At 44.7% G+C, this 230,686-nt stretch carries 203 protein-coding genes, 1 other RNA gene and 13 pseudogenes (1 of these 217 only partly in view); 122 read left to right on the forward strand and 95 right to left on the reverse strand.

Features of this window, described 5'->3' with window-relative positions; translation table 11 throughout:
- From murD to leuO, 13 genes are all read right to left on the reverse strand, one after another.
- Positions 1-1,303, reverse strand: partial view of a UDP-N-acetylmuramoyl-L-alanine--D-glutamate ligase gene (gene murD / locus ACSJJG_RS03720; RefSeq protein ID WP_481090369.1) — the 5' portion only. 8 nt of this gene lie to the left of the window's left edge; the window shows 1,303 of its 1,311 coding nt (coding positions 1-1,303); the start codon lies at positions 1,301-1,303; the stop codon falls past the left edge of the window.
- Positions 1,304-1,305: 2 nt separating this feature from the next.
- Positions 1,306-2,388: a phospho-N-acetylmuramoyl-pentapeptide-transferase gene (gene mraY / locus ACSJJG_RS03725; RefSeq protein WP_481088530.1), complete on the reverse strand. Its 1,083-nt coding sequence runs from the start codon at positions 2,386-2,388 to the stop codon at positions 1,306-1,308.
- A complete protein-coding gene (murF, locus tag ACSJJG_RS03730; protein WP_481088531.1) occupies positions 2,382-3,764 on the reverse strand; it encodes a UDP-N-acetylmuramoyl-tripeptide--D-alanyl-D-alanine ligase in 1,383 nt (460 codons plus the stop codon). The genes mraY and murF overlap by 7 nt, the downstream gene beginning before the upstream one ends.
- The gene (murE, locus tag ACSJJG_RS03735; RefSeq protein ID WP_481088532.1) at positions 3,761-5,248 is read right to left on the reverse strand and encodes a UDP-N-acetylmuramoyl-L-alanyl-D-glutamate--2,6-diaminopimelate ligase; all 1,488 of its coding nucleotides are present in this window, start codon (positions 5,246-5,248) and stop codon (positions 3,761-3,763) included. The genes murF and murE overlap by 4 nt, the downstream gene beginning before the upstream one ends.
- Complete coding sequence (locus tag ACSJJG_RS03740) at positions 5,235-7,013, reverse strand: peptidoglycan glycosyltransferase FtsI (RefSeq protein WP_481088533.1); 1,779 nt, start codon at positions 7,011-7,013, stop codon at positions 5,235-5,237. The genes murE and ACSJJG_RS03740 overlap by 14 nt, the downstream gene beginning before the upstream one ends.
- A gap of 27 nt (positions 7,014-7,040) precedes the next feature.
- Positions 7,041-7,361, reverse strand: coding sequence for a cell division protein FtsL (gene ftsL, locus ACSJJG_RS03745; protein WP_481088534.1), 321 nt, complete (start codon positions 7,359-7,361; stop codon positions 7,041-7,043).
- Positions 7,358-8,302, reverse strand: coding sequence for a 16S rRNA (cytosine(1402)-N(4))-methyltransferase RsmH (gene rsmH / locus ACSJJG_RS03750; protein WP_481088535.1), 945 nt, complete (start codon positions 8,300-8,302; stop codon positions 7,358-7,360). The genes ftsL and rsmH overlap by 4 nt, the downstream gene beginning before the upstream one ends.
- Before the next feature lie 2 nt (positions 8,303-8,304).
- The gene (gene mraZ, locus ACSJJG_RS03755; protein WP_481088536.1) at positions 8,305-8,763 is read right to left on the reverse strand and encodes a division/cell wall cluster transcriptional repressor MraZ; all 459 of its coding nucleotides are present in this window, start codon (positions 8,761-8,763) and stop codon (positions 8,305-8,307) included.
- Between the two features lie 648 nt (positions 8,764-9,411).
- Positions 9,412-10,419 carry a catabolite repressor/activator gene (cra, locus tag ACSJJG_RS03760; protein ID WP_481088537.1) on the reverse strand — a complete coding sequence of 336 codons (1,008 nt, stop codon included), beginning with the start codon at positions 10,417-10,419 and terminating at the stop codon, positions 9,412-9,414.
- 88 nt (positions 10,420-10,507) lie between these two features.
- A complete protein-coding gene (ilvN, locus tag ACSJJG_RS03765) occupies positions 10,508-10,999 on the reverse strand; it encodes an acetolactate synthase small subunit (RefSeq protein ID WP_481088538.1) in 492 nt (163 codons plus the stop codon).
- A gap of 2 nt (positions 11,000-11,001) precedes the next feature.
- Positions 11,002-12,729 carry an acetolactate synthase 3 large subunit gene (gene ilvI / locus ACSJJG_RS03770; protein ID WP_481088539.1) on the reverse strand — a complete coding sequence of 576 codons (1,728 nt, stop codon included), beginning with the start codon at positions 12,727-12,729 and terminating at the stop codon, positions 11,002-11,004.
- Between the two features lie 198 nt (positions 12,730-12,927).
- The gene (locus ACSJJG_RS03775; RefSeq protein ID WP_481088540.1) at positions 12,928-14,730 is read right to left on the reverse strand and encodes an AMP-dependent synthetase/ligase; all 1,803 of its coding nucleotides are present in this window, start codon (positions 14,728-14,730) and stop codon (positions 12,928-12,930) included.
- Between the two features lie 206 nt (positions 14,731-14,936).
- Complete coding sequence (gene leuO, locus ACSJJG_RS03780) at positions 14,937-15,884, reverse strand: transcriptional regulator LeuO (RefSeq protein WP_481088541.1); 948 nt, start codon at positions 15,882-15,884, stop codon at positions 14,937-14,939.
- 813 nt (positions 15,885-16,697) lie between these two features.
- Here leuO and leuA point away from each other — a divergent pair.
- From leuA to mutH, 3 genes are all read left to right on the forward strand, one after another.
- The gene (gene leuA / locus ACSJJG_RS03785; protein ID WP_481088542.1) at positions 16,698-18,302 is read left to right on the forward strand and encodes a 2-isopropylmalate synthase; all 1,605 of its coding nucleotides are present in this window, start codon (positions 16,698-16,700) and stop codon (positions 18,300-18,302) included.
- 2 nt (positions 18,303-18,304) lie between these two features.
- Positions 18,305-19,444, forward strand: coding sequence for a 3-isopropylmalate dehydrogenase (gene leuB / locus ACSJJG_RS03790; RefSeq protein ID WP_481088543.1), 1,140 nt, complete (start codon positions 18,305-18,307; stop codon positions 19,442-19,444).
- 763 nt (positions 19,445-20,207) lie between these two features.
- Positions 20,208-20,888, forward strand: a complete 681-nt coding sequence (gene mutH, locus ACSJJG_RS03795) for a DNA mismatch repair endonuclease MutH (protein ID WP_481088544.1) — start codon at positions 20,208-20,210, stop codon at positions 20,886-20,888.
- 50 nt (positions 20,889-20,938) lie between these two features.
- On the opposite strand, the gene ACSJJG_RS03800 is transcribed toward mutH, so the two are convergent.
- Positions 20,939-22,117 (reverse strand): trans-sulfuration enzyme family protein, encoded by a 1,179-nt coding sequence (locus ACSJJG_RS03800; protein ID WP_481088545.1) that lies wholly within the window; start codon positions 22,115-22,117, stop codon positions 20,939-20,941.
- 20 nt (positions 22,118-22,137) lie between these two features.
- Positions 22,138-23,508 (reverse strand): pyridoxal-phosphate dependent enzyme, encoded by a 1,371-nt coding sequence (locus ACSJJG_RS03805; protein ID WP_481088546.1) that lies wholly within the window; start codon positions 23,506-23,508, stop codon positions 22,138-22,140.
- 286 nt (positions 23,509-23,794) lie between these two features.
- Between ACSJJG_RS03805 and ACSJJG_RS03810 the strand changes: the two genes are divergently transcribed.
- Together ACSJJG_RS03810 and ACSJJG_RS03815 are read left to right on the forward strand one after the other, a co-directional pair.
- Positions 23,795-24,667 carry a lipase family protein gene (locus tag ACSJJG_RS03810; protein WP_481088547.1) on the forward strand — a complete coding sequence of 291 codons (873 nt, stop codon included), beginning with the start codon at positions 23,795-23,797 and terminating at the stop codon, positions 24,665-24,667.
- A 35-nt stretch (positions 24,668-24,702) separates the two neighbouring features.
- Positions 24,703-25,173 carry a membrane-associated Zn-dependent protease 1 gene (locus ACSJJG_RS03815; RefSeq protein ID WP_481088548.1) on the forward strand — a complete coding sequence of 157 codons (471 nt, stop codon included), beginning with the start codon at positions 24,703-24,705 and terminating at the stop codon, positions 25,171-25,173.
- A gap of 4 nt (positions 25,174-25,177) precedes the next feature.
- Here ACSJJG_RS03815 and ACSJJG_RS03820 read toward each other — a convergent pair whose 3' ends face one another.
- The 3 genes and pseudogenes from ACSJJG_RS03820 to galE all read right to left on the reverse strand — a co-directional run bounded on the left by ACSJJG_RS03820 (position 25,178) and on the right by galE (position 27,124).
- On the reverse strand, positions 25,178-25,876 hold the full coding sequence (locus ACSJJG_RS03820; protein WP_481088549.1) for an O-methyltransferase: 699 nt from the start codon (positions 25,874-25,876) through the stop codon (positions 25,178-25,180).
- A gap of 45 nt (positions 25,877-25,921) precedes the next feature.
- A pseudogene (locus ACSJJG_RS03825) lies at positions 25,922-26,080 on the reverse strand (hypothetical protein); the annotation flags it as partial.
- A 24-nt stretch (positions 26,081-26,104) separates the two neighbouring features.
- Positions 26,105-27,124 (reverse strand): UDP-glucose 4-epimerase GalE, encoded by a 1,020-nt coding sequence (gene galE / locus ACSJJG_RS03830; protein ID WP_481088550.1) that lies wholly within the window; start codon positions 27,122-27,124, stop codon positions 26,105-26,107.
- Between the two features lie 158 nt (positions 27,125-27,282).
- On the opposite strand from galE, the gene ACSJJG_RS03835 reads away from it, so the two are divergent.
- The 3 genes from ACSJJG_RS03835 to ACSJJG_RS03845 all read left to right on the forward strand — a co-directional run bounded on the left by ACSJJG_RS03835 (position 27,283) and on the right by ACSJJG_RS03845 (position 28,957).
- Positions 27,283-28,026 (forward strand): 4'-phosphopantetheinyl transferase family protein, encoded by a 744-nt coding sequence (locus tag ACSJJG_RS03835; protein WP_481088551.1) that lies wholly within the window; start codon positions 27,283-27,285, stop codon positions 28,024-28,026.
- An 82-nt stretch (positions 28,027-28,108) separates the two neighbouring features.
- Entirely contained in the window at positions 28,109-28,480 is a 372-nt protein-coding gene (locus tag ACSJJG_RS03840) for a type II toxin-antitoxin system HigB family toxin (RefSeq protein WP_481088552.1), read from the forward strand.
- A gap of 3 nt (positions 28,481-28,483) precedes the next feature.
- Entirely contained in the window at positions 28,484-28,957 is a 474-nt protein-coding gene (locus ACSJJG_RS03845) for a helix-turn-helix domain-containing protein (protein ID WP_481088553.1), read from the forward strand.
- Positions 28,958-29,045: 88 nt separating this feature from the next.
- Here the strand turns inward: ACSJJG_RS03845 and speB are convergent, their stop codons facing one another.
- Positions 29,046-29,972 carry an agmatinase gene (speB, locus tag ACSJJG_RS03850; RefSeq protein ID WP_481088554.1) on the reverse strand — a complete coding sequence of 309 codons (927 nt, stop codon included), beginning with the start codon at positions 29,970-29,972 and terminating at the stop codon, positions 29,046-29,048.
- Between the two features lie 773 nt (positions 29,973-30,745).
- Complete coding sequence (speA, locus tag ACSJJG_RS03855) at positions 30,746-32,650, reverse strand: biosynthetic arginine decarboxylase (protein WP_481088555.1); 1,905 nt, start codon at positions 32,648-32,650, stop codon at positions 30,746-30,748.
- Positions 32,651-33,141: 491 nt separating this feature from the next.
- Here speA and metK point away from each other — a divergent pair, with 491 nt between their 5' ends.
- A complete protein-coding gene (gene metK / locus ACSJJG_RS03860; protein ID WP_481088556.1) occupies positions 33,142-34,296 on the forward strand; it encodes a methionine adenosyltransferase in 1,155 nt (384 codons plus the stop codon).
- Between the two features lie 260 nt (positions 34,297-34,556).
- On the opposite strand, the gene ACSJJG_RS03865 is transcribed toward metK, so the two are convergent.
- Entirely contained in the window at positions 34,557-34,904 is a 348-nt protein-coding gene (locus tag ACSJJG_RS03865; protein WP_481088557.1) for a DUF6694 family lipoprotein, read from the reverse strand.
- 2,746 nt (positions 34,905-37,650) lie between these two features.
- On the opposite strand from ACSJJG_RS03865, the pseudogene ACSJJG_RS03870 reads away from it, so the two are divergent.
- Positions 37,651-39,134 (forward strand): annotated as a pseudogene (locus ACSJJG_RS03870) (aldehyde dehydrogenase family protein).
- 51 nt (positions 39,135-39,185) lie between these two features.
- Here the strand turns inward: ACSJJG_RS03870 and ACSJJG_RS03875 are convergent.
- From ACSJJG_RS03875 to rlmD, 6 genes are all read right to left on the reverse strand, one after another.
- Positions 39,186-40,571: an SLC13 family permease gene (locus ACSJJG_RS03875; protein WP_481088558.1), complete on the reverse strand. Its 1,386-nt coding sequence runs from the start codon at positions 40,569-40,571 to the stop codon at positions 39,186-39,188.
- Positions 40,572-40,922: 351 nt separating this feature from the next.
- Entirely contained in the window at positions 40,923-42,224 is a 1,302-nt protein-coding gene (gene eno, locus ACSJJG_RS03880) for a phosphopyruvate hydratase (protein ID WP_481088559.1), read from the reverse strand.
- A gap of 117 nt (positions 42,225-42,341) precedes the next feature.
- Positions 42,342-43,979, reverse strand: a complete 1,638-nt coding sequence (gene pyrG, locus ACSJJG_RS03885; protein ID WP_481088560.1) for a glutamine hydrolyzing CTP synthase — start codon at positions 43,977-43,979, stop codon at positions 42,342-42,344.
- Between the two features lie 253 nt (positions 43,980-44,232).
- Complete coding sequence (mazG, locus tag ACSJJG_RS03890) at positions 44,233-45,024, reverse strand: nucleoside triphosphate pyrophosphohydrolase (RefSeq protein WP_481088561.1); 792 nt, start codon at positions 45,022-45,024, stop codon at positions 44,233-44,235.
- Between the two features lie 16 nt (positions 45,025-45,040).
- A complete protein-coding gene (gene relA / locus ACSJJG_RS03895; protein ID WP_481088562.1) occupies positions 45,041-47,275 on the reverse strand; it encodes a GTP diphosphokinase in 2,235 nt (744 codons plus the stop codon).
- A 9-nt stretch (positions 47,276-47,284) separates the two neighbouring features.
- Positions 47,285-48,622 carry a 23S rRNA (uracil(1939)-C(5))-methyltransferase RlmD gene (gene rlmD / locus ACSJJG_RS03900; protein WP_481088563.1) on the reverse strand — a complete coding sequence of 446 codons (1,338 nt, stop codon included), beginning with the start codon at positions 48,620-48,622 and terminating at the stop codon, positions 47,285-47,287.
- Positions 48,623-48,675: 53 nt separating this feature from the next.
- Here rlmD and ACSJJG_RS03905 point away from each other — a divergent pair, with 53 nt between their 5' ends.
- Positions 48,676-51,012, forward strand: a complete 2,337-nt coding sequence (locus tag ACSJJG_RS03905) for an ATP-binding protein (protein ID WP_481088564.1) — start codon at positions 48,676-48,678, stop codon at positions 51,010-51,012.
- Between the two features lie 4 nt (positions 51,013-51,016).
- Here the strand turns inward: ACSJJG_RS03905 and dgt are convergent.
- Positions 51,017-52,571: pseudogene (gene dgt / locus ACSJJG_RS03910) on the reverse strand (dGTPase).
- A 135-nt stretch (positions 52,572-52,706) separates the two neighbouring features.
- On the opposite strand from dgt, the gene mtnN reads away from it, so the two are divergent.
- On the forward strand, positions 52,707-53,405 hold the full coding sequence (mtnN, locus tag ACSJJG_RS03915; protein ID WP_481088565.1) for a 5'-methylthioadenosine/S-adenosylhomocysteine nucleosidase: 699 nt from the start codon (positions 52,707-52,709) through the stop codon (positions 53,403-53,405).
- 26 nt (positions 53,406-53,431) lie between these two features.
- Positions 53,432-54,277 (forward strand): vitamin B12 ABC transporter substrate-binding protein BtuF, encoded by an 846-nt coding sequence (btuF, locus tag ACSJJG_RS03920; protein WP_481088566.1) that lies wholly within the window; start codon positions 53,432-53,434, stop codon positions 54,275-54,277.
- Positions 54,278-54,282: 5 nt separating this feature from the next.
- Here btuF and ACSJJG_RS03925 read toward each other — a convergent pair whose 3' ends face one another.
- Positions 54,283-55,467, reverse strand: coding sequence for a benzoate/H(+) symporter BenE family transporter (locus ACSJJG_RS03925; RefSeq protein WP_481088567.1), 1,185 nt, complete (start codon positions 55,465-55,467; stop codon positions 54,283-54,285).
- A 96-nt stretch (positions 55,468-55,563) separates the two neighbouring features.
- Here ACSJJG_RS03925 and ACSJJG_RS03930 point away from each other — a divergent pair, with 96 nt between their 5' ends.
- Entirely contained in the window at positions 55,564-56,127 is a 564-nt protein-coding gene (locus ACSJJG_RS03930) for a helix-turn-helix domain-containing protein (RefSeq protein ID WP_481088568.1), read from the forward strand.
- Positions 56,128-56,291: 164 nt separating this feature from the next.
- On the opposite strand, the gene ACSJJG_RS03935 is transcribed toward ACSJJG_RS03930, so the two are convergent.
- The 3 genes from ACSJJG_RS03935 to erpA form a co-directional block, all read right to left on the reverse strand.
- Positions 56,292-57,497, reverse strand: a complete 1,206-nt coding sequence (locus ACSJJG_RS03935) for an MFS transporter (protein ID WP_481088569.1) — start codon at positions 57,495-57,497, stop codon at positions 56,292-56,294.
- A gap of 55 nt (positions 57,498-57,552) precedes the next feature.
- Positions 57,553-58,818, reverse strand: coding sequence for an IS4 family transposase (locus tag ACSJJG_RS03940; protein ID WP_282885521.1), 1,266 nt, complete (start codon positions 58,816-58,818; stop codon positions 57,553-57,555).
- 273 nt (positions 58,819-59,091) lie between these two features.
- The gene (gene erpA / locus ACSJJG_RS03945) at positions 59,092-59,436 is read right to left on the reverse strand and encodes an iron-sulfur cluster insertion protein ErpA (RefSeq protein WP_047771810.1); all 345 of its coding nucleotides are present in this window, start codon (positions 59,434-59,436) and stop codon (positions 59,092-59,094) included.
- A 222-nt stretch (positions 59,437-59,658) separates the two neighbouring features.
- Here erpA and hemL point away from each other — a divergent pair, with 222 nt between their 5' ends.
- On the forward strand, positions 59,659-60,942 hold the full coding sequence (hemL, locus tag ACSJJG_RS03950) for a glutamate-1-semialdehyde 2,1-aminomutase (RefSeq protein ID WP_481088570.1): 1,284 nt from the start codon (positions 59,659-59,661) through the stop codon (positions 60,940-60,942).
- Between the two features lie 56 nt (positions 60,943-60,998).
- Here the strand turns inward: hemL and ACSJJG_RS03955 are convergent, their stop codons facing one another.
- The 3 genes from ACSJJG_RS03955 to hrpB all read right to left on the reverse strand — a co-directional run bounded on the left by ACSJJG_RS03955 (position 60,999) and on the right by hrpB (position 66,392).
- Positions 60,999-61,274 carry a hypothetical protein gene (locus ACSJJG_RS03955; RefSeq protein WP_481088571.1) on the reverse strand — a complete coding sequence of 92 codons (276 nt, stop codon included), beginning with the start codon at positions 61,272-61,274 and terminating at the stop codon, positions 60,999-61,001.
- Between the two features lie 101 nt (positions 61,275-61,375).
- Positions 61,376-63,850, reverse strand: a complete 2,475-nt coding sequence (gene mrcB, locus ACSJJG_RS03960; protein ID WP_481088572.1) for a bifunctional glycosyl transferase/transpeptidase — start codon at positions 63,848-63,850, stop codon at positions 61,376-61,378.
- Positions 63,851-63,899: 49 nt separating this feature from the next.
- Positions 63,900-66,392, reverse strand: coding sequence for an ATP-dependent helicase HrpB (gene hrpB / locus ACSJJG_RS03965; RefSeq protein ID WP_481088573.1), 2,493 nt, complete (start codon positions 66,390-66,392; stop codon positions 63,900-63,902).
- Positions 66,393-66,483: 91 nt separating this feature from the next.
- Here hrpB and sfsA point away from each other — a divergent pair, with 91 nt between their 5' ends.
- From sfsA to ACSJJG_RS04015, 10 genes are all read left to right on the forward strand, one after another.
- Positions 66,484-67,194: a DNA/RNA nuclease SfsA gene (sfsA, locus tag ACSJJG_RS03970; protein WP_481088574.1), complete on the forward strand. Its 711-nt coding sequence runs from the start codon at positions 66,484-66,486 to the stop codon at positions 67,192-67,194.
- A gap of 195 nt (positions 67,195-67,389) precedes the next feature.
- Positions 67,390-67,845, forward strand: coding sequence for an RNA polymerase-binding protein DksA (gene dksA, locus ACSJJG_RS03975; protein WP_074019168.1), 456 nt, complete (start codon positions 67,390-67,392; stop codon positions 67,843-67,845).
- Positions 67,846-67,901: 56 nt separating this feature from the next.
- Entirely contained in the window at positions 67,902-68,783 is an 882-nt protein-coding gene (gene gluQRS, locus ACSJJG_RS03980) for a tRNA glutamyl-Q(34) synthetase GluQRS (protein ID WP_481088575.1), read from the forward strand.
- A 309-nt stretch (positions 68,784-69,092) separates the two neighbouring features.
- On the forward strand, positions 69,093-70,460 hold the full coding sequence (gene pcnB, locus ACSJJG_RS03985) for a polynucleotide adenylyltransferase PcnB (RefSeq protein WP_481088576.1): 1,368 nt from the start codon (positions 69,093-69,095) through the stop codon (positions 70,458-70,460).
- Position 70,461: 1 nt separating this feature from the next.
- The gene (gene folK, locus ACSJJG_RS03990) at positions 70,462-70,944 is read left to right on the forward strand and encodes a 2-amino-4-hydroxy-6-hydroxymethyldihydropteridine diphosphokinase (RefSeq protein WP_481088577.1); all 483 of its coding nucleotides are present in this window, start codon (positions 70,462-70,464) and stop codon (positions 70,942-70,944) included.
- Positions 70,945-70,976: 32 nt separating this feature from the next.
- Entirely contained in the window at positions 70,977-71,768 is a 792-nt protein-coding gene (panB, locus tag ACSJJG_RS03995; RefSeq protein ID WP_481090370.1) for a 3-methyl-2-oxobutanoate hydroxymethyltransferase, read from the forward strand.
- Positions 71,769-71,807: 39 nt separating this feature from the next.
- Positions 71,808-72,671: a pantoate--beta-alanine ligase gene (panC, locus tag ACSJJG_RS04000; RefSeq protein WP_481088578.1), complete on the forward strand. Its 864-nt coding sequence runs from the start codon at positions 71,808-71,810 to the stop codon at positions 72,669-72,671.
- 389 nt (positions 72,672-73,060) lie between these two features.
- The gene (gene tnpA, locus ACSJJG_RS04005) at positions 73,061-73,489 is read left to right on the forward strand and encodes an IS200/IS605 family transposase (RefSeq protein WP_189761456.1); all 429 of its coding nucleotides are present in this window, start codon (positions 73,061-73,063) and stop codon (positions 73,487-73,489) included.
- A 327-nt stretch (positions 73,490-73,816) separates the two neighbouring features.
- Complete coding sequence (locus ACSJJG_RS04010) at positions 73,817-74,545, forward strand: hypothetical protein (protein ID WP_481088579.1); 729 nt, start codon at positions 73,817-73,819, stop codon at positions 74,543-74,545.
- The gene (locus tag ACSJJG_RS04015; RefSeq protein ID WP_481088580.1) at positions 74,472-78,290 is read left to right on the forward strand and encodes an RHS repeat-associated core domain-containing protein; all 3,819 of its coding nucleotides are present in this window, start codon (positions 74,472-74,474) and stop codon (positions 78,288-78,290) included. The genes ACSJJG_RS04010 and ACSJJG_RS04015 overlap by 74 nt, the downstream gene beginning before the upstream one ends.
- 997 nt (positions 78,291-79,287) lie before the next feature.
- On the opposite strand, the gene ACSJJG_RS04020 is transcribed toward ACSJJG_RS04015, so the two are convergent.
- Both ACSJJG_RS04020 and ACSJJG_RS04025 read right to left on the reverse strand, forming a co-directional pair.
- On the reverse strand, positions 79,288-79,608 hold the full coding sequence (locus tag ACSJJG_RS04020; protein WP_481090371.1) for a SymE family type I addiction module toxin: 321 nt from the start codon (positions 79,606-79,608) through the stop codon (positions 79,288-79,290).
- 84 nt (positions 79,609-79,692) lie between these two features.
- The gene (locus tag ACSJJG_RS04025) at positions 79,693-80,103 is read right to left on the reverse strand and encodes a helix-turn-helix domain-containing protein (RefSeq protein WP_285810511.1); all 411 of its coding nucleotides are present in this window, start codon (positions 80,101-80,103) and stop codon (positions 79,693-79,695) included.
- A 122-nt stretch (positions 80,104-80,225) separates the two neighbouring features.
- Here ACSJJG_RS04025 and ACSJJG_RS04030 point away from each other — a divergent pair.
- Positions 80,226-82,968: pseudogene (locus ACSJJG_RS04030) on the forward strand (CHC2 zinc finger domain-containing protein).
- A 296-nt stretch (positions 82,969-83,264) separates the two neighbouring features.
- Here the strand turns inward: ACSJJG_RS04030 and ACSJJG_RS04035 are convergent.
- The gene (locus ACSJJG_RS04035) at positions 83,265-83,471 is read right to left on the reverse strand and encodes a hypothetical protein (RefSeq protein ID WP_481088581.1); all 207 of its coding nucleotides are present in this window, start codon (positions 83,469-83,471) and stop codon (positions 83,265-83,267) included.
- Between the two features lie 68 nt (positions 83,472-83,539).
- Here ACSJJG_RS04035 and ACSJJG_RS04040 point away from each other — a divergent pair, with 68 nt between their 5' ends.
- The 3 genes from ACSJJG_RS04040 to ACSJJG_RS04050 are packed head-to-tail and all read left to right on the forward strand — an operon-like array spanning position 83,540 to position 84,133.
- Entirely contained in the window at positions 83,540-83,731 is a 192-nt protein-coding gene (locus ACSJJG_RS04040) for a tyrosine-type recombinase/integrase (protein ID WP_481088582.1), read from the forward strand.
- Positions 83,643-83,912 (forward strand): tyrosine-type recombinase/integrase, encoded by a 270-nt coding sequence (locus tag ACSJJG_RS04045; RefSeq protein ID WP_481090372.1) that lies wholly within the window; start codon positions 83,643-83,645, stop codon positions 83,910-83,912. The genes ACSJJG_RS04040 and ACSJJG_RS04045 overlap by 89 nt, the downstream gene beginning before the upstream one ends.
- The gene (locus tag ACSJJG_RS04050; RefSeq protein ID WP_481088583.1) at positions 83,906-84,133 is read left to right on the forward strand and encodes a tyrosine-type recombinase/integrase; all 228 of its coding nucleotides are present in this window, start codon (positions 83,906-83,908) and stop codon (positions 84,131-84,133) included. Before ACSJJG_RS04045 ends, ACSJJG_RS04050 begins: the two co-directional genes overlap by 7 nt.
- 849 nt (positions 84,134-84,982) lie before the next feature.
- Here ACSJJG_RS04050 and ACSJJG_RS04055 read toward each other — a convergent pair.
- The 3 genes and pseudogenes from ACSJJG_RS04055 to ACSJJG_RS04065 all read right to left on the reverse strand — a co-directional run.
- Positions 84,983-85,105, reverse strand: a complete 123-nt coding sequence (locus ACSJJG_RS04055) for a hypothetical protein (RefSeq protein WP_481088584.1) — start codon at positions 85,103-85,105, stop codon at positions 84,983-84,985.
- A gap of 13 nt (positions 85,106-85,118) precedes the next feature.
- Positions 85,119-85,439 carry a SymE family type I addiction module toxin gene (locus ACSJJG_RS04060; RefSeq protein WP_481090371.1) on the reverse strand — a complete coding sequence of 107 codons (321 nt, stop codon included), beginning with the start codon at positions 85,437-85,439 and terminating at the stop codon, positions 85,119-85,121.
- A gap of 101 nt (positions 85,440-85,540) precedes the next feature.
- Positions 85,541-85,859: pseudogene (locus ACSJJG_RS04065) on the reverse strand (helix-turn-helix domain-containing protein); the annotation flags it as partial.
- Between the two features lie 192 nt (positions 85,860-86,051).
- On the opposite strand from ACSJJG_RS04065, the gene ACSJJG_RS04070 reads away from it, so the two are divergent.
- The 5 genes and pseudogenes from ACSJJG_RS04070 to ACSJJG_RS04090 form a co-directional block, all read left to right on the forward strand.
- A complete protein-coding gene (locus tag ACSJJG_RS04070) occupies positions 86,052-86,273 on the forward strand; it encodes a CHC2 zinc finger domain-containing protein (RefSeq protein ID WP_481088585.1) in 222 nt (73 codons plus the stop codon).
- On the forward strand, positions 86,273-86,752 hold the full coding sequence (locus tag ACSJJG_RS04075) for a hypothetical protein (protein WP_481088586.1): 480 nt from the start codon (positions 86,273-86,275) through the stop codon (positions 86,750-86,752). Before ACSJJG_RS04070 ends, ACSJJG_RS04075 begins: the two co-directional genes overlap by 1 nt.
- A 74-nt stretch (positions 86,753-86,826) precedes the next feature.
- Positions 86,827-87,066, forward strand: a complete 240-nt coding sequence (locus tag ACSJJG_RS04080; RefSeq protein WP_481090373.1) for a toprim domain-containing protein — start codon at positions 86,827-86,829, stop codon at positions 87,064-87,066.
- A 253-nt stretch (positions 87,067-87,319) separates the two neighbouring features.
- The gene (locus ACSJJG_RS04085; protein ID WP_481088587.1) at positions 87,320-87,568 is read left to right on the forward strand and encodes a hypothetical protein; all 249 of its coding nucleotides are present in this window, start codon (positions 87,320-87,322) and stop codon (positions 87,566-87,568) included.
- A 2-nt stretch (positions 87,569-87,570) separates the two neighbouring features.
- Positions 87,571-88,744 (forward strand): annotated as a pseudogene (locus ACSJJG_RS04090) (DNA primase); the annotation flags it as partial.
- 359 nt (positions 88,745-89,103) lie between these two features.
- Here ACSJJG_RS04090 and ACSJJG_RS04095 read toward each other — a convergent pair.
- Entirely contained in the window at positions 89,104-89,316 is a 213-nt protein-coding gene (locus tag ACSJJG_RS04095; RefSeq protein ID WP_481088588.1) for a hypothetical protein, read from the reverse strand.
- Positions 89,317-89,458: 142 nt separating this feature from the next.
- Here ACSJJG_RS04095 and ACSJJG_RS04100 point away from each other — a divergent pair, with 142 nt between their 5' ends.
- The 3 genes from ACSJJG_RS04100 (at position 89,459) to ACSJJG_RS04110 (ending at position 90,032) form a co-directional block, all read left to right on the forward strand.
- Complete coding sequence (locus tag ACSJJG_RS04100) at positions 89,459-89,662, forward strand: hypothetical protein (RefSeq protein WP_481088589.1); 204 nt, start codon at positions 89,459-89,461, stop codon at positions 89,660-89,662.
- 87 nt (positions 89,663-89,749) lie between these two features.
- Complete coding sequence (locus ACSJJG_RS04105) at positions 89,750-89,863, forward strand: hypothetical protein (RefSeq protein ID WP_481090374.1); 114 nt, start codon at positions 89,750-89,752, stop codon at positions 89,861-89,863.
- Positions 89,856-90,032 carry a hypothetical protein gene (locus ACSJJG_RS04110; RefSeq protein ID WP_481088590.1) on the forward strand — a complete coding sequence of 59 codons (177 nt, stop codon included), beginning with the start codon at positions 89,856-89,858 and terminating at the stop codon, positions 90,030-90,032. Before ACSJJG_RS04105 ends, ACSJJG_RS04110 begins: the two co-directional genes overlap by 8 nt.
- Before the next feature lie 34 nt (positions 90,033-90,066).
- On the opposite strand, the gene ACSJJG_RS04115 is transcribed toward ACSJJG_RS04110, so the two are convergent.
- Complete coding sequence (locus ACSJJG_RS04115) at positions 90,067-90,303, reverse strand: hypothetical protein (RefSeq protein WP_481088591.1); 237 nt, start codon at positions 90,301-90,303, stop codon at positions 90,067-90,069.
- A gap of 816 nt (positions 90,304-91,119) precedes the next feature.
- Here ACSJJG_RS04115 and tnpA (ACSJJG_RS04120) point away from each other — a divergent pair.
- Positions 91,120-91,548, forward strand: coding sequence for an IS200/IS605 family transposase (tnpA, locus tag ACSJJG_RS04120; RefSeq protein WP_189761458.1), 429 nt, complete (start codon positions 91,120-91,122; stop codon positions 91,546-91,548).
- A gap of 8 nt (positions 91,549-91,556) precedes the next feature.
- On the opposite strand, the gene ACSJJG_RS04125 is transcribed toward tnpA (ACSJJG_RS04120), so the two are convergent.
- Positions 91,557-91,685 (reverse strand): hypothetical protein, encoded by a 129-nt coding sequence (locus tag ACSJJG_RS04125; protein WP_282885513.1) that lies wholly within the window; start codon positions 91,683-91,685, stop codon positions 91,557-91,559.
- Between the two features lie 520 nt (positions 91,686-92,205).
- Between ACSJJG_RS04125 and ACSJJG_RS04130 the strand changes: the two genes are divergently transcribed.
- Positions 92,206-92,400, forward strand: a complete 195-nt coding sequence (locus ACSJJG_RS04130; RefSeq protein WP_282885512.1) for a hypothetical protein — start codon at positions 92,206-92,208, stop codon at positions 92,398-92,400.
- Positions 92,401-92,696: 296 nt separating this feature from the next.
- Here the strand turns inward: ACSJJG_RS04130 and ACSJJG_RS04135 are convergent.
- The 4 genes and pseudogenes from ACSJJG_RS04135 to ACSJJG_RS04150 all read right to left on the reverse strand — a co-directional run.
- A pseudogene (locus tag ACSJJG_RS04135) lies at positions 92,697-93,296 on the reverse strand (tyrosine-type recombinase/integrase); the annotation flags it as partial.
- Entirely contained in the window at positions 93,250-93,792 is a 543-nt protein-coding gene (locus tag ACSJJG_RS04140) for a hypothetical protein (RefSeq protein WP_193836351.1), read from the reverse strand. The pseudogene ACSJJG_RS04135 and the gene ACSJJG_RS04140, both read right to left, overlap by 47 nt.
- An 11-nt stretch (positions 93,793-93,803) precedes the next feature.
- The gene (locus ACSJJG_RS04145; RefSeq protein WP_481090375.1) at positions 93,804-94,178 is read right to left on the reverse strand and encodes a DUF4150 domain-containing protein; all 375 of its coding nucleotides are present in this window, start codon (positions 94,176-94,178) and stop codon (positions 93,804-93,806) included.
- Positions 94,179-94,963: 785 nt separating this feature from the next.
- Positions 94,964-96,547 (reverse strand): ATP-binding cassette domain-containing protein, encoded by a 1,584-nt coding sequence (locus tag ACSJJG_RS04150; RefSeq protein ID WP_481088592.1) that lies wholly within the window; start codon positions 96,545-96,547, stop codon positions 94,964-94,966.
- 231 nt (positions 96,548-96,778) lie between these two features.
- On the opposite strand from ACSJJG_RS04150, the gene mutT reads away from it, so the two are divergent.
- On the forward strand, positions 96,779-97,183 hold the full coding sequence (gene mutT / locus ACSJJG_RS04155) for an 8-oxo-dGTP diphosphatase MutT (RefSeq protein WP_481088593.1): 405 nt from the start codon (positions 96,779-96,781) through the stop codon (positions 97,181-97,183).
- An 89-nt stretch (positions 97,184-97,272) separates the two neighbouring features.
- Here mutT and yacG read toward each other — a convergent pair whose 3' ends face one another.
- The 6 genes from yacG to ppdD form a co-directional block, all read right to left on the reverse strand.
- Entirely contained in the window at positions 97,273-97,464 is a 192-nt protein-coding gene (gene yacG, locus ACSJJG_RS04160) for a DNA gyrase inhibitor YacG (RefSeq protein ID WP_481088594.1), read from the reverse strand.
- 75 nt (positions 97,465-97,539) lie between these two features.
- The gene (gene zapD, locus ACSJJG_RS04165) at positions 97,540-98,298 is read right to left on the reverse strand and encodes a cell division protein ZapD (protein WP_481088595.1); all 759 of its coding nucleotides are present in this window, start codon (positions 98,296-98,298) and stop codon (positions 97,540-97,542) included.
- Positions 98,291-98,914, reverse strand: coding sequence for a dephospho-CoA kinase (gene coaE / locus ACSJJG_RS04170; RefSeq protein WP_481088596.1), 624 nt, complete (start codon positions 98,912-98,914; stop codon positions 98,291-98,293). Before coaE ends, zapD begins: the two co-directional genes overlap by 8 nt.
- A gap of 132 nt (positions 98,915-99,046) precedes the next feature.
- Positions 99,047-100,246, reverse strand: a complete 1,200-nt coding sequence (gene hofC, locus ACSJJG_RS04175) for a protein transport protein HofC (protein ID WP_481088597.1) — start codon at positions 100,244-100,246, stop codon at positions 99,047-99,049.
- Positions 100,243-101,742 carry a type II secretion system protein GspE gene (gene gspE, locus ACSJJG_RS04180; RefSeq protein ID WP_481088598.1) on the reverse strand — a complete coding sequence of 500 codons (1,500 nt, stop codon included), beginning with the start codon at positions 101,740-101,742 and terminating at the stop codon, positions 100,243-100,245. The genes hofC and gspE overlap by 4 nt, the downstream gene beginning before the upstream one ends.
- 79 nt (positions 101,743-101,821) lie before the next feature.
- Complete coding sequence (gene ppdD, locus ACSJJG_RS04185) at positions 101,822-102,244, reverse strand: prepilin peptidase-dependent pilin (RefSeq protein WP_481088599.1); 423 nt, start codon at positions 102,242-102,244, stop codon at positions 101,822-101,824.
- A gap of 380 nt (positions 102,245-102,624) precedes the next feature.
- On the opposite strand from ppdD, the gene ampD reads away from it, so the two are divergent.
- The 9 genes and pseudogenes from ampD (at position 102,625) to mscS (ending at position 116,434) form a co-directional block, all read left to right on the forward strand.
- Positions 102,625-103,176, forward strand: a complete 552-nt coding sequence (gene ampD, locus ACSJJG_RS04190) for a 1,6-anhydro-N-acetylmuramyl-L-alanine amidase AmpD (protein WP_481088600.1) — start codon at positions 102,625-102,627, stop codon at positions 103,174-103,176.
- Positions 103,173-104,027 (forward strand): beta-lactamase regulator AmpE, encoded by an 855-nt coding sequence (gene ampE / locus ACSJJG_RS04195; RefSeq protein ID WP_481088601.1) that lies wholly within the window; start codon positions 103,173-103,175, stop codon positions 104,025-104,027. Before ampD ends, ampE begins: the two co-directional genes overlap by 4 nt.
- Positions 104,028-104,502: 475 nt before the next feature.
- On the forward strand, positions 104,503-105,267 hold the full coding sequence (pdhR, locus tag ACSJJG_RS04200) for a pyruvate dehydrogenase complex transcriptional repressor PdhR (protein ID WP_348986609.1): 765 nt from the start codon (positions 104,503-104,505) through the stop codon (positions 105,265-105,267).
- 238 nt (positions 105,268-105,505) lie between these two features.
- A complete protein-coding gene (aceE, locus tag ACSJJG_RS04205; RefSeq protein WP_481088602.1) occupies positions 105,506-108,169 on the forward strand; it encodes a pyruvate dehydrogenase (acetyl-transferring), homodimeric type in 2,664 nt (887 codons plus the stop codon).
- Between the two features lie 13 nt (positions 108,170-108,182).
- Positions 108,183-110,033: pseudogene (gene aceF, locus ACSJJG_RS04210) on the forward strand (pyruvate dehydrogenase complex dihydrolipoyllysine-residue acetyltransferase).
- A 203-nt stretch (positions 110,034-110,236) separates the two neighbouring features.
- Positions 110,237-111,664 carry a dihydrolipoyl dehydrogenase gene (gene lpdA, locus ACSJJG_RS04215; protein WP_338884741.1) on the forward strand — a complete coding sequence of 476 codons (1,428 nt, stop codon included), beginning with the start codon at positions 110,237-110,239 and terminating at the stop codon, positions 111,662-111,664.
- A 398-nt stretch (positions 111,665-112,062) separates the two neighbouring features.
- Positions 112,063-114,660, forward strand: coding sequence for a bifunctional aconitate hydratase 2/2-methylisocitrate dehydratase (acnB, locus tag ACSJJG_RS04220; RefSeq protein ID WP_481088603.1), 2,598 nt, complete (start codon positions 112,063-112,065; stop codon positions 114,658-114,660).
- Positions 114,661-114,859: 199 nt separating this feature from the next.
- A complete protein-coding gene (locus ACSJJG_RS04225; protein WP_481088604.1) occupies positions 114,860-115,231 on the forward strand; it encodes a YacL family protein in 372 nt (123 codons plus the stop codon).
- Positions 115,232-115,435: 204 nt separating this feature from the next.
- Positions 115,436-116,434, forward strand: a complete 999-nt coding sequence (gene mscS / locus ACSJJG_RS04230; RefSeq protein WP_481088605.1) for a small-conductance mechanosensitive channel MscS — start codon at positions 115,436-115,438, stop codon at positions 116,432-116,434.
- On the opposite strand, the gene tnpC is transcribed toward mscS, so the two are convergent.
- From tnpC to tnpA (ACSJJG_RS04245), 3 genes are all read right to left on the reverse strand, one after another.
- The gene (gene tnpC / locus ACSJJG_RS04235; protein ID WP_481088606.1) at positions 116,335-117,822 is read right to left on the reverse strand and encodes an IS66 family transposase; all 1,488 of its coding nucleotides are present in this window, start codon (positions 117,820-117,822) and stop codon (positions 116,335-116,337) included. The genes mscS and tnpC overlap by 100 nt on opposite strands.
- An 83-nt stretch (positions 117,823-117,905) precedes the next feature.
- A complete protein-coding gene (gene tnpB / locus ACSJJG_RS04240) occupies positions 117,906-118,247 on the reverse strand; it encodes an IS66 family insertion sequence element accessory protein TnpB (protein ID WP_481088607.1) in 342 nt (113 codons plus the stop codon).
- Complete coding sequence (tnpA, locus tag ACSJJG_RS04245) at positions 118,244-118,540, reverse strand: IS66 family insertion sequence element accessory protein TnpA (RefSeq protein ID WP_481088608.1); 297 nt, start codon at positions 118,538-118,540, stop codon at positions 118,244-118,246. The genes tnpB and tnpA (ACSJJG_RS04245) overlap by 4 nt, the downstream gene beginning before the upstream one ends.
- A 243-nt stretch (positions 118,541-118,783) precedes the next feature.
- Between tnpA (ACSJJG_RS04245) and ACSJJG_RS04250 the strand changes: the two genes are divergently transcribed.
- Positions 118,784-119,518, forward strand: a complete 735-nt coding sequence (locus tag ACSJJG_RS04250) for an oxidative stress defense protein (RefSeq protein ID WP_481088609.1) — start codon at positions 118,784-118,786, stop codon at positions 119,516-119,518.
- On the opposite strand, the gene ACSJJG_RS04255 is transcribed toward ACSJJG_RS04250, so the two are convergent.
- The gene (locus ACSJJG_RS04255) at positions 119,515-120,420 is read right to left on the reverse strand and encodes a LysR family transcriptional regulator ArgP (protein ID WP_481088610.1); all 906 of its coding nucleotides are present in this window, start codon (positions 120,418-120,420) and stop codon (positions 119,515-119,517) included. The two genes, ACSJJG_RS04250 and ACSJJG_RS04255, sit on opposite strands and share 4 nt — an antisense overlap.
- Positions 120,421-120,583: 163 nt before the next feature.
- Between ACSJJG_RS04255 and rpiA the strand changes: the two genes are divergently transcribed.
- Positions 120,584-121,243, forward strand: coding sequence for a ribose-5-phosphate isomerase RpiA (rpiA, locus tag ACSJJG_RS04260; RefSeq protein WP_481088611.1), 660 nt, complete (start codon positions 120,584-120,586; stop codon positions 121,241-121,243).
- 270 nt (positions 121,244-121,513) lie between these two features.
- The gene (serA, locus tag ACSJJG_RS04265; protein WP_481088612.1) at positions 121,514-122,755 is read left to right on the forward strand and encodes a phosphoglycerate dehydrogenase; all 1,242 of its coding nucleotides are present in this window, start codon (positions 121,514-121,516) and stop codon (positions 122,753-122,755) included.
- A 97-nt stretch (positions 122,756-122,852) separates the two neighbouring features.
- Here the strand turns inward: serA and ACSJJG_RS04270 are convergent.
- The 3 genes and pseudogenes from ACSJJG_RS04270 to zapA all read right to left on the reverse strand — a co-directional run bounded on the left by ACSJJG_RS04270 (position 122,853) and on the right by zapA (position 124,138).
- Positions 122,853-123,448: pseudogene (locus tag ACSJJG_RS04270) on the reverse strand (5-formyltetrahydrofolate cyclo-ligase).
- Between the two features lie 54 nt (positions 123,449-123,502).
- Positions 123,503-123,686: non-coding RNA, 6S RNA (gene ssrS, locus ACSJJG_RS04275), on the reverse strand.
- A 146-nt stretch (positions 123,687-123,832) separates the two neighbouring features.
- The gene (gene zapA, locus ACSJJG_RS04280; RefSeq protein WP_047767729.1) at positions 123,833-124,138 is read right to left on the reverse strand and encodes a cell division protein ZapA; all 306 of its coding nucleotides are present in this window, start codon (positions 124,136-124,138) and stop codon (positions 123,833-123,835) included.
- Positions 124,139-124,535: 397 nt separating this feature from the next.
- Between zapA and ACSJJG_RS04285 the strand changes: the two genes are divergently transcribed.
- The 7 genes from ACSJJG_RS04285 (at position 124,536) to gcvP (ending at position 133,890) form a co-directional block, all read left to right on the forward strand.
- Complete coding sequence (locus ACSJJG_RS04285; RefSeq protein ID WP_481088613.1) at positions 124,536-125,126, forward strand: YecA/YgfB family protein; 591 nt, start codon at positions 124,536-124,538, stop codon at positions 125,124-125,126.
- 82 nt (positions 125,127-125,208) lie between these two features.
- Positions 125,209-126,525, forward strand: coding sequence for a Xaa-Pro aminopeptidase (gene pepP, locus ACSJJG_RS04290; protein WP_481088614.1), 1,317 nt, complete (start codon positions 125,209-125,211; stop codon positions 126,523-126,525).
- A gap of 24 nt (positions 126,526-126,549) precedes the next feature.
- On the forward strand, positions 126,550-127,740 hold the full coding sequence (gene ubiH / locus ACSJJG_RS04295; RefSeq protein ID WP_481088615.1) for a 2-octaprenyl-6-methoxyphenyl hydroxylase: 1,191 nt from the start codon (positions 126,550-126,552) through the stop codon (positions 127,738-127,740).
- A 13-nt stretch (positions 127,741-127,753) separates the two neighbouring features.
- Positions 127,754-128,986, forward strand: a complete 1,233-nt coding sequence (ubiI, locus tag ACSJJG_RS04300; RefSeq protein ID WP_481088616.1) for an FAD-dependent 2-octaprenylphenol hydroxylase — start codon at positions 127,754-127,756, stop codon at positions 128,984-128,986.
- A 372-nt stretch (positions 128,987-129,358) separates the two neighbouring features.
- Positions 129,359-130,456 carry a glycine cleavage system aminomethyltransferase GcvT gene (gcvT, locus tag ACSJJG_RS04305; protein WP_481088617.1) on the forward strand — a complete coding sequence of 366 codons (1,098 nt, stop codon included), beginning with the start codon at positions 129,359-129,361 and terminating at the stop codon, positions 130,454-130,456.
- Between the two features lie 22 nt (positions 130,457-130,478).
- Complete coding sequence (gcvH, locus tag ACSJJG_RS04310; protein ID WP_481088618.1) at positions 130,479-130,871, forward strand: glycine cleavage system protein GcvH; 393 nt, start codon at positions 130,479-130,481, stop codon at positions 130,869-130,871.
- 142 nt (positions 130,872-131,013) lie between these two features.
- Positions 131,014-133,890: an aminomethyl-transferring glycine dehydrogenase gene (gene gcvP / locus ACSJJG_RS04315; protein WP_481088619.1), complete on the forward strand. Its 2,877-nt coding sequence runs from the start codon at positions 131,014-131,016 to the stop codon at positions 133,888-133,890.
- Between the two features lie 385 nt (positions 133,891-134,275).
- Here the strand turns inward: gcvP and ACSJJG_RS04320 are convergent, their stop codons facing one another.
- Together ACSJJG_RS04320 and ygfZ are read right to left on the reverse strand one after the other, a co-directional pair.
- Positions 134,276-134,881 carry an HD domain-containing protein gene (locus ACSJJG_RS04320; RefSeq protein ID WP_481088620.1) on the reverse strand — a complete coding sequence of 202 codons (606 nt, stop codon included), beginning with the start codon at positions 134,879-134,881 and terminating at the stop codon, positions 134,276-134,278.
- Positions 134,882-134,897: 16 nt separating this feature from the next.
- Positions 134,898-135,899: a tRNA-modifying protein YgfZ gene (gene ygfZ, locus ACSJJG_RS04325; RefSeq protein WP_481088621.1), complete on the reverse strand. Its 1,002-nt coding sequence runs from the start codon at positions 135,897-135,899 to the stop codon at positions 134,898-134,900.
- Between the two features lie 250 nt (positions 135,900-136,149).
- On the opposite strand from ygfZ, the gene sdhE reads away from it, so the two are divergent.
- The gene (gene sdhE / locus ACSJJG_RS04330; RefSeq protein WP_481088622.1) at positions 136,150-136,416 is read left to right on the forward strand and encodes an FAD assembly factor SdhE; all 267 of its coding nucleotides are present in this window, start codon (positions 136,150-136,152) and stop codon (positions 136,414-136,416) included.
- A gap of 1 nt (position 136,417) precedes the next feature.
- Positions 136,418-136,855 (forward strand): protein YgfX, encoded by a 438-nt coding sequence (locus ACSJJG_RS04335; RefSeq protein ID WP_481088623.1) that lies wholly within the window; start codon positions 136,418-136,420, stop codon positions 136,853-136,855.
- Here ACSJJG_RS04335 and fldB read toward each other — a convergent pair.
- Entirely contained in the window at positions 136,852-137,370 is a 519-nt protein-coding gene (gene fldB, locus ACSJJG_RS04340; RefSeq protein WP_481090376.1) for a flavodoxin FldB, read from the reverse strand. The two genes, ACSJJG_RS04335 and fldB, sit on opposite strands and share 4 nt — an antisense overlap.
- A gap of 201 nt (positions 137,371-137,571) precedes the next feature.
- Between fldB and xerD the strand changes: the two genes are divergently transcribed.
- The 5 genes from xerD (at position 137,572) to lysS (ending at position 143,754) form a co-directional block, all read left to right on the forward strand.
- Positions 137,572-138,450, forward strand: a complete 879-nt coding sequence (gene xerD, locus ACSJJG_RS04345) for a site-specific tyrosine recombinase XerD (protein ID WP_481090377.1) — start codon at positions 137,572-137,574, stop codon at positions 138,448-138,450.
- Positions 138,451-138,484: 34 nt separating this feature from the next.
- Positions 138,485-139,186 carry a bifunctional protein-disulfide isomerase/oxidoreductase DsbC gene (gene dsbC / locus ACSJJG_RS04350; RefSeq protein WP_481088624.1) on the forward strand — a complete coding sequence of 234 codons (702 nt, stop codon included), beginning with the start codon at positions 138,485-138,487 and terminating at the stop codon, positions 139,184-139,186.
- 70 nt (positions 139,187-139,256) lie between these two features.
- A complete protein-coding gene (gene recJ / locus ACSJJG_RS04355) occupies positions 139,257-140,990 on the forward strand; it encodes a single-stranded-DNA-specific exonuclease RecJ (protein WP_481088625.1) in 1,734 nt (577 codons plus the stop codon).
- A 135-nt stretch (positions 140,991-141,125) separates the two neighbouring features.
- A protein-coding gene (prfB, locus tag ACSJJG_RS04360) for a peptide chain release factor 2 (RefSeq protein WP_481088626.1) occupies positions 141,126-142,224 on the forward strand; the annotation gives its coding sequence in 2 pieces (ribosomal slippage) (positions 141,126-141,200 and positions 141,202-142,224; 1,098 coding nt in all).
- Between the two features lie 9 nt (positions 142,225-142,233).
- A complete protein-coding gene (gene lysS, locus ACSJJG_RS04365) occupies positions 142,234-143,754 on the forward strand; it encodes a lysine--tRNA ligase (protein ID WP_481088627.1) in 1,521 nt (506 codons plus the stop codon).
- 58 nt (positions 143,755-143,812) lie between these two features.
- Here lysS and ACSJJG_RS04370 read toward each other — a convergent pair whose 3' ends face one another.
- From ACSJJG_RS04370 to cobA, 7 genes are all read right to left on the reverse strand, one after another.
- Positions 143,813-144,679 (reverse strand): DUF817 domain-containing protein, encoded by an 867-nt coding sequence (locus ACSJJG_RS04370; protein WP_481088628.1) that lies wholly within the window; start codon positions 144,677-144,679, stop codon positions 143,813-143,815.
- 222 nt (positions 144,680-144,901) lie between these two features.
- Complete coding sequence (locus ACSJJG_RS04375; protein WP_481088629.1) at positions 144,902-145,969, reverse strand: PfkB family carbohydrate kinase; 1,068 nt, start codon at positions 145,967-145,969, stop codon at positions 144,902-144,904.
- A gap of 413 nt (positions 145,970-146,382) precedes the next feature.
- Complete coding sequence (locus tag ACSJJG_RS04380) at positions 146,383-147,660, reverse strand: insecticidal delta-endotoxin Cry8Ea1 family protein (RefSeq protein ID WP_481088630.1); 1,278 nt, start codon at positions 147,658-147,660, stop codon at positions 146,383-146,385.
- A gap of 91 nt (positions 147,661-147,751) precedes the next feature.
- A complete protein-coding gene (locus ACSJJG_RS04385; RefSeq protein WP_481088631.1) occupies positions 147,752-148,183 on the reverse strand; it encodes a JHE-like toxin PirA in 432 nt (143 codons plus the stop codon).
- 692 nt (positions 148,184-148,875) lie between these two features.
- Positions 148,876-149,736 carry a GHMP family kinase ATP-binding protein gene (locus tag ACSJJG_RS04390; RefSeq protein ID WP_481088632.1) on the reverse strand — a complete coding sequence of 287 codons (861 nt, stop codon included), beginning with the start codon at positions 149,734-149,736 and terminating at the stop codon, positions 148,876-148,878.
- Positions 149,729-150,802, reverse strand: coding sequence for a threonine-phosphate decarboxylase CobD (cobD, locus tag ACSJJG_RS04395; RefSeq protein WP_481088633.1), 1,074 nt, complete (start codon positions 150,800-150,802; stop codon positions 149,729-149,731). The genes ACSJJG_RS04390 and cobD overlap by 8 nt, the downstream gene beginning before the upstream one ends.
- A complete protein-coding gene (gene cobA / locus ACSJJG_RS04400) occupies positions 150,799-151,557 on the reverse strand; it encodes a uroporphyrinogen-III C-methyltransferase (RefSeq protein WP_481088634.1) in 759 nt (252 codons plus the stop codon). The genes cobD and cobA overlap by 4 nt, the downstream gene beginning before the upstream one ends.
- Before the next feature lie 727 nt (positions 151,558-152,284).
- Between cobA and ACSJJG_RS04405 the strand changes: the two genes are divergently transcribed.
- From ACSJJG_RS04405 to cobT, 16 genes and pseudogenes are all read left to right on the forward strand, one after another.
- Positions 152,285-153,679 carry a cobyrinic acid a,c-diamide synthase CobB gene (locus ACSJJG_RS04405; RefSeq protein ID WP_481088635.1) on the forward strand — a complete coding sequence of 465 codons (1,395 nt, stop codon included), beginning with the start codon at positions 152,285-152,287 and terminating at the stop codon, positions 153,677-153,679.
- The gene (gene cbiB / locus ACSJJG_RS04410) at positions 153,676-154,635 is read left to right on the forward strand and encodes an adenosylcobinamide-phosphate synthase CbiB (RefSeq protein ID WP_481088636.1); all 960 of its coding nucleotides are present in this window, start codon (positions 153,676-153,678) and stop codon (positions 154,633-154,635) included. Before ACSJJG_RS04405 ends, cbiB begins: the two co-directional genes overlap by 4 nt.
- Positions 154,636-154,647: 12 nt before the next feature.
- Positions 154,648-155,289 (forward strand): cobalt-precorrin-8 methylmutase, encoded by a 642-nt coding sequence (locus ACSJJG_RS04415; RefSeq protein WP_481088637.1) that lies wholly within the window; start codon positions 154,648-154,650, stop codon positions 155,287-155,289.
- Positions 155,282-156,445: a cobalt-precorrin-5B (C(1))-methyltransferase CbiD gene (gene cbiD / locus ACSJJG_RS04420; protein ID WP_481088638.1), complete on the forward strand. Its 1,164-nt coding sequence runs from the start codon at positions 155,282-155,284 to the stop codon at positions 156,443-156,445. Before ACSJJG_RS04415 ends, cbiD begins: the two co-directional genes overlap by 8 nt.
- Positions 156,442-157,062 (forward strand): cobalt-precorrin-7 (C(5))-methyltransferase, encoded by a 621-nt coding sequence (locus ACSJJG_RS04425; RefSeq protein WP_481088639.1) that lies wholly within the window; start codon positions 156,442-156,444, stop codon positions 157,060-157,062. The genes cbiD and ACSJJG_RS04425 overlap by 4 nt, the downstream gene beginning before the upstream one ends.
- Positions 157,059-157,643 carry a decarboxylating cobalt-precorrin-6B (C(15))-methyltransferase gene (locus ACSJJG_RS04430; RefSeq protein ID WP_481088640.1) on the forward strand — a complete coding sequence of 195 codons (585 nt, stop codon included), beginning with the start codon at positions 157,059-157,061 and terminating at the stop codon, positions 157,641-157,643. The genes ACSJJG_RS04425 and ACSJJG_RS04430 overlap by 4 nt, the downstream gene beginning before the upstream one ends.
- A complete protein-coding gene (locus ACSJJG_RS04435) occupies positions 157,633-158,439 on the forward strand; it encodes a cobalt-precorrin-4 methyltransferase (protein ID WP_481088641.1) in 807 nt (268 codons plus the stop codon). The genes ACSJJG_RS04430 and ACSJJG_RS04435 overlap by 11 nt, the downstream gene beginning before the upstream one ends.
- Before the next feature lie 64 nt (positions 158,440-158,503).
- Positions 158,504-159,580, forward strand: a complete 1,077-nt coding sequence (gene cbiG, locus ACSJJG_RS04440; protein ID WP_481090378.1) for a cobalt-precorrin 5A hydrolase — start codon at positions 158,504-158,506, stop codon at positions 159,578-159,580.
- Positions 159,574-160,299: a precorrin-3B C(17)-methyltransferase gene (locus tag ACSJJG_RS04445; RefSeq protein WP_481088642.1), complete on the forward strand. Its 726-nt coding sequence runs from the start codon at positions 159,574-159,576 to the stop codon at positions 160,297-160,299. Before cbiG ends, ACSJJG_RS04445 begins: the two co-directional genes overlap by 7 nt.
- Entirely contained in the window at positions 160,296-161,081 is a 786-nt protein-coding gene (locus ACSJJG_RS04450) for a cobalt-precorrin-6A reductase (RefSeq protein ID WP_481088643.1), read from the forward strand. Before ACSJJG_RS04445 ends, ACSJJG_RS04450 begins: the two co-directional genes overlap by 4 nt.
- Positions 161,082-161,104: 23 nt before the next feature.
- Positions 161,105-161,896, forward strand: a complete 792-nt coding sequence (cbiK, locus tag ACSJJG_RS04455) for a sirohydrochlorin cobaltochelatase (protein ID WP_481088644.1) — start codon at positions 161,105-161,107, stop codon at positions 161,894-161,896.
- An 11-nt stretch (positions 161,897-161,907) separates the two neighbouring features.
- Positions 161,908-162,651, forward strand: a complete 744-nt coding sequence (locus ACSJJG_RS04460) for a cobalt-factor II C(20)-methyltransferase (protein WP_481090379.1) — start codon at positions 161,908-161,910, stop codon at positions 162,649-162,651.
- An 81-nt stretch (positions 162,652-162,732) separates the two neighbouring features.
- Positions 162,733-164,293, forward strand: a pseudogene (locus ACSJJG_RS04465) (cobyric acid synthase).
- Positions 164,290-164,835, forward strand: a complete 546-nt coding sequence (cobU, locus tag ACSJJG_RS04470; RefSeq protein ID WP_481088645.1) for a bifunctional adenosylcobinamide kinase/adenosylcobinamide-phosphate guanylyltransferase — start codon at positions 164,290-164,292, stop codon at positions 164,833-164,835. Before ACSJJG_RS04465 ends, cobU begins: the two are co-directional and overlap by 4 nt.
- Positions 164,832-165,590: an adenosylcobinamide-GDP ribazoletransferase gene (gene cobS / locus ACSJJG_RS04475; protein WP_481088646.1), complete on the forward strand. Its 759-nt coding sequence runs from the start codon at positions 164,832-164,834 to the stop codon at positions 165,588-165,590. The genes cobU and cobS overlap by 4 nt, the downstream gene beginning before the upstream one ends.
- A gap of 80 nt (positions 165,591-165,670) precedes the next feature.
- Complete coding sequence (cobT, locus tag ACSJJG_RS04480; RefSeq protein ID WP_481088647.1) at positions 165,671-166,756, forward strand: nicotinate-nucleotide--dimethylbenzimidazole phosphoribosyltransferase; 1,086 nt, start codon at positions 165,671-165,673, stop codon at positions 166,754-166,756.
- Between the two features lie 64 nt (positions 166,757-166,820).
- On the opposite strand, the gene ACSJJG_RS04485 is transcribed toward cobT, so the two are convergent.
- Positions 166,821-167,153, reverse strand: a complete 333-nt coding sequence (locus ACSJJG_RS04485; protein WP_481090380.1) for an AMP-binding enzyme — start codon at positions 167,151-167,153, stop codon at positions 166,821-166,823.
- A gap of 15 nt (positions 167,154-167,168) precedes the next feature.
- Here ACSJJG_RS04485 and ACSJJG_RS04490 point away from each other — a divergent pair, with 15 nt between their 5' ends.
- The 4 genes from ACSJJG_RS04490 to ACSJJG_RS04505 all read left to right on the forward strand — a co-directional run bounded on the left by ACSJJG_RS04490 (position 167,169) and on the right by ACSJJG_RS04505 (position 172,576).
- Entirely contained in the window at positions 167,169-167,747 is a 579-nt protein-coding gene (locus ACSJJG_RS04490; protein ID WP_481088648.1) for a hypothetical protein, read from the forward strand.
- Positions 167,748-167,818: 71 nt separating this feature from the next.
- Positions 167,819-169,363, forward strand: coding sequence for an autotransporter-associated beta strand repeat-containing protein (locus ACSJJG_RS04495; protein WP_481088649.1), 1,545 nt, complete (start codon positions 167,819-167,821; stop codon positions 169,361-169,363).
- The gene (locus tag ACSJJG_RS04500) at positions 169,360-170,880 is read left to right on the forward strand and encodes an autotransporter-associated beta strand repeat-containing protein (RefSeq protein WP_481088650.1); all 1,521 of its coding nucleotides are present in this window, start codon (positions 169,360-169,362) and stop codon (positions 170,878-170,880) included. Before ACSJJG_RS04495 ends, ACSJJG_RS04500 begins: the two co-directional genes overlap by 4 nt.
- Positions 170,831-172,576 (forward strand): autotransporter family protein, encoded by a 1,746-nt coding sequence (locus ACSJJG_RS04505; protein ID WP_481090381.1) that lies wholly within the window; start codon positions 170,831-170,833, stop codon positions 172,574-172,576. Before ACSJJG_RS04500 ends, ACSJJG_RS04505 begins: the two co-directional genes overlap by 50 nt.
- A gap of 36 nt (positions 172,577-172,612) precedes the next feature.
- On the opposite strand, the gene ACSJJG_RS04510 is transcribed toward ACSJJG_RS04505, so the two are convergent.
- The 7 genes from ACSJJG_RS04510 to ACSJJG_RS04540 all read right to left on the reverse strand — a co-directional run bounded on the left by ACSJJG_RS04510 (position 172,613) and on the right by ACSJJG_RS04540 (position 177,680).
- Complete coding sequence (locus ACSJJG_RS04510) at positions 172,613-173,032, reverse strand: hypothetical protein (RefSeq protein ID WP_481088651.1); 420 nt, start codon at positions 173,030-173,032, stop codon at positions 172,613-172,615.
- A 2-nt stretch (positions 173,033-173,034) separates the two neighbouring features.
- Entirely contained in the window at positions 173,035-173,403 is a 369-nt protein-coding gene (locus ACSJJG_RS04515) for a hypothetical protein (protein ID WP_481088652.1), read from the reverse strand.
- A gap of 451 nt (positions 173,404-173,854) precedes the next feature.
- Positions 173,855-174,334: a hypothetical protein gene (locus tag ACSJJG_RS04520; RefSeq protein WP_481088653.1), complete on the reverse strand. Its 480-nt coding sequence runs from the start codon at positions 174,332-174,334 to the stop codon at positions 173,855-173,857.
- Positions 174,297-174,572, reverse strand: a complete 276-nt coding sequence (locus ACSJJG_RS04525) for a hypothetical protein (RefSeq protein ID WP_481088654.1) — start codon at positions 174,570-174,572, stop codon at positions 174,297-174,299. The genes ACSJJG_RS04520 and ACSJJG_RS04525 overlap by 38 nt, the downstream gene beginning before the upstream one ends.
- Before the next feature lie 138 nt (positions 174,573-174,710).
- Positions 174,711-175,364, reverse strand: a complete 654-nt coding sequence (locus ACSJJG_RS04530; RefSeq protein WP_481088655.1) for a hypothetical protein — start codon at positions 175,362-175,364, stop codon at positions 174,711-174,713.
- 508 nt (positions 175,365-175,872) lie between these two features.
- Entirely contained in the window at positions 175,873-176,241 is a 369-nt protein-coding gene (locus ACSJJG_RS04535) for a hypothetical protein (RefSeq protein WP_481088656.1), read from the reverse strand.
- Positions 176,242-176,978: 737 nt separating this feature from the next.
- Positions 176,979-177,680 carry an AMP-binding protein gene (locus ACSJJG_RS04540; protein ID WP_481088657.1) on the reverse strand — a complete coding sequence of 234 codons (702 nt, stop codon included), beginning with the start codon at positions 177,678-177,680 and terminating at the stop codon, positions 176,979-176,981.
- 263 nt (positions 177,681-177,943) lie between these two features.
- Between ACSJJG_RS04540 and ACSJJG_RS04545 the strand changes: the two genes are divergently transcribed.
- Both ACSJJG_RS04545 and ACSJJG_RS04550 read left to right on the forward strand, forming a co-directional pair.
- A complete protein-coding gene (locus ACSJJG_RS04545; RefSeq protein ID WP_481088658.1) occupies positions 177,944-178,693 on the forward strand; it encodes an SDR family oxidoreductase in 750 nt (249 codons plus the stop codon).
- A gap of 119 nt (positions 178,694-178,812) precedes the next feature.
- Positions 178,813-179,481: an epoxyqueuosine reductase QueH gene (locus tag ACSJJG_RS04550; protein WP_047767801.1), complete on the forward strand. Its 669-nt coding sequence runs from the start codon at positions 178,813-178,815 to the stop codon at positions 179,479-179,481.
- 316 nt (positions 179,482-179,797) lie between these two features.
- On the opposite strand, the gene ACSJJG_RS04555 is transcribed toward ACSJJG_RS04550, so the two are convergent.
- Positions 179,798-180,613, reverse strand: a complete 816-nt coding sequence (locus ACSJJG_RS04555) for a helix-turn-helix transcriptional regulator (RefSeq protein WP_481088659.1) — start codon at positions 180,611-180,613, stop codon at positions 179,798-179,800.
- 655 nt (positions 180,614-181,268) lie between these two features.
- On the opposite strand from ACSJJG_RS04555, the gene ACSJJG_RS04560 reads away from it, so the two are divergent.
- A complete protein-coding gene (locus ACSJJG_RS04560) occupies positions 181,269-181,763 on the forward strand; it encodes a bactofilin family protein (RefSeq protein ID WP_481088660.1) in 495 nt (164 codons plus the stop codon).
- A gap of 16 nt (positions 181,764-181,779) precedes the next feature.
- Positions 181,780-182,328, forward strand: coding sequence for a GNAT family N-acetyltransferase (locus ACSJJG_RS04565; RefSeq protein ID WP_481088661.1), 549 nt, complete (start codon positions 181,780-181,782; stop codon positions 182,326-182,328).
- A gap of 74 nt (positions 182,329-182,402) precedes the next feature.
- Here the strand turns inward: ACSJJG_RS04565 and ACSJJG_RS04570 are convergent, their stop codons facing one another.
- Positions 182,403-183,023 carry a phage repressor protein CI gene (locus ACSJJG_RS04570; RefSeq protein ID WP_481088662.1) on the reverse strand — a complete coding sequence of 207 codons (621 nt, stop codon included), beginning with the start codon at positions 183,021-183,023 and terminating at the stop codon, positions 182,403-182,405.
- A gap of 253 nt (positions 183,024-183,276) precedes the next feature.
- Here ACSJJG_RS04570 and ACSJJG_RS04575 point away from each other — a divergent pair, with 253 nt between their 5' ends.
- From ACSJJG_RS04575 to ACSJJG_RS04630, 12 genes and pseudogenes are all read left to right on the forward strand, one after another.
- Positions 183,277-183,615, forward strand: coding sequence for a DUF5347 family protein (locus ACSJJG_RS04575; protein WP_481088663.1), 339 nt, complete (start codon positions 183,277-183,279; stop codon positions 183,613-183,615).
- A gap of 91 nt (positions 183,616-183,706) precedes the next feature.
- Positions 183,707-185,647 carry a replication endonuclease gene (locus tag ACSJJG_RS04580; protein ID WP_481088664.1) on the forward strand — a complete coding sequence of 647 codons (1,941 nt, stop codon included), beginning with the start codon at positions 183,707-183,709 and terminating at the stop codon, positions 185,645-185,647.
- A gap of 103 nt (positions 185,648-185,750) precedes the next feature.
- On the forward strand, positions 185,751-185,993 hold the full coding sequence (locus ACSJJG_RS04585) for a hypothetical protein (protein ID WP_481088665.1): 243 nt from the start codon (positions 185,751-185,753) through the stop codon (positions 185,991-185,993).
- Between the two features lie 20 nt (positions 185,994-186,013).
- Positions 186,014-186,250, forward strand: coding sequence for a DinI-like family protein (locus ACSJJG_RS04590; RefSeq protein ID WP_481088666.1), 237 nt, complete (start codon positions 186,014-186,016; stop codon positions 186,248-186,250).
- Between the two features lie 200 nt (positions 186,251-186,450).
- Entirely contained in the window at positions 186,451-186,654 is a 204-nt protein-coding gene (locus ACSJJG_RS04595) for a tail protein X (protein WP_481088667.1), read from the forward strand.
- A gap of 56 nt (positions 186,655-186,710) precedes the next feature.
- Entirely contained in the window at positions 186,711-187,193 is a 483-nt protein-coding gene (locus ACSJJG_RS04600; RefSeq protein WP_481088668.1) for a lysis system i-spanin subunit Rz, read from the forward strand.
- Between the two features lie 156 nt (positions 187,194-187,349).
- Positions 187,350-187,985, forward strand: coding sequence for a phage baseplate assembly protein V (locus ACSJJG_RS04605; RefSeq protein ID WP_481088669.1), 636 nt, complete (start codon positions 187,350-187,352; stop codon positions 187,983-187,985).
- Positions 187,982-188,332: a GPW/gp25 family protein gene (locus tag ACSJJG_RS04610; RefSeq protein ID WP_481088670.1), complete on the forward strand. Its 351-nt coding sequence runs from the start codon at positions 187,982-187,984 to the stop codon at positions 188,330-188,332. The genes ACSJJG_RS04605 and ACSJJG_RS04610 overlap by 4 nt, the downstream gene beginning before the upstream one ends.
- A gap of 11 nt (positions 188,333-188,343) precedes the next feature.
- The gene (locus tag ACSJJG_RS04615; RefSeq protein WP_481088671.1) at positions 188,344-189,252 is read left to right on the forward strand and encodes a baseplate assembly protein; all 909 of its coding nucleotides are present in this window, start codon (positions 188,344-188,346) and stop codon (positions 189,250-189,252) included.
- Positions 189,245-189,853, forward strand: coding sequence for a phage tail protein I (locus tag ACSJJG_RS04620; RefSeq protein WP_481088672.1), 609 nt, complete (start codon positions 189,245-189,247; stop codon positions 189,851-189,853). Before ACSJJG_RS04615 ends, ACSJJG_RS04620 begins: the two co-directional genes overlap by 8 nt.
- Positions 189,850-190,458, forward strand: a pseudogene (locus tag ACSJJG_RS04625) (phage tail protein); the annotation flags it as partial. The gene ACSJJG_RS04620 and the pseudogene ACSJJG_RS04625, both read left to right, overlap by 4 nt.
- A 208-nt stretch (positions 190,459-190,666) precedes the next feature.
- Positions 190,667-192,715 (forward strand): phage baseplate protein, encoded by a 2,049-nt coding sequence (locus ACSJJG_RS04630; protein ID WP_481088673.1) that lies wholly within the window; start codon positions 190,667-190,669, stop codon positions 192,713-192,715.
- A 57-nt stretch (positions 192,716-192,772) separates the two neighbouring features.
- On the opposite strand, the gene ACSJJG_RS04635 is transcribed toward ACSJJG_RS04630, so the two are convergent.
- Entirely contained in the window at positions 192,773-193,150 is a 378-nt protein-coding gene (locus tag ACSJJG_RS04635; RefSeq protein ID WP_481088674.1) for a tail fiber assembly protein, read from the reverse strand.
- Between the two features lie 46 nt (positions 193,151-193,196).
- The gene (locus ACSJJG_RS04640) at positions 193,197-194,546 is read right to left on the reverse strand and encodes a gp53-like domain-containing protein (RefSeq protein WP_481088675.1); all 1,350 of its coding nucleotides are present in this window, start codon (positions 194,544-194,546) and stop codon (positions 193,197-193,199) included.
- Positions 194,547-194,937: 391 nt separating this feature from the next.
- Between ACSJJG_RS04640 and ACSJJG_RS04645 the strand changes: the two genes are divergently transcribed.
- The 8 genes from ACSJJG_RS04645 to ACSJJG_RS04680 all read left to right on the forward strand — a co-directional run bounded on the left by ACSJJG_RS04645 (position 194,938) and on the right by ACSJJG_RS04680 (position 202,828).
- Complete coding sequence (locus tag ACSJJG_RS04645; RefSeq protein ID WP_481088676.1) at positions 194,938-196,110, forward strand: phage tail sheath protein; 1,173 nt, start codon at positions 194,938-194,940, stop codon at positions 196,108-196,110.
- 11 nt (positions 196,111-196,121) lie between these two features.
- Positions 196,122-196,640, forward strand: coding sequence for a phage major tail tube protein (locus tag ACSJJG_RS04650; protein WP_481088677.1), 519 nt, complete (start codon positions 196,122-196,124; stop codon positions 196,638-196,640).
- Between the two features lie 106 nt (positions 196,641-196,746).
- Positions 196,747-197,064 carry a phage tail assembly protein gene (locus tag ACSJJG_RS04655; protein ID WP_074020973.1) on the forward strand — a complete coding sequence of 106 codons (318 nt, stop codon included), beginning with the start codon at positions 196,747-196,749 and terminating at the stop codon, positions 197,062-197,064.
- Positions 197,065-197,078: 14 nt separating this feature from the next.
- On the forward strand, positions 197,079-197,198 hold the full coding sequence (locus tag ACSJJG_RS04660) for a GpE family phage tail protein (RefSeq protein ID WP_071827277.1): 120 nt from the start codon (positions 197,079-197,081) through the stop codon (positions 197,196-197,198).
- The gene (locus ACSJJG_RS04665; RefSeq protein WP_481088678.1) at positions 197,191-200,514 is read left to right on the forward strand and encodes a phage tail protein; all 3,324 of its coding nucleotides are present in this window, start codon (positions 197,191-197,193) and stop codon (positions 200,512-200,514) included. Before ACSJJG_RS04660 ends, ACSJJG_RS04665 begins: the two co-directional genes overlap by 8 nt.
- Complete coding sequence (locus ACSJJG_RS04670) at positions 200,511-201,017, forward strand: phage tail protein (protein ID WP_481088679.1); 507 nt, start codon at positions 200,511-200,513, stop codon at positions 201,015-201,017. Before ACSJJG_RS04665 ends, ACSJJG_RS04670 begins: the two co-directional genes overlap by 4 nt.
- A complete protein-coding gene (locus ACSJJG_RS04675) occupies positions 201,014-202,495 on the forward strand; it encodes a phage late control D family protein (RefSeq protein ID WP_481088680.1) in 1,482 nt (493 codons plus the stop codon). The genes ACSJJG_RS04670 and ACSJJG_RS04675 overlap by 4 nt, the downstream gene beginning before the upstream one ends.
- Positions 202,496-202,591: 96 nt before the next feature.
- A complete protein-coding gene (locus tag ACSJJG_RS04680) occupies positions 202,592-202,828 on the forward strand; it encodes an ogr/Delta-like zinc finger family protein (protein WP_481088681.1) in 237 nt (78 codons plus the stop codon).
- Between the two features lie 144 nt (positions 202,829-202,972).
- Here the strand turns inward: ACSJJG_RS04680 and ACSJJG_RS04685 are convergent, their stop codons facing one another.
- Positions 202,973-203,197, reverse strand: a complete 225-nt coding sequence (locus ACSJJG_RS04685) for an HP1242/YdcH family protein (RefSeq protein ID WP_273571746.1) — start codon at positions 203,195-203,197, stop codon at positions 202,973-202,975.
- Between the two features lie 269 nt (positions 203,198-203,466).
- Between ACSJJG_RS04685 and eco the strand changes: the two genes are divergently transcribed.
- The 6 genes from eco to ACSJJG_RS04715 all read left to right on the forward strand — a co-directional run bounded on the left by eco (position 203,467) and on the right by ACSJJG_RS04715 (position 209,384).
- Positions 203,467-203,943 (forward strand): serine protease inhibitor ecotin, encoded by a 477-nt coding sequence (gene eco / locus ACSJJG_RS04690; RefSeq protein WP_481088682.1) that lies wholly within the window; start codon positions 203,467-203,469, stop codon positions 203,941-203,943.
- Positions 203,944-204,164: 221 nt separating this feature from the next.
- A complete protein-coding gene (gene aqpZ, locus ACSJJG_RS04695) occupies positions 204,165-204,872 on the forward strand; it encodes an aquaporin Z (RefSeq protein ID WP_481088683.1) in 708 nt (235 codons plus the stop codon).
- A gap of 222 nt (positions 204,873-205,094) precedes the next feature.
- The gene (locus tag ACSJJG_RS04700; protein WP_481088684.1) at positions 205,095-205,550 is read left to right on the forward strand and encodes a GNAT family N-acetyltransferase; all 456 of its coding nucleotides are present in this window, start codon (positions 205,095-205,097) and stop codon (positions 205,548-205,550) included.
- A gap of 608 nt (positions 205,551-206,158) precedes the next feature.
- On the forward strand, positions 206,159-207,157 hold the full coding sequence (pvcA, locus tag ACSJJG_RS04705; protein ID WP_481088685.1) for an L-tyrosine isonitrile synthase: 999 nt from the start codon (positions 206,159-206,161) through the stop codon (positions 207,155-207,157).
- 43 nt (positions 207,158-207,200) lie between these two features.
- Complete coding sequence (pvcB, locus tag ACSJJG_RS04710) at positions 207,201-208,073, forward strand: tyrosine isonitrile desaturase/decarboxylase (RefSeq protein WP_481088686.1); 873 nt, start codon at positions 207,201-207,203, stop codon at positions 208,071-208,073.
- Positions 208,074-208,103: 30 nt separating this feature from the next.
- Positions 208,104-209,384 (forward strand): rhabduscin glycosyltransferase, encoded by a 1,281-nt coding sequence (locus tag ACSJJG_RS04715; protein WP_481088687.1) that lies wholly within the window; start codon positions 208,104-208,106, stop codon positions 209,382-209,384.
- Positions 209,385-209,450: 66 nt separating this feature from the next.
- Here ACSJJG_RS04715 and ACSJJG_RS04720 read toward each other — a convergent pair whose 3' ends face one another.
- Both ACSJJG_RS04720 and ACSJJG_RS04725 read right to left on the reverse strand, forming a co-directional pair.
- Positions 209,451-210,032, reverse strand: coding sequence for a YceI family protein (locus ACSJJG_RS04720; protein WP_481088688.1), 582 nt, complete (start codon positions 210,030-210,032; stop codon positions 209,451-209,453).
- Between the two features lie 21 nt (positions 210,033-210,053).
- Positions 210,054-210,608: a cytochrome b gene (locus tag ACSJJG_RS04725; protein WP_481088689.1), complete on the reverse strand. Its 555-nt coding sequence runs from the start codon at positions 210,606-210,608 to the stop codon at positions 210,054-210,056.
- Positions 210,609-210,832: 224 nt separating this feature from the next.
- On the opposite strand from ACSJJG_RS04725, the gene ACSJJG_RS04730 reads away from it, so the two are divergent.
- Complete coding sequence (locus ACSJJG_RS04730) at positions 210,833-211,462, forward strand: glutathione S-transferase family protein (RefSeq protein ID WP_481088690.1); 630 nt, start codon at positions 210,833-210,835, stop codon at positions 211,460-211,462.
- A gap of 1,227 nt (positions 211,463-212,689) precedes the next feature.
- On the opposite strand, the gene ACSJJG_RS04735 is transcribed toward ACSJJG_RS04730, so the two are convergent.
- From ACSJJG_RS04735 to prpB, 4 genes are read right to left on the reverse strand one after another with little or no spacing between them, the layout of a single operon-like run.
- On the reverse strand, positions 212,690-214,582 hold the full coding sequence (locus ACSJJG_RS04735; RefSeq protein WP_481088691.1) for a propionate--CoA ligase: 1,893 nt from the start codon (positions 214,580-214,582) through the stop codon (positions 212,690-212,692).
- Between the two features lie 36 nt (positions 214,583-214,618).
- On the reverse strand, positions 214,619-216,070 hold the full coding sequence (locus ACSJJG_RS04740) for a bifunctional 2-methylcitrate dehydratase/aconitate hydratase (RefSeq protein WP_481088692.1): 1,452 nt from the start codon (positions 216,068-216,070) through the stop codon (positions 214,619-214,621).
- A gap of 38 nt (positions 216,071-216,108) precedes the next feature.
- Entirely contained in the window at positions 216,109-217,281 is a 1,173-nt protein-coding gene (gene prpC, locus ACSJJG_RS04745; RefSeq protein WP_481088693.1) for a bifunctional 2-methylcitrate synthase/citrate synthase, read from the reverse strand.
- Positions 217,274-218,179 (reverse strand): methylisocitrate lyase, encoded by a 906-nt coding sequence (gene prpB / locus ACSJJG_RS04750; RefSeq protein WP_481088694.1) that lies wholly within the window; start codon positions 218,177-218,179, stop codon positions 217,274-217,276. Before prpB ends, prpC begins: the two co-directional genes overlap by 8 nt.
- Positions 218,180-218,473: 294 nt before the next feature.
- On the opposite strand from prpB, the pseudogene prpR reads away from it, so the two are divergent.
- Positions 218,474-220,142 (forward strand): annotated as a pseudogene (gene prpR, locus ACSJJG_RS04755) (propionate catabolism operon regulatory protein PrpR).
- A 60-nt stretch (positions 220,143-220,202) separates the two neighbouring features.
- Here prpR and ACSJJG_RS04760 read toward each other — a convergent pair.
- The gene (locus ACSJJG_RS04760; RefSeq protein WP_481088695.1) at positions 220,203-221,171 is read right to left on the reverse strand and encodes a threo-3-hydroxy-L-aspartate ammonia-lyase; all 969 of its coding nucleotides are present in this window, start codon (positions 221,169-221,171) and stop codon (positions 220,203-220,205) included.
- Between the two features lie 178 nt (positions 221,172-221,349).
- Positions 221,350-221,913, reverse strand: coding sequence for a TetR/AcrR family transcriptional regulator (locus ACSJJG_RS04765; protein WP_189760099.1), 564 nt, complete (start codon positions 221,911-221,913; stop codon positions 221,350-221,352).
- A 98-nt stretch (positions 221,914-222,011) separates the two neighbouring features.
- On the opposite strand from ACSJJG_RS04765, the gene ACSJJG_RS04770 reads away from it, so the two are divergent.
- Entirely contained in the window at positions 222,012-222,479 is a 468-nt protein-coding gene (locus ACSJJG_RS04770; protein WP_189760100.1) for a nuclear transport factor 2 family protein, read from the forward strand.
- A 138-nt stretch (positions 222,480-222,617) separates the two neighbouring features.
- Here the strand turns inward: ACSJJG_RS04770 and ACSJJG_RS04775 are convergent, their stop codons facing one another.
- The 3 genes and pseudogenes from ACSJJG_RS04775 to ACSJJG_RS04785 all read right to left on the reverse strand — a co-directional run bounded on the left by ACSJJG_RS04775 (position 222,618) and on the right by ACSJJG_RS04785 (position 227,671).
- Positions 222,618-223,310, reverse strand: coding sequence for a gp53-like domain-containing protein (locus tag ACSJJG_RS04775; RefSeq protein ID WP_481088696.1), 693 nt, complete (start codon positions 223,308-223,310; stop codon positions 222,618-222,620).
- A 941-nt stretch (positions 223,311-224,251) separates the two neighbouring features.
- Complete coding sequence (locus ACSJJG_RS04780; RefSeq protein ID WP_282885504.1) at positions 224,252-225,349, reverse strand: ISAs1 family transposase; 1,098 nt, start codon at positions 225,347-225,349, stop codon at positions 224,252-224,254.
- Positions 225,350-227,118: 1,769 nt separating this feature from the next.
- Positions 227,119-227,671, reverse strand: a pseudogene (locus ACSJJG_RS04785) (IS1 family transposase).
- A 74-nt stretch (positions 227,672-227,745) separates the two neighbouring features.
- Here ACSJJG_RS04785 and ACSJJG_RS04790 point away from each other — a divergent pair.
- From ACSJJG_RS04790 to ACSJJG_RS04800, 3 genes are all read left to right on the forward strand, one after another.
- Positions 227,746-227,940: a hypothetical protein gene (locus ACSJJG_RS04790; RefSeq protein WP_189761205.1), complete on the forward strand. Its 195-nt coding sequence runs from the start codon at positions 227,746-227,748 to the stop codon at positions 227,938-227,940.
- A complete protein-coding gene (locus tag ACSJJG_RS04795) occupies positions 227,922-228,386 on the forward strand; it encodes a hypothetical protein (protein ID WP_189761206.1) in 465 nt (154 codons plus the stop codon). The genes ACSJJG_RS04790 and ACSJJG_RS04795 overlap by 19 nt, the downstream gene beginning before the upstream one ends.
- Positions 228,387-228,738: 352 nt before the next feature.
- Complete coding sequence (locus ACSJJG_RS04800; RefSeq protein ID WP_189761207.1) at positions 228,739-230,679, forward strand: tetratricopeptide repeat protein; 1,941 nt, start codon at positions 228,739-228,741, stop codon at positions 230,677-230,679.
- Positions 230,680-230,686 lie beyond the last annotated feature (7 nt).

Consider the following 230,686-nt stretch of genomic DNA (forward strand, 5'->3'; position numbering starts at 1 on the left):
ACTCCTCTGCCAAACGGGCAAATTCATGACCACGATGTTCAAAACCATTGAACTGATCGAAGCTTGCACAAGCGGGTGACAGCAATACCATGTCGCCAGAAACCAGCTTGGGTGCAATTTCTCTCATCGCCTGTTCCATTGTTTCCGTCAGTGTTGCAATTTCCGGGCGCAATTGTGCTAACTGCCCTCCATCACGACCAAAACAGTAAAGGCGAATATGATCTCCAGATATATAGGGTTTCAGTGGGGTAAAATCTGCCGCTTTTCCATCTCCCCCCAATAAAAGATAGAGTGTCCCTTCCCGCTTCAATCCACTAAGTGCCGCCTGGGTGCTGCCAACGTTGGTCGCCTTAGAATCATTCACCCAACGAACTCCCTTTCTCATGTGAATCACCTGAAAACGGTGTTCCAGCCCGGCACAGGTACGTAAAGCCTGAAGACTGGCCGCACGAGGAATGCCTACAGCATCTGCCAGTGCTAACGCTGCCAAGCCATTGGTATAGTTATGTTGCCCGGCCAACTGCATTTCACGTGTTGCCAGCACCGGATGTTGATTGACCACCAGTTGTTGCTGTTCACTATCAAGCTGATAATCACCACTATCCACACCAAAGCTGATACAACGGCTATCTTTGCCTGTTTCTGGTAGTGTCAGAGCATCCTGTTCATTGACCACACACGTTTTTGCCTGATTGTAAATGTGCAACTTCGCTGCCCGATACTGTGCCAACCCTTTGGGATAACGAACCATGTGATCTTCGGTTACATTCAGTACCGTCGCTGCCGCTGCTTTCAAGCTATATGCTGTTTCAAGTTGGAAACTGGACAGTTCCAATACATAGAGCTGACAGGGCTGTTTCAGCAATTCCAAGACAGGAACGCCAATGTTGCCACCCACACCAACTTGCCATCCCGCTGCTTTCGCCATTTCGCCAACCAGAGTGGTCACGGTGCTTTTACCATTTGAACCCGTAATGGCAACCATCGGCGCAGTCGCTTCGCGACAAAACAGCTCAATATCACCAATAATTTCCACCCCAGCATCAGCCGCCGTTTGCAACTCAGGCGTTGCCAGGGCAATGCCTGGGCTGGCAACGATTAAATCGGCATCCATCAACCATTGTTTGTTCAGGCTGCCTGTGTGACATTCGACATTATCAGGCAGCTTATCGCTGCCTGGTGGCACTATACGGGTATCCATCACACGCGGGATCACGCCACGTGTAATAAAAAAGTCAATGCAGGACAGGCCTGTCAGCCCTAACCCAACGATGACGACTTTTTTACCCTTGTATTCTGTCATGATTAACGTACCTTCAGCGTTGCCAGACCAATCAACACCAGCATCAAGGAAATAATCCAAAAGCGCACGATAACGCGTGGCTCCGGCCAACCTTTCAATTCATAGTGATGGTGAATCGGTGCCATACGGAAAATGCGCTGTCCACGCAGTTTGAATGATCCAACCTGCAAAATGACCGACAACGTTTCCACCACAAAAACGCCGCCCATGATGATCAGCAGGAACTCCTGGCGCAGTAATACGGCAATGGTTCCCAATGCCCCCCCCAGAGCCAATGAACCAACATCACCCATAAACACTTGCGCCGGATAAGTGTTAAACCACAAGAAACCCAGCCCGGCACCGACAATCGCAGTACAGACAATCACCAGTTCACCCGCATGGCTCAAATAAGGAATATGCAGGTAGTTCGCAAAATTCACGTTACCTGTTGCCCATGCCACCAAAGCAAAACCTGCTGCAACAAGTACTGTTGGCATAATGGCGAGACCATCTAATCCATCAGTCAGGTTCACCGCGTTACTGGTTCCGACAATCACAAAATAAGTCAGCAGAATGTAAAGCAAGCCCAGTTGTGGCATAACCTCTTTGAAGAATGGCACGACTAATTGTGTTGCAGCTGTCTCTTTGCCGATGCTGTACATAGCAAACGCAACACCTAACGCAATAACGGATTGCCAGAAATATTTCCAACGAGCAATTAGCCCCTTGGTATCCTTGCGCACCACTTTGCGGTAGTCATCCACAAACCCTACAACGCCATAACCGACTAAAACAAGTAAGACACACCAGACATAAGGATTATCCAGACGAGTCCACAACAGCACAGAACTCGTGATGGAGAACAAAATCAACAATCCTCCCATTGTCGGTGTTCCACGCTTGCTAAAATGGGATTCAGGGCCGTTGTCTCGTACAACTTGACCTATTTGCAATTTTTGCAGATAAGCGATCAAAGTTGGCCCCATCCATAGCGCGATGAATAATGCAGTAAGCAAGCCGACGATGGCTCTGAACGTCAAATAAGAGAAGACGTTAAAGCCCGTGTGATACTTAACCAAATATTCGGCCAGCCAAACTAACATTGGAAGTTCTCCTTCAGTACGTTCACTACCTCTTCCATCGCGGCACTACGTGAACCTTTAATTAATATGGAAATCATCTCTTGTTGTTCCAATAAAGGAAGCAGCGCTGCAACTAATTCAGCCTTGTTCGCAAAATGCTGCCCCCGACCACTCGCGTCACTAATATGGGTACTGAAAGCACCAACGCTGAGGACCTTATCTATATTTGTAGATGCCACGGCTTCACCCACCTCACGATGGCACTCAATCGCCTGCTCCCCCAATTCGCCCATGTCACCAACAACCATGACCCGATAACCGGACATCTGCGCTAACACATGCGCCGCCGCAATCATGGAGCCGGGATTCGCATTATAGGTGTCGTCTAATATCACTTTTCCCTCAGTCAGAGGGATAGGAAACAAACGTCCTGCAACCGCTTTCAATCCCGATAATCCGGTACGAATATCATCCAGTGATGCACCAACAGAAATTGCCAGCGCACTGGCTGCCAATGCATTGGCAACATTGTGTTTGCCCGGCAATGGCAATGTCAGTTCAACGCTGCCAATTGGGCTATGGAGACAAAAATGCGTAGCCAACGGTTGTTCTAAAATGTCCGTTGCGTAAAAATCTGCCCCCGTCGTTGATGAAGCGGAAAAGCGCCATACTGTTTGCTGACCGCTAATGCTGTGCTGCCAATTTTTCCAATCATGGCTATCCAGATTGATTATGGCGGTTCCGGTCGGAGCAAGGCCGGCAAAGATTTCACCTTTAGCCTTTGCCACCCCCGCCAAAGAGCCAAATCCGGCCAAATGGGCAGAAAAGAGGTTATTGACTAATGCGCTTTCAGGACGCGTCATTTCAGTGGTGTAAGCAATTTCACCGATATGGTTCGCTCCCAGTTCAATAACAGCAAACTGGTGCTCACCAGTCAGTCTGAACAGGGTCAATGGCACTCCAATGTCATTATTGAAATTGCCCGCGGTATAAAGGGTATTTCCACACTGACGCAAGATTGCCGCTGTCATCTCTTTTACCGACGTTTTCCCCGACGAACCGGTTAAAGCCACAATTCGCGCTTTACTTTGCTGACGAACCCAGCCCGCTAGTTTTCCCATCGCCAGACGAGTGTCATTGACCACAACCTGCGGGCAATCAATATCCAGACGACGGCTAACCAATAAAACACCGGCACCTTGCTGTACTACATCAGCAGCGAAATCGTGGGCATCAAATTTTTCCCCTTTTAAGGCAATAAACAAACCGCCATGCACGATGTTACGGCTATCCGTTTCCACAGTATTAATTTGCAAAGTTTCAGCTTGCTGCTCGGTAACGCGATATAACAAACCATCCGTCAACTGTGCCAATTGTTGTAGGGTCAGAGGGATCATGCAATTACCCCCAACAAACGCGCAACGGTCAGGCGATCTGAGTAATCCAGACGACGATTGCCAACCAATTGGTAATCTTCATGGCCTTTTCCTGCCACCAGAACAACATCTTCTTCGCTTGCCTGCATAATGGCACTGGTGACGGCCTCAACACGCCCATGAATCGCCATCGCCTGCCCCGGATCGATGAACCCTTGCAGGATATCAGCTACAATTGCCCGAGGCTCTTCACTGCGAGGATTATCATCAGTGACAATCACACGATCAGCACCCTGCTCTGCAACGCCGCCCATTAATGGACGTTTGCCTTTGTCGCGATCACCCCCACAACCAAATACACACCAGAGTTGCCCCTTACAGTGCAGGCGAGCCGCAGACAATGCTTTTTCCAAAGCATCAGGCGTGTGGGCATAATCAACTACAATCGTCGGACGACCAGCAGCAGAAAAAACTTCCATACGTCCACAAACAGGTTTCAGGCAAGAAGCCATCGATAGCAATTTCTCCAGGGGATAATCCAGAGACAACAAAGTGGCAAGCGCCAGAAGTAAGTTGCTGACATTAAACGCCCCCATCAAAGGGCTATTCAGCGTTCCCTCTCCCCAACTGGAAGTAAACGTGATGGATGCACCTTTATCGTGATAATGTACTTCACTGGCTGATAGCCAACGCCCCTGCCAATTTTCTGGCAAGTTATTTTCCATTGAGACAGCAACGGCGTCCGGCAGGCAGGACAACCACTTCAGCCCAACCGTATCATCCGCATTGATGATTTTCTGTTTTACATTATGGCTACTGAACAGTCGCCATTTGGCATCTTCGTAATTTTCCATATCACCATGGTAATCCAGGTGATCACGGCTTAAATTAGTAAAAATAGCAGCCTGAAATGGCAATGCGGCCACGCGTCCCTGGACCAAACCATGTGAAGAGACTTCCATCGCCACAAAAGTGGCATCTTGATGAGCAAGTTGCTGTAAATCAAGCTGAATATCAACCGCAGAACCCGTCGTATTTTCGCTGGGGACTATCATGCCCAACAAACCATTTCCTACTGTTCCCATCACGGCACTGGTTTCGCCAAGCCCCTGGCTCCATTGCGCCAACAATTGTGTTGTTGTGGTTTTCCCGTTGGTGCCAGTAACGCCAACCAGTTTCAGTTTATTGCCGGGATGTTGGTAAAACTCACCCGCCAGTTCGGATAATTTACTATTTAAATCATCCAGATAGATAACAGGTACACCGTGCATTTTCTGCACAGTGCCGTTATCCGCTGTTCCTTTCGCTTCTGCAATCACCGCTGCGACACCTTGAGCGATGGCTTGAGGAATATATTTTCGACCATCTGTCTGATGCCCCTGAACCGCAACAAACAGATCTCCGGCAGCCGCCTTACGGCTATCCAATGTCATTTCACGCAGCGGAAGCTCCGGTGTATCAACACCCCAAGGAGCCAATAAATCGCGCAAATTACGATCTGCCACTTTTATCCTCTTTATTGTTAATTACAAATTCGTTTTTATCGCCAACAGGCAATGCGTCTGGTTCAACATTCATGGTACGCAGAACCACACTCATGATGGCGCCGAAGATAGGCGCTGAAACTGCACCACCATAATATTTGCCTGCCTGTGGATCATTAATGATCACAACCAATGAAAACCGTGGATGACTCGCAGGGGCAACCCCTGCGGTGTAAGAAATATACTTATTGACGTACTTACCATCCGGCCCGACTTTTTTTGCCGTTCCCGTTTTAATGGCAATGCGATAGCCTTTTATCGCAGCCCGTACCCCCCCGCCTCCCGGTAATGCCACACTCTCCATCATGTGCACCACTGTCCGCATAACAGATTGAGGGAATACCCGGGTGCCCGGAACGGGGGGATCGACTTTAGTAATTGACAACGGGCGATAAATGCCCAGACTGCCTATCGTTGCGTAGACTCGCGCTAACTGTAACGGTGTTACCATTAGCCCGTAGCCGAAAGAAAAGGTGGCCCTGTCAAGATCTGACCACCGTTGTTTATTGGTTGGAAATAAGCCACTACTTTCTCCGACCAGCCCCAAATTGGTCGGTTTTCCCATCCCAAAGCGTGAATAAACATCCACCACCTCTGAGGCAGGCATCGCTAACGCCAGCTTGGAAACCCCCACGTTACTCGACTTCTGTAAGATCCCGGTGATAGTTAACTCAGGGCGTGGCGCAACGTCTTTGATTTCATGCCCCCGCGAACCGTAGGTTAAGCGGTATGGCCGGGTATCTAACACCGTATTTTCTTTGACAATGCCGCTATTCAGTGCACTCATCACCACCAGCGGTTTCACCGTGGAACCAGGCTCAAAAATGTCGGTGATGGCGCGGTTACGCATCGCATCTTTCGGTGTCCCAGCCAAATTATTGGGGTTATAAGATGGGCTGTTTGCCATCGCCAAAACTTCGCCGGTGTTGACATCAACCAGTACCGCTGTACCTGATTCGGCTTTGTTCAGTGCAACCGCTTTCGTCAATTCGCGATACACCAACGTCTGAAGACGCTCATCGATACTGAGCGTCAGATCGTGGGCCGCCCTGCTATCGGTAGAGGAAATATCTTCGATGACACGCCCGGTACGATCTTTACGAACTGTTCGGCTTCCCGGCATACCTGTCAGCCAGTTATCGAAACTCTTTTCAACGCCCTCAATGCCTTTGCCATCAATATTAGTCACCCCAATAATATGGGCTGTCACTTGCCCTGCCGGATAATAACGACGGGATTCCTGACGCAAATAAATACCGGGTAGCTTCAATTTCTCGACATAATCGCCGATAGAAGTGTTTACTTGGCGGGCAAGGTAAACAAAACGCCCCTTGGGATATTCGCTAATTTTGCTGGTTAACTGTTCAAGAGGGATAGAAAGAGCATCAGCCAAAGCCTGCCAACGAGTGTCATTTGTGATGCCGCCTTTTTCAAACACTTCCTTGGGATCTGCCCAGACCGCATCAACAGGCACACTCACCGCCAGTGGGCGCCCATTGCGATCATTAATCATGCCACGGGCAGTGGGGATAGATTGGATGCGCAGGGAACGCGAATCACCTTCTTTTACCAAACGATCAGGATTGATAATCTGCAAATAGGCAACACGAATCAAAAGCCCGATTAAAGCAATCCCAATGCCTCCACACAGCAAGGCAAAACGCCAGCTTACAAAACTTGCTTTATCTTCTTGCTTTTTCAACTTTAAAGAGCGTGCAGCTTTCATCGCCCACCTTTTGGTTGTCAACTGGACTTATTGAGTAATCACAATATTCTCTTTACTTGGATCAACGTGTTGCATCTGCAATTTTTCAGTTGCAATCCGTTCAACCCGACTGTGATCACCCAATGCGTTCTCTTCAAGGAGCAGGTTACGCCACTCAATATCCCGAACATCAAGCTCGATCACATGAAGCTCTTTTTCCGCAGTCAATAAGCGGGTTTGATGTGCGACCGTCACAACACCGATGGCTGAAACGACTACAGCCACCAGTAAAATCAGTGGAAGTTTGGCATGACGAATTAAATCATTACCAATCACTCCAACTAACCCATGACGTTCAGCCGCCATCATTCACCCGCCTTTTCAGCAAACCGCAAAACCGAGCTTCGCGCTCTTGGGTTTGTGGCGACTTCACCCTCTGAGGGTTTCATTTTGCCAATGGATTTCAGACTTCGTCCCCCCAGCGTTTTTAACTGCGCTTCCGTGAGAGGCAAACCGACTGGAACCTGTGGCCCCTGACTGTGTTGTCGGATAAAGCGTTTCACTATGCGATCTTCCAACGAATGGAAACTGATGACAGATAATCGCCCTTGTGGTGCCAGAATGCGCAGTGCGCCATCCAATGCACGTTCTATCTCTTCCAGTTCACTGTTAATGTAAATCCTGATAGCCTGAAAGCTGCGGGTTGCCGGATGCTTATGCTTTTCTTTAACCGGGCTTGCCTGAGCAATTAACTCGGCCAGCTCGCGGGTACGCGTAATGGGTTGTTCCTGATTGCGTGCCACAATGGCCCTCGCGATACGCTTGGCAAAACGTTCTTCGCCAAATGTTTTCAACACCCATGCGATATCCTCTGCTTCAGCCTTCATCAACCACTCTGCGGCAGACTGCCCCCGTGTGGTATCCATACGCATATCCAACGGCCCATCACGCATAAATGAAAAACCACGTTCAGGATCATCCAGCTGTGGGGAAGAAACCCCTAAATCCAATAATACGCCATTAATTTTTCCAATCAGACCCGCGTCTTCTACATACGTTGCCAATTCAGAAAATGGCCCATGAGTAATAGAAAAACGCTTGTCAGTAATGGCCTTTGACGCTTCAATAGCTTGTGGATCACGATCGATCGCCATCAGACGTCCATTAGGACCCAATTTCGACAAAATCAGGCGAGAATGCCCCCCACGTCCAAATGTTCCATCAATATAAATTCCATCTTCTTGAATATTCAATCCATTGACAGCTTCATCCAGCAGTACACTGGTATGTTCAAAATGACTCTTTGCCATGTTTATAGTGATAAATCCTGTAGCCTTGCTGATAGAGGTTCTTGTGTGGATTGTTCAGTCGCAATATCATCTTGTACCTGTTGATACCAAACTTGTTCATCCCACAATTCAAATTTATTAAATTGCCCAACCAGCATGACCTCTTTTGTTAGCCCTGCGTGCTGACGCAGTGTGCTGGCTAATAAAAGACGTCCTGCACTGTCCATTTGACATTCACTGGCGTGTCCCAATAACAAACGTTGAACACGACGTTCGGCTGGATTCATGCTGGATAAGCGAGATAATTTTTTTTCGATGATTTCCCATTCGGGTAATGTATAAAGCAACAAGCACGGCTGATGAAGATCAATAGTACAAACCATTTGGCCTGTTGATACTTCATTCAGCATTTCTCTATATCGGGCTGGTACAGTGAGCCGCCCTTTGCTATCGAGATTAACCAGTGTTGCTCCACGAAACATACTCAGGTTACCCCTTGATGGCCCAAATCGCCACATTATCCCACAAATCACCACAATTAAGAGTTTACGGATGGTATGAAAACCTTGTCAAGCCAGAGCCAGTGCGCTTTAGCTAGATTTACAGAAAGATTCGGAAGAGAAAAAGAAGGATTTTTTAGTTTTGGCTATATTAATAATAGATAACACTATGATAATTTTGAATAATTTAATAAATCTGTAGAGAGCCTTATTCGGGATGGAATTTAGCGCAATTAATTACCACTTAAATTAATTTATGTAACTCATATCTCATTGTTGCCTAATTGTTAATCATCATAAACTTATTAATAATAACTATATATTTAGGTTACAATAGCATAAAAAATAATAACATATTGAAATTTTGTATTTATCTAAAAATATAAAATGGCTACATATCAATCAAGTAAAAAAATAATATCTGAATAACAAATAACATACATAAATAATAATATTTTGTTACAAAATTATTTATCTTGTGAATTTAAATAACACATTATCGATTTTCGCGGTCATAAAAATCCGTTTAGCAGAATTTTAGTAAGAATAATCTCAAAATTACTTCAACAAGCGTATTTTGATGATTTTAGGCAGGCAAACAGCACCCTCACCTTTAATGAGGGTACTCAATTAGGCTTTTCGGCTTAACTTGCCGCGACGGCATAGATGACGACGCATTCGGGTTATTCCAGGAGTTGGACGCTGCTTTTCATCCAAACTGGCTAATACCAGTTCAAGGGCACGTTCAGCGACATCACGATGGCGTTGTGCCACCGACAATACCGGACATTCAAGGAAATCAAGCAACTCATGATCGCCAAATGTGGCAATAACCCATTGACCTGGTAAACGGCCACTGCGTTTGAGGAGTGTATCCATGACTCCCTGAAGTAATGCAAATGAAGTGGTATACAAGGCCTGAGGAACAGGGTTTGCCTCCAACCATGACGCAAATATTTCAGCCGCAGATTCACGTTCATAGCTATTAGCATAAAGGTAGTTGACTTCTCGTGGATCATGCTCCCATGCTTCGCGGAAACCCTGCTCACGCAAGAAACTGACCGATAATTCAGGCAATGCCCCCAAATAAAGGACAGATTCAGCCGGGAATTGACGCAACGCCTGTGCCAACATCTTCGCATCTTCGAGATCATCTCCAACCACACTGATAAAGTGTTCACTGTCCAGAGCACGGTCAAGTGCGATGATTGGTAATGCGCGATTTGCCCAACGTTGGTAGAAAGGATGCTCAGGCGGCAAAGCGGTGGAAACAATGATAGCATCGACCTGACGTTGCAAAAGATGTTCAACACAGCGCATTTCATTATCAGGCTGATCTTCAGAACAGGCGATCAATAACTGGTAGCCACGCTGCCGGGCCTTGCGTTCAAGATAATTGGCAATACGTGTGTAGCTGGTATTTTCCAAGTCGGGTATGACTAAACCAATTGAGCGGGTTCGCCCCGCCCGAAGACCAGCAGCGACAGCATTAGGATGATAATTATGTTCTTTGACCACTGCCATCACTTTTTCTACTGTCTTATCGCTGACCCGATACTGCTTGGCTTTACCATTGATGACATAACTGGCCGTAGTACGTGAAACACCTGCTAAGCGGGCGATCTCATCCAGTTTCACATTAACCCCTCAGTAAGATGATGAAAAAGCCCTACTTTACAGTAGGGCTCAATGAATATCTGTATTTTAACCCGCAGATTACGATTTTTCATCGCATAATTTTATCTCCGCGCGAGACACCAACTATACCCGATCGCACGACTTCGACAATCTCTGCCACTTCTCTGACTGAATCAAGAAAAGCGTCCAGTTTTTCACTCGTTCCCACTAATTGGACGGTATAGAGTGTGGTAGTCACATCAACGATCTGCCCGCGAAAAATATCTGTGCTGCGCTTAATCTCTTCCCGTCCATATCCACTGGCTTGTAATTTAACCAGCATGATTTCGCGCTCAACATGAGGCCCTGCTGTTAATTCGTTGACCCGCAATACATCTACTAACTTATGCAGTTGCTTTTCAATTTGCTCCAATACTTTGGCATCACCTTTGGTTTGAATGGTCATGCGTGACAACGTGGGATCTTCAGTTGGAGCAACGGTCAAACTTTCGATGTTATAACCCCGTTGGGAAAACAAGCCAACCACACGGGATAAAGCCCCCGATTCGTTTTCAAGTAATACAGACAAAATCCGGCGCATGATCAGGTCCTCTCTGTTTTGCTTAACCACATTTCATCCATTGCTCCGCCTCGGATCTGCATTGGATAAACATGCTCTGTCTCATCAACGGTAACATCCACAAAAACCAGACGTTGATTTTCAGTCACTTCATGCAATGCCTGGGTCAATTTAGCCTCCAACTCATCGTAAGTTTGGATGGGAATACCAATATGTCCATAAGACTCGGCTAATTTGACAAAATCAGGCAGGGATTCCATGTAGGATTGAGAATGACGCCCCGCGTATATCATATCCTGCCATTGTTTCACCATACCCAAAAAACGGTTATTCAGATTCAGTACCAGAACAGGCAGACCATATTGCAAGGCAGTAGATAATTCTTGAATATTCATCTGGATACTGCCATCTCCTGTCACACACACGACCGTGGCTTCAGGTTTTGCCAACTTCACACCAAGCGCAGCAGGCAAACCAAATCCCATCGTTCCTAAACCACCGGAATTGATCCATCGTCTCGGTTTATCAAATGGATAATGCAAAGCAGCAAACATTTGATGCTGACCAACATCTGACGCAATATAGGCTTCCCCATTGGTTAGACGATAAAGGGTTTCAATAACGGCTTGTGGCTTGATTTTCACTGTCGTGTGATCGTAATCAAGGCACTTGCGGCTGCGCCACTGTTCAATGGAAAGCCACCAATCTTTCAGGGCATCAGGATCTTGGGTATCTTCTATGGAATCCAATAATTCCAGCATCTGACCAAGTACCTGTTTAACATCGCCAACAATAGGAATATCCGCCGTTACCGTTTTGGAAATCGAGGTTGGATCGATATCAATGTGTAATACGGTTGCTTCCGGGCAATATTTTTCCAGATTATTGGTTGTTCGATCGTCAAAACGTACACCCACGGCAAAAATGACATCCGAGTTGTGCATCGCTTTATTCGCTTCAAAAGTCCCATGCATTCCCAGCATGCCCAGACTTTGGCGATGCGTTGCAGGAAATGCGCCCAATCCCATCAACGAAATGACGACCGGAAGGTGAAAATATTCAACCAACTTCCGCAGTTCAGTGGTACATGCTGAATTTATGGCACCCCCCCCGACATAAATCACAGGTTTTTTTGCTGCCACCAGCGTCTTCAATGCACGTTTAATTTGCCCCTTGTGTCCCTGAACAGTCGGGTTATAAGAACGCATGTTAATTTTTTCAGGGTACACATACGGGAATTTCAATGCAGGATTGACGGTATCTTTAGGAAAATCGATAACAACAGGCCCTGGCCGACCACTTGCGGCCAGGTAAAAAGCTTTTTTAATCGTATCTGGGATATCTTCTGCTTTTTTTATCAGGAAACTATGCTTCACAATGGGGCGGGAAATTCCCACCATGTCGCACTCTTGAAAAGCATCATTACCTATCAGGGAACTAGCAACCTGACCAGATAACACGACCATAGGAATTGAATCCATGTATGCCGTTGCAATGCCCGTAACAGCATTGGTTGCCCCTGGCCCGGAGGTGACTAAAACAACCCCGACTTTTCCCGTACAACGTGCATAGCCATCCGCCATATGAACAGCACCCTGCTCATGACGCACTAAAATATGTTCGATTCCCCCAATCGTATGCAGGGCATCATAAATATCCAGTACCGCCCCGCCCGGATAACCGAACACGTGTTCAACGCCCTGATCGATTAGCGATCTGACAACCATTTCGGCTCCTGACAACATCTCCATCGAGTTTGCCTCCAGGCTCTGTTTGCAAGTTAATCGTCGGAATTTCATAAGGTAACGAAAAAGTTACCTTATTTATTCCATTTCTTATTTATTCCATAACGCTAAGTTAACTAACATAACGTTAGATACAAGTGTTAGCAAACATCAATTTACATATTGAAAACATTCGTTGAAGAAGAGCCGAATTTTTGCCTATTTTCAATCCAGATACATAGATTCAATTTCGCGCTGATAACGCTGAGAAATAACCTTACGGCGCAATTTCAATGTCGGCGTTAATTCTCCTTTTTCCATTGAGAAAGCTTCCGGCAAAAGAATAAATCGTTTGACCTGATGGAATTTAACAATATTTTTTTGCATTTCCTTTAGACGTCGTTCAAACAACGCGACAACCTGGTGATTGCGCAGCAACTCAAGACGATCACGGTAATGGAGATTGATAGATTTCGCGTATTCTTCCAGTGTTTCATAACTGGGAACAATCAACGCAGAAACGAATTGGCGGGCATCAGCAATGACAGCAATATGTTCAATAAAACGATCTTGTCCTAACACCCCTTCAATCATTTGCGGCGCAATATATTTGCCTGTTGACGTTTTCATCAGATCTTTCAGGCGCTCGGTAATATACAGATTACCATTAGCGTCCAGTCTTCCGGCATCGCCTGTCCGCAACCAGCCATCCTCCGTAAAGGCATGGACCGTTTCCTCCGGGCGGTTGAAGTAACCTTTCATGACAATAGAGCCACGCACCTGGATCTCCCCTTCCGCACTAATGCGGGCATCAACATCAGGTAATGGCGTACCAATTGAACCCAACAGATAATTTTTTTCTTCCCAGCAAGATACCGTGGCACAAGTTTCTGTCATGCCGTACCCATATTTGATATCCAGACCAATGGACAGAAAAAAACGGGTAATGGCATCGTCGAGACGTGCTCCCGCCACGGGCAAGAAACGTACTCGCCCTCCTAAAAGACCACGGAGCTTATTCAACACCAATTTGTCAGCCAATTGATAACTACAGCGCGTGAATGGGCAACCTTTTTTATTTTCCTGCTGACGCATCCAATGCTCTTCTCCCCGTTTCAAGGCCCAATTAAAAATCATCCTACGCCAAAAAGGTGCACGGGAAACGTTTTCTAAGATCGCGCTATGAACTTTTTCATAAAAACGGGGGACAGAACACATCACTGTCGGATGCACATCAGACATGGCTTCACGCACAAGATTCGTATCTGTTAAATAGACGTTCAGGGCGCCCGTGTGCATGACATAATAACTCCACGCCCGCTCAAAAATATGGGATAGCGGCAGAAAGCAGAGCGATACATCCTGGTTAGTCAATGTTAATCTCTGGTCATGCAGATAGAGCTGTGCCGCCATATTCCGATAATCCAGCATCACTCCTTTTGGCTCTCCTGTTGTGCCAGAGGTATAGATTAACGTGAAAAGGTCATTCAAATCCTGATCCGCAATACGGCGATTAAGTTCTGCCTGATATTGCGAATAATCATTGTCAATAAAAGCGGATAAATACAATGCCTGCGGGCATCCTTTTAAGTCGACAGATTCATCCATAACAATGAGATGAGCAAGTTGAGGACACAGTTCAACCAGTGATATTGCAATGTCATATTGCTCCTGCCCGCCAACAAATAACACCTGTACGCCTGCATCATTGAGAATAAATGCAGCCTGATCACCCGTATTGGTCGCGTATAATGGCACTGTCACAGCCCGAAGCTGGAGAATAGCTAAGTCAGCCAATGACCATGCCATACAATTCTGTGCAAAAATACCCACTTTCCCCTGCACTTCTATTCCCAATGACAATAATGCGTTTGCCACGGATCTCGTTGTACATCCAACCTGCTGCCAATTCATTTCCAACTGTTTTGATGGTGACCATTGCCGAAAGGCAATTTTTTCTGGATATTCATTGAATTGTTGCTGCAAGCGATTAACCAAGTGATAGGCGTGCAGAGGATCTGTTATCACAATATATTCCTGTATAAATATTTCATTCAGCGTCTGAGTGTATTATCTACTTTTCAGCTTACAGATGTTAGCTATTTGCGCGCAGTCTACCTATTCCTAGTAAAAGGGGGAAGTCCATTTTTGATAGAGCGCTATCCCTGTATGCAACCATCTTGTATACAACATAGGGATAGACTCTTATTTCATCTATTCTGCTTTAACGTGATCTATTCTTGCTTACCAAGATGACTTAACAATGATTTCATCCACTGATGGCCTTGATCCCGTTCGGCTGCACCATGCCATATCAAATAACAAGGACGAAAAATCTGACCATTGGGCAAAGATACCGAACAGATATTTAACTGTTCGGAATAGTGCTCAACCATCCATTTTGGCACTATGGCAACTAAATAAGTCTGGGAAACAATATTAAGAACGCTGTTCAAATCCGTTCCCTGATAAGAAACAGAACGCAATAATTCATTATTTTCATAGTAAGGTTTACTAAATGAATCTATGTTATCCAACGCAACGATGGCATGTCTTTCTTCCTGCAATTGTTGCTGAGTAATTCGCTTACTAATTCTGGGATGATGTTTAGAAACAGCCAAAACTAATTCATCATTAAACAGAGAATAATTATGGAAATTAGAACATTCCAATTGGTTGTAGCTGATGACAAATTCTATCTCATGATATTTTAATTTTTCCTCAACACCATCATTAATTTGTGTTTTAATGACAACCTCGATATTAGAATCATGTTTTTTTACCTGTCCAACAATTTGAGCAGCTAAACGAATATCAAGAGGACTACAAATAGAGAGATGAAATACTCTCGTACTCTTATTGGGATCAAATCCCACTCCAGGCAGTTCATTATGGACAATTTGCAGTGCCTGTCTGAGTGGCCCAAAAAGCTGTTTTGCTCTCGCCGTTGGCTGAATACCCCGACCATAACGCACAAATAATTCATCACCAAACATTGTTTTCAAACGAGCCACTGCATTACTGACAGCCGGTTGTGACATTCCCAATGCCTGGGCTGCACGTGTAATATTCTGCATTTGCATTACAGTATCAAAAACAGTCAGCAAATTAAGATCCACACTACGCAATTGAATATCGCATGATTCTTTTTTTTCTGTCTTTATTGAGTTGTATTCTGTCATTATTTCACTCCACTAAATTTATAGCAGTGTTCTCATTAAATATGGAAATTAATAAGATCAATTACCCCAATTTATTAGAAAATATATTGAGATTCATTCTTGTACAAAAAATAAAACATACATAACCAATACATTTTTATCTACGTAACCGTAATATTTTTATAGGTATGAATATTAATGTGTTATATATGAATGGCAATAACTAAAATTACGCTAATGACTTTTATCAAAAATAATTAGCTAATAATGAAATACCAATCTATCAAAATATAATTTATTAATATTCTGTATGGTTATGACTTCTTAACCTAAAACACTGTGGTTAACATCCATCTATCCTTGTTCCTTATCCATCAGAGCAGGATTTTACTCCATATATAGATATGAAAAATAGATAAAAACATCGCTAAAAATGTAAAAAATAGTCACCAAGCTCAACAATTGCTCAATAAAAAACCTAAAATGTGGGCAATCCAGGTTAAATTCATACTTATACTGCTTGACATTATTTTTTAGATAACGTATCTATAAAATACATTGAAAATTAAAATTAAGTTAACAAATTTACAAAGGTTAGCTCACATGATTCACCCTATTCTTCTACTAAGCCTACTAATTATCGCCTTTAATAATGCGCGTGGTATGTTGGTGGGTGAAAAACAGGGATAAGTTAACCTCCATCAGACACAAAAAACCCGCGCCATGCGCGGGTTTTTTTTACCTGCCGGCGCTCAGAATCAAAAATAAAACCCAGTTACAGAACTAAGTTATCTAACTAAATTAACGAGTTAATCTATTTAACAGGAGCACAACATGAGCCAGCAAGTTATTATTTTCGATACGACGTTACGTGATGGAGAACAGGCGTTACAAGCCAGCCTGAGTGTGAAAGAGAAACTGCAAATCGCTTATGCACTGGAAAGGCTGGGGGTTGATGTCATTGAAGCCGGTTTTCCCGTTTCTTCTCCGGGCGATTTTGAATCAGTCCAAACCATCGCCCGTGAAATCAAAAATAGCCGTATCTGTGCCTTATCCCGCTGTGTCGACAAAGATATCGATGTCGCCGCTGAAGCCCTGAAAGTCGCTGAAGCCTTCCGCCTGCATATGGTACTGGCTACCTCAAATCTGCACGTCGAGCATAAATTAAAAAGAACCTTTGATGATGTTGTGGAAATGGCGGTTCGCTCCATCAAACGAGCGCGCAACTACACCGATGATGTCGAGTTTTCCTGCGAAGATGCAGGCCGTACAGATATCGATAATTTGTGCAAAATTGTCGAGCAAGCCATCAAAGCAGGTGCAACCACCGTCAACATTCCAGACACGGTGGGTTACACCACACCTTACCAATTTGGCGGTATTATACGCACATTATTTAACCGCGTACCCAATATTGATAAAGCGATTATTTCAGTCCACTGCCACGACGACTTAGGCATGTCCGTCGCTAACTCCATTACAGCAATCCAGGAAGGTGCTCGTCAAATAGAGGGCACTATCAATGGATTGGGAGAACGTGCAGGTAACTGCTCGCTGGAAGAAGTGATTATGACTATCAAAACGCGCCAGCAAATGTTGGGAGTACATACCAAGATCAACCATCAAGAAATTTACCGTACCAGTCAGTTAGTTAGCCAAATTAGCAGTACACCAATCCCCGCTCATAAAGCCGTTGTTGGCAGTAATGCGTTTTCCCATTCATCCGGCATTCATCAGGATGGTGTGCTGAAAAATCGTGAAACTTACGAAATCATGACTCCAGAATCTATCGGCTTGAAAGATACCCAGTTGAACCTGACCTCACGTTCTGGACGTGCCGCAGTAAAACATCGTATGACAGAAATGGGCTATCAAGAGAGTGACTACAATTTGGATGTACTGTATCAAGCATTCTTGAAATTGGCAGATAAAAAAGGACAAGTGTTTGATTACGATTTAGAAGCTCTGGTGTTTATCAATCAACAACAGCAAGAACATGAACATTTCCGTCTGGACTATTTCAGTATCCAGTCAGGCTCCAATGTAATACCTACTGCAACCGTTAGCCTGGCCTGTGGAGATGAAATCAAATCTGAAGCCTCGACGGGCAATGGTACTGTTGATGCCATCTATCAGGCCATCAACCGCATTACGGGTTACCCTCTGGAATTAATTTCCTATCAATTATCCGGTAAGGGGCATGGTAAAGATGCGCTCGGTCAGGTTGATATTATTGTGGAATGTTTTGGCCGCCGTTTCCACGGCATGGGTTTGGAAACTGACATTATTGAATCCTCTGCCAAAGCGATGGTCCATGTTCTGAACAATATCTGGCAGGCAGAACAAGTAGAAAAAGAGAAGCAACGCATCTCCCAAAGCAGTAACCAAGACAACAATATTCAAAACAATCACCAGAACAACAAAAAGGAAACTGCATAATCATGACCTCAAGCCAATCTATTTCAAATGACGCGACTCAGGGCAAGCAAGAAACTAGGCATTGCCACATTGCTGTTTTGCCTGGTGATGGCATTGGCCCTGAAGTGATGAAGCAAGCCTACAAAGTGTTAGATGCCATCCGTCAACGTTTTAATATCCGTATCACAACCAGCGAATATGATGTGGGGGGGATTGCCATTGATCGTCATGGCTCACCTTTGCCTCAAGAAACGATTACTGGCTGCGAAAAAGCTGACGCGATCCTATTTGGCTCCGTAGGTGGCCCGCAATGGGAACATCTACCGCCCGCCGAACAGCCAGAACGAGGGGCATTACTGCCATTGAGAAAGTATTTTAAATTATTCAGTAACTTACGGCCAGCGCGCTTATATGCAGGCTTAGAATCATTCTGTCCTCTTCGCCATGATATTGCCGCCAAAGGCTTTGATATTTTATGTGTCCGTGAGCTGACAGGCGGAATTTATTTTGGACAACCCAAAGGGCGCGAAGGTGAAGGAAAATACGAACGTGCTTTTGACACTGAGGTTTATCATCGATTCGAGATAGAACGGATAGCGCGTATTGCATTTGAATCTGCGCGCAATCGCCGCCATAAGGTGACGTCGATTGATAAAGCGAATGTTTTGCAAAGCTCCGTGTTATGGCGTGAAGTCGTTGGCAACATCGCCAAAGATTATCCTGACGTTGCAATCGAGCATATGTATATTGATAACGCCACTATGCAGCTTATTAAAAGTCCCGCTCAATTTGATGTTCTATTATGTTCCAATATTTTTGGCGATATTTTATCCGATGAGTGCGCAATGATCACGGGTTCAATGGGAATGTTGCCTTCTGCCAGCCTGAATGAAAAAGGTTTTGGCTTATATGAACCTGCTGGCGGTTCAGCCCCTGATATTGCAGGTAAAAATATCGCCAACCCAATTGCCCAAATATTATCCACAGCATTGTTGCTGCGTTACAGCCTTGGATACCTTGATGCCGCTGATGCTATTGAACGAGCGATCAATCACGCTTTGGAACAAGGTTATCGTACCGCAGATCTCGCGGGCAATGACAAAGCGGTCAGCACCAATACAATGGGCGATATCATTGCACGCTATATCACCGAAGAAGTTTAGGAAAATCTAACCAAAGGGAAATATAGGCATTGAAAAAGGCCAGTAAGATAGCTTACTGGCTGGTAAAAAGACCATTACTCAAAAAATCAGAGATAAACGCAGCATAAGAGGAGTAAAAATGAACACCTTTGGCTGGTTTGATTTTAAATCTGCGTAGATTACGCTTCCAGAAAGTTAATTCACAGGAAAAGCTAAAGTTATAAACATTTATTGTCTGGCCAGAACCATTTTATTCACTTTTTCTGTGGATATGTATGTGAAAAAGAGCGGGGTAAAACGGGTATACTTTTATTACATATTTTTACACTCTCTATAAGAGAAAATAAATAATCATTATTTTTCATTGCGTTAATATATTTCACACCCCTTTTAACGTTACATATTACTGATGAAAATTTTTGGCTTTTCTTGCACTGAGCAAATATTAGTCACAGGTGAATTTATCCACAGGATATGCCTTTTAGTTAAACAAAAATCGCCTATTTTTGTAGAAAATATCATTCATTAGAGCTGTAAATCAAACCAGTGATCTCACTTTTTATCACTTATCCCATAAATCTGTGGATAACATGGTGTAAGATCCTGTTTATTATCACTGGAAATAGGTGAACAATCATAATGAGTCTATTTTTAATGCAGCAAACATCAATGAAAAAATCTTTTATATCATGCTATTATCAAAGTGATCATGCTAATGATAAATTAATAATGATTTTCAAAAATTCACATGAACATTTTTTAACCAAAAAATATACTCTATAACATGTACTTTACGCCCCCAACACCGCCTGAAAACGAACAACAACTCTTCAATCGTGCCCATTCCCTGGCTGGCTTATCTATGGGTGAACTTGCTGCGTTCGCTAGGCTCTCCATTCCCCCCAATTTAAAACGTGATAAAGGTTGGGTCGGTATGTTGCTTGAATACTATTTAGGGGCAAATGCGGGCAGTAAACCTGAACAGGATTTTGAACATATCGGTGTCGAGTTGAAAACTATCCCCGTGGATAGCAAAGGTTATCCATTAGAAACAACCTTTGTCTGTGTTGCTCCTTTAACAGGCAATAGCGGCATTACCTGGGAAAACTGCCACGTCAGGCGTAAATTATCCCGCGTCCTGTGGATACCTGTTGAGGGGGAAAGAAATATTCCACTATCTGAACGCCGTGTAGGTTCTCCGTTGCTTTGGAGTCCGAATGTGATTGAAGAAGAGTTGCTGCGACGCGATTGGGAAGAACTGATGGATCTCATTGTATTAGGAAAAGTCGAAAGCATTACTGCCCGTCATGGTGAAGTACTGCAATTGCGTCCCAAGGCCGCCAATAGCCAAGCATTGACAGAAGCAATAGGAGAATACGGCCAGCCAATTATGACGTTGCCCAGAGGTTTTTATTTGAAAAAAAACTTTACAGCACCGTTATTGGCTCGCCATTTCTTCTTGTAACCCTCAATTGGCAGAAACCCTGAATACGCTATTTGTCTTTCAGTTTAAAATCAAACATTTTCAAATGCCTGAGACAAATCCGTTATCAAATCATCTGCATTTTCAATACCGACAGAAATTCGGATCAATTGTGGGGTAATTCCGGCAGCCAGACGCTTCTCCAACGGAATGGAAGCATGAGTCATGGAAAATGGCTGACCAATCAAGCTCTCCACGCCGCCTAAACTTTCCGCCAATGTAAACAGTTGCAGCGCTTTAATGACGCGACGCGCATAATCTTCATCCCCTTTCAGCACGATGGAGATCATGCCACCAAAACCTCGCATCTGACGTTTTGCCAATTCATGCTGAGGATGAGAAGCAAGACCGGGATAATACACTTTCTCAACTTGTGGCTGCTGTTCAAGCCAATGCGCAATCTTCTCAGCGCTGTCAATATGGCGCTCCATACGCAGTGCCAATGTCCGAATACCACGCAGGACAAGGAAACTGCTGAACGGATCAAGAATACCGCCAATGGAATTTTGCAAGAAGGCAACTTGCTCGGCCAACTCTGCATTATTTCCCACCACCGCAAGACCCGCGACAACATCAGAATGACCATTCAAGTACTTAGTTGCAGAATGCACAACAATATCAAACCCCAAATCAAGCGGACGCTGAATATAAGGGGAAGCAAAAGTGTTATCTGCCACGCTGATAATATTATGCCGCCTGGCAATTTGTGCAATCGCCGCTAAATCAGCCAATTTCAATAGTGGGTTAGTGGGAGTTTCCACCCAAATCATTTTAGTGTCGGGCTGAATTGCCGCTTCCAGTGCTGTAGTATCCCCTGCCTCAACATAAGTGACTCTCAGACCCGCCGTCCGGCGACGCACTTTTTCCAGCAATCGGTAAGTCCCGCCATAGAGATCATCTACCGCAATGATGTGGCTGTCTTTATCAAGTAACTCCAAAATAGTCGAACTGGCTGCCAGACCAGAGCCAAAAGCATAACCCCGCGTGCCATTTTCCAATTCAGCAATCGCACGCTCTAAGGCATCACGCGTAGGGTTCCCGCTACGGGAATATTCATATCCCGTATGCTGGCCAGGTGCCGATTGAGCATAAGTCGATGTGGCATAAATTGCGGGCATCACTGCCCCCGTGTGATCAGGTACATAGCCTGCATGAACGCTTTGTGTATCAAACTTAATCCGATTAAACTGAGTCTTATTAAACTTCGTCATTAATTTATTCCTGAAAGAGATCAATTGAGTTGTTGACGCCATGCGTTCAGAACATCGGTACGAGTAACAAGCCCCAGAAAACGATTGTTATCATCAACAATCAGGGCCACATGGCCAACATCAAAGGTAGCCATTAACTGCGCCAATGACGCTTTTTTATTGAGCGTATGAACCTGATTAGTCATCGCTTCAGTCACAGACAACGAGAAATGATGTGAATTGGCCTGAATGGTATGCATGAGATCCCACTCATCAATAAGCCCGACAATTTGATCGTTTTCGATCACAGGTAACTGTGAAATATCATACAGACGCATGCGGCTATAAGCGATCTGCAAGGTATCTTGTGGAGAAACGGAAACCGTCGCTCCATCCTGATAACGATAGGTAATATAATCGCTCAAATTATTTTCTTGTGGTTGTGAACGCAGCCCTTGTTCCAATAACCAGTAATCATTGAACATCTTCGACAGATATTTGTTGCCACTGTCACAAGCTAACGTCACCACACGTTTCGGCGTTGTCTGTGCACGGCAATAACGTAGCGCCGCCGCTAACAATGTTCCTGAAGAAGAGCCAGCCAGGATCCCTTCTGTCAATAGTAAATCTCGGGCGCAGGCAAACGCTTCTGCATCAGTAATGCGATAAGCATGGTGAACCTGAGAAAAATCCCCAAGCGGCGGGACAAAATCTTCTCCAATACCTTCCACAAACCAACTGCCGGCTTCGTCATAGTGACCATGCTCAACATAATCGGCAAGAATAGAACCTTTAGGATCTGCGAGGACAAATTCCGTATGAGAGGAAACTTCCTTAAAATACTGGCTCAAGCCCCCCAGAGTCCCGCCAGAACCGACACCTACGACCACAGCATCGACATTCTGCTCCATCTGCTGCCAAATCTCCGGCCCCGTGGTAGCAAGATGTGCGGCTGAGTTCGCAGGATTATTGAATTGATCAATATAATAAGCTCCACTGATTTCTTTCGACAGGCGCAGGGCATAGTCCTGATAATATTCTGGATGCCCTTTTCCAACATCAGAGCGTGTCAAGCGAACATCCGTTCCCAGCGCTCGCAGGTGATAAATTTTTTCGCGGCTCATCTTATCAGGTACAACTAAAATCAGTTTATAGCCCTTCATGGCGGCAACCAACGCTAACCCAATACCCGTATTACCTGCCGTGGCTTCAATGATGGTACCCCCTGGCTTCAATACCCCCTGTTTTTCCGCCTGCTCAATCATTGAAAGTGCAACACGATCTTTAATTGAACCGCCCGGATTCTGATTCTCTAACTTAATGAATAGCTGGCAAGGGCCTGTATCCAGATGAGTCAATTCCAATAGCGGTGTATTCCCTATAAGTTCAAGAACCGAACGTGGTGCTGCCATATTTGCCTCTTGATAATCGGTAAAATTTGCAAACAAAACTTTCAGATTGGGAAAGAATAACGCTGCATGGTAATCAATTTGAAAGAACAAATGAAAACTACATATAACAAAAGAGAATTAATTAATTCGATATTGATAAATTAAAACATGTCTACAAATCATTATTTTTTATCATTTAATAATAAATAAATCCTAATAATAGGGCTTGATGAAAATAAGTTCCTCATAACGAAAATCTCATTACAATCTAAACATACATCATTCAACCCGAAAAAAAGAGGCACCTATGTATACATACAGAGAAGCCGCCAATTTTGCGGCATTCGTGTTATATGCAGCGAAAATGAATGAACAATACTACAATAATCCAATACCCCCAGCCGACCCTCGAATTGAAGAGGATGGATGGAAAGTTATAGCGTATATCTCAGCAGATGACCTGTCTTTCTCTGTAACGTCCAGAAAAAGCGAATTGCCCGAACATGTCTGTTATGGTTATGTGGCAAAGAAAGTGGCAGAAAAAAACAATTCTCCAGGGGAATATATCATTGCTATACGTGGAACCGATCCCACAATTTTGCTAGAAGATGTCCATGATGGACTGATTGATTTTACCTCACCGTGGACTCGTTTCCCCAAAATAGAAGTCAGCCAGGGTTTTTTTAGTGTTTATGATTCAATGAAGCTGATTACCATTGAGCCTGAATCTCACCGTGTTTACAGCAATCTCAAATTGGCGGAAGCGATTGCCCAACTTATCGGGGTAAATGGCCAATTCACTATAGCTGGTCACAGCCTTGGGGCAGCAATTGCGTCTTACCTTATGTATGAAATAGGCTCGATAGCCCCCAATCATTCAGCTTGTTTATTTGCCTGCCCAAGACCAGGAAACAGAGAATTCTCCAAACTCATTACCCAAAACTTTAGCAATTTTGCGGTGTTCAACTATATCGATGACGTCATACCTCATCTGCCTCCTAAAATCCTGGGATATGCCTCATTGGACTATATCAACGAGTTTAAACCTCAAACCAATTTAGCTATTTCAGATGGGCCGTTATGTAGCCACTATTTAATCAATTATATTGCCAGACTCGATCTGGAGGTGTTCAGAAGAGTCACAAAACAGGGTGATATTGATTCTTGTATTAATTTATAGTTAGGAACTCATCATCAACAAACAGGAGCACAAAGATGAAATGGCGTGGTTACACATACAGTGCAGTATTAATAGCAAGTGGCCTATTCTCCCCTGCATTATGGGCAAAAGGGGAAGCGCACTTGTTATTTCACATGGGGCTGGGAGCCAACGGTACATTCTTTGTAGGCGGCACACTGCAAAATCAAGGCGACCAACCTGTGGCGGGGGGCTATCTGGCTGTTTTACCCCTTAACGCAAAATGTGAGCCAGGTATACTGACCGTGTACCCATTTGAACCATTGGCACCGGGGGAAAAGAAAGAATTTCGCGTCCCAATAAATAGCCCACTGAACAGTTATCATTTAATTGGTTTTGGTGCCTATGATGATATGGGCTTCCCTCTTCCCGCCATCGATGAAACCGCAAAAATCATTCAAAAACGCGAACCCGGTGAGCGTAAAGCTTGCCAGTCAGCCCGAACACCAACATCTGCCAATCAACCTGCACCCCAACGGGGGTTATAAAAAACTATTGTGTAATTTCTCTATCCGTATTGATCCGTAATAAGGCAAACCCATCCCAACCTTTTTCCCCTACAGTCTGTAAAGCCGTTACTGTCAGTTCAGGATAGTTGGACATTTTATCCAGTGCCTGACGCACACCTTCGACAGATTCACTCCGCTGCTCATGTACAATTGCGCCTTCACGGATCATATTGTCCATGATGATAATGCTTCCCGGACGTCCCAACTTGACAGCCCAATCCAGGTACAACGGGCTATTTTGTTTATCGGCATCAATAAAAATCAAATCAAAGGGAGCTTCCGAACTTAGTGTCTGCAAGGTTTCACTTGCCTCTCCTACGATGATTTTGATTTTGTGAGCAAGCTGCGCCCTTTCGATATTGTGTTGAGCTACTTCGGCCACACGGGGATCTTTTTCCAATGTCAATAGTATCCCATCATCAGGCAATCCTTTTGCCATGTATTGGGCGCTATACCCTCCCAATGTACCAATTTCGAGAATACGTCTTGCGCCACTCATTTGTACCATCATCATCAAAAACTGCCCTTGCAACGCAGAAACATTAATGGCTGGTAAGCCTTGGGCGGACATGTGTTCAAGTGTTTGTTCAAGGTGCGGGGATTTAGGTAACAGGGCTTGTTTAAGGTAGTCGTCAACTTTTGTCCATTGTTGCTGGAGGACTACGTGCGGTTTAGAACTCACGATCATACTCCTTATATTGTTAAGGTTACGTATTGAGAGAGCATATCATTTAGAAAAAATGTTTTCGACGCCCCTCTTTTGCTTATTCCAGTTGACTGACACCTTTTGTAGCCTGACAGCGCGGGTATTGTTCGGGCATAAAAAACAGTGTTTATCATAAGCTGGCAAGGTAACGTGGAGTGGTTTTTCATCAATGCCACTCCACGGTCGTTCTTTTTTTACTGTTTCTTACTTCGCTTTATAGCCATTGGGATTTTGAGACTGCCAACGCCAGGCATCCGCAGTCATTTCCACGATAGTCCGGTTTGCTTTCCAGCCCAGCTCTCGCTCGGCTTTCTCCGGGCTTGACCAACATTCTGCAATATCTCCCGGACGACGTGGACAAATTTCATAAGGAACTGGCTTGCCGCAAGCATTACTGAAAGCATCTACCATTTCCAGTACGCTGGTGCCTTTTCCAGTACCCAAATTGTAAATATGCAGTCCTGCTTTCTTACCAACCGCATTTAGGGCGGCGATATGCCCGTCAGCCAAATCCATAACATGGATATAATCGCGAATTCCAGTACCATCGGATGTTGGATAATCATTACCATACACAGACAGTTTTTCCCGACGACCTACCGCAACCTGAGCAATATAAGGCATCAAATTGTTGGGAATTCCCTGAGGATCTTCCCCCATCGTGCCCGAAGGATGGGCACCAACTGGATTGAAGTAGCGTAATAACACTACAGACCAATCATTTTCCGCATGATGAAAATCAGACAGGCAGCGTTCAACCATATACTTACTGGTGCCATAAGGGTTAGTTGTATTACCTACCGCAGACTGTTCAGTAATAGGCACAACATCCGGATCACCATATACCGTCGCGGATGAGCTAAAGATAATGCTTTTTACCCCCGCCTTACGCATACTACGCACCAGTACCAGAGTTCCATTGACATTATTGTCATAATATTCGATAGGTTTGGCGACTGACTCCCCAACCGCTTTCAAGCCTGCAAAATGAATAACTGACTGAATTTGGTGGCGGGAGAAAATAGCATCAAGGAATGATTCATCACGAATATCCCCTTCATAAAACAGTGGCTGTACCCCCGTCAATGCCTCAATGCGCGCCAGAACTTCATGATTGGCATTGCACAGGTTATCAATGATGATCGGCGTCATTCCAGCTTCAATCATTTGAACACAAGTATGGCTACCGATATATCCCATCCCGCCTGTTACTAATATTTCCACAACAACCTCTTTTCAAAAATGGTAACAACGAGGAGTATAAAAAGAGTTAGTACGTTAGTGAACTAAAATTAAGATATGGCAAAATAAGACCATAAACATTTTTAATTGATCCCTTATCTAATAATCGCAGCCGATAATAAAAAACCATGATGAAAAAAATGACTTTTACTTCTCTCCTTACCTCTGCTCAAGCTACTGCCATAAATGATCCTTTTTTTACAGACATACAAGCAGGTACGCTGTCAGAACATCCCGATCTTCATGTCATAAAAACTTATTTTGATCCGTCTTACTATCGGGATGCACTATTTGACAAATGTGGTATTACCTACCCAAGCCAATTACAAAATGCAGTTAATAAACGACGTGCGGAATATCTGGCAGCCCGTTATTGCACTCAACAAGTTTTAAACCGTTTGGGTTACTCTGGCTTTCAGGTAACCAATGCCCGAGATCGCTCCCCAATCTGGCCTGACAATATTTGTGGTTCGATTTCTCATTCAGCCAGCTGTGCTATTGCCTTTGCGGCTTCTTGCAATAAATACCGAATAATAGGCGTAGATATCGAGCAGGAGATTAAGTCAGATACCATCAAAAGTGTTTCACCTAGCATCATCAATGACAATGAAGTGAAATTACTGACAGAATGTCCATTACCTTTTACACAGGCATTCACCCTTGCGTTCTCCATCAAAGAAAGTTTATTTAAGGCACTTTATCCCCACGTAAAACGCTTCTTTGATTTCCATGCGGCTGAAATTACGTCAATTAATTGCAGAGATTACGCCATAAGCATAAAACTACTGCAAACATTATCTGATGAGTATCGAGCTGATTCGCAATTCCACGGAAATTTTGCCTTAATGCCCCAGCAGCAGGTGTTGACGTATATTGTGCAGTGATATGCTTTGTTTGAAAAAAGAGGCCCCTAAATTTTTTCAAATATTGAAAATATCGCAAATTGCGATATCATAAGGAAGTGATATGCGAGTTATCACAGCAAAAGTCATCATCGAAGCAATGCAAAAACATGCTCAATGGAAGGTTGGCCTAAAACTCTGGTTGGATGTTTTTGATAAAGTGTCTTTACGGTTTGAATCTTATACTCAAATCCGTGAGCTATGGCTTAAAACATCGACATGGAATGTTGATCGTATAGCCCACGAATTACTGGAGGCAGGAAGCAAAAAAGGGCCGTTAGATATTTATATATTTGATATACATAAAAATAAATGCCGCATTATCACATGGATTAATCCCAAATCAGGCACTTTTTACATTAAAGAAGTTTGCTCCCATACCGAATATGATAAATGGTGGCGTAAGCAGACTAAATCAAAACGATCAAAAAGGTGAAGCATGAGAAAAACATCACTCGTTACTTATGAAAGGATTGATGGACTCATCGAAATTTTACCCCAAATGATGCAGTCAATATCTGAGCAAATCAGCCCGCTGGCACTTTTGTTCTCCGCGTGTATTGAGTCTGTAGAAAATGATGAAGATATGAATGCCCGAATGGCACTGATTGATGAGTTATACTCATATGCTGAAAATACCGAACATACCGCAGCAAAGTTCGCTGATTTTATCACTGACCGTGTCTATGAATACGAAGCTAAAAATCGCCAAGTCCCCAATGTTACTCCACGTGAAGCATTAAGTTACTTGATGAAAGAAAGAGGCATAAGGCAGCTTGATCTGCGTGACATTGCAAACCAGAGTGTCATATCAGAGATACTGCATGGAAAACGTTCTATGAACATTGGACAAGTAAAAGGCTTTGCCAAATTCTTTAACGTTCCTGTCGAAACCTTTATGGGTTCAGACTAATAAAAAATTACATTTCTATAGACACACTCAAATTAATTTCAAGGCTCACCTTGATGAGCCTTTAAAAACAACCTACAAAATTAATGCATTAAATATCTTTCTTTGATGCCTGCAAATACAACAACTCCAGTCCAATTGTTGCGGCCGCCAATGCCGTAATTTCAGATTGGTCATAAGCCGGCGCCACTTCCACCACATCCATTCCAACGATATTCAATGGTTGTAAGGCACGCACTATTTTCAAAGCGCGATCTGACGTCAATCCACCAATCACCGGCGTTCCAGTGCCTGGCGCAAATGCCGGATCAAGACAATCAATATCGAACGTCAGATAAATCGGCAAGTCACCAACCACTGTTTTAATCTGCTCAACAATATCATCAACACCGCGATCATTAACCTGACCAGCATCCAGTACAGTAAAACCATTATTCGTATCATGTTCAGTACGAATACCTATTTGTACTGAATGGCGAGGATCTATCAGCCCTTCATTTGGCGCATGGTAAAACATCGTACCATGATCAAATTGACTGCCATTTGGATAAGTATCTGTATGAGCATCAAAATGGATCAGCGCCATTTTGCCAAAGTGTTTTGCATGGGCACGTAACAGTGGCAAAGTCACAAAGTGATCACCTCCAAACGACAGCATACGCTTACCCGATGCCAACACCTTTTCCGCATGTGCTTGCAACTTATCACTCATATCCCGGGCATCACCGAAATTAAATACCAGGTCCCCGCAATCCACCACATTCAGATGCTTGCGTAAGCTAAAGTTCCATGGCCAGCGGCAGCTTTCCCACGCCAGATTAGTCGATACCTGACGAATAGCGGCTGGCCCATGGCGGCTGCCCGCACGTCCCGATGTTGCCATATCAAAAGGAATGCCGGTAATCACCCATTCCGCATCACTGGAATAGGGTTGAAAGTTCAATGGAAAACGCAGGAAGCCAAAGGCATTTGAAACCAAAGAGTTATCAATCTGGTTTCCTAAGGAGCTAATACTCATGATATATCCTCAAAAGTCGCATGTTGGCTTATTACTAGCCCCCAATATTGACAATACTCAATAATTGGCAGTAACGAGTAACATGAAGGCTTATTTACACTAGAAGATTAAATGAATATATAGTATTAGACATATTTTCTGCTTACCACAACTTTGAGAAGTTCATACCATAAAATATCAAATATATTTTCTGTAAGAACAAACATATGACTAATTACAAATATGTTAAGACTAAATGCAAATAGCTACATCATGCAGAAAATAAAGGATATTTTTATCTCTACACATCATACTAAACCATTAATTATTTTTATTAAAATTGGCGGATATACTAAAATAAAATGACTCTGATTTTTAATCCCAATACATCTTTTCTTGACATAGATTATAAAATTTTTTTCACAAATAGAATGATGGGGATATAACTTATCCGTTTATTACGCTAAATAACTTTGACTTTTGAGCAATAATTTTTCAAAAAGTATTATAATTATTCCCAAATTTTGGAAGTTCTAATCCGTATAATACTATACTATCTAATTAACCAGTGACAATGATTTGATAGCCAATATTGTAAATTAATATAGATTGAATCACCTTTCAAGAATTCTTTCTATCTAACCAGTGACGGCAATGATTTGATAGCCAATATGTAAATTAAAAATTGAATATTCATCATGTTCGGTATAAAAAAATAGTCATTCAAACTCAAATAATTATATAAAACACATGACTAAGAATGACTATTAACGCAAATTAATGGCTAATCAGGATTATTCATCTTCCAAATAGGTGTAGCCATACAGGCCACTTTCAAACTCCTGCAAGAATTGTTCCTGCAAATTGTCATCCAGATCAGTCGATTTCACTTGATCACGGAAACGGGTCAATAATACCTGCGGCTCCAGTTTGACATATTGAAGCATATTGGCGACAGAATCACCTTCCTCGCTCTGCTTATGAGTCACTACGCCATTTTCTGCAACATAAACATCAATGGCAGCCGTATCACCAAACAAGTTATGCATGTTACCCAAAATTTCCTGATAAGCTCCGACCATAAAGAAACCAATCAGTGGCGGGTTTTCTGGATCATATGCGGGCATTGGCATCGTTGTCGCCACACCATCACCATCAACATAGTGATCAATTGTACCGTCAGAGTCGCAGGTGATATCTAACAAAACAGCACGACGATCCAGCGGTTTATCCAGACCTTCAATTGGCAAAACAGGGAAAAGTTGATCAATCCCCCACGCATCCGGCATTGACTGGAACAGCGAGAAATTCACGTAGAATTTATCTGCCATGCGTTCCTGTAATTCATCAATAATCGGACGATGGGCACGGTTGCTTGGGTCAAGGTCTTGCTGAATGTGGCGACAGATATTTAAATACAGTTCTTCCGCCCACGCACGTTCTGACAGATCCAGCATACCGTGAGCATACTGGGTATGGACATCATGCAGATCAAACTGGCTGTCATGCAGCGATTCACGCAGGGAACGGCGGCTACTGTCAGATTGCATCTCCAGCCAGGTTTCCCACAAACTGGTCAGAGGGCGCGTCGCACCTTCTGCCGGCGGCGTAGTTTGAGTAAATTCATTGCGCTCTACTCCAATTACATTGGAGACCAAAACGGTATGATGGGCGGTCAATGCCCGGCCGGATTCCGTAATCACTGTTGGGTGAGGCAGGCCATGTTCTTCACACGCATCCCCAATGCCCCAAATAACGTTATTCGCATATTCATTCAAACCGTAATTAACCGAGCACTCTGACTGGGAGCGTGTTCCTTCATAATCGACCCCTAAACCACCACCAACATCAAAGCACTGGATCTTGACGCCCAGTTTAGACAACTCGACGTAAAAACGGGCAGATTCACGCACTCCCGTTGCCACATCACGGATATTTGCCAATTGGGAACCCAAGTGGAAATGCAGCAATTGCAAGCTATCCAACCGCCCAGCTGAACGCAACCTTTCAACCAATTGCAATACCTGTGCGGCAGCCAATCCAAACTTCGATTTTTCACCGCCACTGGCCTGCCATTTACCAGACCCCTGGGATGCCAAACGGGCCCGAACGCCCAAACGTGGGATCACATTCAGGCGCTTGGCTTCTTCCAGTACCATCTCAATTTCAGACATCTTCTCGATAACCAGATACACTTTGTGTCCCAGCTTTTCACCGATCAATGCCAGACGGACGTATTCGCGATCCTTATAACCATTACAAACAATCACAGTACCTGTCATGCCTGCATGAGCCAACACTGCCATTAATTCCGCTTTAGAGCCTGCCTCCAATCCAATCGGTTCATCAGCATTTGCCAATGTCTCAATGACACGGCGATGCTGATTGACCTTAATTGGATAAACAAGGAAGTAATCTCCTTTATACCCATAAGATTCACGTGCACGTTTAAACGCGGCATTAATCGAACGCAAGCGATGTTGCAAAATCTGGGGAAAACAAAACAATGCCGGCAAACGCAATTGTTCTTTTTCTTCCTGAACTTTCTTCACCAGAGTGGCGAGTTCAATTTCAGCTCCCAGTAAGTCAGGGTTTGGGCAAACACTGACATTACCCAGATCATTGACATAGTAATAGCCGCCGCCCCAGTATGCGATGTTATAGGTCTGTCGCATTTTGCGAGCGATATTATCATTCATGGCAGTCTCCTTCATGGAGTCGAGATTTGCCTTCGCCTGTAAGGTCAATAACCCAAGACACTATTTTATCGTGCGTATCTTGCGCATTAAAAAATGTCAGGGAACAGCATGCTCTTAGATTATAGGAACGTTTAGAGAGTACTAAACAACGAGTTACTGCGTGACTATATAATGATGTCAGCCCAATATTGCTGTTACTTGCTGCTTATATGCTGCATATTGCAAATAACTATGCTGTGGGTAACATCGAAATGACTTATGCTACGCGCGCAGTTTATACCTGTAATCCAGCAAAATTGCAAAATGCAATTTACCTAAATAAAGTCGAACATCCCTCATACTTTTTAGATGATGAAGCTAAAATGTCACACAATGGAAGCTAATTAGAATTAAAAAAACTGGTAACCTTAGCAAGAGTGACTTAAAATAGCCGTCTAGACGGTAAAACATCCGCCATTAATCCAAGATTATCTTTAAGGTAATAAAATATAATGACTACACATCTTTTTACTTCTGAGTCTGTCTCAGAAGGACATCCAGACAAAATTGCCGATCAGATTTCCGATGCCGTCCTTGATGCAATTTTAAAACAGGATCCTAAAGCTCGCGTGGCCTGCGAAACTTATGTTAAAACAGGCATGGTCATGGTTGGTGGTGAAATCACTACCAGCGCTTGGGTTGATATAGAAGAAATTACTCGCAATACAGTACGTGAAATCGGCTATACCAGCTCAGATATGGGGTTTGATGCCAATTCATGTGCAGTTATCAGTGCCATTGGTAAACAATCTCCAGATATCAACCAGGGTGTTGACCGTACAGATCCTCTGGAGCAAGGTGCAGGAGATCAGGGCTTGATGTTTGGTTATGCGACCAATGAAACGGATGTTCTCATGCCAGCACCTATCACTTATGCACACCGTTTGGTTGAGCGTCAGGCCGAAGTTCGTAAAAACGGCACGCTGCCGTGGTTGCGCCCTGATGCAAAAAGTCAGGTCACTTTCCAGTACGAGAACAACAAGATTGTTGGTATTGATGCAGTTGTCCTTTCAACCCAGCACAGCGAAGATATTGCTCAAAAAGCACTGCATGAAGCCGTGATGGATGAGATCATCAAACCGGTATTACCTGCTGAATGGCTTACTCCGATGACCAAATATTTCATCAACCCAACAGGTCGTTTTGTAATCGGAGGGCCAATGGGTGACTGTGGTCTGACTGGCCGTAAGATCATTGTTGATACCTATGGTGGTATGGCTCGTCACGGTGGTGGAGCATTTTCTGGTAAAGATCCCTCCAAAGTTGACCGTTCAGCAGCCTATGCAGCACGTTACGTTGCCAAAAACATCGTTGCGGCAGGTCTGGCTGATCGCTGTGAAATCCAGGTTTCTTATGCCATCGGTGTTGCAGAGCCAACATCTATCATGGTGGAAACGTTCGGTACAGAGAAAGTCCCAATTTCCACACTGATCCAACTAGTCCGTGAATTTTTTGATCTGCGTCCTTATGGCCTGATCAAGATGCTGAATCTGTTACAACCCATTTATCGCGATACCGCAGCTTACGGTCATTTCGGTCGTGAACAATTCCCGTGGGAAGCAACAGATAAAGCTGAAATTCTGCGCTCTGCGGCAGGATTGAAATAAATGCTTCGCTAACCTATGAAGCCCGCAAATACTGCGGGTTTTTTTATGATCAAAAGTACAGTATTCAGCCGTAATGAAATCCGTTAGCGTTCCCCGTACATTCTGTGTGCAGTAAGACATTCCCTTATTATTATCGTTGTCAGCAACATGAACTAACGATAAGGCAACACAATAAGTCCCTCAGAGGAAAAAATTGCTATGTTTGCTACCAATGTGGTGAAAAACTAACTCTATTGGAGGCAACTTAATAAGGTATATACTCATTTTTTGTGCATGCTGGCCGCTTTAATTTTCTCTGCTTCTTCAATAATTTGATCGGCTGTTTTCCCATGAAGGGATTGAAAAAATTTCTGTTCCAACTTTTGTATATCTGCATGTTTGATATTTCCATTCTTGTTATCCTTGAACAGATCATCAAAGTCGATATTATTGATCATGACAACATTTAATGAGTCATCAAATTGTAATCTTTTATCTTCTGGTAAAGTATCTCTGATTTTCTCAATGGATGTTTTTACAGCGATGTCATTTTTTCCATCAATTTTGAGTTGATTATCACATCCAATCAATGCAAATCCTAATAAACAAATCGTTAACAATTTTTTCATGATCAGCCCCGCGATTACCGATAAAGTAATCATAGCAAGAATGTGAACATATAAATCGTTTTAAGAAAAATTTTTATTATCAAATTAAGAATATTTATAACTTGATTATTGATTACTTTATGTAATTAAAAATAATCAATATACATACCGAATTTATTTTCTGAAATATTGCAATATCAATCTGCTATTCCTTATATCACTTCCTATAAAAGGAGAAACAATTCCCTGATCTTGTGACAGTCTATAAAAAGAAATTTCCCCAGCTAAGGAAAATTCCGGTTTTCCCTAATGCCTATACCAGTGATTTCAATATCGAAAAAGCCATGATGTATAAGCCCGATCTGGTTATTAATTCGGTGTTCAAATACGAATAATGGTTGTATTATGGAAAGATGAAAAAAGATACTCGACAACTTCAACACTTCCTCCAGTACAACAATATAATACGGATCAATTGGTTGATACGCAAATGTATCAACGAGAAGAAAATGCGAATAACTTCGTCCAGATGATGATAATCACTAGTATCACTAATCAACGGATTGCGCATTATCACCTAACAAATAGCTGACGTTATTAACGCACGTAGGAACGTCAGGTACAAGAAGATGTTGTAAGACCTTTGCGATAACAGCCTCGGAGACATGGAAACCTTGCTTCAGATGGCAACAACGTGGGCGGGAACAACGTTTACTGGAATGAAAGACAAACTTAAGCAGAACAAGTTTTACGCGATAAGACCCCGACACAAATGCAATTACCGTTTGCCCTTTGGGGAGTAAAGCCATTCAAAAGCCAGTATGTCCCATTTGGCATACCGGAAATGTGGCGGATCGAGAAATTGCCGAAATAAGCTCACTGATTATCTAAAGATTGGGAAATCTACCCGCGAAAACCGTCTAAAAGAGATTTACGAACAAAACTATAAAACTCCATACAAAAAAAACGGAAGAAGCCATCGAAAAATGGTTACATCCAGATCTTATCAAGACAAAAAGCCGGAGAGGAAGCGGACGAAATTTATGTTCACCAAACCCTTACAGCATTAGATGGTAGCGGCCTTTTCTGGATAACCGCAAAATAATTCCTTTCCCACATGTCATCGAGTGGCTTTGTACTAAAGGAAAAGCGCCTTTCAAGATATGTTTATATCAGCCACAATAAGCGGGGCAGGTTAAAGAACCTATGATTTGCAAGTTGCAATTTACAACCCGCATGAAAACCGCTCAGAAAGGAGACGATGACCGCCAAAAAGTTATATTTACAATCTCATAAAAGAAGACGGTCGTAAAGTCATTAAAAGAATGCAGTCTATCTATTGAATACACAACCTAGGCATTACAATCTTGAGAAGGTTCATAACAAAAATTCAGAGTCGGATTAAAGTCGATTTATTGTACGAATAATACCTGCCAAAATAATGAGAATTTATCTAATACTAAGACGTACTCTTGCCACTAAACGAGAAATCAAATGAATTAATAAAAGATAAACAAGACCCCAATATCAATACGAAAAATGGATAAAAACGGGAGACCTATGGCTACAGTTCTAAAGAAAAAACTATAAAAGTCGCATTGAGGTGTTTTATTTACCGCCTTATTCCCCACAGAATTAAATCCGGATGAATACCTTAATGGGATTTGAAAAGTGACTCTTCGCCACTCATCCGCCAGAAGTCACAGGAATAGCTGGAAAGAAAAAGATAAAAAATGTGGGGAATTTGCAGCAAAATGAAGAAATACCTGTCAACATGTTCGTGGCTTTATTACTGAAAGATTAATTATGCCATGATGGGATTATGGGCATTTGCCACGGGTTAATATGTTCACCAAACCCTTACAGCATTAGATGGTCAGCGCCTTTTCTGGATAACCGCAAAATAATTCCTTTTATGAATATCAAACTCATACACCTTAGAGTCGGGGTGTAAGTAATATTACAGCGACAGAAGGAGAGGGGACGATACAAAAAAGGTATTACAATTTTTTCAACGGCTATAAAAGAAGCCTGTCGTAAAGTCTAATTTAATGGAAATTTGCGGGTACACCATGCCAAAGGTGAGATGTTGGTGGAATAAAATGTGAAAAGTCACGTTAATTACAGTGCTTTATATTCTTACCAAATCCAGCTGCTAAATAAAATTAATCTTTCTACTATGCATTAATCAATTAAAGGATTGGAAGGCATCCGCCAGCAAGGAAGGCAGAATCAAGAAAAAGAAAAACCTGGGCAGAGAGAAAACAGGGGACAAAGGAGCTGATAAGTGAGGGAGTAAGAAGGCAGAAGGGAAGGGAATCACAACAGGGACGGCCCTGGCAGAAGAGGAAAAAGAAGGGAGGGAACCGCAAAAAAGAAAAACTCATGAAATATAAAGCGAATCATGCAAAAGCGTTAGAAAAAACCTGCTAAAAAAATTAAAATCTTTCCTAAGATATAATAAATAAATATAATAAGAGATATAAAAACCAAATTAACAGCAAGTGAAATAATTTACACCAAAAAAAACACAAGCAGAACAAGAAGATATAACATACCGTTATTACTCTCAAAAAATATATTCCACTAGAAAAATCATATTCTATGTAGTCTTTATATGTCGCGCATTTAACTATCAAGGTTTATATTTATTGATATAGCTCTTTTATATTTCAGTTCAACTTTGCTCACAATTAAGAATTAGTCTGATAATAAGTTGGGAATATATATCCTAGCATACCTCAAACCAAAGTACCCGGAGAATATAATGAAAAAACTACATGATATCGAAAAAACATTGTTGCCTTGTACATCTTATAAGATGCTGATTAATGGTGAGTGGCTTGATAGCGTTTCAAAAAATACGATGCAAAGCTACAACCCTGCAACAGGTGAATTGTTGACAGAATATGCAGCAGGAAATGCCGAAGATGTTGAACTTGCCGTCAAGGCTGCCCAAAAAGCGCTGCCAGTATGGAGCAAAACATCCGCGGCGGAGAGGCAATCTTTATTACTGAAAATTGCCGACTTGCTGGAAGCCGAAGCCGAACGTTTTATTGCCCTTGAAACATTGGATGGTGGTAAAACCCAGGCGCTATGTCGTCATTTCGATATTCCTTTTTCGGTTGATCATTTCCGCTACTTTGCCGGCGTTATCCGTGCTCATTCTGATACGACGGATGTCATTGATAATGACACACTGAGCTTAGTCATCAGAGAACCCATCGGCGTAGTCGGGCAGATTATTCCGTGGAATTTCCCGCTATTAATGGCTGCCTGGAAACTCGCTCCTGCCCTTGCTGCCGGTAATACTATTGTTATCAATCCTGCCAGCCTGACTCCAATCACTCTGCTTGAATTGGGGCGTATCATGAATCAAGTTTTACCCGCGGGTGTTGTCAATATTGTTACAGGGCGTGGCTCAGTGGTAGGCCAGGCAATTCTCGACCATGACGGCATTAACAAAGTAGCCTTTACTGGATCAACAGAAGTCGGTTACAACGTTGCCGCAGCGGCGGCGAAAAGGCTTATTCCGGCAACACTGGAATTGGGGGGAAGTCAGCCAACATCGTCTTCCCGGATGCCAATATGAAAAAGGCCATCAAATACGCCGCCAATGCAATTTTGCTGAACCAAGGGCAGGCCTGTGAATCCGGCGCCCGCCTGTTCCTGCATAAAGATATTCATGATGAATTCCTGAATTCACTGAAAACAGTGTTTGAATCAATCAAAGTGGGCGACCCGATGCTGGCAGAAACAGAAATGGGCTGCCAGGTCAGTGAAGAACAGATGAACACTATTTTAGGTTACATCGACCTCGCAAAACAGGAAGGTGCTACCGTTTTGACTGGCGGAAAACGCATAACCGGGGCAGGATATGATGATGGTTTCTTTATCCAGCCGACGATCCTGACCAATGTCACCAATAAGATGCGGGTGGCACAGGAAGAAATTTTCGGGCCTGTACTATGCGTCATTCCGTTCAGTAACGAAGAAGACGTTATCGAAATGGCCAATGATTCCGAATATGGCCTGGCAGGTGCCGTATGGACGCAGGATATTAACCGTGCCCTGCACATCGCCAAAGCAATAAAAACAGGCCGTATGTGGATCAACACCTATCATGAATTGCCCGCTCATACTCCTTTCGGTGGCTATAAGAAATCAGGACTTGGGCGTGAAACCCACAAGATGATGCTGGATGCTTATACAGAAGTGAAAAATATCTATATCAGCACCAAAGAAGAGTAACACAATCGCCACCTGCAAGGGTGGCGATTTACCCATTCACCAAAGAATCATTTACAGCCAGAAAAACCAAGCGATAACAGAAATAATGGCAATACACGCCAGATTCAGTGCTATCCCCACTCTGACCATTTCTGCTTGCTTGATATAACCAGAGCCATACACAATCGCGTTAGGTGGTGTTGCTACAGGTAACATAAATGCACAAGATGCCCCAATACCAATTATCATAGTCAAAACCATGACCGGCATTCCCAGTGCCTCTGCAACCGTGGCAAAAATAGGCACGAGCAGCGCCGCACTTGCCGTATTGCTTGTAAATTCTGTCAGGAAGATAATAAATGCAGCAATCACAACAATGATCACAAACCAGGGGCTTGTACCAAAAGTCGTCGCCATGCCATTTGCCATAACTTCACTGGCACCGGAATTTTTCAAGACAGCACTCAATGTCAAACCACCACCGAACAGCATCAATACGCCCCACTCAGTGTTGTTTTGAATCTGTGACCATGTTGATACACCGGTGATACCAATCAAGATAGCTGCACTCACTGCAATAATTGTATCCAGATCTTTGACACCGCCGAGTGCATCACTAATGAATGAACTGAAAATCCAGCACACCACGGTCAGCAGGAAAATGCTCATAGCAATAACACGTTTACTATTCCACTCTAACTGTTCCAATTTCAGTTCAAATTTATGATTCAGATTGGGGCGCAACATAATGTACATTATCCCAATCATGACAGGCATGAGAATAATCACCATTGGCACGCCATATTTCATCCATGTAAAGAAATCCATGCCCAATTGTGCGGCAGCGATGGCATTGGGTGGGCTACCTACCAATGTCCCCAAGCCACCGATGCTAGCGCTATAGGCAACACCAAGCAGCACAAAAACAAAGGTATTGCGCTCAGTACGTACATCCAGATTCGCCAGAATACCGAGGATCAGTGGTAACATCATGGCAGCAGTTGCCGTGTTGCTTATCCACATAGAAAGCAGGGCAGTAATACCAAATATCAGCAATACCGCCACAGATAAACGCCCACGGGCAATCATCAGCAGACGATTAGCGATCAATCTGTCCAGACCTTGGATATGTAGCGCTGTTGCCAGTGCAAAGCCACCAAAGAACAAAAAGATTATCGGGTTGGCAAAAGATTTCAACGCGTCACCGGTATTCATCAATCCCATGCCGACCGCCAGAATAGGGATACACAGCGCAGTAATGGTGACATGAATGGCTTCCGTTAACCATAACACGCCAACAAATACCATTAGTGCCAAACCTATATTTGCTTTTTCCCCAAAAGGCAATAAATTAAGCAATATCACAAGTAAGATAATATCCAGCGCGAGAATAATTAAGCCTCTTTTATTTGAGGGTGTAGGCCCAATCGCTGGGGTTAAAGATTCAGAAGCGTCCATGAAGACTCCATAAAACAATGAAACATGACTCTGTAATGTAAAAAGAATAATTGATGAATCATTGTCACAAATGTTAAAGAATTACATTACATATGAAATAATAAGGAGTATTAACAAGGAATAAAATACGAGTTGTATAATTTTGGGATCTGCTACGCGGGATTTATCTGGCCACTGAATTATTGTTCAAAAAAAGAACTAAATTTCTGTTGTTATATCACACTTTCATCCTGCAATAAGATAAGTACCGGCATGAAAAATAATATTTTCTTTCGATAAGAAGGCGAAAGAGACTACTCTCTTTCGCCAAAACATAAATAATTTTTATTTTTTAAAGGAAAAAACCGACAATTATGCCTGTCCTTTCACTTCTTTCAGACCGTTGAAAGGAGCACGATTACCCAGTGCTTCTTCGATACGGATCAACTGGTTGTATTTAGCAACACGGTCAGAACGGCTCATAGAACCCGTTTTGATTTGACCCGCAGCAGTACCAACAGCCAGATCAGCAATAGTTGCATCTTCAGTTTCACCGGAACGGTGAGAAATAACCGCAGTGTAACCTGCCTCTTTTGCCATCTTGATTGCAGCCAGCGTTTCAGTCAAAGAACCGATCTGGTTGAACTTGATCAGGATGGAGTTTGCAATACCTTTTTCGATACCTTCTTTCAGGATCTTGGTGTTAGTTACGAACAGATCGTCACCAACCAACTGGATTTTGTCACCCAACACTTTAGTCTGGTAAGCAAAACCTTCCCAATCAGATTCGTTCAGGCCATCTTCGATGGAAACAATTGGGTACTCTTTGGTCAATCCTTCCAGATAGTGGGTGAATTCCTGAGAGGTAAAAGTCTTGCCTTCGCCTTTCAGTTCATAGTTACCCGTTTCTTCGTTATAGAATTCAGAAGCTGCACAGTCCATCGCCAGAGTAATATCTTTACCCAGAACGTAACCCGCCTTCTCAACCGCTTCTTTGATTGCCGCCAGCGCTGCTGCGTTAGATTCCAGGTTTGGCGCATAGCCACCTTCATCACCCACCGCAGTGTTCATGCCTTTAGCTTTCAGCACTTTTGCCAGATTGTGGAATACTTCGGAACCCATACGTACAGCTTCTTTCAGTGTGCTTGCGCCAACCGGCTGGATCATGAATTCTTGAATATCGACGTTGTTGTCTGCGTGCTCACCACCGTTGATGATATTCATCATTGGCAGAGGCATGGAGAATTTACCCGGAGTGCCGTTCAACTCAGCGATGTGCTCGTAGAGAGGCATACCTTTCGCTGCGGCCGCGGCTTTGGAGTTAGCAAGAGAAACAGCCAAAATCGCGTTAGCACCGAAGTTAGATTTGTTTTCAGTACCATCCAGCTCGATCATGATCTTGTCGATGTTAGCCTGATCTTTCGCATCCTGACCAACCAGAGCCTGTGCAATTGGGCCGTTAACCGCAGAAACGGCTTTTAGTACACCTTTCCCCATGAAACGAGACTTATCGCCATCACGCAGTTCCAGCGCTTCGCGAGAACCGGTTGATGCACCTGATGGCGCAGCAGCCAGACCAACAAAGCCCCCTTCCAGGTGTACTTCTGCTTCTACCGTTGGGTTACCACGGGAGTCGATGATTTCACGACCAAGCACTTTAACGATTTTGGACATTAGGTTTTCCTCAGTACAAGTTAAATTACGGGCAACGGATTGAAAATAAAACTATTTTCTTAAATAGTAATAACCTTAAAAGCAAATTAGCTTAATCTCAATCCATTGCCCCATATCTTATTTCAACTGGCCTTTCTGATATTTGCCAGCAGCTTCGACAAAGCCAGCAAATAGCGGATGACCATCGCGAGGCGTTGAAGTGAATTCTGGATGGAACTGACACGCCACGAACCACGGATGTGCTGGGTTCTCGATGATTTCCACCAGTTTGTTGTCGATTGAATGGCCAGCAATGCACAAACCTGCATCTTCAATGCGTTTCAACAGCAAATTATTCACTTCATAACGATGGCGATGACGTTCAACAATGTCATTCTGACCATAAAGTTTATGTACCAGACTGTTTTCAGTCAGACGGCACAATTGGCCACCAACGCGCATCGTCCCGCCGAGATCGCTCTCTTCGCTACGTACTTCTACGTTGCCGTTCTCATCACGCCATTCGGTGATCAGAGCAACAACCGGTAACTTACATTCAGGATCGAATTCAGTGGAGTTAGCCCCTGCCATTCCCGCAACATTGCGAGCGAATTCAATCAGAGCCACTTGCATACCCAAACAAATACCCAAATAGGGGATTTTGTTTTCACGGGCATAACGTGCGGTCATGATCTTACCTTCGATACCACGGCCACCGAAACCACCGGGTACCAAAATCGCATCCAGACCTTTCAATACGCCAACACCACGCGTTTCAACATCCTGTGAATCGATCAGCTTGATGTTGACTGTCAGGCGATTTTTCAGCCCGCCATGTTTCAGCGCTTCAATCACTGACTTATACGCATCTGGCAGTTCAACGTATTTGCCCACCATCCCAATGGTCACTTCACCCGATGGGTTGGCTTCTTCATAAATGACCTGTTCCCATTCGGACAGATCCGCTTCCGGGCATTCGAGGCTGAATCGTTTACAAATATAATCATCTAAGCCCTGAGATTTCAAGAGGGCTGGAATTTTATAAATGGAATCAACATCTTTTAAAGAGATAACCGCTTTCTCTGGAACGTTACAGAAAAGCGCAATTTTTGCACGCTCATTGGCCGGAATGACGCGGTCTGAACGGCAGATTAATACGTCCGGTTGGATACCAATCGACAGTAATTCTTTCACGGAATGCTGGGTCGGCTTCGTTTTCACTTCGCCCGCTGCGGCCATATAAGGCACCAGCGTCAGGTGCATGAACAGCGTGTTTTCACGGCCGACTTCCACCGCCATCTGACGAATAGCTTCAAGGAATGGCAAGGATTCGATATCACCGACAGTACCACCGATTTCCACCAACACAACATCATGGCCTTCTGCGCCACGGATGATACGGTCTTTGATTTCATTAGTGATGTGAGGAATAACCTGAATGGTTGCACCCAAATAATCGCCACGGCGTTCTTTGCGCAGCACTTCAGAATAGACACGGCCTGTTGTGAAGTTATTGCGGCGTGTCATTTTGGTTCGGATGAAACGTTCGTAATGACCTAAATCAAGATCAGTTTCAGCGCCGTCTTCGGTAACGAAAACTTCCCCGTGTTGGGTTGGACTCATTGTGCCTGGATCGACGTTGATATACGGGTCCAGTTTCATAATGGTGACATTGAGTCCACGGGCTTCGAGTATAGCCGCCAAAGAGGCTGCGGCAATGCCTTTACCCAGAGAGGATACGACCCCGCCGGTCACAAAAATATAATTAGTTTTCATGCTGAACCTGAAAGTTTAGGTTTAAAAGGATGATGAATATAACAGGACGGGAAAGCAGTATACCCTAACCTTAATTTCGCTACAAACCATCTAAACGGGGTAAGGTGCCACATAAACAGTAACACGGCGAAAAAAACACACTTCTTTCTCTTTAAATTCATTAAGTTATTGGTGTGAAATTTTTTCATCCGACTCAGGTTATTCAGTCGTTTAAGCGACATCCTTTTCGCTATTTCCAACTTTTTTGTGATTGCTATATCTTCTGATTTTTCACTTGCTGCCACATTGCTTCCATTTCATCTAGTGTAGCTGTTTCCAGTGACATGCCTTTGTCGAGGATCAATTTTTCGACATGACGGAAACGATTCTCGAATTTCTGGCAGGCTTTTTGTAATGCGATCTCCGGCTTATGCCCCAAATGACGGGATAAATTAACCACCGAAAACAGTAAATCTCCCAACTCTTCTTCCAATCGCTCTTTATCAACCACCGCCTGCTTTGCTTCGTCCATGACTTCATCAATTTCTTCATAGACTTTGTCCAGCACGGGGCCAAGGGTATCCCAATCAAAACCGACCGAAGCGCAACGTTTCTGGATCTTATAAGCCTTCATCAAGGCCGGTAAACTGGCAGGAATATCATCCAGTACCGAATGCTGATCTTTCTCAGCCCGTTCTGCGGCCTTGCGTTGTTCCCAACTGCCTATTGCCTCTTCGCCGCTGATACCCGCTTGTTGATTGAAGATATGAGGATGACGGCGCTCCAGTTTGTCACACACCGCCTCACAGATATCATTAAAATCAAACTGTTGCTGTTCCTGGGCCATCTGAGCATAAAATACGATATGAAACAGCAGATCCCCCAGTTCTTCTTTTAAGGCACTGACATCATTGCGCTCAATCGCATCAAGCACTTCATAAGTCTCTTCCAGAGTATAAGCGGCAATCGTAGCGGAGGTTTGTACCTTGTCCCAAGGACAACCATCCTGGGGATGGCGCAACTGCGCCATTATTCCCTTCAGTCGTTCAATAGAGTTCGATTTCATCTTAATCCATTTTCAATCAATTACCGTGCAAGCGTCTGGCTTCAATCACATCAGACAACTGATTGAGTTTCGCCAATACCCGCCCAAGCACTTGCAAGTTATAAATCTCAATGTTCATATCAATGGTTGCAAGCTGTTGCTTAACATCACTACGGCTGCTGACGCCCAACACATTAATTTTCTCATTGGCGAGGATGGTCGTGATGTCACGCAATAATCCACTGCGGTCATTGGCAACAACGCGTACCACAAGTGAATAGCCGCTGGAATAACTCTCTCCCCACACGGCATCGACTATCCTTTCCGGTGAACTGGCTTCGAGTTCCGCCAACTGATCACAATCAGCACGGTGGATGGAGATCCCTCGCCCGCGTGTAATAAATCCAATAATTTCATCACCGGGGATAGGTTGGCAACAACGGGCAATGTGATGCATTAAGTTGCCTACCCCTTCCACGACAATACGGCCATTATCTTTGCTGGTATTACGTGGCGTATAGGTTTTGTTCTCCAGGTTGCGAAGCGCTTCGCGATCTTCTTCTTCCGCCGTAATTTTATTGAATTTGCTTTGCAGGAAATTCACTAACTGGTGAATGCGGATATCACCAACGCCAATGCCCGCTAACACTTCTTCCAACGTGTGGACGTTATAACGGGCAATCAGTTCTTTTTCTGCTTCTTTGACCGTGATCCCCAGATGGGCCAACTCATTGTCCAGCATCTGGCGGCCAGCAATGATGTTTTTGTCACGATCTTGCTTACGGAACCAATTGTGGATTTTTGCGCGTCCACGGCTGGTCGTCACATAGCCAAGGTTAGGATTCAACCAGTCACGGCTTGGATTTGGTTGTTTCTGGGTAATGATTTCAATCTGATCGCCCATCTGAAGCTGATAGCTGAATGGCACGATGCGTCCGCCAATTTTTGCCCCAATGCAGCGATGGCCGACATCACTGTGAATGTGATAGGCAAAATCCAACGGCGTGGAGCCAATTGGCAAATCAATGACATCCCCTTTTGGCGTAAAGACATAAACGCGGTCATCAAATACCTGACTGCGCACTTCATCCAGCATTTCGCCGGTATCCGCCATCTCTTCCTGCCATGCAATCAATTTTCGCAGCCATGCAATGCGGCTTTCATAACTACCGGATTTACCACCAATCGCAGTGCCTTCTTTGTATTTCCAATGCGCCGCTACGCCAAGTTCTGCATCATCATGCATCTGACGAGTACGGATCTGGATCTCAAGCGTTTTGCCATTCGGCCCCAAGACGACGGTATGAATCGATTGATAACCATTCGGTTTCGGGTTGGCAACGTAATCGTCGAATTCATCTGGCAAATGACGATAGTGAGTATGCACGATTCCCAGCGCTCCGTAGCAATCCTGCAAACGCTCGACAACAATCCGCACAGCGCGCACGTCAAATAGTTCATCAAAGGCGAGGGATTTTTTCTGCATTTTGCGCCAAATGCTGTAAATGTGCTTCGGACGCCCGTATATTTCAGCGCGGACGCCCTCTTTCAGCATATATTTACGCAAAGTCGTTACAAATTTCTCGATATACTGTTCACGATCAATTCGGCGCTCATGCAGTAACTTGGCAATTTTCTTATATTCATCGGGATGCAAGTAGCGGAAACAGAAATCTTCCAGCTCCCATTTTAGCTGCCCAATTCCCAGCCGGTTGGCAAGCGGGGCATAGATATTGGAACACTCTTTAGCAGCCAGCACCCGTTCATCTTCACCGGCATCTTTCACTTCCCGTAAGTGGGCAATGCGTTCCGCCAGCTTGATAATCACACAACGAAAATCTTCCACCATCGCCAGCAGCATCCGGCGAACATTATCGACCTGTACCGAGCAAGTCGCATCGGTATGAGTGGCTTTCAGTTGGCGAATGGCATCCATTTCCAATACACCATGCACCAGATTCGTGATGGCCTTGCCAAATGTTTCTGTCACGGTTTCGCTATCGAGTAGTCTGGCATTAAGGATGGGAAAAAGTAGCGCAGCACGCATACTGTCATTATCCATGCTCAATGTGGACAGGATCTCCACCATTTCCACACCGCGCCATAGCAACCGTTCCGCATTAGGCTGACCCTGGACTTTTTCGTAACAATATCGCCAGGTTTCAACCAACTTTTCACTGGATTGTGGGTTAGTAATGTTTAAACTCGCGATCCACTTATCGACCGCAAATTCACCTGCCGGCGTGAGATGCGCACTTCTTACCGCAACCATAATTTCTCCCTACTCGATATCCATTGGCTCACTGCTAAACAGCGCCATAGACTCTAGATGGCCTGTGTGTGGAAACATATCCAGCATCCGCACACTGACAAGATGATAACCCGCCTCCAACAAGACCTTACTGTCCCGCGCAAGGGTTGTGGGGTTACAGGAAACGTAAACCACTTTTTCGGGGGCCAATTTTACAATATGTGCCATAACACCCGCTGCACCAGCACGGGCGGGGTCCAGCAGCACTTTATTGAACCCTTGTGCGGCCCAGGGCTGCTGGTGAATATCCGATTCCAGATTTTCATGAAAAAAATCGACGTTATTAAGTTTATTGAGCCGAGCGTTATATTGCCCGCTCGCCACCAGCTCAGCAACCCCTTCCACACCCACGGTTGCCTGTACTTTCGTGGCGATCGGCAAGGTAAAGTTTCCCATGCCACAAAACAGATCCAATACTCTGTCTGTTGATTGTAAATCCAGCCACGCCAACGCCTGTGCAACCATTTGTTGGTTAACGACATCATTCACCTGAATAAAATCTTGGGGGCTGAACACCAATTTCAACCCATTCACCTGATACCACGGTGCTGTTTGCCCTTCCATCAACGGTTCAAGGGATTTTTCTTCACCAAGCAGATAAATCGCGACATTGTACTGCACCGAAAAAATACGCAGTGTTTCCTTATCTTCCTGCTTAAGTGGATCAAGATGGCGCAACACGACTAATGGTCCATTATCAGCCAAGACCAATTCCACGTGCCCTAATCGTTTTACTGCATACAGGCTATTCAGGCACTGGTACAGCGGCCGCAATAATTGCTCCAATTCAGAACGCATAACAGGACAGTGTTTAATATTCACCAAATCGTTGGTCTGACGCTGGCGAAACCCCATCAATAATGCCCGTTGTTTGGTGTGATATTGCAGACCGAGTCTGGCCCTGCGCCGGTAGCCATATTCCGGGCTGCGAATGATGGGATGGGTACTGATGCTAATTCCTGTTTCCCGTTGGATCAGGTGTTCCAGTACACTGGCCTTAGTGTTAACTTGCAGCTCAGTGGCAACGTGCTGCTGTTGGCACCCGCCACACACTTTAAAATATGGGCAGTAAGGTGCTACGCGATGTGGGCTATCTGATAGCCTTTTCACGATCTTAGCTTTAGCAAATTGCCGTTTTTCTTCTGTCAGTTGGATTTGTGCCTGCTCACCCGGCAATAATCCTGCAATAAAGAGTGTTTTTCCCTGATGACGAGCAATGCCTTGCCCTTGTGCATCAAGGTTATCTGCGGTAACGGAAATAATGCTTCGGTTTACGGAGCGACGATTTGGGGAGTAAAATTGCACCATGATTCTGACTGACTTTGAAAAATTGAGTTCTGATTTTCCCACAATGGACGCTTATGACCAAATATAGCCTACGCACCCGTATGATGAGCCTGATATTGGTTCCTGTTTTACTGGTCGGAACGCTTGTGAGTATATCATTTATCTCATACCGCTATTACGAGTTGAAGAGCCTGATAGTCCGCAGTGGGATCAGCATTATTGAACCCTTATCTATCGCCAGCGAGGTTGGCATTAATCTGGACAATTGCCAGCAAGTTGACTCATTAATAAACAGCCTGCATCGCCGAAACTCTGAAATTGTCAGGGCAATTGCGATCTTTGATAAGTATAACAAGTTATTCGATATTTCGAATGACAAGTATAATGTCAATCGCTTGAGGCTCGCTGCCAACGAAGCCATGCCCACAGCCTTGTCCAAAACGGAATACGGCAACAGTATCATCCTGAAAATGCCAATTATCTCAGAAACCGCTTCTCCTAATCCCTGGAACACTTCCACCAGCGATACGCCGCCGATTGGCTATATCGCGATTGATTTAGACTTACGTGCTGCCCAGCTCCAGCAATACAAGGAGATTGCCACCTCCATCATTTTGTTGATTTTGTGCCTTGGGGGAACGGCACTGTTTGCCCATGTGCTGGTGCGCAAAGTCACCCAACCCCTGAACTGCATGGTTAAAGCCGTTGATCGCATCCGTCAGGGGCAACTGAACAGCCGCGTGACAGGTGCCATGCCTGGGGAATTATCCGCACTCCAGAATGGTATCAACACCGTGGCAGAATCGCTCTCGAAATACAAAGATGAGATGCAGCTTCATATCGATCAAGCCACTTCCGACCTGCAAATTACGATGGAACAGTTAGAAATTCAGAATGTTGAACTAACTATCGCTAAAAAACGCGCCCAAGAGGCGGTCAGGATCAAAACGGAATTTCTGGCCAATATGTCTCACGAATTACGCACGCCGCTTAATGGCGTCATTGGCTTTACCCGCCAGATGTTAAAAACTCCCATTACACCACAGCAGATGGAGTATCTGTATGTCATTGACAGATCGGCCAATAACCTACTGAAAATCATCAATGATATTCTGGATTTCTCACGGCTGGAGTCCAATAAACTGGTATTGGATCAAGTGCCTTTTCTGCTAAGGGATACCGTCAATGAAGTTATCGAACTACTCACACCGGCTGCCAACGCGAAAAATCTTCCCCTGCATCACCATATTGATGAGAAGTTACCCAATTTGATGATTGGCGATCCTATTCGCTTACAGCAAATACTGACTAACCTGATTGGTAATGCCATTAAATTCACGGATAAAGGCTATGTCACGCTGGATATCAAATTACGCCAGCAGCAACACCATCTTGTCCAGATCGATTTTACCGTGACCGATACAGGTATCGGTATCAAACCCGAATACCGTCCGATTCTGTTCCAGGCCTTCAATCAAGCAGATGCCAGCATTACCCGCCATTATGGGGGAACCGGACTGGGATTAAGCATCACTAAGCGACTGGTCAGTGAAATGAAAGGAGATATTGACTTTACCAGTGAAGTCGCTAAAGGGACGGTATTTTACTTTGATATCTGGCTGGAAAAAGAGGAGTATTCATTCGGATCATTGCCAGAACATCTGCCAATCTGTTCTGAATCATCGCGTTTACCCATGACCGTTATGGCAGTAGACGATAATCCCGCTAACCTGAAATTGATCGGTACACTGCTGCATGAACTGGTTGAAAATACCTTTTTGTGCAGTAATGGTATGGAGGCGCTGGAAATAGCGACACAACATTCGCTGGATCTGATTTTAATGGATATTCAGATGGCAGATATGGATGGTATCCAAACCTCTGAGCAGATCCGACAATTGCCCCGGCATAAAGAGACGCCGATTGTGGCGGTTACAGCCTTTGCCTGCCACGAGGCGAAAAATGCACCGTTTATTGACTGTCTTTCCAAGCCCTTGGATGAAAACGGCCTGAAAGCATTGCTGAATCAATATTGCCCCCGGAAAAGACCACACGCTATTGACTGGGAGATGGCGTTAAAGCAAACCGCCGGTAAAGCATCATTGGCGCGGGAGATGCTGGAAATGCTGGTAAAATCATTGCCCGACATGAAGGGAATGATTAAACAGGCTTTAACTGCCGATGATGAAGCAATCCGCAAACACTTTCAGCATCATGTCCACCAACTGCACGGCAGTTGTTGCTATAACGGTGTTCCTAAACTGAAAGCCATTTGCGAATTGGTTGAAAAACAACTGCAACAAGGGGTTGCCCTAACTGATCTGGAGCCAGAATTGCTGGAGTTTATGGATGAGATCAATCACGTCATAGCAGCCGCTGCTGATGTACTTGAGGCTACGGTATCACTCTAACTCGTTATTTTGTAACCATAAACTTACGATATTCTTCGTAAGCGTAATTATCCGTCATGCCACTGATATAGTCCTGAATAAGACGTGCACGGTAATAAAACTCGATCACATCTTTTTCAGCTTCATTAGTGGCAACAATGCCCTCCACGGCTTCACCATAAGCCAAACGATGTTTGGTCGAAAGTTTGTGCAGCAGGCGAGTTTCAATAAAGTATTTTTTGTGAAAATTATTCTGGTTCAATTCCATAAAATCCTGACGAGGCAGTTCCAGCAAAGGGCTATAGAAATCCAGCAATCCGGTAATAATCCGGTATCCTTGTAATTCCAGCTCTTCCACTTCAGGGTGATTGAAAACCCGTTTACGGGTGACATTTTTCAAAGTTTTCAATAAACGGTGTTCTTCCCCATTTCCTTCCAACAGGGCGCGATTAAATGTACCTGTATAGATTTCAGGCAGATGTTCAATAAACAATTTGGCGGTATAAGGCACCAATTTTCCGGTGATAAACACCCGTAAGTACATGAAAAATTGTTCGTGGATATTACGACGGACTTCGTTATTGGTGGTTTTCTTATAGGCTTGTATCACTGTAGATTCGAACAAGTCACCTTTCCGGTGTCCCCCATTTTCTTCCCACTCTTTTTTCAGGTATTCCACCAACTGTTCAACATTAAAAATATCCTTTTCTACCGCATCATCCAAATCCGCAATGCAATATGAGATATCATCGGCGGCTTCCATAATGTATGTCAGCGGGAAGCGACAAAAATCGCCCATTTCCAGTTCTTTTTTCAGTTCACGGATAAAGCTGTCTTCTGACCAGTAATAACCGATTTTCTTCATCAGGTAACTAAATTCAGCCGGCACCTCTTCCAGACGATAAGCCGGGCACGTATATTTCAATATGCAGCCAATCTGGGCATACGTGAGATTCAAGCGCAGCAGATTATGTGCCAGACGGATCGCCTGAGCATTTCCTTCAAACTGACATAAATCTCTGCGCAATTGCTGACGAAATAGATCTTTCTTTTTCTTCTCCCGTCAGACGCAATGCCGCAACCTGACAGGCATCCTGCCGATTCTCCGTTTTCGGCGAATGAGACGAATGAGACGAATGAGACGAATAGTCAGGATCTAATCGGCGGGAGAACCAATCTTTAATAGCGGCCTCGCCAAAATGACCAAATGGCGGATTGCCAATATCATGCATCAAACAAGCCATCTCAACCAGACTTTCAAAAGCAAGCAAGCGATCACTCAACCCATATTTTTCCAGCAAGTCCTGCTTTGACAGCTCGGCAATAATCGTTTTTGATATATAGCGCCCTATTTGCTGTACTTCGAGCGAATGCGTCAGCCGACTGCGTACCGCCGCATTACGTTCCAGTGGAAATACCTGTGTTTTCTGTTGCAACCGCCGGATAGCGGCTGAGTTGATGATCCGCCCACGATCACTTTCAAATTGGCGATTCACTTGCTCTTCATCATCGGGATGAATGGAAGATTTACTGAACTTGCGTTGGTAATTCAACTTCTGCTTGAAATCAATCTTAGACATTAATCCCCCCATGCCAAATATAACGATTATTTAGAATTGGAATCTGCGGTAAATAGCCATTCAATGATACACTTGCCGATTAAATCGGCCTGTTAATAAGGCATCAATCCATTAATAATAAGCGAGTATGACACAATGAAAATAGGTGTAATAGGGGCGATGGAACAAGAAGTGACTTTATTGCGTGACCAGATTGAAGGTCTGCAAACATTGTCACGAGGTGGATGCGAAATTTATACCGGCAAGCTGAATGGTGTTGATATTGCCTTGTTGAAATCGGGTATTGGTAAAGTTTCCTCCGCACTTGGCACCACCTTGTTGATTGAACATTGTCAGCCCGATATCGTGATTAACACGGGTTCAGCCGGTGGCCTTGATCCTAACCTGAAGGTGGGAGATATCGTGGTTTCCGAAGAAGTTCGCTACCATGATGCCGATCTTACCGCTTTCGGTTATGAACCAGGACAAATGGCGCAATGCCCGGCCGCTTTTATTGCTGACGATAAGTTAATCGCCCTGGCAGAAAAATGTATCCAATCCCTCGACCTGAATGCCGTTCGTGGTCTGGTTTGCAGCGGTGATGCCTTTATCAATGGTTCTGAACCATTGGCACGCATTCGGGCCACCTTCCCGCAAGTTGCTGCGGTTGAAATGGAAGCGGCGGCCATTGGTCATGTTTGCCATCAATATAACATCCCCTTTGTTGTCGTTCGGGCTATTTCTGACGTAGCCGATCAAGAGTCCCATATCAGTTTTGATGAGTTTTTAGTTGTCGCAGCACGTGAATCGACGCGGATGGTCAATGCCATGCTGACCGAACTCAGCAAACAATAAAGCGTCTTTACAGTGGAGCATCGATAATGAAATCATGGTTGAAAATAATTTCCCATCGATCCATTAGGCTGGCATTCTTATTCCTTTTATACAGCTTTTGGTGTGGTTTCAGTGCTCCACTTTATGCGGCAGCTTCCCGTGTTATTAGCCTTGCCCCATCAACGACAGAGCTGGCATATGCCGCGGGGCTGGGCGACCAGCTTGTCGCAGTTAGTGCTTACTCCGATTATCCCAAAGCCGCTAAAAAATTAGAACAAGTTGCTGATTGGCAAGGCATCAATGTTGAACGGATCATCGCCCTGAAACCTGACCTGATTCTGGCATGGCGTGGCGGTAATCCCCAACGTCCTCTGGAACAACTCGCTGCTTTAGGTATCCCCATTTTTTATTCGGATGTAAAAAAAGTCGAAGATATTGCATCAGAACTGGAACGACTGGCTGCCTATAGTCCACATCCCGATATAGCTAAGAAATCAGCCACAGATATGCGCGATCAGTTCAGCCAATTAAAACAAAAGTATGCCAACCTGAACCCTAAGCCTGTGTTCTTGCAATTTGGCATGCACCCGATTTTTACTTCCTCAAGCCATACTATCCAAAGCGAAATTGTCTCCGTCTGTGGCGGTAAAAATATTTTCGCTGATAGCCCCGTTCCGTGGCCACAGGTTAACCGTGAGCAAGTACTTACCCGCAAACCGGAAATCATTGTCATCGGTGGAATGGAAGGGCAAAAACAGCGGGTGGCCGATTTTTGGCGACCACAAATGAATGTCACTATTATCGCCCTAAATGATGACTGGTTTAGCCGTGCGGGACCAAGGATTATTTGGGCGGCAGAACAACTTTGTAAGCAGTTAAATCGTCCCAGTTAAAGAGTCTATTTTTTTATCTTGGTGCGTTTTTTTAGCACACTGTGAGCCATGATCCCGCCAATCAATCCCCAAAATGCTGAACTGATACCCAGTAAATTGGCGCCCGATGCGGTGACGAGGAAGCAGATAATTGCCGCATCTCTGGTGTGATCATCCTTGATCGCTTGATTCAGGCTATTGGTAAAAGTGCCAAGCAGTGCCAATCCGGCCAGAATTTTTATTAACGGGGCTGGAAATGCGCTAAACAGATAGAAAATTGCCCCGCCAAAAATGCCAGCCAACAAATAGAAAAAACCGGCACTGACAGCGGCAATATATCGCTTATTGGGATCGGGATGGACATCACTTCCCATACAAATAGCCGCCATAATTGCAGCAATACAAATACTAAATCCCCCAAAAGGGGCCAGGATCATTGCCACCAATGACGTCCAGATAAGTAATTTGGAGGCACGGGGAGGATATCCCGCCGCCTGTAGGATCGCGATCCCCGGCGCATTTTGTGACGCCATCGTGACGATAAAAAATGGAATGCCCACGCCAATCAGTGTGGTTGCGCTAAATTGAGGCATCACAAATTCAGGCATGGAAAACATCATATTTTCACCCGTCAACGTTAAATCACCGCTAAGAATACAAATAATCAATCCAGCCGCCAGCGTCGAGATTATGGCGTATAGCGGAAAATAGCGGCGGAAAATTAAGTAGACGAGTAACATGGCACCACAAAGCCAAAAGTTGACTTGTAGCATTGCAAACGCGTCCAAACCGAAACGAAGCAATATACCGGCAAGCATCGCCGCCGTGATGGTGTGCGGGATGTAATTCATTAATCTGGCAAACAGTCCGGTGATACCGCATATCAACATTAATGCCGAAGCGAAGATAAAAATGCCGATGGCTTCGTTAACGGAGGTATTCGGTAAGTTTGTCGCCAGTAATGCGATTCCCGGTGTCGACCAGGCCGTTAAAATAGGGGTACGATAATAGAGTGACAACCCCATTGTCGTGATCCCCATTCCCACGCCGAGCATACTGAGCCAGGCACCTATTTGTGCTGGCTCGACGCCGATAGCCGCCACTGCCTGGAGAATTATCGCCACTGAACTAGCATAACCCACTAATACCGCAACAAATCCGGTGATAAGTGTTGCTGGTGAAAAATCCCTGAAAAATGATAGCTTAGACATATGACATTACCTGACGGATGTTATAACGGACGATGGTCAGAATATCATCGTCTGTTATAACGTTCAATCATGCATCTATTTTCTGAGAAGGCACCAATGAGTGATATCACATCGAAAATTGCTGAAAAATTTAAATCATTAAGAGCTTCTCGCGGGCTAAGCCTCAGCCAGGCCGCTAAACTGACGGGAGTGAGTAAAGCGATGCTTGGGCAAATTGAACGGGGTCAATCAAGCCCGACGATTTCAACACTGTGGAAAATTGCCACAGGCTTTAATATTGCTTTCTCAACCTTTTTAGAGGGGGCAGCTCCCCAATCTCAGCCTGAATTACATCGATTTAATCAATTACCGATCTTTGAACAAAACAACTCAGGTATGCGTGTCACGCCGCTCATCCCTTTTGATGATGAACTCTTCATCGATTTGTTCAAAATAGAATTAGTCCCCGGTGCTTCAAGTGAATCTTCTCCACATGAATTCGGGATAATAGAGCATGTTATCGTACTCAGCGGGGAACTCGATCTGCGTCTTAATGACACTTGGTATAAAATTTCAGCGGGTGAATCCATGCGTTTTCATGCCGATTGTCACCACGCTTATGCCAATTCAAGTGATGAGGCCGTCGTTATCCATAACCTTATTCACTATCCGCATAATTAAATATCATCAACCTCTTAATTATTTTTACAATTAGTTACTGCATTGACATACGAATTCACCATCAGATAAAGAAACGTGCTTTATACTGAGCACGTTACAATCCCCATAACACGCGCTGCTGGTCATTTATCGCCATATCGACGACTTGCTGAATTGCTACAAAGCTATATATACTCATTCGACAATTCATTACTTTTTATAAAAAAAACAACAGCATATATAAACATTAACATTACACCAATAGAATTTAAAATACTCCACACTCTTGGATAGCTCATCAAGATCCCTACAGACAATGATGAAATCATATTAGATATATAAACCACCAATGAGTTTACTCCCTGCAATTTATGTTTAAATTTGCTATTTACAAATCCATTAAGCAGGAATGTCCCACCATTAAACATAAATGCCCATCCTAATCCAACAAAAAATAGTGAAAATAGAAAACCATAAAATCCATCTATAAAAATAGCTATAATCATACCAATTATAAAAAACAAAGATCCAAATAAGATTATATTTCTTGTTTTTAATTTACTGACAAGAAATGGAAGTATTAATGCTGGAGCATACATAGCAAAGAAATGCCACTGTAAAACCAATGCACTATCTTCCATTTCAAATTTAGCATGCAACATAGCTAAAGGGGTAGAATTCATTAATAATGTCATTAAGGAAAACCCTATAGCACAACTACTTGTTGCCAAAAAAAACAATCTTGATTTTAATAAATCAGCAATGTTTTCATTTTTATAATTAGTGTCACGATGTGTGTTTATTATTTCTTTTTTTAACTTCATAGGTAAATAAACAAATGATTGAATAACAATTACAATAACACATACTATAGCTGTTAATAAGAATGTCCCTGAAAAATGGTAATCAGGAAATATACATTCGCCTTTCATGGCTAAAAAAGGACCAAGTACTCCTCCCAAAACACCACCACCAATAATAATTGATACAGCTCTTTTTTTATTTAATTCGTCATCAAATATTTCAGCTGAAGCAAATCTGTAATATTGATTAAATACAGTTGAGCATCCTAATATAAATGTTCCAAATATAAATATAATGAATGATTGGTAAATAATAGATATACCTGCCAATCCACTTCCAATTATCCCTATAATATTACCAATAATAAAAGCAATTTTTCTTCCATATATTTCCATTAACATTGAAGCAAAATAAACCATCAAAGCAGCACCACAAACTGTTGCAGTTATTGGTAAAGTAGATAAGTAATCAATGGAAGTTAATGTATTACCAACTAATGTCGACGTTAATGTTAGCAGGGAAATAATTGAACCATTAAGCCCCTGACATATAAAAATAAGCATTAAATTTACATATTTTTTATTCATTTTTTACCACGATCATATTTTAATTAAAGATATATACGCATTCATATACCGGATCTTAAGAATTAAGCCTTTCAAAACACGCCTCCAATGTTTTGTTTTTACATGATTTTCTTTGCGGTGTTTTGAAAGCATTCCGGCATAAATATTCCCTCGCCTTTTCCAGTAAAAAACCGGTTTCCGACCACGCTCGTTGGATCAAATTTTCTATTATTGGCCGTAACCACATATCCGTATTTTTTGCTGCTTTTAGCAAAGAAGCGTCTGGAAATAGTCGTCTTGCCATTGTCCGCCTGACCAGCAACGCGAGCAAACTTGACCAGACAAGCCCAGTGACTAACGACGCTTTTCGGGTGGTAAATCCGTGCCAGTTTGTGTGTGATTTCAATTCCTTGAATAACAACTCGACCTGCCAGCGGCAACGATAAATGTCCATAATGTCATTCGCGGTAAATTCCTCTGGTGGTAAGTTTGTCAGCCAAATACAGAACCGCTTCTTTTCTGCAAACCAGCGACGGATGATCCGGAATTCATAGCCCTTTCTCCGACAGCACAGATCCAAGACTTCTGAACGGTTGGTTCTGCGGGTGACTTCTTTTAAGGTTTTTCCGGCCAGTTTCCGCAGCGGTTTCCCTTGTCCAGTGTGCGCGGTGATAATCTGAGAATTCAGCGATTGGCTTCCCCTGACAATAAATGCCGCGCCAAAATGGGAGAGTTGTTCAAAATAATCAAAAGCCGGATATCCTGCATCCGCAAGCAAGAGTTGCCCGCGTAATGTGGCCGGTGCAGGCAAATGAGCGCGTTCAGACGCGGTATCGGCCGTCACCGCCATTCCTGTTGGTGTCTGGCTCAATAACGACATCGTCATATGGCATTCAATGGCGGCAGAGGTTGTTTTGAATCGAGAGGGGAAAACTTCCGCGAGCGCAGGATGCACTTTAAATGAACTCCCATCTTGTAAAATAACATTTTGAAATTGAGCTAATTTTTTCGGTATCGCGACGTGTTTTTCAACCCACTGTGCCATGACAAACCTGACAATAATTTTCACAAATTCCTCAAAGGCCGGTTTACGTAATTGATTGTAAAAGGGTCGGTAACTGACTTGTTGCCGAATCTCAGGGCACAAGCCATTAAACTTCTGATGTAATTGGGCAATGGAGGTGATTTTATCTGTGCTGAGCGCCGTAATCAGGCTAAGCAGCAATGTGCGGGGTTCAATATTTCTAATGCGTTGAGTAAATCCGCAGCCAAACGCTATCTTTTGCAAAGAAACATCACTAAAAAATTGCATTAACTGGTGTTTTATAGCAATAATCGTCACAGGCTTCATCCGTGGTTTTGGTATTAGTTTGGCGACGATTATCAGATCATAAATGAAGCCTTTTTTCTATCTAAAATATACAGTTAATGCTTAAGATCCTGTATATGTATACGCATTAAACTTCAAGTTAAAATTTACAACACGATATGAAACCTGATTTCTCCTCGCTTTGCGGGGAGAAATCACACGCATCTTGAAGTGAGATTGGTATAAGTATCTTGCAAAATGGCCTTCTAGATAAGAGGCCATTTATTGCAATAGTGAATTTTCCAATCAGACACTGAAAGAAGAGCCGCAACCACAAGTGGTTTTTGCATTCGGATTGGCAACAATAAAACGGGAACCTTCCAACCCTTCTGTATAATCCACACAAGCGCCTATCAGGTATTGCAGACTCATTGGGTCAACAACCAATTCAACTCCTTGTTTCTGGATTGTCATATCACCTTCGTTAATTTGGTCATCGAAAGTGAAACCATACTGAAAACCGCTACAACCACCACCTGTAATGTAAACCCGCAGGCGCAGGTTCGGGTTATCTTCATCAGCAACCAGTACTTTGACTTTATTGGCCGCGGCATCAGTAAACTGCAAAGGCAATGCAGCATCATCACTCATACTTTTACTCCAGTCCGGTTCTCCGGTGAAAATTCTTGGAAAGTTATTTTATGCTTTCTGATCAGTTAGCCGGGATTATCCAATACCTGACTGATTCGTTCAAGTTTTGTCACATGAATGTAATAAACCGAACGATGAAGGGCATATGATGATTTGGCTTCCTTGGTGGGGTATTTTAAAATGGCATTCCCGTATCCCGTTATCTTTCAGGAGCTTTTATTAATGAGCCAGTCCGAAACGCTTTACTCTCAGGCAAAACATGTCATCCCCGGTGGAGTCAATTCACCTGTACGTGCTTTTAATGGTGTTGGTGGGACCCCCGTCTTTATTCAACGTGCGAATGGTGCTTACCTTTATGATGTGGATGACAATGCCTATATCGATTATGTCGGTTCATGGGGGCCGATGGTTCTCGGACATAATCACCCTGCTATCCGTAACGCGGTTATTGAGGCCGCAGAGCGTGGTTTGAGTTTTGGCGCGCCAACTGCCGCCGAAGTGGAAATGGCAAAACGGGTCACTGAACTGGTGCCTTCCATGGATATGGTTCGCATGGTGAACTCAGGTACAGAAGCCACCATGAGTGCTATTCGTCTGGCCCGTGGCTATACCCAACGTGATAAAATCATTAAATTCGAAGGTTGCTACCACGGCCACGCTGATTGCTTACTGGTAAAAGCCGGATCGGGTGCCCTGACTATCGGTCAACCAAACTCTCCCGGCGTTCCCGCTGATTTCGCTAAACATACCCTGACGTGTGTTTACAATGATCTGAATTCTGTCCGTGAAGCCTTCGAAAAATACCCGGAAGAAATTGCCTGTATTATCGTCGAACCGGTCGCAGGTAATATGAACTGTATTCCACCGTTGCCAGAATTCTTGCCGGGCCTGCGTAAGCTGTGTGATGAATTTGGTACTCTGCTCATTATTGATGAAGTGATGACAGGTTTTCGTGTCGCTCTGGGTGGCGCACAAGAGTATTACGATGTTAAGCCAGATTTGACATCCCTTGGCAAAATCATCGGTGGTGGTATGCCTGTCGGTGCTTTTGGCGGCCGTCTGGAAATCATGGAAAAACTGGCACCCACAGGTCCGGTTTATCAGGCGGGAACCCTTTCGGGTAACCCAATCGCTATGGCTGCGGGTCTGGCATGTCTGAAAGAAGTCGCCCAAGTTGGTGTCCATCAGCGCTTGAGCGAATTGACCGACACACTGGCTGCTGGTTTAAAAAATGCAGCATCAGAAGCTGGTATCCCACTGGTTGTTAACCACGTCGGGGGCATGTTCGGTATTTTCTTTACCGATGCGCAAAGTGTTACCTGCTATCAGGATGTTATGAAATGCGATGTAGAACGCTTCAAGCAGTTCTTCCACTTGATGCTGGATGAAGGTGTCTATCTGGCGCCTTCTGCGTTTGAAGCGGGTTTTATGTCCATTGCTCATTCAGATGAAGATATCCAGCGCACGGTTGATGCAGCAGCACGCTGTTTTGCAAAACTGAAATAAAATATTCTAAACCCCAGACGTCACTATGCATTATTAATGGCGTCTGGATAAAATATTCACACCAAATCCTGTATCGCCTGAATAGCTGACATCACCGCCAGCACGCCAAGTAACATCAACATTAACCAGCGAAAATGGTGTTGGCTGATACGCGATCTTAGGCGTGTACCGATAAAGACCGATAAAGTCGGCCATAAAGCTAATACCACCGCCTCTTTTAATAGCATAAATAAGCTTAACGCTGTCGTACTAGCTATCGGAAAACCAATCCCGCTGATACCATGCAATAATGCAGCGGTAATAAAGAGTAAGGATAAGATAAGGATATTCAAGGTGTTATGTTCCCTGACTCAAGATGGTTCGTTTCCCAAAGATAATACATTAAATCAGCTCCCTACTCATTTTCGAGTTGGGAGCTATTCTTTATTACTTATCACTGACCAAACATCTCACGTAGCCAGCCAGGTGCTTCTTCTTCATTCTCCTCTATAGGCTGTTGTGCCGATTGCTGGCATAGCTTCTGAGGATCATCAGTCCAAACCGGTAATACTCTGATACCGCTTCCATCACAGTTGAAACTGCCATCTTCATTGACGGACATATCCACAATACCTTCCGGTGGACGGTTATTCAGTTCCAGTGGCGTTTCATTTTCCAGATAACGACGGTAAATCGTCAGTGCGCCTGTTGCTCCGGTTAAACTGGTTGGGCCATTGTTATCACGTCCAGTCCAAACAATCGCGACTTCTTTACCATCAATGCCAGTAAACCAACTGTCACGCAGGTCATTGGTTGTTCCGGTCTTGCCTGCCAGGTGATATTTGCCATATCTCCCTGTCAGTGAGCGCCCTGTACCTCTCTCTACCACCTGCTGCATCCCGTATAGCGTCAGATAAGCGGCCTGTGGCGGCACAACACGTTCTGCCTGTGGATAGCTCTGGTAAATCACCGTACCATCTTCGGCAATGATGGAGCGTAACGCAGAAAGTTTCGCCCGGTTACCACCGCTGGCAATCGTCTGGAATTCTTGTGCCATTTCCATTGGCGTCAGGTTAATCGCGCCCAATAACATAGCAGGGATCTGTTGGATCTCTTTCGCAGGAATACCCAGTGCAATCAAGGTGCTGGAAATGCGATCTAACCCGACATCCAGCCCCAAATTCACGGTCGGCACATTCATCGAACGCGCTAACGCGTCGATCAACATGACACGCCCACTGAAAGTACGGCTAAAGTTCTTCGGTTCCCAGGGCTTTCCACCCGCTTGGGGGACAGAGAGAGGTTCATCTGCCAGCCAGGTATTCAAGCGATATTTATCCGGCTGACTCAGTGCCGTCAGATACGTAGCAGGTTTAGCAAGCGAGCCAATCAAACGACGGGCATTCAATGCCCGGTTAAATCCAGCATATTGCGGCTGGGAGCCGCCAACCATAGCACGAACCTCACCGCTGAAACGGTCAACAACGACCATCGCCCCTTCCAGATCATCAATCTTGCGTACTTTTCGCAGGGCAGCAACGCCCTCTTCAACGGATTTTTCCGCAGCATCCTGAGAAACAGGATCGAGGGTAGTAAAGATCTTTACCCCTGATAAATCATTGACTTTATCGCCCAGCTTTCCCTGCAATTCCTGACGCACCAATTGCATAAAGGCTGGCTGTGGTGTAATCACCCCGCTTTTCGGTTTTACCCCTAATGGACGGGCACTCAGTAAATCATACAGTTCCTGATTGATGATGTTTCGGTTCTGGAGAATTTTCAAAACAACATTGCGCCGCTCCAACGCAGTTTTAGGATTACGCCATGGGTTATACCACGAAGCCCCCTTGACCATTCCCACCAGCAACGCCTGCTGATCCAAACTCAATTCATCAATCGGGCGACCAAAATAGTACAGACTTGCCAATGGAAAACCATGGATCTGCTCATCACCACTTTGTCCTAAAAAAACTTCGTTCAAGTACAATTCCAGAATGCGATCCTTGCTATAACGCGCATCCATCAGTAACGCCATATATGCTTCATTCGCTTTACGGCTAAAGGTACGTTCATTGGAAAGGAACAGGTTTTTCACTAATTGCTGCGTCAGGGTACTTCCCCCCTGAACCGCACGTCCCGCCGTCAGGTTAGCCAAAAACGCACGGGCAATGGAAAGCGGCCTGACGCCATCATGTTCATAAAAGTAACGATCCTCTGTTTCCAGCAAAGTCTGAACCAGTAAATCAGGAAAGCCGGAACGCGGGACAAACAGACGCTGTTCACCATTCGGTGATTGCATCATTGTGATCAATTTGGGATCAAGGCGGAAAAAACCAAACTGGCGATGGTTTTCCATGTTTTCAATGCTGGCAAGATGGTTATTATCAAAGGTCAGTCGTGCCTGAATTTGCTCTTCTTTACCATCAGGGAAATCAAATGGGCGGCGCAGCATCTCTATGCTATTCCCCCTGACTACAAATTCCCCTGCACGGGTGATCTTTGTCACGCTTCGATACTGCATGCCTTCCAGCAAGTGGATCATTTCATCCTTGCTGTAATTCATGCCAGGTTCAAGATTGACCATCCGTCCATACACCGCTGCCGGTAAATCCCAGACTTTTCCGTCAATACGCTTGCGGATTTTGTTATCCAGATAGAAGCCATAAATGACAATGAGTACCGCCAGCACAATAAAGATTTTCAGCAGCAACCACAAAAACCAGTGCCCTCTTTTTTTAGGCCGGCGGGATTTAGGACTGCGGGCGCTCTTCCTTTTTTTCGTCATGACTTCATCCTCATCGTTGTCGTCAAAATCATCATTTTCATCACCATAGTCATCCCGCCGATTGCGTTTATTAGATGTTCGCCCACGACGAAGTTCTGATTTTTTACCCTTACGTCCGATTGGCTGACGATCATCATCAGACATACCGAATTCTCCAAATATTGATTAAATACAGGTAGATAAATACAAACAATTACATCTTTTTTTTCACGTACCTGGTCGGTGCGGTGTTGGCAGGATCATCCGGCCACAAATGTTTGGGATAACGCCCTTTCATCTCTTTTTGCACTTCACGATACGTTCCCTGCCAAAACGCGGCAAGGTCTTGCGTGAGCTGTAATGGACGATGGGCGGGAGATAACAATTCAATGACAACCGGAACCCGTCCTTTCGCCAATACTGGATTTTGCTGCTTTCCGTACATTTCCTGCATTCTCACTGACAGTACAGGAGGCTTGTCATGGAAATACCGGATAGTGATCCTGCTTCCAGTTGGCACAGTGTAATTAGCAGGCAATTCATTATCCAGTATTTGCCGTTGTTGCCAATCAAGCAATCCCATCAAACAGGAGGACAACTCAATCTGGCGCAGGCCTTTCAAGTCATCAACATCACCCAAGGCGGGCAGCAACCACTGTTCAAGGGAGTTCAACAATGCTTTGTCATCAACCGCAGGCCATTCCACCTCCGGTAACCATTCTGTCGCTCTTTGCAGGCGGATGCGCAACTGCAACGCTTCCGGTGACCAATTCAACGCTGACAATCCTTCCTGCCTGACCCAATGCAGCAAGGCTTCCTGTAATTCCGACGCCGAAGGTTTTGCCAGTGGCTGTGCTTTGACAATCAATCGCCCACATTGCAAACGCTTCCACGCCCGTAACGAACCTTTATTATCATCCCACTCTACGGTTGTATGCTCAGTAAACAGAAGAGGGTGCTGCTTTATGGTCTGTTCAATCTCCAACGGGCAGGCAAGCAAAATCTGTGCATCAGGATGGCTGTTTTTTTGCTGTAATGAGGGAATCATTAACCAAGCCTCTCCCGAAAGTGGCTCTTCACGTTCCAGTGCCACCCCCAGGCCATTGGCTAACTGAAAACGTCCAAGATTATCGCGTTTTTTGGCGATCCGGTCTGGAAAACCCTGCACCAAGAGTTCAGGCACAAGATCCAATCTCAGGTTTTCAGTATGGCTTGTTTTATCCGCCAGTTGATTTGTAAAACTCCTGACAAGCTGATTGGCTCGTTGCTGCCAATGGCGCTGATTTGTCGTCATCCAATAGAGAAGGTCAGGCTGTCCACGACGTGGTGGTTCTTCCAGAATGGCAACCAATTTCGCGGCTGTTATCAATGCTGCCCAGCCTTCGCCTTTTTTATTTCCGCTCTCCTTCGCTGAACACAATATCGCAGCCAAACGTGGTTCACTGCCAAATGCCGCCATTTGCCAACCACGGGAAGTCAGTTGCTGGTTGTCGTCCAACGCCCTAAGACGCAGTAATAGGGATTCTGCAACCGCCAATGCGGGTTGTGGTGGATTATCCAACCAATGGAGTTGGTTACTGTCACGACATCCCCATTGTAATAAAGAGAGCAGTAGACCGCTTAAGTCTGAATGCAAGATCTCCGGTTCGCTGTGCTCTCTGGCTCTTTCTGCCTGATCCTGACTAAATAAGTGCCAACAAACACCGGCCTCTAGTCGTCCAGCCCGCCCAGCCCGCTGAACCATAGATGCCTGGCTGATGCGTTGGGTAATTAAGCGTGTCAGGCCACTCTTTGGTTCAAATCGACCGGAGCGTTCCAGTCCGCTGTCTACTACTAACCGGATACCTTCAATTGTCAAACTGGTTTCTGCAATATTGGTAGCGAGTACAACTTTACGCATCCCCACTGGCGCTGATGTGATTGCCTTGCGTTGTTCTGCCAACGACAATGCACCGTACAATGGACATAACAGCGTATCGTCATTGATCTTACCGGCCAATTGTGACAATACCCGCTGAATTTCACCGACACCGGGCAGAAACAGTAACAACGATCCCGTTTCCTGCTGCAATAACCGCACTACCGCCGATGCAACAGATTGTTCAAACGGTTGATGAGAGGGAAGTGGATGATATGACCTCGTTACCGGATAACTGCGTCCTTCTGACACAATCACCGGTGCATCGGGTAATAAAGAAGAAAGGTGCTGGTTATCCAATGTTGCTGACATCACCAAGATACGCAGGTCATCGCGCAACCCTTCCTGTACATCCAGCAACAGTGCCAATGCAAGATCGGCCTGTAAACTACGTTCATGGAATTCATCAAGAATGACCAGAGAGATGCCGTTCAATTCAGGATCTTGTTGCAGCATGCGCGTCAAAATCCCTTCGGTCACAACCTCAAGCCGTGTTGCAACACTGACTTTAGTTTCCGAACGCATCCGGTAGCCGATGGTCATACCAACAGGTTCATTGAGTTGTTCGGCAAGGCGTTCAGCCACACTCCGTGCAGCAATGCGCCGCGGTTCCAGCATAATAATGCGCCCCGGCAACTGGGCCTGCTGTAAAATTGCCAATGGCAACCCGGTCGATTTTCCTGCTCCCGTTGGTGCATGTAATAACACTTGCTTCGACGTTTGCAATGCAGCAATAACGGAACCCACGACGTCATAAATGGGTAATAAGTCACAAATGGGCAATGACAAAGGATCACCATAATGAATTAACTTTCAATGGATGCCATTGTAGCATTAGCGCCTTTGATTTCATTCGCCCACTGGTTATGAAGGAAAGTTTATGGAATTTTCACCTCCCCTGAAACCTGCTACCTTAATCCGCCGCTATAAACGCTTTCTTGCGGATGTCCTCACGCCAGAAGGAGAAATACTCACTATACACTGTGCCAATACGGGAGCCATGACAGGATGTGCCACGCCAGGCGATACCGTGTGGTATTCCACATCCGATAATCCCAAACGCAAGTACCCCAATAGCTGGGAACTAACGCAAACCCAAGATGGTCACTGGATTTGTGTCAATACCCTCAAAGCCAATGAGCTGGCCTTTCAAGCTATTGAAAAAAATATCATTTCAGAATTATCTGGATATGAGCACATGAGTCGTGAAATTAGCTATGGAAAAGAGAAAAGTCGTATAGATTTATTGTTACAATCAAAACAAAAAGTTAACTGCTATATTGAAGTCAAATCAGTCACATTGTTACAAGGAAATTATGGATATTTTCCTGATGCGGTCACAATTCGAGGGCAAAAACATTTACGTGAGCTATCATTGATAGCACAACAAGGCCAGCGGGCTGTTTTGTTATTTGCTGTTTTACATTCTGGGATCAGCCAGGTTGCAGCAGCAAAACATATTGACCATGATTATGCTTTTCTTTTGGAACAAGCATGCCAATCAGGGGTCGAAGTAATCTGTTATAAGGCCAGCATGACAGAAAACGGGATGGTTATAAGTGACAAATTACCTTTCGTATCAATGGGATAATTTGTAAACAAATCATACTGACGAGAGGGGTTTTGCAACATATTTAAGCAGTAAACATGCCTGCCTTCACACCATTGCAAAACTAATGGCAGGAACAATTGCCAACCTCGCAGTCATCTGCTATTTATAGCGGCCTATTTTTTTCCCCCTCTTGTGGGGGGGTCGTTTGATAGTGCGTGTGTAAGGAGAAGCATTATGCAAGAAGGGCAAAAACGTAAAACCTCGTCCTTGAGCATTCTCGCCATCGCTGGGGTAGAACCTTACCAGGAAAAGCCAGGCGAAGAATACATGAACGATGCCCAGTTAAAGCATTTCAAGCTAATTCTGGAAGCATGGCGCAATCAACTCAGGGATGAAGTAGACCGTACTGTATCTCATATGCAAGATGAGGCAGCAAACTTCCCTGATCCAGTTGACCGTGCGGCGCAAGAAGAAGAGTTCAGTCTTGAATTACGTAATCGGGATCGTGAGCGTAAATTGATCAAAAAGATCGAAAAAACGCTGAAAAAGGTCGAAGAAGAAGATTTTGGCTATTGTGAAGCCTGTGGGATTGAAATCGGCATCCGCCGTTTAGAGGCTCGGCCAACAGCCGATTTATGTATTGACTGCAAGACGTTGGCCGAAATTCGTGAAAAACAAATGGCTGGCTAACCAATAGGGTTAAGTACGGCGCTAAATGCGCCGTATGCCCCTATGTTGAATCGACGATGACTCAATCCAGACATCCCTCGTTATATATTGGGCGTTTTGCGCCATCTCCTTCCGGCGATCTCCATTTTGGTTCTCTGGTCACTGCACTAGGTAGTTATCTGCAAGCCCGTGCCTGTCACGGAAAATGGCTGATGCGTATTGATGATATTGATCCCCCACGGGAAATTCCCGGAGCAGACAAGCGGATATTGCAAACCCTTGAGCATTACGGGCTTTATTGGGATGGTGGGGTACTCTATCAATCCCAGCGTCATGACGCTTACCGTGCCATCCTCGATCAATTAAAACAGCAAGGAGATAGCTATTACTGTACCTGCACCCGCCAACGCATCCAACAACTAGGTGGCTTTTATAATGGCCACTGCCGACATTTACCTCTGCCAGCTCACAACGCTGCAATTCGTCTAAAACAGCACCATCCGATTTATGGTTTTTACGATAAATTGCAAGGCCATATCACTGTTCCCTCGGAAATGGCTGAGGAAGATTTCATTATTTATCGCAAAGACGGTTTATTTGCCTATAATCTTGTCGTTGTTATTGATGATAACTATCAAGGTGTCACTGAAATTGTCAGAGGAGCTGATTTAATTGAACCCACAGTTCGCCAGCTATCTCTGTATCAGCATTTGAATTTTGCAACACCAGATTATGTGCATTTACCTCTCGTGCTAAATAAAGAGGGAAATAAACTTTCTAAGCAAAATCATGCCCAGCCGATCCCATTGAGCGACCCAAGGCCATTGCTTATTGATGCGTTATCATTTTTAAATCAGCCCACTATCGCAGGCTGGCAGGATCTCACAACAGATCAACTGCTACAGCAGGCTATCGTCGGTTGGAATATAAACGTGGTTCCGCCAAAAAAACCTAGCTAATAGACTAAGTTAAATAAAGTCTTTCTATTAGTACTGTAAGCATTCTCAAAAAATGTCCAGTAAGTTATGATTGGCGGCTGTTTTTTTGTTTTAATTGATCAGTCACTACCGAGGTGTACCATTTTTAACCGAGTAGCCACTTTCTGCCGTAATTTATTAATCCGCGATCACAGAACAAAGCGCGACACACCGGCAGTCAGTGAAAGGCCAGTCACCGTATCTGACCATTCTGCTCAAACAGAGAGCAGTCCTCTGCGTAAACGTAGCAGAGGGAATCATTCATCTTCATCACATGCCGAAAACGACAAAATGAAGAAAAAATCCGTAAAGGCAATACGTTCGGACTCCCCGATCACGGAGATCCCACGCGACCAGCACCCAATTTCACGCAAGGATATCAGTGATAATGCTTTGAAGGTCCTGTATCGCCTAAATAAATCAGGTTTTGAAGCTTATCTGGTCGGAGGCGGAGTTCGTGATCTACTGCTGCACAAAAAACCCAAAGATTTTGATATAGCAACCAACGCTACCCCCGATCAAGTTCGCCAACTGTTCCGTAACTGTCGCCTTGTCGGACGTCGTTTTCGCCTTGCCCATATCATGTTTGGCCCTGATGTGATTGAAGTTGCCACCTTCCGCGGACCACATGATCAGATTGAAAACAATGACCGGAACCAGTCACATAAAGCTCAAAGCGGCATGTTACTGCGGGATAATATTTTTGGTTCAGTAGAAGAAGATGCTGTTCGTCGCGATTTCACGATCAATAGCCTCTATTATGGCATTGAAGATTTCTCACTGCGGGATTACGTTGGTGGAATGGCCGATCTGAACGCAGGTATCATTCGCCTGATTGGTGATCCAGAAACTCGCTATCGGGAAGACCCCGTGCGTATGCTGCGGGCTGTCCGTTTTGCCAGCAAACTGGATATGACTATCGAGCCAGCTACCGCTGAGCCTATCCCGCGCCTTGCATTTCTGTTGAAAGATATTCCAGCGGCACGTCTGTTCGAAGAATCGCTGAAACTGTTACAAACAGGACAAAGTTACAAGACTTATAAACTGCTGCGCGAATATCATCTGTTCCAGCCATTGTTTCCGCTTATTCAACCTGGTTTCACCCAACGTGGTGATTCGTCAATGGAAAAGCTGTTAGTACAAGTGCTGAAAAATACCGATTTTCGCTTACAAAGTGACAAGAGAGTGAATCCCGCTTTCTTATTTGCGGCCATGCTATGGTATCCATTGATTGAACATGCGGAAAAGCTGACACAGGAAGGTGGATTACAATATTACGACGCCTTTGCGTTAGCAATGAATGATATTCTTGATGAACAGTGTCGCTCCATTGCGATCCCGAAACGCCATACCACCACCATGCGCGATATCTGGTTGCTCCAGCTTCGTTTGCCGCGCCGTCAAGGAAAACGAGCAAATAAGTTGATGGAACATCCGAAGTTCCGTGCTGCGTATGACTTACTGGAATTGCGCGCCAGCATTGAGCCACGCCATGAACTGAGAGAGCTGGTACAGTGGTGGACTGAATTCCAACAGTCAACATCATCGCAACAGCGTGAAATGATATCCGATCTGGGCAGCGAACCCATTCGCCGCAGGACACGCCCCCGCCGTGTTGGACGCGTTCGCCAGAACCAGAGCAGGAACAACGGTTATTAATATGACTCGAGCCTATATCGCCATTGGCAGTAATCTGGCCGACCCTTTGCAGCAAGTCAATAATGCACTTGCTGCTCTGAAAAAGATCCCTGATACCACTTTTATTGTTCGATCATCTTTTTACCGAACCAAACCAATGGGACCACAGGGTCAACCAGATTACCTCAACCTTGCCGTCGCATTGGAAACGCGGTTATCACCAGAAACATTGCTTGATCACACTCAAGCGATCGAGCTGGAACAAGGACGCATTCGTAAGGGCGAACGCTGGGGGCCGAGAACGCTCGATTTGGATATCATGCTGTTTGGTAATCACATCATCAACACCGAACGCTTGACAGTTCCCCACTATGGGTTAAAACAGCGTGAATTCATGCTTTATCCACTTGCAGAAATTGCACCTGACCTTGTGTTTCCCGATGGAGAAACCCTGACAGAGCAATTAAAAAAAGTGCCGGAAAATGACCTGACGCTTTGGTTATAAAAATAGAGGGTATAACTATTCAGGAGAGAATGATGAAACCAACAACCCTGGCTGATCTCAGTCAGTTAAAGAAAGAAAAGCGCAAATTTGCAACCATCACAGCTTACGATGCCAGTTTCGCCCACCTTTTCGCCGAACAAGGCATTAACGTCATGCTCATTGGTGATTCACTCGGCATGACTATACAGGGATTTGACTCTACCCTGCCCGTTACCGTTGAAGATATCGCTTACCATACCCGAAGTGTTCGCGCTGGTGCCTCTCATGCTTTTCTCATCGCGGATATGCCTTTCATGAGCTACGCAACCCCCGAACAAAGTTTTGACAATGCGGCTACACTAATGCGTTCTGGTGCCAATATGGTCAAAATTGAAGGTGGAGATTGGCTATGTGATACTGTCAAAATGCTGACCGAGCGCGCCGTTCCCGTTTGCGGTCATTTAGGCCTGACACCACAATCCGTCAATGTACTTGGTGGCTATAAAGTTCAGGGACGCGATGACTCCTCAGCTCAAAAGTTATTTGACGATGCTATTGCCTTAGAAAAAGCGGGTATGCAACTCCTGGTGTTAGAGTGTGTTCCGACTGCACTGGCGCAGCGTATTACTGATGCACTGGACATTCCGGTGATTGGCATTGGGGCAGGCAATATGACTGACGGTCAAATTCTGGTGATGCATGATGCCTTGGGCATTACCGCAAGACCACCTAAATTTGCCAAAGACTTCCTCAATGAAACTGGCAATATAAGGGATGCCATTCGCCTGTACATTGAACAAGTAGAAAGCGGCGCCTATCCCGACCCGGCACACTCGTTCAACTGAATATTCTCCAGCATGACGACTAATTAAAGGAGTACAGCAATGCTGATTATAGAAACGATCCCCATTTTACGCCGAGAAATCCGTCGCTGGCGCCAGGCGGGTAAACGTATTGCCTTCATCCCTACGATGGGAAACCTGCATGATGGTCATATGGCGTTAGTTGATACCGCCAAAGCACAGGCTGACGTTGTTATCGTCAGTATCTTCGTCAATCCGATGCAATTTGATCGAGAAGACGATCTGGTCAATTATCCTCGCACCTTGCAGGAAGATTGCGAAAGACTGAGCCGTCGCAATGTCGAGTTGGTATTCGCCCCTAATGCAAACGAGATGTACCCACATGGCTTAAACGGCAACCAAACTGTTGTCGACGTCCCTGAACTCTCCCATATTCTTGAAGGTGCCAGCCGACCAGGACATTTCCGTGGCGTCACTACCGTTGTCAGCAAATTGTTTAACCTGATCCAGCCCGATCTGGTTTATTTCGGCGAAAAAGATTTCCAGCAATTACAGATTATCCGCAAGATGATTGCAGATATGGCTTACGATATTACCTTGGTTTCCGTACCGATCGTCCGTGATAAAAATGGATTGGCGTTAAGCTCACGTAATAGCCTTCTGTCCGCTGAAGAGAAAAAAATTGCGCCTTTGCTGAATAAAGTTATGCAATGTATAGCAGAAAGGCTGAAAAATGGTGAACGCGATACTGAACGACTCATTGAACTGGCATCTGCACATTTGCAGGAAGAAGGCTTTATGCCGGATGAGTTATTTATTCGTGATGCAGAAAACCTGATGCCATTAACGGCACAAAGTAAAAAAGCCGTAATTCTCATGGCGGCATGGTTGGGACAAACACGATTGATTGACAATCAGCAGGTTGATTTGGCTGACGGATTTTAATTGTGAGATGTGTGTGTCACTGGAATATGCGCCTTATATCTCCCCGTATAGCGGGGAGATATAAACAATCACATTGATTTGCAAGCTGCAACTTGAGTTGGATTGGTATATTCAATTAATAATTCCTATTTACAGCATAAAATAACCCAAATCATTTCGGCAGTGATTTTTGTTAGAAATAGATCAATAACACCAGAATAAATCGCCAACAAAATACAAAAAATAAGAGCGTAAATCCAATCAGGCAATAACCTTAATTTTTTATCCTATCATTGCGGATTAATGAAGCTCATTTCCCCTTAGTTTTATTTTTCCATATTAAAGGTTAAAACCACCGACTTTAGTCGGTCAGCTTTAGCTGCGATACTCTATTGCCCGAGAGGTGCGATATGGATTACAGATATGGCAGCCACACAGTGTTTCAGATTGAATATCATTTTGTGTGGGTAACGAAATACAGGTACAAAGTACTGACAGGTGAAGTCGGTATGCGGGTGCGAGAGTTAGTCCGTCAGACATGTGAATCGTTTGAAATTAGGATAGTAAAAGGTGTAGTGAGTAAAGACCATGTTTACATACTGGTGAGTTGTCCCCCGACATTAGCGCCCTCAGAAATTATGAGGAGGCTGAAAGGAAGGACAGCGAGTAAGTTGTTTGAAGAATTTGCTCATCTGAAGAAGCGGTACTGGGGTCAGCATTTTTGGAGCAGAGGCTATTTTTGTGCCACGGTGGGTCAGTTAACAGAAGAAATGATTAAAGCCTATCTGGAGCATCATTTTGAACCGAATCCAAATGATGACTTCAGGGTAGACAATTGACGCATCGTTTAGCCGATGCGTATCCGGACTTTCAGTCCGTTAATCACTAACCCACCTACTTCAGTAGGTGGTTGTTGAGTTTATTTTTATTTGAATACCATTTAATATTTATACCAATCTAACTTCAAGATACGTGTGATTTCTCCCCGCTTTGTTGAGAGAAATTCAGATCATTTTAAAACGCTATTTAAGAATATTTTCCATTAAATACCGAATTTGCGAGAGGCAGTTTGGGATTTATTTGCATCTTATGCCTGTCATTTTGTCGCCTTTACTCAAACTGGTGGAGATAAAATTTGGATAAATGGGGCATTAAGGAAGGAAACCATGTCAGATACAATGATCGTCACCCCCCATCATTACACCGCTAAAGCATTTTGTGAGGAGTTTCATATTCGGACCCAGGCTGAGGCGGAAACCGCACTGAGCAGGGTCGATACGCTCTATCCACAAAGCCGCCGATATTATGGCGCTTACGGAGACGATCCGGAGTTAGATGAATACTACAATCACGAAGACGCCCAATTCGAAGCGCAGTCTTTTAAAAAAGCGGCACAGGATGCCGTTGACAAATTCAACAGCGGCGAGTTTCCGCTGAAAGCGTGGGAAGAAAAGGAAAAAACAGAAGCACCTGACTATCCTCAGCCCAATTCCCCTTTACCCGCCAAAGTTCGTGATGACAGCCCGACCGGGGAAGGGAATACCCTGGGCAAAATTGTCGCTCAGTCCGCCCCGGCACAAGTGTCAGCGGCAGACGCCAATCCCATTCCAACCGCAGAAACGCCGGCAGAAAAGGGCCTGTGGGATAAAACCGTTGACTGGTTTCAGGAAACCACCGATGACGTCAACAACTGGCTTGATGAGAGTAAACACAATCTGAAAGCAGCCTGGGACAATCCCGGCGAAGCCGCTATCGGGGCAGGAAAAGCGCTCTGGAATACCGTCCCTGAAATGGCGGAATTGGCTGGCAAGGGGATGGTGATTGCCGCGACCTCTCCCGCCGTTACAGCCGAAAAGGTTGGGGTATATGGGGGTCGCGCCTGTCGGCATGGCTGAAATGCAGCAAAAAGCCGTGGAGGCGGTCAATACTGATGCGATTAAGCTGGAAATGAAAAGCGATGCCGAAAAAGGGGGAGGCCTCGCTTTCGATATCGGTAGTATAGCGATGGGAGGGGCAGGGATACTTAAAGAGGCAGCAAAAGGCACCGCAAAAGCAACAGCCAAAGCTGAAAGCAAAGTGTTGAGGGAAAAAGCCAAAGCCGCCGAAACATCGGGGGCTAAAATCAAAGGCCAGTCTCAGGAAAGGGCTAATCCCACGCCTGAAAAACCCAAAAATGCCGAAAAAGAGACCGTTGACAACCAGTCCAGCAATAAGGAAGGCAGTTGCACCGGGACGTGCAGTACAAAAGGTGAGCCTGTCGATATGGCCACCGGCGACTTCCTGCAAGTCTGGCCAGTGATTGCCATTCCCGGATTATTGCCCATCACCCTGACCCGCACCTATCGCTCCACCGCCAGGTACAGCGGCCTGTTTGGGCCGAAATGGGCGGATGACTGGTCACGCCAGTTAGCCTTGTCCGAGGGCAAAGTGAATTTCACCGATGCGGACGGCGTGCTCTACGATTTCAGCACCCCGGATAACACCGTGCTCGCCCGTAACCGGCATATTCCTCATTACGTGCTGACCGGTGAGTTAAACGGCGAACTGCAATTGACCGATCGCCGCTCGCAACTGATTTACCATTTCAATTACGCGATCGGCTCTCTCCGCAAGCTGTCTGCGATCACCGATCGTCGCCAAAACGCTATCCAGTTTATCTATGATGAACACTCACAACTCATCGAAATTACCCGCACGGATGGTTTCCGGTTAAGGCTGGGCTATCAAAGGCAGCAACTCCAGACGGTCGATTATCTCGACCCGCAGAAACCGCAGCGATTAGTCACCTGTCATTATGATCCGCAAGGCTATCTCAATGAATGTGATGCCTTCCAGCACCATCACCTGTGGCATGAATATGATGTTCAGGGGCGGATGATCCGCTGGCATGACACCGACCAGACTGATGTTAACCTCACTTATGATGAACAGGGGCGGGTGCTGACAACGAGTACGGCCAGTGGTTACTGGTGCGACAGTTTTTATTATGATGATCGGCTGCGTATCACGACCTACCGGGATGCTGAGGGCGGGGAAACTCAGCACCATTACGATCACCATGGACTGGTTTTCCGTGAAATTGATCCATTAGGCAGGATCACCCGTCGACAGTGGCACAACAGCCAGAAAATGTGGGAAGAAGATCCCGCTGGCAATGTCACCACCTTCGGTTACAACCCGGATGGTGCGCTGACGGAAGTAAAGTCGCCAACAGGTGAAATTTTTGCTTACGGTTATGATGAACATGGGCAGCTTATCGAAAGTGTGCTGCCGACCGGCGAACGCTGGAAATTCCACTATGATAAGCAGGGCAATCTGGCGGCGCTGACCAATCCACTGGGGCACAGGGAGGAATACCAATACGGTACACATGGCGAATTACGCCAGCGCCTACTGCCGGATGGTCGCCAGTGGCACTATACCTACGATAAACAACAACGGCTGGCCGCAGTTATCACGCCGGACGGCCAGACTACCGGCTTACAACTGGATGAACTGGGTCGCCTGCGCCAACTCACTGATGCCCTGAAACAACAGACCCGCTACCGCTACAGCGACGACCATGCCAGTCTCAATGGCAGCCTGACCGAAATCACCCTGCCGGATGGCACCACGCAGCAACTGGCCTATGACAGTGAACGGCGTGTGGTGGCGGTGACTGACGGCGAAGGGCGCACCACACGCTACACTTACGGCGCCTTTGACCTGCTGACCCAGGTGACCCGGCCGGATGGCACGACGCTGCACTTTGGCTATGACCGCCTGACCCGCTTAAACTCAGTCACGGCCTCCACCGGCGAAACTTACCGTTATGAGCGGGATGCTGCCGGGCAGATTACCCGCGAAATCGATTTTACCGGACGTATCCTTGAGTATCAGTACGATAAACTGGGGCGTCGCACGCAAGTGCAGTATCCCGATGGTCAGCAACTCCGCTGGCACTATTCCGCTGCCGGCTTGCTGGTCAGACAGGAAAGCTGGCAGCCGGAAGAGCATCAGTGGGTACTGAAAGCGACCACCACTTACGAATACAACCCGCGGCATCAACTGGTGAAAGCCACCAATGCCGATGCGGTGGTGGAATATGAGTATGACAAGACTACCGGCCTGCCGACCTGTGAGCGTATCAACGGGCGAGCAATCACCCGCGAATGGGACAGCCTGACGGGGCGCCCGGTCAGTGAAAGCCTGGATGGTCACACCCTGCACTTCGGCTATCACCCTCTATCGGGGGCACTCAATCATTTCCAGTTCAGCCAGCATGCGCCGCTGACACTCCGGCATGATGCGCTGGGACAGGAAACGGTGCGCGAAAGTGCCAACGGGTTTATCCTCGCCAGCCGCTACACCGCAACCGGCTTGCTGGCCCATCAGTCAGCCGGGCGGGACAGCGCCTTTTTCCGGGAAGCGCTGGCTCAAAACGACCCGCACTTCCCGCCACAGGCCACTGCCGTCAACCGGAGCTGGCAATATGACCGTGCCCGTAACGTCCTGGTCATTGACGACAGTCGCTGGGGGCAAACCCGTTATCGTTACAATACCAACGACCAGATCCTAAACACCCAATTCAGTGGGTTCCGCTCAAATGAAGAGCAATTCAGTTACGATGCCAACGGCAACCTGCGCCAACATTTGCCCACCGATGCGCAGGGCGCGATGGAACAGTTCATGCAACGCCAGCAGGCCGGACGGGTCGTGCAACGGGGTGATTCGCATTATCACTATGATGATAACGGCAGGCTCATCGAAAAAATCGAGCAGTGTGACGGTTTTCGTCCCCAGGTCTGGCGTTACCGCTGGGATACGCAAAACCAGCTCACCCATTTAGAAACCCCGGACGGCTCGCGCTGGCAGTACAAATACGATCCTTTCGGGCGGCGTATCCAGAAACAAAAAACCCACGATGGAAAACGGGTCGCAGAGAATTTACAGTTGTGGCTTCGGGGTAAGCCTGATTTACCCGACAACCCGAAGGCGCTGGGCGGCTATGATTACCTGTGGAGCGGTGATCAGTTGATTGAGGAAGTGCCGTATCAGCTTGACGGTACGAGGCGGGAAGACAAACGCGTCCGCTGGTTATATGAACCGGGTTCATTAACACCATCGGCGCGTTTTGAGCGGGGCAAACTGCACTACGCCATCAGTGACCATCAGGGCACGGTACGGGAGATTTTGGATGAGCAGGGCGAACTGATCTGGAACCAACGGCTGAGCACCTGGGGCAAAGCCGAAAACCGGGGCGGTGTGCCGTCCCATCACCCGGATCACCATGTCCAGTGCAACTTCCGGTTTTTGGGCCAATATTTCGATGAAGAATCCGGGCTTTGCTATAATCGCTTTAGGTATTACAGTAACGAGACGGGGCAATATATCTCGCCGGATCCTCTGAATCTCGAGGGGGGCTTGAATCCGTATGGGTATGTCGATAATCCAGTCAAATATGTTGATCCTTTTGGATTAAAGCTGAAAAGGATTGCCCATATTAAAGACTCATTAAATTTTATATCATATCGCTTTAGTGGAAAAGATAATGGTGAACATTTCCTTTTTGATCAACAAAAACCGTTAAAACTACAAAAATTATTTGATCATCCAAAAACCATGGAGATCATGACTTTTGATGCTACTTCTAATGATTGAACACTTACAAATTGGCCCAGATGTAATAAAAAATTGCCACAAAATTGAATATTATTAACAGACAATTATATCAACATTCTATTGGTTATGTTATCTCTATTAGTAATACTAAAAAATGGGACACTCAGATGGCTTTCGTTGGCGTCAATCCTAAAACGGTCAATACGAAATCCTTTTATACTTCGGTGGCGAGAATGTCTATTTGAGAAATTGTTTTTAATTGCCCATTAATTGTGATAAAAAATTTAACATTGTCATTAACTCAGTTCCAGAGGGCTTTCATTACGGCTTATCATGATCAAATATTATGAGAAAATTATTTCTTTGAATGAAAATATTGAAGAATAATTTACTTTATCATTTGGTGTGCATCAAAATTTGCTCTTGAACAGACTTCGTCAATGTCTTATCCAGAATTCAGGTTAAGTTAGAAAATACAAAACCGGCAAGATCCCCGTTATCTTCCGGCTTTCTCCTTTTTTAGGCCAGAATTTTGTTTAGGGTATGGGGTTTTTTTTACTCTTCGTCCCGACAATTCTCCGCAGAGGACGGGGGACACCACTTGTGTTTCCATTGGTTTAAATCTTTACAAGGAGATTGAAAAAGCCCCCTTAGATCAGCTTGGATTGATTCTTTTAAAGATGGAAAAATAAAACTGTCGTCCCATCAAAATAGAGATAACAATATGAATAAAAAAGAATTAATAAATTTAATAGAAAATGTAATTTTTAATCTGGAAGAACTAAAAAAGTCTAGCAGAGAATAACTGGATCATAAATTTTAAAGCTTTTATCTTTAGAATCAGGAGAGCTAAAAACTAATATTGTGAAGAATATGACTAGAGGGTATCTAGAAAATAATGTATGCATGTCAAAAAGAACTAGATAAAATATAAACTCATTCATTGTTTAAATTAAAGCTCTATGTTCGTAAAAAGCCGGAAAGATCCCTGTAATCTTCCGGCTTTCTTCTTTTTAGAGCGGCTCAGTCCCTGCCCTTAGTTGCTGTTGTAGTCGCCAAGCAGTTCCCGCATTCTGAGCTTAATCTCACTGAGCTGGTCTTGCTGGCGCTGGTACTGTTGCTTAATGCTGCGGGTGTCGTCACTGTCAGGAATAAGCACCAGACAGCCATCCATAATCTTGACGGTCAGGGTACAACCCTTATCAAACCCGGCGGCCTTAAGCCACTGGCCTTTCAGGTGTATTGCAGGCGGGGCGGTGGCCTTGTTATTTTGCGGCACGTATCCCACGGTGTAATAACGTTCTGTTTTTGTAGCTTTATTTACTGCACGGTTTTGCTTAGAATGCGCCTTAGCCATCATTCAACTCCTATCTAGTTGCTTGTGGTGAGCAACTTCGGCGTGTTGCAAGCGCGCCGGAGCTGCGTTAAAAATGCTTTCTCTTTAGCTGCCTTTCTCCTGCTCAACCGGGCGCATCGCTGATTCAACCCGGCTCTTCATAATCACGGCATCAATCAGTTTAATCACCGTTTCTTGTTCTTCCGGCTGGCACTCCTCAAGGGCTTTAAGTCGCTCGATTAACCGCGTGTTACTCAGCGGTAATTGCTCGTCAGACGAACCTAATAACAAATAATCAATCGACGTCGTAAATAACTCAGCCAGTTGTATCAGTTTATCCGCAGGCGGAATGTGCATCCCGGATTCGTACTTGTTGTACTGCGAAAGTTGCAACCCAATCAGGCCAGCGACTTCTTTCTGTGTCCGCCGTTGTTGGTTACGCAATGCTTTTAGCCGTTGACCAAATGCCCGGCGCTGTTCTTCGGTCTGCATAATCTCTTCTGTCATATCAGCCATAAAGTGCTCCGAGTATAAGGTGTGTTATTAAAACGACTTGCTTTACTATCGTGTTGCGATTATATAATATATCGCATAGCGAATCAAAATAAATCTTGACAGGTTTTTAAAGGAATAACGATATGGCTCGCATTCCCGACGCAGAATTACAGCACCTGAAATCCGCTGTCTCTTTAGTTGCCGTTATTGAGCAGCAAGGGCGGCAGCTCTTTAAGCGCGGCAAAGACATGATCGTGCTGTGCCCGTTCCATCAGGAGAAAACGCCCTCAATGGTCATTACCCCGTCGAAAAATCTCTATCACTGCTTTGGCTGCGATGCGGGCGGATCGGTGCTCGACTGGGTGATGAAAACGGAGAATTTAAGCCTGCGCCATGCCGCCGAACGCTTAAAGGCCGTGCTGGGGCACAATCCGGCGGTGGAGCCGCTGGCAGCGGTGCCGTCGGTGAGGGGAACGGGCGGCAGGCGCTGTTGCAGCGGGTGATCACCTTTTATCACCAGACACTGCTGAATGCGCCGGAAGCGCTGGCCTACCTGAAAAAACGCCGTCTCGATCATCCTGAGCTGGTCAGCCATTTTAAACTGGGCTTTGCCAACCGCACTCTGGGTTATCGCTTGCCGCATAAAAAAACCAAGGCCGGAGCGGAGATCCGCGCGCAGTTGCAGGCCGTTGGCTTGTTGCGCGACAGCGGGCATGAGCATCTTCAGCGGCTCGCTGGTTGTGCCGGTGATCGGTCTGGAGGGTCAGGTGCTGGAGATGTACGGGCGTAAAATCTCCGATCGCTTGGGCAGGCACACCGCGGCATCTGTATTTACCGGGTGAGCATGGCGGCGTCTGGAATGAAGCGGGGCTGGGTCGGCGTCCGTTATCCTGTGTGAATCGCTGATTGATGCGCTGTCGTTCTGGTGTGCCGGCTTTCGCAACGTCACCTCTGTTCCTATGGCGTTCACGGCTTTATTGACGACCATCGGGAAGCCCTCCGGCAACATGAGGTGCAACAGGTCTACATTGCCTATGACAATGATAACGCGGGCAATGACGCGGCGGTGCGGCTGGCGTCAGAGCTGCAACTGGCCGGGCTGGATGTCTGGCGGGTGGTGTTCCCCCGAAGGCCGCGATGCCAATCGTTTTAGCTGCGAGGTGGCGAACCCGGAAACGGCCTTGTCGGTTTGGCATCCCGCAGGGTGCTGGCATCCGCGCAAATGGCTGGCACTTGACGCGGCAGACAATGGAGCCAGGCACGTACCAAAATCCGCAGGTTCTTTAGCCCCTGTGCCTGCGCCTTAGCGTGATGCCGGGCGTGGTTGACAACGCTTGAGCCAACGGCGATATCGTTATCCGGCAGGATGCACAGGAGTGGCGGTTGCGCGGGGGGCCGCAGAAAATCGGGGCGGTAATGAAAATCAATGTGCAGTTATTAGACAAAAACAGGGGCGCGCTGTTCGTCGATAGTCTCGATATCCTCAGCGCCCGGGCGCGTTCGGGGTTCCGTGCGGCAGGCTTCGCAGGAGCTGGCACTGCCGGATACGCTGATCAAGCGGGCACTGGGGCGGGTGTTACTGGTGCTGGAGCAACGTTCGTGGATGGCAGCAGAGACGGCGCAGGCCGTCGTTGAGGATCGCAGATCCCAGCTGCTTTGATGTTGTTGCAAGATCCGGCGTTGGTCAGCCGTATCACCGCTGATTTAGCTGCCTGTGGTGTGGTGGGTGAATCGACCAACCTGTTGGCGGCTTATCTGGCGGCGGTGAGCCGAAAATTACCCAAACCCTTAGCTGTCCTGATCCAGAGCAGCAGCGCCGCAGGCAAGAGCAGCCTGATGGATGCCGTCCTGAATCTGATCCCCGAAGAAGAGCGTATCCAGTACAGCGCCATGACCGGCCAGAGCCTGTTTTATCTCGGTGAAACCCCTCTCCAGCACAAGATTTTAGCCATCGCGGAAGAAGAAGGCGTGCGGCAGGCGGCCTATGCGCTCAAGCTGTTGCAGTCGGATGGCGAGCTGACCATGGCGAGCACGGGCAAGGATGAGGCAACCGGCAACCTGGTCACCAAAAGCTATACCGTCAAAGGCCCGGTGATGCTGATGCTCACCACGACCGCCATTGATGTGGATGAAGAATTATTAAATCGCTGTCTGGTGCTGACGGTCAACGAATCCCGCGAGCAAACCGAAGCGATCCATGCGTTGCAGCGCCAGAAGCAGACACTCGCGGGCTTGCTGGCTGAGAGCGAGCGGGACTATCTGACACAACTTCACCAGAACGCCCAACGGTTGCTGAAACCGTTAAATGTGGTCAACCCCTATGCCAGCCAGCTCACCTTCATGAGTGACAAAACCCGTACCCGCCGCGACCATATGAAATACCTGACGCTCATTCAGAGTATCGCCCTGCTGCACCAACACCAGCGGGACATCAAAACCGCCGATCATCGTGGCAAGGTGCTTGAATACATCGAAGTGACCAAAGACGATATCCGGCTGGCCAATCAGTTGGCGCATGAAATCTTAGGCCGGACACTGGACGAAATGCCGCCACAGACGCGCAAGCTGTTATTACTGATCCAGGCGTGGGTCAGGAACAGCGGTCAGCTCCGCCATGAAATGCGGTTTACCCGCAAGCAGTTACGGGATGCGGTACAGTGGGGCGATACCCAGCTCAAAGTGCATCTCTCACGGCTGGTCGAAATGGAATACCTGTTGCTGCACTAAGCCGCGGGCTTACGTTCGCTCTATGAACTGCCGTTTGACGGCGACGACAGCGACACCGCGCACCTGTGCGGCCTTATCGTCGTTGATAAGGCAGGTATGACTAGTAAATATGCTAAGCTGCCCCTGGGTGGGGTTCAAGTCGGCAGTCGGTCGGAATAGCAAAATTTATCACAACGGTAGTCACAGTAAGGCTTTATCGAAAAGCGGTCGGACAACTTCAAAAAACACTGTTCCCGGCACCTTCATTTACCCCCATCGTAACCGTATTTCCTGCTATTCCATCACAGAAAGGAGATTTTCTCATGACAACCTCAGACAACATATCCCTTGAGGACTACCTTGACAACACCTTGACGCCCTGCGCTACACACGGGGGCACAACCCCGGCTAGCACACTTGAGCTATTGAAGCGATCTGATGCAGTTCGCCCGCTGGTGTGACAACGGATAACCCTCTCAGCAGGTGAGCTTCCCCGGCCCCTGGAAAGCTGGCAGCGGGTCTGCTCCGAAAAAAGGCGGGGTCAGCCGCTCACGGCCAGCACCATCAGCCAAAAAGCTGACCCACCTGCGTAATCTGTTCAGTTGGCCTGGCGAAGCGGCAACACCTGCTGTACAACCCGGCCAAGCAGATGGTGCTGCCCCGGCAGGAGCGGCGTCTGCCATGGGGCTATGCTGAATGAGCAGGAAACCCGGCAGGTGCTCAGAGCCATGACGATCAGAGGGTGCTGGGGTTGCGCGATCGCGCCATGATGGAAATGTTTTGGAGCACAGGCCTGCGGCGCTCAGAAGCCCAGCGGTTACAGGTCAGTGACATTGACTTTGCCGCCCGGCGCGCTGTTTGTCCGGCAGGGCAAGGGGCGCAAAGACCGGGTTGTTCCCTTCGGCGAGTCGGCGCGCCACTGGCTGCAACGTTACCTGAATGAGGTGCGCCCGCGTCTGGTCTGGAAAAAAGACCTCGGCTATCTGTTCGTGTCACAACACGGTAATGCGCTGGCCGATGGCACCCTGACCCAGATAGTGCGCAATGCGTTGCATCGTGCCGGGATCTGGATAAACCGGGCGCGTGTCACCTGTTCCGGCATGGCATGGCGACCCAGATGTTAGAAAATGGGGCAGATACACGGCACATTCAGGCGATACTGGGTCATGCCAGTCTGGAATCGACGCAAATTTATACCCATGTTGCCGTCGGACACTTAAAAGAAGTGCATAAGCAGACCCACCCGGCAGAGCGGACGCCAGAGAGCCGCTCAGCCCGTGCCAGCAGTGAGCCGGATGCCGAACCGACGCCACAGAACACCGGACAGCCCGGCCGTCCCCGTTGAGTTCGCTGGGATCGGCGCGGGGCAGACCGTGGCCGGACTGCCCGTCAGCCCCGGCGCTCGCGGGGGTACGTGGGCAATGGGCAGCGTGGGCTTTGGTGTCCCCGTTCAGTCAGTGCAGGCCGCCCAAAGCCCACTCAACATAATGCAGGGAGATTGTGCGCAACTCGCCGGGTACGACATATTGTCCCGCTCACCCCCCGGGGAGCGGCTCGCAACGCACAATCTGCATTATGTCTGGCGCCCCCGCTTATCAGCATCGCAAGGTGCACCGCACAAGGCTGCGCCTTCTGCTGTCAGCTTCTGAGCCAGTTCAGCAAAAACCGTCAGCAAAAACCCGTTCTTCTTTAGCTGCCTTGCGTTGTTCCGGCAAACTTCCCGGTAGGCAGGTCGGCCTGCGGCCTCCGCGTTTACCTCCCCCGCCCCAACCCCGCTGCGACTGACTGCGCCCGGCTCGCAGTCGCTGTGCTCCTCGCTCGTTACTGTGCTCGCCATCTTTGCCCCATGCAGCCCCCGCAGGGGGCTTCCCTTGAGTAAAGTGCCCTCAAACAAAACCGTTACAACTTCGGCTTCCGTGCCTGAGAGCGTCGCAATGCGCCGCTGGCGGGTTCTTTGCCACCCGCACCCGCAGAACGTGCGCCCGCCGCCCAACAAGTTGGGCCGCGTTCGCCCGTTGCCGAAAGTGAAAAACCGCACAAAATCAGGTTGTTCAGCTCATCACAAGGAAAACAGTGAAGCTATACTGCATAACGGCTTGCGGCGGTAGCAGGGCAAAGCCGCGCCAAACAATCCCAAAAAAGGGGCGTCGGGGGGTGTCGGGGGTCAAAATGAGAGTCAAAGAAACGATCGCTATCAATCTGCCACTTCGGAAGCCTTGCCCGTTGTGCGGGCTGGCGTAAGCCCGGCGCGGTATTTGACTGCCTCCTGAGGCCGAAAGATCCCATGATCTTCCAGCTTTCTTATTTTTAAGAGCACTCACTCCCTGCCCTTAGTTGCTGTTGTAGTCGCCAAGCAGTTCCCGCATTCTGAGCTTAATCTCACTGAGCTGGTCTTGCTGGCGCTGGTACTGTTGCTTAATGCTGCGGGTGTCGTCACTGTCAGGAATAAGCACCAGACAGCCGTCCATAATCTTGACGGTCAGGGTACAACCCTTATCAAACCCGGCGGCCTTAAGCCACTGGCCTTTCAGGTGTATTGCAGGCGGGGCGGTGGCCTTGTTATTTTGCGGCACGTATCCCACGGTGTAATAACGTTCTGTTTTTGTCGCTTTATTTACTGCACGGTTTTGCTTAGAATGCGCCTTAGCCATCATTCAACTCCTATTTAGTTGCTTGTGGTGAGCGGCGTCGGCGTGTTACCAGCACACCAGCGCCGCGTAAATGCTTTCTCTTTAGCTGCCATTTCTCCATGCTCTACCGGGCGCATCGCTGATTCAACCCGGCTCTTCATAATCACCGCATCAATCAGTTTAATCACCGTTTCTTGTTCTTCCGGCTGTCACTCCTCAAGGGCTTTAAGTCGCTCAATTAACCGCGTGTTACTTAGCGGTAATTGCTCGTCAGACGAACCTAATAACAAATAATCAATCGACGTCGTAAATAACTCAGCCAGTTTTATCAGTTTATCCGCAGGCGGGATGTGCCATCCCGGATACGTACTTGTTTACTGCGAAAGTTGTAACCCAATCACGCCAGCGATTCTTTCTGTGTCCTCCGTTGTTGTTGCGCAATTCTTTTAGCCGTTGACCAAATGCCCGGCGCTGTTCTTAAGTCTCCATAATCTCTTCTGTCATATCAGCCATAAAGTGCTCCGGTATAAGGTGTGTTATTAAAACGACTTGCTTTACTATCGTATACATTATATAATATATCGCATAGCCACTTCAAAATAACTATTGACAGGTTTTTAAAGGACTATCGAAATGGCTCGCATTCCCGACGCAGAATTACAGCACCTGAAATCCGCTGTCTCTTTAGTTGCCGTTATTGAGCAGCAGGGGCGGCAGTTGTTTAAGCGCGGCAAAGACATGATCGTGCTGTGCCCGTTCCATGAGGAGAAAACGCCCTCGATGGTCATTACCCCGTCGAAAAATCTCTATCACTGCTTTGGCTGCGATGCGGGCGGTCGGTGCTCGACTGGGTGATGAAAACGGAGAATTTAAGCCTGCGCCATGCCGCCGAACGCTTAAAGGCCGTGCTGGGACACAATCCGGCGGTGGAGCCGCTGGCAGCGGTGCCGTCGGTGGCGGAGGGGAACGGGCGGCAGGCGCTGTTGCAGCGGGTGATCACCTTTTATCACCAGACACTGCTGAATGCGCCGGAAGCGCTGGCCTACCTGAAAAAACGCCGTCTCGATCATCCTGAGCTGGTCAGCCAGTTTAAACTGGGCTTTGCCAACCGCACTCTGGGTTATCGCTTGCCGGATAAAAAAACCAAGGCCGGAGCGGAGATCCGCGCGCAGTTGCAGACCATTGGCCTATTGCGGGACAGCGGGCAGGAACACTTCAGCGGCTCGCTGGTTGTGCCGGTGATCGGTCTGGAGGGTCAGGTGCTGGAGATGTACGGGCGTAAAATCTCCGAGCTTGCGGGCAGGCACACCGCGGCATCTGTATTTACCGGGTGAGCATGGCGGCGTCTGGAATGAAGCGGGGCTGAGGTTCGGCGTCCGTTATCTTGTGTGAATCGCTGATTGATGCGATGTCCTTCTGGTGTGCCGGCTTTCGCAATGTCACCTGTTCCTATGGCGTTCACGGCTTTACCGACGCCCATCGGGAAGCCCTCCGGCAACATGAGGTGCAACAGGTCTACATTGCCTATGACAATGATAACGCGGGCAATGACGCGGCGGTGCGGCTGGCGTCAGAGCTGCAACTGGCCGGGGGCTGGGATGTCTGGCAGGTGGTGTTCCGCCGAAGGCCGCGATGCCAATCGTTTTAGCTGCGAGGTGGCGAACCCGGAAACGGCCTTGGTCGGTTGTTGGCCAGGTGCTGGCATCGGCGCACATGGCTGGATTTGACGCGGCAGAAAGTGGAGCCAGGCAGCACCAAAATCCGCCGGTTCTTTGCGGCTGACCTGCGCCTGGCAGTGAACCGGGCGTGGTGACAACGCTTGAGGCCAACGGCGATATCGTTATCCGGAGGACGCACAGGAGTGGCGGTTGCGCGGGGGGCGCCAGCAAATCGGCGCGGTAATGAAAATCAATGTGCAGTTATTAGACAAAAACAGCGGCGCGCTGTTCGTCGATAGTCTCGATATCCTCAGCGCCCGGGCGCGTTCGGGGTTTGCGCGGCAGGCAAGTCAGGAGCTGGCACTGCCGGATACGCTGATCAAGCGGGCACTGGGGCGGGTGTTACTGGTGTCTGGAGCAACGGTCGTGGATGGCAGCAGAGACGGCGCAGTGCCGGCACTGAGGTCGAGCGTTGAGCAGCTTTGGTTTTGATGTTGCAAGATCCGGCGTTGGTCAGCCGTATCACCACTGATTTAGCTGCCTGTGGCGTGGTGGGTGAATCGACCAACCTGTTGGCCGCTTATCTGGCGGCGGTGAGCCGAAAGTTGCCCAAACCCTTAGCTGTCCTGATCCAGAGCAGCAGCGCCGCCGGCAAGAGCAGCCTGATGGATGCGGTGCTCAATCTGATCCCGGAAGAAGAACGCATCCAGTACAGCGCCATGACCGGCCAGAGCCTGTTTTATCTCGGTGAAACCCCTCTCCAGCACAAGATTTTAGCCATCGCGGAAGAAGAAGGTGTGCGGCAGGCAGCCTATGCGCTCAAGCTGTTGCAGAGTGATGGCGAACTAACGATGGCAAGCACGGGTAAAGATGAAGCGACGGGCAATCTGGTGACCAAAAGCTACACCGTCAAAGGCCCGGTGATGCTGATGCTCACCACCACCGCCATTGATGTGGATGAAGAGCTGCTCAATCGTTGTCTGGTGCTGACGGTCAACGAATCCCGCGAGCAAACCGAAGCTATCCATGCGGTACAGCGCCAGAAGCAGACACTCGCCGGCTTGCTGGCTGAGAACGAGCGCGACTATCTGACACAACTTCACCAGAACGCCCAGCGGCTGCTGAAACCGCTGAATGTGGTCAACCCCTATGCCGCCCGACTCACCTTCATGTCTGACAAAACCCGTACCCGCCGCGACCATATGAAATACCTGACGCTCATTCAGAGCATCGCCCTGCTGCACCAGCACCAGCGGGACATCAAAACGGCTGAGCATCGTGGCAAGAAGCTAGAATACATCGAAGTGACCCAAGACGATATCCGGCTTGCCAATCAGTTGGCGCATGAAATCTTAGGCCGGACACTGGACGAAATGCCGCCGCAGACGCGCAAGCTGTTATTACTGATCCAGGCGTGGGTCATGGAACAGCGGCCAGCTCCCAATGCCCTAAAATGCGGCTTTACCCGGAAGCAGTTACGGGATGCGGTACAGTGGGGCGATACCCAGCTCAAAGTGCATTTTCACGACTGGTTGAAATGGAATACCTGTTGCTGCACCGTCGCGGCCTGACGTTCGTCTTTCATATGAACTGCCGTTTGACGGCGACGACAGCGACACCGCGCACCTGTGCGGCCTGATTGAACCCTGCATGATAGGCTTTGTCTAAATAGCTAAGCGGTCGCCCTCTGGTCGGGGTTCAAGTCGGTCCCAGTCGGTCGGAATAGCAAAATTATCACAACGGTAGGCACAGTAAGGCTTTATCGAAAAGCGGTCGGACAACTTCAAAAAACACTGTTCCCGGCACCTTCATTTACCCCATCGTAACCGTACTTCCTGCTTCACACAGAAAGGACTTCTCACATCGACAACTTCACATGGCATTCGACAACACTCAGACAACATATCGAGGCCTTCCTCTACACCTTGGGCACAAGCCCTGCGCTATGCACACGGCAAACCTTTGTAGCATCTGGTGCAATTTACGGCTGGTGTGACTCCGAACGGGCAATAACCCTGCTCAGCAGGTCAGCTTCCCGGCTTCCCCGCTGGAAAGCTGGCAGCGGCTGTCTGCCCGAAAACGGGCGGGGTCAGCCGCTCACGGGCAGCACCATCGCGAAGAGCTGACCCACCTGCGTAATCTGTTCGGTTGGCTGGTGACTGGAACAGCAACACCTGCTGTACAACCCGGCGCAAGCGGCTGGTGCTGCCCCGGCAGGAGCGGCGTCTGCCATGGGGCATGCTGAATGAGCAGGAAACCCGGCAGGTTTTAGCCCTGACAACAATCACCCGCTGAGGTGCTGGGGATCCGCCATCGGGTTATGATGGAAACCTTATGGAGTACAGGCATGCGGCGCTCAGAAGTCCCAGCGGTTACAGGTCAGTGACATTGACTTTGCCGCCGGCGCGCTGTTTTGTCCGGCAGGGCAAGGGGCGCAAAGACCGGGTTGTTCCCTTCGGCGAGTCGGCGCGCCACTGGCTGCAACGTTACCTGAATGAGGTGCGCCCGCGTCTGGTCTGGGAAAAAAGATTCCGTGGCTATCTGTTCGTGTCACAAAAGGTTATGCGCTGGCCGATGGCACCCTGACCCAGATAGTGCGCAATGCGTTGCATCGTGCCGGGATCTGATAAACCGGGCGCGTGTCACCTGTTCCGGCATGGCATGGCGACCCAGATGTTAGAAAATGGGGCAGATACACGGCACATTCAGGCGATACTGGGTCATACGAAGCTAATCGACGCAAATTTATACCCATGTTGCCGTCGGACACTTAAAAGAAGTGCATAAGCAGACCCACCCGGCAGAGCGGACGCCAGAGAGCCGCTCTGCCCGTGCCAGCAGTGAGCCGGATGCCGAACCGACGCCACAGAACACCGGACAGCCCCGTCCCCTTAGTTGTGGATTGGGGGGGGACCGTGGTCGGCATGCCCGTCAGCCCCGGTGCCAGCGGGGGTAAATGGGCCATGGGCGGTAGTGGGTGATGTCCCCGTTCAGTCAGTGCAGGCCGCCCAAAGCCCACTTAACATAATGCAGGGAATTATACGCCACTCACCGGGCAGCGCCGCCGCCAGCCAGCGGCATCGTAAAGCGGCTCGCAGCGCAGAATCTGCATTATGTCTGGCGCCCCCGCGGGTCGGCATCGCAGGGGTGCTGGCGCACAAGGCTACGCCTTCTGCTCTAACCGCCGGAACCCATGCCTGCCAAACACCGCGCCAGACCCTGAGCACCGAGCCGACGTTTAGAAAAATCCCTTCTTCTTTAGCGGCCTTGCCCTTGGCTCAGGCCAACAACCCGGTAGGCAAGTCGGCCTGCGGCCTCCGCGTTCACCTCCCCCGCCCCGACCCCGCTGCGACGACTGCGCGCGGCTCGCAGTCGCTGTGCTCCTTGCTCGTTCCCGTGCTCGCCATCGCCGCCCCGTGCAGCCCCCGCAGGGGGCTTCCCTTAGCAACCCGGCGCGGTCATGCAAAGCCGATCTCCAGCTTAGGCTATCGTGCATCAGAGCGTCGCAGTGTGCCGCTTGCAGGCTCTATGCCGCCCGCCCCCGCAGAACACTGCCCACCGCCCTGCAAGCCGGCCGGCGTTCGCCCGTTGCCGTGAAAAACCGCACAAAAACCGGCTGTTCAGTCAATCACAAGGAAAAGGGGCGCTATACTGCACCACAGCTTGCGGCGGTAGCAGGGCAAAAAGCGCACCGGGGCAACATCGCAAAACAGGCCAAAAGTGCACATCGGCGTTTTAGGTTCGCGGGGATGGACGGAACAGGTAAAAATGGTTCTTTAACAAGCTGATAGTCAAAGAAAAAATCGCTTAAAACAGTATGACCGCACCGGAATCGTTCCTAAGACCCCCTGAATCTGGCAGGCGGGTTGAATCCTTATGGATATGTACATAATCCCGTTAAATATGTTGATCCTTTGGGCTTGATTCCTTGCCCTGTCAATAATGATAAGGCTAATCGTTTATTCTTCCATATGAAAGGTTAAAACCACCGACTTTAGTCGGTCAGCTTTAGCTGCAATACTGTGTTGTACTGGAGGTGCAACATGGATTACAGATACGGCAGTCACACAGTATTCCAGATTGAATATCATTTTGTGTGGGTAACAAAATACAGGTACAAAGTGCTGACAGGTGAAGTGGCTATACGGGTACGGGAATTAGTCCGTCAGACATGTGAAACGTTTGAAATCAGGATATTAAAGGGCGTAGTAAGCAAAGACCATATTCACATACTGGTGAGTAGTCCTCCGACATTAGCGCCCTCAGAAATCATGAGGAGACTGAAGGGAAGGACAGCGAGTAAGTTGTTTGAAGAATTTTCGCATCTGAAAAAGCGATACTGGGGTCAACATTTTTGGGGTAGAGGCTATTTTTGTGCCACGGTGGGTCAATTAACGGATGAGATGATAAGGGCCTATCTGGAGCATCATTTTGAACCGAACCCGGATGATAATTTCAGAATGGACGATTGACGCGTCGTTTAGCCGACGCGTATCCGGACTTTCAGTCCGTTAATCACTAACCCACCGACTTTAGTCGGTGGTTGTTCAGTTTTCATTGTTGGGGCAACCCATTCATTCACTGAACCATCTTTTTCTAAGTATTTCATATGACGGTACCCCGTTGATGGTAAGGTTGCACTCGGTCCATCTGGCCCAACATAAAAATCAGGTTTACTCGGTTCCCCTTTGTTACCAATCCTACCTGCCAGACCATATGGATCAACCCACTTCGCTGGATTATAAACATAAGAATACGGGTTAAAACCTCCCAGCAGCCCAATGGGGTCTTAGGAACGATTCCGGTGCGGTCATACTGTTTTAAGCGATTTTTTCTTTGACTATCAGCTTGTTAAAGAACCATTTTTACCTGTTCCGCCCATCCCCGCGAACCTAAAACGCCGATGTGCACTTTTGGCCTGTTTTGCGATGTTGCCCCGGTGCGCTTTTTGCCCTGCTACCGCCGCAAGTCGTTGTGCAGTATAGCGCCTCTGTTTCTTATTGATGGAGTAAACAACCTGATTTTGTGAGGGTTTTCACTTTCGGCAACGGACGAACGGGGGCCGGCTTGCCGGACGCCGGGCGGCCGTTCTGCGGGTGCGGGCGGCATAGAGCCTGCAAGCGGCGGCGATGGCGAGCAGGGCGCAGCCAGTGCAGCGGGGTTGGGGCGGGAGAGGTAAACGCGGAGGCCGCAGGCCGACCTGCCTACAGGGTTGTTGGCCTGCGCAACGCAAGGCCGCTAAAGATGAAGGGGTTTTGGCCGAACGGGGGCACGATGTTCCGGTCTGGTGCGGGTTTTTGGCAGGGATCGGCTCAGGCGGTTAGAGCAGAAGGCGCCAGCCTTGTGCGGCGGCACGTCTGCGGCGCCGATAAGCGGGGGCGCCAGACATAATGCAGATTAGGCGATGTGAGCCGCTCTTCGGGCGGTGAGCGGGACAGCAGGGCCGCCCGGCGAATTTCGCATAATCTCCCTGCATTATGTTAAATGGGCTTTGGGCGGCCAGTACACACGGGTTGGGGACACAGGGGCCGCCGCCGCCCATTGCCCATTTACCCCCGCAGACGCTGATGCCGACGGGCAGTCCGGCCACGGTCTGCCCCTGCACCGTACCCCGACGGACTCAACGGGGAGGATCGGACTGTCCCGTGCCCTGTGACGTCGGTTTGGCCTCAGACTCGCCACTGGCTCTGCCTGAACCGTTCTCTGGCGGTTCGGTATGGCAGTCGGCGTCCGGTTGGGTTTGGGGGGCACGCTCTGCCGGATGGGTCTGGCTGTGCATCTGCTTGAGCTGTTTGATGGCGACTCGCGTATAGACCTGGGTCGTGTTGATTTTCTCATGCCCCAGCATCGCCTGGATATGACGGATATCCGCGCCGTTGTCCAGCATCTGCGTCGCCATGGAGTGCCGGAACAGGTGGCAGGCACCCGGTTTGTCAAGCTGTGCCTGCTCCCGGATGGCTTCGGCAGCGATTTGCGTTAACATCCCCGGACTGATGGGTTTGCCCCATTTCGTAACGAACAGGTGTCCACTGTCATCACGCAGTGTTAACCGTGGCCGCGCATCTGCAACGTAACGGTCTACCCAGTCCAGCGCCCGCTCCCCGATGGGGATCACCCTGTCTTTGTGGCCTTTGCCTTGTCGTACCATCACCGCACCCCGTCCGAAGTCAATATCATTCAGCCGCAGATTGCGCAGCTCCCCGCGCCGGATTCCCCTGGAGTTTTGTTACCGCTTCTGCAGCATCGACAGCCATGTTATTGACACGTTTCGCTGCGCCAATAGCCATATCCGTCGCACGAAATTTATCAGCATTCTGCCGGGCGTTCTCTGTCACAGCCTGTAAGTTTTCTGCGGCTTTTGTCTGACCGGTCATAGCTAATATAGCGGCGCGTTCTTCTGCATCGGCATTCACAGAATTTATCATACCCGTGTCAAAGTAATCTCTTATCTGCGACCAAAGTCCTTTTTCTTCTTTGGTTTCCGGTAGTATTACTGCATTAGCTTCATGCGGCGGATTGGCTGCCCGTGGTGCCTGACCGACAATTTTACCGATGGTATTGCCTTCCCCGGTCGGGCTGTCATCCCGTACCTTTTGTGGTAACGGGGAGTTTGGTTTGGGCGGTTTACTAGGGGTATCAGGCGCTTTCGGGCTGGTCGACTCTTCTGCCTGAGTAGCCGCTTTGCTGTCTGCTCTGGTTCCGTTGTTTTCTACCATGGTTTCCTTCTTTATTCCCCGTTCATCCAAAATTTATCCCCGTGGCGCAACACCAGTTTGTTACCGGCCCGTACCGTTTTAGTATGCTCCTGTGGATGGCATTTACCGCCTACCGTGCCGCTTTTAACGCCATTGGCTACGCTAGGCTGGTCACCCAAGGTGGTGGGCACAAAACTGTGGGCAAACACCACCACGGGTTTGCCATTGGTACGCACGGTTTTCTCCGGGGCTGAGCTGTCCGCCAGTTTTGCTACGACCGGGTAGGGAATACCGCTCGCATCCGCTAACAGCGTTTTAGCCTGTTTGGTTATTGCTTCTGTCCCTGTTCTAACAGCGCCTTTCCTGCCTGCGATGTTGTGAGGGGCTTTTTCTCTTTCTCCCTGAATATGGTCTGTCTCCTAGTCATGCCGATGGAATATAAAATCGGCAATGGGCTTAACGGGGACATCGTCATATTCGGCAGGAAGGGAAAACCTCTTTTCGCACACCTGCTTTTCCCGTCTGACAATAAGCTGAAAATAGGGAGCTTCCTGTACTGAATAAGGCAGACATGTCCGGTTAAGCCAGAATGATTGGTTCCGTTCGTGATAAAAAATTCTGCCGGAAATAATAAGGAGTGGACAATTAAAAACCAAATAAAATCAAGTGGAAAAAAAAGGCGCGTTGTACAATCACAGTGTAAAAAGTTAAAAACATTGCCGTTGGAAAATAAATTTTCGCAATATTTACTCGGCGAGTGCATTATACTGAGTGATTTTGTGCCAAAAATCCAGGGGGTTTTATAACATAATGAATTACAAATAAAAAAATAGGTCTGGTTTTTAACATAAACCTCATTATTTCTATTTTGTGAACTTATTCACAAAATAGGTTATTTTGGAAAAATAGCTTTTTCATTCAGTTTGGCAGGACATTATCAGCGAATAAACCAAAGTTAAATACCGAATGAAAATTAGCACGAACCTGATTTGAACCAGCGACAGCAAGCATATGAAATAAATTCAACTAATATTCTTTTAATGTGGTCTGCGGTAATACAGTTTATAAGCAAAAAAGTCGGCCAGTGGTGAATTCAGTTACCACTGGCACGGGTTGATTTATCGAAAACCCTTAGATCTTATTCTGATATTCTTCAATGGAACTTGCTTAAGAAATAGATTTGAGGGTTTTGTCATAATATTAATTCCTGCATATTGCCTACATTTTCAATGAATTTATCGTCGTGGGAAATAAGTACCACCGCTCCTGTATAATCATGTAGCGCTTTTTGCAGCAGCTCACGTGATTCAATATCCAGATGGTTATCTGGTTCATCTAATAACAGCAGGGCAGGTGCATATGGCCCACAAAACAGGCAAGCCAGCGCGACTTTAAGTTGTTCTCCTCCACTGAGATAACCGACAGGTTTCAAGGCTTCTTCACCGCGAATCCGCAATTGTGCCAACCGAGTACGGTAACGATCTTCTGTCCAGCCTGGTGACTGTAATTGAAAGTTATGTAGTGCAGATTGGTTTTTATCAAGGAACGAAAAATGCTGATCCATCAGACTGTGTGACGGGGTGATACGACAGATACCCTGTTTCGGAACCAGTGAACCCGTCATTACCTTTAATAAGGTGGATTTTCCGCTACCATTTTTACCAGTGATAGCCAAGCGATCACCATTATTGATGGTTAAACTGATGGGAGTACCGGAGCCGAAGGGCAGAATGATATTCTGAAGATAAAGTAACGGAGAAGTTGCAGCTTGTGGAGTCGCAACAGCGATTGATAGTGGATCGATAATTTCGAGTTTTGCTCTGGCTTCTGTGGCTAATGAAAAGCTGCGTTGCAATCGCTCTTCATTCTGTTTTGCTATCCGTGATAATGTTGCTTCTGAGCGTCCTAATGCTTGATCAAGAAGGATTTTAGCCTGATTGGCATTTTCCCGCCGTTGCTTCCCCTGACTTTGCCTTTTGCTGGTCTTCTCATGATCTTTTTGCTTATCACGTAAGGCTTGTTTTAGGCTTTTTCTGGTTTGATCCACTTCACGTTGAATGCCCAGCCGTAGTTGCTCTTTACTTTCCAGCCAAGTTTCCCATCCACCGATACTGCGGGATAACCCTAATCCGCTGAGTTCGTAAACAACCGATACATGCTGTAATAGTTGGGTATCATGGGTAACCAGCAGAACTCCGCCATCAAAAGCACTTAACCATTGAGCTAGCCAAAGGCGGCCTTGTCGGTCAAGGTGATTGTTTGGTTCATCCAGAATCATAAAACCGGCGCCTTGACGTTTCAGCGCCAACAACCTGATCCGTGTTTGTTCCCCACCGCTCAAGGAATTAACAGGTTGATTTAATACGCTTGGATTGAGTTCACCTTCAGCCAGTAAAGACTCAGTTTGAAATTGCCAATCCCAGTTTCCTTCTATAACATCAAAATCTGCTTCATCACCAACTCCAGCCAGGACACGTTCATTGGCGCTCATGATTTTGGTTAACCCCAGCATATCCGCGGCATTACCGGAAAAAGGTGTTAAACCTTGTGACAAATAACCCACCTCACAAAAATGTTTTACACTACCTTCTGTGGGAAGGATCTGTTGTGCCAGTATTGATGCCAGCCAGGATTTACCAATACCATTGCGCCCAACTAGCGCATATTTTTCTGTATTTAAGAATATATCGATACCAGAAAATAGCGACGTTGTTTCACCAGAAAATTGATAGGCGATTTGCCGTGCTTCGATCAATGATTGAACATCATTTAGCATAAACCGTGCTTCCTTAATGCTTAAAATAGTCGTTTTAATCTATTTGTAAGTTAATTTTTGACACTGTTTACAGCTTGTTTTCACATGATTTTTTTTCCAGAGAGGTAATTGGTAATTAAAAACGATGACACTTTGTTGCATGAAATACAAATTTGCAGCCTAAACTCATTCTAATGTAATCTGCAAGGGATAGTTACTTAAGTTGAATAATAGACGGTAAGAAAAGCGATTATGGAAAAAAAACATCTGCATATTGCAGCAGGTATTATTAAAAATAGCAATGATGAAATTTTTATCACTCAGCGTAGGGCTGATTCACATATGGGAGGTTTTTGGGAGTTTCCCGGAGGAAAACGCGAACAGGGAGAAACATCCGAACAAGCATTGATTAGAGAATTAAAGGAAGAAGTTGGGATCACAGTAACGCGCTGTGAATTAATTGATACCATCAAACATGATTTTCCTGATAGAAGTATTACCCTTGATTTTTTCCTGGTTGATGAATGGGAAAACGAGCCGTTTGGTAAAGAAGGGCAACCTTCCCGTTGGGTTTTACAATCAGAATTAATTGCTGATGAATTTCCTCCAGCAAACCGTAGTCTTGTAGGCTTTCTAACCCAAAATAGTCCCTGCTAAAGGATTTTTAATAAATTAGGGTAGTTAAATCATTCAATATAAGCGGCGCCAAATAAAACAGGCACCGCTATAACATACGTTACGTGATATTAAGACTCTTCGCTCCAGTTATCATTTTCTGAACTGTCATTTTGGCTTGCTATTCGCTTTTCTTCGCTGGCCCATTCACCCAAGTCGATTAATTGGCAACGTTTACTGCAAAATGGGCGATGTGGACTAATTTCTCCCCATACTACCGTGTTGCCACACGTTGGACACTCGACTGTCAATACTTCAGACATAATACTTTCTCCCGCTTGATTTGAAGGTCATACCCTCCATTTTCACATCGCAGCTTGAAATTTATTGGGCCTATGTTAACAGCAGGCCAATTCAAATGACAAATGGGCAGGTACAACACCATGTTCACTATCCATTGGTAAAAAACGGATAGCGAAACGTGTTTTGTAGCCGGAGACTTGTGGGTAAACCAATGTATCTGGCACCACGTCCAATTTTAATCTCAACAAATCGGCTTCATCAGCATTCCCCTGATAAAATCCGTTATGGCTGATTTTAGGGGTGAAAGCGGCGGAGTGGCGTATGAGTTCCAGAATGTTTTCTAAGGCTTGTTGTAACGGACAAAGGCTGTCCAGCCAGGCTGTGACAGATTTATCCCTGGCAGATTGTGGTAAATGTAGCCACAGGTGCAATGTTGGCAAGTCAAAGCTACAACATCCTCCAGGAATGCTGAGACGTTGACGTACCATGCTGATAATCCGATCTTCTTTGATAAATTGGCTAAGCCGTGGAGCTTGGTTCAAGGCAATACTGCGTTCTTTAAGTTGCTCTGTCAAACTATGGATCATAGCCGTATCGGCATTCGGAGCGCCGAGCCATTGTTTTAATTTCGCTTGCTGGCGATCCAGCTCTTTCAATAGCTCAGAGCGGACTTCACCGCGTTCCATGATCTCAATTAATTCAGCAATTGTACGGAAAAACGAAAGGCTACTCGCCTGAGAATTCAGATGACGTTGTTTTTCCAACTGTTGCAGTGAAGACTCAATTCTCAACCATGAACGCATTTTTTCATTGAGTGGATGTTCAAAAATAATAGTGGATGGTGCATCACTCATTACGGTTTTCCTGTCTGACTGATTTTGCTTGTTTTAAATACTGTTGATGTAGCTCGACCACACGAGAGGTAATATCTTGTTCACTGCTGTGGTTAACGATGACATCATCTGCCTTTTCCAGTCTGTCCTGACGGCTGGCCTGTGCAGCCAGAATATTTTCTACTTGCTCACGGCTTACTCCATCACGAGCCATGGTTCGGGTAATCTGTACTTCAACTGGGACATCAACAACTAAAACACGATCTGCCAAATGCATTAAATTGTTTTCAATGAGCAAAGGAACAACCCAGATGACATAGGGAGCAGTCACCTGGTTTAATTGCTGCTGTGTTTCTGTTTGGATCAGTGGATGTAAAAGTGTATTGAGCCACTGTTTCTCTTCTGGGGCAGCGAAAATTTTTTGGCGCAACATTGCGCGATTAAGGCTACTATCGGGCAATAATATATTGGCCCCAAAGTGCGCGGTGATTGCTTGTAGTGCGGGGGTACCAGGAGCTACAACTTCTCTGGCGATAATATCTGCATCAACAAACGGGACACCAAGGGATGAAAATGCATTAGAGATAGTCGTTTTACCGCTACCAATTCCACCCGTAAGTGCAACAATATAAGTCATTCTATCCCTTTAAATATCTCTGATAGCATAATCAAATTGTAACTCAAGGGACGCTGATGGGCTATAAACAAACACGTACAATTCCTGCTTTGGCAGCCTTGGGAAAAGATAACGAAACATGTAATTACCTTGTTAAGTTAATATTGCACCTAATTGAAAAATAGGCAGGTACATAGCTAGCAATAATAAACCGACAATCAAGGCCATTATTAACATCAACAAAGGTTCTAATGATTGAACCAATCTATCAGCAAGGTTGATTGATTTTTCTTGATACCATTCTGCAAGATTGAATAAAAATAATTCTAATTCTCCTGATTCTTCACCTATCATGACAAATTGTTGGCATAGCGCAGGGAAATATGCTGTTTGTTTTAATGCGTCACTCATTGATATGCCTTGTTGAATTTGCCTGTGCAGGTTTTTCACACCAGCGATAAAAACAGGATGCTGAGTTGCACTAAGGGCACATTCAAGCCCCGCAATTAGTGTTAATCCCGCTTTTTGTGTCATAAACAGGATATGAAATATTTGATTAGTTTGTTGATAAATTGTGAGTTGCTTAAAAATAGGGAATCTCAGGAAGAGCATTTTTTCTTTTGCTTTAAAAGTGGGAAAACGGTGACGTAGCCATAGATAACTGGTTAATAATATAAATATTATTAACAATAGTAATACGCCATGATGGATCAATAAATCAGATCCTGATAGAACCCACTGTGTTAACAAGGGCAGGCTGGCATTTAGCGAAGAATAGATTTGTCGGAATTCTGGCAGAACAAAGATCAACATCAGAATAATAACCAAAAAGCTCACAAAAGCGACTATCAAGGGATAGTGATAAGCCTTTTGAATTTTCTTCCCCAGCCTATTTTGCTGCTCCAACCGATTAATGATTAATTGGCAGCAGTTTTCAAGCTGACCGGTTTGTTCTCCTACTGCGATAAGTTGACAGAACAAGGGAGAAAATAGCTTCGGATAGTGTTCGAGTGTGGAGGAGAATGCCTCTCCCTGACGAATTTTCTGAATTATATCCATCAATACACATCGCCAGAGAGCATATTTACATTCTTGCAGTAAAATAGTCAGTCCCTTGAGTAAAGGGATGCCTGAAGTCAGTAACGTACTTAACTGATGAATAAAATGCAGGCGATAGGCAATTTCCTTTTTGCTGTAATAAATAATTTTTTTACATTTAATGGTATAGGGTTGAAGATCGAGATGGCTGAGGTATTGGAATACACTTTTTTTACTGTGCCCAATACTCTCCCCTGTTATGGCTTTTCCATTCTTGTTAATTGCCTGCCATTGGTAAATATATTCTATTTTCATACTGTCTCATGGCCTGTAATCTGATAAATCTCTTCAAGAGTGGTTATTCCTTTTTTCGCTAATGTCAGTCCTGCTGAAAAAAGCGTTGTATCTTGTTGTGAGGCAAGTAGATGTGAGAAGCTGGCGTTAGAACACTCAGACAGGGCTTGCTGGAGTTCAGGTTTGATTTCGAGAAATTCATAGATGGCAGTTCTGCCGTAATAGCCAGAAAAACAGTGATCACAACCGACCGCATTCCATTTTTTTATAGATGTTAAACCAGTAATATTAGGGATCTCTGTGGATATACTGTCTTGTTGTCGGCAATGGGGACAGAGCTTACGAACCAGTCGCTGTGCAATAATTAATTTCACACATGAGGCTGTGGTATAGCCAGAAATTCCCAGATTATGCAGTCGAGATAACGTATCAATAGTGGAGTTGGTATGCAGGGTTGATAAAACCAAGTGGCCTGTTTGAGCTGCTTTCATTGATATTTCAGCGGTTTCATTGTCACGGATCTCGCCAACCATAATAATATCGGGATCTTGCCGCAATAATGCTCTGAGAACTTTGGCGAAATCGAGACTAATTTTGTTATTAACTGGCGTTTGGTTGATGCCATTTAAAGGAATTTCGACAGGATCTTCGACACTACAGATATTTTTTGGAGCCTGATTTAAATATTTCAGGCAGCTATATAGTGTGACAGTCTTCCCGCTGCCAGTCGGGCCAGTGACTAAAATCATCCCTTGTGGTAAATGGAGTTTCTGTTGTAAAAGTTGTAATTGTGGTTCAGGCAACCCTAACTGTTCCAGAGATAGTTGATGTATGGTATTTAAAATACGCAGGACTATTTTTTCTCCATGTAGTGTGGGGAGTGTTGATATACGAATCGCATAACTGTTTTTGTTATCACTCCAGTCAAATTGCCCATCTTGAGGCTGACGTTTTTCAGCAATATTGAGTTTTGCCATGATTTTTAAGCGAGCAGGAATACCCGTATTCATTTGAGGAGGAGGTGCCTGCATGGTATGTAATGTACCATCAACTCGAATACGTATTTGGTAACCATGTTGAGATGGTTCAAAATGAATATCTGAAGCTCTTTTTTGTATTGAAGTTAATATTGTCAGATTAATTAATTGAATAATGGGCGTGTCTATTTCTTCACCATGGAGATTGTTGGTTTGTGTTGCATCATGATAATGAGTATGGTGGCTATCAAGGCGATCTATACGGTACGGTTCCTCTTCATCACTTTCTGAACAGTAATTTTTTGCTGACATTAATGAATTTTCTTGTGTCAACATCGACTCTATTTTTGCTTGTGGCCAAATATCTACATTAACGATTAAACCTGAAATAAATCTCAGTGCGGCAATGAAATCCTCATTAGGTGGTTTATTACAGGCAATTGTGATTGTATGGGAATCTTTTTTTATAATAATGGCCTGATGTCGTTGACACAGCTCTTTTATTTCTTTTTCCATTAAGAGGTTATCCTTATTTATCATTATCTTTATTCCTTTAATATTGGCGTGACTTAATTGTTTTCTCTTTAATTTAAAGTCTGTCAGGAATGAAAGTAACTGTTTAAAATTTCACGGTTTCCTGACATTTTAGTTTTAACGATTCATTTTCAGATTCACAAATCGCTTCCCATTGAGTGAAACCCGTCTTCGTATCCTGAATAGGTTTTAACGTGGCATGGAGTCCATTAAGGTTTTGCTGACCCACTATCGTTATCTCCCCCTCTTTTACTGAGATGGTGCTGATATAGCGGCTATTGTGGCCTGATGGAATGGAAGGGTGACCAGAGTGACAATTTTTATAATTTTCAGCCTCGAAGCGACACAGTTCCACACCAGATTTATAAGGCACAATAGCTTGTAGCATATCGGTTAACGCGGCTTTTTGGATATATCCCTGATAACTGGGAATGGCAATTGCGCCGAGAATAGACACGATAGCCATAACAACCATCACTTCAATTAATGTAAATCCTTGTTGTTTCATGTTTCCTCCTTATATGGACTTTGGGATAACTGACCATCTTCAATGGCAGAGATGCCTTTCATTCTGTAAGTTGCAATCTATTGGGATGAATGTCGGTGCCACTAAGCATTGAGGGAAAAGGAGAGAAATAAAATATCGTTAATAAACTTTATGAAACTGGCTCGAAAAAATAACTTTATGTTGCATTTTTTTGCACAAATTTTTCGAGCCAGCCCGTAAATAAGAAACCACCCGATATATTGGCCGATTGAAGGTGCTAACATGCTAACTTGTTACACTTTAAGCCATAGCATTACGTTTAATGAAGTTGATTGATATTGGCCATATTGGAATGGTGATTTTGGCAAGGTGATATTAAATATTAAGGGGGAGGCAAAAGAATGAAACTGCATGAAGGGTGGATTGATGATGCGAGAAAGGTTATTTCCCCGCATTGTGATCTGCGCCCAGAAGGAGAAATACCCGCATTATTGGTTATTCATAACATCAGTTTACCTCCTGGCAAGTTTGGTGGCCCTTATATTGATCAATTATTTATGGGAACATTAGATCCTAAAGCCGCTCCTTTTTTTGGTGAAATTAAGCACTTACGTGTTTCTGCTCACTGCTTAATCCGGCGCGATGGTGAGATTGTACAATATGTTCCTTTCAATAAAAGAGCTTGGCATGCTGGTGTTTCCTGCTACTGTGACCGTGAGAAATGTAATGATTTTTCGATAGGCATTGAACTGGAAGGCACAGATTATGAGGAATTTACTGAAATTCAGTACATTAAATTAGCGGAAGTTACTGAGCTGCTTATTAACCAATATCCTGATATTCATGACAATATTACAGGACACAGCGATATCGCCCCGGGAAGGAAAACCGATCCTGGACCTTATTTTTATTGGGAACATTACCGTCAATTATTGCAGGAGCGAGTTGGATGACTCTCTTTATTCTATTGTTAATACTGGCATGGGAACGTGTTTTTAAGATGAGGGATCACTGGCAACTGGAACGCTATCTAGCCCCAGCTTTTGCCAGACTCAAATCACATTCACTATGGGGTAGCTTGGGCATGACCTTTCTGGTCGCGTTATTGACATGGAAGCTTATTGATATTTCTGGCTCTGTTGCTTTTGGTATGCTCGCGATTGTGCTGGGTATCATAATCAGTCTGTTATGCATTGGTGCAGGCAGGCTGCGGCATGATTACCGCGGATATCTTCAGGCTGTGCGCCAGGATGATTTTGGACAGCAGAAAAAGTATCTTGCCCGTCTGACGATGATTCAGGGAATATTACCTGACACCACAAAAGAGGAGCGGTTGCGTGAGATACAGAATGCATTGATTTGGATAAATTTCCGTTATTATCTTGCCCCTGTTTTTTGGTTGGCTGTCTTGGGTAAATTCGGTCCGGCGGTTTTGATGGGATATGGCTGCCTGAGAGCTTATCAACGTTGGTTGGCCCAGCACGCAACGGCAGTGCAGAGAGCACAATCTGGCGTTGACGGCATACTGCATTGGCTGGATTGGCTTCCTGCTCGGTTGGCAGGTATTACCTATGCCTTGTTAGGACATGGAGAGAGAGCCTTACCAGCCTGGATTGCATCACTCACTGATTTTCGGTCATCACAATACAAGGTCGTTAGTCAATTAGCACAATTCGCATTAAGTAAAGAACCCCATCTTGACCCTATAGAAACGCCTGTTGCTGCCGTAACATTAGCGAAAAAAGCTACCTTTACTATTGTGATTATTGTCGCACTGTTGACGATTTATGGGACATTAGTTTGACAAACAAGAGAGCATAGAGGGCTAAAGCCCATTTTCTCTAAATTTTAAGCGTTAACATGGATAGGGAGCTTTTTTTGAGTTGGGGGTTTTTTGTTTGGGTTTTAGTTTTGCCCATTTATCTTTTTTGATTTCGAGTTTTTTATCTTGCTGTAACGTTTCATTTTGCTCATCTATGCGTTTAAAAAACGTTAAATCTCCCTAATATCTCCTATCTAAAAATCCTCTCTGGTTATAATTTTCTAATAATATTTAAAATATTTTGTTAAAATTTGCAGATTTTTATGATTTAGCCCAAGGTCTTTATAGACAGCTAGTGAATACTTTGTTACTTTAAGACCCTGTATTCTAAATTGGTATTACCAATTGACTTTGACCTGTTAACTAGGGCTTAATGGCTAAGATTTAGTCAGTAAGACTTAGCTGAGTAGGGCATAGTCCAAAGCAACATTTACTTATTGAATGGCTTACAGCAGATATGGCCTATAGCAAGATTCGCCAACCAAAGTTATCAGATGTGATTGAGCAGCGTCTTGAACAGCTCATTCTCGAAGGCTCGCTACGCCCGGGAGAAAAACTGCTGCCTGAGCGTGAACTGGCAAAGCAGTTTGAAGTATCACGTCCTTCATTGCGAGAAGCCATTCAAAAATTGGAAGCCAAAGGCTTTCTTTTCCGTCGTCAAGGGGGCGGAACTTTCGTGCAGAACAATCTGTGGCAAAGTTTCAGCGACCCACTTGCCCAACTTATTGCAGAGAATCAAGAATCCCAGTTCGATCTCCTTGAAGCCCGTCATGCGTTAGAGGGGATTGCTGCTTATTATGCCGCCCTTAGAGGAACTGATGAGGATTTCCAACGCATTGAGCAAAGCCATCTTGCCATTCAAGAAGCACAACAAAGTGGTGATGTGAATGCGGAATCGGATGCTGTCTTGCAATACCAACTTGTTGTCACGGAAGCTGCCCATAATGTGGTATTGCTGCATTTATTGCGCTGTATGATCCCAATGTTAGAACAAAATATCAGGCGCAATTTTGAAGTTATCTATACCCGTAAAGAAATGTTGGCAGCTGTTAGTAACCACAGGGCTGAAATTTTTCGCTCTATTATGGCGAGAGAACCGGAAAAAGCCCGTGAGGCTTCCCATCGCCATCTGGCCTTTATTGAAGAAGTTTTATTGGATCTGACTCGTGAACGTACTCGCCGTGAGCGTTCATTGAGGCGGCTCCAGCAACATCAGGAATAAGAGCCTGTCCCTTGGAACGTCATAGACAAATCAAATTCCCGAATGGGGTGGGTTCTAACTTAACTGTACAGATTTGACTGCTGCGTTTGTACAGTTTGTCAACTCTTTTCAAGAGTTTTAGCAGCAATATACAGCAGGGCCTATCTTCCGGTCATAACAGGCAGTTTCGTCAAAAGGTATGACCAGAAGATAGGCTCCAATAACCATTAGAAAATAGATAACAGATAAGGAATACACCATGTCAGATATTTTGAAAAATGACGTGGATCCGATCGAAACTCGCGATTGGTTACAGGCGATCGAATCGGTCATCCGTGAAGAAGGTGTTGAGCGTGCTCAGTTCTTGATTGATCAGGTTTTGAATGAAGCTCGTAAAGGTGGTGTTAGCGTTGCTGCAGGTGCTGCAAGCCGCGATTACATCAACACTATTCCTGCTGAGGATGAGCCTGCTTACCCTGGCAACCTGGATTTAGAGCGCCGCATCCGCTCTGCTATTCGCTGGAATGCGGTGATGACCGTTCTGCGTGCATCTAAAAAAGATCTGGAACTGGGGGGGCACATGGCTTCATTCCAGTCTTCCGCTACCGTTTATGACGTGTGTTTTAACCACTTCTTCCGCGCTCGTAACGAAAATGATGGCGGTGACCTGGTATACTTCCAGGGCCACATTTCCCCTGGCGTTTACGCCCGTGCGTTCCTTGAAGGTCGTCTGACTGAAGAGCAGATGAACAACTTCCGTCAGGAAATTGGTGGTAATGGCCTGTCTTCTTACCCGCATCCAAAACTGATGCCTGACTTCTGGCAGTTCCCAACTGTTTCAATGGGTCTGGGGCCAATCTCCGCTATTTATCAGGCTAAATTCCTGAAATATCTGGAAAATCGTGGCCTGAAAGATACGTCTAAACAAACCGTTTACGCTTTCCTGGGCGATGGTGAAATGGATGAACCAGAATCTAAAGGTGCGATCACTATCGCAACTCGTGAAAAACTGGATAATCTGGTATTCGTCATCAACTGTAACTTGCAGCGTCTGGATGGCCCAGTAACCGGTAACGGCAAAATTGTTAACGAACTGGAAGGTATCTTCGAAGGTGCTGGCTGGCAGGTACTGAAAGTCCTGTGGGGTGAGCGTTGGGACGAACTGCTGCGTAAAGACACCAGTGGTAAACTGGTTCAATTGATGAACGAAACGCTGGACGGCGACTATCAGACATTCAAGTCTAAAGATGGCGCTTATGTTCGTGAATACTTCTTCGGTCGTTACCCGGAAACTGCTGCATTAGTCAAAGATATGACTGATGACGAAATTTGGGCTTTGAACCGTGGCGGTCACGATCCGAAGAAAGTTTACGCTGCACTGAAAAAAGCACAGAATACCACGGGCAAACCAACTGTAATCCTGGCTCAGACCATTAAAGGTTACGGTATGGGTGATACCGCTGAAGGTAAGAACATCGCTCACCAGGTTAAGAAAATGAACATGGAAGGCGTTCGTCAGTTCCGTGATCGTTTCAATGTACCGGTATCTGATGAGCAGATCGAAAACTTGCCATACCTCACTTTCGATAAAGATTCTGAAGAATCTAAGTACCTGCATGAGCGTCGTAACGCACTGGGTGGTTATGTACCAAGCCGTCGCGTTAACTTTGACGAGAAACTGGAAATCCCAGCGCTGGAAGAATTCAGCTCTCTGCTGGAAGAACAATCCAAAGAAATTTCTACCACTATCGCTTTCGTTCGTGCACTGAATGTCATGCTGAAGAACAAGTCGATCAAAGATCGTCTGGTTCCAATTATTGCTGACGAAGCACGTACCTTCGGTATGGAAGGTCTGTTCCGTCAAATCGGTATCTACAGCCCTAATGGTCAGCAGTATACTCCGCAAGACCGTGAGCAAGTTGCATACTATAAAGAAGATGCAAAAGGCCAGATCCTGCAAGAAGGTATCAACGAGCTGGGTGCTGCTTCATCTTGGCTGGCTGCTGCAACTTCTTACAGCACCAATAACCTGCCAATGATCCCGTTCTACATCTACTACTCCATGTTCGGATTCCAGCGTATTGGTGATCTGTGCTGGGCAGCGGGTGACCAGCAAGCTCGCGGCTTCTTGGTGGGTGGTACTTCTGGTCGTACGACTCTAAATGGTGAAGGTTTGCAGCATGAAGATGGCCACAGCCATATTCAGTCCCTGACTATTCCTAACTGTATCTCTTACGATCCCGCATTCGCTTATGAAGTTGCTGTTATCATGCAAGATGGTCTGGAGCGTATGTATGGTGAGAAACAAGAGAATATTTACTACTACATCACCACGCTGAACGAAAACTACCACATGCCAGCCATGCCTGAAGGTGCTGAAGAAGGCATCCGTAAGGGTATCTACAAGCTGGAAAGCCTGGAAGGTGCAAAAGGTAAAGTGCAGTTGCTGGGTTCTGGCTCTATCCTGCGTCACGTTCGTGAAGCAGCGAAGATCCTGTCTGCTGAATACGGCATTGGTTCCGATGTGTACAGCGTTACTTCCTTCACCGAACTGGCTCGTGATGGTCAGGATTGTGAGCGTTGGAACATGCTGCACCCATCAGAAGAAGCTCGTGTTCCTTATATTGCTCAAGTCATGAACGAAGCGCCGGCTGTTGCTTCTACTGACTATATGAAACTGTTTGCAGAGCAAGTACGTAATTTCGTTCCTGTAAGCGATTACCGTGTATTGGGTACTGACGGTTTTGGTCGTTCTGACAGTCGTGAAAATCTGCGTCATCACTTTGAAGTTGATGCTTCTTATGTGGTTGTTGCGGCTCTGGGTGAACTGGCTAAACGTGGCGAAGTTGATGTGAAAGTCGTTGAAGAAGCTATCAAGAAATACAACATCAACCCAGAAAAAGTTAACCCACGTCTGGCATAAGAGGTAAAGATTAATGTCTATCGAAATTAACGTGCCTGATATTGGTGCAGATGAAGTTGAAGTTACCGAGATTTTGGTGAAAGTGGGTGACACAGTAGAAGCAGAACAGTCACTGATTACGGTTGAAGGTGACAAAGCTTCTATGGAAGTTCCTTCTCCACAGGCGGGTGTAGTTAAAGAAATCAAAGTTGCAGTTGGCGACAAAGTTGCAACCGACAAGCTGATCATGATTTTTGAATCCGCAAACGGTGCGGCAGAAGCTGCACCTGCACCGCAATCGGCGGTAGCTCCAGCAGCAGCGGCAGCAGTAGAAAGCAAAGAAGTGAATGTACCAGATATCGGTGGTGACGAAGTTGAAGTGACCGAAATCATGGTAAAAGTGGGTGATACCATTGCTGAAGAGCAGTCACTGATCACAGTTGAAGGTGACAAGGCCTCAATGGAAGTTCCTGCACCATTTGCGGGTACGGTGAAAGAGATCAAAATCGTGGCGGGTGATAAAGTGAAAACGGGTTCCCTGATCATGGTCTTTGAAGTAGCAGGTTCAGGTGCGTCCAGCGGTAGCACAGGCAGCGGCTCCAGTAGCGGCGCCTGCGGCTTCTGCGATAAAAGAAGTTAACGTACCAGATATCGGTGGTGACGAAGTTGAAGTGACCGAAATCATGGTAAAAGTGGGTGATACCATTGCTGAAGAGCAGTCACTGATCACAGTTGAAGGTGACAAAGCCTCAATGGAAGTTCCTGCACCATTTGCGGGTACGGTGAAAGAGATCAAAATCGCGGCTGGCGATAAAGTGAAAACTGGCTCTCTGATCATGGTATTCGAGGTTGCGGGTGCGGCTCCTGCGGCGCAGCGCCAGTAGCTCCTGCTCCTGAACCTGCGAAAGCAGCGCCAGCAGCAAGCAAGCCAGCAGAAGGCAAAAATGAATTTGCTGAAAATGACGCTTACGTTCACGCTACTCCAGTGATTCGTCGTCTGGCGCGTGAATTTGGCGTAAATCTGGCTAAAGTAAAAGGGACTGGCCGTAAGGGGCGTATCCTGCGCGAGGACGTTCAGGCTTATGTGAAAGATGCGATTAAACGTGCAGAAACAGCGCCTGCTGCTGCGGGTGGCGGTCTGCCAGGTATGCTGCCGTGGCCAAAAGTTGATTTCAGCAAATTTGGTGAAATCGAAGAAGTTGAAATGAGCCGTATCCAGAAAATTTCTGGTGCTAACCTCAGCCGTAACTGGGTCATGATCCCTCACGTTAATCTGTTTGATGAAGCGGATATCACTGAAGTTGAAGAGTTCCGTAAACAGCAGAACAAAGAAGCTGAGAAGAAACAACTTGGCGTGAAGATCACTCCACTGGTATTCGTCATGAAAGCAGCGGCGAAAGCATTGGAAGCAATGCCTCGCTTTAACAGCTCCATTTCTGAAGATGGCCAGAAGCTGATCCTGAAAAAATATGTCAACATCGGTATCGCGGTTGATACACCTAATGGTCTGGTTGTTCCTGTATTCAAAGATGTCAACAAGAAAGGCATCCTGGAACTGTCCAGAGAATTGGCTGAAGTTTCCAAGAAAGCACGTGCTGGTAAGCTGACCGCTTCCGACATGCAAGGTGGTTGCTTCACCATCTCCAGCCTGGGTGGTATCGGTACTACCGGCTTTGCACCAATTGTGAATGCGCCAGAAGTGGCAATCATGGGTCTGTCTCGTTCTTCCATGAAACCAGTCTGGAATGGCAAGGAATTCGTTCCGCGCCTGATTCTACCTATGTCTCTGTCTTTCGACCACCGTGTGATCGACGGAGCAGATGGTGCACGTTTCATCACTTATATTAATCAATTGATGAGCGACATCCGCCGTTTGGTGATGTAATGCAAAGGCCGGTAAATATACCGGCCTGATAATGACTATCGTGACAGATATTTTCGCTTTGCATCTGGCAGGTTGGGATTTCTGTCACGTTAACGCGCTTTTCAGGTTATTTACAATTCTGTAAACTGCTCGCGGTGTGTACGTCCCGGTGGAATATGGTTTTTTTTCGTCTGACCCGCCGGACAAACAATTAAGAGGTCATGATGAGTACTGAAATTAAAGCCCAGGTAGTGGTGCTTGGAGCAGGCCCGGCAGGGTATTCTGCTGCTTTCCGTTGTGCGGACTTAGGTTTGGACACTGTTCTGGTTGAACGTTACTCTACTTTGGGTGGTGTTTGCCTGAATGTTGGTTGTATCCCATCCAAGGCACTGCTGCATGTTGCCAAAGTGATTGAAGAAGCAAAAGCACTGGCACAGCATGGTATCGTGTTTGGTGAACCACAAACTGATATCGATAAGATCCGTCTCTGGAAAGAAAAAGTTATTTCTCAGTTGACAGGTGGTCTGGGCGGCATGGCTAAGGGCCGTAAAGTTAACGTTGTTAACGGTGTTGGTAAATTTACAGGTGCTAACACTTTGGTGGTGGAAGGCGAAAACGGCGCAACAACGATCAATTTTGAAAATGCCATTATCGCAGCGGGTTCACGCCCAATTCAGCTGCCATTCATTCCACATGATGATCCTCGTGTATGGGATTCTACCGATGCACTGGAGCTGAAAACGGTTCCAGGACGCCTGTTAGTCATGGGCGGTGGTATTATCGGTCTGGAAATGGGTACTGTTTACCACGCTCTGGGTTCTCAGATCGATGTGGTAGAAATGTTCGATCAGGTTATTCCTGCGGCGGATAAAGACGTTGTTAAAGTGTTCACTAAGCGCATCAGCAAGAAGTTCAACTTGATGCTGGAAACTAAAGTGACCGCGGTAGAAGCTAAAGAAGATGGCATCTACGTAACAATGGAAGGTAAGAAAGCACCGGCAGAGCCACAGCGTTATGATGCGGTTCTGGTTGCTATCGGTCGTGTACCAAACGGTAAATTGCTCGATGCTGGCAAAGCGGGCGTTGAAGTTGATGATCGTGGCTTTATCCGCGTGGATAAACAAATGCGCACTAACGTGCCTCACATCTTTGCTATCGGTGATATCGTTGGTCAGCCAATGCTGGCACACAAAGGTGTTCACGAAGGTCACGTTGCTGCTGAAGTTATTTCTGGTAAAAAACATTACTTCGATCCAAAAGTTATTCCATCTATCGCTTACACTGAGCCAGAAGTGGCATGGGTTGGCCTGACCGAGAAAGAAGCGAAAGAAAAAGGCATCAGCTACGAAACTGCGACTTTCCCATGGGCAGCATCCGGTCGTGCAATTGCCTCTGACTGTTCAGATGGTATGACTAAACTGATTTTCGACAAAGAAACTAACCGTATTATTGGTGGTGCCATTGTTGGTACTAACGGTGGTGAGTTGCTGGGTGAAATCGGTCTGGCTATCGAGATGGGTTGTGATGCAGAAGATATCGCCCTGACTATCCACGCTCACCCAACCCTGTACGAATCAATTGGCATGGCTGCGGAAATTTATGAAGGCAGCATCACTGACTTGCCAAACCCTAAAGCAAAGAAAAAGAAATAATTCTTTAGATTTTGCAGTAGGTTAAAAAGAAATTTTAAACGGCTTTCCTGTGTGAAAGCCGTTTTTAGTTACAGATAGGCAAAAATTTGCAGGTAGATATTAAGGAATTTTCAGGCCAAAATAACAACATATAGCATTTAAAACTTTAATACTCTCTCCAAGCTCATTTATCCAGAATTTTATTATGGTTTAATGTTGATTTTATGTGAATGAATTAACATGCTATTCAAATTTTGGTATGCTAAACGCCCGAATCTGGGCATAATTCTGATGTTATGCGAGCAAAATCCTCTGACCTTGCACCCTTAGTGATTGTTTTTAGATGATCATTTTCAATGATCGTTAGCGGGTGCTGACAGCCGGGTATAGAAAATGACAATGAGAGCGAGGAGAAAGTCGTGCTAGAAGAATACCGCAAGCACGTAGCCGAGCGTGCAGCTCAAGGCATCGTCCCTAGGCCGTTAGACGCAGCTCAAGCAGCAGCGCTGGTCGAATTACTGAAGAACCCACCTAAAGGTGAAGAAGATTTCCTGGTAGATCTACTGACCAATCGTATCCCTCCTGGTGTAGATGAAGCTGCTTATGTTAAAGCAGGTTTCCTTGCTGCCGTTGCTAAGGGAGAAACTGATTCTCCTTTGGTGACACAGGAAAAAGCCATTGAATTATTGGGAACCATGCAGGGTGGGTATAATATCCACGCTTTAATTGATGCCCTGGATGATGACAAGTTGGCTCCGATTGCGGCGAAAGCACTTTCTCATACTTTGCTGATGTTTGACAGCTTCTACGATGTGGAAGAAAAAGTAAAAGCGGGTAATGTCCATGCCAAACAGATTATGCAATCGTGGGCAAATGCAGAATGGTTCCTTGGGCGTCCTGAATTAGCGGAAAAAATCACCGTTACCGTCTTTAAGGTCACGGGGGAAACCAACACCGATGATCTTTCTCCTGCTCCTGATGCGTGGTCACGCCCTGATATCCCCTTACATGCTTTGGCAATGCTCAAGAATGCCCGTGAAGGTATTGAGCCTGATCAAGCCGGTGTCGTAGGCCCGATTAAGCAAATTGAAGCCCTGAGCAAGAAAGGCTATCCATTGGCCTACGTTGGGGATGTGGTTGGTACAGGCTCTTCCCGTAAATCGGCAACGAACTCCGTATTGTGGTTTATGGGGGAAGATATTCCGTTTGTCCCAAATAAACGTGGTGCAGGCGTGGTCTTGGGCGGAAAAATTGCCCCCATTTTCTTCAACACCATGGAAGACGCAGGTGCGTTGCCCATAGAAGTGGATGTTTCCAAATTGAATATGGGAGATGTGATTGATATCTATCCCCATAAAGGTGAAGTCCGCCATCACGAATCCAATGAATTACTGGCTACTTTTGCCCTGAAAACCGATGTGCTGATCGATGAAGTCCGTGCCGGTGGCCGTATTCCATTGATTATCGGTCGCGGTTTGACTGGCAAAGCACGTGAATCATTGGGTTTACCACACAGTGATGTATTCCGTCAGGCAAAAGCGGTTGCGAAAAGCGATCGTGGCTTCTCATTGGCACAGAAAATGGTTGGCCGTGCCTGCGGTAAAAGTGGTATTCGTCCGGGGGAATATTGTGAGCCTAAGATGACTTCTGTGGGTTCCCAGGATACCACGGGGCCAATGACACGGGATGAATTGAAAGATTTGGCATGTCTGGGCTTCTCTGCGGATCTGGTCATGCAATCATTCTGCCATACGGCTGCCTATCCAAAACCGGTTGATGTAACGACACACCATACTTTGCCTGATTTCATTATGAACCGTGGTGGCGTATCGTTGCGTCCGGGAGATGGCATTATCCACTCATGGTTGAACCGCATGTTATTGCCAGATACGGTGGGTACAGGCGGAGATTCCCATACCCGTTTCCCAATTGGTATTTCTTTCCCGGCGGGTTCAGGTCTGGTGGCATTTGCTGCGGCAACGGGCGTCATGCCATTGGATATGCCAGAATCTGTACTGGTTCGCTTTAAAGGAAAAATGCAGCCTGGAATAACTTTGCGTGATTTGGTTCATGCCATTCCTTATTATGCGATTCAGCAAGGTTTGCTGACTGTTGAGAAGAAAGGTAAGAAAAACATCTTCTCTGGCCGTATTCTTGAGATTGAAGGTTTGCCTGAACTCAAAGTCGAGCAGGCATTCGAGTTGGCTGATGCGTCTGCCGAACGTTCTGCGGCAGGATGTACCATCAAGCTGGATAAAGAGCCAATCATTGAATACTTGCAATCAAACATTGTCTTGCTGAAATGGATGATTGCGGAAGGTTACGGTGATCGCAGGACATTGGAACGCCGTATTATCGGTATGGAAAACTGGCTGAATGATCCTCAATTGTTGGAAGCGGATGCAGATGCTGAATACGCAGCCGTTATTGAGATCGATCTGGCAGGCATTAAAGAACCTATTTTATGTGCACCTAATGATCCCGATGATGCACGCCTGTTATCTGACGTGGCTAACAGCAAAATTGACGAAGTTTTCATTGGCTCTTGCATGACGAATATTGGTCATTTCCGTGCGGCGGGTAAATTGCTGGATCAGCATAAAGGCCAGCTACCGACTCGCTTGTGGGTTGCTCCTCCGACTAAGATGGACGCTGCTCAATTAACGGAAGAGGGTTATTATAGTGTTTTCGGCAAGAGCGGAGCACGCATTGAGATCCCAGGTTGTTCATTGTGCATGGGGAATCAGGCACGTGTGGCGGATGGTGCAACAGTGGTATCCACTTCCACCCGTAACTTCCCTAACCGCCTAGGTTCCGGTGCCAATGTTTACCTTGCTTCGGCGGAGTTGGCGGCTGTAGCTTCATTATTGGGGCGCTTGCCAACACCGGAAGAGTATTTGCAGTTCATGGATAAAGTCGATGAAAGCGCAGCAGATACTTATCGCTACCTCAATTTTGATCAATTGAATCAATACACAGAGAAAGCGGAAGAGGTGATCTTCCAAACCGCAGTATAAAAAAGTATATTGCAATGTATGGGGAGGCAGATGCTTCCCCTTTTTTTGTTTTTCTGCCTACCGTTTTATAAATCAATTTCGTAGTATCTGTTTTTTCTCAGTTTGTGGACGGCTCTTCAGAGGTGGAAGTAGCAGAACTGTTTAAAATCCAAATGGAATTATTTGGTATCTGTAAAAATAGTAGGTGAGGGGGTATGTGATGGAATATGAATTTATGCAGGATATTACCGGCCAAGTAACAACATCCTTTTCAATGGATCATGAAGCTATTGGCCATTGGTTGAATGAAGAAGTGAAAGGCGATTTGCGTGTATTGGATAAAATCATTGTGGCCTTGCAAGAGATTAAAGGGAGTGAACGCCAGTGGCAGTTGGCGGGTCATGAATATACGCTATTGATGAGTGAAGATGAGATCATGATCAGGACCAATCAACTTCAATTTGATACAGAGGTTATAGAAGAAGGAATGAGTTACTACGATAACGAGAGTCTGGCTTTTTGTGGGACAGATGATTTTATCAAGATGTTGGGAAACTACAGAGAATTTATTTTGCACAAAAATAAAACATAAGTGGCCGTGTTCAAGCCATGAAGGCTTTCTGCCATAATTTATATTCCACACATTCTTGTGTTGTGATAGTGGCTTTCTATTCTTTGAACAAAAAGTCTTTGAACAAAAGCTATTTTTGAACGGGAGCCTATATCTGCTAGTCGTGTTCGTTGTGAATAACGGCATTGAATGGAAATAGGCTCCAACAATAACGGTGGGCTTTGTATGGAAAAGATCAATCTGTCAAATGAGATTGATAAAGCGGCAAACTGGTTTACCAACAATCAGGATCTACTGATTCAGTATGCGGTAAACATCGTATCTGCCTTTTTGATCCTTATCGTTGGCTTATTTGTTGCCAAGTTGGTTAATAAAGCCATTAAGCGTGTTATGTCACTACGTGGCATTGATGCCACCATTTCTGATTTTCTGTCCGCGATTATTCGTTACGCCATCATCGCGTTTACGATTATCGCTGTTCTTGGGAAATTGGGTATTCAGACTGCTTCTGTGATTGCAGTCATCGGTGCCGCGGGTTTAGCGGTAGGTCTGGCATTGCAAGGTTCACTGTCTAATTTTGCTGCCGGTGTTTTATTGGTGCTTTTCCGCCCACTGCGTACTGGCGAATATGTCAGCATTGGCGCCGTGGAAGGAACTGTCATGCAAGTACAGATTTTCTCGACAACATTGCGCACGGCAGATGGCCGTATCATTGTGATCCCTAACGGTAAGATTATTGCGGACAATATTATCAATATCAGCCGTGAACCTGATCGCCGTACCCAAATTATGGTAGGTGTTGCGTATGATGCGGATATTGATGAAGTGAAAAGAGTGTTGGGTGATGTGATTCAAGAAGATAAACGCATTCAACATGAAAAAGGTGTCACTATTCGCCTGCATGAAATGGCGCCTTCATCATTGAACTTTATTGTGCGTGTGTGGACTACCAATGGTGACGCCTGGAACGTCTATTGGGATTTGATGGAAAACTTTAAGCGTGCTTTGGATAAGCACAATATCGGCATTCCATTCCCGCAAATGGATGTTTATCTGCATCAGCAACATGGTGTTTTACAGAAGAAGACGGACGAATACGTAAACGCTCAATTAACCCGTGCAATTCACATAATCTCGCTGATATTCACATTCCACGGGAGCAGATCGTGCAGGGGATCACCGGATTGGCGTTTGGGGAGTTCGGTGAAAATATGCCGGAAGTAAAAATACGGATTGATGTCATTGGCCCGGCAGGTCATCACCAGACTGTATAAATTCGCGCTGGCAAATGCGCCTGCTGCTGAAGTCGAAAAAATCCAGTTTTTGCGCCCGGTGGTGAACGGACGGATATCCCGCTCGGTAATATTATTGTCAATGCTGATATGCCCGTCTTCCAGATACATTATTAGTTTCGGCCACTGATTCAGCGCATAGGTGATCGCCGTGCCGATAGCACTTTTCGGCAACACCGTCTGACTCGCCTCCGTCAGCCAGTCGTGAAAGTTTTTCAGCAGAGGACAGGCTTTTTCCTGCCGTAACCGTCGTCGTTCATCGGGGCTGAGTAATCGCGCTTCCCGTTCAATGCCGTACAGTTTGGCGATAAACGTCAGTGCCTGCTCAGCGCGGCCGGCTTTTTTACCGGCCTGTACTTTCTGGGCATCGGTAAATTTACGCCGGGCATGGGCCATGCAGCCCGCGTGTTTAACGGATTTCAGGGTATCATAAGCGGCATAGCCATCCGTCAGCAGATACCCCGCATAATCACCCAAAAAATCCGCGACACAGCGACTACTGCGGCTTGGCTGATAGTCAAAAATCACCGCCGGATGCGCCGCAAATTCACCACTGCGATACACCCACATGTAGGATTTGCTTTGCGCCAGGCGATCGACTTCGCGAAGCACCTGCACCGGCGTTTCATCCGCACAAATCAACGGTTCACTGAGCAAGTGAGTCCGCATCAGGTCAACCAGCACATGCACTTTGCGCCCGAGCTGGACACACCAGTTCGCCAAGGTACTGCGGCTGATTTCAATCCCGGAGCGGGCTAAAATATCGGCCTGCCGATACAGGGGCAGCGCATCGACATATTTCGCCGTGACTATCGCGGCCTGCGTGTCCGGGCTGGCGATGGTCCGGGGTAACAGGCTGGGCGGAACCGGTGCCGTGATGATGTTGCTGTGGGCTTCGGTTTTGTCACACTGCCGGCAGGCGTATTTGGTGCGTTCGTGACGAATGACGCTCACTTTTTGCGGGATGATTTTCAGCGTTTCTGACGTTTCGGTGCCGCAGGCATGCAATGGTTCACCGCAACAATCGCAGTGCGGCGCATTCAGCGTATGACGCAGCACTTCCCGCGCCAGCCCGGCCGGCAACGGCTGACGGCCTTTTTTGTGATGCGCCGGGGCCGGTTTCGGCAGGCTCTCCTGCTGTTCCGCTTCGTTGAACGTCCCTTTGTCGGCCTTTTCACTCTGTTTACCAAAGCGTTTTGATTTGCTGAGGTTGAGCTGTTCGAGCAGATGTTGGATCTGACGATCTCTGCCCTGAATATCGGCCTGAAGCTGATAAATCAGGGCTTTTAGTTGGTCAATATCATCAGGCAGGTCAGTCATGGACTCAGGCTCTCAGAAGGAAAATCTGAGTGTGACAGCCACAGGGGATCATGCAAATGCGAATGAAAGATCAGTGTCACCGGTCACACTTTTAATTCCCGCAAGGGCTGATGAGCGCGGGAATGGGATAAGGTCAGCCCGGAAAGCAGCCAGTTCAGTTGCTGACGACGGATGTGCACGGTACCATCCGACACCGGAGACGGCCACTGGAAGCGACCTTTTTCCAGCCGGCGATAGTAAAGCCAGAAGCCATTGGTGTCCCAGAACAGGATCTTGAGTTTATCGCGCTGGCGATTACAGAAAATAAATCCGGCTTCACTGAGCGGATCTAACCCCAGCGCATCAACCACACTGGCCAGCCCGTCGATGGATTTTCGCATGTCAGTCTGGCCAGACACCAGATAGATGTTGCCAACCGGTATCATTGCAGCGCCTCAACCCAGTGGCGGATCTGTACAGTGGATAACGCCGCGGGTAACTCAACCCGGATCCCGTTAGGCAGGCAGAGTATGACGGGATGTCCGGTATCCGGGAACTCATCAAGCACAACGGGATGCAGGCGCTGCGGTTCAGACTGTTGCCGAAGTTTTTTGGACCAATAGTAAAAGGTGGCGAGATTAATCTCATGGTGCTGGCAAAACGCGGTCACCGTCAGTCCGCTCTGCTTCTGGGAATCAATCACCGCTGCCCAATGTTGCTGTTTTTCAGTCAGTGTCATGGTGGTTTTCCTTATCAATAAGAGAAAACACACTATGACAAAAGATTAATGCGCTGGGTATGTGGGGTTAATTGCGCGGTTACATCAAGATATCGTGGTGTGAGAATTTCTCACGCCACCTTTCCTAATGATGTATTAGAATCATTCATTTTTACTAATTAATTTTCTCTATAGATTACTTCTCTCTAGAGAGTGTGCTAATGTTTTTGAAAGCACCTTATTCATGTAACTTTAGGAGGTCTTGTGAAACGTAGATCACTGGTATTGACCGCAATGATGGCTTTAGGAAGCCTGTCTTGCATGACAGCTTCCGCTGCTGACTCACTCTCTATTCCACATATTTCCACTTCTGGTAATGCGATAGTTAAAGCGGCACCAGATATGGCTACCTTGGTAATCCATGTGAGTGAAACGCAAAAGGGGGCGGCAGAAGCAAAGAAAAAAGTCGATGAACGTGTGGCGAAATATTTTGATTTTCTGAAAAATAGTGGCATCGAAAAAAAAGATATTGATGCTGCTAATTTGCGCACCCAGCCAGAATATCAATATGAACAAAAGAGTGGAAAATCGAGTATTACAGGTTATCGGGCGTCGCGTTCAGTTGAAGTGAAAGTTAACAAGCTAGAGCAACTGAATGCCTTATTGGATGGTGCCCTGAAAGCAGGGCTGAATGAAATTAACTCGGTTCAGTTTGGTGTCAATAATCCGCAACGTTATCGCGATGAAGCCAGACAAAAAGCCATCGAGAACGCCATTCAACAGGCGACGACATTGGCAAAAGGGTTCAACAGTAAGTTAGGCCCTGTATATAGCATTAATTACCGTGCGCCTGAAGCTGTGCCTATACCAATGAGTCGTCTGAAATACCAGGCTGATTTGTTGGCAGCCCCCGCTTCTGGCTCTGCCAGCGAAACTTACGAACCACAGAACATAGAGTTTTCTGATCACGTTGATGCCGTTTTTGAATTACAACGTTAATGAGCATCATCTTCCTGACGTAACATCTGGCGCCCTCGTTTTAGCAGGGCGTCAGTGACTTTTCTCATCGTTCCGCTTTCAGGGGCAAAACGATGCCAATAAAGCATACGGCGTTGGCATAGTCCTGGTGTTAGATCGATTAACTCACCGGCTTTTAGCTCTTTATCGATTTGCAAGTGTGGGATCATGCAACAAGTCGAACTTTGTTTTGCCAATTGCACGAATGCTTCGGAAGAATTCATGATATGGCAGGGCACACTTCCCGGCGATAAATCGAAATTCTGTTGTAAAAATGCCTGATGCATATCATCTAAATGGTCAAATGCAACCGCAGGTGCTTTCAGTAATGCTGAACGCGTGACGCCATTCGGGAAAAAACGGTTTGCAAACGCTGGAGAGGCCACAAACAGATAATCCAGAGCGCCTAATTTATCAACTAAGCAGCTTGGCAGAGGTTGAGACTGAATACTGATTGCACCGACGACTTCACCACGCCGTAAACGCTCCTGAGTACGGGTTTCATCTTCTACTTGAATATTTAACCGAATAGGGAGATCAGACAAAACCGGATGGAGAGCAGGTAAAAGCCACGTTGCCAGGCTGTCTGCATTAACAGCAAGGGAAAGCAATAACGGGATCTCATTACTATTTTCATCACCAAGCCATTGCGCTTCCAGCAGTTCCACCTGATGTAATAGCGCAAGCAACTTTTGTCCTTGCTCTGTCGGGTGGGGAGGAACAGTGCGTACCAATAGTGGCTGACCAAACATATTTTCTAATTGCTTGATTCTCTGGGATACCGCTGATTGAGTAATACAAAGTTTTTGCGCTGCCCGCTCGAAACCACGTTCTTTGATCACTGCGTCTAATGCTTGCAATGATCGGTAATCAGGACGTTTCATTGAAAATAAGATTCTCCGTGTTTGTACTTTTTGTGTTACAGCTCAATAAAAACCATTATGTGGCCTAACCAGCACTATGCCATATTTTTTCATGAGGTGAGCCAATATTGTTTATACTAGCCGTCAGATTTTTCCTTGTAACTGATTATAGGCTGTGATCAATATGACTCAGGACGAACTGAAAAAAGCAGTGGGTTGGGCGGCATTGGAATACGTTAAACCAGGCACAATTGTCGGTGTGGGTACAGGTTCTACCGCAGCGCATTTTATTGATGCGTTAGGTACTATCAAAGATAAAATTGAAGGTACTGTGTCAAGTTCAGAGGTATCGACTGAGAAATTGAAAAGTCTCGGTATTCCTGTGTTTGACAGCAATGAGGTTGACGCTTTGGATATTTACGTTGATGGTGCTGATGAAATTAATGGTCAAATGCAGATGATCAAAGGCGGCGGCGCAGCGTTGACTAGAGAAAAAATCATCGCGGCGGTTGCGAAGCAATTTATCTGTATTATTGATTCGTCTAAGCAAGTCGATGTGTTAGGCAAATTCCCTTTGCCCGTTGAAGTCATCCCAATGGCACGGACTTATGTGGCTCGTGAGCTGGTGAAATTGGGCGGAACACCGGTTTATCGTGCAAACGTAGTCACTGACAATGGCAATCATATTCTGGATGTTCACAATCTCTCGATTGTTGATCCCATTGCGTTAGAAAATAAAATCAATGGGATCGCTGGCGTGGTGACAGTGGGCCTTTTTGCTAATCGAGGAGCAAACGTAGTGCTGGTAGGTACTGCGGATGGCGTTAAGACGCTCACTGAATAAGCATTTATTGAGGGCAGAATAGTCTGCCCTCAAAATATTTTTATTTTTATTCAAAACAGAAAATTTAGTGATATATATCATTTTTCTGTCTAAAAAAACCGCAAAATCCTGTCTTTATCCCGTAACGAATTATTTTACTTTGCATAACAACTTATTTACTGTTGCTTATTCTGTGATATAAGCAATCGATTGTATTGCCGTTACTGTTTTTTTTGTTATTTTGGTGGCGTCGATATGCATTATGAAAGTAAGTACAAATAGGGCGGGTAAATGGTTAAGGTATCTTTAGAAAAGGACAAAATTAAATTTTTGCTGCTGGAAGGCGTTCACCAAAGCGCAGTAGATAGCCTAAAAGCGGCAGGGTACAGCAATATTGAATATCACAAAGGGGCATTAGAACCTGAGGCGTTGAAAGAAGCGATTCGTGATGCCCGATTTGTCGGAATTCGTTCCCGCACCCAATTGACCGAAGAGATTTTCGCCGCAGCGGAAAAACTGGTTGCAGTTGGGTGTTTTTGTATTGGCACAAATCAGGTTGACCTGAAAGCCGCGGCAAGGCGTGGTATTCCGGTATTTAATGCGCCTTTTTCCAATACGCGTTCGGTCGCTGAAATGGTATTGGGTGAACTGTTGCTGCTGTTACGCCGTATTCCTGAGGCGAATGCCAAAGCCCACAATGGAGTATGGGATAAGCAAGCAAAAGGTTGCTACGAAGCGCGCGGAAAAAAATTAGGCATTATCGGTTACGGGCATATTGGTACACAGCTTGGCATTTTGGCGGAAAATATTGGCCTGAATGTCTATTTCTATGATATTGAAAATAAATTGCCATTAGGTAATGCACAGCAAGTTCATCATTTATCTGAATTATTGAATATGAGCGATGTTGTGAGTCTGCATGTTCCCGAAACCGCTTCAACCAAAAATATGATTGGCGCCGCAGAACTGGAATTGATGAAACCAGGTTCAATTCTGATCAACGCATCACGTGGTACGGTAGTTGATATTGAAGCCCTCAGCAATGCGCTGGAAATCGGGCATCTTTCTGGTGCCGCGATTGACGTTTTTCCTCATGAACCTGCAACAAACAATGATCCCTTTATCTCACCATTGAGCCAGTTTGATAACGTACTGCTGACGCCACATATTGGGGGATCGACACAAGAAGCCCAGCAAAATATCGGTTATGAAGTTTCTGGTAAACTGGTCAAATATTCTGATAATGGTTCGACATTATCAGCGGTTAATTTTCCCGAAGTCTCGCTCCCTGTTCATGCCAAGGATACTAACCGATTACTGCATATCCATGAAAACCGCCCGGGTATCTTGACCAGTATTAACCAAGTGTTCACTGAGCAAGAGATCAATATTGATGCTCAATATCTGCGGACTGACAGCGGCATTGGTTACGTAGTAATTGATATCACGACGCAGAATTCAGCTCAGGCTGAATTGGTCTTGCAGAAACTGAAGGCCTTGCCGGGCACGATCCGTTCTCGCTTGCTTTACTGAGATATGATCGCTCGTTAACAAGGATCGTTATTGATTAGAAAGTCAGGGGCTATTGAAGACACAATAGCTCCTGTTAATCACTGAGTAGAATTGTCGTTCATATCCATCGCCATACTTTTTCTGGGTCATGATCTCTGGCAGAGGAATATCCCAACTCGCACTGGGTAGTTTCTCAACTAACTGAAAATTGTGGGCTAATCCAATCGGATAAAAATTTTGTTGTTGCCATTTTGCGAGAGTCCTATCGTAGAAACCACCACCCATCCCTAAGCGTTGCCCTGTACAATCGAAAGCGACCAAAGGGATAAACATGACATCAAGTTCAGAGATGGGTAAAACCTGCCGAACATCCAACTGAGGCTCTTCGATATTAAAGCGATTACGAATAAGAGGCATATCGGCGCAATAACGGAGAAACAGCAGGTGATTGCGGCTGAAAGGATGCAATATTGGCAAATAGACCTGTTTGTTTTGCTGCCAAAAATGTTGAATTAGCAGACGCGTATCTAATTCCCCATCAAAGGAGAGATAGAGGGCAATTTTATCAGCTTGCTGGATTTTAGGATGAGCTATAGCTTGTTTAACGGCTTGTTGAGCAAATTGCGATTGTTGTTCAGGGGATAGATTTTGACGTAGCTGCCGAATTTTTTTTCTAATGGAATTGCGCAGAGAAAAAGAAAAATCTGATTGCATGATACCTGCCTGTTAATTAACACAGAAAAGGATACAAAACAGATAAAGAATGAGAGGTTCTCCAAGATGCCGTTACAGGTGGTAACCCTTGAACCCTTGGTTCAAGGTGAACGCAGCGTCGTTGCTATTAGGCTTCTTGGTCTGGCCAAGCATGCTCACAAGAAACGTAGCACCACATTCTATAGAGATGAAATATCGGCTCAGGGGACTTCCCTGCTCACGAACACCTCAGAGAAAATTTTTTGCTGCTTAAACCAACTAAATAGGCCTTAAGCAACGCTATGAAGCCTATTGTATGGAACTAAACGAAGAAAGCAACTGCTTATATTAATCTATAGTGACTACTGCCTGATTTATCAACAAGATTAGTTGACGACTGGAGTATCAGGTAACTTTACCTTGCTCTAACAGTGCCTTTTCAATGGATTGCTGGAGCATTTTTATTTTTTGTTCCATATTGTAAGCATAATCACGGGTTTTCATCTTCTCCTGTGCCAACTCGTGACAGACATTCAGTGCCACAATAAAAACCAGTTGCTCAGTGTTAGTGACTCTGGTGCGTTCTTTAAGGTTATGCAAACGCTGGTCAAGTTCCTCAGCAGCAGCTTGCAACGCTTCAACCTGCTCTGTTGGACAATTGACACGTAATGACCGCCCAAAAATCTGAATATCTACTGGTTGTGCAGACATGACACCTTCCTGATTTATTATTGTGCCGATACCTTGATGTTGATATATATCCCTGTATCTCTCAAATTGCGACTTTGTTGCCAGAGCTGTAATTTGAAATCTGTTGGGTATAAAGTAAATTATGGTATAAAACAAGGCCGACACCAATCATTACCGTACAATACCAAAAGCCCCTTTTTTCCCTTCATCTTCAAGCTGCTGCTTTTGGGCAATGTTCACTTATCCCAGTCAATGAATTATAGATATAAAGTATCTATGTTTTGGGGATTCGTGTCCTTGCTATCAACGCGGCATCTCGAAATCGATTGGGGATATATCGGTGTGTGCTGTCTGGTATAGCGACTCCCCTTGATGGTAGCATAGCATGAACTTATATCGCCAACGATGATCAATATACATGTCTATACAAAACTCATTACCTAATTATCAATCATTTGATGAAATTTTGCATCAACAGTCCATTGCCCTGACAGCAGCAGAAATGCATGGCTTAATCAGTGGGTTACTATGTAGTGGAAATCACAGTAGTGGAAATCACGAGAGTAGTTGGCAGACACTGGTGCATGATCTTGCGAATGATGGCCTGGCATTTTCTCAGGTTTTGGCTCTACCGCTGAAGGAATTGTACGAAACGACGTTTGAATTGCTGGATGACAGTAGTTTCTCGTTTCATCTGTTGCTTCCTGATGAAGAGGCGGGGGTTTTTGAATGCGCAGAAGCGTTGTCGGGATGGGTCAACCATTTTCTGCTCGGATTGGGCGTAGCCAATCCTAAATTGACAGAAAATCCAGAAATTCAGGAGGTTATAACCGATTTACGTAACATCGGCATGTTGGGCTATGACGAAGACGAAGATCAGGAAGAGCTATCTCAAGCCCTTGAAGAAGTACTGGAATATGTCCGTGTTGCGGTTCAACTCTGTTATATCGCGTTTGCGACACCTAAAACCGCAGGCAATGCAAAAAATGAAAAACCAACATTGCACTGATTGGCGGTATTCACCCTATAAATTTCAAGCCTTGGAAGATAAGGGGTATACCAACTAATAATATGGAATTGCAGGAGAGGGTATGACTAAACAAGAATATTTATCCCGTCGTCAGGCATTATTGTCAAAAATGGCACCGGCCAGTGCGGCTATCATTTTTTCGGCCCCGCTTGCGACACGTAATTCAGATAGTGAATATCCTTACCGTCAGAACAGTGATTTTCTGTATCTGACCGGTTTCAGTGAACCGGAAGCGGTTCTGGTACTGATCAAAAGCGATGAAACCCACAATCACAGTGTGTTGTTTAATCGTGTTCGCGATTTGACAGCGGAAATTTGGTTTGGTCGTCGTCTTGGACAAGAAGCGGCGTTGGAAAAATTGGGGGTGGATCGTGCCCTGCCATTTGATGATCTCAATGAACAACTCTATTTGTTGTTGAATGGCTTGGAAGTGGTTTATCACGCCCAAGGAGAATTTGAATACGCGGATAACCTCGTTTTTAGTGCTTTAGATAAATTGCGCAAAAACAGCCGCCGTAACTTCAAAGCGCCAACGGTCATCGCAGACTGGCGCCCGTGGCTGCATGAAATGCGTCTGTTTAAATCAGACGCTGAATTAGAAACCCTGCGCAAAGCTGGGGAAATCAGCGCACAGGCGCATATCAGGGCGATGCAGGCTTGCCGCCCTGGTATGTTTGAATATCAGCTTGAAGCTGAAATCCACCATGAATTTACCCGTCAGGGCGCACGTTACCCTGCTTATAACACCATTGTTGGCGCGGGAGATAATGCCTGTATCCTGCATTACACTGAAAATGAACGTCGTATGAAAGATGGCGATTTAGTGTTGATCGATGCGGGATGTGAATATCAGGGATATGCAGGTGACATTACGCGGACATTTCCGGTAAATGGCAAGTTTACGCGCCCCCAACGTGAAATCTACGACATTGTGCTGGAAGCCATTAACTTTTCCCTTGAGCTATACAGACCGGGGACCAGCATAAGCGAAGTTACCGGACAAGTTGTACGCATCATGGTGAAAGGGCTGGTAAAATTGGGAATTATGCATGGTGAAGTCGAACAATTGATCGAAACCAATGCTTACCGTCAATTTTTCATGCATGGTTTAAGTCACTGGTTGGGGCTGGATGTGCATGATGTCGGCGATTACGGTGTTGACCGCGATCGTATTCTGGAACCTGGCATGGTACTGACTATAGAGCCTGGGCTTTACATTGCACCCGATGCGGATGTCCCGCCGGAATACCGGGGTATCGGTATTCGTATTGAAGATGACATTGTGATAACAGAAACAGGAAATGAAAACCTGACTGAGTCTGTCGTGAAAGATCCCGATGAGATAGAAGCTCTGATGGTACAGGCAAAGCACAGTTAAGGTTAAAGTGATCAGGAAGTGACAATGAACGTGATTATTGTGGGCGGAGGAATGACAGGAGCGACATTGGCTCTGGCTATTGCTTCGTTGAGTCGGGGGCAATTGCAAGTCTCCTTGATTGAAGCAGCAGAACCTACCAGAAAACATCCGGGTTTTGATGCAAGGTCCATCGCCTTGGCCTATGGTACATGTCAGCGCTTGCATCAGATCGGCATTTGGCCTGCATTACAACATTGTGTTACCCCAATCACTCACGTTCATGTCAGCGACCGCGGCAATAGCGGTTTCGTCAATATTTGCGCCAGTGACTATGACATTCCGGCATTAGGCAATGTGATTGAATTGCATGATGCCGGAATTTATCTTTTTGAGTTATTAAAACAATCTCCAAATATTAAACTTTACTGCCCGGCTAAAGTGAGTTCCGTTGAACGTTTAGAAAGTTCTGTAGTGGTTTCGCTGAATAATGGTGAAAAACTGACAGGAGAACTGCTGGTCGCGGCGGATGGTAGCTATTCTGCGATAGCCCAAGCGTGTAATATCCCCTTCCAACGGCGATCTTATGAGCAGACAGCCATTATTGCCAATGTTTTGACTTCCGAACATCCTCAAGGAAGGGCATTCGAGCGTTTTACCAAACATGGGCCATTGGCGTTGTTACCTATGTCGGGAGGGCGTAGTTCACTGGTATGGTGCCACCCACTGGAACAACAATCAGAAGTCAATAACTGGGGCCAGCATGAATTCTGCCAACAGCTGCAAAAAGCATTCGGCTGGCGTTTGGGGAAAATGCTGGAAACCGGTCAACGACATAGTTATCCATTGGCTTTATCGACAGCCAACAGGCAAATTAGCCACCGTTTGGCGTTGGTAGGTAATGCTTCCCAAACCTTGCATCCGATCGCTGGGCAGGGTTTTAACTTGGGGATGCGTGATGTGATGGCTTTGGCACAAGTCATTTCAGTGGCGGCCACTTCTGGACAGGATATTGGCTCCTATAAAGTACTGGCACAGTATCAGCAACAGCGTCAGGCCGATCGTGACACCACCATTGGACTCACGGATGGGTTGGTCAGATTATTCGCCAATGACTATTTACCGTTAAAAATGGGGCGTAATCTTGGCTTGATGACAATGGAAAGGTTATCCCCAATGCAGGATCTATTTGCCCGTCAGACATTAGGTTGGGTTGCACAGTCACCATTGGCAGATTAAGAGGAAAGAAAAAATGCAATCATTTGATGTGGTGATCGCAGGGGGCGGAATGGTTGGCCTTGCGCTGGCTTGTGGTTTACAAGGTAGTGGTTTGCGTGTCGCGATGGTAGAAGAGCACCCACCGACAACGCCATTTGGTGCCAATGATGAATATGCGTTACGTGTTTCGGCCATCAATGCAGCCAGTGAACGATTACTCACTCACCTTGGTGTCTGGCAAGATATTCTTGCAATGCGAGCCAGTCCTTATCAGGGGATGGCAGTTTGGGATCGGGATAGTTTCGGGCGTATTCAGTTTAATGCGGCGGAAAATGGCCTGACCCATCTGGGCCATATCATCGAAAACTGTGTGATCCGGCAAGCTCTCTGGCAACGTGCGGAAAATCTGCCAGATGTGATGTTCTTCACCCCATCCTCTCTTAAGAATGTTGCCTGGGGAGAAAACGAAGCTTTCATCACGTTATCTGATGGAAGAATGCTGACTTCACGGTTGGTCGTTGGTGCAGACGGTGCCCATTCTTGGTTGCGTCAACATGCCGATATTCCACTGACTTTCTGGGATTATGAACACCATGCATTGGTCGCGACAATTCGGACTGAGGAGCCTCATGAAGGTGTTGCACGTCAGGTTTTCCACGGTGATGGAATATTGGCTTTCCTGCCATTGCCCGATCCTTACTTATGTTCGATTGTATGGTCACTACCGGCTGAATCTGCACAACAGCGCAAATCTATGGAATCGGCGCTGTTTAATCGGCAATTAAGCGCGACATTTGATATGCGTCTTGGTCAATGCAAACTGATCAGTGATCGACAAACTATCCCATTGACGGGGCGTTATGCCCGCAATTTTGCCGCTCATCGATTGGCGCTCTTGGGCGATGCGGCACACACTATCCATCCACTGGCTGGTCAGGGCGTTAATCTTGGATTGATGGATGTGGCGGAACTGATAGGTGAATTGAGCCGCTTAAACCAGCAAGGAAAAGACATCGGTCAGTATCTCTATTTGGGACGTTATGAACGTCGCCGTAAACACAGTGCTGCGGTCATGCTTGCAGGTATGCAGGGTTTTCGTCAGCTATTTGATGGAAATAACCCGGCTAAAAAATTATTGCGTGGAATTGGATTAACATTGGCTGATCACTTACCGGGAATGAAGCCGCAATTGCTTCGTCATGCAATGGGACTCAATGACTTGCCTGATTGGCTGATCGCTCAAACCTCTTCGGTTGAAAAAATCTAATTCAGCCCATGAATTAGAATTAGTTTTTCTCATGTCAGGCTAAGGTGTGTTGAGTTGGTTTACTTCACGTTTTAGCCTTTTTTCAATCTAAAAAGATTGTTTTTTGCCATTTGATAAAAATTTCGAGTGTTTTTGTGCAATAAATAAGACAAAAATTCTGCATGGCAGTACTTGTCTTTTCGGATTGCTACAGCAATGCAACTAATTTATTTTATGGTTCATTTCCTGTTTCAGTGATAACTTCTGATCCCAAGGTATCGTTTGCGTGATTAACCGCTTCTTTGCTTCATGATCCAACACCTGCCGGTTAATGCGCCGTATGTTTTTTCAGGTCACGAATGTTTTCATGTCAAGAACGTAAAGAGGGAAATAATGTCAAAACACACCCCACTATATGATCAACATCTGGCATGCGGAGCACGCATGGTAGATTTTCATGGCTGGATGATGCCCCTGCACTATGGTTCACAAATCGACGAGCATCATACAGTGCGTACTGATGCCGGCATGTTCGACGTTTCCCACATGACAATTGTGGATCTACACGGTCCAGATTGTCGTGATTTTCTCCGTTATCTTCTGGCCAATGACATTACCAAACTCACCGAGCAGGGCAAGGCACTATATACCGCAATGTTAAATGCTTCTGGCGGCGTTATTGATGACCTGATTGTCTATTTTTTCACTGATAATTCTTATCGTATGGTTGTGAATTCGGCGACCCGCGAGAAAGATTTGGCATGGATTTACCAACATGCTGAGAAATATGACGTTGAAATTACCGTGCGTGATGATTTGGCCTTGATTGCTGTCCAGGGACCAAACGCGCAAGTCAAAGTTCAATCATTGCTAAGTGATGCACAGAAGCAAGCGGTAACGGGTATGAAACCTTTCTTTGGCGTCCAGTCGGGAAATCTGTTTATTGCAACGACGGGTTATACCGGCGAAGCAGGTTATGAAATTGCACTGCCTAAAGAACAAGCGGCAGACTTTTGGCAGCAGTTATTGGCAGCAGGGGTAAAACCCACTGGATTAGGGGCGCGTGACACATTGCGTCTTGAAGCGGGCATGAATCTTTATGGTCAAGAAATGGATGAAACTGTTTCACCTCTGGCCGCCAACATGGGATGGACAATTGCCTGGAAGCCGGAAGACCGTCACTTCATAGGTCGAGAAGCATTGGAAAGACAACGCGAAACCGTTACTGATCAGTTGGTTGGACTGGTCATGCGTGAAAAGGGAGTATTGCGTGGTGGCTTAACTGTCAACTTCACTGGTGATTCTGGTGAAATGCGTTCTGGCGTAATTACCAGTGGAACATTTTCCCCAACCTTAGGATTTAGTATAGCCCTTGCACGTGTACCGCAAGGTATTGGTGAACAGGCGGTTGTCCAGATCCGTAATCGTGAAATGCCCGTTCAGGTTGTTAAACCGGGCTTTGTGCGGATGGGAAAACCACTTGTAGAGTGATACAAACAAGGAGAAGGCAACGATGAGTCATGTACCAGCAGAATTGAAATATACAGAATCACATGAATGGGTTCGCTCGGAAGACAATGGCGAATATACCGTAGGTATTACCGAACATGCCCAGAAGTTATTGGGAGATATGGTCTTTGTTGATTTGCCTGAAATAGGTACAGAGGTAAATAGTGGTGATGATTGTGCTGTTGTAGAGTCAGTCAAAGCGGCTTCTGATATTTACGCACCAGTCAGCGGTAAGATTATCGCTGTTAACCCTGGCCTGGAAAGTTCTCCCGAATTGGTGAACAGTGAACCCTATAACGAAGGTTGGCTGTTCCGCGTTAAAATAGCTGATGAGAGTGAACTCGCTAATTTGCTTGATGCCGAAAGTTATCGGTCACTCTTGGAAGAAGACGAGTAATTATTTTGAATCGCCCCATATCACATTGTGAATGGGGCTTTTTTTTGTGTCGTTTTTTATAGCCAATAGATTTCAAGTGATAGACAACAAAACTGTCACTTGAAAGATAAAAGGCATAGCGAGTTTCAGGAAATTATCATCAATGACTCAGACATTAATCCAACTTGAACATCAAGGTGAATTCATTCGTCGCCACATTGGTTCTTCTGCTGAACAGCAAATAGAGATGCTGGCGATAGTCGGTGCAAATTCTCTTGATGATCTGACCAATAAAATCGTTCCCCGTGATATCGCATTATCAGAGGTTCCTGCGGTTGGTGAAGGAGTGACTGAACAACAGGCTTTGGCTGAATTGAAAGCAATAGCGAGCCAGAACCAGCGTTATCAATCGTATATTGGTATGGGTTACTCACCCGCCATTCTTCCTCCCGTTATTTTGCGTAATTTGCTGGAAAATCCGGGCTGGTATACTGCATATACCCCTTATCAGCCGGAAGTTTCTCAAGGCCGATTGGAAGCCTTGCTGAACTTTCAGCAAGTCACCATTGATCTGACAGGTTTAGATCTGGCTTCTGCTTCACTACTGGATGAAGCCACAGCAGCCGCAGAAGCGATGGCAATGGCAAAACGGATCAGCAAACTGAAAAGGGCTGAACGTTTCTTTGTGGCCGATGATATTCATCCACAAACGTTGGATGTCGTACGTACCCGTGCCGAAACATTTGGATTTGAAGTCATTGTTGATAAAGCAGAAAAAGTACTGGAACTGGAAGGGATCTTTGGTGTCCTGCTGCAACAAGTAGGTACGACGGGTGAAGTCCATGATTACAGTGACCTGATTGCAACACTGAAAGAGCGTAAAATCATTGTCAGCGTTGCCGCGGATTTCATGGCATTGGTCATATTGGCCGCACCGGGTAAACAAGGTGCCGATATTGTCTTTGGTTCTGCACAGCGTTTTGGTGTACCGATGGGATATGGCGGCCCTCATGCCGCCTTCTTTGCATGCAGAGATGAGTTCAAACGTTCCATGCCGGGCCGTATTATCGGTGTTTCCCGTGATGCCGCGGGTAACAGAGCATTGCGTATGGCGATGCAAACCCGCGAACAGCATATTCGCCGTGAAAAAGCGAATTCCAACATTTGTACTTCGCAAGTTTTACTGGCCAATATTGCGGGCATGTACGCGGTTTATCACGGTTCTGAAGGTTTGAAGCGCATTGCTAACCGTATTCACCGACTGACAGATATTCTGGCTGCGGGTTTGCAAAAGGCGGGTATCACACTACGTCATAAGACATGGTTTGATACATTAGCGATTGAAGTGTCAGATAAGGCTCAGGTACTGGCAAGAGCGGCTAAAGCACAAATTAACTTGCGTACCGATATTTTTGGTGCCGTCGGGGTATCTTTGAGTGAAAAAACCAGCCGCGATGATTTGCTAGCCCTGTATCAAGTGATAACAGGTTCTGACTCAGTACTGGATATTAATGCTCTTGACCGTGAAGTTGCGACGGACAGCCAATCTATTCCAGCCTCCATGCTGCGTAATGACGACATTTTGGCACATGATAATTTCCGTCGTTACCACAGCGAAACTGACATGATGCGTTATATGCACAGTCTGGAGCGTAAAGATCTGGCGCTGAATCAAGCCATGATCCCGCTGGGTTCATGTACCATGAAACTGAATGCAGCAGCGGAGATCATGCCAATTACCTGGCCTGAATTTACCGATATGCATCCTTTCTGCCCACCAGAACAAGCGCAGGGTTATCACCAGATGATCAGCCAACTTTCCCATTGGCTGGTATTGCTGACCGGATATGACGCATTCTGTATGCAGCCTAATTCTGGCGCACAAGGGGAGTATGCCGGTCTGCTGGCAATTCGTCGCTATTACGCCAGCCGTGGAGAACAACATCGCCATATTTGCCTAATCCCAAGCTCTGCGCATGGCACAAACCCGGCATCTGCTCATATGGCGGGCATGACGGTTGTTGTTGTGAACTGTGACAAAGAAGGCAACATCGATCTGGCTGATCTGCGTGAAAAAGCAGAAAAACACAGTGACAATCTTGCTTGTATCATGGTGACTTACCCATCAACTCACGGTGTTTATGAAGAAACCATCCGTGAGATTTGTGAAATTATTCATCAAAACGGTGGTCAGGTTTACCTTGATGGTGCGAACATGAACGCACAAGTGGGTATTACGACACCTGGTTTTATTGGTGCTGATGTTTCGCACCTGAACCTGCATAAAACCTTCTGTATCCCACACGGTGGTGGTGGTCCAGGCATGGGGCCGATTGGCGTGAAAAAACACCTTGTACCATTTGTGCCGGGCCATTCCGTAGTGGAAATGGATGAAGTTACGACATTAGGTGCAGTATCCGCAGCGCCATTTGGCAGTGCCTCTATCCTGCCAATTAGCTGGATGTATATTCGCATGATGGGGGCACAAGGGCTGAAACAAGCCAGCCAGGTTGCGATCCTGAATGCCAACTACATTGCAAACCGCCTGAAAGGTGCTTATGAGATCCTCTATACCGGACGTAATGGGTATGTTGCCCATGAATGTATTCTGGACATTCGCCCACTGAAAGAAGAATTCGGCATCAATGAGATGGATATCGCCAAGCGCCTGATTGACTATGGTTTCCATGCGCCAACCATGTCATTCCCGGTTGCGGGAACCCTGATGGTTGAACCAACGGAATCAGAAAGTAAAATTGAAATTGATCGCTTTATTGACGCAATGCTGGCAATTCGGCAAGAAATCAGCAAAGTGGCAAGCGGAGAATGGCCTTTGGGAGACAACCCTTTAGTCAATGCGCCACACGTTCAGACTGAACTGGTTTCTGATTGGGAGCATGCATATAGCCGTGAAATTGCCGTTTTCCCAACAGCGGAAACGAAAACCAATAAATACTGGCCGACGGTTAAACGCCTTGATGATGTTTACGGTGATCGCAATTTACATTGCTCTTGTGCACCGATTGAAGATTATCGTTAGTCATAAATAGATTAACGAGACTCAACGAAAGCAGTGTCTGAAATATTTCCTGACACTGCTTTTTATTTATGGTCATGTATTGAATGGGTTGTGAGCTAAATGTAGTTTCAGGTATGTATTGAATGGGTGATGACCCGCGGTCATGTATTGAATGGGTTGATAAATGTAGTTTCACGCTCCATGACCCATTCGCTATTAAAACCTTAAAATACCCGTCACCCGTGAACGGCTTCATGTCGATCCGCCCAGACCCAACCCATTCGCTATTAAAACCTTAAAATACCTGACGTAATGTGAGCTTTGCTTAAGAAAGGAGAGTAAGAAAGAACTTTAAAGCTGCCAGTTGTACCTGACAGCTTGAATTTAGAGGAGAAAAGGCGGAAAATTATTTTAACCAGCCTTTTTCTTTTGCTGCTTCCAGTTGTGGCAGCAGGTATTTCCATAGTTCAGGATAACTTTCGGCAACAAAGTGGAGCAGGTTGTAAACTTGCTCAAAGCGAATATTATTCTCGACCCAGCTCTGTCCCTGGTTATGCAGGTTCATAAATACCGGCATAATTCTATCGAGGGTTTTAGCAAAACGCGCTTCCGGCGTGATGGCGTCTTCGTATTCGTGCCACAGTTCCAGAAAATATTTTCCCTGGGTTTCCGGTAGTAAGCCAAAAATACGGTTAGCCGCTTTAACTTCATGTTCGTGAATGGCTGCACGGGCAGCCAGATCGAACGCGATAACATCACCCGCATCGATCTCAACAATGTCATGAATCAAAGCCATCTGTACGACGCGGCTAATATCCACATCTCCGGCATAAGGCGCAAAGCCAATGACAGCAACAGCAAAATGCCAGCTATGTTCAGCGGAGTTTTCATGGCGCGTATTATTCAATAATTTCGTCTTGCGATGGACATATTTTAATTGATCCAGTTCCATTATAAACGCAATGACATCGGTGAAAGGGCCGAAATCAACAGGAGGTACAGCTAATGACATACAAAAACCTCAATAGTTATTTTTCTTCGTCTAGTGAATAAGGCAATGTTTGAATGGTGAGAACACTGCCCTCAACTTCACGAATACGGAATATACTCTCTGCTTCCATATCATTATTCATGACAACTTGGACCCAGATTGAACCATCAACCAGTTTGACCGCCGCCAATACTGAACCGGTTCGCCGCCATTTATCACCCAATTGCCATTCCAAATCATCGCCAACGGCAGGCAAGGAAGAGGCATTACCTGCCAGCCAGTACATGGCTCGCTTGTTTGCCCCACGATATTTGGCTCTGGCTACCATTTCCTGACCGGTATAACAGCCTTTCTTGAAGCTGATACCGTTTTCGATTGCTTGGAGGTTGGTTGCTTGTGGAATAAATTGTGCGCTGCTGGCGGCATCAATCACTGGGAACCCTGCTTCAATCTCCAGCGCCAACCATTGCAGGCTGCCGTTCAACTGCGATTGAAACTCTTCGACTAACGTTTCGGTTAATTTAGCGGCAGTTATTTTGTCTGTGACGATAAGGAAACGTTCAGCGGGAAGCGCTAAGTGGAGAAGGGTTGTGGTTTCGTGCTGGATAACTGGGGATTCGGTATCAGGCAGGGTTGGGAAGAGGGTTTTCAGCGCTCCCCGACTGCCTGTGCCGGCGATACCGAGCAAGATATTTTCCTCATCTTTGGCAAACGTTACCTTGGAAAACACAGCATACTTTTTCAATTCAGTTAATTGGGTTTCTAATAATGAACGGCGTTCAATATAGGCAAAACCTTCACCACGCTGAAACAGTCGTAAGTTACTCCACATCTTGCCTTTGGCGTCACAATGGGCAGTTAACACATGCTGGTTATCATTCAGGGAAGTAAGATCGGCTGTAATCTGACCTTGCAGATACTTTTTCGCATCAGCGCCAATGGCTGTCACGATCCCCCAATCATCAAGGGAAATTAAAGTCAGTGGTAGTGTTGCAGAAGGAGATGGATCTTGTGCAGAAAACGGAGTTTGGTAAGTCATAGCAGCTCCTGCCAGTAAACTAACTAAGAAATAACGCTAATGGTAAAAGAGATGCGGTTTAATGCAAAGGGGTTATTCTTGTTATTTATAGATAAGGCATACATGGTCAATTTGTTGCGATAGGCTTCGCATCTTGTCGATATATCTCGTGATTTCACTGATGCAGATGATGAAAAACAGGCCAGAATCGTTAATAATCTTATTACCGTTTTAATGGCACGAATGAAAATGATAAAGAGGCTTTTTAAACATGGACATTGGTAATAAAGCACGTATTCACTGGGCATGTCGTCGTGGAATGCGTGAACTGGATATTTCTATCATGCCATTTTTTGAATATGAATATGATTCATTAGGTGATGATGACAAACGGATTTTCGTTCGTTTGCTGGAGTGCCCAGATCCCGACCTTTTCAATTGGCTCATGAATCATGGACGGCCCGAAGATGAGGCGCTTTACCATATGGTGAAACTGATCCAGAGCAGAAACCAAGCCCGTGGTCCTGTGGAACAATAAATTGAGGGAGTCTCGCCATACTCGCCTGTTTTCCACGGGCGTGCATGGTGTAGTCGCAATTGCTGCTTTGGTGGCACCCTGGCCGATTAACAGTGCTTATTTTTGGCTTCCATTTTTCTGGTTTCCACTGTTTGCCATTATTATAAGCAGTTGGGCATGGAGCCAGAAAAATATCCGGCAATGTCAGGGCAGGTTGGTACTGTTCAAAGGTAACAAAGTGCATTGGCAAAAAGCTGCCTGGAGCATCGCTCAACCACCGTGGTTCCATCGCTATGGTATGGCCGTTATGCTCCATGCATTTAGTCAGGCAGAAAATATGCGCTACTCACCGCCAGTTCGGTTATGGATAGCATCAGATAGTATGTCGCCCGCTGCCTGGCGTCATTTGAATCAATTGATGCGCCAATATGCCAATATCCAGGACGGAGATGATTGCTAAAACAACGCTTCCATTTCAGCTAATATCTGCATGCACCATTCGCTTAAACGTTCATCTGTTTGTTCGAATTGGTTCACATCATCCAGAGCCAGCCCGACAAAATGTTTGCCATCTTCGGACAGCGGTTTCGGGCTGGTAAATTCATAACCCTCGGTTGGCCAAAACCCGATAAACTGTGCACTCGTTGGTAACAGATGGTGATACAGCATTCCCAATGCATCCAGAAACCACTCGCCATAATCGATCTGATCGCCCATTCCATACATGGCAACGATTTTTCCTGCCAGATCTAACGAGGGAAGTTGATCCCAAATAGCCAGCCAATCCTCCTGTAATTCGCCGAAGTCCCAGGTAGGGATACCGAGGATCAGGACAGAATATCCTTCCATCAGGCGGGGATCACAATCCTTGACATCATGTAGTTCGATCAGATCTTCACCGAGTATATCGCGTATTTTTTCTGCTACTATTTCTGTATAGCAGGTACTGGAGCCATAAAAGAGACCAATTTTCATCATTATTTATCAGGGAATTTCGAATATCAGGATCGGTATTGTAACAGAATAATTGCTTTTTCAGGCATAATAGCCGATTGGGAGTTGCAGATAGGCAGACAGGAGGCGTTGTGCCAAAAAAACATAACCTATCAGACAATCATTCATGGAAGATGATGTAATTAAACAGCATTCACGGAATCACATCCATCGGCTAATCCCCTGATAGAGCAATTTCTCGATACCATCTGGCTGGAAAAAAATCTGGCCGAAAACACCTTGGCTTCTTATCGGCTTGATTTACAAGCCTTGAACAATTGGTTGGTGCATTATGGTCATGATTTACTTTCAGTGCAGTCGATAGAATTACAATCATTTTTGGCTGAACGAGTAGATGGCGGTTATAAAGCCAGTAGTTCAGCCCGCTTGCTGAGTGCCATGCGGCGGTTGTTTCAGTATCTATATCGTGAAAGAATGCGGGCAGATGATCCAACAGCACTATTATCTGCGCCTAAGTTGCCTAAACGTCTGCCCAAGGATTTAAGCGAAAAACAAGTAGAAGATTTGCTTAATGCGCCTTTGGTTGACCAACCCCTTGAATTGCGGGATAAAGCCATGCTGGAAGTGCTTTATGCTTGCGGATTGCGAGTTTCAGAACTGGTTGGCCTGACCTTATCTGATGTGAGCTTACGTCAGGGCGTGGTCAGAATTGTGGGTAAGGGAAATAAGGAAAGATTGGTTCCTTTGGGAGAAGAGGCTGTTTATTGGCTGGAAAAATATCTGGAATATGGACGCCCGTGGTTATTGCATGGTTCTGTATCTGATGTATTTTTTCCCAGTAAGCGGGGAACGCAGATGACACGTCAGACGTTCTGGCATCGAATCAAACACTATGCCATATTGTCAAGCATTGATGTTGAACGCTTGTCACCCCATGTCTTACGCCATGCTTTTGCAACACATTTACTTAATCATGGTGCAGACTTACGTGTTGTGCAGATGTTATTAGGCCATAGTGACCTCTCCACAACCCAGATTTATACCCATGTAGCCACCGAACGTCTCAAAGTGCTGCATCAACAACATCACCCTCGTGGATAGCTGCGAATTAGGTGAAAAAATAAAGGAACGAATAATGAAGAAGATCTCGTTTTGCCTTTCATTACTGTTGACAGCTGTTGCCAGCAATGCTTTTGCTGATGAGAGTGCTATCAATAACACACTGTCTAAAATGGGAATTAAGGCTGAAAGTATCACGCCATCACCACTACCAAGTGTGAGTTCAATTTTAACCGAGCATGGCACTATTTATATGTCTGATGATGGTAAGTACCTGTTACAAGGCCCACTTTATGATGTTAGTGGCAAAGTACCCCAAAATATCAGCAACCAGGTTCTGGTTAAAAAATTGGAAGCTTTGAAAAATCAAATGATTATTTACAAAGCGCCAAAAGAAAAACATGTTGTTACTGTTTTTACTGATATTACCTGTGGTTATTGCCGTAAATTGCATGAGAATATGCAAGAATACAATGAATTAGGGATTACTGTCCGTTACCTGGCGTTTCCTCGTCATGGCTTGCAACACCAATCAGCTAAAGATATGCAATCTATTTGGTGCAGTGCAACACCGAATAAGTCACTGAACGCGGCTTTTAAAGGCGAAAATATCTCCCCAATTAAGGCATGTAAGACCAACATCGAAAAACAATATCAGCTGGGCTTACAGTTTGGCGTCCAGGGCACACCAGCGATTGTCCTAAAAAATGGCAGAGTACTCGGTGGTTACTTGTCACCCAAAGATTTGCAGGCTGAATTAGAGCATGATGGTGAATGATCGAAATCGATCAGGCATGCCATTCAGTGAATACAAAAACTCGTGAATAAAAATCAGTGAATAAGAAACTGTGAGCAGAGAAATACAACTCCGCCGCCGACCGGTGGCGGATCCTAACCATCTTCCCAACGATATCCATCCATTATTGCGCCGTTTATATGCTATGCGTGGCATACTTCAAGCTGATGAACTGGAGCGTAGTGCAAAAGGACTTCTCAATTACCAATCTCTCAATGGCATTGAGCAGGCAGTTGCTTTGTTGATCACTGCATTATATGAACATTGGCGTATCGTAATTGTTGGTGATTTTGATGCAGATGGGGCAACCAGTACCGCCTTGAGTATCCGTGCCTTGCGTGCAATGGGATATCGTAACCTTGATTATCTTGTGCCAAACCGTTTTGAAGATGGTTATGGATTAAGCGTTCAGGTGGTTGATGAAGTTGTCAAAAGAAGCGCAGATCTGATTATCACCGTGGATAATGGGATCTCATCCCATGATGGTGTAGCCGCGGCACATCAACATGGCATCAAGGTGATCGTCACTGATCACCATTTACCGGGCGAAACACTGCCAGCCGCAGATGCCATTATTAATCCCAATTTAGTTGACTGCTCTTTTCCTTCTAAGGCGTTAGCAGGGGTTGGTGTGGCATTTTATCTGATGTCTGCACTCAGGGCTGAATTGCGCAAATTGGCATGGTTTGAACAACAAGGTATTCCATTACCCAATTTGGCGGAGCTGCTGGATTTAGTGGCATTGGGTACAGTGGCTGACGTGGTTTCCCTCGATACCAATAACCGCATTCTGGTATATCAAGGACTCAATCGTATCCGGGCAGGGCGTTGCTGTACGGGAATACGGGCGCTGCTCGAAGTTTCCAAACGGGAATCGACAAAATTGGCCGCCAGTGATTTGGGGTTCGCGTTGGGGCCACGATTAAATGCCGCCGGACGTCTGGATGATATGTCCGTTGGGGTGGCGTTATTACTGGCCGATGACATGACGCAAGCCCGTCAGATTGCTTGTGAGCTGGATGGCTTAAACCAAACCCGTCGAGAAATCGAACAAGGTATGCAGCAAGAGGCCTTGCAGATTTGCGATAAAATCGAGCGAACCCATACCCAGTTACCTTACGGATTAGCAATTTACCATCCCGAATGGCATCAGGGGGTTGTGGGTATTTTGGCCTCACGTATTAAAGAGCGTTTTCATCGTCCGGTTATTGCTTTTGCTCCGGCGGGCGATGGCACTTTGAAAGGCTCTGGGCGTTCCGTCAATGGCTTACATATGCGAGATGCACTTGAACGTCTTGATACTCTGTACCCAGGACTGATGTTGAAATTTGGTGGTCATGCGATGGCAGCGGGATTGTCGATTGAACAAGACAAATTTGACCTCTTTCAGCGCTATTTTTCCGAGCTGGTAGCAGACTGGATGGATATCACCCAACTTGAAGGTGTGATCTGGAGCGACGGTGAATTAGCATTGGAAGAATTATCGCTGGAAGTTGCTGAAATTCTGCGTGATGGTGGCCCGTGGGGGCAGGCATTTGCGGAACCCGTTTTTGACGGCAAATTCAAGTTACTGCAACAGCGTATCGTGGGTGAAAAGCACCTGAAAGTCATGCTTGAACCATTAAATGGTGGGCCAATGTTAGATGGCATTGCATTTAATATTGATGTCAGTCGCTGGCCGGATAACAGTATCAAAATGGTAGAATTGGCTTATAAACTGGATATTAACGAATTTCGTGGTAATCGTGATGTTCAGCTTTTGATCCAGCATATTTGGCCCTATTGAATGAACTTAGGTTTTCCAGTTGCATTTAAAAGATGAAGGCTATAAACCCCTGGATAGATCCGTTACAATGCACGGTTCGAAAATATCCATGCGACCATCGTTTATTCATAATACACAACGTATAAGACACGAAATATGTTTGAAATTAATCCGGTAAAAAATCACATTCAGGACCTGTCTGAGCGGACAGCAGTTCTGAGGGGGTATCTTTGACTATGATGCCAAGAAAGAACGTTTAGAAGAAGTTAATGCTGAACTCGAACAGCCTGATGTCTGGAATGAACCGGAACGGGCACAGGCGTTGGGTAAAGAGCGTTCATCACTTGAAAGCATCGTAGAAACCATTGATCAGCTGACCCAAGGATTGGAAGATGTGAACGGCCTGCTGGAATTAGCCGTCGAAGCTGATGACGAAGAAACCTTCAATGAAGCCGTCGCTGAGTTGGAACAGCTAGAAGAGAAGTTAGGCCAACTTGAATTCCGTCGCATGTTTTCTGGTCAATATGACAGCGCAAACTGCTATCTGGATCTTCAGGCGGGATCTGGCGGTACAGAAGCACAGGATTGGGCCAGCATGTTGATGCGTATGTACCTGCGTTGGGCAGAATCCAAGGGCTTCAAGACAGAAATTATTGAAGAGTCTGATGGTGATGTTGCTGGTTTGAAATCTGCCACCATCAAGATCATGGGTGAATATGCTTACGGTTGGTTGCGTACAGAAACGGGCGTCCACCGTTTAGTACGTAAAAGTCCTTTTGATTCAGGTGGTCGCCGCCATACATCATTTAGCTCTGCCTTTATCTATCCAGAAGTGGATGATGATATTGATATCGAGATCAATCCGGCTGATCTACGCATTGATGTATATCGTGCCTCTGGTGCGGGTGGTCAGCACGTTAACAAAACCGAATCTGCAGTACGTATCACCCACGTACCGACTGGTGTTGTCACCCAATGTCAGACAGACCGTTCTCAGCATAAAAACAAAGACCAGGCGATGAAACAGTTGAAAGCGAAACTGTACGAACTGGAAATGCAGAAGAAGAATGCAGATAAACAAGTAATGGAAGATAACAAATCGGACATCGGTTGGGGCAGTCAGATTCGCTCTTACGTTTTGGATGATTCCCGCATTAAAGATTTGCGTACTGGTGTAGAAACCCGCAATACTCAATCTGTGCTGGATGGGGATCTGGACAAATTCATTGAAGCAAGCTTAAAAGCTGGCCTATGAGGAACTAAAATGTCACAACAACAACAAGGCGCTGAACAGGCCCCTGATTTAAATAACGAACTGAAAACGCGCCGTGAAAAACTGGTTGTCCTGCGCAGCAATGGCATTGCTTTCCCAAATGATTTTCGTCGCGAAAACATTTCCGCAGATCTGCATGCCAAATACGATGACAAGACTAAAGAAGAATTGGAAGAGCTTGACATTGAAGTGACCGTTGCTGGTCGTATGATGACTCGTCGCATCATGGGTAAGGCCTCTTTTGCCACCCTGCAAGACATGGGGGGACGCATTCAGATCTACGTTTCCCGTGATGACCTGCCGGAGGGCATTTACAACACTCAGTTCAAGAAATGGGATTTGGGTGACATTTTAGGCGCACGCGGTAAGCTGTTCAAAACTCAAACGGGTGAGCTTTCTATCCATTGTACTGAGCTGCGCTTGCTGACTAAGGCATTGCGTCCACTGCCGGATAAATTCCACGGCTTGGCGGATCAGGAAACTCGCTATCGTCAGCGTTATTTGGATCTGATCTCGAATGATGAATCACGCAAGGCATTCCAGATCCGTTCCCGCGTGATGTCGGCATTACGCAGCTTCATGATCCAAAAAGACTTCATGGAAGTTGAAACGCCGATGATGCAAGCGATCCCGGGGGGGGCAAGTGCGCGTCCATTCATTACGCACCATAACGCGCTGGATATCGACATGTACCTGCGCATTGCGCCAGAACTGTACCTGAAACGTTTGGTGGTCGGTGGTTTTGAGCGCGTTTTCGAAATCAACCGCAATTTCCGTAATGAAGGTGTTTCTCCGCGCCATAATCCAGAGTTCACCATGATGGAACTCTACATGGCTTACGCGGATTACCAGGATCTGATCGTACTGACCGAAGAACTGTTCCGTACCTTGACTCAAGAAGTACTGGGTACAACATTGGTGAAATACGGCGAACAGGAATTCGATTTTGGTCAGCCTTTTACCAAGATGACCATGAAAGAAGCGATTTGCCAATATCGCCCGGAAACCAACATGGCCGATCTGGATGATATGGACAAAGCGGTTGCTATCGCGAAATCCTTGAGTATTGAAATTGAAAAGGGCTGGGGTCTGGGCCGTATTCAGTGTGAAATCTTTGAAGAAACCGCAGAAAGCCACCTGATTCAGCCGACATTCATTACAGAATATCCAGCAGAAGTTTCTCCGCTGGCTCGCCGTAACGATGACAACCCATTCATTACTGATCGTTTTGAATTCTTCATCGGTGGTCGTGAAATTGGTAACGGTTTCTCGGAGCTGAACGACGCGGAAGATCAGGCAGAGCGCTTTGCAGAGCAGGTTCGCCAGAAAGATCAGGGTGATGACGAAGCGATGTTCTACGATGAAGACTATATTACTGCGTTGGAGCACGGCTTGCCGCCAACAGCAGGCTTAGGGATTGGTATCGACCGTATGGTGATGTTGTTTACTGACAGCCATACTATCCGTGATGTTATCCTGTTCCCTGCAATGCGTCCGCATACGCATAAGTAATCATTTCTAGATTAAAACCAGTCAAACGCGCTGTCCGGTTAACCGGACAGCGCGTTTTTTAACGGGCAATTGCCACACTCGCTTTGATATGTTTAAGGTGAACCACAATCGTAAAGGTAACAATCACCAATAATGACCATGCCCCCCATTTTCCTGCATGAACAACAGACCAGGCGCCTAATTGATTCGGGTATTGCCAGATCCCAAAGAAAGTCCCGAAGTTTTCCGCTAGCCAAATAAAAAAACCAATCAGTATAAAAGCAAGTAATAGTGGCATTCTGCGTTCTTTATCCAATGGGGTATAAAAAACAGTACCACGTGCATACAGACCGAAAATAAAAGCCGTTAAGTACCAGCGATAATCATCAATATAATGATGACTAAAGAAGTTGATATAAATTACCAGTGCCACTAGTGTTGCCATCCAATACGGTGGGTAATGCTCAATGCGTACCTTAAAAAAGCGCCATGACTGTATAATGTAGCTCCCCACGGCCGCATACATAAAACCTGTAAATAACGGGACTCCCCAAAGTTTAGTAAACGCAGCATCAGGATATTGCCATGAACTAATAGATGCTGATGTTTTAAATAACTCCATTATAAAACCAACTAAGTGGAAGACACAGATCGCTTTCAATTCATCCCATGTTTCGAGTTTTAACCGTATTAGTAATGCTTGAAAGGTCAACGCAAATACTAATAGTACATCATAACGTGGTATGCCCACGATGCCTTTTGCTGGAACAAAAAATAGAGCCAAAAAAAAGAAACCAGCAAATAAGCATGAACGTGCATTAATCAATCCGAAGAAAAGAAACTCTAAAATAAATCGCTTAATACCTGTGCTGCTATTGGGCTTATGAGCCATTAAGAAATTATCAACTTGACGCAAGACATTCAGTTTCTTGCACATACTTTCCATTTAATTAACCTGTTGGTGTTATTTGTTATTAACTCATTACGATAATGCCTGTTTCACGCCGTGAATTCTAGCAGGAAGTAGCATTAATGTTGATATGTAATGCCAGGGGGGACATGACTTATTCATGGAGAGATCAACGAGTTGCTCTTTAATTTCGGCCTGACAGGTGTGATAGGAATGATGAATCCAGTTGCATATATCAGGTGGTTCTAATTTTGTCATTCAAAAATACATACGGTTCTTAGGAAATATCTCAATATGTTCCGAAGAGAGTGTTAATGCTGAACATTGCTGTGCAAAGCGGATACTTTCTTTCAGTTCCATGCCTTCTAACCAGCAATGTACAAGGCCAGCCATCATGGCATCACCCGCGCCGTTGGCATTAACAATATTGGTATTGATTGCACTTGAACATCCTGATGTATTATCCATTTCACTGTAATAAACACCTTCTGTATCCATACTCAAAATTAAGCGCTGGACGCCATGTTGATGAAACCAGTGTGCCGTATCAGCGGCATCTTTTTGAGTTTCAATTTTTATGCCACTAAGGATTTCTGCTTCAGTTCGATTGGGTTTTAAAGTATGAATATGCGATAGGAAATGGCGAATTTTGGATGCTTTGGATCTTGAAACCGTGTCAACAAAAATCGGGACATTACCGGAATGATTAAATAGCCATTTTAGGGCTTCTTCAGTTAAATTACAGTCAATAACTAACACGTTAGCATGCTGAATTAAAGATTTAGCTTGAGATAATAACGTAGGCGTTAATTTTTCCAGAATGCTCATATCATTAACAGTAACAACACACTTTCCATTTTCATCTATAACAGAATTGCAGATTGAGGTTTTTTCGCCATCTAATTTATAGAAATAGCTAACATTAACACCGGTCGATTTTGTATGATCAAACAGTGCGTTGCCGTTTGAATCGTTACCGATAACGGAAATTAAATAACTTTCATTTTTTAATAACGCAATATTTTGAGCGATATTTCTTCCTACACCACCTGGAGTAGAAATAATTTTCCCTGGGTTGGAATCTTCATAAATTAATTTGGCTGAGGTATAGCTTGTTAAATCTATATTAGCTGCACCAATAGTCACAGTATAAACATCGTTAGATAAAATATACCCTTTGCCTTTAATATAACCTTTTTTACTTAGGTTCATAATATGTCCTGCAACACATGAGCGACTGATTCCGAGAATATCAGCAATTTCTTGTTGCTGAATGAAAGGATCACGCTTTAGAAGTTGCAATATCTGGTTTTCCCTTTTTGACATATCATACCTTTGGTTGTTTTTTTATACTGATGTTTTATGTCATGTCTGACAGACAGTAAAGGCTATTTTATATTTCTTTCTCATTATGAGAATATGATCGTAAGATTGGTAAAGCCAGTAAATGACATAAAAATGTGATGGTTGTCTCGAATGTTATGCTGAAAAATTCATAAAAATCAGGTAACTAAATACATCAAGTGAGTCAACTATATTTTATTCTGTTAAAATCTCTTTTAAAACAGTGTGTTGTATTGATTTATGGAAACTGCAAACATATGTTTGGTTTTTATGATTTGTTGATTTTCATGGCGAGGTGAAACTGGAATATATGATGAGAAAAAACTACCCCCGGCTACATAATTAGCCTTGTAACCAGGGGAGCTGATCTACAACTCAAACTCCATTAGTCGGTATTATTTTTTATCCGCTAACATATGGTATGAAACGGCAATACCTGCGGCTTGACCAGCAAGTGAAGGTTCATCGCTGGCTAAGTACAGCCCTGCAATATAGTGACCATCAACAGCGTATTTTCTGTATTTTGTCGCGTAGCGCTCACCGACTCTGAGTTGACGCCCATCACTTAACGTAAATAACGCCTCATCAACCGCGCCATTGCCCCATACTTCCAACCTTTCGATAACACTATCATTGAGTTCAATGGAACTCGTTTCTGATGTTACTGTGCCGAGTGTATAGGATGAACCGTTGGCAAACGTGATTTTAATACCACCCACTCTGGGGGCATTGCCGATTCTTCGTACATAGCCAAGCAATGATTTTATTTTATTGTATTTACCGTCGATTAAAGAGGGCTTGAAGGGTTCCTGCATTTGATCGTCTTCTGTCAGAGCTTGAATTCTCGTTTTGTTAGTAGGACGATCAAACACGGTTGAATAACTGATAGTTTTAGGATTTAAACCACTTTCCAGACTATTATTTTGGAGATGTTCAATTAACTCAATATACTCTAAACCGTGTAATAAACAATATCCTCTTACAGACAATAAATTATTAGTGACACTCTCTGCTGTTGATGTGTTTATGGCATTATTATATTCATCAGTATACATCGTATGAATATAGTTTCTGGCTCTGTCAACCAATGTGTCGATAAGTTGTTTTAACTCATTGACTTCAATATCGGTCAGCCCAATATCATTTTTCTTCTCTATCCCCATTTTCCAATAAGGGATCTGTAACATAACCGTGTTAGTGTACATCGGCATGATTTGGTAATTGGTTTTATTATTAAATGATTTGAATTTTTCATCGATACTCACCAGATATCTAGCCAGGAACATATATGCGTCATGGCTTTCCTGGCTGCCAGGCGAGGTTTCCAGCATGTATTGCACATGTTCCATTTTTCCTTTGATCACTTGTATATCACCATTAAGTATTCCTTTAATCGTTTGTAGAACTGCATTCTCTATCATTTGCTCTACTTTTTGGAGAATTTGCTCCCAGGTATTATCTTTCTGTTGCGGCCAAAATAGTCCTAACAGGAAGGACATTGCGGGACCTGCTCCTGGAATAAACCCTACACCACCAATAATGGCATCCTTTATAATTGATGACATATCCCATTCATAATCGGGGGTAGAGGTGGTATAAGGCACCATAAGCATAACGTCAGTGAGTACAGGCAATGTGTCATTTTCAGATACATTAATCGGTGTGGTATTCATAATTGTATTTTACCTTAGTTCCTTAGTTAAATAGTGCTTTAGTTAGATAGTAATTAAATAAAACGCTATGATTTATAAATGTTTTTTTATATTATGACATATTATATCCAGTAACAAAGGCGCGTTTATCTGTTTCGTTATAAATGACGACCTTGCTGTAATACACAGAGTTGCTCGGTGCTTTTAATATGCCGTCTTCCCCGGCTTTCACTGTGATAACAAAATATTCGAACCATTCTGATGTGAAAGGATGAGACCAATAAAAAACAGCCCTAACTGATGGTGCGGGGCCAGAATTGGCTACGTAATAATTGGGGCGTGTTTCGGGAATAATTGGCGTATCAATTCTTATTGCTTGAATAGAAGAGTGTGGCTCTATTGTCATATCCCTATAAGGATTGACGGTAAGAGGTTCTGATGCGGGTGTGTCTGTATTGTAAATGAGTGGTTCTGGGTTAGATGTAGTATTGTTTATGATTGTAATGTCACTACTGCCACTTATATTTATATTGATTGTGCTCATAAGGTATTATCCCGTTTTAAATGTTATTAAGGTTTAATTTTGTCTTTTAAAAAATTAATTTGTTTATTTTTGGTTTTTTTCTATGGTCCACAATATAATTGTTGTGATTTTCTCCTTGTGGTTGAAGTTTGTTATTATTTTTTGGCATGAATCTATATATTATGACCGCGGCTATTCTAAACATATTGGTATGGCAGGATAAAATATAAAAAATGTAAGCTTGATTTAAAAATTATACTGCTCATTGAAATAGTGTTATCAGTGTGTAGATATGATTAATATTTATTAATGAGGGTGGATAAGTAACAGTATGTCTATTTTAAATCAGGCTGATGAAGTTGTTGATGCAAGATATAAGTAGTGTTCTTATTAAAACGCAATAATGTTATTTTACAACTCAAAAAATTACAGCATTCGGGAGCCTGATTTCCCGTTTTTTTCTGGCTGGATAAGGACGGTTCCTTGTTCATCACAAACCGCAGTAAAACTGTTATTTTACGACTCAAAAAATTACAACATTCGGATGCTAATTTCCCGTTTTTTGGGGAATTAATGATTGTGCCAACGCGAATATTGAGTGACATAAAGGTGTCAATTGTCGTCGGTGTCAGAGTTGTATTTTCCATATGGTTTAATTCATTGTTTAAATTATGTTATTTATAATAAAGAAAATGTGAATCTATGTATAGATTTCAGCGAATACCACCCGCAATCAGTTTAACCTGGTGAATTTTCGGATAGTGCTCAGAAATCTTCTTTTGGCGCAGCCACCAGCGCAGGTAATTGACGTCATGGCGATGTGAATCGAATAACAGGCCGACGACACTGCCGCTGTGGGCAACATTCAGTCCATAGATACCTGTTTGCTCGACCAAATCCCGCAGTTGATTAAAACAGGGTTTCGGTAATATCGATTGGCTGGCGATAGCGCTTAATGTGCAAGCTTCCCCAAGGCGATAATAGTCATGCCGTTGGTTCGCTGTATGAAATTGCCACCAAGCTTGTTGGAATAAAGGGGTATTATCCCGCCATTGTGCGTGATGATCCTGTTGGTGATATTCTTCTGTCAAAATAGTTTGTGGGCTTTCCAATAGTAAAATATCGATATCCGGTTGCCAGTCGAAGGGAATTTGAGTTTGGGCGGTGAGATGATCAAACAAGGTTAATTGTTCGAAGATCGTGCTGTCAGTGGGTTCCAGTTTGACACAAAGTTGCGCTAGTTCGGTGCTTTCCAGTGACTTGCCCAATAATCTGGCCGTGGCCTGGGCGGTAGCGGCAATATCCGCTGTGCTGCTGGCCATGCCTTTGGCGATCGGAATGGTCGATTGATATTCAATCCGCAAGCCAGCAGTCAATTCTGGTGGCTCCTGCCAGTAATCCAGCAGTACATTGACCATCTGGCGCATACGTGGCCGTTCATGGGGGATGGGAATACCTTCATTAACGGAAACACAACTGAACCAATTGATTGGGCAGGAGATTAACTTTTCCCCCCCAAACAGCCATCCTTGTAGCAGTTCTCCGCAGGAAGCGGGACAAGCGGCTTCAGCCATAGGCAAAAACCTGCTGCATAGCTGCGATTAGGCGCTGATTTTCCCACTCATTGCGCACGGCTATGCGATAGTAACGCTCGTCTAATCCGGCATAATTTTTACAATGGCGAATTAACAACCGACGTTTAAGTAAAGCATGCCATAAATCAAGATTGGGTTTATCACAGCGAAAGAACAGAAAATTAGCGGATGGCGGCCAGACAGTCAGTTCAGGGAAAGTTGAAAGCTGAGACCCTAGATAATGTTGCTGCGATGTTAGCCATTGATGTGTTGCAGCAATATAGTCATGTTCATCAAATAAAATCTCACCGACCCGTGCAGCAAAGGCATTAATTGACCACGGTTCACGTCGATTTTTCATCTCTGCAATCCCTGCCATATTTCCGCTGACTAAATAGCCTAAGCGTAATCCGGGAATGGCAAAGAATTTGGTCATTGAACGCAATACATAAAGATGCTTAGTGACCGTAACTTGCGGAATCAATCCTCGATTCTCAGGGAGAAAATCAATAAAGGATTCATCGACAATCAGCGAAATCCCTTGTTGTTCACAATATTCCACCAGTGATTGCATAAACGGGTTGTCAGGCATTAATCCGGTGGGATTATTGGGCGTAGCGATAAAAACACAATCGGGTTGAATTGTGGAAAGTGTATCTAGCAGGCGTAAATCAGGTTGAAATCCGGCGTCCTCTGTTAATGGATAGTCGATAATTTCTGTGCCAATTTGCTGCAAGGCTCGTCGATATTCAGCAAATCCTGGGATAAGCAGCAAGGCTCGTTTGGGATTGAGATAACGGGTGACGGCATAAATCAGTTCTGTTGCACCATTGCCTGCTATTGCTGAGTTGTAATCGCATTGATGGGTCTCTGCGATCGCCTGATGCAAGTGGCGATATTCCATATCTGGATATTTTTCGATATCAAAAAGGCTATTTTTGATCAACGCCTTAACCCGTTCTGGCGCACCTAACGGATTGATATTGGCACTGAAATCAATCAGCTCGTTGGCTGGAAGACCATATTGTTGGGCAATGCCGATAATATTGCCGCCATGTTCACTCATGGTATTGCTCCGTCAGTGGGAGAGAAGGCGAGTATTGTCCCTAACTTGACGACATCACCAACCACAATCAGTGCGGGTGCATGCAGATCCTGTTCTTCTGCTTTTGCAGCCAGCGTTTCCAGTGTGCCTATAACGCTCTTTTGTTTGGGATGGCTGGCGTACATGATCACCGCCGCAGGCGTTGTGGGGGATCTGCCATATAGCATCAACTGTTGGCAGATCTCCATCAGGCGGGTCATCCCCATGAGAATAACCAATGTTCCTTCCAATTGGGCGAGTATCTCCCAATTCTGTTGTTCATTGCCTTGAGAAGTGTGTCCGGTCACAACGTGAAAACTCGATGCATAATTGCGGTGGGTGACGGGAATGCCGGCATAGGCCAATCCACCAATTGAGGAGCTGATCCCCGGAATGATTTCGAATTTAATGCCATGTTGTGCCAGCACTTCCGCTTCTTCTCCGCCGCGGCCGAAAACATAGGGATCGCCGCCTTTTAAGCGAACAACCCGTTTTCCCGCCTGTGCATGCCTGACCAGAATTTGATTAATCTCTTCTTGTGGGATGGGATGGTAATCATGTTCTTTCCCAACATTAATAATTTCACAGTGATCTGGTACTTGGGCAATAAGTTCAGAATTGACAAGACGGTCATGAACAATGACATCCGCAGATTGAATACAGCGCAATCCTTTGACTGTGATTAAACCTGCATCACCAGGGCCGGCTCCCACTAACCAAACATTGCTTTTATTCATTGGGTTACCTCTATGGAATTAAAATATAAATTATCAAAGGGAAAAATATATTTTCATCAGGGTGGTGATGCTCTGTTTTTTATTTTTTGCTTTATGGGTAATTTCTTCTTGTTCTTATGATCGACGTTATATTGATTTCAATTTTTTATAATTATTACTTTAATGCAGGATAAGTAAAGTTGATTTATATCAATATTTTTATTCTTAAATATGAATTATTTTCAAATTGAGCTTTATTGTTTGTTGAAAATATTTACCTATATGAAAGTTGCTTTATTATATTGAATTTTTTTATTTTTTTATAATAAATTCAATGAATTGAATTTTATTTTTTAATTTCTGGTTTAGTGGTTGTGTGTTATTTTTTATTTTACTAGAAATAAAAATGGCGTTTAAAAATAAATAATCATGAACAAGATCACAAAAATAATAAAGGGTGTTTTTATAAAAATGAAAAATGTGTATTTTGAAAATAAATTTATTTCTCTTTTTTATTTTTAATGCGAAATTAATATTGTGGTAATGTTTTTTATTAAGTTGCTTGTTTGTTACGAAATAAAAAGATTGTGGATATCCACGTTATTCATTGAATATTAATTGTTTTGTCGAAAATGAACTAAAAGACTTTTATTTGATAAATATCAATGAATGAGAATATGAGTTGCAGATTTAAAACTAATACCGATTTTAACACCAATACAGAATTTAAATGTTTTGGGGTAAGCATATGCAACAGAAACATACTTTTGTCATTGCCGGTACAGGTAGCGGGTGTGGCAAGACAACCGTTACGTTAGGCATCCTGCGCGCCTTGATGAACCGTTCATTGCGGGTACAGCCATTCAAAATCGGGCCTGATTATCTGGATGGTGGCTGGCATCGTGCTGTGACGGGCGTCGCTTCACGTAATCTTGATGCTTTTATGCTCCCTGAACCTATCCTGAATGGTTTGTTTAACCACGCTATGGTTGATCAAGATATTGCCGTAATTGAAGGGGTGATGGGGTTATATGATGGCTATGGTACTGATCCCAATTATTGCAGTAGCGCGGCAATGGCAAAGCAACTTGGCTGTCCGGTGGTTTTATTGGTGGATGGGAAGGCGGTTTCTACCTCAATAGCCGCTACCGTGATGGGGTTTCAGCAATTTGATCCGACGGTCAATATTGTGGGAGTGCTGATCAATCGCGTCAATCGGGATAGCCATTTTCAGTTATTAAAACAGGCGATTGAAGGTTATTGCGGTATTCCTGTTTTGGGGCGGCTTCCGGTGATGCCAGAGGTTACCCTTCCTTCCCGCCATCTTGGGTTGATCCCTGCGCAAGAACAAATCAGTCAACGCGAAGAATGCTGGACTCGTCTGGCTCAGCAGATCGAAGCCTTGGTGGATTTGGATAAATTGCTGGCATTAACCCCGCTATCTTCTTTACCAAAAGGAAATATCGATTCCCTCATTGATCCCGCGATGGGGCAAGGCTTAACACTGGCTCTGGCAGAAGATGAGGCATTCCACTTCTATTACCCTGATAACCTGTTGTTGCTGGAAAAAGCCGGTGTAACTATCAAACGGTTCAGTCCCCTGCATGATCATCGGTTACCTGAATGCCAGATGATCTATTTGGGGGGGGGATACCCTGAGATTTATGCCCAATCCCTGTCTTCTAACTACGCTATGCATTTGGCATTACGTCAGGCGCAGCACAAAGGTATCCCCATTTATGCGGAATGCGGTGGCTTGATGTATCTCGGCGATACCCTGATTGATGCAGATGGTGTACGGCATGGCATGGTGGGGTTGATTGCCGGTGAAAGCCAGATGGGAGATCACCTGCAACGTTTTGGTTACTGCGAAGCTACGGCAATGTGTGATACGCCTTTCGTGGCGAAAGGGGAAACGTTGCGCGGGCATGAATTCCATTACTCGGATTTTATCACGACTCAACCACCTATTTTTCAGTGTGTTAAATGGTGTAATCCAAAAGAAACATTAAAAACCGTGCAGAAAAGCTGGCAGGGAGGCTACCAGAATGGCAATACCCTGGCGAGCTATCTGCATATTCATTTTGCCCAACGCCCCCATTTTCTCCATCGTTGGCTGATGATGGCACGGAGGCTGTTATGACCGTCTTATTGTGGTTTACGGCTTTTATTCTGGATAGGAAATTGGGTGATCCTCCTCATTGGCCGCACCCTGTGCGCTGGATGGGGCAGCTGACTAACCAAACTGAACAGCTTATTCGCCGGATTAGCCAAACTGAAACCGACTTGAAATGGGGCGGCGTACTGTTATGGCTGGTGGTCGTGGGGAGTGTCTGGCTGGCGAGCTATTGGGTTTTGCAATTGGTTTATGGCGTGACGTTCTGGCTGGGATGTTTGGTTGAAATTTGGCTGATTTATACCGTGTTGGCAGGACGTGGCTTAGGCGACGCGGCAAATGCCGTTTATCAGGCATTGCATCAAGGGAATTTAGATGCCAGCCGTGAACAGCTTGGCAAAATTGTCGGTCGGGACACCTGCCAATTGCAAACAGCCCAAATCAGCCGCGCCGCGATTGAAACCGTGGCAGAAAACAGCGTGGATGGCGTGATTGCCCCATTGTTCTTCTTAATGCTCGGCGGTGCTCCACTGGCGATGGCCTATAAAGCAATCAATACCCTTGATTCCATGGTGGGCTATAAAACCCCCCGTTATCGGGCGCTGGGGATGTTTTCGGCACGTATGGATGATGTGGCGAATTGGCTGCCTGCCCGTTTGGGCTGGCTTCTGCTGGCAATGGCCGCGAAATGGCAGGGTTTGGATTTTCGGCAGGCGTTACGCATTGGTTGGCGTGATCGCTACCAACACAGTAGCCCCAATAGTGGCTGGCCGGAAGCTACTGTGGCGGGGGCATTGGGCATCCGTCTTGGCGGACCGAATGTTTACTTTAACCAGCTTGTCGAAAAACCGTGGATTGGTGATGCAAGGCGTGAAGTCACGCCTGATGATATTCCACAATCTGTTCAGATGATGATGGTGGCATCAGTGATGGCGCTCCTGCTGTTTGCGTTGCTGCATAGTCTGGTCAGTGTGACGGTATAAGGAGGGAACAGCATGAGCGATTACATCCGACAACCCCAACAGATCGAAAGAAATAGCTTTGACATTATCAGCCAGCTTATTTTCGAATCGCGGCCTGATTATCGTTTTGTGGACGCGGATCAAGAAGCAGTGATCAAACGGGTGATCCATACCACCGCTGATTTTGATTGGCTTGATATTCTCTATTTTTCCCCGGATGTTTTGCGCCACATTCGTGACGGTATATTGCGGGGTTGTACGTTATATACCGATACAACAATGGCGCTATCTGGTATCAATAAAACGCGTTTGGCTCAATATGGCAGTGAATGCCGTTGTTATGTCAGCGATCCCCGCGCCGTTCAAATGGCAAAAGCCCAGCAAATTACACGTTCAATGGCCGCCGTCGATCTGGCCTTGCAAGAAGCAGGGGAGAAGATTTTTGTCTTTGGCAACGCCCCGACTGCGCTGTTTCGTTTGATGGAACACCAAATTGCACCTATTGCAGTCGTTGGTGTGCCTGTTGGGTTTGTTGGCGCAGAGGAATCAAAAAATGCTCTGATCAATAGCGGATTAAGTTGCATTGCAGCAAAAGGGCGCAAGGGAGGTAGCAATATTGCCGCCGCCATTATCAACGCCATTCTGTACCGGATGCCAGAGGTCAGTCATGAATGAAATCAGTGATACGCAGGGCAATGGCCTCGGAACGGTCTGGCATCGGGGAAAGCAGTATCGCAAGGGCTACACCACGGGATCTTGTGCCGCAGCCGCAGCCAGGGTTGCTGCATTGATGATCTTGCGTCAGCAGATTATTCATCAGGTTTCTATTGTCACGCCTTCGGGTGTCACCTTGGCCTTGAATGTCGAACAACCCTTGATTGAAGGACAACAGGCGGTTGCCGCTATCCGTAAAGATGGCGGCGATGATGTGGATGCTACCCACGGTATGTTGATTTTTGCCCGTGTCTCCCTGAATGACAGCGGTGTGATCACATTGGATGGCGGTGAAGGTATTGGCAGGGTAACGCGAGTGGGGGTGGGTTTGCCGATGGGCTGGGCAGCCATTAATAAAACCCCACGGCATACCATTGAAGAAGCGGTACGGGAAGTAATAGGTCCGCAGCGTGGAGCAGATATCGTCATTTTTGCCCCAGAAGGCGAGGAACGGGCGAAAAAAACCTATAACGACAGATTGGGGATTAAGGGCGGTATTTCGGTTATTGGTACGACTGGCATTGTGATGCCGATGTCAGAAGAGAGCTGGAAACGTTCTCTGGCACTGGAATTAGAAGCCAAACGTGCCAATGGGTTGGACCGCATTATTTTTGTACCGGGAAATCACGGTGAACGTTTTGTCAGTCAGCAGTTGGGTATTGATGCGAATTATGTCGTCACAATGAGTAATTTTGTCGGCTATATGTTGCAAGAAGCTGTGCGTCTGGAGTTCCGCCATGTGGTGCTGGTAGGGCATGTCGGCAAGTTGGTGAAAATCGCTGCCGGTATCTTTCATACCCACAGCCATATTGCTGATGGTCGTATGGAAACACTGATCGCCAATTTGGCCTTAACAGGAGCACCTTTCGAACTGATTCAGGCCGTGGATCAATGTGATACCACCGAAGCAGCCATTGAGTTGATTGCAGAGCAGGGCTGGCAGGCCGTGTACCAACAAATTGCCCGGAAAATCTGCGGGCGTATCGACCAAATGCTCCGTTTCGCCAGTGGTAAACCGCAGTGTGACGCCATTCTATTCTCTTTTGATAATCAGGTCTTGGGCTGCAATCGGCCTGTGGACGCGATAGTGAAGGATTTTATGGAGGATTGCCGATGATCACCGTTGTTGGTATTGGCCCTGGTGCCACTGCAAACCAAACATTGGCTGCGCTGGAAGCTATCAGACAGGCGGAAGTGTTGGTCGGAGGAAAGCGCCATCTCGCCGAATTTCCTCATTTCAACGGAGAAACCCGCCGTTTGGATGCTGATGTGGATGGATTGATGCAATGGCTTGAACAGAATCAGCATCGGCAAATTATTGTGCTGGCTTCGGGTGATCCTCTCTTTTATGGCATCGGCAAACGAATCACTGAGCATTTTTCTGGACAAAATACCCGCATTATCTCTGGCATAAGTTCAATCCAATATTTATGCGCCCAAATTTTGCTGGATATGAACGACATTTATCTCACCAGCAGCCACGGACGCAAACCGGATTTTGATTGGCTATTGCAACACGAAAAAATTGCCATGGTAACGGATAACGTTATTGGCCCTTACCAGATTGCGCAAGAAATTCTGGCGCGCGGGCAGCAACGTCGCATGGTGATCGGTAAAAATTTATCCCATGAACATGAGCAAATTATTTGTTTGCACGCGGAACAGGTTGTGCAACGCGGCAACATTGATTATGGCTTGAATGTTGTGGTGATTTTAAATGGTGAACCTGAATGAAAGATGAACTGTTTTTGCGTGGTCATCGCATCCCCATGACCAAAGAAGCGGTTAGGGCGCTGGCATTGGAACGATTGGAACTGGAAAACGCCTGCCGTTTTATCGATGTTGGTGCGGGTACTGGCAGCGTCAGTATTGAAGCGGCAGTGCGCTATCCGGCATTGGATATCCTCGCCATTGAACGCAAGGAAGATGCCTTGTTACTGCTTGCTGAAAATGTTCGGCATTTTGGCTGCCAGAGGGTTCGTATCCAGTCTGGTAGTGCTCCTATGCCGTTAGACAGTACCGCAGAGGCTATTTTCATTGGCGGAACGGGTGGGCATCTGACAGAAATCATTGATTGGGCATTGCTGCACCTGAACTCAGGTGGACGTTTAGTCATGACTTTTATCCTGCTGGAAAACTTCACACAAGCATTATTGCACCTGAAATCCTGTCGGGTGACAGAACTTGATGGGCGAGAAATTCAGGTGGGAGAACTGACGGCACTAGGGCAAGGACATTATTTCAAACCCAACAATCCCACTTATTTGTTGTCCTGCCTGAAAGAGTCCGGTCAAGAGGAGCGGAATGATGCCTGAATATATTAACTCAGAACAGATAGATAACGTCAGTTTTGATAGTGAAAAAGTCTGGTTTGTTGGTGCGGGGCCAGGGGATAAGAGTCTGATTACCCTGAAAGGCTATCAATTATTACGTCAGGCGCAAGTGGTGATTTATGCCGGTTCGCTGGTTAATCGGGAGTTACTGGATTATTGCCGCACAGATGCTGAATGCCATGACAGCGCGAGATTGACGTTATCGGAAATCACGGAATTGATGGTGAATGGCGTGAAAGCAGGCAAATTGGTGGTTCGCCTGCAAACGGGAGATTTATCGCTGTTTGGCTCTATACGTGAACAGGCCGAAGAACTGGCAAATCATGGTATTGGTTTTGTCTCTGTGCCCGGGGTGAGTTCGTTTCTTGGGGCGGCGGCGCAGTTGGGTGTGGAGTACACCGTACCCGAAGTCGCACAAAGTTTGATTATCACCCGTATGGAAGGCAGAACGCCAATGCCACCACGGGAAACGCTGGAAGCCTTTGCCGCTCACCAAACTTCAATGGCGATCTTCCTTTCGGTACAGAACATGACGGAGGTTGTGGCTCGGTTGGTTCAGGGCGGTTATGGACAGGAAACTCCTGTTGCAGTGGTTTACAAGGCAACCTGGCCGGATTGCCAGATTGTACGGGGGACATTGGCGACAATTGCTGAACAGGTAGGCAGCACGGGCATTCGTAAAACGGCCTTGATCCTAGTGGGCGCTTTTCTTGGAGAAGAGTATCACTACTCGAAATTGTACGATGCGAGGTTCAGCCATGAATACCGTAGCGCCTGACTTAATATCACCTGACGCAATAGCACCTAAAACTGGATTACCTAAAACTGGATTACTTAAAACAATGTCATCTAACAAAGAATATGCCTTGTTTTGCCTGACAGCAGGGGGTATGGCGTTGGCTCGTCGTTTGCGAATCCATTTAGCGATGGATTGTTTCACTTCCCCTGAATTGGTGGAGAGTGAATTTATGGATGCCAGTCGCGGATTTATGGCATTTGAAGGCGGTTTTGCCAATACGATACGCAAGGTATTCACCCAATACGGCGCGTTGATCATGATTGGTGCGACGGGGATCGCCATTCGGGTTATCGCCCCGCTGCTCAAGGACAAAATGACCGATCCGGCGGTTGTCGTACTGGATGAAAAAGGGCAATTTGCGATCAGTTTATTGTCGGGGCATATGGGAGGCGCGAATAAGCTGGCACAACAGATAGCAGATATTCTTGATGGTCAGGCGGTGATCACCACTGCAACCGATGTTAACCAGGTCGCCGCATTGGATCTGTTATCGCAAGAACTTGATGGAACAACGGAGAATTTCCGTGCCAATGTCAAAACCGTTAATCAAATGCTGGTCAATGGCAAGCGGGTAGGCATTTGGTGGCATCCCAACCTGAGTGATGAAAAAGATCGCTATGATACGCGTGGGTTTATTCCCGTTGACTCTCTGGAAGATCGGCCTGAGCTGGATGCCCTGGTATACATCAGCTATGAACGAACAAATCTGGCACTGGCCATCCCCACTTTTAAATTAATCCCGCGCCGTATCGTTGCAGGCATTGGTTGTCGGCGGGGAGTGGAAGGGGAACGGCTCGCAAAATTATTAGATCGCCATCTGGCGGAACATAACCTTGAATCTTTGGCGCTAAAAGCCGTCGGCAGTGTCGAACTGAAAAAAAACGAGCCGGCGTTAATCCAATTGGCACAAGAGCGTCAAATTCCATACCAAATTTTCTCTGTTAATCAGCTTGCCCAGTGTGAACAGACATTTACGGTTTCTGAATTTGTGCGAAAAACGGTGGGCATAGGCTGTGTCTCCCAACCTGTGGCTTGGCTAATGAGCCAGGGGCACCTGGTTGGTCATACCCTGCGTGAGCAGGGCGTCACTATCACATTAGGAGTATTGCATCCATGTTAACGGTCATTGGAATTGGTCCCGGTTGCGAAGCCATGATGACGCAGGAAGCAATTGCTGCATTGAAAGCGGCTGACATCGTGGTGGGTTACAAAACTTACACCCATCTGGTGAAATCACTGGTAGGCGATAAAGAAATTATCAAAACCGGCATGTGCAAAGAGATTGAACGTTGCCAGACAGCCATTGAGCTGGCCGAGCAGGGTAAAAATGTGGCGGTAGTTTGTAGCGGTGATGCGGGTATTTATGGCATGGCTGGCTTGATTTTGGCGTTGGTCAGCCAGCAAAAGCGCAATGTAGAAGTTCGGCTGGTGGCGGGAGTAACGGCGAGTACGGCTTGCGCCGCTTTGCTTGGTGCGCCATTGATGCATGATTTTTGTCATATCAGCCTAAGCGATTTGCTCACCCCGTGGGAGGTCATTGAAAAGCGGGTTCGGGCTGCGGCAGAAGCCGATTTTGTGGTCTGTTTCTATAATCCCCGTAGTCGCGGACGGGAAGAACATTTGGCACGGGCATTTTCCTTGATGGCACCGTGGAAATCGCCGGAAACGCCCGTTGGCGTGGTGAAAGCGGCAGGGCGCAAACATGAGGATAAATGGCTGACTACTTTTGGCTCAATGGATTTTTCCCGTGTTGATATGCGCAGTCTGGTGATAGTGGGTAACCAGTCAACTTATATACGTGATGGGCTGATGATCACGCCGAGAGGATATAAGTTATGAAACGGCCATTGGTTCACATTTTTGGCGGTACGAGCGATGCCCGCCAGATTTGTGTGATGATGGATATTGCCGGCATAGATTATGGCTTATCCGTGGCGACATCGGCGGGAGCACAGCAGGCGATGGGTATTCGCGGTGAAATTGTTACCGGCAGGATGGAAGCCGAAGAGATGGCCGAATATCTGCAAAAGCGAGGGACGAAAATGGTGATTGATGCGTCCCATCCTTATGCCGAACGGCTGAGTCAAAACATTGTCGGCGCTTGCCAAAAGTTGGCTATTCCTCTCATTCGTTATATCCGTCCCAGCGATATTGATGCTGTTGAACATCCCCTTATCTATAAAGTGGCAACCATTAAGCAGGCGTGTGAAATAGCAACCAGTTTGGCAACCCGTATTTTGCTGACCACCGGCAGTAAACAATTGGCCGACTACGTGGGGCACCTGCCAGGAAAAACGGTGCTGGCCCGTGTATTACCAACCGCAGAAGTTTTGGCGATGTGTGAATCTTGTGGTTTGTCAGTCGATCAGATTTTTGCCCTGAAAGGCCCATTCAGTGCCGATTTCAATCGGGCATTTTACCAATTTTGTCAGGCGGAGGTCGTCATTACCAAAGAGTCTGGTGAACAAGGCGGGTTCAGGGAAAAAGTGGAGCCATGCCTTTCCCTTGGGCTGCCCTGTATTGTGCTCTGTCGCCCAGGGCAGCAATTTACCGGTGAGGGGATTACGCAAGCCAACGGATTGGAAGAGATTGCCCAGGTATTGGCGAATTTTGGCACGTAAATAAACCAATAAGGAAAAGCGAAATGAAAAAAGCATTATTGGTGATAAGTTTCGGAACCAGTTATCCCGAAACGCTGAAAAACAATATTGAAGCCTGTGAGCGGCAATTGGCCTCGGTATTTCCAGACAGGGAACTATTTCGGGCATTTACCTCTGGCATGATCATTCGCAAATTGCGTCAACGCGATGGCATTCACATTGATACCCCCCATGATGCACTGACCAGATTGCATCACGCAGGTTATCATGATGTTGCTGTTCAATGCCTGCATATCATTAATGGCGATGAATATGAAAAAGTGCGGCGTGAGGTTGAGAAATTTCGTCCTCGTTTTAAGCAGTTGGTGCTGGGTACGCCTCTACTTAGCCACTTTGATGACTACCTGCAATTGATGCGAGCACTGCGCCACCAGCTTCCTCGGTTGGCAGAGAATGAATGTGTCGTTTTTATGGGACACGGCACAACCCACCCTGCTTTTTCTGCCTACGCCTGTCTGGATCACCTGATGAGCCACTACCATTTTCCGGCACGGGTCGGTGCGGTCGAAAGTTATCCCGAACTTCCTCTGATCATCAAGGGATTAAAGGAGCAAAAGATCCGCAAGGCTTATTTGATGCCATTGATGTTGGTGGCAGGCGATCATGCCACCAATGATATGGCATCAAATGAAGAAGACTCCTGGAAATCACAGTTAGAGAATGCGGGGATCGTCGCGATCCCCTGGTTGCAGGGATTGGGAGAAAACCCGATGATTCGGCAGATGTTTGTCGATCACCTTGCTTATGCGCTAAATGATCAGGAGAAAGCCTTATGAACGAAACAGCAATAACAGGAAAATTGTATGTTATGGGCGTTGGCCCAGGTGCCAGTGATCTGATGACTGTACGGGCTGCACGTATTCTTTCTGAGCTTGATGTGATCTATACCCCGACGGGAAAAAAAGGCGCCAAAAGTCTCGCCCACTCCATTATTGAAGAATACCTTTCGCCGGAAACGGAAGTTTGCACTTACCATTTTTTAATGAAAGCCGACATAGCAGCAAAACAAGCGGTGTGGGAAGAAGTGGCGCAAGCCTTGAAAGAGGAAGTGGCGAATGGCAGGAAAGTCGGTTTTATCACTTTGGGCGATCCCATGCTGTTTAGTACATGGGTATTTCTTTTACAAAGACTGGTATCGCAACCGATGGCTTCTCCTTCATGGTTGGAAATTGTGCCGGGGATCACCTCATTTTCTGCCATTGCCGCAGTCGGTGTAATGCCGCTGGCGATGGAAGAGCAAACATTGGCTGTCATTTCCTGTACCGCTTGTGAAGCTGTCCTGGAGCAAGCATTACTCAATCACGACTGCATTGTCCTGATGAAAGTCTATTCGCGTTTTCCCCTGATCCGTGACCTGCTGCAACGTCACAATCTATTAGAACATGCACTAATGATGGCTGATGCGACTTTGCCGACTGAGCAATGTTGGCGCAATCTTGCCACACTGTCCCTCAGCGAAAAAGAGAGGATGCAGGGATTGTCATATTTTTCAACAATTTTGGTTAATAAAAACTGGCAATTATCAAGGTGAATGATAATGGTATGCCGATGGTGGTGATTGGCACTGCTGTGGCGGGAAAAAAGTACACAATGAAATAAGGGAGGAAATAGAATGACATTATCGCTGATGGTTCAGGGAACGGCGTCTGATGCAGGCAAAAGTGTGCTGGTGGCAGGATTTTGTCGGCTATTTGCACAGGATGGTTATCGTTGTACTCCCTTTAAATCACAGAATATGGCGCTTAATTCTGGGATTACCGCAGATGGCAAAGAGATGGGACGAGCGCAGATATTTCAGGCGGAAGCAGCGGGGATTGCGCCGGATGTACGTATGAATCCTGTATTGTTGAAACCCACCAGCGATCGCAAGGCTCAGGTGGTTTTTATGGGGAAAGTGATGTGCAGCATGAATGCGGTGGAATATCACGAACATAAACCCCAATTGCTCCAGCAGATTTTGATGGCATATAACGGGTTAGCAGCAGAAACGGATATCATGGTGTTAGAAGGGGCGGGCAGTCCGGCAGAGATCAATTTGCGTGATCGCGATATTGTTAATATGGGGATGGCTGAATTAGTGGATGCTCCGGTCATTTTGGTGGCAGATATTGATCGTGGTGGGGTATTTGCATCCATTTACGGCACATTGGCTTTGCTTAAACCTGAAGAAAAAAACCGTATTAAGGGCGTGATCATCAATAAATTTCGCGGCGATATCTCTTTGCTGCAATCAGGGATCGATCAGATTGAAGCCTTGACACAAATCCCGATATTGGGGGTGTTGCCGTGGCTGGAACTTGATCTGGAAGATGAAGATAGCGTTGCTTTGCAGGTGGGTAAATATGATCGGCAGCAACAAAAAACAGGAAACTGTCTGGATATTGCTGTCATCCAATACCCTCATATTGCCAATTTCACCGATTTCAATGCGCTGGCAGCTCAACCGGATGTGTTTTTGCATTATGTCTCCAAACCTTCTGAACTCCAGAAAGCCGACCTTATTATTCTTCCCGGCAGCAAAAATACATTGGCAGATTTGCTATGGTTGAAAACCCGGGGGTTTGAGCAGGCAATTATCACAGCCCAGCAGAACCGTGTGCCGATTATCGGGATCTGTGGTGGTTATCAAATGTTAGGTAAGCAGATCGTGGATGGGGTGGAATCCGGCTTAACTCAAATGACAGGATTAGGTTTATTGGATACGGAAACCCACTTTGCCAGTGCAAAACAGACCGCACAGGTTAGGGGCGTAGTCATGCCTGCGTTGTCAGGTATGCTGAAATTATGCAGTGAACAACCGGTTGCGGGTTATGAAATCCATCTGGGAACCACTCGGCTTGGTCAGCAGGCAACGCCTTTTGCCCAAATATATTGGCGCAAGGCAAAAAAATAGTGAAGAAAAAAACGGGTTTGATGGTGCAGTTGCTCAAGATGGTTTGGTAATGGGAAGTTACCTGCATGGTTTGTTCGATCAAAACACATTTACTCGCCCACTATTAAATCAATTGCGTATAAGAAAAGGCGATGTTCCACTGGAAAATGTGGTCTTTAATTATCGCCAGCATAAAGAAAAACAATTCAATAAGTTGGCTGCCAGTATGCGTGAGCATCTGGATATCGCGCGGATTTATCAATTAATGCATGAACATACATCTGGCGGAGTAATGCCATGATTTTGGTGACAGGCGGTGCTCGCAGTGGCAAGAGTACTCACGCTGAACATCTGCTCGCTAAACAGTGTGAGCAGGTGTTATATATCGCGACGGCACAGGTCACTGATGAAGAGATGGCGGCTCGTATTGAGCGGCATAAACAGGAGCGTCCGGCACATTGGCGAACCTGGGAAGGCCATCAAGATTTAGACTCTGTTATCCGCCAGCACCGCCAACCCCAAGAGGGCGTTATACTAGAATGTGTTACCACATTAATTGCCAACTTGTTGTTTGACTTAGCGGGTGGTGTATCACCTGATGAACTTGATTTCGCCTCATTAGAGGTGATTATCCATCACCAGATCGATGACCTGATTGATGCCAGCTTGATGTGTCCGATGCCAGTATATTTGGTGACCAACGAGTTGGGTATGGGCATTACACCTGAAAACCGATTGGCACGCCATTTTGTCGATATTGCTGGACGTGCTAACCAAAAGTTGGCGCAAGCGGCTAAAGAAGTCTGGCTGATGGTTTCGGGCATTGGAGTAAAGATCAAATGAAACTGCACCTTTTTTGGGCCACACTACAGTTTATGACACGGCTTCCGATCCCCAGAAAGTGGGCGGCAGGCGTCGATTTTCGTCAATATTGGCGTGGTGTGCCTTATTTTCCATTGATTGGGTTAATTGTTGGTGGTGTGGCTGGCCTGGTGTCACTTTTGATCAGCCAGTCGGGTGGGGGAATGTATATCGGTGCGATGGGTTATGTGTTGGCTTTGGTTTTATTGACGGGAGGGTTACATTTAGATGGATTGGCGGACACGTGTGATGGGCTTTTTTCCTCCCGCCAGCGAGAAAAAATGCTGGACATTATGCGCGATAGCCGGCTTGGAACGTATGGCGGAGTCGGGTTAATTTTCTGTCTTGCCCTCAAAACATTCGCTGTTGTTGAATTATCTTATCATCCTCCCTTGTATTTGCTTGCCTTGTTGACTTGTGCATCGATTGTCGGACGTACAGCCGTGGTGCTTTTAATGTATGCGCAACGTGATGCTCGTGAAGGCGCAGGGATGGGAAGCAGTTATATTGGCCAAATTAGCTTTTCTGTGACTACGCTGACTTTGTTGGTGGGTATTGTATTGGTGATGGCACTGGGGAATTGGCAAACTTTGTCGGCGATGGTGATGTCATTGCTTGTGGTTTACGGGCTTGCTCTCTATTTCAATTATCGCCTGAGGGGACAAACTGGCGATACGTTGGGAGCTTCCATTGAGGTGGGGGAAATTGCTTTTTTGCTGGCAATGATTTGGCAATAGATGATTTGGCAATAAACGAAGGCAATCAGGAGAGAATAATCAGATGCGATTGTTTCTCGTTCGGCATGGGATGAATAAACATGACACTAACATCATTGCTCGATGCTATCCGACCTCTGGATCGGGGAAATATGGAAAAAGCGGCACGGCATATTGACAGCTTAGTCAAGCCATTGGGAAGTTTGGGACGTCTTGAAGCGTTGGCGATACAATTATCGGGCATGTCTGGCATTGTTGGTCTACAAAACCTGCAAAAAGAGATTATCGTCATGTGTGCTGATCATGGTGTCTATGACGAAGGTGTGGCTATTTCACCGAAAAATGTTACGGCTATACAGGCACGCAATATATTGCAAGGGTTAACCGGTGTTTGTGTGCTGGCGAAAAACAGTGGAACGCATGTTTTGCCCGTGGATATTGGCATTGATTGCGAGCCTATCGAACAAATGTTGTCCCTTAAAATCGCACGGGGTTGCGGCAATATTGCCAAAGGGGCAGCGATGGATTATGAACACGCTGAAATTTTGTTGCTGGCAAGCGCGCAACTGGTGCAACAACGCATTGCGGCAGGAATAACGGTATTTGGTATTGGGGAGCTGGGGATTGCCAATACGACGGCAGCCGCTGCGGTTATCAGTGTCCTGACAGGAAATGATCCCCGTGATGTGGTCGGGTTAGGCGCTAATTTTCCTTCTGAGCGGCTGGCACATAAGCAGTTCATTGTACGGCTGGCTATTGCCATCAATCAGCCAGATCACAAAAACGCCATTGATGTATTGGCAAAAGTGGGAGGATTTGAACTTGTCGGTATGGCTGGTGTGATTCTGGGAGCGGCCGCTTCTGGTGTACCTGTGATACTTGATGGTTTCTTGTCTTATGCGTCAGCATTAGCCGCATGTCAACTATCCCCCATAGCACGGGATTATTGCATCCCTTCCCACATGTCGGCAGAAAAAGGTGCGGCGCTGGCGTTACGATATTTGAATTTGCAACCCTACTTGCATTTAGATTTGCGTCTTGGTGAGGGCAGCGGTGCGGCCATAGCTATGTCCCTGATTGATGCAGCCTGCTCGATGTATTGCCGTATGGGGAAATTGGCAAGCAGTGGGATCAGTCTGCCGGCGTTAGAAAGGCCGCACGTAATAGCGCCGTCTTTAAACAGATAAATTAAGTCCAAAAGATTAATTTATCGTTATTGTATTTATCGTTATTGTATTTATGCTGGTTATATCAGTCTTTGACACGTTTTCTCAATTGATCTTTTACCACTTTGCCATTGGCATTTCGCGGTAAAGTTAAAAAAGTATATCCTTTGGGGCGTTTATAGCGTGCTATTACCGTACAAATGTAATCATTTAACTCTTGCTCTGTGATGGATGCATTTTCGTCGAGTTCAATAAAAGCATGGGGAACTTCCCCCCAAATAGGGATGAATAGGGATCGGGTTTTTGGGGGTTTCGCTACAACAGCAACCGCTAACACACCCGGGTAACTCGATAAAGCATTTTCCAGTTCAAGGCTGGAAATATTCTCACCACCGGAAATATAATGATATCTGGTTATTTAGGAGATTTATTGATGAAAATATACAGATATGCAGTATTGCCGATGGCCCTTAGAGTGGCTCTGTTTTTTTCTGGAATGAGTGTTAATGCAATAGCGGCTTCATCATGTGGTTCTTCGAATACGACAATTATTTCCGGTGATGAGACAGAACCCTGTAATCTGTCAAGTGGTGAAAGTCTTACTATCGATAAAGGTGTATCGATTGATGTTCCTAGAGGAAGTAACAACAATGATATGTATGGTCTGGAATTCAGTGCGGTCAATGTCGGCGATAACAATAATGAGGCACCAAAAACTTTAGTTGATGGCATTGAGAATAATGGAGTTTTGCAGGGAAGCAGTGGAGTCACAGTAACTCACAGTGGCTCTGTTGGACAATTGCTTAATCACGGAAATATAAGTGGAGTGAGCGGAGCTATATGGGTTTCAGGTCAAATAAACACGTTAGATAATGATGGCTCAATTACAGCTATTAATGACCCTGATTCATTTAATGCAATAAGGATCCAGCCGGCAATTAACGCAAATAATAATGATCAATATGGCCGCGTAGATACCCTCCTAAATCGGAAAGAAGGAGAGATCGATTGATGGGATAACAATTATAACTTCAAAACTTAAGAATCTTGATAATCGTGGAATACTGACATCTCATAAGTATAATGCCATTTACTCTCGCAACGTTTGATATCGAATCTGGCAGTAATGTCGGCACTTTCAATAATGATGGAACAGTGACTGGCCCCAATCACGGCGTTCTGATCCAGGATGGGGGATACCTCGAAAACCTGAATAATAACTCCGGAAGTAAAGGGATCACGGCTGATCAGGACGCCATTCAGGTCACTGGGCAGGGTAAGGCTCTTCTGGATACTCCTAATCCCCAGATCAGACCGTCCAAGATTAAACAAATTACCAACGCTTCCCTGCTATATGGAAAGCGAAATGGAATTTATATCGACGATAAAGGCGTTGTTGATACCATCACGAATTTGGATGGCGGCGTAATAAAGGGAGACCAATTCTCTATAAAGAATAATGGCACCATCACTAACGATATTCATAATTCAGGCGCAATTGATGGCAATGTAGAGCTTGGCAGCGCCAGTCTTTATATGTCTGGTCCAAATGCAACCCTGAAAGGCAATGTGTCCGGGGCGAAAAATTCAGGTGTCACCATCGGGGGAAAAAGTGCTACGACGGGAAATCTGGATCTTACATTTACTAACGACATGAACGTCGACACGGTCAATATATTATCCGGCAGCACGTTACGTCTGGGTGACGGACATAAAACGGGAAGCATTACCAGTAATGTGGATAATGAGGGGAGCCTTTATTTCAACCGGAACGATAAAGTTACCTATAACCACATTATTAGTGGAGCAGGATCAGTTCACCAAGTGGGTAATGGCACAACCATTTTGACAGATGCGAATACCTATACCGGTGAGACAAAAATAGAATCGGGTATTTTGCAACTTGGCGATAAAGGGACGGCAGGAAGCATCGATAATACTTCCAAAGTGACAATCGGGCAGGGCGGTGTACTGGCCGTCGACCGAACGGATCACACCCTCTTTGCCGCTGATATTGAAGGCGTAGGTTCCCTTCACCAACAGGGTACAGGTGATTTGACTCTGACCGGCAATGTGACCACGGGTAAGCCAGTATCAGTTGCATCAGGCAAACTGCAATTTGGCGATGGTGCCACAATCGGCAAGCTTTCGCTCGCCGGAATTAACAATAATGGGTCGGTTATCATTGCCGGTGCTGCTAACAGTGTGGTGACACTTGATGGTGAAATAAACGGAACAGGCACGCTGGAGATCACCGGCGGCAGAGCTATCATAACCAGTGACAGCACCTACTCGGGCCAGACGACCATTGGCAATGGCGCAACGTTACAACTTGGTCATGGTGGAACGACCGGAAATCTTACCAAGAGCGATATTTTAAACAAAGGTACTGTGGCGCTCAATCTGAATGGAACAAGCAACTTTGATGGTGTTATTTCTGGCAGTGGCCATATCAATAAGATTGGCTCTGGCATAACGACACTCAGTTCAAATTCCTCGGCTTTTACAGGATCAACGCATGTTAAGGAGGGAACCCTTGTCGTTGATAGCCAGCTAGGCACAACAACCTCGACTTTCAAAGTTAAAAATGGGGGGATGTTAATGGTACTGGCATCATTGGCGGCATGACAACGATCGAAAGCGGCGGTCACCTTACGGGCAAACAAGGTGATACTCTGACATTTAGCAACGATCTTATTCTCAGTAGCGGCGCAAATGTGGATATTTCGCTTGGGGCAGAGGATACATCCGCGTCGGCATTATTTGATGTTCGTGGTGATCTGACACTGGCAGGAACGCTTAATGTCACGGATCTTGGTGGGTTAGCCGCGGGGGAATACGATATATTCCACTATGGCGGCACCTTAACCAATAACGGAATGACATTCACTGGCGGCAAACCGGACTCGCTCTCTCTCGTTACAAATAGAAACCATAAAGTCCATCTCATCAATACTGGCGGTATGCGCCTGAACTATTGGGATGGTGGTGATACCCGTAAACACAACAATAATGCCATTGATGGTGGTAATGGTATTTGGCAGGTCGGTGGAAATGATAACTGGACGTCAAAAACAGGAGATCTCAATGCCAGTTGGAAAAGTGCTGACCAGTTTGCCATTTTCTCAGGGACCGCGGGTACTGTGCAGGTAGATAATAGCGGTGGCAATGTCACTGTCAATGGTATGCAGTTTAGCGCCGATGGTTATAAAATCACCGGCGCCGCTCTGATTTTAGAAAATGATAAAACAGGCAGCGCCAAAATTCGGGTTGGAACGGGTAATAAGTCAACAGCCAGTAGGATTGCCACGATTGAGTCAATCCTGACGGGTTCGGCTACACTTGAGACAACGGATGACGGTACGTTGGTTTTAACAGGTGAAAATGATTACACCGGTGGCACGACAGTGACGCAGGGTGTGCTCCAGATAGGGGACGGCGGCACAAAAGGCAGTCTCACCGGTGATGTGGTCACCGGCAGTCAAGGGACACTGGCTTTTGACCGCTCAGATGCCGTAACGTTTGGCGGTAATCTCACCGGCGATGGCAGGCTGGCTCAAAACGGTAAAGGCACGCTGGTGCTCACCGGCACGAATGCCCATACGGGCGGCACGACAGTGACGCAGGGTGTCCTTCAGGTCGGGGACGGCGGCACGAAAGGCAGTCTCACCGGTGATGTGGTCACCGGCAGTCAAGGGACACTGGCTTTTGACCGCTCAGATGCCGTAACGTTTGGCGGTAATCTCACCGGCGATGGCAGGCTGGCTCAAAACGGTAAAGGCACGCTGGTGCTCACCGGCACGAATGCCCATACGGGCGGCACGACAGTGACGCAGGGTGTCCTTCAGGTCGGGGACGGCGGCACGAAAGGCAGTCTCACCGGTGATGTGGTCACCGGCAGTCAAGGGACGCTGGCTTTTGACCGCTCAGATGCCGTAACGTTTGGCGGTAATCTCACCGGCGATGGCAGGCTGGCTCAAAACGGTAAAGGCACGCTGGTGCTCACCGGCACGAATGCCCATACGGGCGGCACGACAGTGACGCAGGGTGTCCTTCAGGTCGGGGACGGCGGCACGAAAGGCAGTCTCACCGGTGATGTGGTCACCGGCAGTCAAGGGAGGGACACTGATTTTCAACCGTGCTGATCAAGTGGCATTTTCCGGTTCCCTGAAAGGGCAAGGGAAAATGGTGCAGTCTGGTAACGGTACGACCCTTCTGACAGGCGCTAACAGCTATACAGGCACGACAGAAGTACAGAAGGGAGTGCTTCGCCAGGGAGCGGAAGGGGCTTTCAGTGCAGATTCGTCTTATACCATCGGACAGCAGGGTAAGTTTGATATGGGCGGATTTAATACGGCTATTTCCGCTTTGAGTAACAGTGGTACCGTCTTGTTTGGCGGAGATGATAAAGCCGTAGGGCGCACACTGATGATCGCAGGGGACTATAGCGGTAATAACGGTATGGTGAGTTTGTCGACCGTGTTGGAAGGCGATAACTCAAAGACTGACAGACTGGTGGTGAACGGCAGTACATCCGGTACCACTCATCTCGTGATCAAAAATGTCGCTGGAGCGGGTGCGCCGACGAATGAAGGCATCAAGGTTGTTGATGTGAAAGGCACGTCGGACGGCACTTTCAGTTTGGTTGGTGACTATAGTTATAAGGGAGAGTCAGCCGTTGTGGCCGGTGCCTATGCTTACCGTCTTTATCAGCATGGCATTGATAATTCGGATGGAAACTGGTATCTGCGCTCGTCACTGACCCATCCAAAACCCAACCCAGACCCGAAACCGGAACCGGAACCAGAACCACCTCGGCTCTATCATGCTGGTGTTAGCGTTTACGAGGCCTATGGCCGGGTTTTACAGACCCTGAATATGCCTGAGTCCTTACATGACCGGATTGGTGGGCGTAAGAGCAGCAGACTACATGGTGATGGTTTCAGAACCGCGGCTGACGAGGGTAACGCAGACGATAACACAAACCCGTTGCCCAATGGCGCATGGGGACGAATGACAGCCTCTTACGGCAAATTATCGCCACGTATCACCACATCTGGAGCTGGCGATATCACCTATAATATGGCTCGTGTTCAAATCGGCCTGGACAGACGCTTTTATGAAAATGACCACGGCTCAATGGTTGGTGGTGGTTTTCTGCAATATTCGAATATTAATGCAAAAGTAGGCTCTGTGCATGGTGAAGGTAAAATTCGTGCGAATGGTTACACGATAGGTGCGACAAGTACATGGTATGGCAATAATGGGTTTTATTTGGATGGATTAACTCAACTTAACTACTTTGAAAATGATCTGGATTCAAAGACGGCCAGTCGGCAACTGGGGAACAATAAGTCCGCTCTGGGTTATGCGTTGAGTCTGGAAACAGGACAACAATTTGATTTGACTTCAGAATGGTCACTGACCCCACAGGCACAGCTTATGTTCTCTTCCATCGATATGAATGACTTCCATGACACATTCGGAACCAAAGTCCGCTTTGAACAAAGCAGGAACATGAAATTGCGCATGGGTGCGACGCTAGACTACAGCCAAAAGTGGAGAGATGATCAGGGTAAGAATGAAAAAGCCACTAATCTTTACGGCCTTTTCAACATCCGTCAGGAAATTTTGTGGCGTAATGACGCGGTTGATGTTGCTGATGTTGCCTTCCACGGAGGGAATGATCTCACTTGGGGTGAGACTGGTGTTGGTGGTTCTTACAGTTGGGGGGATGGCCAGTATTCCGTTTTCGGTCAGACTTCAGTCAACACCAGCCTGAATAATTTTGCTGATAGCTATGAAATGAGTGCAAAAATTGGGCTAAGGGTGACGTGGTAATATAAAAATATGCAATAAGAATGAAACCGTGGAAAATTATTCCACGGTAATCACTATCAGATAGTCATAGGTGGGACGGGCGGGCCATCCTGCCAGAGAGATAAAAAAGTTAGAGAATTGAATTGGACCACTATAATCATTAAAAGCCACATTATAGACTATTCCATAAGTTGGACTTTGCGGATTAGGTGTTATTATGTTTTCAGCCCATGTATTATCAAGACGGGGGCTTTGTAGGCAATCCACTGTACATATTAGATTTCCAGGTGATCCATCATAAGCAAATGAACTAGCAATTCCATAGTCAGGATTCTGATCATTCCAAGTGAAGAAAACCCTTCCAGTAGAGCTATCTTTTAACTGTGCGAAATAATAATATTGAGATACTCTTTGAAAGAAAATCGATACACGTGAACCATTTCCTATCGCTGGAAATAAAAGTGTTTGCATAGCCATAGTTAAAACTCTCCCATAGTATGATTTATGTTGCCAACAAGATTATTAATTGTTACCTGTATAATACAATGCCCAAATTTTTGACCTTTTAGATTTATTTTAAACTCTCCATATTCGTTTGTAGTCATTGAGTATCTAGTATCAGGATTTGAACCAATTTCAGGAACGTCAATGATATTAACGGGTTGAATTAGTTTATACTGGAAATTAGTGTTTTTAATTAATTCATTCTTTTGTTTATCGTAAACCTGAATTGTTAGAATTTCATATTCATAACCGACTGGTTCATATCCAGTTATCATTAGAATAGCTTCAAGAGATGACTGCGGAGGATGTGTCTTTTTGCGGCTCTGTCTTTTGAATTGTGACATGGCTAGTTGCAGATGACACCGTATTTCCTGTCCAGTCGGTAACAGTATAGAAAACATCATAGCTACCAAGAGGAATATCAGAAAATGGTATTATTATTTCATAATTTGGAAAATGGATATTTTCCTCTATAATATAAAATGGTTTCGAAGATATATTGTTATTCAGATGAACAATAATATAATCACCAATATGGGCGTGTTCATACTGGTTGACTACTACCACCAATATAGGTTGGCTTAGCTCTGATTCGTCAATAATACCATTACTGCTTTGTGGTAAAAAAGGAACCGTGACTGTTGTTTATCGGCAACATCACCTCTGGCAAATTAATTTAATTATTTTGATATTACCGAAGGAGTTTATGTGGGTGCATCTAAAATTTCTTAGATAAACTAAACTGCGCCGGATAATAAAAAATGACAGTTATTATCTGCCACTTATTTTGGTTAGTTAAGGTTCTGCTGTCCCAAAGCTTGTACCAAAGCTCCTGATATAAAGTTTCGATTTCTGGTTCTGAGCAACACGTCTGTAGTCTATTGCGATAGTGCTATCGTCATCACCACCTGATGAGCCATAACCCATCAACAATTCAGGTTTGATGATAACCTTATAATAACCATCTATTATTTCATTCGGTTTCACAGAGTGATTTTCAATAACTAAGATCGGTAAAGGACGGGCTGGTGAGGTAGTATCGACGCTGTATGAAATATAAGCTTTAATCGTGATCATGTCACCTGCGGCTATTGTTGTATCCGTTTCGTTCGAGTCGGATAGCAGTCGTACTTCAAGACCTTTTTGACCAATACTGTTGATATTGACTGCCTGATATATACCAATAAATACTCCGAACTGATCATATACTTCTGGAGCAAGCAGAGTTCGGTTTTTATCATTGGGAACTTGGGGTGTTATTGCCGCCACTATCATAGTTTATGTAATTAAGCTTAGATCCTACAGTATTGCCTTTTTCGTCAAGCCCAACATAGCTGATAAAATTATCACCAGCATATAGATTGTCATAATCGGCTGACAATTTATAATATCCGCTCTGTTCTCGCTCTAACTGTCCAAAACATAGCTGTTTCTTATAAATGTTATTTTCATCGTCCGTCACAAACCCGATGATGAAATCACCGGATTTCGCGCCAGGGTAATTTGGAATCATGAAATGGAAATTATCCGTTTGATCCGGCCTTGTTAAATTAGAAGATGAGTATGTTTCCTCAATAACAGGCGGTTCAAAGCTATCGGATGTATTAAGCTTAATAGTGTTAATAAATATGGTTTCTTTTTGACTGTATTCCTATCTGACTGAAGATCGTATCAATCGCAACGAACCGACTGTACTTTGAGTCGCGTATATTTTTAGGTTAACAGCATCTATTGATGGTTTATTAATCAAATAGTAATAATATTGTTTTTCCAGATCAACATCATAAGCAGGAATTTCCTTCATGTCCTCCGCAGTGAATATTCGTAGAGGCGCTGTTGCACGAAGCGGAATATCATAGTTTGAAATTGCCCCTCCCTTTTTCATCATCGGATTGATTGACGCTGAAATAAATGGGTTATTTGTGGGATTATCAGAGGACTTAGCAGTTTGATCATACAGATAAGTTGAAGCTCCTCTCAGTACACAAGTATTTGGTTTAAGTGTCGGGTTATCGACGGGGTGATAGGTTACCTGCCCTTTCGGTTTACTCGCCGAATCTGCAGTAAATTTGATTTCGTGATCAGTACTGCTTTCGTCGGCCTGAAATATCAGTTGTTGGGAAAATTTTTCCTTAACAACCGTACCGGGGAATGTCTTGATTAATTTCACACCGGGCGGGAGAGCAGCACTGACTTCTACAGTACTCTGAATATTATTTTCACCACTTATTGAAACAACCACACTGAAGGGTTGCCCTTTGATAATATTTGCCTTATCCGCAGGAACTGTTGTTATGATAGTCATTATATTATCCTTTCAAAGTATAAAGTTTACTCTTCACTGAAAACCACATTTTGTAGGTGATACCGACCTCGTCCAGCAATGAAAACGTTCGATTTCTGGTTCTGAGCAACACGTCTGTAGTCTATTGCGAAGTGCTTACGTCATCACCACCTGATCGGTGGTGAGCCAGCAACTCATCGGCCATAAACGCGACCATTAAAATGCTTTTTATCATTTTTCGTTATCTTTCCGGTTTCACAGTAGTGAATATAAACAACCACAATCGGTAATGGGTTACGTGCTGGTGGAGTGACGCTTATAAAGCTTTAATCGTGATCATGTCACCTGCGGCTATTGTATGTATCCTGGTTTCGTCGAATCGGATAGCAGTCGTACTTCAAGACCTTTTTGACCAATACTGTTGATATTGACTGCTCAATATACCAAAAATACTCCGAACTGATCAATCTTCTGACAAGCAGAGTTCGGTTTCATCATCGGATTTGGCGTTATTGCCGCCATACATAGTTTATGTAATTAAGCTTAATATTCCTGACATGCCTTTTTCGTTAAGCCCAACATAGCTGATAAAATTATCACCAGCATATAGATTGTCATAATCGGCTGACAATTTATAATATCCGCTCTGTTCTCGCTCTAACTGTCCAAAACATAGCTGTTTCTTATAAATGTTATTTTCATCGTCCGTCACAAACCCGATGATGAAATCACCGGATTTCGCGCCAGGGTAATTTGGAATGATGAAATGGAAATTATCCGTTTGATCCGGCCTTGTTAATTTAGAAGATGAGTATGTTTCCTCAATAACAGGCGGTTCAAAGGCAATTGGAAGTATTAAGCGTAATAGTGTTAAAAATATGGTTTCTTTTTGACGCATTCTCATCACTGAATATCGTATCCCACGAACCGACTGATACTTTGAGTCGCGTATATTTTTAGGTTAACAGCATCTATTGATGGTTTATTAATCAAATAGTAATAATAATTTTTTTCCAGATCAACATCATAAGCAGGAAATTTCATTCATGTCCTCCGCAGTGAATATTCGTAGCAGGCGCTGTTGCACGAAGAGGGAATATCATAGTTTGAAATTGCCCCTCCCTTTTTCATCATCGGATTGATTGACGCTGAAATAAATGGGTTATTTGTGGGAATCAGAGGACTTAGCAGGGTTGGATATACAAGATAAGTTGAGGCTCCTCTCAGTACACAAGTATTTGGATTTAAGTGTCGGGTTATCGACGGGGTGATAGGTTACCTGCCCTTTCGGTTTACTCGCCGAGTCTGAAGTAAATTTGATTTCGTGATCGGCAACCGCTTTCGTCGGCCTGAAATATCAGTTGTTGGGAAAAGTTTTCCTTAACAACCGTACCGGGGAATGTCTTGATTAATTTCACACCGGGCGGGAGAGCAGCACTGACTTCTACAGTACTCTGAATATTATTTTCACCACTTATTGAAACAACCACACTGAAGGGTTGCCCTTTGATAATATTTGCTTATCCGCAGGAACTGTTGTTATGATAGTCATTATATTATCCTTTCAAAGTATAAAGTTTACTCTTCACTGAAAACCACATTTTGTAGGGGTGGTCGACAGCAGGTTTTGACTCTTTATCGAAAAATAACAGGAATGACAGTATTTATATTTAGCATGGCCAATTTGAGAATATTGGAAATGGCATTTAAAAAATGCTCCACGGTGAGAATAAACAAGCCCCAGTTTCGGTTGGCTCCGCTGGGGGCCCGAAGTGCAATTGATACCCTGATAGCGGCCTGTTCGTCAATTTGGATACATGATAGTGTCTTTGATGAGTGTCCGGTTACCAGTGACTCGTAAGATATCAATTCATGTCCGGCAGGAGATATAGGAATAGCTGAGTTGTTTTCATCAACAATGATTATCTTAATTGGATGATTGAAAGAGACATTATTTAATAGTGAAAGATAATTTTTGTCGATAAATAATATTTTGGGATGCAGTTTTTCAAAAACAAAATTTAATGTGGCTGCGTCTGTTCGGATACTCAAGGCATTAAGAATGCCGCCGGACAAAGGAACGGCAAAATGTAATTCAAGCAGTTCGTGGATATTGGGTAAAATAGCCGAGACTACGCTTCCTTTATTCACCCCCATTTGTTGGAGAGAGATAGCTATCCTTTCACAGCGATTGGCATATTGGTGCCAGGTCCAACGCTGTTTTCCATCAATGATGGCGATATCATTTCCATTGCTTAATACAGCCCTTTTAAGAAATAAAATCGGTGATAATGCAGTGCCGGTATATTCATGTAAGAATGAATTATCGAGGATCATACTCTTCACTCCATATTATTATCGTTAACAAAATGTTATGTACTTTAAAAGTAATCTCTGGCAGCAGAATAAGCAATGTCAGAAAAATTTAGGGAAGGAGCTTTATTTCGATTTTCCATGTAAATGATGTGACTTTATTTTGTGTTTTTTAATATGCTGCTTTAATTTATTAAACTTGATAAAGTCACGGTTTAAAAATAAATCGAAGAGTTCTATTTTTAGATAATAAAAAAACGTTCACCACTAATACAAAAGGAAAAACTATGTTCAATTTAGCCGGAAAAATTGCTTTTATTTCAGGTGGCACCAAAGGTATTGGCACGGGAATTGCCAAGGTATTGAAGCAAGCTGGTGCGGTTACTATTATTGCCGGTACTGATGAGGTGAGAGGGGAAGCCATTGCCAAAGCGCTGGAAGTTGATTTCATTCCCCTTGATGTGACTGATCAAGCAGCATGTAAAAACGTGATTGCCCAGATTGTTGAAAAGTACGGCCGGCTCGATATTCTTTGTTCCAATGCAGGTATTTTTCCACAGCATTATCTGAAAGATATGACTGCGGAGGATTGGGATTTAGTGCACAACGTCAACCTTAAAGGGACATTTTTTCTGGTACAAGCGGCATTGAATGTCATGGAAAAACAGCGTTACGGGCGCGTTGTTATCACTTCATCAATAACGGGTGAGATAACGGGTATTCAGGGTTACAGTCACTATGGTGCCAGTAAGGCAGGGCAACTAGGGTTTATGCGTAGTGCAGCGTTGGAATATGCGGGGCAAGGTATCACCATTAATGCAGTTATGCCAGGTATGATCATGACGGAAGGTTTAACGTCATTTGGTGATGAATTCCTCAGTCATGCGAAAGATATCACGCCAATGCGGGCTTTGGGTACGCCTGAAGATATCGGCTATGCCGCCTGTTTCCTGGCTTCCGATGAAGCGAAATATATTACCGGACAAACGATTGTCGTTGATGGTGGGCAGGTTTTGCCAGAAGTACAGGAAGCCTGATCATGTTACAAAGATTGTCGTAAGACAGTAGAAAAAGGTAAAATGTCTATCCAGTAAACACAGGGAGGGGGATTTGTTCTCTTCCTGATTTTTATTGTCTGAATCAGGTAAGAAATATTATGTCACTGAATGATGAGCGTAAACCTCTTCCACTGCCAAATGGGAACAAAAAAGTCTTGTTGCACTCTTGTTGTGCGCCATGTTCTGGGGAAGTGATGGAAGCCATGTTGGCTTCAGGAGTTGACTTCACAATATTTTTCTATAACCCGAATATTCATCCCCTGAAAGAATACGAGTTACGTAAAGATGAAAATATCCGTTTTGCGCAGGAGATGGGCATTCCTTTTATCGACGCCGATTACGACCGTGATAATTGGTTTGAACGCGCGAAAGGAATGGAAAATGAGCCTGAACGCGGTATTCGTTGCACAATGTGTTTTGATATGCGTTTCGAACGAACAGCACTTTATGCCTACGAACATGGTTTCCCAGTGATTACCAGCTCACTCGGTATCTCGCGCTGGAAAAATATGCAGCAAATCAATGAATGTGGGGTTCGTGCTGCGTCCCGTTACCCTGACTTAATGTATTGGGAATATAACTGGCGTAAAGGGGGCGGATCTGCCCGCATGATAGAAATCAGTAAACGAGAAGCGTTCTATCAGCAGGAATATTGTGGTTGTATTTACTCGTTGCGGGATACTAATCGCCATCGTCTGGCTACCGGCCGTGAAAGAATTAAATTAGGCACAGTCTTTTATAGTGCAGATAGCAAGCAAAAAGAATAAAAAAAAAGCCTGCGCGGAAGCAGGCCAAAAATACGGCAAATATAAAAATCCCTGGTGGTGACTTAGAGCTTAGTCGGATTAGCTCTAAACAGTGATGAGTCACCATGACTATATGCGAGATGAGACAGCGTCGTCCAATGGATTGCACAGATCAATAAGAGAAGATTGATCGATAAAAACGATCATACATGATTTAGGCAATATCTTAGCCTAATTGTGGTTGCGGCTTTTCAGTTTGATCTAAACAAGTTTATATAAAACTGGAAAGCCTTGATTTATGGAAGATAGCACTAACTATTAGTTATTAAATTAATCATTAATCTTTGCCGTATCTGGAGCGATTAGGTGTACAGCCAAAACGTCGGCGATAGCTTTGAGTGAAATAGGACTGGCTGGAAAAACCCGATTCCAATGAAATATCGGCGATACTCATTTCGCTATTTAGTAATAGTTGATGAGCATAAAGAATGCGTTGTTCACTAATCCAGGCCCTGGGTGAAGTGCCATAGACACTGTTAAAAAGCTCCTTAAAAGAAGTTAACCCCATACCGAATTCACGTGCGAAGTCATTCAATTTCCATTCTTTGAGATAGTGAGCCTCCATAAATGTTTGCAGGCGTTCTACCGGGCGGTTGCTTAATTTCCGTAGAATAGACATTAACAATGCGCCTTGTTTACCCAAGGAAAGCAGTAACAATAACTCTTCAACTCTTAGTTGAACCAAAGCCGGAGGGGAATCATGCGTCAGTAAGTTCGCCAGCCCGCGAATGCTTTCCATTAATAAGGGAAACTGATTAAAAGGAATCAACCTGGAAGCAGAAAATTCCTGTCGCTCTAACTGACTTAATAATGAGCCGAAACGTTGTAAAAAACGACGTAAAAACTCCATGTGTAAGGGCAACCATAAGAGCTGACAACTTTCTGTATTGGTTTTAGCTGCATAACTTCCGGGGTGGGTAAAAAGGATTTCATTCGATTTAATGTGATAAGTGTTTATACAATCTTTCCACACCATTTCGCCATCAAGTAAAATATATAGCCCTCTTTGTTTATGCTCCAGGATATTGAAATCCGGCATAGTTAATTGGATTGTGCAAATATGCTTTTGGTTTAAGCCCGTCGTCCTTTTCATCTAATACTCCTAATTTTCCGTATCGTGAGTAATCGTTTTTTGATGAGTGCATGAAGTGTTTTTTTATTATTAAATAACCGCTGGCATTATATAACTAAACATAAACTAAATAGCTATTGAGAATAACGTGTTTTTCATGGCATCTAACCATGATGCATTTTTATTAATGTATTGTATGTGTTGTTAATAAATTGTGGGTTTATGTGATTTGTATATATGAAATAAGAAATTAAATTTATGTATTTTCTTATTTCATAAATGTGAGAAAATTAAATGACAAATCAGAGGATTAAACTCAAATAGAAGCTTTATCCGTGTAATAACGCTATAAATAACTCTGTTATAGCTTAGTAGATTGTTTTTTATACTTGTACAATGGTAGGATGTGCTTCCACAGTCTGTTGCTGTTACCTGCTAAGGCATATGTATAGATATATTTTGCTGATGAAATATAAGAAAAAACCACAAAAACGAGAACAATATGAAAATGTATCGTTTTTCAGATAACGCTTTTTTATGCAGTGTATGGCTCCTTTGGGGAATTGCATTGGGACTATATCTGTATGGTGCGCATTTTAGTTGCACCATGACAGCAATTTTATCTTTTTTAGCCTTAGTGTTTTACTTTATGAAAATGAAATTGAGAATAAACGCTATGTTTGGAAAAAAAACAACCGAAGCAGCGACTGCCAGTTCTGCGACACCTGCTATGGGCATCAAAGCTGAAGAGAAAAAATTACCTGAAACCGAGATCCGTCCCAATACCATTATTGCAAAAAACTCTGTCTTCAAGGGGGATGTCGAAATGGACGGGGATATCCAGATCTGGGGTAAAGTTGTTGGCAATATTCGCGTAAAAGGTGGTGCCATTCGGATTATGCATGCCGGCAAAGTAGAAGGTGAGCTGAATGCACCTGAAATTATCATTGATGGTCATGTTGAAGGCACATGCTGTGCGGAGACATTAGATATCCTTGAACATGGCGAGTTACGGGGCATTAGCCGTTGCGGCAGTATGTCAATTCGACGTGGTGGATTGTTTTTTGGTCAATCTGAACAGGTTGATAATAAGAAAAAAATAGAAATGGAACGCGTTGTTTCTATTAGAGAAAATCAGGGTGATAAACCAAAAGTGAAAAGCAACGCTTGATCATCAAGGAGGCGTTGTGATTGTCGAATTGGAAACAGAAAGGTTGTGGCTCCGGGCCAGGAAAGCCTCGGACAGAGAACCTTTCTTTCACCTAAGTAGTCATCCTGACGTAATGGAATTTTTCCCTGACATACTGACTAAAGCGCAGAGCGATACTTTTATCGATAATTGCATTCGTAAGTTTGAAACGCAGGGCGGTTGGGGATTATGGGCGGTTGAATTAAAACAGAGTGGTAAATTTATGGGGTGTGTGGGACTGAATATCCCGAACATCAAATTTCCATTCTCGCCTTTTGTTGAAATCGTCTGGCGTCTGGATAAGCCATTTTGGGGGCAAGGTTATACTTGTGAAGCTGCCCGCCGAATTTTTGACTTTGCATTTACCGAAATCGGGTTGGAAGAGGTTGTCGCTTTTACCACGGTTTCTAATTACCACTCGGAAAATGTCATGAAAAAATTGGGCATGGTCAGGGATGAAAAAACATTTCTCCATCCTGGGTTGGAAGAAAATCATCCATTAAGGGAACATGTTCTGTACCGGCTTCGGTGTTCAGATTTTGTATGAAAATGGTTGAACGCCATCAAGGTTATCCTAATGGATAGAGATAACCTTGATGGAAACTGTTTTATGCCAGATTATTATTGTCTGGATATGACCAGAGCGACGCGGCCAATGAATTTGATATCGCTGATTGCACAATCAAAAGTGACGTCGCTATCGCTGACCCGAATCTTGCTGATTGGGATTTTGGCAATCTTTTTGATACTGTGCATACCTTCAATATCCACCAGCCATAAACCATCTTGAATATTATCTTCCTGCGTATCCAGCAGATACCATGAGGCACCATCATCAACAATCAGTGGATTTTTGAGTTCCTTGGAAATCAATTCGCTGTCCAAAATCACAGGGCTAACTTCATTGAGTTTACCGCCCGATAATTTTACACGAGAAATGGATGGGGCAATGATATCTTCCAACCGTTCCGCTTTTTTGCCGCTTTCTCCATCTGGGAACATTTCTCCCTGACCCGTGCTCAGCCACAGCAGTGAAGCGCCAGTTTCGAGATTGCACTGGATGATCCAATCCGCAGGGAAACTATCACGAAGGTAGCGGTTTGCCATCGTGCTTTTGGAAACGCCCAAATGGTCACTTAGGGCCTGACGTGATTTAAATCCATATGCGCGGACAAGACGTTCAATAGCAGGTCTTCCCCCACTATTGGCCCCCATTTTGATCTCAATATTGGTATTTTTCATTGACAGTACAGATAAGAGCTATTAGTATCCCACCGGTGTTCTCGATATGAGATCATTGGTGAGTCCGAATTGGTTAAGATGAAAACCATTGAGAGATATTGCATCATGAACGCCCAAATTTCAATCTTTATGCCTGATATTGAAGTATTTCGGAAATGCCATTGAGGATAGATAGAGAGTTTGAAATGAAGAGAATGTTGGCAATAGCGGGGAATCGTGAGGATCGTTTTGTAGGAAAATGTTGAGGGAAAATATGGCGAATACTGAGCAAGAAAAGTTTACCCAAATTAACCTCGGCCAGCGGCTGGAAGGATTGAATCACCTGTCGAGGATTAGGGCGACATATTGGGGTGACAATGGAAAGGAGTTAAATCGGTTTTTGGCTGATATGCGTGATAAAAGAGACGGTTACTATGAAGAAAATAAACGAGCGTTATCTGCCATTTTCTATTTGGCGAATATCCCGCACTCCCGCCACGATAGTGAATTCAACCATTTTACCCAAGAGGAAAAGCAGGCGCTGATTAAGGCAATGAATCATATTAAGGTTGTTGTCAGTCAATTTCCGAAGTACCTGACATTACCTAATTAATGACAGCTTTCTATCTAAATATGTTATCTCTTTTTTGAACAAATGGCATGGATACGCCAGGCCCTTACTCGTCCTGAATATGGTGAACTTGATGAATAGTAACGTTATCACTTATGAACAAAGCATACCGCTGGGTGTTTCAATGGCGGAGCGCCTGTTATGGGAAGTTAACGCGGAAGATCATCAATGGCGTCACCAATATATAGGACAACTGCCGGATTTTCTGGCGAAATATTTTAGTCACCGTTATATCGATATCTTTAATCGCTCAGGCCGCCGTGATGCAAATTCTTTCCTGAGAAAAGCGGTTGGACAGAAAGTCTTGCCAAGATTGCAGTTAGTAAAAGAAAAATATCAGTTTAACCACTATATTTCTGGTGTGGCACCTTTTCCTTTTATTGAACAATTGGAAAATGTAGCAACGTATGATCGCAAACAGCTCTTGAAACTTGCTCACGACATTTCCGTTTTTATTTCTGGTAATTATGAGCACTATTCTTTGCGTGTTTCTCAAAAACATTCATCAACTTCTGTTGGCGGCAAAGATGAGTCATTTTCCCGTGTCGCTAAGTTGTACCAATTACTGGCAAAGCTGACTTTGCAATGTGGCACTCATCCGCCTTATTGGCAACGTTTCAATCATGGCCGCAAACTGCCATCAGTTGATCAACTCTGTTCTGGCATGTTACGCATGATGTCTGCCCGCTGGTGGTATTTTCGTTTAAAACGCCTGCGTGATATCCGATCTGAACATATGGCAATTGCCGTTGGGCAGGTACAGCAAGTCGCTTCTCCTTATGTTTCACGTCAGGCGTTACGGGAATGGCTGGAACAAAAACGGCGTAACCGTGAATTTTTCAAGCATTTTGATTTGGAAAATGAAAAAGGGGAGCGAATTTCACTGGCAGAGACCGTTATTCATAGCAACGCAAATCCGGCAATCCGACGTTGTGAATTGATGGTCAGAATGCGCGGTTTCGAAGATATTGCCAACAAGATGCAATGTGTTGGGGAATTTTATACCATCACTGCGCCTGCAAAATATCATGCTGTCCAGCATAAGGGCGGGTTTGTCAAATCCTGGAATGGCGCAACACCACGTGATACTCAACGTTATTTATGCGGTGTCTGGGCAAAAGCTCGGGCTGCGTTGGCACGAGCAGGGATCAATGTCTTTGGTTTCCGTGTAGTGGAACCACATCATGATGGTACTCCCCATTGGCATATGGTGCTGTTTATGTTGCCGGAGCATTTGCAGCAAGTCAGAAAACTCCTTGAGCATTACGCCTGTCAGGAAGAACAGGGCGAATTACAGGACGATGAAGCTAAAAAAGCGCGTTTTAATTATCGGGCGATTGACCCCAGTAAAGGCAGCGCAACGGGCTATATTGCCAAATATATTTCTAAAAATATTGATGGTTATGCGCTGGAAGAAGAAAAAGACCATGAAACCGGCGAACCCCTGCGCGATATGGCTAAATCAGTGACTGCCTGGGCGAGTCGCTGGCGTATTCGCCAATTTCAACAAATCGGCGGCGCTCCCGTTTCGGTTTGGCGCGAATTGCGTCGGCTCAGGGAAGTACGCCTGTCTGACCACAAGATAAACGCAGTGTTACAAGCGGCAGATGAAGGAAATTGGGCTGCTTATACCCAAGCACAGGGCGGACCTTGGGTTTCACGTCGTGATTTAATTATTCGTTTATCTTACAAAAATATCCCTTTTGGCAGTCCTTATGGTGAGGATGTTCAATCCATACAAGGTGTGACCTCACCATTTTTGTCCCACGCAGAATTTATTTGTACGCGGCTCCACCAATGGACCATCGTGCCAAAATCAGAATCGACGGTTACCTCTGAACGAATTGTTTATAAAAGACGCATAAAATTTTCCTCTTGGAGTTCTGTCAATAACTGTACGGATGAACAGGTAAGTAGAAAGGTAGCGGGTTATACAGACCGCAGAATTGTCATAGCAGAAAAATCAAACAAATTGGCAAATATTTCTGCTAAAACAACAAACAATAGTTACTAACTATTAAATTTAATGACTAAAACAGGTAAAAAATACTTTAATTTTAGTCTTATTACGTGTACTGTATATATATACAGTTTCTTATATGGAGGCAGATAGATCAGTGGAATCTCTTATAGAATCATTGGTAGCGCAACGTATCAATTTCATTGCTAGAATGGCAACAAGCTGCGAATGCAATCATGCGGAAGACAAAGAGCTGGCACTGGTTTGGATAGCAGAGCTATCTGCACCTTATGAAAAAAGGTTTAACAGTTACCAGGGTAAACAGGAAAGCGATCTGTTAGGTAATGAGGTGAGCAGAAACAAAATGTTAGGGAATTCGGGTGCAATAATAGAAGAATAGATCTGGCGGCGGGGGAAAGCATGCGAGTAGAGATACTTTTCGATAAACGAGCTAATGTTTCTGAATCAGTCATATCTTCATTAGAAAGTGAACTAAAAAAAAGAATATTACCACACTATCCTGATACGAATTTTAGAGTTGGAATTAGCAGCAGCACCTCCGTAAGGGTGACAGGGACTAAAAAAAGTAGTGAACACGACCACATGATGGAACTCATTCAAGAGGTTTGGGAGGATGACAGTTGGCTATCTGATTAACGCTGACAAAGTGGCAATATCCTCCAATGAATAGCAGTTATTGTAATAAGAGATAATAACCAAGGGGCAGGAAATCGTTTCCTGCCCTTGGTTTATGTATTACTTACCTGACAATCTCACCATATTGAGGCATTTCGCTAATTATTTGATCATAACTCTCCGATTTACTAACTGACTTTTGCAAAGAGAAAGGAGAGTGTATGCAAGTTATCGCACAACAAAATGAGACAGTTGATGCCATTTGCTGGCGTCATTATGGCCGTACATTGGGAATGACTGAGCGTGTGTTGCTGGCAAACCCTGGATTGGCTGATTTTGGCGTGGTACTGCCGCATGGAACGAAAGTTGAAATGCCAGAATTTATGCCTGCCGCCAGTAAACCTATTATCCAGCTTTGGGATTAAGGGGAGGCTGAACTGGTTTGTTGGGAATTAATACACTAAAAAAAATGCCCTTAATTATGAGCCTGGTCATTGGCGGAAGCCTTGGCTGGTGGGGGCATCGTTTCCTGTTTCTCAGCGAAGTAGCGAGCTTGAAACAGCAACATGCTGTACAGCTTGCTGCCATCAACCAAAAAGCCCATTCAGAAACGTTGGCGGCTATTGGGCAAATGAAAGACGCCCAAAATCGGGCTGCACAATTGGATGAATACTATTCAGGAAAATTAGCTCATGTCACCGAAAAAAATGCGGCTTTGCGGGCTGACATTATTGCTGGTCATAGGCGGGTGCAAATCGCCGCCGCCAACCTTGCTACCTGTCAACTCACCCAAAGCCGAGATACCCGCGCCCGCCGCATGGGCGATGGAACCCAAGTCGAACTCACTGCAAAAGCTGGACATGCTATTTACGATATCCGAACCGGCATCATCAAAGACCAGGCCAAATTAGATTATTTACAACAGTATGTGCGGGATGTTGTTCGGCAGTGTAAATCAGAATGATCGCACCTTATTGCAATGCTGTTTTCAAGGCCTTCTTTGGAATGAAAGAAGGCCTTTTATTTTATTGATTTAAAAGGTTTTTATTCTGGATTTGTATACTATTTCTTACAAACCCAGTTTAATGTCCAGCCTGCTGTTTCATGGCATTCTTACGTCATGAACACACAACTCACTGAACTGATGCGCTTATTGCGCAACCTGATCCGAACCGGCGTTATTACCCAAGTGGATACCACAAAGGGAATGTGCCGAGTCGCGACAGGCAATCTTGAAACCAACTGGCTGCACTGGTTGACATCCAGAGCGGGAAACTCCCGCACATGGTGGGCACCCAGTGTCGGTGAGCAGGTTTTATTACTGTCCATAGGCGGAGAGCTGACCACCGCCTTTGTATTGCCTGCGATTTTTTCAGATGAGTTTCCGGCTCCATCAACATCACCTGAAGCGACACATATCAAGTTTCCAGATGGTGCCGTGATGGAGTATGAACCGCAATCTGGCGCATTGACTGTGACCGGCATCAAAACCGCGACAGTGACTGCTTCGGATTCCGTCCATATTACCGCGCCGGAAATTACCTGTGTCGCCAGCGCCCGAATTACGCTGGATACACCGGAAGTCATCTGCACGCAGCTAATGAGCACAGGCAACTTGATCGTGCGCAACGGCGGCAAAATGACGGGCAATATTGAACACACCGGAGGCACATTCAGTTCCAACGGCGTGGTCGTGGATTCCCATAAACACACCGGCATCAGGTCAGGCGGTGACACATCAGGAGGCCCCGTATGATGTACCTGGGAATGAATCGGCAGACGGGCCGAGAGCTGACCGATCTGGCACATATCCGGCAATCCGTCAGCGATATTTTATTAACCCCTGTGGGCAGCCGTATCGCGCGTCGTACCTACGGCTCTTTGCTGCCAGAACTGATTGACTGGCCACAAAACGCAGCGCTTCGGCTTCAGGTTATGGCGGCCAGCTATACCGCAATCAGCCGTTGGGAACCACGAGTGATGCTGACCTCCATCACGATGGAAACCCGACAGGACGGCAAAATGGTGGTGGATATTACGGGCACATATCATCAATCCGCCAGGGAATTTTCACTTTCTATTCCGGTGAGACATTCCCGGTGAGGTAATAAGTCATGCCAACAATCGATTTAAGCCAGTTGCCACCACCGGATGTGGTTGAGCCACTGGATTACGAACAACTGCTGGAAGAGCGCAAAAAAGGCTTGATCTCGCTCTATCCAGAAGATCAGCAAGACGCTATTGCACGTACTTTGCAACTGGAATCTGAACCTCTGGTCAAGTTGCTGGAAGAGAATGTTTATCGTGAACTGCTCTTGCGTCAACGGGTTAACGAAGCTGCGCGGGCGGTGATGGTGGCCTATTCAACAGGCAGCGATTTGGATCAATTGGGAGCGAACAACAACGTATCCCGTATGGTTCTGCATCCTGTGGATAATTCTACCGTGCCACCGACACCGGCGGTGATGGAATCTGACAACGACTACCGCGTGCGCATTCCACAGGCTTTTGAAGGTTTGAGTGTTGCCGGTCCAGTTGGTGCGTATGAATACCATGCACGCAGTGCGGATGGTCGTGTCGCTGACGCTTCGGCAATCAGCCCGTCGCCAGCTAACGTCACCGTGACCATTATGTCGCGGGAAGACAAGGGGGTTGCTTCCAAAGAATTGCTGGAAATAGTCGAAAAAGCGCTGAACGATGAAAACGTGCGACCAGTGGCGGATCGCCTGAAAGTCCAGTCAGCAAACATTGTGGAATATGAAATTGATGCGGTGCTGTACATCTTCCCTACACCAGAATCAGAACCGATCCGCAAGGCGGCAGAACAGCGACTGAAATACTATGTGGAAGCCCAGCACCGTCTGGGGCGTGACATTCGTTTGTCAGCGATTTATGCCGCATTGCATGTGGAAGGTATCCAGCGCGTAGAATTGAAAGCGCCGTTGAAAGACGTCGTGCTGGATAAAACACAGGCATCTTACTGTACCAAAACTACCCTGACGATGGGAGGTTCGGATGAGTGATCGCCTTCTACCGATGGGTTCGACTCAGCTAGAACTTGCGGCGGCCAAAGCCTGCGCTGAATTGCAGAAGGTCAAGGTTCCGCTACGTGAGCTGTGGGACCCAGACACTTGTCCGACATCACTACTGCCTTATCTGGCCTGGGCGTGGTCAGTTGATCGTTGGGACGAACGTTGGTCTGAGAATACCAAAAGGGAAGTGATCAAAAGCTCGCTATTCCTGCATAAACATAAAGGAACGATTGGTGCGATCCGGCGAGTTGTCGAGCCATTGGGTTATCTCATCCGCGTAAAAGAGTGGTGGCAGACCAACGATACCCCAGGCACCTTCCGGCTGGATATCGGCGTACTGGAAAACGGCATCACCCATGAAATGTTCGAGGAGCTGGAAAACCTGATTTTTGATGCCAAGCCAGTGAGCCGACATTTGATTGGGTTGGACATCAACCTGGATACACGCGGTGGATATCACTATTCGGCGGCGACTTACAGTGGTGACGAACTGACGGTTTACCCTTATTTCCCGGAACAAGTAACAATCTCCGGCTCAGAAGTTGTGGGCGCGGGCGTACATATTATTGATGACATGAGGATTAGATCATGAGTACCAAATATTTTGCGCTGCTGACGCAGTTAGGCGCAGATAAGTTAGCAAATGCTGCGGCATTGGGTACTAAAATTGAAATTACCCATATGGCCGTTGGGGATGGCAGCGGCAGTCTGCCGACGCCAGACACTAAACAAACCAAATTGATTAATGAAAAGCGTCGTGCAGCGATTAACACGCTGAGCATTGATCCAAAAAACACCAACCAAATTGTTGCAGAACAGGTTATTCCTGAAAACGAAGGTGGCTGGTGGATCCGTGAGATTGGCCTGTTTGACAAAGACGGCATCCTGATTGCCGTGGGTAACTGTGCGGAAACCTACAAGCCCCAATTGCAGGAAGGTTCTGGCCGCACCCAGACTATTCGCATGATTTTGATTGTCAGCAGCGCTAACGCGGTGACATTGAAAGTTGACCCGTCTGTGATTTTGGCAACACGTGAGTATGTGGATGATTCCATTAAGCAACATGCCAATAGCCGTAACCATCCTGACGCGACGCTGAAAGAGAAGGGATTTGTGATCCTGAGCAGCGCGGTGGACAGCAATAACGAAACGCATGCGGCAACCCCGAAGGCGGTGAAGGCGGCGTATGATTTGGCTAATGCGGCGAATGATAATGCCAATGGCCGCGTTCCGGCAGGGCGTAAGGTGAATGGTAAGGCGCTGTCGGCGGATATTGCGCTGAATGCGGGGAGATGTTGGTGCGTATAACACAGCCCAAACTGACGCTAAAGTGAGTGAGGCTAGATCATTAGCTAACACTGCAAACCAAAATGCGGCTAATGCAAATAATAATGCCAACACACGTTTGGAGAAAAACAAGAACGGAGCGGATGTAACTGATAAGGATGCATTTAACCGTAATATTGGTTCAGGCAGGGCATTCAGTGGAGAAGTTCCTATTGGTGGTGGTGGAAGTTGGACTACCGATGAATTCATTGTATGGCTGAAAAGTAAGGGGGCTTTTAACCATCCTTATTGGATGTGTAAGGGCACATGGGCATATGCTCACAATAAAATGATCACCGATACTGGTTGTGGCTCAATCCATCTGGCTGGTGCAGTCGTGGAAGTCATGGGCATCGAAAATGTAATGACTATCCGAGTCACTACGGCTCCAACATCGGTTAATGGCTGCATCGAGAATGCACAATTTACCTATGGAAATCATGGCAAGGATTATTACCCGAGCTGGAGAAGGGATTATAACACGGCTAATAAACCAACGGCTGGTGATGTGGGAGCGTATTCTAAAGACGAAACAGATGTCCGTGTGAATGAAGCGAAAGCACAGGCAAATGCAGCGAATGAAAATGCCAACACCCGTTTGGAAAAAAGCAAAAATGGCGCGGATATTCCAAATAAGATCGAATTTGTGAAAAACCTCGGTTTGACGGAAACTGTAAAACTGGCTGCCGGAGCCTTGCCACGTAGTGGGGGAGAGGTAACAGGGAATATCACGATTTCGACTGATACTGAGATAGCCTGGCGTAGAAACACGGACATGGCCGCTATTGGTTTTAAAAATACCGGAGATGCTGATACCGATTCCTATATGTGGTTTAAAACGGGAGATAATGGTAACGAATATTTTAAATGGCAGCATAGCCTCTCTGGAGGAGGAACCACGGAATGGATGAGCCTAAAATCGGATAATCTCCGAGTAAAAGGGCATCAGGTTTATCATGAAGGCAATAAGCCAACTGCTGAGGCGATTCAGGCTGAACCGCGTTTTAATAAAACGATAGACCTGACCGGATTAAGCAGTGAGCGGTATTATCCGATATGGTGGCGTTTCCCACATAACTATGGAGGTGCTAATTCATGGTTAACAATACATCGTAGTTATTCCGAGGATCAGGAAAAAAAGCCGTTTGGGGAAGGTGTAACTCACCTCGCTGGGTTGCAACTCCAAATTGAAGGAAGTGAAGTTGCTTGGGGCGGGGATGCCCAATATCTGAGTATTAAACGAATTAGTCAAACTTACCGTAATACAGTCAAGAATATTCGTTACCGTATGATCAGTGTTGCACGGCCAATAGACAGTAAATATCCCCTCTATGGCGGTGCTAGATCTGGTGATATTGTAGAATCTCCTGTATTCAGTGGTTGTTATTTACGTGGAGGTTTAACTTACCATGTGACAAGTAATTTTTCTGACATTAATTATTCTCGTAAAGACAATGAAGTTGAAATATCTCGTTCTTTGGAATCACAAAATAATTTTGAAATTAAATGGGTAGTGAAATCCTATGCTATTGATGATCCTATATTAGGGGAAGAATATGCTGATATTAAGACACCATATACATATGATTTTTTAGATATGGTATACCCAGTAGGAATAGTTGCATGGTTTGCCCAGAATAAAAACCCTAATACTCTTTTTCCTAAAACACAATGGAAATATATAGGCGAAAATAAAACAATTCGTTTAGCTAACCAAAATGGTTCAAACGTATTTACTGTCGGTGGAAATGATTTAATAACACTCACGGACGCACAAATACCAACTCATAATCACTCATTTAGTGCAACTACCAGCAATTTTGACTATGGCGCTAAAAATACTAATTCTAATGGAAGCCATTTCCATGATAGTGGTTGGGGAGAAGCTTATATCGGTGGTGCCCGATATGGAGTTTATGATAATACAAGAGGTAATACAGGCTCTGGTGATACTGATAAAGATAATTATAAGTATAAAACCAGTACTGAAGGTGCACATACCCATACAGTACACATAGGATCACATACTCACTCTATTTCAGGAACAACGGGAAATACTGGTGGTAACTCAGCTATCAATATCACCAATTCATATGTCATGTTAATGGGATGGTATAGGACAGCATAGGAATAGATTTCTATTTATTCATTATTAATAACAATCAGGGGCATATGCCCCTGATAATTACTCTGGTTTTTTAGGCCAATTAATATCTGGAACTTTTGAACAGTCCAAACGGTTTAATGCTATGCTGTATAATTCCCAGCTATCCAGCCGATTAATTTCATCATTTGTCGCTATATTTCTTTTGACAATACGCTCTAACCTCATGATTTGTGTATCGGCTCCATTTAGTAAATATTGCTTTTTTTGCTCTGCTTGTTGTTGTAATTCTTCTTTGGTTGGAGGAGGAATATCTCCCCATGCAGGTAAACCGTCATCTCCAGCTATACGAATTTTACCTTCAGGAGGCATATTACCCGCAAACTCACTAAAAACACTTTCATCAACTTCTATTGCATCATCAGGAAATGAACCTGCATCAATATAATCCTGTTTCATAAATACAGGATAAAATTAATTATTTTGAGCTATAATAATACATAAATTAATACCCTATTGCCATCCAGTAGATAAATGAATTTTGAACAACGCTCCAGTGCTCACCCGTTTGAAATATAAATTTTTCTTTATCAAAACTATGAACTGTTATTGCTGGACTATTTATATTATCCCTCGTATCGCTATTAGTAATATTAGGCATTATATTGAAACATACATTGGAAAAAGGGATAGCAAATTTTTGCGTAAAGTTTGTCCCATGAGGTATTCCATTACCTCCACCTAAGTCATTTGTTTTATACGGATTTTTCCACTTACCCCACTGAATAATTAAACCTGTATCACCACACTTCCACCAACCATTAGGCTCTTTTTTGGAAGTGCTTCTGATGGATGCAAGATCATCTTCTGTTAATATTTTCTTTTGCCCTCGGAATTTTCCATCCTTATCAAAAGCATATGTGGATATACCAAAACTATCCGAACTACTTCCATAGCTAAATGAAATGCCTCTGGAATGCTGTGGTCCCTCTACAGAAGGGTGAGCAACATGAATGGCTAACCCACCAAGATTATCTATACCATTAGGCCTTAAAAAACCCGAACGACCTAAATGCCGTGCATTAGTGTCTTCAAGGTAATTAGCTGTTTTCGATAAAATATATCCCGATGTCTTAGTATGAGTATTTAATTGAATAAAGCGATTATCAGATTCAGATTTAGTATAACTATCATCAGTGAAAGCCAATTCTTTAATAGGAGAATTAGCAGTACCTGCATTATTTCCTGCAACTACTTTTACACGGGCTGTAGCATAATTAACTGAAAATGATGCATAAGTATCACCGGCTTTTAGAAGAAGTCCAGCACCATATATATGTGTATAATCAGATTCTCCTGAATTTCTAAAAAATTCAGGACTAACGCCAGATCTACGTATCCAAGTCAAAAATTCATTGTTATTTTTGGAAAAAACAGTACCACCACTTCCACCAAACCCAAAGCTACCTTTTAGTTGATACTTACTATCAGCTTCTGATTTTGTATAAGCACCAATAGTCGCAGCAGTTGGCTTATTGCCTTCATGATAAACCTGATGCCCTTTTACTCGGAGATTATCCGATTTTAGGCTCATCCATTCCGTGGTTCCTCCTCCAGAGAGGCTATGCTGCCATTTAAAATATTCGTTACCATTATCTCCCGTTTTAAACCACATATAGGAATCGGTATCAGCATCTCCGGTATTTTTAAAACCAATAGCGGCCATGTCCGTGTTTCTACGCCAGGCTATCTCAGTATCAGTCGAAATCGTGATATTCCCTGTTACCTCTCCCCCACTACGTGGCAAGGCTCCGGCAGCCAGATTAACGGTTTCCGCTAAACCAGGGTTTTCCAAAACCCACAGATTCTTACGATCCAGCTAGATCCCACTCTCTAAACCCTGAAAACCAAAACCCAATGACAAAAAAGAGCCATTTTAGCCTGTCAAAAAATAACCAAAAGCCATAATCACACTGAATAGTACCGAAAAGGATAAATTTTAAACCAAGATAAGCTCAATGAATAATCAAAATAAGGTTGTTATTTGACCAGGTAAAGGCTCTCTCCAACCAAACCACCTAATTTCCCCAATCCAACCAAAATCAATTAAAATTAGTTTAATGCATTGATTATAAAGTAAAATACTAAAACACACTTGTACCATCTCCCACACACAGCCAATCGAATGATTTCCCCCGCCTAATCCGCCAATATATCAGCACACCTTAACAGGAGAGAACGCTAATATGGCACAAGACTATCATCACGGCGTCCGTGTACAGGAAATTAACGAAGGTACTCGTACCATCACTACCGTTAGCACCGCTATCGTAGGTATGGTTTGTACTGCCCCTGACGCAGACGAAAAAACATTTCCATTAAACACTCCGGTATTACTGACTGACGTTATGAACGCCATTGGTAAGGCCGGCAAAGAAGGCACATTGTCCGCATCACTGAAAGCTATTGCAGCTCAGGCTCAGCCTGTGACTGTGGTTGTTCGTGTAGAAAAGGGCGAAACTGAAGAAGTGACCGCTTCTAACATCATCGGTGGTGTCACTAATGAAGGTAAGAAAACCGGTATGCAGGCACTGTTGGCGGCGCAAAGCCAGCTCGGTGTTAAGCCTCGCATTCTGGGGGTTCCGGGTCTGGATTCAAAAGCTGTGGCTATTGAACTGGCCGCTATTGCCGAGAAACTGAAAGCAATGGCGTATGTGAGCGCTTATGGCTGCAAAAAAATCGAAGAAGTTATCAAATATCGTGAAAACTTCAAGCATCGTGAGCTGATGCTGATTTGGCCTGATTTCTTGAGCTGGGATACGGTGACCAACAGCGAAGCGACTGCATTTGCAACCGCTTATGCGCTGGGTCTGCGCGCCAAAATCGACGAAGAGACTGGCTGGCATAAAACCCTGTCCAACGTTGGCGTCAATGGTGTGACTGGCCTATCTGCAGATGTGTTCTGGGATCTGCAAGATACTGCAACTGACGCTGATCTGCTGAACAAAAGTGGCATCACCACATTGATCCGCAAAAACGGTTTCCGTTTCTGGGGTTCACGCACCTGTTCTGATGACGCACTGTTCCAGTTTGAAAGCTACACCCGTACCGCTCAGGTTCTGGCTGACACTATGGCTGAATCACACATGTGGGCGATTGACAAACCGCTGACTCCATCACTGGTACGCGACATCATCGAAGGTATCAATGCCAAGTTCCGTGAACTGAAATCTGGTGGCTACATCATTGATGGCCGCTGCTGGTATGACGACAAGGCTAATGACAAGGATACCCTGAAAGCCGGCAAACTGACCATCGACTATGACTATACACCTGTACCGCCACTGGAAAACATGATGTTACGCCAGCGCATTACAGATAGTTACCTGATGGATTTCGCGAAAAGTATCAATAAATAAGGGGCTAACTGATGGCATTACCTCGCAAACTTAAATACCTGAACTTGTTCAATGATGGCAACAACTATCAGGGGATCGTGGAAGAACTGACTCTTCCTAAGTTAAGCCGCAAGCTGGAAGCCTATCGCGGTGCTGGCATGAATGGCAGCGCAATGGTGGATTTAGGTCTGGATGAAGGCGCACTGGATGCTGAATTCACTCTAGGTGGCGTTGAAGCTCAACTGTACAAGCAGTGGGGCATCGCGAAAGCCGATGGTGTCATGCTGCGCTTTGCCGGCTCTTTTGAGCGCGAAGATACCGGTGACGTGGTTGCAGTTGAAGTTGTGATGCGTGGCCGCTTCCAGGAGTTCGATCACGGCACTTATAAACAGGGTGATAACACTCAGACCAAAATCACCGCCAAAAACACTTATTTCAAACTGACATGGGGTGGTGAAGAACTGATTGAAATCGACACCATCAACATGGTTGAGAAAGTTGGTGGGGAAGATCGTCTGGAGCAGCATCGCCGCGCTATCGGTCTTTTTTAATCGCTTCTTTTAGCAATTAACTTTTTTAAAACTTATTTCCTGTCTCTTCAGTGTGTTAATCGTACCTGTTGAGACAGGTCTCTAATCGGATAAACAAGGTTGAACCATGACAGAAACACTGAATACTCAAAATGACGATCTGCGCACCATTGAATTGGAAGCTCCACTGGCGCGAGGCAACGGCGAAATCACGGAAGTGATGGTACGCAAACCTAACAGCGGTGCGTTGCGCGGTGCACGTTTACAGGCTCTGCTGGAAATGGATGTGGATTCTATGCTGCTTGTCCTGCCGCGTGTGACCACCCCTGCATTGACCAAAAATGACCTGATGATGATGTCACCTGGTGATCTGATTAATCTCAGTGTGGAGGTGGTCAATTTTTTGTTGCCGAAGTCGGTCAAGTCCGATTCCCAGAACGATTAACTGTTGATGAATTGGTGGCAGATATTGCCACCGTTTTTCACTGGTCACCGACAGTCACAGATGAAATGTCACTATCGGAACTATTGGACTGGCGGCATCGGGCCATTTTAAGAAGTGGTGCAGAAAATGAGTAATATACAGTCACAGCTAAATAAGGTACTGAGTACCGTTGGAAAGCTGACCAGTTCCTTTAAATCTTTTCAACAGCATCAGAAAAAACTGGTAGACTCAGTTGATAAAATTTATAACCAGTTTAAAAAACTTAATAAGACTGTTGAAGAATTAAAACCCATTGTAGGTTATGCGCAGGAAACTGCGCGTATGCGCGCCGATCTTAAGGCTTATAATCAAACCATTAAACAGTCTTTCTCTACGCGGCAGAACTCCTCAAAAATAGTGCAGGTGAGTGCTGCCAGCCAATCAGCTAATATTGTTCAAATAAACCGGAATGTCAGACAGGAAAATTCATCCAATAAAAAGAGTGAATTTAATCTTGGTGTGACGGGTAATATGACTAACAATTTAAAATTGTTAGATAAATTGGTTATTAATATTAATCCTCAGATAACAATTTTATTTAGTATGCTGAATAAAATTAAAACAGTTTTGAAATTTCCTACTAATTCAGTGAAGGCGTCGTTTCAAATCCTAATTAATTCTATAAAAATTTTTGGCAGTGTTGGTATAAGAGTTTTTGGCTCTCTGAGAGTTAGTCTCCGTATCTTTGGTATTTTGTCTATTCAGACTTTTGGAACATTGAAAGTTCGGCTAAATATTTTTGGAAAGATAGGCATTAGGATTTTTGGTTCGCTGCGTATTGGATTGAATATCTTTGGGCAGTTAGGCATCCGGATCTTTGGTTCACTGCGTATAGGGCTGAATATTTTTGGGCAGTTAGGTGTCCGGATCTTTGGTTCGTTACGTATTGGATTGAATATCTTTGGGCAGTTAGGCATCCGGATCTTTGGTTCACTGCGTATAGGGCTGAATATTTTTGGGCAGTTAGGCGTCAGGGTCTTTGGTTCGTTGCGTATTGGCCTGAATATCTTTGGGCAGTTAGGCGTCCGAATCTTTGGTTCGTTGCGTATTGGTCTGAATATCTTTGGACAATTGGGTATCCGGATCTTTGGTTCATTGCGTATTGGCCTGAATATTTTTGGGCAGTTAGGCGTCCGAATTTTTGGTTCACTGCGTATAGGGCTGAATACTTTTGGGCAGTTAGGTATCCGGATCTTTGGTTCGTTACGTATTGGTCTGAATATCTTTGGGCAATTAGGTATCCGGATCTTTGGTTCGTTACGTATTGGTCTGAATATCTTTGGGCAGTTAGGTGTCCGAATCTTTGGTTCGTTACGTATTGGTCTGAATATCTTTGGACAATTGGGTATCCGGATCTTTGGTTCATTGCGTATTGGTCTGAATATCTTTGGGCAGTTAGGCGTCCGGACCTTGGGTTCGTTACGTATTGGTCTGAATATCTTTGGGCAGTTAGGCGTCCGAATCTTTGGTTCGTTACGTATTGGCCTGAATATCTTTGGGCAGTTGGGTATCCGGACCTTTGGTTCGTTACGTATTGGTCTGAATATCTTTGGGCAGTTAGGTGTCCGAATCTTTGGTTCGTTACGTATTGGCCTGAATATTTTTGGGCAATTGGGTATCCGGATCTTTGGTTCGTTACGTATTGGTCTGAATATCTTTGGGCAGTTAGGTGTCCGAATCTTTGGTTCGTTGCGTATTGGTCTGAATATCTTTGGACAATTGGGTATCCGGATCTTTGGTTCGTTACGTATTGGTCTGAATATCTTTGGGCAGTTAGGTGTCCGAATCTTTGGTTCGTTACGTATTGGTCTGAATATCTTTGGACAATTGAGTATCCGGATCTTTGGTTCGTTACGTATTGGCCTGAATATCTTTGGGCAGTTGGGTATCCGGACCTTTGGTTCGTTGCGTATTGGTCTGAATATCTTTGGACAATTGGGTATCCGGATCTTTGGTTCATTGCGTATTGGTCTGAATATCTTTGGACAATTGGGTATCCGAATCTTTGGTTCATTGCAAATTAGTTTGAGTATTTTTGCTCAGTTGGGGATACGAGTTTTTGGCTCTTTGAGAATTAGCTTAAGTATATTTGGTCAATTAGGTGTAAGAGTATTTAGTTACTTGGGAAGTAGTCTCAATATATTGGGTAGTGTTGGAGGGAAAGTTTTTGGTTTTCTCAGAAATTCATTAAATACACTATTCAGTAGCGGTAACAAAAGCGGTATTTTTGTAGGGTTAAGAAAAGGTATAGGAACATTAGGGAATATTGGCCAAAAAGTTTTTGGCGTTTTCGGTAATGGTATAAATATTCTGGCAAGTGTTGGTGTAAAAGGCCTGTCTTTTTTAAGTAGTACTTTTAGTGTATTAGGTAAAGCGATACTGTTTATTGGCCGAGCTATGATGGCGAACCCCATTCTTGCCATTATTGGTGTTATCGCAATGGCTGCTATTTATATTTGGCAGAATTGGGAAACATTGGGACCCAAATTCACTGCCTTGTGGGAAAACATCAAAAATGTTTGTAGCAATGCATGGCAGGGAATTAAAGACAGAGTCAGTGCTGCTTGGGAAGGTATTAAGAGTTATTTCATGGATGGTGGATTAATTGGCCTTATTTACCAAAATTGGGACACGATTAAACAAAGCACCTCAGAAGCTTGGGAATCGTTAAACTATAGGGGGAGTTGGGAATCCGTTAAACAGAGTACGTTAGAAATTTGGGAGAGCGTTAAAAAATCAATTTCAGATAGATGGAATGAAATTGTTGCTGATGTTCAGGCTATTCCTGAAAAATTAAAAGCTGCTGGCTCAGCAATGATCGATAGTTTGCTAATTGGTATTCAAGAAAAATGGAAGAACCTGAAAAGTAAATTCGCCTCTATTACTGATTGGTTTAAATCGTGGTGGTCTGGTGATGATAAAAAGGACGTTACCGTAAAAACATCACAGGAAATTACCAAGAGTGACACATCTCAGCAGGCAAAACAGATTACTCAATATGATAAAGGCGGATTTATTCCTGCCGGGAAACTAGGCCTTGTGGGGGAATATGGCCCTGAAATTATCAATGGCCCAGCCAATGTTACCAGCCGGAAAAATACCGCGAAACTTGCTGCCTTGGGTCTTGCTGTTAGCTCAATGTCACTGCCGGTTGCGGCGCAGGATGCACCATTACATGCGCAGAGTTTACCTGCTCACGCTTATGAGGAAGTGCAGGCGAAATGGGAGCGGAGTCAGCCACAGCAATACGGTGGCGCAGCACCGCAATATAACATCTATGTCTATGGCGCTCAGGGACAATCCGCACAGGATATTGCCCGTGTGGTCAGGCAGGAGTTGGAACAAAGGGAACGTATGCACCAAGCGCGTATGCGTAGCTCACTTTCAGACAGAGGAGAAGATTTCTCATGATGGCTGCACTTGGTTTGTTTGTTTTTATGTTGAAAACAACGCCCTATCAGACTTTTCAATATAAACAGAGTTGGCGACATGCCTTCAACAGCCGCGTGGGAGCGCGGCCTGCATGGCAGTTTGTCGGTTCAGACAATGATACGATCACGCTATCAGGGGAGCTTTATCCTGAACTGACAGGTGGCTCACTTTCATTAACCGCATTGAAATTGATGGCAGATAGTGGCAAAGCGTGGTCTTTTATTGATGGCAGTGGTGCCATTTACGGTATGTTCGTTATCGAAAGCATTGATGAGACAAAAACAGAATTTATGTCAGGCGGTGCGGCCAGAAAAATCAGTTTCACGCTGACTTTGCGACGTGTTGACAATAACTTGCTCGAAATGTTGGGCGATTTGCAGGATCAGCTTTCTGATATCAAGAAAGATTTACCTAATTTGCCAAAGAAACTTTCTGCATTCAAAGATGATATTGTTGATAAAGTCAATGGAGTATTCTCATGATCGATTTTGAAAAGTGGATACCCGACACAGATTGGATTCCCCAATTTGATTTGGTCACTGGAAAAGTCAGTGAGCCAGCTTTTCGTCTGGAAATCAATAACAAGGATATCAGTGGGAAGATCCAATCACGCTTGATGTCATTAACATTGACGGATAATCGTGGTTTGGAGTCAGACCAGCTCGATATTGAGTTGGATGATGCGGACGGTATGCTGAGGCTGCCTCGTCGTGGCGATATTTTTACATTAGAACTGGGGTGGCATGGCCACTCCTTAACACCGAAGGGAAAATTTGTTGTTGATGAAATTGAACATGTTGGTGCACCAGATCGATTAACCATTCGTGCCCGCAGTGCAGATTTTCGTGGTGATCTGAATACGAAAAAGGAAATTTCTTACCATAAATGCACTTTAGGCAGTATTGTCAGTACCATTGCTGCCAGAAATAAATTGGCATTTAAGATAAGTTCAGAGTTGGAAAATATCTCTGTGCATATTGATCAAACAAATGAATCTGACATGAGCTTTTTGACTCGACTGGCAAAACAAGAAGGCGCAATCGCTTCAGTAAAAAATGGCGAATTATTGTTTGTTCAGCAAGGGCAGAATAAAACGGCGAGTGGTAAGCATATTCCACCTGTACTGATTACGCGTGACTCAGGGGATAGTCACAGATTTTCTCTGTCCGATCGTGAGGCCTATACTGGTGTTGTTGCCCAATGGATGGATACACGTACAGCAACTAAACAGACGGTTAAACTGAGGCGAAAGGAATCAGAGGAAGGAAAAGCTGAACTTGTCGTTGAATATGGAAGTAGTAGCCAATCATCAGGCAAAAATTCTTCTCAAACAGACAAAAAAACCACTAAAAAAGAGGATGTTTCTTCCGGGAAAAAGCAACCACAATCCTCTAAAAAAGACAAAGCTCTTAAACCTAAACCACCTGCACCTGGCAAAGTTAATTTGGCGAAGAAAAATCCAAAAACTAAAGGTCGTGGAAAGCCAGCTTATATTAAAAAGGGGAGTAAAAAGAAAAGCAAAAACAAAGGCAATGGTAGTATCGAAATAGAAGCAAATTTCGATATTGAAGCAAGCTCATCTTATGAAGAACAGCGTGAATCAACGGTTGAACACCATCAAACCACTACGGTACAGCAAGAATCTGCAAGCTATTTGGTAGGAACTCAGGAGAATATTCTGACGCTTTCGCGCATTTATTCTAACAAAGAAAGTGCAGAGCGTGCCGCTATCGCTGCTTGGAAAAAAATGCAACGAGGCGCTGCGCAGTTCTCTATCACATTAGCATTGGGGCGTGCTGATATTTATCCTGAAACTCCCATCCAGTTAGAGGGGTTTAAGCCAGAAATTGATGGAACTGACTGGACCTTGGTCAAAGTCACACACACGCTCAATGACAGTGGTTTTACGACATCATTAGATCTCGAAATAAAAATCGACGAATTTGAAATGAGTACTTGATCTTAATATGAGATCTTTGGTATATTGTTCACCAGACGAGATGGTGTTATTTCAAGACAGTTATTTCAAGATAACGATTTCAGAAAGGTGAACAATATGATTAAGTGTCCTCTGTGTGGTCAATCAGCGCATACTCGTAGTAGCTTTGAGCATTCAAGCCAAACAAAGGAGCGCTATAACCAATGTCAGAATATCAATTGTGGAGCAACGTTCGTCAGCCATGAAACCTTTGTCCGTTTCATTTCTAAGCCAGGTGAAGTCCAGAATGTGACGCCACATCCAAGGGCAAAAACCAAGAGACCACTTCGCCAGAAAGCAGCTGCCGTACAATAAATAACGAAAAAATTATTGCTCCAGTTTTTTTGCCACCGTCATGGTGGCTTTTTTTGGATGTTGGATTGACATAGGTTCTCTATCCGAGAACTTCTTGTGACGCCCACTCGTCAACAAAGTAGGCGTCAAAACCATTTAGCTAGTTTATTTCTGGTTCTGATATTGTTCCTGCAAAATCCTTTGCATTTCATCTTTGATGTGTAGTTTTTCTTTTTTCAGGCGCACAACTTTATCGTTGTAACCTGCACCATTTGGGCCTTCAAGTTGGGTTATCTCGTGGTCAAGTCGGTTATGTTTTTCAAACAGGGATTGGAAGCGGGGATGAGACTCTTTCAGGTTGGATACTAAATCACGATATTCTGGAAACATAAAACCTCCTATACGAAATTCACTACCACACTCAATGAGAGTGTAGCAGGTCATTTTAATATCAGATTTGAGAAATATCACATAAAAAAGAACTGGTAGAACCTGTTCGTCTGGTTGGTGATTAATAAAAATTAACATTGATTATGAGTGATAGATTTTTTCTTATCTGATGCCTTTAAGAATCAGTGCTTTGCCAAAAAACATAATTTACCCCAATTTTTTTGTTGTTATTATCTAGTCTCCTTTTTAAACATATTCAGAGGTGATATATGAAAAAATATCTATTTCCTTTAGCTGCATTGATGGTATCGACTTCGGTTTTTGCCGACAAAAAACTGGAAGACATCGCCCCTTATCCTGCGCCTTCTGAGAAAATGGCTCGTAGCGTGATTGAATTGCCTCAGAAAGAACATGAAAACGGCTATATGGTTGAGTTGGTGATTGGCAAGGATATGAAAGTGGATTGTAATCATCACTGGTTTGGCGGTAAGTTGGAGACGAAAACACTGGAAGGTTGGGGATATGACTATTATGTGCTAAATAATGTGACTGGCCCTGCTTCAACAAAAATGGCTTGTCCAAATGAAGAAAAAACAGTGCGTTTTGTTCAGGTTCAGTTAGGTAAGGATGCTTTTGTCCGTTATAACAGTAAATTACCTATCGTAGTATATACGCCAAAATCGTTGACAGTTAAATATCGTATTTGGCAAGCCTCGGATGAGGTAAAGAAAGCAGTTATCAAATAAGTTATTGATTAAATAAATAAACAACCTGAGTTGTTATATTAAACTCAGGTTGTTTAAACATGCATTTTTTCGTTGCTTATTGTTAATTTAACAATAAATCAATTTATATTGGTTTTTTCTTTATTTTTCTGCCTGTGGTTCCTTGCCCATAATTAAAAACACTAACTAAACTGTTTTTGGATTCTTTTGCATTCATGCAAATATCATTGAGGAATCATCGAATGTTTAAAAAATTATCGGCAGAGTTTTTGGGTACTTTTTGGTTGGTGTTTGGTGGATGTGGTAGTGCTGTTTTAGCTGCGGCATTTCCACAGCTGGGGATTGGTTTTGTCGGCGTATCTCTGGCTTTTGGTCTAACTGTGGTAACGATGGCCTATGCTGTAGGGCATATTTCAGGAGGGCATTTTAATCCGGCGGTAACATTGGGATTGTTCGCTGGCGGGCGTATTTCAGCTAAAGATGTTATTCCTTATATTATTGCCCAAGTAATTGGAGGAATTGCGGCAGCCGCGGTACTGTACCTTATCGCCAGCGGTAAAAGTGGTTTTGATGCAACGGCAAGTGGTTTTGCATCTAATGGCTATGGTGAACATTCTCCTGGTGGTTTTTCATTACAAGCTGCAATTATTATTGAATTAGTATTAACCGGTTTTTTCTTGATTGTCATTCTTGGAGCAACAGATAAAAAGGCACCAGCAGGTTTTGCACCATTGGCTATCGGTTTAGCATTGACACTTATTCACTTAATCAGTATTCCCGTCACAAATACATCGGTTAACCCGGCAAGAAGTACTGCGGTTGCTATTTTCCAGGGGACCTGGGCCTTAGAGCAGCTTTGGGTATTTTGGTTGATTCCATTAATTGGTGGTGCTATCGGTGGATTGATATACCGGACACGCTTACAGAAAGATGATTCATCCGTTAATTAATATTTCCTCATTTTGATTAAGCCATGTTATATACCTTGTCTTTCATCTTTTGTTAGCTTTTGCCATCTCACTTCCAGTTGGCTGCTTATACTTATCTATGTCATTATTTTTCCCTCCGCTCGCGGGGGTGAGCATCTTGAAATCCATTGGGTATAGCATGGCTTTTTTTATTCCTTTTTATGGTAGATTTATTCACATTTCAATCTTTTCTTAAAAGGAAAAATGATGGAGCAAAATATAACATGGGAACGAGGTGAATATTGGGTTACAACGGATAAGAGTAAGATGGATATGCATTTCGTTCATAGTGAATTAACGCAATTATTTTGGGCGCGTGGTGTTGAGTTTGATAAAGTCAAAACTGCAATAGAAAATAGTTTATGCTTTGCATTATTTCATCGTGATAAAGCAATTGGATTTGCAAGATTAGTAACTGATTTTTCAATGTTTTCTTATCTTTCGGATGTATTTATTATCGATGACTATCAGAAAAAAGGATTAGGGCGTTGGTTGGTAGAATGTGTTTTACAGCATCCGATTATTCCCCATGTAAAACATGTGATGTTGGTGACTTCTAATGCCGGTTGGCTTTATAAGAAACTGGGATTTTCACCTGTCGTAGAGCAGGATTTTGTATGGACATTAGACAAAACGAAAATCCCCGGGGTTCCTCAATAAGTGTTAAGAAAGCAGGCGGTTCTTATTAGTATTTGGATAATACCGCCTGTGTTATTAGTCAGTAATGCTCATAATTTCATCAATATTCATGCAATTCATCCCAATGATGAATGATTTGCCCAACAATACCATAATCACGGGCTTCTTCTGGGGTTGTTGCCCCCTCGTTTTCGGATTTATTTGTAAATTCGTTATGCATTATTTTTTATTCCGTAATAAATGATGTTGGATATATAAATAATATAGCTTTTAAAAATAATATTTCTTAAGAACTTTGAACTTTATTTTGGTTTTGTAACATCATCAAAAAAATTGAATTAAATTTTTAAAAATTTTAATTTTTTTATGAAATTATAATGCTATATATTTATGTTCATGATTTTTATGGTTGTATAACACATGTAATAAAAAGAGATACAATAAAAAAACTCAGTGTATTTATGGTTGAATTTGGTTGTATATTGTAACTTACATGCTGTAAGTTTTATTCCTGTGTTTTTTTATATATTTAAAAGCATGTGAGCTGATGTTTTATACCCAGCAATATATCTATATTGTCAATTGCATTAATTAGCCGTGATGTAAATGTAATAAATTAGGAATGAATTATGGAACGTCTTGACATAGAAGAAGTGTCTAACAAAATTTTACACGAATTATTGCAGTATCGACGTCGTTTCCCTGAGTCTGAACATACACTTCAATATGAAGAAAAAAAGGTTTCTGAGGTTCAGCTGCCACGTATCCGTGCATTTGTGGAGCAAGGGAAACCTATCGAATGTATTTTACCTGCATTTCCGACAAAATCCCCCAATCCTAGAAAAGTATTGGGTAACATGCCGGATATGGCAGAAAAATTATCACTGATTTTTCTAAATTCCCTTTGTCAGCGTATTCAGCTTTATTATCCACCTGGGGCAAATATTGTTATTTGTTCTGATGGGCATGTTTTTAGTGATCTTATTCTTGTCGATGATGACACAATTACCCATTATCAATTAGAAATTGAAAAATTGTTGCATGAACTGGGCGCTACTCACCTTTCAGTTTTTAATCTTGGTAACGTTAAATCACTAACGCAATATACTAATGATTACGATCAATTGCGTGAATTATTGGTCAGTCGTTATGCCTCTTCAATCGAGGAGATCAAAGAAGAACTTAAAAAAACCGAAGAAGGTGTTCAATTATATCGGGCGATTACTCGTTTTCTTTATGAAGATAGCTTATTGCCGGAATATACAGGTTCAAAAAATGCGTTGCAAAAAGATGCACGCCAGCGCTCGGCTGGGGTTATCCAACGTAGCTGGGCGTGGGGTAATTTGTTGGCAGAACAGTTCCCCTTGGCGATCCGTCTTTCTATTCACCCGCAGCCCGTGGACAGTATCAAAATTGGTATTCATATGATGCCAACCCGCGATGATTGGTTGACGCCGTGGCACGGCGTGGCGGCCAACATTAACGGTCAGTTTGTACTGATGAAAAGTGATGAAGTGAAAAAGATGAATGGAAAGCTGATCGAAATTCGGGGTGTTCCAAGCCATTACTTGATTGAAATGCCATCAGAAGAAAACCCGCAAACAGAATTCCAAACAGCGACAGCATAAGCAGAATAACCACGTGGTATACCGTATTTTAGAGAGAAAAATCATGAATACCTATGAACTTGATTGTCATATTGAGGCGATGAAACCTTTCGGCGTATTGATTACGCCCAATTACCCTGATCAGGATATTACCGCACTGTCAGTTGATGCTTTGCGTGAATTAGCTCGAACTCATCTGCTGGTTGTATTGCGTGGCTTTCAATCCGGTTTTACGGATAAAGAGAAATTGGCGGAATATTCTGGCCGTTGGGGTGAAATCATGATGTGGCCATTTGGTGCGGTATTGGATGTTATGGAGTCTCCGAAACCCTCTGACCATGTTCTGGACAGCGGTAGTGTACCGTTGCATTGGGATGGAATGTATAGGGAGACGATCCCTGAATTTCAGATATTTCATTGTGTATCTGCTCCAAAAGCGGCTCAAGGAGGGCGTACTACGTTTGTCAACACGGAGCAATTAATAACCGATGCTAGTGATGATGAACGTAATGCATGGAAAAATACCACCATTACCTACCGCACAAGCCGAGTGACACATTATGGTGGTGAAGTGATTTCACCGTTGGTTTGCCTTCACCCCGACGGTAAAAAATGGGTGATGCGTTATAATGAGCCGATGGGAAAAAAAGATATGAAGTATGCTGATCATCACTCTTTGGCGATAGATGGCATGTCACACGAAGAGCAGCAATCCTTTGAAGAAGCATTGTATAATCGATTGTATGATCCGCGTTATTTCTACGCCCACCAATGGCAGTCTGGTGACATTGCGATTTGCGATAACTTCACTTTATTACATGGACGTGAAGCTTTTATTTCCCGTTCTCCTCGTCATATTCAACGGGTGCATATCCACGGCGTGCCTGTCTGTAAAAATCACAGCTTCCGCACTATTTCTGTTTCCAGTGCCGATTGAGTAGATATTGCCTTGAAGGAGGTTTGATTAATGTCGCGTATTGTCTTAGCTGCGGTTGCAACGCCTGGTCATGTTTTGCCAATATTCACTATTGCGGAACATTTAATAGGACAGGGACACGATGTCACAATATTCAGTGGTTCCTTGTTCCAACAGCAGGCTGAAGCGTTAGGAGCCACTTTTATTCCTTTCGATAAGCAAGTAGATGTGGATTACCGCTACCTGGAAAAACATTTTCCCGAACGGGCAGAACATCCACCGGGAAATACCCAGATGGCACTATCGCTAAGGAGATTTTTTGTCGAGCCTATTCCGGTGTTATCGAAACAATTGATGCAAGTGATCGAAGAAGGACAAGCTGACCTGCTAATTATCGATAATACCTTTTATTCAGTGCTGCCGTTATTGCAGAAACCGGCTGAAAAACGTATTCCTGTCATTGCGATTGGTGTTTCTCCGTTGCCGTGGTCAGCAAAAGATGCCATATTCTGGGGGGCCCGAATCCCACCTGAATTATTGCCTGCTGATTTAACACGCGAGCAATTGGTTGATGAGGAAACGCACCAATTAATTGAACAGGTCAGGGCCGCATTCAATCAGTCACTTGCTGCCGTGGATTGTCTCCCACTGACAGGAGATCATAATGATGTTTTGATGAGCGGAGTTGATCGTTTCTTACAACTGGCAACTCAGTCATTTGAATTTTCTCGTGATGATTTACCTGAAACGGTGGAGTTTATCGGCTCATTACCGGTGAAAGTGGAAGATGATAAAACGCAAATCAGTTGGCCGGATGAGAGCCAGCCATTGATTCTGGTGACTCAGGGAACACTGGCTAATATTGATTTTAGCCAATTGATATTACCGACATTGCACGCGTTGGCAACGTTGCCAGTTCGGGTATTAGCGATTACCGGTGGCCGCTCTATTGATGTCCTGGGCAACGATCTGCCAGAGAATGCCAGAGTGGTAGAGTATCTCAATTTTGAACACTGGCTTCCAAAAGCATCAATTTTTATTACCAATGGTGGCTATGGTTCACTGAATTCAGCCATTCGTCACGGTGTCCCTTTGGTGGTCGCGGGAACAGGAGATGGTAAGCTGGAAGCCGTCGCTCGCGTTATCTGGTCACGTTGTGGTATCAGTTTGCATACTGATACACCAAGTGAGCAGCAATTATATCAGGCAGTGACAAGGATATTATCCTCCCCGATATGGCGCCAGCAGTCACAGATTATTAAGGCAGATTATGATGCCCATAACGCTTTGGCATCAATAACGCGTCATATTAATGAACTGATTACCCAATAGGTATTTTGAAAGCCGAAGGGGATAAAATAGAACGCGGTACGTTTTTCTTACCGCGTTCTTTTATGATTAGGCTTTTTCTCGCACGCCTTCAACAGAAATGATCAGTTCGACTTCCTGAGATTTTGGTCCCAGATCTTCTTTGATATTAAAGTCTTTTAGTTTGAGTTTGCCGGTCGCCTCAAAACCCGCGCGATATCCTCCCCACGGGTCGTTTCCGGCATTGATCAATTTTGCGTCCAGTGTGACAGGCTTGGTCACACCATTTAATGTGAGATCGCCGGTAATAAAGTAATGTTCACCTTCTTTCTTGACATTCGTTGATGTGAATTTAGCTTCAGGATATTTATTACTGTTTAAAAAGTCCGGTCCACGTAAATGCTTATCTCGTTCGGCATGTTTGGTATCTACACTATCGGTTTTGATAACCACATTCACTTTATCGTTTGCCGGATTTTGCGGATCAAAAGTAAAGTTACCATCGAAATCCTTAAAACCACCATAAAGCCAGCTAAATCCTAAATGCTGAATACGAAATTCAATAAAGGCATGTTGGCCTATTTTATCGAACTTATAATCAGCAGCGAGTGCGCTTCCTGTACTCATAAGCCATCCCCCTACGGTCAGGGCTACTAGCGTCTTTTTCAGCATAATAATTCTCCAAAAGTCATTCTAATTTGGTTTGTAACCAAACATTCTTTTTAGGGTGGTGTCACGATCAATAAAATGATGTTTTAGTGCAGCAAGCCCATGTAATAGGGAGAGCACTACAACAGTCCAGGCAAGATAAAGATGAATAACGCCCGCTGTATCAGCCTGTATGCCTTGACCTGTTAAGGTTGCAGGAATTTCAAACCAGCCAAAAATGCTGATTGGCTGCCCGTCGGCGGTAGAGATAAAATATCCACTAAATAGAATACCAAATAAGGCGATGTAGACAGTGAGTTGCATCAGTTGTGAACTGATGCGTATAAAAAGACTGTAGCTTGCCAAGGGTTTTGGTGGTGGTGAAATAAATCGCCATATTAGCCGAATAATCATAACAATAAATAGTAAACTACCTATACTTTTATGCAGTTCAGGAGCACGATGATACCAGTTATCGTAATAACTTAATGTGACCATCCATAATCCAAGTGCAAACATTCCATAAACAGCGAGTGCTACTAGCCAATGAATTAAAATAGAAATATGGCCAAAGCTGGTGGAAGTGTTTTTGAGTGACATATTATATCCTTATTTTTAATATAAAGATGTTTCTACAATATAGACGAGAGTTTTTAAAGTGTATAGTGAATTGATTTTTTTATTTTGTGTGTTATTTTACTTTTTTATAGAATGTTATTCTAATAATGTAGTATTTTATAATGGATAAACTAATTTACTACTTTAATAGGAAAGTATAATATTTTATGTAATCATACTATTTTATTATTATAGAGAGAAAAACGATGTATATACTATGGATAGCCAATAAAAATTACTCTTCCTGGTCACTGCGTCCGTGGATTTTGCTCAAGGGGCTGGATATTCCTTTTAATGAAAAGCTGAGCTATTTTGAAGATGGCAAAAGCAGCCGTGAAAAATTTCAGGCATTTTCACCTACGGGTTTGGTTCCTTGTTTGATTGATGGAGAAATGACTGTTTGGGATTCTCTGGCAATTATAGAATATATTGCTGAGGATCATGCTCAAGTTTGGCCATCAGATAAAGCAGCCAGAGCATGGGCGAGAAGTGCTGCGTCAGAAATGCATTCTGGTTTTGCGACATTACGCCAGCTTTGCTCGATGGATTGCTCTGCTCGCACTGAGTTGAATGAGATAACTTCTGAATTGCAGTGTGATATTGAACGAATTGATGCACTTTGGGCAGAAGGGCTAACTAGGTTTGGTGGTGAATGGCTGGCGGGAAATAAATTCACGGCTGTCGATGCGTTTTATGCCCCTGTCGCTTTTCGTGTGCAAACCTACGGATTGAAACTTTCCGCAACCAGCCAGAGATGGGTTGATCGTATGTTAAAACATCCTGCAATGGTGGAGTGGGCAGAAGCTGCACTAAAAGAGCCTAAAATAACGAATTGATTCGTATAGATGGCATTTTATATACTCGATAAACTTCAAGTAATCCTCAGATAAGAACGATGTTCTTGCCTTACAAGATGTGGAAACAATTATGGTTGATATGGTGCATAAATATGGGGAAGACATTACTTTGTTGGGATTTTATCAGAGTTTTTACCCAAAAAAAAAGAAAAGTGGGACTTATTGATATAAATAAAAGATTTGTTGAATTACCGCCAGAGTGCTTTGTATATCGTTATTTGATGAGTCAGATGCAATAAAATAGACAGAATTTCTCTCTATACCCTTCAATTGAGTCAATCCATTATAGCTGTTAACATTTGTCTCATTCATGTTAGCAGCTATCTCATCAAATCTAACTGCCATTTCACTTCAAAAAGCAATAAATAAAAGCGTTAATCTATTTGTCTGGAAAAAAAAGCTCCGTGTAGGAACGGAGCTGGAATGGGTAAAAGTAGCTGGGAAAATGTAGTACAAAGGTATGATAACTCTGTGAGATTAAATGCGGATTAAACAAAATACAAGGTTGCATAAAAAACATCTAATCTTAAGAATAATATTGATTTCCCCTTGGATTACCCCACCTTTGAAATTTATCTCCGCAAGAATAGCAGGATTTTTCAAGAGTTATATAGAGAGGAGGGAGAGATAGAAAGAGAGATTCTGGGGCGATTTTGTTTTTGTTTTTTTATTTTGGGTTTCTTTTTTTCGGCAGGGAGTCAGCCATGTCCGTTGGGTATATATAAAACATAAAACAAAAAAAGAAAAAAAAGAAGAAGGAAACACGAAAAAATATCTATTAGATTATTAGTGAGAAGGGGGGAGGAATGTAATATTCATATCTAATGACGGTAGGGGAGAGAGTAGGGAAGGGGGAGAGGAGGAAAATATAAATTAAATATTATACACATGGGGGCTCGGCCCATTTAAAAGATGAGTATGTTTTTTTAGGTTGAGAGGGCAGCGGGCCTCGCGTACATTAAAAGGGAAAATAAAGAAAATGGTGAGAGATATAATAATAAAACAAAAAAAACATTAGAAGGGTGAGTAGGGGGGGAAGGGTATTTTTATAGGTGGTGGTTATTTATCTTATAGTTTAGGCAAGTTGTTTCTGTTTGCGAATACTTGGTATGGCTGATAGAGCATAATGGTGTTTATCAACAGAGCCAACCAAATAATCAGTGATTATCATAGGTTGACCTTCATCCATTTTTTAATGAAAATTGTTTAATGGGAAATTGCATCCCGAATGGCTTCCAATGAAGCGGGATTTTCAATCAGGGCAATATCGCCTGGCACACGTCCTTCACAAATGGCCTGCATGGTACGGCGCAACATTTTTCCTGAACGGGTTTTCGGTAATTGCGTCACAAAATAGACTCGAGCCGGACGTCCAACGCTGCCGATTTTCTTATCTACCAATTCCATTAATGCTTTCTCCAATGTGGCAAAATGGTCAGCACTCTGGATTTCTCGTCCTTCTTTGAGAACAGCAAACGCCACGGCGGCTTGCCCCTTTATTTCGTCCTTGATACCAATGACGGCAACTTCGGCGACATCTTCGTGGCTGGCAATGCACTCTTCAATCTCTCGTGTTCCCAAACGATGGCCGGAAACGTTAATCACATCATCCGAACGTCCCAGAATAAAATAGTAACCATCGCTGTCACGTATCCCCCAGTCAAATGTCGAATAAACTTGCTGGTCAAAGTGACTCCAGTAAGTATTAATGAAACGGGGATCGTCGCCATAGATAGTCTGGATGCAACCCGGAGGCAAAGGGCCTTTGATGACCAGCATTCCTTTTTCATTATCACCACATTTCTGACCAGTCAGTTCGTTGAGCAATTTGACGTTGAAACCGTACATGGGAAAGCCTGTGCTGCCAAAACGGCTTAGCCTGTCATCCAGACTACGTGCAATTGCCATAATGGGCCAGCCTGTTTCAGTCTGCCAGTAGTTATCAATGACGGGCACATTAATAGTTTCGGCAATCCAACGGGCAGTATGTTCATCAAGAGGTTCTCCCGCTAAATAGAGTGTTTCAAGCGATGAGATATCATATTTGGCGATACAATCCGTCGGGTATTTTTTCAGAACGCGGATTGCTGTAGGGGCAGAAAACATTCTGGTGACACGATATTTTTCGACAATTTGCCACCAAATGCCCGCATCCGGGCGTATCGGGAGACCTTCATACAGGATAGTAGCCATGCCGGCGATCAAGGGGGCATAGATAATATAAGAGTGCCCGACAACCCAGCCAATATCCGATGTGCAGAAAAAAATGCCGCCTGCCTTACCACCAAAAATAACGTCCATTGATGTTGCCAGCGCCACGGCATAACCGCCGACATCACGTTGAACCCCTTTCGGGGTTCCGGTTGTACCTGATGTATAGAGCACACAAGAAGTTTCATTGGATTCGAGCCAGGTGACAGGAACTTCCGCATCAAGATGCTGCTGCCGTAGTGTGGCAAAATCTATATCCCTGCCATTGACCCAATTAATATCGGATAGCCCGCGATCTACCATTAAAACATGGCGGGGCGTGTGCTTGGCTAACTCAATGGCTTCATCAAGCAGAGGCTTATAGGGGATGATTTTTCCACCACGTGAACCAGCATCCGCTGAGACGACTAAAACCGGTTCGGCGTTATCCAATCGGGTAGCGAGACTGTGGGAAGCAAAACCGCCAAATACGACTGAATGGACTGCCCCAATACGGGCACAGGCCAGTAAAATAAACAGGGCTTCAGCCACCATTGGCATATAAACAACGATACGATCGCCTTTTTTTACGCCGAGCGACAACATGATGGCGGCGGCTCGATTCACTTCCCGATGTAATTCTTTATAGGTGAAAACTCGCTCGCTATTGGTTTTAGTTTCCGTTGAAATGGCAATTAGTGCTCTGGCATCGGGTTGGCTTTCCAGCCAGCGGTCTAATGCGTTGTAGCAGAGATTAGTTTTTCCCCCACAAAACCAACGGGCAAACGGGGGATGACTATGATCCAGCACCTGTTCAAAAGGCTGTTGCCAGTGTATTCGTTTAGCCTGTTCTGCCCAGAAAGTATCGGGATCATCAATTGAATGCTGATAGAAATCTTGGAATGACATAATCTCTCCTACATTCATCGCTCAAGGGTAGACAAATTATATGACATACAAATCAAGGTACTCGTTTACCGGGATGTTTCTCAATGACATCAGGTCAAGAGATACCGCTAAAATTTTTTGTTGCTGCTCATGCGGGAAGCGACGCGCCAGATTGGTTTTGAATTTCTCCTCTAATAGCGGAATGCCATCTTTGCGGCGACGAGCGTGTCCAAGCGGGAATTCGATTTTAACTTCGTCTAATTGGGGGCCATCGGTGAATGTCAACGTTAGCGCATTGGCGATGGAGCGAGTTTCGGGATCGTGATAATCACGGGTAAAATCGGGGTCTTCGACGCAGACTATTTTTTCCCGCAAGGCGTCAATGCGTGGATCGGCGGCGATATCATCTTCATAATCCGCCGCCGTCAGACGACCAAAAATCAGTGGAATAGCCACCATATACTGAATGCAGTGATCCCTGTCAGCGGGGTTATTCAATGGTCCTTGTTTATCAATGATTCTGATACAGGCTTCGTGAGTGCGTATAGTGACTTGAGCAATATCTTCAATGCCTTTGCCGTGCTTTTTCAGTTGCTGATGCAAGATCATGGCCGCTTCTACCGCAGTTTGTGAATGGAATTCTGCCGGGAAAGCGATTTTGAACAGCACATTTTCCATCACATAAGAACCATAAGGGCGCTGGAATTTGAATGGCTGACCATTGAACAGGACGTCATAAAATCCCCAGGTTTTGGTCGTTAATACAGACGGATAGCCCATTTCACCTGTTTGGGCTATCAAAGCCAGACGTACGGCACGGGAGGTTGCATCTCCCGCAGCCCAGGATTTACGAGAGCCAGTATTGGGGGCATGGCGATAAGTTCTTAAGGATTGTCCGTCAACCCAGGCTAATGAAACCGCACTTAATATTTCTTCTCGTTTCAGCCCTAGCATTTGGGCAACAACCGCCGTGGAAGCCACTTTGACTAAAACGACATGATCCAATCCGACTTTATTGAAAGCATTTTCCAATGCCAGACAGCCTTGAATTTCATGCGCCTTAATCATCGCTGTCAGAATATCCCACATGATGAGTGGTTTTTCTCCGCGGGCAAGCGCATTTCTTGACAACCAGTCGGCGGTGGCAAGTATTCCGCCAAGATTATCAGAAGGATGTCCCCATTCGGCCGCCAGCCAGGTGTCATTGAAATCAAGCCAGCGAATCATGGCACCAATGTTGAATGCAGCCTGAACAGGATCGAGCTGGAATTGCGTTCCTGGTACACGTGCGCCATTAAGCACCGTTGTGCCCGGCGCAATTGGCCCTAATAATTTTGTACAGGCGGGATATTCCAGCGCTTCCAGTCCACAACCCAAAGTATCTATCAGGCAGTGGTGGGCTGTAGCGTAAGCAATTGGGGATGTTATGGTGTAGTCCATGACATAATCCACAATATCTACAATCACCTGATCGTAATCAGGGCGGTTGTTAACAACAGAGGTAGACATAATTAATCCTTAAGTCGTGTTATTTGTAAATCAGATTATTAACGTTGTTCAATTGGTATAAATGCCAAATTTTCAGGGCCAATATAGTTAGCTGATGGACGAATAATTTTGTTATCAATACGTTGTTCAATAATGTGGGCGGCCCAACCAGAAGTACGGGCAATCACAAACAGCGGGGTAAACATGGCAGTAGGGACTCCCATCATGTGATAGGACACCGCAGAGAACCAATCGAGATTCGGGAACATTTTTTTGTTATCCCACATCATGGATTCAATCCGATCAGCAATGTCATACATCTGAGTCGTACCTGCTTCCTGAGACAGTTGCCGGGAAATTTCTTTAATCACTTTATGGCGGGGATCGGAAACGGTATAAACCGGATGACCAAAACCCATGATGACTTCTTTTCTCTCCAAACGGGCCAGAATATCGGCCTCGGCTTGCGCGGGAGTGTCATAACGTTGCTGGATTTCAAATGAAACTTCATTGGCCCCACCATGTTTTGGTCCACGCAGGGCACCAATCCCCCCGATAATGGCAGAGTAAATATCCGATCCCGTGCCCGCAATCACTCGGCTGGTAAAGGTAGAAGCATTAAATTCATGCTCGGCGTACAGGATCAGGGAAGTTTGCATGGCTTTTTCCCATGATCCCCGTGGTTTTTGACCACGCAAGAGATGGAGAAAGTGTCCGCCAATGGAATCATCATCGGTTTCAACTTCAATGCGGCGGCCATTATGGCTGTAGTGATACCAATAAAGCAGTATTGAACTGAGCGAGGCGAGTAAGCGATCAGCAATATCGCGGGCACCAGCCAGGTTGTGATCTTCTTTTTCTGGCAACGTACAACCCAGTACAGAAACGCCGGTACGCATGACATCCATAGGATGTGCCACCGCAGGCAATGCTTCTAAGGCGGCTTTGACACTGCTGGGCAGGCCACGCAAGGATTTCAATTTGTTTTTGTAGGACGTTAATTCTGCGCGGGAGGGAAGCTTGTCGTGGATGAGAAGATAAGCGACCTCTTCAAATTCACAATGGGCGGCCAAATCGAGAATATCATAGCCACGGTAATGTAATTCATTGCCATTTTTGCCAACGGTACAGAGCGCCGTATTGCCTGCTGTAACACCGGACAGTGCAACTGATTTTTTGGGTTTGATTGGTGTAGATTCAGAAACTCCCGCTGTCGTATTCTGCTTACTCATGAGTATCACCTCTGCTATTTTTCTGGGAAAACAGGGCATCCAGTTTTCGTTCAAAATCGTAGTAGTTGATGCTTTCATAAAGTTCATTACGGGTTTGCATCATATTGATGACATTTTTCTGGGTGCCATCTCGACGCAAAGTGGTATAGACCTGTTCGGCCGCCTTATTCATAGCCCGAAATGCCGATAGAGGGTAAAGGGCAATGGCGACGTTTACGCTCCTTAATTCTTCGATTGTAAAGAGCGGCGTGGCACCGAACTCGGTAATATTCGCTAAAACAGGAACCTGCGTTTTGGATGCGAATTCCTGATACATAGGCAGCTCTGTGATTGCTTCAGGGAACAGCATATCGGCGCCAGCTGCGATATAAGCTGCGGCCCTGTCCAGTGCTGCATCTAACCCTTCTACGGCCAGTGCGTCCGTGCGGGCCATAATGACAAAATTCTCATCGGTGCGGGCATCAACGGCAGCCTTGATACGGTCTACCATCTCCTGTCTGGAAACAATTTCTTTATTTGGACGATGGCCACAACGTTTAGCACCGACCTGATCTTCAATATGGACACCAGCAGCCCCTGCTTTAATAATAGAACGAATTGTGCGGGAGACATTAAACGCTGAGGAACCGAATCCAATATCGGCATCGACAAGCAGCGGTAAGTCACAGACATCAGTAATGCGGCGGACATCAATCAACACATCATCCAGCGTAGAGATCCCCAGATCGGGTAGCCCCAGCGAACCCGCAGAAACCCCACCGCCTGAAAGGTAAATCGCCTTGTAGCCTGCCCGTTTTGCCATCAATGCATGGTTTGCATTGATGGTTCCGACGACTTGTAGCGGAGATTCGTCCTCTATTGCCTGACGAAAAGCTAAACCAGCGGAAGAAAATGCCATATACAACCCCATTGTTACTAAAATGAAACTGATTTGTGTTTGATTGTTACGATGGAAATATTTATAGCAAGGTTTATGCCAATACTTTAAAAGCGGGAAGGTGAACCAGTAGGGATATAACAATCGTATTGTTTTTATTATCTAAATTAATTTTGGGGATAGGTTTTAGTTGATGAGTGGTTACTGTTTAGCTATTGGCTATAATGTATATTTGTTTCATCTTGAATCAATTAGGTTTCATTTTTGTTTCATATTTTGGCGGTGAAACCGTATACAAGAAATGGGGGAGGAGATATGGCATCAGCACACTCAGGGGAACGTGATAACAACAAACCAGTGATCTGGACAGTCTCCGTTTCCAGGCTGTTTGATCTTTTTCGTGATATTACACCGGAATTTGATCATCAAGCTGATATCACACCGATTCAGTTGGGTTTTGAACGTGCGGTTCAACATATTCGCAAACGGCTAGAAACCGAGCATTGTGATGCTGTGATTTGCGCAGGGTCTAATGGAGCCTATTTAAAAAGCCGTTTATCCGTCCCGATGATTATTGCTAAAGCCAGCGGATTTGATGTTATGCAGGCATTGGCTCGTGCCCGACAAATCAGTTCCCGAATTGGTGTTATTACCTACCAGAATACTTTGCCTGCATTAGAAGAATTTCAGCAGCGTTTCAATTTGCGCATTGAACAACGCAGTTATGTCACAGAGGAAGATGCCAGGGCGCAGGTCAATGCCTTGAAAGCGATGGGCATCAAAGTGATTGTCGGGGCAGGATTGATTACCGATCTTGCTTATGAAGCTGAGTTAGTGGGGGTTTTTGTCTATTCAGCGGATTCGATTCGACAGGCATTTCGGGATGCTTTGGAGATGGCCCGAATGAGCAAACTGAATCAGGCAGTGATTTCTCCTTATCCTACCGAAGATAAACTACGCACACGGCACACAATCAACGATATCAGAGGCCACTCTGTTGCGGTAGAACAGGTGCGCAATACAATTATGCTGTACTCCCGTTCAACGGCAACAGTTTTAATTCAGGGAGAAAGTGGTACGGGAAAAGAGTTGGTGGCACAGGCTATTCATCATGAATATACCTTGCGGTATGGGCAGCTCGCGGGTAAGCATCCACGGCCGTTTGTGGCGGTTAACTGTGGCGCGATTACCGAGTCTTTGCTGGAGGCTGAACTGTTTGGCTATGAAGAAGGCGCTTTCACTGGTTCACGACGTGGCGGACGTGCGGGATTATTTGAAATTGCACATAGAGGGACGTTATTTCTGGATGAAATCGGTGAAATGCCGTTGCCTTTGCAAACGCGGTTATTAAGGGTCTTGGAAGAAAAATCGGTTGTCAGGGTGGGTGGATATCGTCCGATTGCTGTCGAGGTGCGGATCATCTGTGCGACGCATTGTGATTTGGATACCTGGGTCAGGGAAGGGCGTTTTCGGGCAGATTTGTTCTACCGTTTGAGTGTATTACGGATCAACATACCTGCATTGAGGGAGAGGGGAGATGATATTGGTTTGTTGGCGATAGAGTACTTACAACGGGCTTTTGCGGTACTCAACTTACCCGTTTCTGCATTGAGAATACAGGAGCTCGCTGGGTGTCATGACGTGTTGCACGTCTATCATTGGCCGGGCAATGTGCGTGAACTACGTAACTTAATGGAACGGATAGCGCTCTATTTAAGTGCTCATCCAGAACAGGCGTTAACCTCTGCATTGATATTATCACTTTCACCTGAGCGCCAGATTGGCACCAATACCATTAGCAGCATGAAACTCTCAGATTGCGTCCCCTCCTTTTATTGAAAACACGCCTTCATTACATGGTATTTCATTACATGGTATTGTGGCGAGATTCTCAGGTAATCGGCGTGCGGCAGCGGAATATCTGGGAATTAGCCGCACGACATTATGGCGGAAGTTAAAGAAGGAGCAGGAAAAAGTTAAGTAGAAACATTTTCCACGTTTTTATAATAATCGGGTATTTTAATTGTTAGACAATGAATGCTTATTAGATCTTGTTTGCTAACAAATGTGCATATCGTTTTATATCAATATTTCCGCCACTCAAGATAATTCCGATACGTTGCCCTTGCAATTGTTCCCGCATTGCTTTTGCCGCAGCAAATCCCAAACAACCGGTAGGCTCGACAAGGGTTTTCATTCGCTCTGCCAAAAAGTACATGGCATCAATTAATTGATCATCTGACGCAGTAAGAATATCTTTGACAAGGTGGCGAATGATGGCAAAAGTGTGTTGTCCCAAGTGCTGTGTTTGAGCGCCATCTGCAATGGTTTTTGGGGTATCTATATGAACTATTTCACCTTTTTTAAAAGATTGCTGACCGTCATTACCGGCTGCTGGCTCGACACCAAAAACCTGACATGTAGGGGATAAGTGGGCAGCGGCAAGCGCAGAGCCAGATAATAAACCACCACCGCCAAGAGGTATAAACAGAGCATCCAACTCACCGATTTCTTCAAATAGCTCCTTAGCTGCGGTGCCTTGACCAGCAATGATATGTGGATGATCGAAAGGTGGAATGAGTGTCATACCGTGTTTTTCCGCCAGTTGCTGGCCGATTTCTTCGCGATCTTCAGTATATCTGTCATAAAAAACGACTTTACCACCATAACCTTTTGTTGCTGTTATCTTAGCCTGGGGAGCATCGTGTGGCATGACAATGGTGGCTGAAATATTCAGTAATTTAGCTGCCAGCGCAATTGCCTGTGCATGATTGCCTGATGAAAAAGCAATAACCCCTGCTTTTTTCTGTTCAACATTAAACTGGGATAGAGCATTCATGGCTCCGCGGAATTTGAATGCCCCCATTTTTTGATAGTTTTCACACTTGAAATAGACTTGAGCGTCAAAGAGTGTATTGACAGTTGTTGACGTGAATACAGGAGTCTTATTGATATAGGGTTTAATACGAGAATGTGCTGCATGGATATGATTATAATCGAGAATAAACTTCATTACTTTAGTCTCCTTTGCCCGGTAACGTATCCCATTAATATTATTGAATACAAATGAATATAAATGTTTATTCGATATAAAAAGTGTCAATGCGATTGCTTTATTGGTAGTGAATTTTTCGAATAAAATAATGATGGCTTCCTTCGATCACTACACTACCAACATAGTTATTCCGTAATTATTCAGACATAGCAATATCTGATAAGCACTCCTGCAACAGTGATAAAACTTCATCACTGTACTCAGTGCGTTGCATCATAACGATGGCACCTTCGACAAGTAAAGCAAATTTCTGCGCCAGACGTTTTCCGTTAAACTCAGGGGGTAGAGAAGACGCAATTACCTGTTCCATTTGCTTTTTATGCTCCTGAATAAGAGGAATAACTTGTGGTTGCTCCTTTCCTATTTCGATGACTGTGTTGATGAATGCACAGCCTCTGAATTCATCAGAGTTGAACCACTCAGCTAATGTTTCTGTCAGAGCTTTAGTCGGTGAACTATAACGGTTTATGTTGGCTTGGAGAGATCCTTTAAACCACTGAATCCACTGTTCATGGCGATAATCAAGAAAGGCCAGTATCAGGTCATTTTTGGATGGAAAATGGCGATAGAACGTCACTTTCGTTACTTCAGATTCCTTGATGATGCGGTCAATGCCTGTAGCTCGTATACCATCACGATAAAACAACATATGGGCTGTTTTTAGTATACGGTCACGCGCTTTGGATACTTTTTCACTCATAATCCTTTTTCTCCTCATGCAATTATTTATGTAGACAACTCCGTCTACTTAATCTATCGTATGTGGACAGATCTGTCTACATACGATAGGGGAATATTATGGAAATCAAGCAACCTGTACCTCCGTTTACAGTTGAAACTGCAAAGCTGAAAGTCCGTCTGGCAGAAGACGCTTGGAACACCCGGAACCCAGAGAAGGTTTCGCAGGTGTATACAAAAGATACCTTCTGGCGTAACCGAACTGAGTTCGTGGAGGGGCGTGAAGCCGTTGTCGATTTTTTAACACACAAATGGAATCGAGAGATTGATTACCGTCTTATCAAAGAATTATGGGCATTTGATGCAAATCGTATTGCTGTACGTTTTGCCTATGAGTGGCATGATGATTCAGGTAATTGGTTCCGTAGTTTCGGTAATGAAAACTGGGAATTTAATGAGCAAGGTTTAATGACACGTCGTTTCGCATGTATCAATGATATGCCAATTAAGGAAACGGAAAGGCTTTTTTACTGGCCATTGGGACGTCGCCCTAATGAACATAAGGGATTAAGTGAATATGGTTTATAAAATAATAAAATTTTGTGCAAGGTAAGAAATTATCAAAATGACGTTTCCCAATAGGCATTGAGCAAGACATACAGGGGCGGATTGACTGCCCCTGATCTCCAGAGTTGGATGTTTCAGATTGAGTTGTGACTAATACAATTAATATCCGATAGCGATATATTGTATTTGTAAACTTGACCCGTTTCCAAATGAGTTATGAACAACAATTAAGAATTCTTTTTTTGATCTAATTTCAAGATATATGCCTTGTCCCCATTGCTCTCCTTTGACATAATTACCCGTTACAACAAAGCACTTATTATTAAATGGAATTGGAAATTTTCGTAAGTCCGTATTGCTTATTCCACCATTCACAATTCCCCATTGAATTATTAGGCCACCAGGGAGCTTCTGATAACCCGATTCACTAAGCTTTGATTCAAAACTGTTCATATCTGGTATCTGGTTTGGCCCATTTCCTACAGTCCTATAAACCAATTCGGATAAGCCAAGATTCTTTACAAATGCTGCCTTATCAAGAATATCTGCACCGTTTTGATCCTTAGACAAGCGAGTATTGGCATTCTCATTTGCATTACTGGCATTTTGATTAGCGGTATTCGCTAAATCGTATGCTATTTTTACTGCTTTTGGTGTTGCAGCATTAGTTTCGCTATCACTACTCACGTCATTGCTTAGGGTAACAAATCCTTTGTCTTGCAGTGTTGCATAAGGATGATTCCGGCTTTGAGCGTGATTTTGAATTAAGTCTTTTACATACTTCTGAGTTGGTACTATAAAAAATTCATCTTCTAAGGTTGGTGTATTAGGTTGGTTATATTTAGTGTTCATATTTACTCCCTTGTTTAATTAATAAGTTCGTTGCTAAGTAACATGAATGTAGAGGGTTATTTCTTCACCTGTGAACATCAATAAAATAAATTAATAAATATTGGAGGATAAGTCTTGACTCAGATCAGTTAGAAAATTGCATATGTTTCGATGGGAGGATGGCATAAAAAATCAGTTAATAATTAATAAAGTTTATTTTTATTCTGATAAGAATGTATAAATAAGGTGCTTTTATTGCCTGTTTGTAAAAATTCTCTCGTATATACGCACTAAACTTCAAATTGCAATTTACAACACTAAATCATACGCATCTTAAAGTTAGATTGGTATACAATCAAAATATTCAAATATTATTACGAATTAACATATTTTCAGATCTGAAAAATTGCCAGATGGAAAATACACAAAGAGTTGGCGGCTCGGAACCAGATAGCATAGGTATATTTTTGGATGGAGAAAAAGACCGCTAACTATTCGATTCTCGCTATATGCAAGAATCAATTAAAATCAAATAGTTATATAAATGTAGGATACCACACCTTAATTCATGGAGAAATACGCAAGAGAGAAGTGAAAACAGTAGGTTAAATTGTTCACACATAAAATAACCATAGAGATATGTCTACAGCTGGAAATAAAAAATACCACCATGAGATGTGGTGGCATGGAGGTGTTGGTGGTACACTGTTCAAGTAATCTTAACTACCGTTGTATAAAATATTGATATAATAAGATGCGGTGACTAATGAACTTCAATACTAAAGTAAGAATATTTACTCTGATATATTTGGTAATCGCATGTGCTCTTGCTCTACCAGTAATTGTATTTATCAGTGATATGATCATAAATGGCGTTGCAATTGATTTAATAAAAAAAGAGTACACATTTTGCGAATTCATTCTATTTAGAGGGCAGGGCGGGATTCCACTTTGTATTTAATTTAATCAAAGATAAGCTGACTACGGAATTCTGCTGACCACGTTGCTCTTCGACGTTTAGCCACTTGACTATCTTTTATACTGGTATTTTGTTTAATCACATTGAGTGCTATACGATTAAAAAGCGCCATTTGTGCCGCACCATCAGGATCTTTAAGCGAAATAGCATCTTCCCTAAAGGTGACATCCAAAACCCAATGCAGCTCATTTTCCACCGACCAGTGTCTTCTTATTGCTGTGGCCGCCAGTTCCGCATCTAAAGGCAATGAACTGACATACCAGCGTGAGTCACGATGGGAGGCTTGGCCTTTCACTTTGCGTTCACTGACTACTTCTATAACCGATTGTATTGAAGGCCATTTTTCCTGAAGCCCTTCGGGTAATGCCACAGGAATTTGCATAACGTGACGGAGTTCTTCTCGCCCATGACCTCTACTTTTCTCTGTAAATTCAACAAGCTCATGACTTTCATAATGCGCAGCAAAATGGGATTTAACAAACTCAGCCAGACTTTTCTGATTACCTTTAACGGCAACAATAAAGTCGCCCCCCCGCTGAGTAATTAACTCAAGCGTTTCTTTCTGGCAATGCAGCGCATCCATCGTGACGATCGCATCATCAAGCGCCAATAATTCAATCAGTTGTCTTGCAACCGGACCTTCTTTGCCTTTACTTTCGGCTGTCCGATGATACAGGGCAACACCGGAGTCCACATCATAAGCACTGACTATATGCAGGGCTTCAAACAGAGTCCCTTTACACGTCCCTTTCATCGTTTTTCCATCAATAGCGATAAGGCTTTTTCCTGCTTTGAGCCGGCGTTGATTTACCCAGCTATAAAAGGCTTCAACCAGGGCATCTTGTTCTATCATTTTGATAATATTGGCAATACAGTGACGACGAGGAATACCATGAGTAAAGCGCGTATATTTTTTAAGCCACTCGATTTGTATCTCACCAAATTCTTGAATCGATTTCCAACCTGATGCACCACATAACACGGCTGCAAAAGCCAAAAAAATCACATCCATCAATTCATGTTTTTTATTGATGTCAGAACGTGGGTCATCTATCTTGCTGATAAAATAAAAAATACTCATTGTTATGATCGCTATTTTTATGGAATAGCGTGATCTTAGCGTTTTAATGGGAGAAATAGCTATAAAAAGTCATATTCTGGTCTTTATTTAACCTCAATAACCTTGCTAAAAATGTGAGATCTCGCCCTGATTTAGAGGGTGGCTATATACCAAACTTGCGGCAATTGGTGCAGTGTTAGGATTTATCTTCTGGTTCATAGAATACAGAAAATACCGATATCGGGATGAATTAGATAAATACTTCAAACGCTGACTTAAATACCAACTCAAATCATCTACTCTGAGATGATAATGCTTTCCCTGAAAGTTAAAGGGCCGATTGTGCCCAACATATTGACAATTAACGAATATCCGCCACCGTGATAGCAAGTGATATTGACAATGAATTTGGTGTGTATCTTTTTTACTGCTGTTTGTGCATTCGGCTTTATCTCTCTGCGTTGTGCATTTGCTTAATTGTAGCGTCTAAGGTCTTGTTAATTGAGTATACAGCATCGATCATTAAATAATACCTGACCACCTCAGAGCAAATGATGCTGAGGTGGTCAGAACTAATACAGAGTCATGACGAAAGGACGGCAGGAGCGCTACCGTTCTGCGATTTTGTTATAAACAGAGTAGAATGCTGCCTCCTATTTGACTCTGTGTTATTATGCATTGAGTTACACAGTTGTGCCATGCTTGGCTATCTATAGGATATACTGAGCACGCCAAGGCATAAGTTTGCATTGAAGCTAAAAGTGTAGTGCCTGCTAACAGGCAAAGAAGAATGAACTTTTTCATTTTACTTACCCCATTTCACTGACAACAACAAAAACCAATTAACCCATTAAACCTATTTTCACCCAATAACAAGCGAATAATGCTTAACAATTAGTTACCATCTGAAACTAAAAGAAATATTTTTGTATCCATTCCCTGAGTGGCTACAGAAAACGAATGCTGCTACCCGTCTATGAGCGGTGTTGATAGGGTTTTGCATAAGTTTTGTGCTTCGGTAGTATCGAAATTCATCGGGGTTATATCAACCAATGCAGTTGATGATGCTAAATGAAACGAAAAAGCTGACAGCAATATGCCCATGAAGTAGACTGAAACTTCAATGATATTAATGAACAAAGGAGGTTTTGGTTATGGGAATAATTCTGATTCTTTTCGTTATTGCACTACCTATTGTTACTGTTTTGACAGTGGCTTTATTGATTGGATTAATTGCTGCGTTACAAAGTTGCAAGAAAGATAACAAACTATTTAGCTGGCTGCTTGTCATATTATTGAGTGTAGGATTTATCTTCTCATTCTATTACTTCTGCATCATTTGGTCTCAGGTTCCCGCTATCATTGGAATTTTTAGATAAAGTCATGTTTAGGCTTTAATAACCTTGTCACCTTCGTGAAGTGAACCTCTAATTGCGGCTAGGTATTTTTGTTTCAATGCAGGTGTTTCGGTTGCTCGTCAATCGATGCCCTGCGACAACATAGTTAGCTTAACCGCGGCTTTTTCGATTGCATTCAGCTCAAGGAATTAGAATGCCAAGGCTGCCGCTGCGTATGAAAAAATGATTGATTTAGTTGAACGCGAAAGAGAACGTGAATAGCGGTTGGAATGACGGCTACGAACCTATACAAGCATTTTGCTTAAAGGAGAAATTCATGGAATCTGCTCGTGATAAACGTACCCGTGAAATTGTTGAGGCCGAGAATCTTTGGTTGCTTGATAGCGTTGATACTGAAGGTTACGTAGGTTATGTTCCCAATAGTTAGATCGGTTAAACAAGGTAGTATTCACGCTCAATGAACATGCCTATCACTTTATCGTGTATTTCTTCGGATTTAGAATGGCCTATCGTTTTTCGATTCAGTCTCTTGATGCGAATACGTAGGGTGAGATTGGTTCTCTCGATACGTTGAGTAAATTTCTTTCTATGAAATGTTTTTTTTCAGGAAGACAATCGTAAACGATGTAATCATCCGTACAGTAGAACTGGATGTTGAAAGGAGACAGAAGAGCCAGCAATGTTTCCAACGTTTTCCTGCTGCGATCACCCAAGACATGTGCGATGACCCGCTTCATATTCGGTTCCCAAGCATACCAGAGCCAGCACTGATTTTTCTTGTTACCGACAAACGACCATGTTCGTCTATTTCAACAACAAGCTGCTCTTTCATACCGGGATTACAGGTTTGATAGGTATAGGTTAGTTGAAAAGTTTTACGGCAGGCGTAACAGTGATAGCGGGGATGTCCAGTGCGCCCTTTTCCATGTCCTTTTACCTCTTCTGTTTTGTGACAGTAACGACAAGCCACATCAACTTTAGCCATCTCTTACCCATAATAAAAAAGGGAAATTTATCACAACATCTAATCATTGGAAACATGACCAAAGGGGGAATGAAGTGACTTGGAGTGAAATTTATACAGCCATTAAGTCAAAATCAATTGATCTCACTGCTCTTGTTATATCAATGGCAGCATTATTTACTTCATGTAGCAATCAAAAATATGTAGAAGCAGCCTATGCAAACAACCAAAAAATAATAGATTACAGCAAAAAAATATTGAAAAAAACACAATGCAAGTTCAAGCCCTAGGGGGTAATAAAAAAATATTATCTATCAACATAATTTTCCCTAAAGGTTTCACCCAAAAGGAAGAATATATCGATTCTACTGAGCTTTTTTATCCAAGCCAGAATATGAATGTACTTATTGAAAAGATCTTTCCTAAAAACATGGCAGAAGGTGAATATTCCGTAGCTATACCAGTTCGATTTGTTACCAGATATGCTGCGGAAGGCGATGCATACATTGATAATTCTATTTACATGATGAATTTTTATATAAATGTAAAAGGGGAAAATTCTAAGCGAAGAATTTCAATAAATGACATTCAAATTACTTATGCTTCCAGAACCCCGATGAACCTCTTATACTACGCTCATTTATTAACTTTTGGTGAGATTGATGAAAATAATATAGATAAAATGTTTGAGGAAAAACAGTATAAAAAAACTATAAAATTTGTGGGGAGTATATAATGCAACAATACCCCCGAAAATCAGGTGCGGGTTGTTTGCGAAGCTTTATAAAAGTTGATACTGTTTTATCATGGTAGCTATCTTTATGGTAGCTATCTTTAGTTGAGAGTTAATTCACTTCTTCGCGTGTTCACTATATTGCTGGGTAAGAACAATCGAGTGATTTTTTGGTTTAATAACCTCCCGTTTGAGCGAAAACGGGAGATTTGTCTGCTTAAACTTGGCTTCCGAAGCCGCTGGGGCAATTCAACTCCGATAAAAGTTATTATTGCTTGACAATTAAAAATTTTATCTCTGAAATTGCACTGAATAGGCTAGATTCTCCAGCACATCTTCGATCGTAGGGTAGAAAATGCAACATTTAAATGATTTCCCCAAAAGAGATAGAAATCACAGAGTTGAAAGGCTTGCCATTACAGCTTTTGAAGGATTTCTTAGGGACTCAAAGGATTTTTTCATACAGAGTCAGGATGTTAATGACTACGGGGTAGACTATCAACTTGAAATAACAGTTAACGGTCAAGCGACAAATATCAGATTATTTGTTCAACTGAAAGGTACGGAACAAGAACTGAATTTTGATGGTTCAATTAGTATTTCAGTTAATAGAGCTAACTTGAATTACTTATTAATGCATCCATATTCATTTTATGTTTGCTTTCACGCTCCTACAAAATTGCTCAAAATATGCTTCGCTGAAAATATATTGCGCAATTATGAGCAGTCAGGAAAAAATTGGTCTGAGCAAGAAACCCTCACTGTGAAATTTGTGGATGATATATCTGAGTCACGTTTGCACGAAATATCCGAACTACTTAAACTCAATGCTCTTGCAACTCGGGATGCAAGAATAAACATAGTTACAAATCCAATTGAAAATGTTGCGGAGATAATTAGTAAAACTGTACCAAAGATTCATATCCCTGAAGATAAAAAATTAGTTCAAGAAATGTTAACATCATTATATGATCATAATCATGATGAAATAATTAGTGCTAATTTCCATGATTTTTTGGCAATTTTGGGTGCAGAACATCCTGCCATGATTTTCCCTTATATGTCAGAAATTAATAAGGGTATGGATGGAATGTGTCATGATAAAGGGCGAATTATTGATGGTATTCAGTACCTTAGATCAAGGCTATCTGAAGGAAAACTTACTAAAGGTAGTCTCTATTATTCTATTGGCAACGGGTTTACGGCTCTTAAAAAAGAAAATGAAGCTATTCAAGAATATAAAAATGCATTGGAGTATTTATCTGACGACAACCAATTAACAGCACAATGCTATAGAAACTTGGGAGGGAGTTATTCTGCTCTTGGAGAAGAAAATAAAGCATTGGATTGCTATCAAAAAGCACTTAAATTAGATCCTAATTTAAGTGAGGCAAATTATGCGGTAGGTGTTTACTACAATAGAAAAGGGAGTTATGCGTTGGCGCTTGAGTATTTCGATGCCATTATTTTTTCGCATAACACTCCAAATAGACTAGTTGGTGTAGTGCAGTGGCGAATCAATACTCTTTTTAATCTAAATGACTATCGTTCAGCATATAGAGAAATTAATACATTACTGAGTGGAAGCGAAAATAAAGATCAGTTATGGAAGTGGTGCTTAATGATAGTTGCTACTTTTTGTCGAACGTCTACAATTTCAGCAAAATTAAGCCTACCATTCTGGGAGCGTTTTTTAAATAGGTATCCACACAACCCTGATGCATCAAGAGAACTATTATTAGCAAAAAATTTTCTTAGAATGAATAATGATGAAATGGTCTTCTCTTATGATGACTTCAAAAAGGAATTTGAACTGTGCATCTTGGATGTTAAATATGAAGATACAGCATTTTTATGGGATCGTTTGGGTCATTGGGCTCAAGATGAAGATAAATGGTTGGATGCAGAATCATGCTTTCGAAAAGCCTATAACATTGATGGAGGGGAATATGGGTACTGCCTTGGTGTCGTTTTAAATCATCTTGGACGGTTTAAGGAGAGTTTACCCTTACTACTTGAACAAGCTGAAAAAATTCAACCAGATGATTTTAGTTGGTTTCAAGTGGCAATATCCTATGAGTTTCAAGGGCGTATACTTGAAGCTATCGAAGCTTATGAAAAATGTTTGTCTTTGAATGAAAAAAATGAACTGGCATTGTTTAATCTTGGTGGACTTCATTGGAATAACGATAACTTAGAAGAGGCAAGCCGTGTGTGGAAATTAGCCGTTATGTTTTATCCTGAGCATGAACTTGCGCATAAACTTCTCAGGGATATTCCGTTTATCCTGATTTGATAGTATT

This window comes from Xenorhabdus sp. SGI 60 (assembly GCF_056632175.1).

Bases quoted from the DNA above. Each gene is read 5' to 3' on its own strand.
- mraY (WP_481088530.1), bottom strand. From the start codon at position 2,388: ATGTTAGTTTGGCTGGCCGAATATTTGGTTAAGTATCACACGGGCTTT.
- murF (WP_481088531.1), bottom strand. From the start codon at position 3,764: ATGATCCCTCTGACCCTACAACAATTGGCACAGTTGACGGATGGTTTG.
- ACSJJG_RS03740 (WP_481088533.1), bottom strand. From the start codon at position 7,013: ATGAAAGCTGCACGCTCTTTAAAGTTGAAAAAGCAAGAAGATAAAGCA.
- ftsL (WP_481088534.1), bottom strand. From the start codon at position 7,361: ATGATGGCGGCTGAACGTCATGGGTTAGTTGGAGTGATTGGTAATGAT.
- rsmH (WP_481088535.1), bottom strand. From the start codon at position 8,302: ATGGCAAAGAGTCATTTTGAACATACCAGTGTACTGCTGGATGAAGCT.
- mraZ (WP_481088536.1), bottom strand. From the start codon at position 8,763: ATGTTTCGTGGAGCAACACTGGTTAATCTCGATAGCAAAGGGCGGCTC.
- ilvN (WP_481088538.1), bottom strand. From the start codon at position 10,999: ATGCGCCGGATTTTGTCTGTATTACTTGAAAACGAATCGGGGGCTTTA.
- ilvI (WP_481088539.1), bottom strand. From the start codon at position 12,729: ATGGAGATGTTGTCAGGAGCCGAAATGGTTGTCAGATCGCTAATCGAT.
- leuO (WP_481088541.1), bottom strand. From the start codon at position 15,884: ATGACAGAATACAACTCAATAAAGACAGAAAAAAAAGAATCATGCGAT.
- leuA (WP_481088542.1), top strand. From the start codon at position 16,698: ATGAGCCAGCAAGTTATTATTTTCGATACGACGTTACGTGATGGAGAA.
- leuB (WP_481088543.1), top strand. From the start codon at position 18,305: ATGACCTCAAGCCAATCTATTTCAAATGACGCGACTCAGGGCAAGCAA.
- mutH (WP_481088544.1), top strand. From the start codon at position 20,208: ATGTACTTTACGCCCCCAACACCGCCTGAAAACGAACAACAACTCTTC.
- ACSJJG_RS03800 (WP_481088545.1), bottom strand. From the start codon at position 22,117: ATGACGAAGTTTAATAAGACTCAGTTTAATCGGATTAAGTTTGATACA.
- ACSJJG_RS03805 (WP_481088546.1), bottom strand. From the start codon at position 23,508: ATGGCAGCACCACGTTCGGTTCTTGAACTTATAGGGAATACACCGCTA.
- ACSJJG_RS03810 (WP_481088547.1), top strand. From the start codon at position 23,795: ATGTATACATACAGAGAAGCCGCCAATTTTGCGGCATTCGTGTTATAT.
- ACSJJG_RS03815 (WP_481088548.1), top strand. From the start codon at position 24,703: ATGAAATGGCGTGGTTACACATACAGTGCAGTATTAATAGCAAGTGGC.
- ACSJJG_RS03835 (WP_481088551.1), top strand. From the start codon at position 27,283: ATGACTTTTACTTCTCTCCTTACCTCTGCTCAAGCTACTGCCATAAAT.
- ACSJJG_RS03840 (WP_481088552.1), top strand. From the start codon at position 28,109: ATGCGAGTTATCACAGCAAAAGTCATCATCGAAGCAATGCAAAAACAT.
- ACSJJG_RS03845 (WP_481088553.1), top strand. From the start codon at position 28,484: ATGAGAAAAACATCACTCGTTACTTATGAAAGGATTGATGGACTCATC.
- speB (WP_481088554.1), bottom strand. From the start codon at position 29,972: ATGAGTATTAGCTCCTTAGGAAACCAGATTGATAACTCTTTGGTTTCA.
- speA (WP_481088555.1), bottom strand. From the start codon at position 32,650: ATGAATGATAATATCGCTCGCAAAATGCGACAGACCTATAACATCGCA.
- metK (WP_481088556.1), top strand. From the start codon at position 33,142: ATGACTACACATCTTTTTACTTCTGAGTCTGTCTCAGAAGGACATCCA.
- ACSJJG_RS03865 (WP_481088557.1), bottom strand. From the start codon at position 34,904: ATGAAAAAATTGTTAACGATTTGTTTATTAGGATTTGCATTGATTGGA.
- ACSJJG_RS03875 (WP_481088558.1), bottom strand. From the start codon at position 40,571: ATGGACGCTTCTGAATCTTTAACCCCAGCGATTGGGCCTACACCCTCA.
- eno (WP_481088559.1), bottom strand. From the start codon at position 42,224: ATGTCCAAAATCGTTAAAGTGCTTGGTCGTGAAATCATCGACTCCCGT.
- pyrG (WP_481088560.1), bottom strand. From the start codon at position 43,979: ATGAAAACTAATTATATTTTTGTGACCGGCGGGGTCGTATCCTCTCTG.
- mazG (WP_481088561.1), bottom strand. From the start codon at position 45,024: ATGAAATCGAACTCTATTGAACGACTGAAGGGAATAATGGCGCAGTTG.
- relA (WP_481088562.1), bottom strand. From the start codon at position 47,275: ATGGTTGCGGTAAGAAGTGCGCATCTCACGCCGGCAGGTGAATTTGCG.
- rlmD (WP_481088563.1), bottom strand. From the start codon at position 48,622: ATGGTGCAATTTTACTCCCCAAATCGTCGCTCCGTAAACCGAAGCATT.
- ACSJJG_RS03905 (WP_481088564.1), top strand. From the start codon at position 48,676: ATGACCAAATATAGCCTACGCACCCGTATGATGAGCCTGATATTGGTT.
- mtnN (WP_481088565.1), top strand. From the start codon at position 52,707: ATGAAAATAGGTGTAATAGGGGCGATGGAACAAGAAGTGACTTTATTG.
- btuF (WP_481088566.1), top strand. From the start codon at position 53,432: ATGAAATCATGGTTGAAAATAATTTCCCATCGATCCATTAGGCTGGCA.
- ACSJJG_RS03925 (WP_481088567.1), bottom strand. From the start codon at position 55,467: ATGTCTAAGCTATCATTTTTCAGGGATTTTTCACCAGCAACACTTATC.
- ACSJJG_RS03930 (WP_481088568.1), top strand. From the start codon at position 55,564: ATGAGTGATATCACATCGAAAATTGCTGAAAAATTTAAATCATTAAGA.
- ACSJJG_RS03935 (WP_481088569.1), bottom strand. From the start codon at position 57,497: ATGAATAAAAAATATGTAAATTTAATGCTTATTTTTATATGTCAGGGG.
- erpA (WP_047771810.1), bottom strand. From the start codon at position 59,436: ATGAGTGATGATGCTGCATTGCCTTTGCAGTTTACTGATGCCGCGGCC.
- hemL (WP_481088570.1), top strand. From the start codon at position 59,659: ATGAGCCAGTCCGAAACGCTTTACTCTCAGGCAAAACATGTCATCCCC.
- mrcB (WP_481088572.1), bottom strand. From the start codon at position 63,850: ATGTCTGATGATGATCGTCAGCCAATCGGACGTAAGGGTAAAAAATCA.
- sfsA (WP_481088574.1), top strand. From the start codon at position 66,484: ATGGAATTTTCACCTCCCCTGAAACCTGCTACCTTAATCCGCCGCTAT.
- dksA (WP_074019168.1), top strand. From the start codon at position 67,390: ATGCAAGAAGGGCAAAAACGTAAAACCTCGTCCTTGAGCATTCTCGCC.
- gluQRS (WP_481088575.1), top strand. From the start codon at position 67,902: ATGACTCAATCCAGACATCCCTCGTTATATATTGGGCGTTTTGCGCCA.
- pcnB (WP_481088576.1), top strand. From the start codon at position 69,093: ATGAAGAAAAAATCCGTAAAGGCAATACGTTCGGACTCCCCGATCACG.
- folK (WP_481088577.1), top strand. From the start codon at position 70,462: ATGACTCGAGCCTATATCGCCATTGGCAGTAATCTGGCCGACCCTTTG.
- panB (WP_481090370.1), top strand. From the start codon at position 70,977: ATGAAACCAACAACCCTGGCTGATCTCAGTCAGTTAAAGAAAGAAAAG.
- panC (WP_481088578.1), top strand. From the start codon at position 71,808: ATGCTGATTATAGAAACGATCCCCATTTTACGCCGAGAAATCCGTCGC.
- tnpA (WP_189761456.1), top strand. From the start codon at position 73,061: ATGGATTACAGATATGGCAGCCACACAGTGTTTCAGATTGAATATCAT.
- ACSJJG_RS04010 (WP_481088579.1), top strand. From the start codon at position 73,817: ATGTCAGATACAATGATCGTCACCCCCCATCATTACACCGCTAAAGCA.
- ACSJJG_RS04020 (WP_481090371.1), bottom strand. From the start codon at position 79,608: ATGGCTAAGGCGCATTCTAAGCAAAACCGTGCAGTAAATAAAGCTACA.
- ACSJJG_RS04025 (WP_285810511.1), bottom strand. From the start codon at position 80,103: ATGGCTGATATGACAGAAGAGATTATGCAGACCGAAGAACAGCGCCGG.
- ACSJJG_RS04035 (WP_481088581.1), bottom strand. From the start codon at position 83,471: ATGGCAGACGCCGCTCCTGCCGGGGCAGCACCATCTGCTTGGCCGGGT.
- ACSJJG_RS04050 (WP_481088583.1), top strand. From the start codon at position 83,906: ATGTTAGAAAATGGGGCAGATACACGGCACATTCAGGCGATACTGGGT.
- ACSJJG_RS04060 (WP_481090371.1), bottom strand. From the start codon at position 85,439: ATGGCTAAGGCGCATTCTAAGCAAAACCGTGCAGTAAATAAAGCGACA.
- ACSJJG_RS04070 (WP_481088585.1), top strand. From the start codon at position 86,052: ATGGCTCGCATTCCCGACGCAGAATTACAGCACCTGAAATCCGCTGTC.
- ACSJJG_RS04075 (WP_481088586.1), top strand. From the start codon at position 86,273: ATGAAAACGGAGAATTTAAGCCTGCGCCATGCCGCCGAACGCTTAAAG.
- ACSJJG_RS04080 (WP_481090373.1), top strand. From the start codon at position 86,827: ATGTCCTTCTGGTGTGCCGGCTTTCGCAATGTCACCTGTTCCTATGGC.
- ACSJJG_RS04085 (WP_481088587.1), top strand. From the start codon at position 87,320: ATGAAAATCAATGTGCAGTTATTAGACAAAAACAGCGGCGCGCTGTTC.
- ACSJJG_RS04095 (WP_481088588.1), bottom strand. From the start codon at position 89,316: ATGCCCCATGGCAGACGCCGCTCCTGCCGGGGCAGCACCAGCCGCTTG.
- ACSJJG_RS04105 (WP_481090374.1), top strand. From the start codon at position 89,750: ATGTTAGAAAATGGGGCAGATACACGGCACATTCAGGCGATACTGGGT.
- tnpA (WP_189761458.1), top strand. From the start codon at position 91,120: ATGGATTACAGATACGGCAGTCACACAGTATTCCAGATTGAATATCAT.
- ACSJJG_RS04125 (WP_282885513.1), bottom strand. From the start codon at position 91,685: ATGAAATACTTAGAAAAAGATGGTTCAGTGAATGAATGGGTTGCCCCA.
- ACSJJG_RS04130 (WP_282885512.1), top strand. From the start codon at position 92,206: ATGGCGAGCAGGGCGCAGCCAGTGCAGCGGGGTTGGGGCGGGAGAGGT.
- ACSJJG_RS04140 (WP_193836351.1), bottom strand. From the start codon at position 93,792: ATGGTAGAAAACAACGGAACCAGAGCAGACAGCAAAGCGGCTACTCAG.
- ACSJJG_RS04150 (WP_481088592.1), bottom strand. From the start codon at position 96,547: ATGCTAAATGATGTTCAATCATTGATCGAAGCACGGCAAATCGCCTAT.
- mutT (WP_481088593.1), top strand. From the start codon at position 96,779: ATGGAAAAAAAACATCTGCATATTGCAGCAGGTATTATTAAAAATAGC.
- yacG (WP_481088594.1), bottom strand. From the start codon at position 97,464: ATGTCTGAAGTATTGACAGTCGAGTGTCCAACGTGTGGCAACACGGTA.
- zapD (WP_481088595.1), bottom strand. From the start codon at position 98,298: ATGAGTGATGCACCATCCACTATTATTTTTGAACATCCACTCAATGAA.
- coaE (WP_481088596.1), bottom strand. From the start codon at position 98,914: ATGACTTATATTGTTGCACTTACGGGTGGAATTGGTAGCGGTAAAACG.
- hofC (WP_481088597.1), bottom strand. From the start codon at position 100,246: ATGAAAATAGAATATATTTACCAATGGCAGGCAATTAACAAGAATGGA.
- gspE (WP_481088598.1), bottom strand. From the start codon at position 101,742: ATGATAAATAAGGATAACCTCTTAATGGAAAAAGAAATAAAAGAGCTG.
- ppdD (WP_481088599.1), bottom strand. From the start codon at position 102,244: ATGAAACAACAAGGATTTACATTAATTGAAGTGATGGTTGTTATGGCT.
- ampD (WP_481088600.1), top strand. From the start codon at position 102,625: ATGAAACTGCATGAAGGGTGGATTGATGATGCGAGAAAGGTTATTTCC.
- ampE (WP_481088601.1), top strand. From the start codon at position 103,173: ATGACTCTCTTTATTCTATTGTTAATACTGGCATGGGAACGTGTTTTT.
- pdhR (WP_348986609.1), top strand. From the start codon at position 104,503: ATGGCCTATAGCAAGATTCGCCAACCAAAGTTATCAGATGTGATTGAG.
- aceE (WP_481088602.1), top strand. From the start codon at position 105,506: ATGTCAGATATTTTGAAAAATGACGTGGATCCGATCGAAACTCGCGAT.
- lpdA (WP_338884741.1), top strand. From the start codon at position 110,237: ATGAGTACTGAAATTAAAGCCCAGGTAGTGGTGCTTGGAGCAGGCCCG.
- ACSJJG_RS04225 (WP_481088604.1), top strand. From the start codon at position 114,860: ATGGAATATGAATTTATGCAGGATATTACCGGCCAAGTAACAACATCC.
- mscS (WP_481088605.1), top strand. From the start codon at position 115,436: ATGGAAAAGATCAATCTGTCAAATGAGATTGATAAAGCGGCAAACTGG.
- tnpC (WP_481088606.1), bottom strand. From the start codon at position 117,822: ATGACTGACCTGCCTGATGATATTGACCAACTAAAAGCCCTGATTTAT.
- tnpB (WP_481088607.1), bottom strand. From the start codon at position 118,247: ATGATACCGGTTGGCAACATCTATCTGGTGTCTGGCCAGACTGACATG.
- tnpA (WP_481088608.1), bottom strand. From the start codon at position 118,540: ATGACACTGACTGAAAAACAGCAACATTGGGCAGCGGTGATTGATTCC.
- ACSJJG_RS04255 (WP_481088610.1), bottom strand. From the start codon at position 120,420: ATGAAACGTCCTGATTACCGATCATTGCAAGCATTAGACGCAGTGATC.
- rpiA (WP_481088611.1), top strand. From the start codon at position 120,584: ATGACTCAGGACGAACTGAAAAAAGCAGTGGGTTGGGCGGCATTGGAA.
- serA (WP_481088612.1), top strand. From the start codon at position 121,514: ATGGTTAAGGTATCTTTAGAAAAGGACAAAATTAAATTTTTGCTGCTG.
- zapA (WP_047767729.1), bottom strand. From the start codon at position 124,138: ATGTCTGCACAACCAGTAGATATTCAGATTTTTGGGCGGTCATTACGT.
- ACSJJG_RS04285 (WP_481088613.1), top strand. From the start codon at position 124,536: ATGTCTATACAAAACTCATTACCTAATTATCAATCATTTGATGAAATT.
- pepP (WP_481088614.1), top strand. From the start codon at position 125,209: ATGACTAAACAAGAATATTTATCCCGTCGTCAGGCATTATTGTCAAAA.
- ubiH (WP_481088615.1), top strand. From the start codon at position 126,550: ATGAACGTGATTATTGTGGGCGGAGGAATGACAGGAGCGACATTGGCT.
- ubiI (WP_481088616.1), top strand. From the start codon at position 127,754: ATGCAATCATTTGATGTGGTGATCGCAGGGGGCGGAATGGTTGGCCTT.
- gcvT (WP_481088617.1), top strand. From the start codon at position 129,359: ATGTCAAAACACACCCCACTATATGATCAACATCTGGCATGCGGAGCA.
- gcvH (WP_481088618.1), top strand. From the start codon at position 130,479: ATGAGTCATGTACCAGCAGAATTGAAATATACAGAATCACATGAATGG.
- gcvP (WP_481088619.1), top strand. From the start codon at position 131,014: ATGACTCAGACATTAATCCAACTTGAACATCAAGGTGAATTCATTCGT.
- ACSJJG_RS04320 (WP_481088620.1), bottom strand. From the start codon at position 134,881: ATGTCATTAGCTGTACCTCCTGTTGATTTCGGCCCTTTCACCGATGTC.
- ygfZ (WP_481088621.1), bottom strand. From the start codon at position 135,899: ATGACTTACCAAACTCCGTTTTCTGCACAAGATCCATCTCCTTCTGCA.
- sdhE (WP_481088622.1), top strand. From the start codon at position 136,150: ATGGACATTGGTAATAAAGCACGTATTCACTGGGCATGTCGTCGTGGA.
- fldB (WP_481090376.1), bottom strand. From the start codon at position 137,370: ATGAAAATTGGTCTCTTTTATGGCTCCAGTACCTGCTATACAGAAATA.
- dsbC (WP_481088624.1), top strand. From the start codon at position 138,485: ATGAAGAAGATCTCGTTTTGCCTTTCATTACTGTTGACAGCTGTTGCC.
- lysS (WP_481088627.1), top strand. From the start codon at position 142,234: ATGTCACAACAACAACAAGGCGCTGAACAGGCCCCTGATTTAAATAAC.
- ACSJJG_RS04370 (WP_481088628.1), bottom strand. From the start codon at position 144,679: ATGGAAAGTATGTGCAAGAAACTGAATGTCTTGCGTCAAGTTGATAAT.
- ACSJJG_RS04375 (WP_481088629.1), bottom strand. From the start codon at position 145,969: ATGTCAAAAAGGGAAAACCAGATATTGCAACTTCTAAAGCGTGATCCT.
- ACSJJG_RS04380 (WP_481088630.1), bottom strand. From the start codon at position 147,660: ATGAATACCACACCGATTAATGTATCTGAAAATGACACATTGCCTGTA.
- ACSJJG_RS04385 (WP_481088631.1), bottom strand. From the start codon at position 148,183: ATGAGCACAATCAATATAAATATAAGTGGCAGTAGTGACATTACAATC.
- ACSJJG_RS04390 (WP_481088632.1), bottom strand. From the start codon at position 149,736: ATGGCTGAAGCCGCTTGTCCCGCTTCCTGCGGAGAACTGCTACAAGGA.
- cobD (WP_481088633.1), bottom strand. From the start codon at position 150,802: ATGAGTGAACATGGCGGCAATATTATCGGCATTGCCCAACAATATGGT.
- cobA (WP_481088634.1), bottom strand. From the start codon at position 151,557: ATGAATAAAAGCAATGTTTGGTTAGTGGGAGCCGGCCCTGGTGATGCA.
- ACSJJG_RS04405 (WP_481088635.1), top strand. From the start codon at position 152,285: ATGCAACAGAAACATACTTTTGTCATTGCCGGTACAGGTAGCGGGTGT.
- cbiB (WP_481088636.1), top strand. From the start codon at position 153,676: ATGACCGTCTTATTGTGGTTTACGGCTTTTATTCTGGATAGGAAATTG.
- ACSJJG_RS04415 (WP_481088637.1), top strand. From the start codon at position 154,648: ATGAGCGATTACATCCGACAACCCCAACAGATCGAAAGAAATAGCTTT.
- cbiD (WP_481088638.1), top strand. From the start codon at position 155,282: ATGAATGAAATCAGTGATACGCAGGGCAATGGCCTCGGAACGGTCTGG.
- ACSJJG_RS04425 (WP_481088639.1), top strand. From the start codon at position 156,442: ATGATCACCGTTGTTGGTATTGGCCCTGGTGCCACTGCAAACCAAACA.
- ACSJJG_RS04430 (WP_481088640.1), top strand. From the start codon at position 157,059: ATGAAAGATGAACTGTTTTTGCGTGGTCATCGCATCCCCATGACCAAA.
- ACSJJG_RS04435 (WP_481088641.1), top strand. From the start codon at position 157,633: ATGATGCCTGAATATATTAACTCAGAACAGATAGATAACGTCAGTTTT.
- cbiG (WP_481090378.1), top strand. From the start codon at position 158,504: ATGTCATCTAACAAAGAATATGCCTTGTTTTGCCTGACAGCAGGGGGT.
- ACSJJG_RS04445 (WP_481088642.1), top strand. From the start codon at position 159,574: ATGTTAACGGTCATTGGAATTGGTCCCGGTTGCGAAGCCATGATGACG.
- ACSJJG_RS04450 (WP_481088643.1), top strand. From the start codon at position 160,296: ATGAAACGGCCATTGGTTCACATTTTTGGCGGTACGAGCGATGCCCGC.
- cbiK (WP_481088644.1), top strand. From the start codon at position 161,105: ATGAAAAAAGCATTATTGGTGATAAGTTTCGGAACCAGTTATCCCGAA.
- cobU (WP_481088645.1), top strand. From the start codon at position 164,290: ATGATTTTGGTGACAGGCGGTGCTCGCAGTGGCAAGAGTACTCACGCT.
- cobS (WP_481088646.1), top strand. From the start codon at position 164,832: ATGAAACTGCACCTTTTTTGGGCCACACTACAGTTTATGACACGGCTT.
- cobT (WP_481088647.1), top strand. From the start codon at position 165,671: ATGACACTAACATCATTGCTCGATGCTATCCGACCTCTGGATCGGGGA.
- ACSJJG_RS04490 (WP_481088648.1), top strand. From the start codon at position 167,169: ATGAAAATATACAGATATGCAGTATTGCCGATGGCCCTTAGAGTGGCT.
- ACSJJG_RS04495 (WP_481088649.1), top strand. From the start codon at position 167,819: ATGCCATTTACTCTCGCAACGTTTGATATCGAATCTGGCAGTAATGTC.
- ACSJJG_RS04500 (WP_481088650.1), top strand. From the start codon at position 169,360: ATGACAACGATCGAAAGCGGCGGTCACCTTACGGGCAAACAAGGTGAT.
- ACSJJG_RS04505 (WP_481090381.1), top strand. From the start codon at position 170,831: ATGTGGTCACCGGCAGTCAAGGGAGGGACACTGATTTTCAACCGTGCT.
- ACSJJG_RS04510 (WP_481088651.1), bottom strand. From the start codon at position 173,032: ATGGCTATGCAAACACTTTTATTTCCAGCGATAGGAAATGGTTCACGT.
- ACSJJG_RS04515 (WP_481088652.1), bottom strand. From the start codon at position 173,403: ATGTCACAATTCAAAAGACAGAGCCGCAAAAAGACACATCCTCCGCAG.
- ACSJJG_RS04520 (WP_481088653.1), bottom strand. From the start codon at position 174,334: ATGATAGTGGCGGCAATAACACCCCAAGTTCCCAATGATAAAAACCGA.
- ACSJJG_RS04525 (WP_481088654.1), bottom strand. From the start codon at position 174,572: ATGATTCCAAATTACCCTGGCGCGAAATCCGGTGATTTCATCATCGGG.
- ACSJJG_RS04530 (WP_481088655.1), bottom strand. From the start codon at position 175,364: ATGACTATCATAACAACAGTTCCTGCGGATAAGGCAAATATTATCAAA.
- ACSJJG_RS04535 (WP_481088656.1), bottom strand. From the start codon at position 176,241: ATGCGTCAAAAAGAAACCATATTTTTAACACTATTACGCTTAATACTT.
- ACSJJG_RS04540 (WP_481088657.1), bottom strand. From the start codon at position 177,680: ATGATCCTCGATAATTCATTCTTACATGAATATACCGGCACTGCATTA.
- ACSJJG_RS04545 (WP_481088658.1), top strand. From the start codon at position 177,944: ATGTTCAATTTAGCCGGAAAAATTGCTTTTATTTCAGGTGGCACCAAA.
- ACSJJG_RS04550 (WP_047767801.1), top strand. From the start codon at position 178,813: ATGTCACTGAATGATGAGCGTAAACCTCTTCCACTGCCAAATGGGAAC.
- ACSJJG_RS04555 (WP_481088659.1), bottom strand. From the start codon at position 180,613: ATGAAAAGGACGACGGGCTTAAACCAAAAGCATATTTGCACAATCCAA.
- ACSJJG_RS04560 (WP_481088660.1), top strand. From the start codon at position 181,269: ATGTTTGGAAAAAAAACAACCGAAGCAGCGACTGCCAGTTCTGCGACA.
- ACSJJG_RS04570 (WP_481088662.1), bottom strand. From the start codon at position 183,023: ATGAAAAATACCAATATTGAGATCAAAATGGGGGCCAATAGTGGGGGA.
- ACSJJG_RS04575 (WP_481088663.1), top strand. From the start codon at position 183,277: ATGGCGAATACTGAGCAAGAAAAGTTTACCCAAATTAACCTCGGCCAG.
- ACSJJG_RS04580 (WP_481088664.1), top strand. From the start codon at position 183,707: ATGAATAGTAACGTTATCACTTATGAACAAAGCATACCGCTGGGTGTT.
- ACSJJG_RS04590 (WP_481088666.1), top strand. From the start codon at position 186,014: ATGCGAGTAGAGATACTTTTCGATAAACGAGCTAATGTTTCTGAATCA.
- ACSJJG_RS04595 (WP_481088667.1), top strand. From the start codon at position 186,451: ATGCAAGTTATCGCACAACAAAATGAGACAGTTGATGCCATTTGCTGG.
- ACSJJG_RS04600 (WP_481088668.1), top strand. From the start codon at position 186,711: ATGAGCCTGGTCATTGGCGGAAGCCTTGGCTGGTGGGGGCATCGTTTC.
- ACSJJG_RS04605 (WP_481088669.1), top strand. From the start codon at position 187,350: ATGAACACACAACTCACTGAACTGATGCGCTTATTGCGCAACCTGATC.
- ACSJJG_RS04610 (WP_481088670.1), top strand. From the start codon at position 187,982: ATGATGTACCTGGGAATGAATCGGCAGACGGGCCGAGAGCTGACCGAT.
- ACSJJG_RS04615 (WP_481088671.1), top strand. From the start codon at position 188,344: ATGCCAACAATCGATTTAAGCCAGTTGCCACCACCGGATGTGGTTGAG.
- ACSJJG_RS04620 (WP_481088672.1), top strand. From the start codon at position 189,245: ATGAGTGATCGCCTTCTACCGATGGGTTCGACTCAGCTAGAACTTGCG.
- ACSJJG_RS04635 (WP_481088674.1), bottom strand. From the start codon at position 193,150: ATGAAACAGGATTATATTGATGCAGGTTCATTTCCTGATGATGCAATA.
- ACSJJG_RS04645 (WP_481088676.1), top strand. From the start codon at position 194,938: ATGGCACAAGACTATCATCACGGCGTCCGTGTACAGGAAATTAACGAA.
- ACSJJG_RS04650 (WP_481088677.1), top strand. From the start codon at position 196,122: ATGGCATTACCTCGCAAACTTAAATACCTGAACTTGTTCAATGATGGC.
- ACSJJG_RS04655 (WP_074020973.1), top strand. From the start codon at position 196,747: ATGACAGAAACACTGAATACTCAAAATGACGATCTGCGCACCATTGAA.
- ACSJJG_RS04665 (WP_481088678.1), top strand. From the start codon at position 197,191: ATGAGTAATATACAGTCACAGCTAAATAAGGTACTGAGTACCGTTGGA.
- ACSJJG_RS04670 (WP_481088679.1), top strand. From the start codon at position 200,511: ATGATGGCTGCACTTGGTTTGTTTGTTTTTATGTTGAAAACAACGCCC.
- ACSJJG_RS04675 (WP_481088680.1), top strand. From the start codon at position 201,014: ATGATCGATTTTGAAAAGTGGATACCCGACACAGATTGGATTCCCCAA.
- ACSJJG_RS04680 (WP_481088681.1), top strand. From the start codon at position 202,592: ATGATTAAGTGTCCTCTGTGTGGTCAATCAGCGCATACTCGTAGTAGC.
- ACSJJG_RS04685 (WP_273571746.1), bottom strand. From the start codon at position 203,197: ATGTTTCCAGAATATCGTGATTTAGTATCCAACCTGAAAGAGTCTCAT.
- eco (WP_481088682.1), top strand. From the start codon at position 203,467: ATGAAAAAATATCTATTTCCTTTAGCTGCATTGATGGTATCGACTTCG.
- aqpZ (WP_481088683.1), top strand. From the start codon at position 204,165: ATGTTTAAAAAATTATCGGCAGAGTTTTTGGGTACTTTTTGGTTGGTG.
- ACSJJG_RS04700 (WP_481088684.1), top strand. From the start codon at position 205,095: ATGATGGAGCAAAATATAACATGGGAACGAGGTGAATATTGGGTTACA.
- pvcA (WP_481088685.1), top strand. From the start codon at position 206,159: ATGGAACGTCTTGACATAGAAGAAGTGTCTAACAAAATTTTACACGAA.
- pvcB (WP_481088686.1), top strand. From the start codon at position 207,201: ATGAATACCTATGAACTTGATTGTCATATTGAGGCGATGAAACCTTTC.
- ACSJJG_RS04715 (WP_481088687.1), top strand. From the start codon at position 208,104: ATGTCGCGTATTGTCTTAGCTGCGGTTGCAACGCCTGGTCATGTTTTG.
- ACSJJG_RS04720 (WP_481088688.1), bottom strand. From the start codon at position 210,032: ATGCTGAAAAAGACGCTAGTAGCCCTGACCGTAGGGGGATGGCTTATG.
- ACSJJG_RS04725 (WP_481088689.1), bottom strand. From the start codon at position 210,608: ATGTCACTCAAAAACACTTCCACCAGCTTTGGCCATATTTCTATTTTA.
- ACSJJG_RS04730 (WP_481088690.1), top strand. From the start codon at position 210,833: ATGTATATACTATGGATAGCCAATAAAAATTACTCTTCCTGGTCACTG.
- ACSJJG_RS04735 (WP_481088691.1), bottom strand. From the start codon at position 214,582: ATGTCATTCCAAGATTTCTATCAGCATTCAATTGATGATCCCGATACT.
- ACSJJG_RS04740 (WP_481088692.1), bottom strand. From the start codon at position 216,070: ATGTCTACCTCTGTTGTTAACAACCGCCCTGATTACGATCAGGTGATT.
- prpC (WP_481088693.1), bottom strand. From the start codon at position 217,281: ATGAGTAAGCAGAATACGACAGCGGGAGTTTCTGAATCTACACCAATC.
- prpB (WP_481088694.1), bottom strand. From the start codon at position 218,179: ATGGCATTTTCTTCCGCTGGTTTAGCTTTTCGTCAGGCAATAGAGGAC.
- ACSJJG_RS04760 (WP_481088695.1), bottom strand. From the start codon at position 221,171: ATGAAGTTTATTCTCGATTATAATCATATCCATGCAGCACATTCTCGT.
- ACSJJG_RS04765 (WP_189760099.1), bottom strand. From the start codon at position 221,913: ATGAGTGAAAAAGTATCCAAAGCGCGTGACCGTATACTAAAAACAGCC.
- ACSJJG_RS04770 (WP_189760100.1), top strand. From the start codon at position 222,012: ATGGAAATCAAGCAACCTGTACCTCCGTTTACAGTTGAAACTGCAAAG.
- ACSJJG_RS04775 (WP_481088696.1), bottom strand. From the start codon at position 223,310: ATGAACACTAAATATAACCAACCTAATACACCAACCTTAGAAGATGAA.
- ACSJJG_RS04780 (WP_282885504.1), bottom strand. From the start codon at position 225,349: ATGAGTATTTTTTATTTTATCAGCAAGATAGATGACCCACGTTCTGAC.
- ACSJJG_RS04795 (WP_189761206.1), top strand. From the start codon at position 227,922: ATGCAAGTTCAAGCCCTAGGGGGTAATAAAAAAATATTATCTATCAAC.
- ACSJJG_RS04800 (WP_189761207.1), top strand. From the start codon at position 228,739: ATGCAACATTTAAATGATTTCCCCAAAAGAGATAGAAATCACAGAGTT.